Consider the following 200,649-nt stretch of genomic DNA (forward strand, 5'->3'; position numbering starts at 1 on the left):
GACAGTCTTGAAGGCTGTCATGCAGAAATCGTGCTTTCAGCAGGCAGGGTGGTTTCGGAAGAACTGTTTGCCAGCCGCAAATCCATCGCGCCTGTCGGACGTAACAGCGTGAAGGCCCCGCGCGTCAGTGCATCGAACTTCCGTTCCCAATCCAATAGCGGCAAGACGCGCGCAATCGGGATTGTTCCAGGCAAGATCATTACTGAAAGCCTCGAATTCGACCTCAAGGTCGGCCCGCATGGCGTCGAGCCCGATTTGGAACATGATGTGGTGAAAATCTCGGTCGTGGAGCGGCATGGCAAAAATGGCAATATCGCCACGGGCTTCGTACATGGTTTCGGCTTGAAAGCCGGAGCCATTGCTTCGACCGTCAGCCATGACAGTCATAATATTTGCGTGGTTGGTGTTTCTGACGACGATATCGCCGTTGCGGTCAACCGGCTAGGCGAAATCGAGGGCGGGTTTGTTGTTGTGTCCGATGGCAAGGTGCTCGCAGAAATGCCGCTGCCTATTGCAGGACTGATGAGCATGGAGCCTTATGAAACCGTGCGCGACCAGCTACGTGATCTACGCCATGCGGCAGATCTGCTCGGAACCAAGCTGGAAGAACCATTCCTGCAACTGGCCTTTGTTGCCTTGCCGGTCATCCCGCATCTCAAGATTACGGACCGTGGACTTGTCGATGTCGACAAGTTTGAATTTGTAGGGAATTAGCACCACCGCCCTTATCGATCGATGCGCGTCGAAAGAATAATCGAGGACATGGTCCGCTCGACGCCTTCCAATGCGCCAATTCTGTCGAGAATGATATCGAGTTCCTGAATAGATGGTGCTTCCACGACCACGATCATGTCGAAATGACCACTAACTGAATGTAATGTGCGTACGGCCATGATGCTGCGCAAGGCGTTTTCAACCTTGGGTGCAAATTTTGGCAGTGCTGTCACCAGTACATGAGCACGCACCAGATCACGCTCGAATTCCGGTGCGATTCGCACCGTATAGCCCTCGATCACTCCGCGTTTTTCCAGCTTTTCCAGCCGGCTTTGCACGGTCGTTCGCGATACGCCCAACCGTCTTGCGAGGTCGGCGGTAGAGGCACGCGCATTCTCACGTAGAAGGGCTATCAGGGCAAGGTCAGCGTTTGTCGTCATAATGGATATTAATTACGTCATTTCGTTTAAACAAACAACGTTAATTCGTCAGTTTGCATGCTTCTTTTCGCCGAAATTTATGCGACTCTTTATATATCCGAATTGCATTCCAAGGGGAAAGAAATGAAAGAGATCGTAGTTGTCGGCGCAGGAAAAATCGGTGCAACCATTGCCGATCTTCTGGCCGCGACGGGCGACTATTCCGTCACTGTTGTAGACCGTTCGCAGGCACAGCTCGACGCGCTGGAAACCGCAGCAGCAGTCAAGACGCAGGCGCTCGATATCAAGGATGCGGACGCGCTTCAAGCCGTTCTTGCTGGTAAGTTCGCAGTGCTAAGTGCTGCTCCTTTCCAGCTTACGACCCTGATCGCAGAAGCTGCCGCCAAGACCGGCGTGCACTATCTCGATCTTACCGAAGACGTAGCCAGCACCAAGCGCGTCATGGAACTGGCCAAGGATTCCAAGTCGGCTTTCATTCCGCAATGCGGCCTTGCTCCGGGCTTCATTTCCATCGCGGCTTATGACCTGGCAAAGCGTTTTGAAACGCTCGACAGCGTGCGTATGCGCGTTGGTGCCCTGCCGCAATATCCGTCCAACGCGCTCAATTACAACCTTACATGGAGCACGGACGGCCTCATCAACGAATATATCGAGCCATGCGAAGCCATTGTGAATGGCAAGCTTACCAAAGTCCCGGCACTTGAGGAGCGCGAAGAATTTTCGCTCGATGGCGTAACCTATGAAGCGTTCAATACGTCTGGCGGACTGGGTACTTTGTGCGAAACACTGGAAGGCAAGGTTCGCACGCTCAATTATCGCACCATTCGTTATCCGGGCCATGTCGCTCTGATGAAGGCTTTGCTCAACGATCTTGGCCTGCGTCATCGCCGCGAAGTGCTCAAGGACATTTTTGAAAATGCCCTGCCATCGACCTTGCAGGACGTGATTGTGATCTTCGTTACCGTTTCAGGCATGAAGAATGGCCGTCTCGTGCAGGAAACCTATGCGAACAAGGTTTATGCCAACCAGATTGGCAAGATCATGCGTTCGGGTATCCAGATCACGACGGCTTCGGCAATCTGTGCCGTTCTCGATATGCTTGCCAAGGGCGAGCTTCCGCAGCAGGGCTTCGTCCGTCAGGAAGATATTGCGCTCGATGCGTTCCTCGCCAATCGTTTTGGTAAGGCTTACGCTCAGGACGATAACTGCTCGCGTCTGGTCGCCTGATTTTACCCTTGTAGGAATGCTGATCCGTTGTGCTATTTAAGTGCAACGGATTTCGCGTTTTCATGTTTTGTTTGAAAACTGACCAAAATTGCGATTGAAACAAGTTAGCATCCGCTGTGTTGAAAGCGGAGCGTGAGTGCGTAAAGAAATAGGTAAACCATGCTGAAATCAATTTTGCTGGCCGCTTTGGCCTCTTCCGTTCTTGCTTTACCAGTACAGGCAAAAGAGTGGAAAGAAATCCGCATTGCCAGCGAAGGCGCATACCCGCCTTTCAATTATATGTCTCCGGATGGAAAACTGATCGGCTTCGATCTCGATATCGCCCATGCGCTGTGCGAGGCGATGGAGGCCGAATGTGAGATTGTGGCCAATGACTGGGATGGCATGATCCCCGGCTTGCAAGCCAACAAATTCGATGCGGTCATCGCCTCAATGGCGATCACTGAAGAGCGCGCAAAACAAGTGGCCTTCACCGATCGTTATTACACCACGCCGCTGGCCGTTGTGGTGCCCAAGGATAGCGATATCATCTCGCTCGACCCGGCAGCGTTCGATGGCAAGGCTGTTGGTGCGCAGGCTGGCAGCACGCAAGGCATGTACGCCGACGATGTTTATGGCAAGGCTGGCGCGGATGTGCGGCTTTACCCGACCGCCGATGAAGCCAATGCCGATCTCGAAAGCGGTCGTCTTGATGCAATCGCAGCCGACAAATTTCTCGCAGCAGACTGGCTGAAGAATGCGGCGGGGGCCGACTGCTGTAAGTTCCTCGGTGATATTCCGGGTTCCGAAACGCAGATTTCGGTGGCGCTGCGTAAAGGCGATGACGATCTGCGTGAGCAGTTCAATGCGGCGATCAAGAAAATCCGCGAAGACGGCACTTACGATACGATTCGCAAGAAATACTTCGATTTCGACATCTATTGATGCGTAAAAAACATCGGGTGCCTTCTATTCTTCACTTGAAGCGGAAAGCGCCCGGTGCTTCATTTGTTCTGCATATGCAGAGCAATGCTTCAAAACAAAATAATATCAGGCAACAAGGGGAACATCATGTTAAAATCTATCCTGTTCGCAGGGGTGGCATCCATTCTCGCTGCATTTCCGGCGCAAGCGAAGGAATGGAAAGAAATCCGCATTGCCACCGAAGGCGCTTACCCGCCCTTCAACTTCGTTGCGGCCGATGGCTCGCTACAGGGGCTTGATGTCGATATTGCGCAAGCGCTTTGTAAAGCCATGGAAGCCAAGTGCGAGATTGTCGCCAATGATTGGGACGGCATGATTCCGGGCCTTCAGGCAAACAAGTTCGATGCCGTCATTGCATCCATGAGCATTACGGAAGACCGTAAGAAGCAAGTCGCATTCACCGACAAATACTATTCCACGCCGCTTTCCGTTGTGGTGCCAAAAGACAGCCCGATCACATCGCTTGATCCATCAGCCTTCGATGGCAAGACCATCGGCACACAAGGCTCGACAACGCAGAGCGCCTATGCCGAAGATGTCTACGGCAAGGCCGGCGCAGAGGTGAGGCTTTATCCAACCGCCGATGAAGCCAATGCCGATCTCAAAAACGGGCGGCTGGATGCGGTCGCATCGGATAAATTTCCGATCTCGGAATGGATCAAGGGGGATGGTGCGGATTGCTGCAAGCTGCTCGGCGACATACCGGGAACGCAGACAGATACGGCCATAGCTCTTCGCCAGGGAGACGATGACTTGCGTGAGCAGTTCAATGCGGCGATCAAGAAAATCCGCGAAGACGGCACTTACGCGACCATTGTGGAGAAATATTTCGATTTCGACATTTATTGATCGCTTGAAAAGAAGTTTTTTCTTTGCTGTATGAAAGAGCGCACTGGCATTAACCGGTGCGCTCTTTCATAATGGGAACTGGCGGGGCAATCATGCGACAAGAAGATGTCATCGTTTTGGGCGCAGGCATTGTCGGCGTTTCCACCGCTCTTCATTTGCAGGCCAGAGGGCGTTCGGTCTGTCTTATTGATCGTGGTGAACCGGGGCAGGGTACGAGTTTCGGCAATGCTGGTCTCATCGAACGCTCAAGCGTCATCCCATATTCTTTCCCACGCGGCTTCTGGACCCTGCTGCGCTATGGATTAAACCGCCGTTCCGATGTGCGATATGATCCATTCTATGTGCCGCGCATGGCGCGCTGGCTTTTCCAATATTGGCGCGAATCCTCGCCCGAAAGGCTGAAGATCGCAACCGACGCCATGCTACCGCTCATCGAAGCCAGTGTGAGTGAGCATGACGCTCTTGTCGCACAGGCAGAATGTCAGAGGCTGGTGCGCGCACAAGGCTGGATTGAGGTTTTTCGCCATCAGCCAGCCTTCGATAAAGCCATCCGGCGTCTGCCGCAATTGCAACGCTTCAATCTTGCCTACGATGTCCTGGATAGCATGGCGCTTCGGGAGCGCGAGAAAACGCTTGATGTGGTAGCGGGCGGCATTCATTGGCTCGACCCCAAAACAATCGTCAATCCGGGAGGTCTGGTCCAGGCTTATGCGGATCTCTTCCGCAAAAATGGCGGATGTTTCGTTCAAGGCGATGCTGCTATGCTTACGGAAAATAACAACCGCTGGCAGATAGCCACTGCGGAAGGGATCGTGGCCGCGCGCGATGTCGTCGTCGCGCTTGGGCCGCAATCTGGCATTACTTTCAAGAAATTCGGCTATTCGCTACCGCTTGGTATCAAAAGGGGACACCATCAGCATTTCGAGATGCGCGATGGTGCGCGGCTTGGCCATACGGTGGTCGATGAGGAGGCGGGCTACGTACTCGCACCTATGGTGCAAGGTGTAAGACTGTCCACTGGCATCGAGTTTGCATCCCCTGATGCTAGCGCCAACCGCATTCAGCTTGCGCGCGCCGAAAAAATTGCCCGCCGTCTCGTGCCGCAATTGGGCGAGCCGGTCGAAACGAGCCCGTGGTTGGGTCTTCGCCCCTGCATGCCCGATATGCGACCGGTGATTGGGCAAGCGTCGCGCCATCGGGGGCTGTGGTTCAATTTTGGCCACGCCCATCATGGATTGACACTTGGGCCCGCCAGTGGCCGTTTACTTGCTGAAATGATGACCGGAGAGCGGCCATTTACCGATCCGGCACCTTATTCGGCAGACCGATTCCTGCGGCGCTAAGTATCGCAATCTGGCTTAGGTGAAGCAACAGCCGGACGGGGTAGGAACTCGTCTGCCATTTCGTTGGCCGCAGTAAGAAACCGAAAAAATCCCTGCGTTTTCCGGTGCCGTCGCGTTCGGTTAACACGGCTGTCGCTCCTGTAAGGAAATGACATCCTTGCGCATCTGGTTCCATTAAAGTTGCGGTTGCGATAACAACTAAAACGCCTGCCATCATTATTCCGTGAAGAGATTGAAAAAGAACGTCATCTCTATCTCTTTTCCTAAAGCGAAGCGTATTTACTCATACTCATATGGCACGCTTTAACTTTTTGTTTTGCGCATGTCCTTATCGGAAAAACAGTTCCCACTTTTCCGCGACATGCTTTAGTGCGCCGCTGCCTTTCGCTTTTGCCAATAGCGGTTGCGCATACGCGGCGCAATAAACCAAGACACTATGGGCGTAATCAAAAAGCTGAAAATGATGACGGCGGGTAGCCAGAATTTTGCGTGTTCCGATAGGGCAGGGATGGAAAGCACAGTGATCGCACCCATGCCAAAGAGGACGGCATTGACCACAACACTAAGAATGACTGCAATTTGAAAACGAACAGACATTTTGGTCTCCCTTTATAAGGAGACAAACGTTTTACGATAGAGATTGTTCCGAATGCGTCGCGTGGATGTCGTCAGGTTCCGGTCGCGAATCTTGCCACCCACCGATGCCATTGGTCTTCATTGCCATGGAAGACATTAAGGTCGATTTTGCCCTTTACCCCTTGCGACAGACCCGAGCCGGAATATTGCCAAAAGACCCAGCGGCGACCGGGATAGACCTTGGAAGGATGCTTGGCGACGGAGCGTAGCCAGAAGGGATAGTCGATAAATGCCCCCTTTAGATTATCGGCATAGAAATCAGGCGCGGTATAGATAACGGGCCGCTTTCCATAGTGGCGTTCCAGTCTGTCCATGAAGACCTGCATTTTCTCCAGAACATGTTTGCGCGATGGACGCCGCTTGCACGATGAATCGCCATTCCATTCCACATCGATAACGGGCGGTAGGGCATCGGGGTCATTGGGCACGTTACGGATGAACCAGTCGGCCTGCTGGCTGGCAACCCGGCACCAGTAGAAGAAGTGATAAGCACCGCGTTTCAGGCCGGCAGCCTTTGCGTCGCGCCAATTCTTGCGAAACATCGGATCAAGATGGTCTCCGCCATCGGTCGCCTTTATATAGGCAAAGTTAGCCCCTTGCTTGCGCAGGGTTGCCCAATCGATATTTCCCTGCCAGCGCGAGACATCGACACCATGTACCGCATGTTTGCGCGGCGAGGTGCGGCCAAAATTGATCGGCATGGCGTCACGAAAGCGCTGGCGGTAAACTTTCGAGTGCTGCTGCGGTGCCAGACGTACAGCCGGATAGGCCGCCACTTCCGGTCGGGGAAGGGAAACCGGGACAGTGGTTGCCTGTTCCGGCCTGTATTCGGGGAGAGGGGCCGGCGGCTGGCTTTTGAAGGGTGCCGCGTCGGGTATCGGCCCGGCCCATGCAAGAACTTCTTCCTGCGGGACAGCCGCAATTGCCGGTTCGCGACTGGCCATGTCGGTCAAAGGCACGGGCGGCATAGGCCGGACAACCGAGCTGGTCGTCTCATCGGACGGTTGCAACATGATGCTGTCAATACCGGAACTCGACGTGCAACCCGCCAGAGCAGTGCAGGCAAGCGCTATCGCTGACACAACCATAAAACGCATGATACTCGCACACAACCCAGGCACCCGGCCGCCTCTAAATGGGCGCCACATGCCATCGACCAACACTTGCAACGCTCGTCCCGAGCTAATTGCTAATCAAAAATTACCGGATAAAGCTGAATCCAAAGTTTACGAAATGCTTATAAGGGCCACGTGGACAATTTCTATTCCGCGGAGCGGAAGCATTCACGCGCGTTTGGCAGGAAGGATAAAGGGCTGTTCAAAAACCTGTTTGATCAAGGGCTTAGATTTGACGCTTTCAACCTGGAGCATAAGCTGGGCAATCTTGTCGGGATTGAAAATACCGCATTCATAAATCTGAATGATCTCACGCGCCATCTCGTCCTTTTGTGGTGATGTCACGGAGCAGCGCCCAAGCACTTGGCACGACTTGAGATAAGCGGCCTGTAGCATTTCAAGCTCGGCAGTATTGAAACGCTTGAAATAGTAATCTCTCGAAAAAGGCATGACATTTCACAATACGGTCGGAAGCGACGCTCGTAACTATGATAATGCCTTCAATGACATCTCCATAGCGGCGACGGATAGATCGCTATTCAAGCATGGAAAAGTTTATAATCTGTAGCTGTTCTTAATTACGGAGAAACTCGGAAGACGCCACGATTTGCGCTATTTTTTCCGGCACATGCTCACCAGACTGAAATACTCTGATAATGGTACGAGCGAGCTTTTCTTTGTCTTCATCGGCGGCGGGGGAGCGGTTCAACAAAACACAGCAATGATTATATGCAGCCTGCAACACCTGCAAATCTTCAGGCGTGAAAGTTCCGTGATACTGGCTATTCCGAAATGGCATCCTGCTCTCCCTTTCGGGATTGAAGCGCGAGTTTGGCCGGAAAGCAACAGCATTTTCGCGGCCTTATATAGGTTCCTCAGGCTGTAAGCTTCACAAGGTTCGGGCCGGAGAGTATAAACTCTGCCGGAAGCGATATGAAAGGATATGCCGTGAAAATCGGAATCGTCACCGTGTCCGACCGCGCCGCTCACGGCGAATATGAGGATTTGAGCGGTCCTGCGATTGAAGTCTGGCTCAAGAGCGCTCTGATCCCGCCATATGAAGTGGTTAAACGCGTCATTCCCGATGGAATGGCATCCGTGCGCGACACACTTATAGAGCTGTGCGACGATCTGGCTTGCGATCTCGTTCTGACAACGGGCGGCACAGGCCCATCGCCGCGCGACGAGACGCCAGAGGCGATGCAGGCCATATTACATAAGGAACTGGCCGGCTTTGGAGAATTGATGCGACGCAAGAGCCTCGAACAGACGCCGACAGCCATTCTTTCGCGTCAGACCGCGGGTATCCGCGGCAAGAGTTTCATTCTCAACCTGCCGGGCAAACCTGCCTCCATCGCGATGACCCTGCAGGCGGTGTTCCCAGCAGTACCTTATTGTCTCGATCTTATCGGAGCGGGCCGTATCGAGACGGATCCATCCATTGTCAAGACGCACAGGCCGGGCTGAAAGTACTCATAATAAAAGCCGGATGCGAAATATTCGTATCCGGCTTTTTTCATGCGGCTTGACTATCAAGTCTTTTAGAGCGCGAAAAGATTAGAAGAAAGCCTTGAAACGCTCGGAATCATCCATGAATTCCTTCTCAGGGAACGGCTGCTCATGGGAACCGAATGGCATCTGCGCGCGCAGCTTCCAGGAAGCAGGTATATTCCATTCCTTAGCTACTTCTGTGTCGATCAGCGGATTGTAGTGCTGAAGACTCGCGCCGATACCGGCATGAGAGAATGCCAGCCAGACAGCAAATTGCGCCATGCCGCCAGCCTGCTCGGACCAGATTGGGAAGTTATCCGCGTAAAGCGCAAAGTTTTCTTGCAAATTCTTGACCACATCCTGATCTTCAAAGAACAGGACCGTGCCGGCACCGGAAGCAAAGCTGTCGACCTTGGCTTCAGTAGCAGCGAAGGAATCGGCAGGAACGATCTTGCGAAGCTCTTCCTTGACAAGACCCCATAGTTTTTCGCTTTGGGCGCCAAACAGGACGATAGCGCGCGAGCTTTGTGAATTGAAAGACGAAGGCGCATGCTTGATCGCGTCACGGATCAGGTTCGCGACAGCTTCTTGAGAGAGCGGAAGGGTCTTGCCAAGAGCATATTGGGTCCGGCGTTTCTTGAGAGAATCGATAAAGCTGTTGCTCATTCTTCTATCCTGTTCTTGCAATGATTATGCCCCTTCGGGAATGAGAGGCGGAAAGATGTGTCGCTATGAATATTGTGATTGTGGCGTCTAAACCAACCTGATTTTCTGAAACACACTGTCAACATATAGGGATGCTGCATGAGATCATCGCCGCTGTGAGACGAAGGCACCGAAACTGCCACCTTGAACACCACTGTTTAACTGGGAGCACCGCTTTGGGGCTTTTACCCTTGCGAAAAATCTGATCGAATTGATGGGATTATGACCGCAAGACCAAGGTGCGAGCGATTTGAAGTCTTTCATGATTATCGGGGGAGGCGCGAGTGGTGTGCTCATGGCCGCACAATTGCTGGGCCAGTCATCCGATACCACGGTGCAGATTTTCGAAAGCACGGGCAAGATCGGTGCGGGCATCGCCTATTCAACGCAGAATCCAAATCATCTGCTCAATGTCCGCGCGGGCAATATGAGTGCCTTTCCCAACAAGCCGGAAGACTTTCTCGACTGGTTGCGAACAAATTCGCGCGATGTCGGAGAACAGGGCTGGCAAGCGCAATCTTTTGCTCCGCGCGGCCTGTATCGCCATTATCTGAATGCTCTGCTCGCGCCATATCTGGATATGAACCCGCCGCGCGTTTTCATTGAGGCCATGCAGGCGGTCGATATTGCTCTGATCGAGGGCAAGCCGCAAGTGACGAGCATGTCGGGCGAGAAGTTTTCCGCCGAGGCGCTCATCATCGCCACGGGCAATGAAACGGCAATTGCCGCCTCTGGCGAGCATGTGGCCGAATATTGGTCCAGCAACGGCTATTTCGGCATTCCGGCAGACAAGCCGGTGGCAATATTCGGCACCGGCCTGTCAATGATCGACAGCGTGATTTCGTTGCTTGATAAAGGACATAGAGCCGAGATCCATGCCATTTCCAGACGCGGCCTGTTGCCTGCGCGCCATATTTCAGCACAACCGCTCTCCATAGCCGAGAAGGATCTGCCCATTGCGAACGGCTTGCCTGCCCTGGCGCGCCATATCCGTGCTCTGGTCGGGAGCAGCGGGGATTGGCGAAGCATCATAGACGGATTACACCCACATATGCAGCATATATGGGCAAATCTTCTGCCCGCCGAAAAGCAGAGTTTTTTGCAACATTTGCGGCCCTGGTGGGACGTGCATCGGCACCGCATGGCACCTGCGACTGCGGACCGGATCGAAGGCGCGCGTGCATCGGGGCAGCTTCGAATTACGGCGGCCCATCTCGTCGCCGTGCACAATAAAGATCGGCAAGTCATGGTCCGCTATCGCAAAAGGCGCGAGAGGACTGTGGAGGAAATCGACGTTGCCACCATCATCGACTGCCGGGGCGGCAATCCGCGCTTTTCAACCACGCGCAATCCCGCGCTCATAAGCCTCATGGAAAATGGGTTAGCCAGGCCCGATGTCACTGATCTGGGTCTGGATATTTCCAGCGATCTGCAAATCCTTGATGCGCGCGGAAAGACTGCCGGATCACTCTTCGCTCTTGGGCCGGTCACGAAAGGTGCTTTCTGGGAGGTAACGGCCATTCCGGATATCCGCGTACAGGCGCAACGATTGGCTCAGATTCTGCTGGAAGAATAAAACTGGGAGCATAGTGATCGCCGCTAAATTGGATAGCTCATGTCATTCATTTGCAAAATATGCGCGGCAATATGTCCGCTATTTAGCGCTTGTTCGGGAAATCTAATCGCAAGGATATGATTTCCTGATCGTTCGTAGGATAAAACGATTCAAATTATCGCGATAAGTCATTGAAAGCTATTGCCATAATATCTGTTAGCCGGTCATAATAAGGTCATCGGAATATATGATTCCTCTCGACAACCTACCGGAGCGTTCCTGTTGCTGTTTTCATGAGCGGTGCCTGCTTCGGATCAACCCTGATTACGGAATGGAGGCCAGTGGCGCATGACGACGGACGGCAGAATGCTTTTTTTGCTTGTCCTTCTTCCCTTTCTGGGTAGCGCCGTAACCGGACTTTTCAAGGGAGTGGACCGCACCGGGTCCGCATGGTTTACCGCAGCCATAGCACTCGTGGCTTTCGTGATCACCGCCAGTCTCTATCCTGTGGTTTCAGATGGCCGTGTCCTGCGCGGCACCATCGAATGGGTGCCAGCCTACGGCCTCAACGTTACCTTGCGCATGGATGGTTTTTCTTGGCTTTTCGCCATGCTGATAACCGGTATCGGCCTGTTGGTTGTGATCTATGCGCGCTATTATATGTCGCCGGACGACCCAGTTCCGCGTTTCTTTTCCTTTTTGCAAGCTTTCATGGGCGCAATGCTCGGCATTGTCCTTTCGGGCAATATCATTCTGCTCGCTGTCTTCTGGGAACTGACCAGCATTTTCTCGTTCCTGCTGATAGGTTACTGGTATCAGAACGCCAGCGCCCGCGACGGCGCGCGCATGGCGCTGACAGTCACCGGTATTGGCGGCTTTTGCTTGCTTGCCGGGGTCATATTGCTTGGCCATATCGTCGGCAGTTATGATCTCGACAAGGTGCTGGCATCGGGTAATCTCGTTCGCCAGCATCCGCTTTATACCGTCGCATTCCTTCTCATCCTGATGGCTGCTTTCACGAAAAGCGCGCAGTTCCCGTTCCATTTCTGGCTGCCGAATGCCATGGCTGCACCAACGCCGGTTTCCGCCTATCTGCATTCGGCAACCATGGTGAAAGCCGGAGTGTTCCTGCTTGCGCGTCTTTGGCCCGTCTTTGCAGGCACAGAAGAATGGTTCTGGATTTTGGGGGTCGGCGGGCTCACGACGCTGCTGATTGCAAGTTTCTTCGCTGTGTTCCAGCAGGATCTGAAAGGGCTTCTGGCCTATTCGACGATCAGCAATCTCGGCCTGATAACAGCGCTTTTAAGCTTGGGAAGCCCGCTTGCGACCGTTGCGGCAATCTTCCATATGGTCAACCATGCTATCTTCAAAGCATCGCTCTTTATGGCGGCAGGCATTATTGATCACGAAACCGGCACACGCGACATGCGCAAGCTGAGTGGCCTGTTGCGAGCGATGCCCTATACGGCCACCCTTGCAATGGTCGCCAGTGCCTCCATGGCCGGTGTTCCGCTTCTCAACGGCTTCATCTCCAAAGAAATGTTCTTCGCCGAAGCTGTTGAAACGCATATGGTTTCATGGCTTGACACGGTCACGCCCTATGTCGCGACGCTGGCGAGCATCTTCACAGTCGCCTATTCGATACGTTTCATCTATTCGACCTTTTTCGGTCCGCCGCCGGTCGACCTGCCGAAGGAGGCGCACGAGCCGCCTGCCTGGATGCGCCGGCCGATTGAGCTGCTCGTTTTGTTGTGTCTACTGATTGGAATCGTTCCCGGCCTTGCCATTGGACCGTTTCTACATTCGGCTGTGGTGTCGGTTCTAGGCGATGCAACACCAAATTATAGCCTCGCCGTCTGGCACGGCTTGAACTTGCCGCTCATGATGAGCTTCATCGCCATGATCGGCGGCATCTTCCTGCATTGGATGCTGAAAAATTACCTGGCGTCGAGCGAGGATGGCCCGCCGCTGTTCCGCCATCTTCAGGGACAGAGAATCTTTGAGCGGGTGCTTGTCACACTGTCGTGGAACTGGGCACGTAAGGCGGAAAGCTTCCTGAGTACACGCCGACTTCAGCCACAGCTGCGTATCGTGGTGGCCGTTGCCCTGGTCGCGGCTGCATGGCCTATTCTCGATAGCGGCATCAAGGCGGGTGTCCTTGCAGTACAGCCTGTCGACCCAATTTTTGCGGCTTTGTGGATATTGGGCGGCGCATGCGCAATCGGCGCGGCTTATCAGGCAAAGTATCATCGGCTGGCAGCCCTGATTCTTCTCGGCGGGGCAGGGCTTGTCACCTGCATTACCTTCATCTGGATGTCTGCACCGGATCTTGCCGTGACGCAATTGCTCGTCGAGATCGTCACCACCGTTCTACTTTTGCTGGGCCTGCGCTGGCTGCCCAAGCGCTGGCAGGACCCCGATCCGGTTCCGGCCAGAATTGGACCGAAAATTCGCCGCTATCGAGATTTCCTGTTGGCTATAACCAGTGGGGTTGGCGTTTTCATCATCGCTTACGCGACGATGACACGTCCGCTGCCCGATAGTATTGGCAATTTTTTCCTTGAGCATGCCTATTCAGGCGGCGGCGGCAGGAATGTTGTCAACGTCATTCTGGTCGATTTCCGCGCCTTCGATACGTTCGGAGAAATTGCTGTTCTGGGTATTGTCGGCCTAACGGTCTTCGCGCTTCTGCGACGATTCCGTCCAGCCCCCGACAGCACCGGATCGACTGAGCAGCAGAGAATTCAGGATGCCTATGACGAAGCCATGCCCGACCGCAGAACGGGCGAAACATTGATGGATTATCTGGCCGTACCTTCGGTCATCATGCAATGGCTGTTCCCGGTCATCATCGTGCTGGCGGTGCATTTGTTCCTGCGCGGGCACGACCTGCCAGGCGGCGGTTTTGCAGCCGGCATCACGCTGGCGATCGCCTTCCTGTTGCAATATCTGACCGCAGGAACCCGCTGGGTGGAAGACAGGTTGCGCATTCTTCCAGTGCGCTGGATCGGGATCGGGCTTTTATGCGCTGCTGCCACGGGCTCGGGGGCGTGGCTGTTTGGTTATCCGTTCCTCACCTCCTTCTTCCAGTATATCGACATACCTCATATCGGAAGAATGCCTGCCGCAAGCGCTCTTCTTTTCGATTTCGGTGTTTTCGCGCTCGTCGTCGGCGCGACAGTCCTGATCCTGATCGCTCTTGCGCACCAGTCGATCCGCAAACATCGCGTTGAAAAAATCGCGGCTGCGAAGGAGGAGAACTGATGGAACTGGTTCTCTCTGTCGCAATCGGCGTTCTGATGGCTTCGGGCGTGTGGCTCATTCTGCGCCCACGCACTTTTCAGGTCGCCATCGGCTTGTCACTCGTATCCTATGCCGTCAACCTGTTCATCTTTTCCATGGGCAGATTGCGCACCAACGCGCCGCCCGTGCTTGAATCCGGCCTCGATGTTCAAGCGGCGCAATATACGGACCCGGTTCCGCAAGCTCTGGTGCTGACTGCCATTGTTATCGGTTTTGCAATGACCGCACTTTTCCTTGTCGTGCTGCTCGCTTCACGCGGGCTGACACGCACCGATCATGTTGATGGCAAGGAGAATTGATGATGGACTGGAAATCGCATCTTATCATCGCCCCCATTCTCCTGCCGCTTGTAACTGCGGCGCTGCTGCTCATGTTCGATGAGCGCAAGCGCAAGCTGAAAATGGCAATCAACTCCATTTCGATCCTCATGCTGATCGTAATCGCCTTCACGCTACTCAATATTGCACGGGAAATGGCTCCACGCGCCGATGTCTACCTGATTGGCAACTGGCCTGCGCCGTTCGGCATTGTGCTGGTGCTCGATCAGTTGGCAGCGCTCATGCTCGTTCTCTCCAGCTTGCTGGGAATGGCAGCACTGAGCTTCGCACTGGCGCACTGGCACAAGGCAAGCCCGCATTTTCATACGATTTTCCAACTCTTGCTGATGGGGCTGAACGGCGCATTCCTTACCGGTGATCTGTTCAATCTCTTCGTCTTCTTTGAGGTTCTGCTGGCCGCATCATATGGCTTGGCGCTGCACGGTTCCGGTCCGGCACGCGTGAAGGCTGGCCTGCATTATATCGCGATCAATCTGGTGTCTTCGTCGCTGTTTCTGATTGGCGTCAGCCTGATTTACGGCGTGACCGGCACTCTCAATATGGCCGATCTTGCCCAGCGTATTTCACAGGTAGCTGCCGAAGATCGCATGCTTCTGGAAGCAGGGGCCGCGACTCTTGGCGTAGCTTTCCTCATCAAGGCAGGCATGTGGCCTCTCAATTTCTGGCTCGCTCCAACCTATACCGCCGCCGCTGCACCCGTCGCCGCGATCTTCGTTATCATGAGCAAGGTTGGCATCTATGTGCTGCTGCGCCTTTCGCCCCTGATGTTCGGCATCGGCGCAGGCTCGTCCTACGGGTTCGGCAATGACTGGCTCTATTATGGCGGCATGGTCACGCTTGCTTTCGGGCTGATCGGTGTAGTCGCATCGCAGGCAATGGGCCGTCTTGCCAGTTACAGCATTTTGGTCTCATCCGGCACGCTGCTGGCCGCAATCGGCAGCGGCAATACAACGATGACCGGCGCAGCCCTTTTCTATATGATCAGCTCCACCCTGACGATTGCCGCCTTTTTTCTGCTGATCGAGCTTGTCGAGCGTGGTCAGGACGCCGCTGCAAACGTTCTCGCCGTGACGATGGAAGCCTATGGCGATGACGAGGAAGAAGAAGAGGAAGAGGAAGTGGGGGCTGTTCTGCCCGCAACGCTCGCCATTCTTGGAACCTTCTTTGCCATTTGCGCCATATTGCTGATTGGCCTGCCGCCATTTTCAGGCTTTATTGCCAAATTTCTTCTGCTTGCAGCCGTGTTCAACGGCGAAGGCAGCACGCCGCAACTGGCCATGCCGGTCAGCCCAGCAAGCTGGGTGTTCATTACACTCATTCTTCTGTCCGGCCTCTCGGCGCTGATTGCGATGACGCGTACCGGCATACGCACGTTCTGGGCATCGCTGGAAGGCAATGTGCCACGCGTCCTGGTGCGCGAAGCGGTGCCGATTGCCGGCCTGCTGGCCGTGTGTTTGGCATTGACCATCGCAGCCGGACCGGCCATGCAGTATATGGATGCGACCGCGCGCGCCCTGCATAGTCCGGAGGATTATATTGATAGCGTCCTCAGCGCACCGCGCGCAGGAGGAGAAAGGGTGGAGGCGCAATGAAAAAAATCCTGCCTTACCCGCTGCTGTTTGGTTCGCTGGTTCTGTTCTGGCTCCTGCTCAGCGGCTTTACGCGCGCGCAGTTTCTGCTTGGCGTACTCATCGCATTGCTTGCATGCCATGCCATGACCGCGCTGGAGCCAAAGAAAAACCATATACGCTCCATTCCGGCAATCGTATCACTGTTCGCAGCGGTCAGTCTGGATATTCTGAACTCGAATATCGCTGTAGTGAAGCTGATTCTGTCGCCGCGACGAGAACGTCACCCGGGGTTCGTCATCATTCCGCTTGAGCTGGAAAACAGCGCGGGGCTGGCCGTGCTTGCCTGTATAATCACGGCCACGCCCGGAACGGCCTGGGTGGACTATAATGTGGCACGCCGAACCCTTACGATCCATGTGCTCGATCTGGAGGACGCGAAAGCCTGGCGCGATACGGTCAAGCAGCGTTACGAGCTGCCGCTGATCCGCATATTCGGTGCAAAAGAAGCAATCGAAGATGGACAGCCAGCCAAAGAGGAGAAATCGGCATGAGCGCAGTTATTATCTTCTGGTCTCTGCTTGCCGCCCAGCTCATGCTTGTCGCGGCCATGGGGTGTAGTGTCTATCGGCTGTTGGTCGGCCCGCGCGCGCAGGACCGCATTCTGGCTACCGATGCGCTTTATCTCAATTCGCTGCTGCTGCTGCTCACATTCGGTATCCGCACAGGAAACATCATCTATTTCGAGGCTGCTCTGATCATTGCGCTGCTTAGTTTTGTCGGAACGGTGGCGCTTGCCAAATTTCTGATGCGCGGGGAGGTGATCGAATGATCGGAGCCGCTGACTTGCCCGTCTGGGCTGCTATTCTCGTTTCGCTTTTTCTTGTCGCCGGTGCACTCCTGACCTTAATCGGATGCATCGGACTTGTGCGCTTCACAAGCTTTTATGAGCGCCTGCATGCCCCTACCATCGGTTCTACATTCGGAGCCGGGGGAATATTGATCGCATCGATCATATTTTTCTCCATCTTGCAATCCAAGCCGATTTTGCATGAAGTGCTGATTGCTGTCTTTGTGGTCGTCACAACGCCGGTAACGCTCATGCTGTTAAGCCGCGCCGTGATCCACCGCGATCAGACGCATGACAGCAAGGAGCTTCCTTCATCTTCCGACCTTCAGTGAAGGACGGAAGCTTGGAGCGTCCGCATTTGGAGGGATGCGGGATCTGCGGCTAAGTGTCCATATGCATCTTGCAATCGGACATGCAGGTTGAAGTGGTGGAGAAACTGATTTATCTGAATTTTCAGTAATTTCTGAAAATTCAGAAATTACGGGAGAGAGAGCTTGGAATTATCGCCAATCGTTCAGTCGTTCGTGCTTCATTTCGGGGAGATGGGTAGCCGGTGGGGCATCAATCGCACGGTGGGGCAGATTTATGCACTGCTTTACCTTTCGACCGAACCACTATGTGCTGATGAGATCGTGGACGCACTCCGCGTTTCACGTTCGAATGTCTCTATGGGTATCCGCGAGTTGCAGGGCTGGAACCTTGTCATCCTCAAGCACATACCCGGCGATCGCCGTGATTTTTACACAACGCCCGAGGATGTATGGCAGATTTTACGCACGCTGGCGGAAGAACGCAAGAAGCGCGAGATTGACCCGACCTTGAGCGTGCTGCGAGAAGTACTCATGGAGCAGCCACAAGACGACAAGGACCGCTACGCACAGGACCGCATGAAGGACATGTATGCTCTGATCGAGCGGCTGACCAACTGGTATGATGACGTCAAGAAGCTCGACACGGACAGATTGACCAGCCTTCTGGCACTTGGCGCCAAGGTGACTCGGTTCCTTGAAACCACAGACAAAATCGTGGCGCTGGGACGCGGGAGGACATCGGCCAAAAAGGAGCCTAAACAAGAGTGACATCCGTTGCCCCCCGAACGGAAGAAGCGGCCCGGCAGAAAAGCGGAGCAACAGGCGAAAAGCCTCGCCAACGCCGCCGTCAGGTTCCGTTGCCGCTCAAGAGGGGGGCAAGGCTACAGGCTTTGGCCGCGCTTTTATGGCTGCCGCAGGCCGCACTTCTGGCCTATGGCGTCGGCCAGCTTGCCGATACCGGCTTTGATGCCACCATATATTATCTCGCCAGCGGCTTGTTCTTAATCGGTTGCCTCCGCAGCATGCTGGACGGGCGCGGTGCGATAATGGCTTATGATGCAGCGCGAGTGGAACTGACCCGGTTGCGGGGAAGGGCTATTGCTACCCTCTCGCAGCGCTCACCGCTCGACATATCGCGGCCTGCCTCCGGCGTAGCTGCCAGCGTGCTTGCCGAGCAAGCGGAAATGGTCGTTCCTTATCTGTCGCGTTTCGTGCCGGTACGCATTCGCATCATGCTTGTTCCGCTGGCTATTTTTGCCACTGTCTTGTGGTTCTCATGGGTGGCAGCACTGATTTTGCTCATAGCCGCGCCTTTGATCCCACTTTTCATGGCCTTGATTGGCTGGCGCGCGCAGGCAGCAAGCGAAAAGCAGCTTGTGGCGCTCGGCGATATGAACGGGTTTTTGCTCGACCGCCTGCGTGGGCTTGCGACAATCCGCAGTTTTCATGCGGTTGATATGACGGCTTTGCGCCTGCGCGCCAATGCGGAAACGCTGCGCGCAAAAACAATGATCGTGTTGCGTATTGCCTTTTTGTCATCGGCTGTTCTGGAACTTTTTTCGGCGCTCGGTGTCGCCATGGTCGCGGTCTATATCGGCTTTCATCTTCTAGGCCCCCTGAGTTTCGGCGCGTGGGGGGATAAGCTCAGCTTGGCCGAAGGCCTGTTCATCCTACTGCTTTCGCCTGCATTTTTCGAGCCTCTGCGCGATCTGTCCGCCGTCTGGCACGACCGGGCATCGGGCGAAGCCGCAATCGATGCGCTTGAAGATTTGGCTCGACATGAAATGCCCATCGTCGGCAGCACCAAGATGGAAGTTAAAGCCGATATGGCCTCCTCCATTATGCTGCGTGATATTGGTTTTCGATATGCCGATGGTGCGAAGGTTTTCACCAATTTCAGCTTGGATATAAAGCCGGGCGAGCATGTCGCACTACTCGCGCCAAGCGGTTGCGGGAAATCGACATTGCTGGCGCTGATTGCCGGTCTGGCCGCACCCCAGCGAGGCGAAATCAAAATCGGCAACGTAACCCTACAGGATGAAACCGCCGCAACCTTGCGGGGCCAGATGCAGTGGATCGGCCAGAAGCCGCATATTTTTGCTGGCAGCGCCCGGCACAATATTACGCTTGGCCGCGATGCTGACGTGACGGAAACCGTAGCTATCATTGATCAGATGGCGTTGAGCCATGTTGCAGGTGTGACTGGCAATGGGCTGATCGGCGAAAACGGTGCAGGACTTTCGGGCGGTGAAGCATTGCGGCTCGCGCTAGCACGCATCGCGGTTGATGCGAAATCGAGTATTATTCTCGCGGATGAGCCGACCGCACATCTCGACCATGAAACAGCAAAGCGCGTGGCAGACAGCCTGATAAGTCTTGCCAAGGGCAAAACCCTGATTATCTCAACTCATGATGAAACGCTTGCACGCAGGCTGGATCGTGTTGTTCGGCTCGGTGATATGAGTGGGGATGAGCCACTCTGGCAGAAAAGGGCCGCAGAATGAAAGGACTGCGATCACTTCGTCCTATCCTGCGCATGTTCTTCTGCACCGGAGGGCCCGCTTTGTATGCGGGCATCGCAACTGCAACCGCCACGGTACTTGCAGGTATCGCGCTGCTAGGACTTTCGGGCTGGTTCATCACCGCAACGGCCATTGCGGGCCTGAGCATTGCCACAGCTATCGTCTTCGATGTGTTCGCGCCCGCCGCAGGTATCCGGCTTCTGGCGGTCACGCGCACCGGCGCGCGCTATCTGGAACGGCTAGTGACCCATGATGCGACACTCGCCATTCTTGCGTCTCTACGCGAAAAACTGTTCCGCAGCTGGGCGCGGCCATCAGTTGCCGGTGCGTTACTGAAACGCCCGGCGCGGCTCTTGTTCCGGCTTACTGCCGATATTGACGCGCTCGATTCGCTTTATCTTCGCGTCATCGTGCCCATGGGCGCGGCCTTTGCGACCGCACTCGTTGCAAGCATAGCACTTGGTCTCATGTCACCGATTTTGGGGATTCTCTTTGCTTCGGTTCTTCTGACCGCGGGTATCGGCTTGCCGCTTATCGCCGCTAAACGCTCCGAGAAACCCATGCGCCAGCGCGCAAAGGGAACTGAAGCGCTACGCGCGCGGACCATTGATCTGGTTGCGGGGCAGACGGAACTGCTCATGGCTGACAGGATGGCGGCTCAGCATACAGCTATTGCGCGCGCCGATGCCTATACCGCTTCCGCTGACCATGTTTTGAACCGCATTGAAATTGCAGCTGGAACGGGCTTGGGCATTCTGCATGCAGGCCTTCTAGCTGGCGGACTTGTCGGTGTCGGGCTGCTCATGCAAGCTGGAATCATCGGCGCGCCAGTAGCGGCTTTGGGCATCCTCATCATTCTCGGCGCGATGGAGCCTTTCATGGCGCTGCGGCGTGGTGCTATGGAGCTTGGCCGCACAATTCTTGCTGCACAGCGCGTTGGCCCTCAACTGGATAAAGCCGATACGGCAAAAGCCTTTCCCGTGCCTGCTCGGGGTGTTGCGGTGAGCCTCAACCAAGTTACTGTTCACCATGAAGGTTCGGCGACGGCAGCGCTTGAAGGGATCGATCTTGAAATCGCGCAAGGCGAACGGGTGGCTATCATTGGAGCCAGCGGCGCCGGAAAATCAACGCTTTTCAATGTTCTGGCCGGAGAAGTTACTGCTGGAAGCGGCAGTGTTCAGACATTGCCCGTACGCCTTCTGACGCAGAGGACCGAGCTTTTTCAGGGTAGCCTTCGCAATAATCTGCAACTTGCAAAACCTGGCGCGAGCGACGCGGAACTTCTTTGTGCCTTGCAGGCAGCGGGCCTTGGCGAATTCATGCAGACCCAGTCGGCAGAACTGGACACGGTTCTGGGCGAGGGGGGGCTTGGCCTGTCCGGCGGGCAGGCGAGGCGGCTGGCGCTGGCAAGGCTTTTTCTGACCGATGCACCTTTATGGCTTCTGGATGAACCAACCGAAGGGCTGGATCAGGCCACAGCCGATGATGTACTTTACAGACTCGGCCAGCAAGCCGAAGACCGCACATTGTTAATAGCAACACATATTCAGCGCGAAGCACGACTTTGCGATCATCTTATTGTTTTGGATCAGGGCGTTCTCATTGACTCCGCAGTTAAAAGTGAGTCACGTTTTGGCAACATAGTCGGTGCCCTGAGGTGAATTATGCGCAGAGGGCTGCGTTGAGACGCAGCCCCATAACATCAGGAGGGCCGTATATTACGGCTTAAAAAGATGGAATTCGATATCGTCACCCTCTCGCGATTGCAGTTTGCAATCACGGCACTTTATCACTTCCTCTTCGTACCTCTGACATTGGGGCTGTCCGTGCTGCTGGCCATCATGGAGACTGTATATGTCATGACCGGAAGGCTCATCTGGCGGCAGATGACCAAATTCTGGGGTACGTTGTTCGGCATCAACTTCGTTATGGGTGTCGCGACAGGCATCGTAATGGAATTCCAGTTTGGCATGAACTGGAGCTATTACAGCCAGTACGTGGGTGATATTTTCGGTGCACCGCTGGCAATTGAAGGCTTGATGGCCTTCTTTCTGGAAGCGACCTTTGTTGGGCTGTTCTTCTTCGGCTGGGACCGACTTTCCAAGGTCGGCCATCTGATGGCCACCTATGCGGTCGCAGCCGGATCGAATTTTTCCGCGCTCTGGATTCTGATCGCTAATGGCTGGATGCAGAATCCCGTCGGCTCAGCTTTCAATCCTGAAACCATGCGCATGGAAATTACCGATTTCTTCGCCGTCCTGATGAACCCAGTCGCGCAGGCCAAATTCGTTCATACCGTTTCGGCAGGCTATGCAACCGCTTCGATCTTCGTCCTCGGTATCTCGGCTTGGTATCTGTTGAAGGGACGCTCCGTTGAACTGGCCAAGCGCTCACTGACAGTTGCTGCTTCCTTCGGCCTGGCCGCTTCGCTGTCGGTTGTCGTTCTGGGCGACGAGAGCGGTTATCTCACCAATGAACATCAGAAGATGAAAATTGCGGCTATTGAAGCCATGTGGGAAACCGAACCCGCTCCCGCATCATTCACCGCCTTCGGCTTCCCCGATCAGGAAGCGCGCGAAACCCATTATGCAGTCCATATTCCATGGGTCATGGGTCTGATCGGCACGCGCTCGCTCACCACTCCGATTCAGGGTATCGATGAATTGGTTCAAAGCGCAGAAGGTCATATACGCGCCGGGATCGTCGCCTATGACGCTCTGCAAAAAATTCGGGCCACAGGCGACACGAATGCTGTTCCGCAGGACGTCAAGGACGCCTTTGCCAACAACAGCCAGTGGATGGGTTACGCGCTGCTTCTCAAGCGCTATGTAGACGACCCACGCACGGCGACCGACGAGCAGATCGCCCAGGCTGCGAATGACACGGTTCCCGGTGTGCTGCCATTGTTCTGGGCTTTCCGCATTATGGTCGGCATCGGCTTCTTTCTCATCCTGCTCACCAGCACATTTTTCGTGCTGTCGGCGCGGCGATCGCTAGATCGTTATCCGTTCCTGCTCAAGATTGCGGTGCTCGCCATCCCACTACCATGGATCGCCGCCGAGATGGGCTGGATTGTTGCGGAATTCGGTCGCCAGCCATGGGTTATCGAGGGCATTCTGCCGACGGCCGTCGCGGTTTCTAACCTTGGCGCTTCGACCGTTTTGCTCACTATCGTCGGTTTCGTAGCCATCTATACGGCCCTGTTTATCATCGAAATGGGCCTGATGCTGCGCGCCATCAAAGCCGGGCCTGACCCCGACAGCAACCCCGAAGCCGTGCTCGCTCCCACCAGCATTGCACCAGCGGAGTAAAGATCATGATACTCAGCGAATTGTTGGACTATGAAACCCTGCGCATCATCTGGTGGGTGCTGATCGGCGTCTTGCTGATCGGCTTCGCAGCAATGGATGGCTTCGACCTTGGGATCGGTACGCTTTTGCCGTTTATCGGCAAAACCGACGTCGAACGCCGCGTTATCATCAATACGATCGGCCCGATCTGGGAAGGCAATCAAGTCTGGCTGGTTGTCGCGGGGGCGTCGCTCTTCGCCGCATGGCCGCCGCTCTATGCCGTGTCTTTTTCCGGCTTCTATCTGGCGATGTTCCTCATCATCTTTGCTCTGATTCTGCGTCCGGTCGGTTTCAAGTATCGTTCCAAGCGCGAGAGCCAAAGCTGGCGCTCGGGCTGGGACTGGGCACTGTTCATCGGCGGTTTCGTACCCGCGCTGATTTTCGGTGTTGCGGTCGGCAATGTGCTTCAAGGTGTGCCGTTCCGCTTCAACGATGATTTGCAGATATTCTATGACGGGTCATTCTTCGGTCTGCTCAACCCGTTTGCACTTTTATGCGGCGTTCTTTCGGTCACAATGCTGGCCATGCACGGTGCCGCATGGCTTACCCTGAAAACGACCGGCGAATTACAGACGCGCGCACGCGCCTATGGCAGCACCGCAGCACTTGCCACGCTGATTCTTTATATACTGGCGGGCATCATAAGCTGGCTATGGATATCGGGCTATCGTATCACGAGTGCGATTGTCACCGATGGCCCTTCAAATCCGCTGCGCAAGACCGTGGAACTCGACCCTGGCGCATGGTTCGTCAATTATGCAAGTCACCCGGTTCTGCTGATTGCACCGGCACTTGGCATTCTTGGAGCGCTCGCAGTGCTCATCACGCTGCGCAGTGGACGCGAGGTTGCGCCGCTTTTGTTCGGCAAACTGTCGATCTTCGGGATAATCTCGTCGGTCGGCGTCTCGATGTTCCCGTTCATCCTGCCATCTTCGACTGACCCCAGGTCGAGCCTGACCGTCTGGGACTCGTCATCAAGCCATCTGACCCTGTTTATCATGCTGGTGGTGACGCTGATCTTCCTGCCGCTTATCGTCATCTATACGTCGTGGGTCTACAAGGTTCTGTGGGGCAAAGTCGACAAGGACATGATCGAGGACGAAAGCAATCACGCCTATTGAACAATACCTGATCCGGGAAAGGAGAATAAAATGTGGTATTTTTCCTGGCTGCTCGGCCTGCCGCTGGCTGCCGCTTTCGCCGTTCTCAACGCCATGTGGTATGAGTTGATGGACGACCGGGCGCGCAAACGTCTTTCAGAAGATCCGACAGCCGAGCTGGCGCGTATCAGCAACAACCATCATTGAGCGGTCCGTTCCGTCATAGGATCAAAAACCGTCCCATGTTGGGATTTTGGGCAAGGGCTTGATAGAAAGCGTTTCAGCACCAGTTGCACCGCTCCCGTCAAACCGTCCGCGGCAGGCTCGACCAGCAGTTTCTGCTGATGGTCTGGTAAATATTCTCTATAGAAGCGGGCCATGCCGCCGAGCAGGCTTATGCGCTCTACCCCTTGCAAAATCAGCATATCCAGTGTCTCTCCAACATAGGCGACAGACCGCTTGAGTAGCATAAGTGCGGTCAGGTCGCCCCGTTGCGCATAGTCGAAAATGCGGGGAGCATATCGACCATAGTCGGCAGGAACAGCTTTACGGCCAAACTCCACCAGATTGTCGGGTTTATTGTCGAATTCATTGAGGAGGGCACTGATCAAAGGGCTGCCGGGATGAATGCCGTCATGCACGAGCAGACATTCCTGCAACAGGCTCTGACCGAGGCGGGCACCGCTGCCCAGATCGCTCAAGGGGAAGCCCCAACCGCCGATGAAACGGATTTTCCCCTCATTACGGATAATATAGGCTGTGCCGGTTCCAAGAATGACGACGACGCCGTCCTGATCGCCCAGCGCGCCTTGGAGCGCTATCAAACCGTCTGATTCAACCTCCGTATGCGCAAAAGGCATGGCTTGCGCAATCGCAGTTCCAGCTCCCGCTATATTAGCGCCAGCCAGTCCAAGGAATGCATGGCTCCGGGCGTAATGCACTTGCTCCAGCCCGGCTTGCGCAAAAGCCGCATCGATTGCGGTTCGTATATTGACAAGCGCACCTTCAAGATTGGTGACGATGTTAGCCGGCCCGCCGCATCCTTGACCAAGAAAGACGCCGTTGACGTCTGCGATAGCGGCACGGCAGCCCGTGCCGCCGCCATCAACCCCGATAAAGAATTCCGCCATCAAGTCCTCCGGATTCGATGTTCCTTAATAGCATTAGAGCGCATTCCAAAAAAACCAAAACCGATTTTCGGAATGTGCAAAAACAAATTACCCTTCCGTTCGTAGAGCAGGCGCTAATGACTGAGAAGCATACCTTGATCAATAGCCTCTTTCATGCAGGCATCCGAGGATAGTATCTGCGATGCCAGCAGAAACTACTCATTCCCCAACCCGACAGGCGGACCTCCATTTTTCACGATGGCAATGGCGGTGGCATCCCTCTTCTTTCAGCTTATAGAATATTTCTGTGTGATAGAATACACCTTGACACGGTTCATCTCACACCTGAATTAAAGGCGTTATATATAATATATAAATAATATTTACTACTACAAGAATACATATAACACTTAATAAGAAGCAAATAATATTTAATAATACACATAAATAAAAGTATTAACATGTAAAAACTTCTTGTCATATCTTTTGAGCGTTGTTAATTTGACCGCACTATAAGATTTTTGGGGTTTATCGACTACAGAACTGAGTTGCCTGGCGTCAATGCTTGGGGGATCTCCAGAAACAAAATCTCACACCCATCGAGATGAGGAGCGTTCTTACGCGCCTGATTATGGTGCGGAGGATGCTGGGTAATGGCACGGGACGAGGCAGCCATGACAAATGGGAGAAGCATGCGAAAGCGGATTTCTGCCGCCAGTTCACTGGTACGGGCATCTGTTCTCATGTGCATATATATTGCGATGGGGAGCCCGACCGTACTTGCTGATGATCCGCCTCCGCCGTCGAGCACATCTACGGTCGGTCAGATGGTCACCAACCCCGTAAACAATGAGACGACAACCGTCAGCGCGCTACTTGTCGATCCGGCAGGAACGGCCACTGCTGGAGATACCGCGTTCGTTCAGACTGCGGATGGGTACACTTTCCTGGTCAAGTCCGCGGGAAATCAGTTCTATAACAGCGATACCCCTCCGGTAGCCTTTACCATTACCTCGATCAGTGACAGTCTGGCCGTCGTCACCAGCTCAGAGGCTACCGGCACCGCTGATTTTCCGGTTGGTCAGACTACGTTGGATTTCAATGCCAGCTTCAATAGTTCCGAGTCGCCGGGAATACTCATTCCGCCTGTCGATGTGACTGGCCCCAACGGCGTGAAGCAGGTCATCTATGGTCGAGATGGCAGTAATGGCAGAGACGGGGCGTTATTCGTCCCACCGTCCACGGGAAAGGGCGGCGACACTGGTCCGGCCAATGACAAGACACTCAACGAAAATGTGAACGCGACCTCCAATATCGGCTGGGAAGTCGGCAGCATCGGTGGTGACGGCGGCAAGGGAGGTGATTCCTATGCAAGCTTCTGGAGTGGCAGGGACGGCGGTGACGGGGGCACAGGCGGTCGCGTTATCGCAGCCCAAGACGCATCGAGTACGATCCAGGCCAGTGGCGATGGCAATTATGGCATTTTTGCCTATAGCCGTAGCGGTGAAGCCGGCGATGGCGGCAGCGGCTTTGCTGCACCTGGCGGCGGCACCGGCGGACATTCCTCGGACGGCGGCCACGTCACGATAGAACAGTCAGGGAAGATATTCACCAGTGGAAACAACGCCCATGGCATTTATGCACTCAGTGTCAGCAATAATGGTGGCAATGGCGGCGACCAATGGGGCCTTGTCGGGCAGGCAGGCGATGGCGGCTATGGCGGTGATGGTGGTCAAGTAGACGTTAAGACTTCTGCCGACGCCACGATCCTGACCGCCGGAAATTTTGCGAACGGAATATTAGCGCAGTCGATCGGCGGTTCCGGCGGCTCAGCGGGATCAAGCGGCAATCTGCTGGTTTCGCTGATCGGTAGCGCGGACAATGGCGGCAATGGCAGAGTGGTGACGGTTGCGAACGGCGGCATCATCGAGACGAATGGCACGGCCTCGCGCGGGATTATGGCGCAATCCATCGGTGGTGGTGGTGGCGCGGGCGGCACGGCGGACGGTCTGGTTGCGCTGGCGTTGGGTGGCGTCGGGTCGAATGGCGGCTCTGGTGGAGCTGTGAACGTGACCAATTCCAGAACTGGCTCCATTCTTACGACTGGCGGCCTCGCAGATGGGATCATGGCGCAATCCATCGGCGGTTCCGGTGGCCAGGGTGCGAATACCTACGGACTGGTAAGCATTGGAGGCAATGGTTCGCAAGGCGGTGGGGGTTCAGCTGTAGACGTCAGCAATCACGGTCGCATAGAGACGCGTGGCGACGGTGCTCGCGGGATCATCGCGCAGTCCATTGGCGGCGGTGGTGGTGATGGGGGGTCGAGCGGCGGCATGGTATCCGTGGGCGGCAATGGCTCCGGCGGCGGTGCCGGGTCCACGGTGAGCGTCATGAATGTCGGCGTGATTAAGACCCAGGGCCATGACGCGATGGGCATTATCGCGCAATCGATCGGCGGCGGCGGCGGCAATGGCGGGTCATCTGGATCGGTTGGCGCCTTCATTGGCGTTGGGGTCGGCGGCAAGGGCGGTGCTGGCGGCCAAGGAGGTGAAGCCAATATGACACTCTCCAGTGTAGACGCCAGCCAACCATCGCAGATCATGACATCGGGCAACCGCTCAGCTGGCGTGTTCGTGCAATCTGTCGGCGGCGGTGGCGGCAATGGCGGCGGCGCAGTCAGTGTTGCCGTGGGCGCGTTCGGTGCTGCTACAGTCTCTGTCGGCGGAACCGGTGGAACCGGTGGCAATGGTGGCGCCGCGACCCTGACTGGCAACGGCGCTACTTCGGTTCAGACAGGCGGCGACGATGCGGCCGGCATTCTGCTGCAATCGGTGGGAGGCGGCGGCGGCAATGGCGGCTACGCGATTTCTGCGGCGGCCTCCGCAGGTCCGGTTTCCGGCTCGCTGGCAGTTGGGGTTGGCGGTTCCGGTGGCAGCGGCGGCGCGGGCGGCGAAGTCCGTGTGGGTACAATCGACGGCAGTGGCAATCTGACCGGACCGGGTTTTTCCGGCAACGTAGTGACTAAGGGAGAGCGTTCTGCCGGAATGCTATTCCAGTCGATCGGCGGCGGCGGCGGCAATGGCGGCCTAGCGGTGGCAGCGAGCGGCGGCGGCTCACTGATCTTTTCCGGGAATATTTCCATTGGAGTCGGCGGTGGGGGCGGAGTTGGCGGTACTGGCGGTCGTGTCCGTATCTATACGGATGCCGATATCACGACACTTGGTAATAGTTCGGCTGCCTTGCTCACCCAATCGATCGGCGGCGGCGGCGGCAATGGCGGCGGCAGCATTACGGCTGGTGTGGCTGGCAGCGGCGACAGCGCGGCCAGCATCAATATCGGCGTAGGAGGCAGCAGCGCGGGCGCAGGAGCAGGCGATGCGGTTGATCTCGTCGCCGGTGGAGACCTGATCCGCACGGCTGGCCAGTTCTCTACGGCTGTGGTCGCGCAATCAGTCGGTGGGGGCGGCGGCAATGGCGGCTATACGGTCGCAGCCGGAGCCGCCGGAGCTGGTGCAGGCGCAGGTTCTATCAATGTTGGTGTCGGCGGCTCGGCTGGTGGCGGCGGCAATGGCGGCACGGTGAACGCCCAGGTGGATGCCGTTGTTACCACGCAAGGAGACGACTCCGGTGCAATTCTCATCCAGTCTGTGGGCGGCGGCGGCGGCAATGGTGGTTTCTCTGTTGCAGCGGGTGAGGCCGGAAGTGGCGTGGGTGCAGGTGCGGTTTCAGTAGCGCTTGGCGGCTCGGGCGGTGAAGGAGGTGAAGGCGGCGCAGTGGCAGCGAAGATCAATAGCGACGTCGCAACCCAGGGTGAGCGCGCAGCCGGTGTCGTTGCGCAATCGGTCGGCGGCGGCGGCGGAAATGGCGGCTTCAATATTTCCGGTTCGATTACTGGCGCAGGCACCGGGGCTGGCACGGTCAGCGTAGGTCTAGGCGGCACTGGCGCTGGCGGCGGCGACGGTGGCATGGTCAATGTGACCTCGAACGGAACAATCCTGACGGAAGGGTTTGCTTCAACCGCTTTCGTCGCCCAGTCGATCGGCGGCGGCGGCGGCAATGGCGGCTTCAACGTCAGCCCCGGATTGGCTTTGGCCGGTACTGGTGCTGGGTCAGTCACTGTAGGTCTTGGCGGCAGTAGTGCTGGAGGCGGTGACGGCTCGACAGTCACGGCGCGCACAACAGCGAATATCGAAACACGAGGCGGGGCCTCAACAGGCATTCTGGCGCAATCCATCGGCGGCGGGGGCGGCAATGGCAGCTTCAACATCACCCCCATCGTGTCGGGTGCGGACACGGGATCGGGTTCAATCTCCGTCAGCCTTGGCGGCAACGGCGGCAGCGGCGGAAATGGCGGCACGGTCGGCCTGACAGTTGAAAATGATGTGCTGACCCATGGCGCACAATCCTCAGCAGTCGTGGCTCAGTCGATTGGCGGCGGCGGCGGAAATGGCGGCTTCAACGTTACGGTTGCAGGCACCGGTGCCGGGACGGGCTCTGGCACTATCGGGTTCGGTCTTGGTGGGCGTGGAGGAACCGGCGGAACCGGCGGTGCCGTCGATAGTACTGTCGCGGGGAATCTAACCACACTGGGGGATAATTCGACCGGCATGTTGGTCCAGTCGGTTGGCGGCGGCGGTGGCAATGGCGGAATCAATGTCAGCGGTACAGTCAGCATCGCTGGCATCGGCTCCGGAACTACAGCTATCGGCATCGGCGGTTTCGGTGGTAATGGCGGTAGTGCTGGTGATGTGACCAGTAGCTACAGCGGCACAGTACTCACTTTCAGCGAGCGCTCTGCTGGCGTCGTTACCCAAAGTCTCGGCGGCGGCGGCGGTAACGGCGGCATTAATGTTTCCGGCACAGTAAATCTCACCCAGCAAAATGGGGGCGCGGCATCGCTCGGCGTGGGCGGCTTCGGCAGTGGTGGCGGTAATGGCGGTAACGTAACGAGTAAGGTCCGCGTAACAGACGCCCGCGATAATATCACCACAATCGGCAACGAAAGCATCGCGGTCATGGCGCAATCGGTCGGCGGCAGCGGCGGTACAGGCGGCTTGAATGTCGGCGGTTCGGTGAGTCTCACTGGTCAGTCCGGAGCCGCCGTGTCGCTTGGCGTAGGTGGTTTCGGCGGTGCTGGCGGTGATGCGGGATCGGTGGATCTCGATGTCATTGGCACCGTCAATACGTTTGGTGATCGTTCCACTGGCTTAATGGCACAAAGTCTCGGCGGCGGGGGCGGAGTTGGCGGCATCGATATTTCTGGCACGCTGGCATTGACGAAGCCCTCGGACACAAACACCGTATTCTCGATCGCGGCCGGAGTTGGCGGCTTTGGCGGCGGCGGCGGCGATGCTGGTGCGGTCAGCCTTTCTTACAGCGGTACGTTAAGCGCATTGCCCCGAACCATACATGGCGATGGCAGCGTCACCGTCAACGAAACGCAGGGAGCGGATGGCCTTGTCGCACAGTCAATCGGTGGCGGTGGCGGCGATGGCGGCATCAATGTCAGCGGCGGCGTCACGATCAGCAGCAGGCCGGGGGCTGGCCAGCCCGATAGCAGCAAATCCTATGGTGCCTTGATCGGTGTTGGCGGTTTCGGCGGCACCGGCGGCGATGCTGGAACAGTTGACGTGAACGTCGCGGATGGGAGCACCATCCGTGCACACGGCACAGGGCGGTCGGGCATTCTCGCTCAATCGGTCGGTGGTGGCGGCGGCAATGGCGGGATGAATGTTAGCGGCCAGTTGAACTGGGGCAGCTCCGACAGTTCCGGTGGTGCTACCGATCTTGGTATCGTTGCAGGCCTTGGCGGTCATGGCGGGGTGGGGGCTGATGCCGGCGATGTCGACGTAACCTCAATCGGCGATATTACCACAAACGGCTACTCTGCCCGTGGCATACTGGCTCAGTCGATCGGCGGCGGCGGCGGCACCGGCGGTATCAATGTCACTGCGGTTGCTACCAAGGACAGCACGCCCGTCGGGATCGGCATTGGCGGCTCTAGTACCAGCGGTGGCAATGCTGGCAATGTCAGCATCACGCGCGGAACCGCGACTCTTCTAGCCGGGCTGATCAAGACTGATGGCGTCGGCGCACATGGTATTGAGGCCAGCAGTATTGGCGGCGGTGGCGGCGATGCCGGGATCAATGCCGTCCTTGGCGTAAGCAAGACCACGGGTTCTGGCAGCAATAGCGGCTCTGCCGGGAATCGTAAGGAAACGGTGAATGACGGCGTTGATCCATCTGTCGTCACTGACATCACCAATACGATTGACAAGGCGGATGCTGCCACTGGAAAGGGCGGTAGCGGCAGCAACAAGACAGTTAATTCTGCAATTATTGCCGTAGGCGGCTCGGCTGGCAATGCCGGTAACGGCGGCCAAGTGGATGTCACTCATTTTGGTGACATTGTTACTCTCCAGAACGGGAGCTACGGTGTCTTTGCCCAATCGCTCGGCGGCGGCGGCGGCAATGCCGCTTTCAACGCGGGGCTGGTCTTTGAACCGGGAGATGTTTCGCAGAACCGTGGCTTCGGCATGGCGATCGGCGGCGGCACAGGTGCGGGTGGTACTGGTGGTAATGTCACGATTGACAGTATGGGCAATATCGACACGCAAGGCGACGACGCACATGGCATCTTCGCGCAAACGGTCGGTGGTGGCGGCGGCAATGCTGGCTTCAACCAACTGACAGTGGGCGGCGAAGATGGCAATATCGGTATCTCCATCGGTCGCACGGGCGGCATAGGCGGTACGGCAGGCGACGTTTTTGTGAAAAGCGATAGTCAGGTTCGCACTCAAGGCGCCCGCTCGCACGGACTGTTCGCACAGTCAATCGGCAATGGCGGGGGCAATTCAACCGCCACATCAATAGTACTCTCCACACCCAAGGGCGAAGACAAAACCGGCAATAGCGTTGCGATCAAAGTAGGCCTGGAAGGCGGGAAAGGCGGCGCGGCAGGCCGCGTGACGATCAAATCAAAGGGCCTGTTATATATGCTTGGTGAGGATTCACATGGCATCTTCGCCCAGTCGGTCGGCGGCGGCGGCGGTAATGGTGGCGGTGTCATGGGCTCGGCGGGCAAGGCAACGTCCTATTCGCTGAATATCGGCGGAACCGGCGGCACTGGTGGGATATCAGGCGCTGTCGATGTCACGAGCGCGGCCCGCATTGCAACCGAAGGCGCACGTTCCATCGGCATTCTGGCGCAGTCTGTGGGTGGTGCGGGTGGCACTGGTGGATATGCGAATGCCGGAACCTCATCTCTTATTACCCTGATAAACTTTGTCAAAGGCACCGAAATCGGGACAACGACGTCGGTAAATATTGGCGGCACAGGTGGCGACGGCATGTCTTCCGGCGACGTGACAGTGGCGAATAGCGGTGTTGTTACAACAATTGGGGACAGTGCGCATGGCATCATGGCGCAGTCAGTCGGTGGAGGCGGCGGTAAGGGTGGTTTAATAGAGAACAGGATTGTCAACCTTCATTCAACGATCGCCAGCACATCGACCCTGTCAATCGGGGGAACCGGAGGCACGGGTGCGATATCAGGCAATGTCAGCGTTACCAATACCAGCGACATCGGCACTGAAGGAAGACAAGCGGCAGGCATCTTCGCTCAGGCCGTCGGCGGCGGTGGCGGCGACGCGCAACATGTCCGCAATATCATCGCAGGTATCAATGCCGACAACAGCACGCGCAACGCGCTGCTCATCGGTGGTTCAGGCGGCACCGGCGGCGGTGGCGGCGCTGTCGACGCAGTCAATGCGACCGGTGCCAGAATCATCACCAACGGCGCCGAAAGCCATGGTATTTTCGCGCAGTCTATCGGCGGTGGGGGCGGCAATGGCAGCGAGGTTCTCTCGGTCTTTGTCACCAAACCAGACAGCACGGCCAAGACCGAGCAGGGTCTCCAACTAGTCATCGGCGGCAATGGCGGTGCAGGCGGCACCAGCGGTCCAGTCAATGTCGTCAATGACGGACTCATCGTCACGCGGGGCGACAAGGCGCATGGCATCCTTGCCCAGTCAATTGGCGGTGGGGGCGGCAACGGCGGTTATTCCATGAACGGAAGTCTGGCATTGCAGAAAGGGACTGAGGCTATCCCGACAATGGCACTGAGTATCGGTGGCTCGGGCGGCAGTGGTAATGCAGCCGGTGATGTCACCATCGCCAATACTGGCGAAATCGATGTGTCGGGAGCACAATCCTATGGTGTGCTCGCCCAGTCGGTCGGCGGTGGCGGCGGCAATGGCGGGTTGACCGTGGCGCTGTCACCCAACGATCAGGCCAGAGGCCAATCCTATTCCAAAATCGATGTTGGAGGGGTTGGCGGCGACGGGGCCGATGGCGGTGATGTGACGGCCAATCACAGTGGCGCCATACGCCTCAGCGGTGAGAACAGCTATGGCATTTTTGCGCAATCGGTCGGCGGCGGCGGCGGCAATGCAACATTGGGGCTCTCGACTCCGGCGGCCATGGCCACAGACCATATCATCTCGACCACGCTTGGCGCTCGCCTTGGGTCCAAGGGTACGGCAGGCGCGGTTTCCGTAAACAGCACCGGCGACATCATTGTCACCGGCGCTGGCAGCCAGGCCATTTTCAGCCAGTCCGTCAATGGCGGCGGCGGCAGCGTCGATACTTACCTCGATTTTGCCAAAGCAGCATCTTCGACTGATCCGCTCATCTCATTGACCAGTACGATAGCACTCGGCGGCAACGATGTTGACGGAAGTGCAGGAGCTACAGTCAGCCAGGTCCACCGGGGCGATATCGTCACCACATCCTACCGCTCGGCTGGCATGCTTTTACAAAGCATCGGCGGCGGCGGCGGCATCTCTACGACTACGATAGATTCGGGAGCCAGCGGCGATGCCACCCTGAGCGCGATGCTCGGCGCGATAGACACGGACGACGCGTCTGGCGGCAACGTGGTGGCGAGCCGTGGTGGGAATGTGACAACAATGGGCGATTTGTCCAGTGGGGGATTGGCCCAGTCGATAGGCGGTGGCGGCGGCCGGGTGGTCATCACTGGCAACAACGGAGCTGGCGGCTCCGGCCGGCGCAACGCAGTCGTTACGCTGGGTGCCGATCCGTCGTTCCGCAACAATGGCGGCGACATCATGCTGACCCTGAATGGCACGGTAAGCACCGAGGGTAACAATGCCAGTGGGCAAATTGTCCAGTCGATAGGCGGCGGCGGCGGCGAAACCTATCTGACAGGTATTGATCACGCTACGATCACGCTTGGCGCCAGCGACGGGTCGACTGGGGACGGCGGGGCCATTATGCTGGATAACATTGGCGATATGAGCACTGCAGGGGCCAGATCGCATGGTTTGGTGTTGCAGAGTATCGGCGGCGGCGGCGGGTTTATCGGTACAGATTTGGCGGCTTCAAGGGTCGATCTCTTGCTATCGAACAGCAATGGCGGTGAGGGCGGTAATATCAATTTCACCAATAATGGTAATGTGCTCCTAACGGGTAAGGATTCTATTGGCGTATTGGCACAAAGTCTGGGCGGCGGCGGCGGCACTGTGGATGGACTGTTCCATGGCAGCGCTGGCGGCAGAGGGAGCGGTGGCCGCATCGCACTCGACCTGACCGGCAATGTCCTCTCGCTTGGCGAACGCGGCATCGCAATCATGGCTCAATCCGAAGGCAGAGACGGTGCGGACAATATAGATGTCGCGCTAAACGGGGTGATCGTTGGCGGTAGAAACGGACAGATTGACGCAAGCCTCACGTCTAACGCAGCTGCTATCGTTATTGACGGCGGGGCAACCAATACGCTGTCGTTTTCGACTGACAGTTTCCTGATGGCGCTCAACAACCGCATCGTCAGCGGCAGCAGCGGATCCGAACGGGTGATACTAAATGGACGCGCAGTGGGCGATATCGATCTGGGAGGCGGCATCAATAGGATGACAGTCTCACAGGGCGCTTCCTTCTATGCCCAGAATCAGGTCGATCTGGGTTCCGCTGGAGAATTGCATATTGATGGCAACCTTTATCTGGGCGGCGTGGCTTACTTGCCGAGCACAACACTGAACGCACGTATTGCGGCTTCGGATTTCCAGGTGACGGAGAACGTCAGCCAGACAACCGCGTTGAATGGCTCTCTCAGCTTCAGCAAGACTGCTACCTACACGGCAGATGTCTACTTCCGTCAGGATCTAGCCGCCGACGGCTATACCGATCTTATCAATGTCAGCGGCGACGCTACAATCGCCGGTACGGTATATCCAGTGCTGCATCAACTGGACCGCTTGCAGCCTCTGGTGCTGATCAATGCCGATGGCGTTACTGCAAACAACGGCACGACAGTAGTTGGCACGCCCGTGATGAGCTATGAAATCGGGCTGAACGGCCCCACTGGCGATGGCAGCACGATCGACCTTATCCCGCATGCGGATTTCCGAATGCCCGGCATGAACCGTAACCAGACACGGACTGCGGAATTTATTGCTCACATGCTTTCGGGGCAGGGGTCGGTCGACATGGGACCTATGTTCGCGTTGATTGCCAATATGCAAACGAACGCAGAGATTATCGATGCAATCGATAATCTCGGTTCGGAAGACTATGCAGCGACGCAGGTCGATGCGTTATATTCCGGCTATCATTTTGCACGATCAATGGCCGATTGCGGTTATGATAACTTTGCCGCCCGAATGGGCGATAGCCGCAGCTGCTATTGGCTGACCGGCAGCGCCAGCACGCTGAAGCGCGACCCTTCCTTGCAATATCGTAGCTTCGAAACACAAACCTCTGGGTTGTTTACCGGTATCCGCATGCCGCTGACAGAGGACATCTATCTGGGCGTCGGCACTGGTCTGGAGAATTTCAGTCTGGCCAGCGGTGATCGCTTTGCTGCTGATGGTCGCCGGGCCATGCTGGGCGTATCGTTGTCGAAATACAAAGGGCCATGGGAAATCTATGGAATTTTGAATGGTAGTACGGCTCAATATGACAGCATGCGCCAGATTGACATCTATGGGCTGCTCGCCAATGGCTTTCCTGTCACAGGTGGTACGGCTACCGTCAAACAGCGCATCAGCCAGGCTAATTTCCGGCTGGGTTCCGCTTATCGCTTCAAGCCGGATGGCAGCGCTCTCTATTTGCGACCAGCGCTGGATTTCGACGCTAGTTACCTGCATTCGGGTGGCGCTTCTGAAAGTAACACCGCCTACGGTTTGAATCTGGATAGCACGGGCCAATGGGTTTTGGCCGCCACGCCGTCGTTCGAACTGGGCGTAGATACGCAAGTTACCAGCACGTTTTGGATGCAGGCCTATCTGCGCGGCGAACTCAGTTTCTCCAACAAGGATGACGTCTTCATCGACGCGACTTTAGCTGGTGCCAGTGGCTCGGACGGCGTCTTCCACAACTATAGCCAGATCGGCGAACTCACCGGACGACTGGATACCGGACTAACATTCTATGATAACGACACCACCACGAGTTTGACCTTCGGCTATCAGGCTCAATGGAGCGGGGATATGGTTGGCCATACTGCCACTGTAAACTTTGGCTTACGCTTTTAACGTGTCAATGAGAGAAGAGGCAACATGGTCCGACAGGTCGCGATGACGCTTGTTTTGACTGTAATGATAACCGGCGACTCGCCCACACTGGCACAGAATCAGGGGCACAGAATCAGGCCGATGCCACAAATGACGCTCAGAAGACCGGGCAAAGTGCCGCCCCGGCAGCGCCACTTTGGCTAATCTCCTGTTCGAATCAGCTACCGCCCGAAGAGCTTTTGTGCGAAATTTCGCAGAGTATCGTACTAAGTCAGGGCAATCAGAGCCAGCGCGTGGCGACCGATCATATCTGGTTGCAATACGTTGCCGGTTTTTGAGTTTTGTTTTGACCCCGAAAAGCAAAAATCCCGGACAAAGCCGGGATTTTGTTGCCTATCTGATCGTAAAACTGGAGCGGGCGAAGGGATTCGAACCCTCGACCCCAACCTTGGCAAGGTTGTGCTCTACCCCTGAGCTACACCCGCTCGCGCCAGTCATTAACGTCAGGCAGGCGCTATATGAACCAATGATTTTAGGAATGCAACAGAGAATTTAAAGTTTTAGTCAAGATATTTACAGGGNATTAACGTCAGGCAGGCGCTATATGAACCAATGATTTTAGGAATGCAACAGAGAATTTAAAGTTTTAGTCAAGATATTTACAGGGTCTTATAAGCTACATTCATCGCTCTTTATCGGCTGCGGCGGGTAATGCTGATGATTGATGCTGCTCCAGCAAAACCGGCAGCGATGAGCAATATATTGGGGATGTTGCCGACGCCTGAACTCGCTAGCAGGAAAGCGACAAAAGCAGCACCAAGGGATTGTCCCAGCAGCCTTGCCGTTCCGAGCATGCCGCTGGCTGCACCGCTTCGCGAACGCGGTGCAGACGTTATGATCAGGCGGTTATTTGGCGCCTGAAAAAGACCAAAACCAATGCCGCAAACAGCCATCCGCCAGCAAATATCCTCAACAGCGGGCTGGGCGGGTAGCAAGCCGACCAGAGCCAGACCAATACCGAAAATGATAAGGCCGAGGAGGCCGAGACTCGCAGGTGAATATCTGTCCGAAAGCTTGCCCGATAAAGGCGCGACAATCGCAAGCGCTATCGGCCACGGCATCATCAACAAACCAACTGCAATCGGTTGAAAGCCATATACAGTCTGAAACAGGAACGGCAGCGAAATAAACGCCATCATTTGCGCCAAAAACGATATGATCGATGTGCAAAGGGACAAGCTAAAAACGGGGATTCGCAATAAGTCGAGCGGCAAGAGCGGATTGATCGTGCGCAATGAGCGGCGAATAAGAAAAAATGCCGCCAGAACGCAGCCACCCGCCTGTAGAGCCAAAAATCCGGGAGCAAGCCCATGGCCTGCTCCGTCTATTGCAGTGATCAGGAACCCGATAGTCAATGCACTTAGAATTGCGCTTATGGAGTCAAACCGCCGTGAGGCGCGTTCATTGTCCGGCAGGCTTCTGAGGCCCATTGCGACAGCCAGCACACCGAGCGGAATATTAATGACGAAAAGCCAGGGCCAGCTTGCGATATGGAGAATGAATCCGGCAAGAGTCGGGCCGATAGTGGCGGAAACGGCGACAAAAAGAGTGTTAAGACCTATTGCAGTTCCCAGTCTGGCTTGCGGTACGATATAGCGCAGAAGCGCGGTATTGACGCTCATCAGACCGGCCGCGCCAAAACCCTGCACGATGCGAGCAGCCGTCAGCATTTCTAACGAATAAGAAAAGGCACAAGCCACTGATGCTAGCGTAAACAGCGATACGCCCAGCAGATAAACGCGCCTGTAGCTATAGATTTCACCCAGTGCTGCGAAGGGAAGCAGAGTAATGACAATTGCAAGCTGGTAGCCATTGACGATCCAGACCGACGCTGCGGGTCCAGCAGAAAAATCGGCTGCGATAGTGGGCAGAGCGACATTGGCAATGGTGCCATCGATCACCGCAAGCGTTAGCCCGACCATAAGGGTCGCCCATGCCCAGTAGACACGAGGTCTAGGCAATCCATCCGGCGCTACATATACCGAAGTCTTGATAGCTGTTTCATGCGTCATAATTAAAGGCCGACAACCGGGAGAGAGCTAACGACGAGCGTAAGCGAATAAACAATCTATATCTATTGGTTAGTCAATGTGGTCAGCAAATGCCAACAAATGATTGAAGAATTCTCCCTTACTGTGGCAGAATCGAAATTCGTATCGCTTCTGTGGCGGTAAAGCTTCGGCTTTCCATTGCTCACCCGCTGCCTCTATGATTACAGGAACTGCGCTCGACATGAATCGCGGGCGCTCGATTGAATGATAAGAAATCAAGGGAACCATGGGCAAATTACTTAACGCCGCTCTGGTGACAACCGTCATGCTGGTATCGATCAACGGCGTTTTCGCCAAGGATACGCTGGTCGTGGGTGAGGTGCTGGAACCGCCAGGGCTGGACCCGACGGCGAACGCCGCCGCGGGCATCCGGCAAGTTACCTATGCAAATCTCTATGAAGGACTGGTGCGCATTACCGAAGACGGAACAGTGAAGCCGCTTCTAGCGGAAAGCTGGACGATTTCCGACGACAAGCTCACCTACAGTTTCAAGCTGCATGAGGGCGTAAAGTTCCATAATGGAACGCCCTTCGATTGCTCGGTGGTGAAATTCTCTTACGAGCGCGCGGTTGCTTCCGATTCCACCAACGCGCAGAAAGGTTTGTTCGAACCTATCGCCAAAACCGAATGTCCCGATCCGCTGACAGCGGTGGTGACATTGAAGCGCCCGGCATCGAATTTCCTTTTTAACATGGGGTGGGGCGATGCAGTCATGATCGCACCGGATTCGGCAGCTGAAAACCGCACGAAGCCTGTTGGTACAGGCCCTTTCAAATTCAAGCGCTGGGTGCAAGGCGACCGTGTCGAACTGGAGCGCAATCCTGATTACTGGGGTGAACCTGCAAAGCTTTCCGCCATCACCTTCCGTTTCGTAAGTGACCCCTCGGCTGCGGCAGCAGCAATCCTTGCCGGTGATATTGACGTATTTCCAATGTTTCAGGCCCCCGAGCTCATTAATCGCTTTAAGAGCGACGACAAGCTTCAGGTCGAAGTGGGCAATACGGCAGGTAAGGTTCTGTTGGCCCTCAATAATGCCAGAAAGCCATTTGACAATATGAAAGTGCGCCGGGCATTGGCTCATGCCATCGACCGAAAGGCACTGATTGAAGGCGTTTATTCGGGCTATGGCGTGCCGATTGGCTCGCACTATGCTCCGGTCGATCCGGGCTATGTTGAACTGTCTGAAACCTATCCCTATGATCCTACCAAAGCAAAGCAGCTTCTCGAAGAAGCCGGTGTTGCGGCTGGTACGCAGATCACCATCATCCTGCCGCCACCGGCATATGCGCGGCGCGGGGGCGAGATCATTGCAGCCATGCTGGCAGAAGTTGGAATTCAGGCCAAACTGGAGCCAATTGAGTTCGCGCAATGGCTCGATCAGGTATTCAAGCGTTCGGATTTTGATGCAACGATAATCGCGCATACGGAAGCGCGCGATCTCGATATCTATGCACGGGATAAATACTACTTCAACTATGATAGCCCCGAATATAAGGCGCTTTTCAAGGCCTATGCCGAAGCGGGTAGCGATGATGAACAGTTGGAGCTTGTCGTGAAGCTGCAACAAAAACTCGCGGAAGACGAACCCAATGTTTTTCTCTATGCACTGCCGAAAATCGGCGTTTGGAATAAGGGTGTCAAAGGTTTGTGGAAGAATATGCCGATTCCGGCGGACGACCTCACGCAGGTCTATTGGGAGCACTGATTGATCCCATTCATTCAAGGAAGTCGCTGTGCTGGCTTATATATTCGGCCGACTGGGGTCGCTCCTGCTGACGACGCTCGCGGCCTCCATCATCGTCTTTCTGCTGATGCAGATATTGCCGGGCGATCCGGCAGCGGTCATTCTCGGTATCAATGCGCAGCCTGAAACGCTGGCCGCATTGCACAAGCAGCTCGGCCTCGATCAGCCGCTCTGGTGGCGTTATCTCGAATGGATCGGCGGCTTTTTTGTCGGCGATTTCGGTACCAGCTACACCTATTCCGTGCCGATCAGCGAGTTGCTGGGTCCACGCATCATGATCACGTTGCCGCTTGCGCTACTGTCCATGCTGCTGTCTGTTGCTGTTGCCATTCCGGTCGGGGTCTATGCGGCAGCCAGACGCGGCAGTACTGGCGAGGTGCTTTCCATGGGCGTGGCGCAGATCGGTGTCGCAATTCCGAATTTCTGGCTGGCTCTTTTGCTGATCCTGCTTTTCGCACTGCATCTTGGCTGGTTTCCAGTATCCAGTTTTGCGGGATGGGAGGGTGGATTCTGGAATGGTATTCGTTCGTTGTTCTTACCCGCACTCGCGCTGGCGTTGCCTCTGGCTGCAATTCTCGCCCGCGTCACCCGTTCGGCAGTGATCGAAACTTTGGGCGAGGATTTCGTGCGTACCGCACGGGCAAAAGGACTCACACGCAAAGCTGCACTGTGGCGTCATGCAGTACCAAACGCGCTGATCCCGGTGGTTACGATCATTGGCCTGCAATTTTCTTTTCTGCTTGCCGGAACCATCATCATCGAGAACGTCTTCAATCTTCCCGGTCTAGGGCGACTGGTCTTTCAGGCCATTGCGCAGCGTGATCTTGTTACTGTGCAATCTTTGGTGACATTGCTTGCCGCATCCGTGATCGCGGTTAATTTCATTGTCGATCTCGTCTATGGCTTCATCGATCCGCGTCTTTCGACTGGGGCCAGTCGATGAGCGAGGCACAAACCCTGCCGAAGCCCGGTATTTTCCGGACGCTTTCCATGAGCCGCAGCCTGTTTCTGGGCCTGCTGATTACCTTAATCCTTATGGCCATGGCGCTTGGCTCTTTCGTCTGGACGCCATTCTCTCCGACCACGATGAATTTCCATGATAAGTTGGAAGGACCCGGTTTCACTCATTTTTTCGGCACCGATAATTTCGGGCGCGATGTCTTTTCCATGATCATGGTCGGTGCGCGCAATTCCATCGCCGTGTCAATCATTGCCGTGCTGGTTGGAGCGGGGATCGGCATTCCGCTTGGGGCTTTCGCAGCGGCGCGGGGAGGGGTGATCGACGGGGCTGTCATGCGCATGACAGATATGACCTTCGCTTTCCCTGCGCTTCTGACCGCCGTTATCATCACCGCCATTTTTGGCCCCGGCGCGATCAACGCAATGATCGCCATCGGAATTTTCAATATTCCGGTCTTTACGCGTATTACACGCGGAGCGTCGCTTGGGCTGTGGAAACGCGAATATGTATTGGCGGCGCGCTGCGCCGGGCGAGGGGACATTTCGATCACGTTGTTGCATGTGCTCCCCAATATCAATCACATATTAATCGTTCAGGCGACGATCCAGTTCGCGCTCGCCATCGTCGCGGAGGCCGGGCTTTCCTATGTCGGACTCGGCACGCAGCCACCAATGCCAAGCTGGGGCAAGATGCTCAACGATGCTCAGACCTTCATTTACGATGCACCATGGCTTGCCATATTCCCCGGCCTTGCTATCACGCTGGCCGTTCTGGGCCTCAATATGCTTGGTGACGGCCTGCGCGATGTGCTCGACCCGCGCGTGAGGAGAGAGCGATGATGGTGCCCCTGCTTGAAATGGCAGATATGTCCATCCAATCCTCAACTGGATTCCAGATTGCCGACATTGTCTCCGGTATCACGTTGACACTTGGTCGCGGCGAGCGCCTCGGCATTGTGGGAGAATCCGGCAGCGGCAAGTCCATCACAGCACTTGCCGCCATGGGGCTGCTGCCGGATCGTATGCGGGTGCGCGGCACATTGCGCTTCGATGGGGAAAATCTTATGTCCATGCCGGAAGCGCAGCTCTGCAAAATGCGCGGGCGGCGCATGGCTATGATCTTCCAAGAGCCTATGACGGCGCTCAACCCGATCAAATCCATCGGTACGCAGATCGCTGAAGGCCGCCGATTGCATCTGGGAGAAAGTCGGGCGGATTCCGAACGAAAAGCCCGTTCATTACTCGATCGCGTGGGCTTGCCCGCGCCGCGTTTCAATCTCGGGCTTTATCCGCACCAGCTTTCGGGCGGGCAGCGCCAGCGCGTTATGATCGCGATTGCCATTGCCTGCGAGCCGGACCTTCTGATCGCCGACGAGCCGACGACGGCGCTCGATGTCACTGTGCAAGCGCAGATTCTCGACCTCATGGATGAGCTGGTTGATGAAACGGGAACTGCGCTCATGCTGATCACCCACGATCTTGGTGTAGTATCGGAAATGACCGACCGGATCGCCGTCATGTATGCAGGCCGGATTGTCGAAACAGGCCCTACAGAAGCCGTCTTCCGCCGCATGGCGCATCCTTATACACGCGGACTATTTACTGCATCCCCTCTTATTACGGCGCAGTCTCACAATCATTCAGACAGGCGCCAGCGTCTGGCGGCCATTCCGGGCGTGGTGCCTGATCCGCTGGCACGACCGCCTTATTGCAGTTTTGCCGGCCGCTGCGCCTTTGTGCAAAACGACTGCCGTCAGGCCATTCCGCCGCTCGATATGCTTGATAAAAACAACGGAGTTGTGCATCGGGCAGCGTGCTTTCATCCGCGCAGTGGCGAGATGGCTCTATGAGCAAAGCCATCCTGCAAATCCGCGATGTGGTGCGCGAGTATAATCTTCCACGCGTCTCATTTTTCTCAAAGCCGGGTAGGCTGCGTATCCTGCACGGCGTCAGCGCCGAAATCCAAGCAGGGCAAAGCCTTGGCATCGTCGGCGAAAGTGGCTCCGGAAAATCCACGCTTGCGCACACCGTAATGGGGCTTGAAAAGCCGCAATCAGGGCAGGTGCTCATTAACGGGCAGGATATTTACACACTCAATCGCACCGCTCTGCGCGAGGCGCGCAAGAGTTTTCAGGCCGTCTTTCAGGACCCTTACGGTTCACTTGACCCGCGCCATACGGTCAAACGCATCATATCCGAGCCGATTATTTCGCTGGAACGCGGCACGAGCGTCAAAGAGCGCGAGGAACGTGTTATAGAAGTGCTGGAAGCGGTCGGTCTGCCGAAGGCATCGGCAGAGAAGTATCCGCACGAGTTTTCCGGCGGGCAGCGCCAGCGCATTGCTATCGCCCGCGCAGTGATTACAAGGCCGGCGCTGATCGTAGCCGATGAGCCGGTCTCGGCACTCGATGTTTCCATTCAGGCGCAGGTTTTAAACCTGATGATGGATTTGCAGGAGAAATTCGGCCTGTCCTATCTCTTCATCAGTCACGATCTTGGCGTGGTGCGCGCCATCACCGATCGCGTGGCAGTTATTTATCAAGGCCGTTTTGTCGAAGAAGGGCCGACCGGCGAAGTTTTCGACAATCCGCAGCACCCCTATACCAAAGCGCTGATCGACGCCATACCCAGGCCGCTTTCAGGCCGTCGCAAGCGGGCGCGCATCAGCTGAAGCCCACTATTTCAGCGCGGCTGCGGACCTTGTTGGCCCGCGCTCCTTATAGCGATCCAGTGCAGTGAGCTTCTGGATCAGCGGGTCGGCATCGCGCCAACCGTAAATCTCGGTGCGCAGATACTCCAGCTCCGCTTCAAGCTCCTCTTCACCAACTTCCGTCCACCATGATTTTGGCCGGCCTCCGTTGCCGTCCGACCAACGATAGCCGCGCGCTTTGAGTTGGTCTTTCATCTCGAAAGGACTGTTTTCAGCATAGATGCGCAAGCGCGCGCGTTGGCTGGCTTCCAGCAACTCCGCAAAAGGCGTCCCCATGCGGGAGGTGTTATTGAGCACAGCAAGCAAAGCCTGACAATCGTCCTCCGCACGGTGGCCATTGTGGAAATAGCCGCTTTGGCCAACAAGGTAGCCCAGTTTGGCGCCTTCAAAACCGCGTGCTGTCCAGTCGATTTCTTTCACCGAGCAAGCCCAGGGCTTCGTCGCAAAAACCGGAGAGAAGCGTTCCAGGAATGGGCGATCAAAGCCAGCATTATGCGCGATGACAAGATCGGCCTCTCCAATCAGAGCTTCCAACTCTTCGCGCGGAATTGTCTGGCCCTTCACCATCTCGTCGGAAATACCGGTAATACGCGTGATTGCAGCGGGTATCGGCTTCGTCGGCTCCTGCAATGCGCCGAAGGTTGCGCAAACGTCACCGATCGAACCGTCATCTGCATAGCGAAAAGCAACCGCACCGATTTCGATGATTTCATCCTGCATGGCACTGAGACCGGTGGTTTCAGTGTCGACGACAACGCCAAGCCGCGGAAAAGCAAAGCTGTCCGCATCGGGAACAACCGGCGGCGCATCGAGCCTCCGCAAGATGCGATAACGCCCGCTATTCTTGAGATGTCGGACCATCTCAGCCTCGTCCATTGCGTCCAATTTGCGGGCCTTGCTGCGGACAGGGCGCTGTTCTATCCGTTTCTTCCCATCCTCGACGGGAGGGGTAAAAAGATCGAACTGATAACGCATGCATATTCTCCGCGGCTGGGGGACCGGATTTCGCCATATGATGACATTTCAGGCATTGGGGACCAAGCCTTCACTGGGGTTAGTAACAGATAATGGCCGCGCAATGTCGGTTTACAAAACGAATGTACCCCGGCTACACCAGTCGATTGCATAAGATAGATTATGGAACATATTTCTACTGCTATAACGGGAATGCGCGCATTAGCAGAATAGCCTGTCGGCTTTGGTCCAAATAAAAAGGCTCTGTAAATTATATTACTAAGAGCTTCATTGCCTCCCATCTCATGACGGCAACTTGGTTTCTCCCTTCATCCATGATGTAATCGCATTTAGCAATCATAGCGCACAGAGGTTCATATGGCAGACACAACAGTTATCGCCGCTAAACGCAGCGTAGTAGTTGACGGCTTCACAAACAGCGTACTGGACCCCAATCTGCCAATGCTCGGCCCGCTTCAGAATGGCGGCACTATCATTGCAAATACGGCGCCCGGCTGCTGGGGGCCAATGATCACACCAAAATTGCGCGGTGGGCACGAGGTTACCAAGCCGGTATATGTAGAAGGTGCAGAGATTGGTGATGGCGTCATCATCCGCATCCGCGATATTTCAGTGACGTCGCTAGCCACAGCATCTGGAAACGACATGGTTTCCAATCAATATTGTTTGGGTGACCCATTCGTTGCTGCTCGCTGCCCAACTTGTGATGAGGTCTGGCCTGAGACCCACATTGAAGGTGTCGGCCAGGATTCTGTTCGATGCAATAAGTGCGGAAACCCTATCAAACCTTTTAGCATTGAGCATGGTTATACGGTTGTCTTCGATATCACGCAGGGTGTGGGGCTAACTGTGGATTCCGCTGCAGCCAAGCGTATTGCGCAGAATGCAAACCAATACGCATCTCTTCCCGACGAGTCGGCCCAACACTCGATTCTGAATTACGCACCCGCCGATCTCGTCGGTGCAATTGTTAGAATGCGACCTTTTTTGGGGCAGCTTGGCACAACTCCGTCTAAAGCCATGCCGGACTCGCACAATGCTGGTGATTTCGGATCATTTCTGGTTGGTGCGCCGCATGAATATGCTTTGACCGCGGATGAATTGCAGCAGCACAAAACCGATGGTCATATGGACATCGACGCGGTTCGTCCGGGTGCGGTTATGGTTTGTCCGGTCAAAGTGCGCGGAGCAGGCGTTTATATGGGCGATATGCATGCCTCTCAAGGCGATGGTGAGATTGCCGGCCATACGATGGACGTTGCCGGTAGTGTGACACTGCAGGTTGAGGTTCTGAAAAACTACAATAACGATGGACCGGTATTATTTCCTCTTCTTGAAGATCTCCCGCCGCTTGCCCGACCGTTCAGTGATGAGGAGAAGAAGCGAGCCGCTATGCTGGCGCAGCAATGGAGCGTCAAAAAGATCGAAGACGTTGCACCAATCTCTGTAATCGGCACGGCTGCAAATATGAATGCTGCTATTTTAAACGGTCTGGAAAGAGCTGCCCGACTGTTGGAAATGAGCGTTGCAGAAGTCCGCAACCGTGCGACAATCAATGGTGCGATTGAAATTGGTCGTGATCCTGGCGTGATCCAGGTGACATTCTTAGCTCCACTAAGCAGTCTGGATAAAGCCGGGCTTGGCGATATTGCTCGTCAACAGTACAATCTTTGAACCTTTTTATTGATGCCCAGGCCGCTTTTATGAGCTGTTTGGGCATTAATGCTGGGCGGCTTTGCACCTGCGTATCGGATCCGCAATTATAATGATCCGCTAAGCTTTCTCCACATCTGCCAGAGCAAGCGCAGCTTCAATAATTAATCTTATCTGGGCAGTGGCCCCCTACCCTTTTATTTACTTCGGCCTGTTTTTTCCGGTACGCAGGGTAGGCTGGCTGTATGTTTTGCCGTGCGCCGAAAATCTCACCCGCCAAGCGGATATCGGAATGCACGCTATCAGATTGTAGAACCCTGCCTTTAACCTGAACATACATCAAACTGTCATTAAGCTGCAGCACAGCTGTTACAGAAGAACCTTACAAGCCGCACAGAAATTCGGAATTGCCAGGCAATTTCGATCCTGCGGCCAATCGTAATCTATCCGTCACGGCCGCAGTCTTTTTGAATAGACAAAGGAACAGACCCGTGCGGATTATTCAGATCTCCGATACACATTTGAGCCCCGGCAAACCTCATTTCAATAATAATTGGGAGCCGCTTGTCGAATGGATAAAAGAGCAAAAGCCGGATCTGATTATTCACACGGGCGATCTCGCGGTTGATGGCGCAGATGTTGAGAAAGATCTGTTGTTTTGCCGCGCACTCTTCGATGAGTTACCGGTACGTATCATTTACGTTCCCGGCAATCACGATATCGGCCATTTGCCGGGGTCCCACCAGCCGGTCAACGCGCAGCGTCTCGCCCGGTGGCATCAGCATATCGGGCCTGATCGGTGGGCCGAAGACTTTGGCAACTGGCGTCTTATTGGGCTAAACAGCCTCATCATTGGTAGCGATGGCGAAGAGGAAGAAGCGCAATTTCTGTGGCTGGAGAATGAGCTTCAAAACACCGATGGCAGGCCGGTGGCAATCTTCGCCCATAAGCCGCTTTTCGTCGATAAGCCAGACGAAGGGGATACTGGCTATTGGGGCATTCGCCCCGCAGCACGACAGCGCCATTATGATTTGTTTGCGGCGCATAATGTCCGCCTTCATGCAAGCGGTCACCTTCATCGCGCCCACGCAACTGTGGCACACGGCATTGAATGTATCTGGTGCCCGGCCAGCAGTTTTATCGTCGGCAACATGGAAAGGGACTTGCCGGGACAGCGTATTCTCGGCGCGGTTATCCATGATCTTGACGACAACTTCAGAACAGAAATCGTCGAAATCGCATCGCTGACGCCGCATCTGCTCGATGATGTTGCGCACGAAGTCTATCCAAAACATACGGAAGATAGTGTCAAAGTGAGTGCTGAGGAGAGCAATTGATGAGTGCTCTCTCAATTCAGAATATCAGCAAGCATTATGGCGACAACCATATCCTTGATGGCATTTCGATCGATGTTGAAGATGACGAATTTATCGCTCTGGTCGGCCCATCCGGTTGTGGCAAGAGCACGCTTTTGCGTATTCTTGCCGGGCTTGATCACGCGGATACCGGCCATATCCAGCTGGGTGGGCGCGATATCACGGGTGCGCATCCGGCTGACCGGAATATCGCCATGGTATTCCAGTCCTACGCGCTTTACCCACATCTCACCACATCGCAGAATATTGCTGTGCCGCTCGCCATGCGAGATCTCAGCACGGCAGAACGCCTGCCTTTGATCGGAAACCTGATCCCAGCCCGCAAAGCCAAACTTGCGCGCATTAAAGCGCAGGTTGAAACAACCGCCCGAAGCCTCAAAATTGATTATTTACTGGACCGAAAGCCAGGCCAGATGTCTGGAGGCCAGCGCCAGCGAGTGGCACTTGCTCGTGCACTCGTGCGCCAGCCCGGTGTTTTTTTGATGGATGAGCCGCTTTCCAACCTCGACGCCAATTTGCGTGTTCATACCCGCGCAGAGATTGTGGAGCTGCACCGGCGTGCAGGTGTTCCAACGATCTACGTAACACATGATCAGGCGGAAGCTCTCAGCATGGCGGACCGCGTGGCTGTGATGATGGGCGGAAAACTGCTGCAGATCGATGCGCCTGAAGCGCTTTACAATGATCCACGCCATATTGATGTCGCGAAATTTATAGGAACACCACATATCAATATTCTCGATTGCCTGGCGAGCGATGGCGGCATCGTCCACTTTGGCGGTCGCCCGATATTATTTGATGTACCGGCTTATGCTGATACAGTTTTACGGGTCGGCATACGCCCGGAACATTTCAAAATCACACGCGACGTCAAAACCGGTATTACAGGCACTATTTCCCGCATTGAATTTCTTGGCTCGGAAGTGCTCGTTTATGTCCGGACCAAAGGTGCGGCATGCGAATTTTCTGTAAAGCTTACGCCGGAGGAAACTACTGATATCGTCACCGGCCAGCCGGTCGGGCTCCAGTTTTCGGCTGATAAAGCGCATCTGTTTGGCGAAGACGGGCTACGCCTGCGTCTGCCAATGGGCACACATATTCATACCGCAGAAAATCAGAAGGCACCTGCCTATGTCTGATACGGTTTTACAATCTCCCGCCCTCATGACCGCCCGCACCGGGGAGCAAAATGCTCGCCTTAGAGAAGAGCGTCAGGCATGGAAGCTTGCTGCCCCCGCAATAACGCTGACATTTCTTCTCATTTTGCTGCCGACATTTGCCGTGCTCATCTTGAGCCTGACGGATTTCGAGCTTGGTTATGATGGTTTCGAATTTATCGGATTTGACAATTATCGCGAGCTGTTCAGCGATCGCACGTTCCTCACTTCACTGAAAAACACCACCTTTTACACCGCAGTTGTTGCCCCGGCCTCCATATTTCTCAGCCTGGGGGTGGCGATGCTGATTGAAAGCGAAACGCGGGGCAAATCCTTTTTCCGTACGGTCTATTTTCTGCCTGCAGTCTCGCTTCTCGTGGCGATGGCGACAGTTTGGCAATATCTGCTCCATCCCACGCTTGGCCCGGTTAATGCCCTGCTTTCCATGATCGGCATCGAGGGACCAAACTGGCTTGGCTCCAGCGACACCGCGCTTATCAGCATTGCGATGATCGGCGTCTGGCAAAGCGTGGGCTTTAACATGGTGCTGTTTCTGGCCGGCCTCACAGCCATCCCGCGTGAACTCTATTCTGCAGCGGAAGTCGACGGCGTGAAAAGCAGTTGGGAGCGTTTTCGTCTAGTGACATGGCCGCTGCTTGGCCCAACCACGCTCTTTGTCACCACCATCAGCGTCATCAATTCCGTCAAGGTGTTCGAGACCGTCAAAACCCTCACCGAAGGGGGCCCGAACAAGTCAACCGAAGTGCTGCTCTATACGATCTATCAGGAAGGCTTTGTCTATTTGCGAGTTGGCTATGCCTCCGCCCTGACGGTCATTTTCCTCGCTGTTCTGGTCGTTCTGATGCTGCTGCAATTCCGCGTGCTGGATCGCCGCGTACATTATTGAGGTCAACAATGACTGTCGCTCGCACTATTAGGCTGTCTCTGCTTTCGCTGGGTGCCGTTGTCTTTCTCGCGCCTTACGTCTTCATGCTTTCGACGGCCGCAAAATCTCAGCAAGACATCTTCTCGTCTTCTCTCATGCTGATACCGCAGAACTGGGCGCTGCTGGAAAATCTCGGCAAAGCATTTAGTCGCATTCCCATGCTGCAACTATTGCTCAATGGGATTATGGTTTGCGCGATAATCCTGACGGTGCAGATCATTGTCGCCGTGCCTTGCGCCTATGCAATGGCAAAGCTGAAGTTCCGTGGCCAGCGCGCCATGATGATCCTGGTCTTACTGGGCCTGCTTGTGCCTATTCATGCAACAGCCCTGCCCTTCTATGTCAGCTTCAGCAAGCTTGGTCTGCTTAATACGTTTTTTGCCCTTTGCGCGCCGTTCTTCATCACGGTCTTCGGCATATTTCTTTTCCTGCAATTCTTCCGCTCGATGCCGGATGATCTGATGAGTGCTGCGCGCCTTGATGGCATGTCCGAAGCCGGAATTATCGCCCGCGTGATCGTCCCCAATGCCTGGCCAGCAATCACCGCCTTTTCAATCTTTTCGGTGGTCGCACACTGGAATGATCTTTTCTGGCCGCTCATCGTCGTCAACAGCATCGAGCGCTCTACGCCACCCCTTGGCCTGCTTTATTTCCGCGCCGCTGAATCGGGCGACAATTACGGTGCGCTTATGGCAGCCACACTGATCATCACGCTTCCCCTACTCCTTGCTTTCTTGGCGGCACAGCGCCGCTTTATCGAAGGCATCACCCTTACAGGACTGAAAGGGTGATTTTCAGTCCCCCTCCTCCCCTCCCCAAGTTGTTGAAAGGTAATATTATGAAACGGCTTTCCAGCGCGTTTGCTGCAGCAGTGATTGCAACGGGGTTTGCTACGCCTGCCTTGGCTGAGACAAACCTTAACGTTCATTATCCGATGCCCGGTTTCTTTAAAGATGTAATGGCCAACATCTCCGAGAAGTTCATGGAAGAAAACCCGGATATCAAGATCAATTTTGTTAGTCCTTCGGCCACCTATGAAGAAGGCATCCAGACAATCATGCGTCAGGCCGGCTCACCGGATATGCCTGATATTACCTTTACCGGCCTCAATCGCCTTCGGCTGCTGACTGAGCGCAATATCGGCCTTGATCTCAAGCCGCGTGTCGATCAGGAAGAGGATATGGACGCGCAGGGCTTTTCCGAAAACATCCTGAAGCTTGCACGCGTTGGCGACCGCCAGGTTGGTCTTGCTTTCGCAACCTCCAATCCAATCATGTATTATAATGCCGATCTGGTGCGTGCTGCTGGTGGCAACCCTGATACACCGCCCACCACCTGGGACGAAGTGATCGAACTTGGCGGTAAAATCAAAGCTCTCGGCGATGGCAATGAGGGTATTGATTTCCGCTGGCAGGGCGATGACTGGATGTTCTCTGCCCTCTTGTTTGGTGCTGGCGGCACAATGCTGTCCGAAGATGAAAAGAAAGTTGCTTTCGGCGGACCGGAAGGGCTTGAAAGCCTTAAGCTGATTGACCGCATGGTCAAGGAAGGCGGCATGCCGGTACTGACCAAGCAGGCTGGCGAACAGTCCTTTGCTGCCGGTAAAGTTGGCTTTGCATTCCAGAGCACCGGTGGGCTGCGCAATACCATCAACAGCGTTGGCGACAAATTCGATCTGCGTACAGCAAAAATTCCGCTGATCGACTCTGAAAACGGGCGTCTGCCAACCGGCGGTAATGCGGTTATCATTCTGACCGAAGACGAAGCCAAGCAGGATGCAGCCTGGAAATTCGCCAAATTCGCTGCCGGTCCTTATGGCGCTTCCGTGGTTGTACCAGGCACAGGATATGTGCCCAACAATGAACTGGCCGCGAAATCAGACGAATATCTGGGTACGTTCTACGATGAAAACCCGCTCTTCAAAGCCGGTCTCAACCAGATGTCAATTATGATACCTTGGTATGCTTTCCCCGGTTCGAACGGCGTGAAGGTCACGCAGACCATCGTCGACAATCTCTCGCGCCTTGTCGAACAGTCGGCAACACCGGAAGAAGTGCTCATCGATATGGAAAAAGAAGTGCAGCGTCTGCTGCCACGCAAATAAGCGCGATCCAGACAAGCGCAGACTAATAAAGAGAGGTCGCGCGGTACTGCCGCGCGGCCTCTGCGATTTTCTAGTGTCTTTTAGCGGTTTGACTAAGTGCCATCTTTATTTGGGTGGCGATAAGTCGCCGATCTTGCTACTGAGTTTCCATTCGGGAGGGATCGGAATGCAGGGCAACATCGCAGCATCACAGGTCAAAGATTGGGATCTGGCTTATTCCAATCTGGAACATGTCGCAGCGTCCGCTTCATATCCGCCTTTATGGCTTGAGCGATCATCAGAGATGCGTAAGGAGATGGAAGCGCAGGGACGCTTTATCAGTGATGTGCGTTACGGCACGCGTGAGCGCAATGTGCTGGATATTGTGACGCCTGAAGGCGCGCCACGCGGCCTGGTTGTCTTCATCCATGGCGGCTATTGGCGGCGTTTTGACAAAAGCTTCTTCGCCCATATGGCGCGCGGCCCTGTCGCGCACGGTTATGCCGTTGCCCTCCCCTCTCATACGCCCTGCCCCAAAGCGCGGGTTGGCGAGATCACGCAAGAAATCGGCCTGGCAATCACGAAAGCCGCATCGATGGTCGAAGGTCCGCTATATATTACAGGCCATTCGGCAGGCGGACACCTATCCGCCCGCATGGTTACAACAGACACGCCGCTTTCCCCTGAGCTGCAAAAGCGTTTGCGTAAAATCCTACCCATCTCGCCTGTCTGTGATTTACGGCCTTTGCTGCGTCTGGAAATGAACGAAGACTTTAGGCTTGATCTCGAACAGGCCCGGAGCGAAAGCCCGGCTTTACTGGAGCCTCTGGCGGGCATTGATCTGACAGCCTGGGTTGGTGCCGATGAATTGCCGGAATTTGTCAGACAAAATCATATTCTGGTCAGCATGTGGAGCGGGTTTAACTGCCAGGTTGAAGAAATCACCGAGCCTGGAAAGCATCATATGAACATTCTTGACGGGCTCAGCGACCCAGATCATTTGCTTACACGCAAGCTCCTATGTCTATAAAATAGCGAAAAGGTCAATAATCACCGATGGTTACGACAAATAGCAAAATAAAGCTTGTAACCCATCAGAAGTTTATTATCCAACGATACCAAAATTGTGAGGGAACATAGATGAAGCGCATTACTCTTGCTCTATCAACCGCCAGCATTGGGCTGGGCCTGGTATTTTCCAATCCGGCACTCGCTGATCCCCTGAAAATCGGGATGATCACTACCTTGTCCGGTGGCGGGGCAGGCCTTGGCATTGATATTCGCGATGGATTTTTACTTGCGATAAAGCAATCCGGCAATAAGGACGTTGAAGTCATCGTCGAAGATGATGCGCAAAAGCCGGAACTGGCGGTCCAGATCGCTGATAAAATGGTGCAGAGCGATAAGGTCGACATTCTGACTGGTATAGTCTGGTCCAACCTTGCCATGGCCGTGGTGCCAAGTGTTGTGGCGCAAGACAAAATCTATATTTCCACCAATGCAGGCCCTTCCGCTTTGGCAGGTGCCAGGTGCCACGCCAATTATTTCAATGCAGCCTATCAAAACGATAATCTGCACGAGGCGGTCGGTAATTATGCCAATGATGCTGGCTATAAAAACACCTTCATTCTTGCGCCTAACTATCCGGCAGGCACGGATGCCCTGACGGGCTTCAAGCGCTTTTATAAGGGCGGACTGGCTGGCGAAATCTACACGAAAGTCGGTCAGACCGATTATGCTGCTGAAATTGCCCAGATCCGTAATTCCGGCGCAGATTCGGTCTATTTTTTCCTGCCTGGCGGCATGGGTATTGCTTTCATGAAGCAATATTCGCAATCGGGTATGACCATTCCTGTTATGGGGCCTGGCTTTTCTTTTGATCAGGACGTTCTTGCGGCGATTGGCGATGCGGCGATTGGTGTGAAGAACTCATCGCATTGGTCGAAGGATCTCGATAATCCAGCCAACAAGGCTTATGTCGAAGCTTTCCAAAAGGAATATGGCCGTTTGCCCTCGCTTTATGCAACACAGGGCTTTGATGCTGCCAATCTCATTCTTTCTGCGGTGGCCAAAGCCGATGTGAACGATAAGGACGCTTTCCGCGCTGCGATGAAAGCTGCTGATTTTGATTCAGTTCGGGGCAAATTCTCCTTCGGCAATAACAACCATCCGATTCAGGATATTTATATCCGTGAAGTCATCAAGGAAGATGGCGTTCTGACCAACAAGATTGTGGCAACGAGCTTGAAAGACCGTCACGACGCTTATGCTCAGGATTGCAAACTCTGAGTAACGCCTGAGTAGCAGCGGCGATAATTTCGCCGTTGCTATCGTCATTTCCAGTTGCCGGACTTTCTCATTTCAGCCGAAAAATATTGAAACGGAAGCGGTTTTGTCGTCTGCACTATTCATTGAGCAATTACTCAACGGGCTGCAATTCGGCGTCATGCTATTTTTGATGGCGGCCGGCCTGACCCTGATCTTCGGCGTAATGGGGATCATCAATCTCGCCCATGGTTCGCTATTTATGATCGGGGCTTTCGCTTGCGCGTTGGTCGCTGCGGCAACCGGTTCGTTCTGGCTCGGACTGATGGCAAGTTTGGTTGCGGCGGCGGCGGCAGGTGCAGTCATCGAAATGGCGGTTATCCGAAAACTTTATAGCCGCAATCATTTGGATCAGGTTTTGGCAACTTTTGCCTTGATATTGATTTTTTCCGACGCAACACGATGGGTTTTCGGATCTTTCCCGTATTATCTGGATATCCCCCCCATATTACAGGGGGCGGTGACATTGCCGGGTGGATTGCAATATCAGCTCTATCGTCTGGCAATTATCGGCGTAGGTATCTTAGTCTCGATAGGGCTTTACCTGTTAATTTCCAAGACACGACTGGGTATGCGTATTCGTGCCGGTGAATCTGACCGTGAAATGATCGGCGCGTTAGGTGTTGATATTGCCCGGCTTAACACGATCGTTTTTGCGCTTGGCGCAACATTAGCTGGTCTTGCCGGGGCATTGGTCGGTGCGTTGCAATCGGTGCAGGTCGGCATGGGCGAGCCGGTTCTGATCTTGGCTTTCGTGGTAATTGTTATTGGCGGGATTGGCTCCGTCAAAGGAGCGTTTGCGGCAGCGGTTCTGGTTGGCGTAGTCGATACGATGGGGCGCTTTTTGCTGCCGAAATTATTCGCCATATTTATGGAGACGTCACAAGCTGCCACAGTCGGCACCGCTTTGGCATCGATGCTCATCTATATCGTTATGGCTGTTATTCTCACAATACGGCCTCGGGGATTGTTTGCAGCAAATGGATAATCCCGGAATATTTTATAGGCACCCCAAGCCATATGAAAAACATGCAGCTGAGCTATGTCAGGGGCAAAAGCAATGACTCGCGAATTATCAATCAGCCTGCTCTTTGCTTTGGCATTGCCCGTGGTGGCTTTGGTCGCCAACCAGCTTGGCGAAATATTCTATATTTCTCTGGTCACGCGCATTGCCATTCTGGCACTGGCAGCCACAGGGCTTAACCTCATGCTGGGCCTAGGCGGTATGGTCTCTTTCGGACATGCAGCATTTTTCGGCATTGGCGGTTATGTTGCCGGCGTTATGGCCACACATGCGATGGACCAAAGCGCCATATTGAACTGGCCCATTATGGTTCATGGCAGTGATCAGATGCTGATCATCTGGCCTGTGGCGATGCTTATTGCTGGTATGGTCGCACTGTTTATCGGTATTATCAGCCTGCGAACCTCTGGCGTATATTTCATTATGATCACGCTCGCCTTCGCTCAGATGATCTACTATTTCGCAATCTCTTGGCCAGCCTATGGAGGTGAAGACGGCTTGTCACTGGCAATGCGTAATAACTTTCCCGGTCTCAATACCCTCAATCCTCTGAGCTTTTTCATTATCGCATATGGATTACTGATGGTTGTGCTGTTCTTGTTCGCGCGCATTCGCAATTCACGCTTTGGCGCAGCGCTGGAAGGTGCCCGGCAAAATGAAGTGCGAATGGCTTCGCTCGGCATTGCTCCGCTAAAAATCCGGCTCGTTGCCTTTGTCATATCCGGAATGATTACTGCGCTTGCAGGAGCGCTTTTCGTAGAACTTAATCGCTTTGTCAGCCCGTCTTTGTTTTCATGGCACATGTCGGGCGAGCTGATCGTGCTGATTATTCTTGGTGGAACGGGGCGTTTGTTTGGTCCGCTGATCGGTGCCACCCTTTATGTCATGTTCGAATTTGCGCTCGGCGGAATGGTTGAACATTGGCAATTCTTCTTTGGACTGATTTTACTTGGCGTGGTCATGTTTGCGCGTGGGGGCATCATCGGCCTGGTTGCAGGAAAAGTCCGCTATGGCTGAGACTATTCTGGAAATCAAAAACCTGCAAAAGAGCTTTGGCAAGCTCAAGGCCACAGATGATGTAAGTCTTAACCTCCGCAAAGGGGAAATCCACGCGCTGATCGGGCCGAATGGCGCGGGCAAATCGACGCTGATCGGTCAGATCGCGGGAAATATTAAGTCCGACAGCGGCAGTGTTCACTTTGGCGGGCAGGATATTGGCCCGCTCGATCTGGTGCAAAGGGCTCATCTGGGTCTGGGCCGCACATTTCAAGTGTCGTCTCTTATGCTGGAATTTTCCGCACTACGGAACGTGATGCTGGCCTTGCAGGCTCGACAGGGTTCAGCTTTTCGCTTCTGGAAGCCTGTAATGCAGGATTCGTCTTTGAAAGATGAGGCGAGCGCGGTTCTTGAACGGGTTAAGCTTGAGAAGCGGAAACACGTTCCCAGTGCGGAACTCTCTCACGGCGAACGCCGACAACTCGAAATAGCCATTGCCCTGGCGTTGCGTTCAAAAGCGCTGCTACTTGATGAGCCAATGGCAGGAATGGGCCCTGAAGGGTCTAGCCAGCTGACCAGCTTTTTGGATGAATTGCGCCATGAAGTGCCTATTCTGCTGGTTGAGCACGATATGGACGCAGTGTTCGCGCTTGCAGATCGTATTTCTGTGCTGGTCTATGGCCGGATCATCGCTCATGGCACCAGCGCTGAAATTCGTAATGATCCACTGGTGCGCGAAGCCTATCTCGGGGAGTCCAGATAATGTTGCTCGAACTCAATCAGGTCGAAACATTTTATGGTGCATCTCAAGCCCTGTTCGGCATTGATCTACAAGTGGAAAAGGGTGAGGTTGTTGCCCTGATGGGACGTAATGGGATGGGGAAAACCACCACGATTCGGTCCATTTTTGGTTTGACGCCCCTGCTCAAAGGCAAAGTCAGTTTTATGGGCCGTAATATTTCAGCCATGGCACCCTACCGCATTGCGCGCCTTGGATTAGGCTTGGTGCCGGAGGGACGTCGTTGCTTTCCAAACCTTACGGTTGCCGAGAACCTACTCGTATCTGCTCGGCGCGGAGAGTGGACGCTGGAGGCTGTCAATGAGTTGTTCCCGCGCCTGAAAGAACGCCATCTCCAACTTGCAAACACCCTGTCGGGCGGCGAACAGCAGATGCTGGCTGTGGGCCGTGCCTTGATGACCAACCCGGATCTGATCGTGCTCGATGAGGCAACCGAAGGGCTAGCCCCGGTAATCCGCCAGGAAATCTGGAAAGCTGTCAGAGAATTAAAGCGACGCGGCCAGTCTATTCTGGTCGTCGATAAAACCCTCTCCGAACTTCTGCCGGTTGCCGACCGCTGTGTGGTACTGGAGCGCGGCAAAACAGTCTGGCAAGGTAACTCTCAGTCACTGAATACAGAGATACAGAATCGCTATTTGGGCGTTTAACTGTCTACAGGGCCTAATCAGCGGAAGCAGGATTCAAGACAGCCTTTTAGGAAGCGGTGATGGGGCGTGGCGATCTTGCCGAACAAGAATGGGTTATCATAGAAGGTTTATTGCCCGCTGAGCGCAGTCGAAAATCTCGACCTGTTTTGGAGAACCATCGTTACCTCAATGGTATGCTTCATGTTCTGCGGGTTGGCTGACCCAACCCCGGGCCTCACTTTATTGCCTCCATCGTTTTCGGCTGAAATCATTGTCGAAGCCGTTTGGCTGTATTTCCGCTAGATGCCGTAATTGGCCAGCACCTAGTCTCGCAATGAAGTTCGCAGAACGCGAAACAGTATAGCAAATGAATACAGTAAATGATTTTTGAGATTGGCTGCGGAAAATTGGTCTACATCAGAGAGCATCCGTTTGCTTTAGGAGTTGACATCAATACAAGCATTGATTGCAATATCGCTCCACCTTACCCATCGCACGATTTAATTTTTTTTGCTAATATACCCTATACACTATCTAATCTGAAACGTAGTGTGCATGAATTCACGAGGGGACATAATGCAAACGTATCATGCGATCGAATTTCGTTTGGCCTTACTACTGTCAAGCACGGCTATTCTTAGTTCGATTGGTATCATGATTGGAACACCTGCGGCTCTAGCAGCCTGTTCATTTACCCCTACACCTGGAAACGACACATATATCTGCGATAGCGGTACATCAGTTGGCGGCTTGACCGATACGAATGGCAATAACACCTTGTTGTTGCCTTCAGGAGGAAACGGTACAGTCAATGGCAATGTAACGTTTGGCGCAGGCACCGACCGGATTGAGGTTCACTCCGGCACGATCACCAGTAACGTTATTCAGGGCGACGGTGCGGATGCATTTGTCATTTCCGGTGGAACTGTCACCGATAATATCCAGCAGGGCAATGGCATTGACGATTTCCGCATGACCGGGGGCGAGATTGGCTCGCTCAATCAGGGCGATGCGCTTGATACGTTCTTCATGTCTGGTGGCAGAATTGTCGATGCTTTTGATGACGGCGATTACGCTGTAATGACAGGTGGCCGTATCGGTCGCGTCAACATGAAACTCGACAACAATTATTTCAACATGTCCGGCGGCACCATCGATCGCAATCTGGTTGCGGGTTTTGGCAATGACACGATCATTATTTCCGATGGCATGATCGGAGGCAATATCAGCGTCAGCGGCGGGACCGACAATGTCACGATCACTGGCGGGACGGTGGCCGGCGACGTTCTTATGAGCTTCGGCAATGACCAGTTCACCTGGAATGGCGGCGGCATTGTCTATGGCAATATCGATATGGGCGCTGACAGTGATACGACTGTGCTTGCCAATCTGACCGATGCCAATATTGGCGCAACCAAGCGCCTGACCGGCGGCGACGGCGTCGATGCGCTGACGTTTGATAACGTCAAGACCGGCAAGGTTGGTCGGTTTGACAGTTGGGAGACGATCAATCTCACCAATGACACCCGTCTGGCTTTCGACACGACCCTTACCTTGGGCGATGCTGGTACAGGCACTGGAACGCTCAATGTCGATGCTGCCAGTACGATCTATGGTGGTTCTGCGCAAAGCGGCATCAATGCGTTTTCGGCCAGCCAGCTTGCTTCGGTTTTCAACGCCGGTCGTATCGATCTGACCAATGGTGGCTCCAGCACAAGCGATACGTTCACCATCAAGGGCAACTACACAGGCCAGAACGGCCTTCTGTTCGTTGATACTGTGCTGGGTGCCGATGCATCGCCATCAGACAAACTGGTCATTGATACGGGTAACGCATCCGGCTCGACCGGTATCGTGGTCAACAATGTTGGCGGCGCTGGCGCATCTACCGTCTCTGACGGCATCATGGTTGTCGAGGCGCTCAACGGCGCAACGACAGCTGGCGGTGCGTTTTCGCTTAACGGACGCGTAGCAGCCGGTGCTTACGAATATTTCCTGTTTAAAGGTGGGGTTTCCGCCAATACCAATGAAAACTGGTATCTGCGCTCGACGCTGGTCAGCGGCAGCCAACCTGCCCCTGTTGTCCCGGAAGAAGACCTGACGCCTGACGCGCCGGAAACTTCCGCGCCTCCACCCTCACCGGACGCCACGCGCGTGGAAAGCGACGTCGTTCCGCTTTATCGCGCCGAGGTTCCCGTTTATTCCGCTTTGCCACCTGTGGCCCATCATCTGGCACTCACGACGCTCGGAACATTCCATGAGCGCCGTGGCGAACAGGATCTTCTCAGAAGCAGCGGTTATCTGCCGTCTACCTGGGCGCGTTTGTTCGGTCAGGATATCGATACTAAATGGAAAAGCACAGTTGCACCGGGTCTTGATGGCAAGCTTTTCGGCATTCAGGCCGGTCAGGACCTTTGGGGGCGCGAAACAGATAGCGGCCATTCCGACCGCTTCGGCCTGTTCTTCGGCTATGCTCGTGTGACAGGTGACATTACAGGTCAGGCGCTTGGCTGGAATGATCTTGCCGTGGGTGATTTGGAAGTAATCGGCACCAGCTTTGGCGGTTATTGGACGCATATTGGTCCGCAGGGCTGGTATCTCGATGCTGTGCTGATGGGCACATGGTATGGCGGCGATGCAAGCTCGAATGAAGGGCAGAGCATTGATGTCGATGGTCATGGGGTGACAGCTTCGCTGGAAGGCGGCTATCCGATTGCGCTTGGCGAAAGCTGGACGCTGGAGCCGCAGGCACAGCTCATTTGGCAGAGCCTCTCGCTTGATGATCAGGCAGACCGTTATTCATCTGTATCGTTTGATTCAGACAACGCGTGGACAGGACGCATCGGAATGCGCTTACAGGGTGCCGAAGATACGTCCATGGGCAAGCTGCGCCCATATCTGAAAGCCAATCTCTGGCAGAACTTTTCTTCCGATCAGACTGTGCGCTTTGCCACCGATCCGATTGTAACGGACCTGAAAGGCACTTCGCTGGAAGTTGGTGGCGGCCTGACCCTCGACATCACCGAGAAGGCAAGCCTTTACGCGACCGCCGATTACACCACCAATCTTGGTGGCGAACGCAGCCGTATATGGGAAGGCAATATCGGTTTGAACGTAAAGTGGTGAAGGGTGTTGAGGCGCGTAGGAACTCTTAGGAGTCGTCCATTTTTGTTTCTCGCTATACCATTTGCACGATCCTCAGCTCGGGCACGGATTTCCAGGGCAATTGGAATGTTAGTTAAAAAAATTGAAGTGGCCGGCACTATTAATTGTCGTCGGAGGCGTAGAGTTCTGGACTGGATCTAAAGTCCAGCAAGCCCGATATGAGGATCTTTGTCTTGATATTGGTGGAGGCATGAACCTCGCACGCTTTTTGGCAGATGCTACATCGACGATCCTCTCAATATACCCAGCCCAGTTGCACCTCTTAAAATCGCCTTCGCCATGATAGTTGTACGCTGTAGGCAGGCCGGCATAAGAACGACCATTCTCGAGCGAGACCATGTCAGAGGTTTCGTCATTCTGATCATTGAGTACGAAAAGCGCCATATTCTCGGCCTCGCAGATTAAGCGGCATTGTGCCAAAGCGACTTCATTGCCTCCTTTGTGTTGGAACTGCGAGTGAGGGGTTGGAAAATAATATCCGTCTGAAAGGCGAACGCAGTAGGTAAGCGCGTTTTTGGGTCCGCGGACTGCCTTGGACTGAGCAACTGCTCCGTTTTGCGAGACCCCTTCCCGGCCAGATAGGGATGCGGGAATGGCGCGCTCAGTTTTGCGGGCGGGTCGACTGGAAATCGATGTTCTACCGGATTGGCAACCTTCCGAAGTGCCCAGCTGTCGCTGAATGTCATCAATCCGGTTCGATAGGTCGCGACAGGCGTTAAAGAATCCGTCCTTTGCATCTTCTAAACGGCATTCCCGGCTGCACTCTATCGCGTGCAAAGCCGACAATTGCCGGCTCAGCACCATGCTTACAGCATTCTAATTGGCGGATGCGTACGATACGTCATGATAGATGTCGGCTTTGGGCGAAGAGCAGGCGCGTTGCTAACAGGCCACCAACATCGTCAGAGACATTGTCACCGATGTTGGTTGCAGAATGCTCGCCTTAATCCAGAGTTTTGTAAATCCTCTTAGACGCAAGGTGCTAATTATTTCAAGCCTAGACGACGGACGACACTCATTCATGCGTGGCGTGCCGCTGTGTGTCCCTGTGCAAATCGAAGAACGCATGGAACTCGCGCAGGCCAGACGGACTGAACGCTACGACGCGCGTCGTTCCGTCCACCCGTGCCCAACCAAGTTCGATAAAGCGGGCGAGAAACGCGCGCCCGAGACTACCCGCCAAATGCGAACGACGCTCGCTCCAGTCAAGGCATTCTCGGCATAGCACCGAGCGGGAGCTGGTTAAGCTGTCGACGTCAATGCCGCACGCGGCCGCAAAGCTCCTCCCTCCTGCGGTCAACCGCAATTCGCCGTCGCTGAAGACAAGATGGTCTTGCGCGATCAGACTATCGAACATCTGGACGCCCAAGTCTCCGGCCAGATGATTGTAGCAGATGCGAGCCTGGCGCAGCGCCTTATCCTTTGGACCCGTTCGGCTGCGCAAATGCCCAGCGCCGGATGCCAGTCCCATCAGAGCTTCCAGAACATCAGCAACCTCGCTCGATGCGAGCGAAAAATATTTATGCCGACCTTGCTTGCGCGACCGCAGGAGACCGCCCTCATGTAGGCGCGCAAGATGTGAACTGGCCGTTTGGGGCGTGACTCCCGCCTCGGCGGCCAGCTCCGTCGCCGTGAGCGCCTTGCCGCTCATCAAAGCGATCAGCATGTTCGCGCGCGCAGGATCGCCAATCAGCGCGGCAATGCGAGTGATATCAGGGCCTTCTTTCATAGTTCGATCGTAGCCGAAATATACACTGGAGAACATCCTTTATGATCAGGTTGATCCTCAACGGAGAACTTTCCAATGCTAACCTGCGTTATCCGCTATCATATCGACCCCACAAAAAAAGATCAGTTCGTTCAATATGCCCGCAACTGGGGGCAGGCAATCCCGCGCTGCGGCGCTGACCTGATCGGCTATTTCGCGCCACATGAGGGGTCAAGCACACTGGCCTATGGCATCTACAACGTTACCAACCTCGCCGAGTACGAAGCCTATCGTACTCGCCTCGCCGCTGATCCACTCGGGCGCGAGAACTACGACTTTGCTATGCGTGAGCGGTTCCTGCTACGCGAGGACCGGACGTTCCTCAAGCTGGTATCGGCTCCTCATGGGAGGATGGCATGATCGCGGTTATCTTCGAGGTTGAACCAGCGGATGGACAGGAGAGCACTTATCTCGACATCGCCGCCCAGCTGCGGCCGCTCCTGGATGAGATCGAAGGATTCATCTCGGTCGAGCGGTTCAAGAGTCTCACCAATCCAGGCAAGGTCCTCTCGCTGTCCTTCTTCGAAAGCGAAGACGCTGTGGCCCGCTGGCGCAATACGCACGAACATCGACGCGCGCAGTCCATGGGACGTGCCGGTGTTTTCGCGGGATACCGCTTGCGTATCGCGCACGTCATTCGCGACTACGGCATGCAAGACCGAGCGGAGGTGCCGGGCGATAGCAAGTCCTTGGTTGCAGGCTTGTCGAAAAACTCCACGTTCCGCCGGTGACTTTTGCGGCGCCCCGCCCCGCGCCATCGTCAGCTTACAAACAATGCCAGCAAGAATCTGCCATTCCATTTTCGCTCCCCAAGCCGCCCTGGTCGGGACCGAGGAGTGGAAGGACAGCTTCCGACAGACGGGCAGGAAAGCTGCCAACACTTCTCGCAATGGATCCAAACAGCAGTGGCGTAGCTGGCTTTAGAAGCTTCGCAACATTCTGCAGATTCTTGAACTATCTCGCCATTTTCGCCACTTGCGGGGACATCACCCAGAATCCGAGACAGACATCCGCTATTGCCCTGGTGCGCCAAGCTGTCGGAGAAAGCTCCGGTAATCTGTCCGAACCCATTCCTCCATTAGTCGTCCCTCCCCGTCGAAACGGAATATGTTGATCAGGTCCATTAGAATGCGTTGTCCGTTGGGTGGCAGTGGTCCCGCCGGAGACATCGTGAAGTCTCGGACGAATACCCCTTCGATCCAGGTCTGACAGGCGATGTTGTTATCCTCGGCGATCATGATCCCGCGCCGAATCGAGAGATCGTTAAAAGCCGCGCGAAGCGCCTGAAAATATGCTGTAAGTCCTGCATAGTCCGTTTCGAATCCGTCGGGACCGTGGAAGCGGAATTCGTCTATGTTGAAATAGGTATCTGTCTCTACCTGGTCCGCACCGGAGACCTCGAGTTCACCGGCTCTGATCAGGCGAGCAATCAAATCATCTCGACGCAATATCATATCTTATCCTTTACAATGACAATCTTCGCCCCTCGCCCGGATAAAAATAGAAAAGAAAGATTGGTAGGATAAGACAGCCAGCGTCGCATGGCATGGTGAAAGATTCTCAACAAACTGGACAACGCATTCTGCAAGGGCACCGGAACAACCCTGGCTTTTTCACCTTGACGTTGCCGACAATCGCGCCCTGATATCCGGAGTTCTCAAGACGTCAATGAATGCCCGTAGGGCCGACGGCACATGACGGCGACCGGGATAATAGAGCATCAGGGGAGAAAACGGAGGACACCAGTCTTCGAGTACAGTCACGAGATCGCCCGCGACCAGTAAATCATGTGCGAGGTTCTCCGGCACATAGGCAATACCCAGTCCCTCGACAGCCGCCTCGATCATCAGGTCATTGTCGTCCAATGTCAGCGTGCCCGGAACGTCGATCGTCACTTCCTGGCCATGCTTCTCAAATTCCCAGCGATACCGTTTGCCACTCGGCAAACGCTGGCGGATACAGCGATGATTGCGCAAATCATCTGGAACCAGAGGGCGACTGGAATCGCGCACATAGTCCGGAGCGACAACCGCGAGGAAACGCAGCTCGTCGCTGACGCGGACGCCAATCATGTCTTGCGGCACCGCTTCTCCCAGCCTCACACCAGCGTCGAAACCCTGCTCCACGATATCGACCAGTTTCCCGTCACTGACCAAATCAAGTTCCACTTCGGGATAACGGGTCAAAAAGATCGGCACGACATGGCGAAGTAAGATGCGGGCGGCTCCCCTGCTGGCATTGATGCGCAAAAGGCCGCTCGGACCACCGCGCTCATCGGCGAGGGTATCGAGCGCCATGTCGAGTTCCCGAAGGGTTGGGGACACCCTTTGTAGCAGTTTTGCGCCAGCTTCCGTGGGAGAAACACTGCGGGTGGTGCGGTGCAGCAGCCTGATATCGAGCTGCGCTTCGAGTTTCTTCATCCGATGGCTTAGTGCAGAGCGCGATACACCCAGGAGATCGGCGGCTCGACGAAAGCTGCGCTCGGTGGTAACCGTTGCAAAGGCTTCCAGGTCCGCAAGTGTCGGCTTCATGACGATGAAATCCTTTCGCCAATACACGTTTATTGAAGTGCAGACAGTACCGCCTTGGTCCGATCACCGCCAGCATTCCCGGCGCTGGCAAACCACATCAGCATTGGTCGCTGAACACGTCGCAATTACCTGATTATATTCGATCTTCCTGCCGTTGCCACTAACAAAGCGGGCACGAAGACAAGTCTCGTATCATAACGACAAAAGACAATTGCCGGCCCCTGACGGAGTCCGGCTATTGCCTCATTTTCTCGTTGCCAGCCGATCATCATGCTGTCTGAGGCGGCTGCTCGTAGCGATCGTGGCGGCGGACCCAGTCCATTCCCCCGGCCTCGTTGCGGCCTTTCGGAGCAAGATCGAGCATGTTGTAGGTACCCATCATTACCTCAACGCCGCGCCCATAGGTCGAATAGGTGCGGAAGACCTCGCCCGTGTCGTCCTTGTAGAAGGCGCTGACGCCAGGCCATTCCGTACCGATTCCCTGCCATTCGCCGAAATTGTAATCGATTTTTCCGCTGGCGACCTCATCGGGCGTGAAGCTTACTCGGAAGTCGTAGTTGAAGTCGGTGTCAAAGGACGAAACCCAATTGAACTGCCAGCCCATGCGTTTGCGGTAACGTTCGATGTCGGCAAGCGGCGCGCGGGAGATGGCGATCATGGTGACGTCGTGATGCGCAAGGTGCTTGTTCATACCATCGGTGTGATCGGCCATGAAGGAGCAGCTGGGGCAGCCTTCCTTCCATCCCGGCGCGAACATGAAATGCTGCACCAGGAGTTGCGATCGACCATCGAAGAGATCGGCCAGCGTGCGTGTGCCCACCGGCGTGTCGAATAGGTATTTCTTGTCGATACGAACCCAAGGCAGGGCGAGCCGCTGACGGCCAACCTTGTCGCGAAGATGTGTCAGCTCCTTCTCCGCTTTCAGGAAGTCTCGGCGGGCGGCTAGCCAGTCAGCGTGTGAAACAACAGTATGCTGCATTGTCAGTCTCCTATGGTTTGAGTATTGTAGCGTCGCAAACGGCGGCAAAAAGCTTCATCCACGGCGGCAGGTGAAAGAGGCTCATCAGCACGTACATCAGCGCCATGTCGTTGACAGGAATGAAGGTCAATGCGCCAGAGCACATCGTCATGCCCTGCGAGCCGACTACAGAAATCCATGCCATCAGCGCGAAGGTCGGGGTGGCAGCAAGTCCAATCCAGCTGGCCGCATCGCTCGTCAGCCTGGGCAACAAACCGACCTTTTTAGTTGCAGTGCACATTGGCATTTCCGCTTCTCCCATCGAATTGCCGTTTCCAGCGGTTGCGATACAATGAAGCTAATTCAGATGGAGGGGTATGTGAGAGTTACAAGTGTGACGGGATTTCAATGGACTCGCTGATCGCCGCCGCCGCAAGTGCTCTCTCGGCTGGTGACCCCCTCACTGCACTGAATTGGGTCGCATTGCGCGATGACCCACCGGCGCTGGCGCTGCGGGGCATCGCAATGGCGCAACTCGGCGACTTCGCGCGCGCCAGAGCGCTTCTGCGAAGCGCCGCGCGTATCTTCGGCCCGAAAGAACTTGTGGCCCGCGCACGTTGTGCCGTTGCCGAAGCCGAAATCGCACTTGTTTCGCGCGATCTGGGCCGGTCGTTGCAAGCGCTCAATGCAGCCCGGGGAGTCCTTGAAGCCTCCGGTGACCGAAAGAACGCGGCCCATGCCAGCTATCTGGAAGCCCGGTACCTTCTCCTGATCGGCCGCCTTGATGAAGCCGAAGTGGTACTCGATGAGTTCGATACCAGCGCTCTGCCGTGTGCTTCACTGGCCGGGCGCGAACTGGTGGCGGCAGGCATCGCCATCCGTCGCATCAAGACGGCGCCGGCGAAAGCTGCCCTGGAACGGGCAAGACAGGCAGCGGCAGACGCCCGCATTCCCGCGCTCTCCGCCGAGGTAGACAAGGCAGTGCGAGCGTTCGGGACACCGGCAGTACGCTTGGTCATCTGCGGCGTCGAACGATTGCTCCATCTCGAAGAGGTCGAAAGGCTTTTGGCCACCGATACGCTGATCATAGACGCCTGCCGCAATGTGGTGCGTGGAGGGACAACGATCATTCCGCTCACCACTCGTCCGGTGCTGCTTGCACTCATGCGCGCTTTGGCGGAGGCTTGGCCGAAGGATGTAACACGCGAAACGCTTCTCAAATGCGCTTTCGGCGCACGGCATGCCGATGCGTCACACCGTGCGCGACTGCGTGTCGAAATCGCCCGGCTGCGCGAGGCGGTCAAACCGCTGGCAGCACTGAGTGCAACCAGGGAAGGCTTTGTTCTGCGGCCTCACGCCACCCGCGATGTTGCCGTTCTGGCGCCACGCGCAGAAGGCGACCGTGCCGAAATCCTCGCTCTGCTCAGCGATGGCGAAGCCTGGTCGAGTTCGGCACTGGCGCTGGCGTTGAGCGTGAGCCCGCGCACGGTGCAGCGAGCACTCAAAGAGCTTGCCCGTGACAGCAGAGTCGAGGCGTTCGGGCGCGGACGGGCGTGCCGCTGGATCGCGTCGGGCATACCCGGATTCCCGACAAGCTTGTTGCTCCCCACCACGCGGATTTACAGCTAGGATAACGACATGAAACACTCTACCGCCGAAATCATCCGCGAATATGGCCCCTTTCCCGATGCGGACAACGTGGCCGGAGTCAGCTTCGACGGCAATCAAGTCTGGTTCGCAACGGGCAAAAAACTGAATGCTCTTGATCCCGAAAGCGGAGAGATCCTGCGCTCGCTCGACGTCGCCGCCGATGCGGGAACCGCATTCGACGGCGAGCACTTGTTCCAGATCGGCGACACCGTGATCCGCAAGATCAATCCCAAGACCAGCGAGATTATCTCCGTAATACCGGCGCCCGGGAATGGCGGAAATTCCGGTCTGGCCTGGGCGGAGGGTTCGCTCTGGGTCGGGCAGCATCACGGCCGCAAGATCCATCAGGTGGATCCCGAGACCGGAGAAGTGCTGCGTACGATCGAATCCGATCGGTTCGTCACCGGTGTCACCTGGGTCGATGGCGAACTTTGGCACGGCACATGGGAAGACGACAGAAGCGATCTTCGCCGCATTAATCAGAAAACAGGTGCCGTGCTCGAGCGATTGGACATGCCGTCCGGAACTGGAGTTTCGGGGCTTGAATCCGATGGCAGCGACCGTTTTTTCTGCGGCGGCGGGAGCAGCGGAAAGGTACGGGCTATTCGTCGACCCGGATGTGGCGTCAAGTGAGCGCGGATTAACAGCCACCTTGCCCACGGCAAGCGATGCGGCTCGCGATCAAGCGACTGGTCTTTTCTCCTGAATTCCATCAGAAAATTGCTTAGAAAGCTGATCGACTTAATGATGATCACCGACGATAAGCCTCTCAGTGTCCCGACGGGTTCTCATGAATTTTGGGTAAGAACCACGCCAGAAGTCCAAACAATGGAAGATAGGAGCACAACCGATAAACGGTTTCCACGCCATATTGATCTGCGAGCACGCCCAGAATTGCAGCAGCAATGCCTCCAAGCCCGAAATTCAAGCCATAGAAGAGGCCACCGATAAGCCCGATACGATTTGGCAAGAGTTCCATCGCATAGATGAGGATCGATGCGAACGCGCTCGCCATAATCAGATTAATGAAAACCGTGAGAACGCCTGTCCAGAAAAGATCGACATAAGGAAGCATCAATGTCAGCGGCAAGGGTCCGAGCACGGAAATCCAGATAATCTTGTAGCGGCCTATCCGATCTCCCACGATGCCCCCGATCAAAGCCCCTGCCGCAGAGGACATAAGAAAGATGAAGAGCATCATCTGTGCAGATGGAATGGACAACCCAAATTTGTCCATCAAATAGAACGTGTAGAATGAGCGAAAGCTTTCGCCATATGCGTTCTTTGTAAACATCAAAAAGGTCAATACGACCAGACCCATAGCGATGGTGGCGGGCGCATGACGGATGGGTTCCCCTCCGACGCTACCGCCTGTCCGCATGGCAGTGAATGCCGTCCGAATTTCTTTTTGTTTACTGCCGATCCAGACAAGGAGAGACATCGCGAGCAACGCCAATACCGCGAACCAGGCAAGACTTTGCTGACCCCACGGCACAAGTATCAGGGCCGCAAGGACGGGTCCGAGCGAACCACCAGCCTGCCCGCCAACCTGGAAAATACCCTGTGCTAGGCCCTGACGTCCTCCCGCCGCATATCGAGCCATCCGCGTGGCTTCCGGATGGAAAATCGAAGATCCAATGCCGATGAGTGCTACGGAGACAAGTATCACCGCATAACTATGCGCAAAAGCCAAGCTCACCAACCCGGAAAGCGTGAACATCATGCCGACTACAGGCGAGAAAGGTGCGGGCCGTTTGTCGGTAATCATCCCGATGACTGGCTGAAGCAAAGACCCGGCAATCTGGAAAGTAAGGGTGATCATCCCGATCTGCACGAAATCGAGGGCATAGGCGTCTTTGAGGATTGGATAAGATGCAGAAATCAAGGATTGCATCAAGTCGTTCAGAAGATGCGTGAACCCCAAGACGAACAGCACAACTATGTAAGGCTTGGAACGCGTTCTGGCGGGGCTTGATGCTATTACGTTCACTGGTTTTCCCCAGGGCAATTGAAACTAAAAATTACTCCTGCTTTACGTCATACTCCGATCTGCGTCTATCTTATGAGGCAACAATACTCTGAATAAAGGTCTCACAAGATCGCGGATCGATGGAAGCACGGCGGTTATGTCGCAAATTTTCGAACGAATATGGGCCCCACGCCGGGAATGGTCATCAGGCGTCGGCAAGTCATATCTATGCGAACAATGGATAGAACACGTTGATGCAAAATTGTGACCGTTTCCCGAAGCTACTACCTGGTCGCGAGTAATGGTTCAATTATTCCTTCCAAATCAGTCATACCCTCAAGAAGTTCTCTTATCCACGGCGCAAATCCAACACTGCCAATGATACCAATCTTGAGACCAAAGTTACGCAGCAGGCCCCGGATGTCATTCTCGGTATCTCTGGTCTTGGTCGAAATGAGCTTGCGCACTGTCAGTAAGGTCCGTCGCTGCTGACTTGGTAGCGTTTTCACATGAACCGGCCGAAACAGATTGACTGCATCATGCGTGCGATGCCGCGTGCATCATTGCGATCCGTTTTGTTCACGGTCGATGGAAGGCCGGGTATGACGGGTTTCGATGCAAACAACCGGTAATCCTGTACTGACAGGGCCCTCGAAGAGCCATTGCAACAGTTGCTATACAGACCACATTTATCATCACTCGAGGCGCAGTACTCTCTCCACAGTCTCAAATCTTCTGAAGATCGGATGCCAAGCCAAATCCCCATCTAACTAGTATGCATGAGCAAACAGGAAGAAGATGCGGCACTACGCGCTGTGAAAATCTCGGTGGATCTTCCTCCGCGACTTTGATCAGATTTTACAGCGTTATATTATGCTAAAGTCATTTTATGAAAGACCTGTTTGCCAATCTTGAATCACACGAAACGCTTGCGGATGGCGCCGTCCTTCTGCATGGCTTTGCGCTGGCTGATGAAACTGCCATTCTGGAAGCCATAGAGCATATTGTTGAGGCAGCGCCGTATCGGCATATGGCCACACCCGGCGGTTATCGCATGTCGGTAGCCATGACCAATTGCGGCAACTTTGGCTGGATCACTGATCGGCGCGGCTATCGCTATAGTCCGGTTGATCCACTGACAGATAAGGCCTGGCCCAACATGCCGCCTATATTACAAGAACTGGCTGAAAATGCCGCGCGAGAAGCCGGCTATCCGGGATTTTCTCCCGATGCCTGTTTGATCAATCGCTATGAGCCCGGAACAAAAATGTCGCTACATCAGGACAAGGACGAACGAGATTTCAATAATCCGATAGTTTCGGTTTCCCTTGGCCTGCCTGCTACATTCCAGTTTGGCGGATTGAAGCGTGCTGACCCTGTTCGCAAATATGTTCTACATCATGGCGATGTGGTTGTATGGGGTGGCCCGTCCCGCCTTTTTTATCATGGCATCTTGCCGTTAAAGCAAGCTCAACATGCAGAGTTAGGAAGCGTTCGCCTCAATCTTACATTCAGAAAAGCATCCTAGAAAGCAATATATGAGATATTATTTATAATATACTGATTTTATTGTAATAAAGGCCCTAATCTCTTATAGAATTAGGGCCTTTATTAATCAGTTCAAGGCCTGATCCCGCGTTTCGACATTGATGAAAAACGCGATGATTCCAGCAAGTGCCAGCAGTCCGGCAAAAAGCGCAACCGCCAGATTGAAACTCTGGCTGACGACGATAGCGAGTGCGGATGGCGCAAGCAATCCACCCAATCGCGCCATGGCACCCGCCGCCCCCATGCCACTTGCACGCAAGGCGGTCGGGTAAAGTTCAGGCGTAAATGCATAGAGCGCACCCCATGTACCAAGCAGCGCAAAGCTCATGATCAGGATAGATGTGCCCACAACAGCCGAACTGGTGGCGACCGTAAAGAGAGCGCAGGCGGCGGCGCTGATGAAGAGAAAGCCGATCAGTGTGTTGCGTCGCCCCCATGCTTCCACGCCATAGGCAGCGAGCGCGTAGCCCGGCAATTGCGCAAGGGCAACCACGACCAGAAAACCGTAGCCGCGCACAAAGCCAAAACCTTCGCTGGCGAGCTTGGCGGGTATCCATGTAAAGATGCCGTAATAGGAAACAGAAACAAGAAACCAGATGGCCAGTGTCGTTAGCGTACGTTGACGCAGATTTGGAGACAGAAGCTTTTCGTCAGTTACCATAAGCGGCGCTTCCAGTACGACTTTGGGCGGCAGTTCAGGCTTGCCATTGCGACGCAAAACGCGATTCATCACTGTCTTTGCTTCATCCGGCCGCCCCGATTTCAGCAAGTGCATCGGTGATTCCGGCACCCATATGCGCAGCCAGATGCCGATGAGCGCCGGCGCGGCAGTGACGATAAATATATAACGCCATGCGTCTTCCACGCCGGCAAGGCTGGTTGCCCAAGCGGCAAGGGCGATAATAACCGTGCCAACAGCCCAGAAGCCTTCCAGCATCACGAGCCAGCGGCCTCGGTTCTTAGCAGGCAAAAATTCGGCCATCATTGCATAATCGACGGGCAGCGTACCGCCAACCGCCATGCCTGTGAGAAAGCGCAAGCCCAGCAGAATGCCGAAACTTGGTGAAAAGGCCGATAGAAGCCCGAATATGGCATCGCAAGCAACCGTGATCAGCAGCACGTTCCGACGACCGTAACGATCGGCCAAGCGGCCAAAAAGGGCTGCGCCAATCAGCATACCGAGGAAGAATAGAGTGCCGGTTTGCAGGGCTTCGCCGATTGTCAGCCCGAAGGTTTTGGCAATTGCGGCACCCGTAAAGCCAACCGCCAGCACCTGCATGGCGTCCGCCGCCCAGACCAGACCAAACACACCGAGAAGATTGCGCTGGAATGTGCCCGTCCCGGCCTGGTCCAGCGTCTGTTCAATAGTAATCTTCATACCGCTTCGGTCCCCCTCTTCCGTGTAAAAATTTTACGGGCCTTTGCTGCGCCTCCTGTCAACGTCTGTCAATGATAGATTTCATGGATTCAGGGCTTTTGCATGAATTGAGCATAAGCCTCTCAATTGTGCCTTATCCAAAAGCGTAGTTTCGTCCATGCAAGAAAACCGTTATGACCGTTTGGTGATTTGAGGGGGAAACAAGCATGACGCATAATGCACGCGATTTCGGCCTTATCTGCGGCACTCTGCCGACAGGCGCACGAAATAGCATTGCGGATATTCCCGGCGTGCGGGTCGGTCATCATACGTTGTGCGACGGCGAGATAAATACCGGCGTGACGGCTATCTTCCCGCATGACGGCAATCTTTATCGGCGCAAAGTGCTGGCAGCTTGCGACATCATCAATGGTTTTGGCAAAAGCACAGGTCTCGTACAAGTTGACGAGTTGGGCAATCTCGAAACGCCAATTCTGCTCACCAATACATTCAGCGTCGGAACATGTGCGAATGCACTGATCCGCGATGCTATAGTCCATAATCCCGACATTGGCCGCACAACGGCCACCGTCAATCCCGTGGTTCTGGAATGCAATGACGGGCCGCTCAACGATATTCAAGCTATGGCTGTGCAAGAGGACCATGCGCGGTCAGCCATGCGAAATGCTCAAGTAGATTTCGAACAGGGCAGCGTGGGTGCCGGTACGGGCATGACCTGTTTTGGCTTCAAGGGCGGGATCGGCAGCGCGTCGCGCCGCATCAAGCTGGATAATAGGGATTATCATCTGGGTGTTCTGGCCCTCACCAATTTTGGCCGTGCAGGCGACCTTGTCCTGCCGGATGGACGCAGGCCTTCCCCCCAAACACAAGCTGAAGCGGAAAAAGGCTCCGTCATTCTCGTACTCGCAACCGATATACCAATGGAGCACCGCCAGCTGAAGCGAGTCATTCGCCGTTGCAGCGCGGGGCTGGCACGGCTGGGGGCTTTCTGGGGGCATGGCAGCGGCGATATAGCCATCGGCTTTTCAACGGCGGAGATTTTTGACCATGAGGAATCGCGCGATCTTATCCCGCTCAGGATTTTGAACGAGAATTACATCGATACGCTTTTCCGTGCCGCCGCTGAAGCGACACAGGAAACAGTTCTGAATTCCATGTGCGCGGCTCCGGCTTTCAAAGGACGCGCCGGAAGTTGCCGCCGTTCGCTGGCGGACTGGCTGAATGAGCACGAGGAATAACGACCAGACGGAATCTCGTATGCTTGCTTTCTAATATAAAGATTTAATATTGCATTCTAATATATTGTTATATAATATTATATTAGCAATTTAGCATATTGATATACTACCGCTTTGAGTGCCGTCTGGCCCTTCATAGGCGGAAAAAAGATCGACTTTGAAGCGTTTCAGAAGGGGGTTGTTAACCTTCATTTTTTATTACTTGAGTTCATTCGGGCGACATATCGGTGGTTCAGGTATCATGCGTAATTTGAGAGAGAATTTTTCCTTGGCAAATGGCAATCGTGTGGAAGGCGCTTCCGACCAGAAGCCGCAACACGACGAGACGTCATCACCCGGCAGCGCAGCATGGAAAATCCATTTTTCTCTTGGCGAGAATGTGCGTTTTACCCGCACACCGGAAGTGGAACTAGCCCGGCGTCGGGGCGAAGACCTTCCAGATATCAATGAGCGCTCGTGCACCCATGAAACGGAACTAAGTCCTCTGGACCCGGCCAAGGTCGCCGAAACGCAGCCGATGGCAGTCGCAGCACTTCAAGACTCCGTGTCGCAGAATATGGTTCGCACGCCTGTCGCGCCTGTGCCTCCTGCCCTGCCTGCTACGCCGGTCGAAGCTCCTGAGCCTGCGCCCGTCCAATCTGTGGCTACTAGCGAAAACGCCGTGCCTACCGGCAATCCAACCATTTCCGCTTTCGCATATCTATCGGACTTTGCGTTTTGGGAAGGGCTTGATTTTCCGTCAGTACCCTCCGCACCAGTCGTTGCCGCAGCAGCACCGAAGCGCCCAACGCCATCGGTGGAATCGATCCTCGCGCGATTTCGTACGGTCGAATGGAAGAAGTCGCATGAAAATGCGCCGATTGTTTCAGAAGCGCAGCCTCTGGCAGATACCCCGGCCCCGAAGCCGATTACAGCCGTAGTCGACCACAGAACGATTGTTACGGACACCGCCGATGCTCCGGAGGGCGAAGCGACTGACGACGATGTCGTGCTCGGTCTGATCGAGGCAGAAGATCATGATGCCGGGGAAGTAATCGAACCAGAGGCAGCACCTGCCCCTGCCCCCGTTACGGCCCCGACCAAGGTGGCACCCTCCATCGCTCTCTACCAACCGCAGCCCCTCCCCCGCGTAGCGAATGTTGTCGCCCACGGCGATTATGAATATCCGCCGCGCGAGCTTCTTCAGGAAGCGCCATCGCTTGAAGGCAATGTCATCACGCAGGAAATGCTGGAGCGCAGCGCCGGGTTGCTGGAAAGCGTTCTTGAAGATTTCGGCGTGCGTGGCGAAATTATCCATGTTCGCCCCGGTCCAGTGGTCACGCTCTATGAGTTTGAACCTGCTCCGGGTGTGAAATCCTCGCGCGTCATCGGCCTTGCCGACGATATCGCCCGCTCCATGTCAGCGCTCTCTGCCCGTGTGGCGGTGGTTCCGGGCCGCAATGTCATCGGCATCGAATTGCCGAACGCCAATCGCGAAACTGTCTATCTGCGGGAAATGATCGACTCCCGCACTTTCGAGGCATCGAATTATCGCCTGCCGCTTTGCCTCGGCAAGGGTATCGGCGGTGAGCCAATCATCGCGGAACTGGCAAAGATGCCCCATCTTCTGGTGGCTGGCACCACGGGTTCGGGCAAGTCTGTTGCCATCAATACCATGATCTTGTCGCTGCTCTACCGCTTCAAGCCGGAGGAATGTCGCCTGATCATGGTGGACCCCAAGATGCTGGAGCTGTCGATTTATGATGGCATTCCGCATCTGTTGACCCCAGTCGTCACTGACCCGAAAAAGGCGGTCGTGGCGCTTAAATGGGCCGTGCGTGAAATGGAAGACCGCTATCGCAAGATGGCGCGTCTGGGGGTGCGCAACATTGAGGGCTTCAATCAACGGGCTTCTTCCGCCAAGGGCAAGGGCGAGACCGTGATGTGCACGGTACAGTCCGGCTTCGACAAGGAAACAGGTGAGCCGACCTATGTCCAGGAAGAACTCGATCTGACGCCGATGCCCTATATCGTGGTCATCATCGACGAGATGGCCGACCTGATGATGGTCGCCGGCAAAGACATTGAAGGCGCGGTGCAGCGTCTGGCACAGATGGCGCGCGCTGCTGGTATCCACCTTATCATGGCCACCCAGCGCCCATCGGTCGATGTCATCACGGGCACGATCAAGGCGAATTTCCCAACCCGCATTTCGTTTCAGGTCACATCGAAAATCGACAGCCGCACCATACTTGGCGAAATGGGCGCCGAGCAGCTATTGGGTCAGGGCGACATGCTCCATATGGCTGGCGGCGGGCGTATCGTCCGCGTTCATGGCCCATTCGTCTCCGACGAAGAAGTGGAAAAAGTCGTCGATCATCTCAAGGATCAGGGCCGCCCTGATTATCTGGCGACCGTCACCGAGGATGAAGAAGAAGATGCAACAGCGGATGCGGCCGTGTTCGACAATACATCGGTCGGCTCTGAAGATGGCGACGATCTCTACGAACAGGCAGTGAAAGTGGTGATGCGCGACAAGAAATGCTCCACTTCCTATATCCAGCGCCGGCTTGGCATTGGTTATAATCGTGCCGCTTCGCTCGTCGAACGCATGGAACAGGATGGCCTTGTCGGCCCCGCCAACCATGTAGGTAAACGTGAAATCCTCACCGGAAACCGCGATTGACAATCAAAGGATAGAGTATCCTAAACCGTGCGACTGGCCGGGGCTTTCTCAAAGCCCCGGCCTTTTCATGAACCAGTCCAGCCACTTACGCGAGGCCGCTGCTGTACGCTTGTCAAGCTGCCGCTTTTGGTTAATAATTCGTTTATTCGCACATTCTTGGCGCATTGGCGGGGGGCAGCCCAAGGCTGTACCCTGCCCGGAATAGGGAGAATGATCGATGAAAAGCATTATAATCGGGCCGACTGGCAAGGATCGGCCAGTGACACCACAAATATTGCAGAACATACAATCGCAAATGCCGAAACCGTCCGAGGACCGGACGCAAGTATGCAATGTCCTCAGGCTTTCCAAGGGCGGCTATTCGCACCGTCGGCGCAAGACACATAAACTTGCATAACCTGGCCAGACAACCGCTGCCAATCCGATTGGGGTATGACGGGCTGTCACCAAGCCAAGCGTAAGAAGACATTCTTTTACGCTGTGCATACTTTCTAAAAAACGGCATCTGGAGTATGGGAGAACGGCCTTCTCGCCCAACCATCGGAATATGCCATGACCGCGCCTGTTGAGACGAATGACCGATCCGCAAGGAAGAAGCCCGGCATTTTTCTTGGCTTCATGGCAGTTCTAGGACTTGCGTTTTTCGTCCTCTTCATGGGGCTGGGCATCTGGCAGATCGAGCGCCTGCAATGGAAGCTAGATCTCATCGCCCGGGTTGATGCGCGCGTGCACGCAGAGCCGATTGCCGCTCCCGGCAAGGACGACTGGGCGAACGTCAATCAGGCAGATGACGAGTACCGGCATGTCACCTTGACCGGCACCTATCTCAACGACAAGGAAGTGCTGGTTCACGCATTGACGGAACGGGGTTCGGGCAATTGGGTTCTGACACCGATGCGTTCCGTGGACGGCGCGATAATCTTCATCAATCGCGGCTTTGTTCCGAACGACAAACGCGATCCCGCGTCGCGGCCGGAAACGCAGATTGGCGGCGAAACTACCGTGACCGGCCTGCTTCGCATGCCCGAACCAGACGGCTTCTTTCTGCGTCCCAACGACCCTGAACGCAATGACTGGAACTCGCGCGATATCGCGGCCTTCGCGAAGAAGAAAAATCTTGGAACCGCCGCGCCCTATTTCATCGACGCAGATGCGAGTGCCAATCCGGGCAATCTGCCTGTGGGCGGGCTGACGGTCGTCAAATTCCGCAACAGCCACCTCTCCTATGCGATTACCTGGTTTGCGCTTGCGGCCATGATTGCCGGGGCCGCCATTTTTGTATGGCGGCACGAGCGCAGATCGAAGGATTAAGCATGCAGTGCATGGCCGAGCGCCTTCATGCTGGCCTCGGCAAAGCCCTCGCCCAACGTCGGGTGAGCGTGGATTGTGCCTGCAATGTCCTCAATGCGCGCGCCCATTTCCACTGCCTGCGCAAAGGCCGATGACAGTTCTGAAATGCCCGCGCCGACAGCCTGTATGCCCAGAATAATGTGATTATCGGCACGCGCCACCACGCGGATCATGCCATCGTCACGCTCGGTCGTCATGGCGCGGCCATTGGCCTGAAACGGGAAAATGCCAATCTGGATATTATGCCCGGCCTTGCGTGCTTCATCCGGCAACAGGCCGACCGTCACGATTTCCGGGTCGGTGAAACAGACTGCGGGAATGCAGCGCTTGTCCCAGACCTGGGTGCCGCCCGCAATGATCTCCGCTACCATTTCGCCCTGCGCCATGGCGCGATGCGCCAGCATCGGCTCGCCTGTCACATCGCCGATCGCATAAATGCCGCGCATGGAGGTGCGGCAGCGATCATCGATACGGATGAAACGCCCGTCCATATCGAGACGGATTTCGCTCAACCCCCAGCCATCGGTCTGCGGTTTGCGTCCAACGGTAACGAGCACCTTGTCTGCCTGAACAGGCTTGTTTGCGCCGTCCGCCGTTACAACTTCCAGCGCCTTGCCGTCCGGTGACAGGCCCTTGGCGGAAGTGGCGGTCAGCACATCGATGTCAAGCTCCTTCAGCCGCGCCATGACGGGGCGTGTCAGCTCCGCATCATATTGCGGCAGGATACGGTCGGTCGCTTCGACGACAGTCACTTTCGAGCCGAGCTTGGCAAAAGCCGTGCCGATTTCCAGGCCGATATAGCCGCCGCCCACGATAGCGAGCTTTGCGGGAATGTTTTCGAGCGACAAAGCTTCCGTGGAGGAGATGACATCGCCGCCGAATGGCAACATCTGGATTTCCACCGGAACAGAACCGGTGGCAATCACGATATTCTCGGCATGGATGGTCTGGCGCCCTGTATCCGTATCAACCAGCACCGTTTTGCCGTCCATAAACCGCGCCTGTCCCTGAAACATACGCACCCGTGATCTTTTCAAAAGACCGGCGACGCCGCTATTCAGCCGGTTGACGATGCCGTCCTTCCATTCCAGCGTTTTGGTGAAATCGATAGCCGGGTTTTGCGCGGTAATGCCGAGTGCGCCCTTGGCCGCGAAAGTCGTGAGACGATGGAATTCATCCGCCGCGTGGATCAGCGCCTTGGAGGGGATGCAGCCGACATTGAGGCAGGTGCCGCCCAACCGGATTTTCTCCACCAGAACCGTATCGATGCCGAGCTGGCCTGCGCGAATGCCGCAGACATAGCCACCGGGGCCGCCGCCGATGATCAGAAGTTTGCAGGAAATTTCGCTCATTCGATCAGCCCTCTACAAAAATCATCGCAGGCGTTTCCAGCAAGCCTTTCAGCTTTTGCACGAATACAGCCGCATCCCAGCCGTCAATCACCCGATGGTCGAAACTGCAAGACAGGTTCATCATCTTGCGCGGCACGAATTGCGCGCCGTCCCACATCGGACGTACGGCCATCTTGTTGATGCCGACAATCGCCACTTCCGGGCGGTTGATGATCGGCGTGGTGGCGATTGCACCAAGCGGCCCCAACGAAGTGATGGTGATGGTGGAACCGGACAATTCCTCGCGCTTGGCCGTGCCGTTGCGTGCGGCTTCGGTAACACGGGAAAGTTCCGTCGCGGCGGCAAAGACCGTCATGCTTTCGGCATGGCGCACCACCGGCACGATCAACCCGTTCGGTGTTTGCGTGGCAATACCCACATGCACACCGCCAAACTGTCGGATAATGTCCGCCTCGTCATCGAAATGCGCATTGAGACCTGGCTGTTCCTTGACCGCCTTGACGATGGTGCGGACGACAAAGGGCAGAAGTGTGAGCCGCGGACGGCTTTCTTTATGCTCGTGATTGAGTTTCGAGCGCAGCTCCTCAAGCTGCGTAACGTCCACCTCTTCGACAATGGTGATATGCGGGATATGCCGCTTGGCCTCGGCCATGCGTTCGGCAATCTTGCGCCGAAGCCCGATCACCTTGATCTCGTTGACGGATGTGTCGGCCATATAACCCGACACTGCGGGAGCCGCGCCGCTTTCCATCTGGAAAAAGGCGTCGAGGTCTTCATGGGTGATACGCCCCGCCGGACCCGTGCCGCGCACGCGCCGCAGATCGACACCCGCATCGCGCGCCCGCAGCCTGACGGATGGGGTTGCCAACGGCTTTTCGCCTTCAGCACGCAGAGGCCCCGCACCGGTAAATGGCCGGCTTGCTGTTTCGCGCTTCGGCTGGACAGGCTTCTCCGGAACCGGCGTTTGTAGCAGAACCGGAGGTTCCGGCGCCGGGGCGCTTTGTTTCGGCGTCTTTGCCGGTGCTGGTGGTGCGGCGTTGTCCTCGGCTGCCCCACCTTCGATTTCGAGACGGACAAGCTCCGATCCAACAGCGATCTTTTCGCCGACTTCGCCATTCACCGCGACAACCTTGCCGGCGCGTGACGACGGAATTTCCACTGTCGCCTTGTCGGTCATGACGGCGGCAAGGAGATCATCCTCGCGAACGACATCGCCGACTTTCACATGCCATTCGACAAGCTCAGCCTCGGCAACACCTTCGCCGACATCGGGGAGCTTGATTGTAAAATGAGCCATCTTTTCCTCCCCTCAAGCTTCCATGATCGACGTAAGCGCGCGGCCAATCCGGTCGGGACCGGGAAAATAGGCCCATTCCTGCGCATGCGGATAGGGCGTATCCCAACCGGTGACGCGGATGATGGGCGCTTCGAGATGATAGAAGCAATCGCGCTGGACGAGCGCGGCAAGTTCTGCACCATAACCGCAGGTCAGCGTCGCCTCGTGCACGATCACGCAGCGCCCGGTCTTCCTGACGGAAGCCATGATGGTTTCCGTATCCAGAGGCAGAAGCGTGCGCAAGTCGATCACCTCCGCATCCACGCCGGTTTCCTCAGTCGCTGCCAGCGCCACATGTACCATCGTGCCATAGGCGAGCACCGTCACATCGCTGCCTTCGCGCCGGATCGCCGCCTTACCAAGCGGCACGGTGTAATAGCCTTCCGGCACCTCGCCCAGATCATGCTTCTTCCATGAGGTGACAGGCTTGTCGTGATGACCATCGAACGGTCCATTATAAAGCCGTTTCGGCTCGAACATGATGACGGGATCGGGATCTTCGATCGCGGCCAGCAACAGGCCCTTGGCGTCGGCAGGTGTGGAGGGCATGACAGTCTTGAGGCCCGATACGTGTGTGAACAGCGCCTCCGGGCTCTGGCTGTGCGTCTGTCCGCCATAAATGCCGCCACCGGACGGCATGCGGATGACAATGGGACATGTGAACTCGCCCGCCGAGCGATACCGAAGCCGCGCGGCCTCAGAAACGATCTGGTCATAGGCCGGATAAACATAATCGGCGAACTGCACCTCGATGCATGGACGCAGGCCATAGGTGGCCATGCCGATCGCCGTGCCGACGATGCCAAGCTCGCTGATCGGCGCATCGAAGCAGCGCTCCTTGCCGTATTTCTTTTGTAGTCCGGCGGTGCAGCGGAAGACGCCGCCGAAATAGCCGACATCCTCGCCGAACACGACGACCTTATCGTCTCGCTCCATAGCGATGTCGTGGGCGTTCTGAATTGCTTCGATCATTGTGAGTTTGGCCATGATCAGAACCCCGCTTCCTGACGCTGCCGGATAAGATGCGGCGGCGTTTCGGCATAGACATCCTCGAACATGTCGCGCATCGAAGGCCTGCGCCCGTCATGCAGCGTGCCGATGGCCTCTGCCTCGCGTTGCGCCGCGACGACCAGATCCATCACCTCGGCTTCGGCCTGCTTGTGGCGTTCTTCCGACCAGACATCGCGCTTTATGAGGTGGTTCTTCAACCGCAGGACCGGATCGCCAAGCGGCCATGCATCGCTTTCGGCCTTGGGGCGATAGGCGGACGGATCGTCGGAAGTGGAGTGTCCGCCAGCGCGATAAGTCACATATTCAATGATCGTCGGGCCGAGATTGCGTCGCGCACGCTCGGTTGCCCACCTGGCCACCGCATGGACGGCCAGGTAATCATTGCCGTCGACGCGCAGCGAGGGAATGCCGAAGCCGTGGCCGCGGGCGGCAAAGGTGCCCGAACCACCGCGTGCGATGCCCTGAAAGGTGGAGATCGCCCACTGATTGTTGACGATGTTCATCACCACGGGAGCCTTGTAGGTGGAGGCGAAGACCAGCGCGGCATGGAAATCGCTTTCCGCCGTCGAGCCGTCGCCGATCCATGCGGCAGCAATCTTCGTATCGTGGCTGATGGCCGAGGCCATGGCCCAACCAACGGCCTGCGTATATTGCGTGGCAAGATTGCCGGAGATCGTGAAGAATCCGTGCTCCTTGGAGGAGTACATCACCGGAAGCTGCCGGCCTTTCAGCGGATCGTGCTCGTTGGAGAAAATCTGGTTCATCATGGTGACGAGCGGATAATCGTCGGCGATGAGCAACCCGGCCTGTCGATAGGTCGGGAAATTCATATCGCCCTTGCGGAGCGCCTTGCGGAAAGCGCAGCTCACCGCCTCTTCGCCCAGATGCTGCATATAGAACGAGGTCTTGCCTTGCCGCTGCGCCATCATCATGCGCGCATCGTAAGCACGCAGGATCATCATGTGACGAAGCCCGTCCTTCAACTCCTCATCTGTGAGCGTGCCAGCCCATGGACCGACCGCCTCGCCGTCGCGATTGAGCACGCGGATGATGCTGAAGGCCAGATCGCGCATGGCTTCCGGCTTTTCATCGATTTCGGGTCTTCTGACACTTCCTGCACGCGGGATTTTAACGTGGGAGAAATCCGGCGCATCGCCCGGACGCCATTCCGGCTCGGGAACATGCAGTGAAAGTACGACATCATCGCTCATGCGGGCACACCTCGCAAAACTGGCACAGATAGTCGAATGGAAGGTCTTCTGCTCCTTGCCAGGTGGGCCTATCTGCCTTCCCGGACTGTTAGCGCCAAGTTGTAGCCGCCAGCTTTCCTTCCATACGACGTGAGGCCGGTCTCCTCCTCCGATTTCACTGATTTTAGGGTGGATCGGCTTTCAAAATAAAGCAAGATTATTCTCATAAAGTATGGATAAACAATATCGGACTGGTTCCTTATCCGGGGTTAAGGGTCTACAGGACAACAGCCGAAAGAATCTTATAGATTTGTTTTAAAATAGAATTCACACGAAAAGAACAGAAAGAAATTGCGCAATATTATTTCTCAAAGCAATCCGCAAGGTGCGTACCATATGGTACGCTATCCATATCCAACGACAGCTTCACCAACAAATAATAGTGATGAGACATTTTGTCCTCAATGACGCCGCCTGTCCACCCGCTTAATATTTCCACTGCTTGACCGCATTGCCGATTCCGGCACGCTAGTGTGACTTTGAATCCGCAATTCGTTCGCAACCCTGCTCCAAAGTGATGCGAATTCCGGATTCGCCACACTAGGTCACCGACTCATTTTCTCTTATTCAGATGCGGATGGCGGCCAGATGGATATAAGGCAGTGGCCTAAACTTCTACTCTGTCGCGCCCGGCACGCTTTGCACGATAAAGCGCCTCGTCTGAAATCAGAAGCAGCCTATCGAGCGTGTAATGTGGCTTGGCAGTTGTGACGCCAATGCTCGCGGTTACTTCATATGAAACAGGAACGCCTGCAAATCTGGCCTCCCTGATCGCCATCCTGATCTTGTCCGCCAATTGTGTTGCGGCAGCTAGATTGGTTCGCGGAACAAGCACCACAAATTCCTCTCCGCCCAGCCTGGCGCAAACGGCGCTTGAACCAGCAGCCTTGAGGATAATCATCCCTAAGCCTTTAATTACGCTATCCCCGACAGGATGACCATATGTATCATTAACGCTTTTGAAATGATCGATGTCGATCAGGAGAAGGCTTAAAGGTGCCTCCTCTTCATTCTGCATCAACTTGTCCGCACGTTCAACGAACCCGCGCCGATTCAAAAGATTGGTCATAGAATCCATAGAACGCTCTTCTTCAAGCGTAAACAATCTGTCGCTCACCACAACTGCCAATAGCGCCAGCGCAAACGCTACGCCCAATACCGCCAGAGAAAACTGTAGCGCTAGCCAGAATACCGACGCGCTGAAATCCGGCACGACCGCAGGCATTCCTTTGGTAGTCAGCATCGTTCGAATGAAGAATTGGCTCGCAAAAGCCAAAAGTACCCAGAAAAATACTTTTTCCGGCATCATTCCCCAGCGCAAAAAACGCAGACGCCATGATGTGAAAAGAAACATCAACCCGAAACCAAAATTCAGAATATAGATACGGGTAAGGAGATTTCGGTCTATGTAAAAATAATAGGCAACACCACCTACAATCAAAAGCAGTGCAGAGAAATACAACATTCTATTTATCATCTGCCCACTACGCCGAAGCAACCCATTGCAGACGAGTAATACGCTGGTCGTATAAAAAAAGGCAGAAATAACAGCGTTCAATCCCAGGTCGAAAGGAATTCTCAGCATTTGCGAGAGCGCGCCCAGACAGAACAGAAAATTTGCCACGGCAAAGAAAAGAAGATGCTTGTGTCTTTTGTCAGAAGCCCAGAACGCAAAAAAGCATATTGCAAAAACCAGCAATATGCTCGGTCCTAGAAGGACTAACGGATTAGACGGAACAAGCATTTCAGTCTGATTTACAACAATTGGAAACTTCTATGTGGTGGAAAAATTCTATTTGCCATTAGCAGCGCCAGTTATGCAAGGCAAGTACGGCCAAGCCAAACTCGACCGCATGCTTGTCAAGGAAGCCCATTTGTAGAGCGTGACCGATGTCACATCGCAACCAAGAGTGCCACTAATCTTCTACGCTATGGTTTCGCGGACATCACGGAAAGCGTGGGAAATGAGCCATACAATCTTGCTGCCGAGCCAACCGTAACCGATCACGCCAACGCTGTATTCGACAGCCACTTTCGACGTCTCCCAGCTAGACAGGTCTTTGGTGAGGCGATGGTTCCCATTCAAGCTGGCAGAATGCGCGATGCGGAAAACTCCGACAAAGGTCCTATAATCGTCGTTTGCAGAACCAAAAAATGGACCCGAAAATCGCAATCGATTTTCGGGTCACATTATAACTATGCGATGAGAAGTTGCAGCTTACCACCATTTCTTCGGGGTGAAACGACCGGCGGCATTTTCGATAACGCTTGCGGCCTGAAACAGCGTTTCTTCCTCAAACGGCCGGCCGATAAGCTGGAGGCCCAGCGGCAGGCCCAGATCATTCAGACCGGCAGGAACTGCGATGCCGGGAAGCCCGGCCATGTTCACAGTCACGGTGAATATGTCATTGAGGTACATCTTGACCGGATCACTTGCCAGCTCCTCATCGGCCAGACCGAAAGCCGCCGAAGGCGTAGCCGGTGTCAGAATCGCCTGAACGCCCTGCGCGAACACATCCTCGAAGTCTTTCTTGATCAGCGTGCGCACTTTCTGCGCCCGCAGATAATAGGCATCATAATAGCCAGCCGAAAGCACATAGGTGCCGATCATGATGCGGCGCTTCACTTCCGCGCCAAAACCGGCTGCGCGGGTCTGCTCATACATATCCGCAATGTCCTTGCCCGGAACACGCAGGCCGTAACGCACACCATCATAACGGGCCAGGTTGGACGAAGCCTCGGCAGGCGCCACGATATAATAAGCGGCAAGCGCATATTTGGTATGCGGCAGCGAAATATCGATAATTTCTGCGCCGGCATCCTTCAGATACTGAATGCCCTTCTGCCAGAGTTCCTCGATTTCGCCGGGCATGCCGTCGATACGATATTCCTTGGGAATACCGATCTTCATGCCCTTCACGGATTTACCGATAGCAGCTTCATAATCGGGTACGGGCAGATCAACGGATGTCGTGTCTTTCAAATCGACCGAAGCCATCGATTTGAGCAGGATGGCGGCATCGCGCACGTCGCGCGCAATGGGGCCAGCCTGATCGAGCGAAGACGCAAAAGCCACCGTGCCCCAGCGCGATACGCGACCATAGGTCGGCTTGATGCCAACGGTGCCCGTAAACGCGGCTGGCTGGCGGATCGAGCCGCCGGTGTCGGTCGCCGTCGCGCCAGCACAAAGCTGCGCAGCAACAGCAGCAGCCGAGCCGCCGGACGAGCCACCCGGCACGAGATCGGCATTGGAGCCATCCGCACGCCACGGATTCTTCACCGGGCCGTAATAGGAGCTTTCATTGGACGAACCCATGGCGAATTCGTCCATGTTAAGCTTGCCCAGCATGACCGCACCATCATCCCAGAGATTGGCAGTGACGGTCGATTCATATTCCGGCTTGAAACCATCGAGAATATGCGAGCAGGCCTGTGTGTGCACGCCCTTGGTGGCAAACAGGTCCTTGACGCCAAGCGGGATGCCTTCGAGCGCGCCAGCCTCGCCGCTGGCGATACGGGCATCGGATGCCTTGGCCATTTCGCGCGCCCGATCGGAGGTCACGGTGATATAGGCGTTGATGGCTCCGTTGGCAGAATCAATTGCCCCAAGATAGGCTTCGGTCAGTTCGGTCGCGGTAATGGCCTTGGTCTTCAGCCTGTCGCGCGCTTCGGCAATGGTCAGTGCGGTCAATTCGCTCATGGTAAATTCCTGTCAATACGCCGTGGCTGGAGCATTTCCGGTAAAGGTGCTTAGCGGTTAAGCGGGTTCAAACGGCCTTATTCGACGACCTTCGGCACCACGAAGAAATTCTCTTCCGTAACCGGCGCATTGGCGACGATGGTATCGGCGATGTTGCCATCCGTAACCGCATCTTCACGCAGACGCATCTTCATCGGCGTAACCGAGGTCATCGGCTCCACACCCTCGACATCGACTTCGTTCAATTGCTCGACAAAACCCAGAATTGCATTGAGTTCTCCGGTCATACGCTCGGCGGCATCCTCGCTGACAGCGATGCGCGCGAGATGCGCGACGCGCTTGACGGTGGAAATATCGACGGACATCCTGTTCTCCGCAAATGCTTGTTCAGAGCGCTATGCATCCAAATGGACGCATAGCGCTCTGATGAAAGGTTCTTTGTTACCGGCTATAACGGCGCGTTTGTTGAAGCGCAACATTTCTTGCGCTTCAATGCCTATTAGAAGCTGTGCACAGTACCGGCAGGATCGGCCAGAATTTTTGTTTTCGTCTGTCCGGCCATGCCAGCGATAAAATGTTCTGCTGTCTGTTCGATGATCGGAAAAGACGCATAATGGCACGGCAGCACGGTCTTGAAATTGAAATAACGCTGGCAGGCGAGCGCCGCCACGGCTCCGCCCATGGTGAAGCGATCACCGATCGGCACAATGCCAATTTCGGGCTGGTGCAATTCGTTGATCAACGCCATATCGGAGAAAATATCGGTGTCCCCCATATGATAGAGTGTCGGCGCATCATCAAAATGGAACACCAGACCATTGGGATTGCCGAGCGCCTGCGAAACGCCGTTTTCGGTCAGCATGGCAGAGGAATGCAATGCATTGACGAAGGTGATCGTAAATCCGTCATGCGCAATCGTGCCGCCGGTATTGCCGGGGTCGACCTTTTCCACGCCCTGACTGCCAAGCCAGCTTGCCAGATCCGCATTGGCGATGACGGTCGCACCGCTTTCTTTTGCAATGGCGACCGTATCGCCGACATGATCGCCATGGCCATGCGTCAGCGCGATATGGGTAACGCCCTTTGTCGCTTGAGCATAATCAATGTCCTTTGCACCGGGATTGCCATTGAGGAAAGGATCGATGAGGATAACCGCATTCGCAGTTTCGACGCGAAAGGCGGCATGGCCCAGCCAGGTGATTTTCATAAGATCTCTCCTTTGAACTCGATTTCCCGTTTGTGAACAGATATGACGCCGATAAGCTTCAAGGCAATAAGCTGTGTTCAGAATCTCCGTTCAGAACCTGTGAGGACCGATGGCCACTATTGAAATAGAAGATATTGCGGACATTCTGCAACCTGGACAGACCATTGCGGGATTGGATCTGGGAACAAAAACCATCGGTCTTGCCGTATCCGATCTGGGGCTTTCCTTCGCCCATCCCCGTCCGGTTATCAAACGGGTCAAGTTCACCATCGACGCGCAGGTGCTTTTGAAAGCGCTGCAAGCCGACAGGGTAGGCGTCATCATTATCGGCCTGCCGATGAATATGGATGGCAGCGCAGGACCGCGCGTTCAGGCAACGCGCGCTTTCGTGCGCACCATGCAGCCTTTGACCGACCTGCCTTTCGTCTTCTGGGACGAGCGGCTTTCGACCGTTGCCGCCGAACGCGCACTGATCGGCATGGATGTCTCGCGTGGCAAGCGCGCAGAACGCATCGATTCGGCTGCCGCCGCCTTTATTCTTCAAGGCGCGCTCGACCGGCTGCACACGCTTCGCTCCAGTCAGGACAATGATCACGACGCTGGGTAAAGCTGGTCGAGCAAACGACTGGCATTATGGCGCGCATCCAGCATGCCGTAAGTCGTGCGCCATTGACCGCCAAGCCGCGTATCGATGAACGCATCGGCAATATCGTCCGCACCAAGCTGACGCAGTTCGGCGGCAGCGGCGGCAAACGCCAGTTGCTCGGTCAGAAGCCGCGCCACACCCTGATCTGTTTCGGTCAAGTGCAATGCTGCCTGCAAGACATCGATCGTGCCCTGCCCGCGCACGCCAAGCTGCGCGCTGATCCAGTCCAGCACCTCGTCAAAAAGCGCAGGCGCACGCGATAGAACCCGCGCCACATCCAGCGCCATAACATTGCCGGAGCCTTCCCATATCGCATTGACCGGGGCCTCGCGATAGGCGCGCGCCAGATTGCCATCTTCGATATAGCCATTCCCGCCAAGGCACTCCATGGCCTCATAAAGCAGCGCAGGCGCGATCTTGCAGACCCAATATTTGACCACCGGCGTCATAGCGCGCGCGAAAGCAGCTTCCGCGCGGTCGGTTGCCGCCATATCGAACGCGCGCGCCAGCCGCATGGAAAGCGCCGTAGCAGCAGCGACATCCAGCGCCATATCCGCCAGAACGCGGTTCATCAAAGGCTGTTCGATCAATGTCTCGCCGGAAACTTGCCGATGGCGGGCATGGTGCACTGCTTCGGCAAGGCCCGAGCGCATCAGCCCGGCAGAGGCGACCGCGCAGTCAAGCCGCGTCAGCGTCACCATATCCATAACCGTCTTCACGCCCTCGCCGGGATTACCGACCATATGACCGACGGCCCCGTCGAATTCGACTTCAGCGGACGCGTTGGAACGGTTGCCGAGCTTGTCCTTAAGCCGCTGGAACATAAAGCCATTACCCGTCCCCCCATCAGTCAGGCGCGGCAGCAAAAAGCAGGAAAGCCCTTCATCTGCCTGTGCCAGTACAAGAAATGCATCGGACATAGGCGCAGACATGAACCATTTATGGCCCGTTATGGTATAACTACCGTCATCATTACGGACCGCGCGTGAGGTATTGGCCCGCACATCGGTGCCGCCCTGCTTTTCGGTCATGCCCATGCCGAGGGTCAGGCCGAGCTTGCTCAAGGCGGGCTTTTGCGAAGAATCATATTTTCGCGACAGAATGTGCGGCGACCATTCCTTGTAGAGATCGGGTGCGCCCATAACGGCGGCGAGCGATGCATTGGTCATGGTAAGCGGGCAAAGATGGCCCGCCTCAAGCTGCGCCGTCAGATAGAAGCGCGCCGCGCGTGCCTGATGGCGGCGACCTGTTTCAACCGGGTTGTCTTCCCATATCGAGCAATGCAGCCCCTGCGCAATCGAACGGCGCATCAAGGCGTGATAGGCAGGGTGATACTCCACCAGATCGGCACGTCTGCCCTGTCGGTCATGGGTACGCAGTTTCGGCAGTTCCGTATTGGCCAGCCGCGCGAGATCCTGCGCCTCAGGCGACAAGACGAAACGGCCGGTCTGCTCCAGATCCGCGTGCAATTCCTTGGGAAAGCGCGCTGAAATCTGCATCAGAAGCGGATCGCCCAGATAAGCATTTGTGCCCGTCATCGGCGGGGTCTGGTTGGTGACTTCGTGCGTTTTCACAGGCTCATCCGTTGGTTTGACTCGGTTTACCTTAAGCTTTTTGCCCTTTATTTCCTAAAATTCTCCCTCATTGATGGTATTTATATCCACAAGATCACAGGTTTTTCTTTTGGAATCGGTCAAAGCCATTATAAGGGCGGTTGCGGTCCCGCTTTCCCGGCCTTATACGGATGACTTGCCATGACAAAACAACCGGCCTCTCCGCTTTTTCCTCATCGCCACCTGCTTGGCATCAAGGGGCTATCGCCTCTGGACATTCTTTGCCTGCTCGATCTTGCCGATCAGGAAGTCGCTGTCTCCCGACAGTCTGAAAAGAAAAAGTCCGTGCTGCGCGGCCGCACACAGATCAATCTCTTCTTTGAAGCATCGACGCGAACGCAGTCTTCGTTCGAGCTGGCCGGAAAACGGCTCGGCGCAGATGTGATGAATATGTCGGTCGGCAATTCGTCGGTCAAGAAAGGAGAGACGCTGATCGATACGGCCATGACGCTCAATGCCATGCAGCCCGATATTCTGGTCATTCGCCATGCGTCTGCCGGTGCCGCTGCACTGCTTGCACAAAAGGTCGGCTGCTCGGTGGTCAATGCAGGTGATGGCGCACATGAGCATCCCACGCAGGCACTGCTCGATGCGCTGACCATCCGTCGCGCCAAGGGCGAGATCGAAAACCTGATCATTGCCATTTGCGGCGATGTGCTTCACTCCCGCGTAGCCCGTTCCAACATATTGCTGCTCAACGCGCTGGGCGCGCGCGTGCGGGTCGTGGCTCCTTCCACGCTGCTGCCCGCTGGCATGGCCGATATGAGTGTCGAGGTCTTCAACACTATGGAGGAAGGGCTGAAAGACGCCGATGTCATCATGATGCTGCGTCTTCAGCGCGAGCGCATGGCAGGCGCCTTCGTACCCTCGGTCCGTGAATATTTCCATTTCTACGGCCTCGATAATGAAAAGCTCAAATATGCCAGGCCCGATGCGCTCGTCATGCATCCCGGACCGATGAATCGCGGTGTCGAGATTGCCTCCGATGTGGCTGACGGCCCGCAAAGCGTGATCCAGCAACAGGTGGAAATGGGCGTGGCTGTGCGTATGGCCGTCATGGAAGCCCTGCTTGATCCCCGGAGAAATCCGAGCGGCGAAGGAGAACGGGCATGAACACCATCCTGTTTGAAAATGCCCGTATCGTCGACCCTTCGCGCGGCCTCGATGAGGATGGAAGCCTCCTGATTGCTGACGGCATAATAATCGCCAGTGGCGCGGATGCCCGCAATCAGGGCGCCCCGGAAGGCGCGGAAATCGTCGATCTGAACGGTATGGCCATTCTGCCCGGACTGGTCGATTCGCGTGTTTTCATCGGCGAACCGGGTGCCGAGCACCGCGAAACCATCGCATCGGCCAGCCGTGCGGCGGCAGCAGGCGGCGTCACCTCGATCATCATGATGCCGGATACCGATCCGGTAATCGACGATGTAGCGCTGGTCGAATTCGTCAAGCGCACCGCACGCGACACGGCGATCGTCAATGTTCACCCCGCAGCTTCCATCACCAAGGGCTTGCGTGGCGAGGAAATGACCGAAATCGGCCTGCTGCGCGAAGCCGGTGCGGTCGCCTTCACCGAAGGCCGCAACACCATAGTGAATACGCAGCTGATGCGCCGCGCATTGACCTATGCCCGCGATTTTGGAGCCGTTATCGCCTGCGAAACCCGCGATCCCTATCTTGGCGCCAATGGCGTGATGAATGAGGGCCTGTTTGCAAGCTGGCTTGGACTTTCGGGAAGCCCACGCGAAGCGGAAGTCATCCCGCTTGAGCGCGATCTGCGCCTGGCAGCCCTCACCGATAGCCATTACCATGCAGCCCAGCTTTCCTGCGCCATGTCGGCGGAGGCGGTGCGCCGCGCGAAAGATCTCGGCACGAAGATCACTGCCGCGGTTTCAATCAACCACCTGTCGCTCAATGAAAACGACATCGGTGAATTCCGCACTTTCTTCCGTCTCTCGCCGCCTTTGCGCAGCGAAGAAGACCGCCTTGCCATGGTCGAGGCCATCAAGAACGGCACTATCGATATTGTCGTTTCCGCGCATGACCCGCAGGACGTGGACACCAAGCGTCTGCCTTTCGCCGATGCGGAAGCCGGTGCAATTGGCCTTGAAACGCTGCTGGCGGCGGCTCTGCGGCTCTATCACAATGAAACCATTCCGCTCCTGCGTCTTGCGGAAGTGCTGTCCACCGCTCCGGCACGGATTTTCGACCTTGAGGCTGGCACGCTGAAACCGGGCGCGAAGGCGGATATGACCATTGTCGATCTGGACGAGCCATGGATCGTTCGCGAACAGGATCTGCATTCGCGCTCAAAAAACAGCTGTTTTGAAGGCGCTCGCTTTCAGGGGCGGGTCGTCCGTACTATAGTCGCTGGCAAAACCGTGTATTCGGCTGGATAATTAAAGGGGAATTATATGGCCGGAACGGATCTGTTCAGTCTGCTCGCTGCCGCTTCGCTGCTTTTCGGCTATATTCTCGGCTCCATCCCTTTCGGGCTGATCCTGACCCGCCTTGCCGGCCTCGGGGACGTGCGCGCTATAGGTTCCGGCAATATTGGCGCAACCAATGTGCTGCGCACGGGTAACAGGAAACTTGCCGCCGTAACGCTTCTGCTCGACATGCTCAAAGGCACTGCCGCAGTGCTGATCGCCTCACGCTATGGCGATTATGCCGCTATTGCCGCCGGTTTTGGCGCATTTATCGGCCATCTCTTTCCCGTCTGGATCGGTTTTAAAGGCGGCAAGGGCGTCGCAACTTATCTGGGCATTCTGATCGGGCTTGCCTGGCAGGGCGCGCTGGTCTTCGCAGCAGCGTGGATTATCACCGCTCTTCTGACGCGCTATTCCTCACTTTCAGCGTTGATCGCCAGCGTTGTTGTACCGATTGCGCTTTATGTGCATGGCGATCAGGGAATCGCAGTGCTTTTCACCGTGCTGACAGTCATTGTTTTCATCAAGCATCGCGCCAATATAACGAGGCTTCTCGATGGCAGTGAAAGCAAAATCGGGAGCAACGAAGGTAAAGTCGGGGCCAAGGGATGAAAGAAAGGGCGAATTCACACACCGGGATTCGTCTTTCCGACCGCCAGCGGCTCAATTGGCTGCGTCTTTTCCGCACGGACAATATTGGCGCTGTCACCTTTCGCGACCTGATTCTTTTTTGTGGTTCCGCGGCCAATGCGATAGAAAGACTGCCCGATCTCAACATTCGCGGCGGCAGCGCGCGGCCCATGCACGTGACCTCCATAGAAGATGCAGAACGTGAACTGGCAGCCATCGAGCGTATGGGGGCTCGTCTCGTCGGCATGGGCGAGCCGGATTATCCGCAACAGCTCAAAAACTGCGAAGCGCCGCCACCCCTGGTCATCGTCAAGGGCGACACAAATATATTTCGCAAGCCCCCGGTCGCGATTGTGGGTTCCCGCAACGCGTCGGTAATCGGTGCGCGCTTCACCGAAAGACTGGCACGCGATCTGGGAGAGGCCGGTTTCGCAATCATTTCGGGACTTGCGCGCGGAATCGACGCTGCGGCGCATAAGGCCAGCATGGCAAGCGGAACCGTGGCAGTGCTTGCAGGTGGCCTCGACAGGCCCTATCCAGCAGAAAATCTGCCACTCTATCGCGCCATACCCGAGCATGGCGGCGCACTTATCACCGAAATGCCCATGGGCGCAGAGCCGCGCTCGCGTGATTTCCCCCGCCGCAACCGCATCATTGCGGGGCTGTCGTTGGGCCTGATCGTGGTGGAAGCGGCGGAGCGTTCGGGCTCGCTTATCAGCGCCCGCATGGCTGGAGAAATGGGCCGCATCGTCTTCGCTGTGCCCGGCTCGCCGCTCGACCCGCGAGCGCGCGGCACCAATGCCTTGCTCAAACAGGGCGCCACACTCGTCACCCATGCCGATGACGTTATCGAAGCCCTCGCGCCTTTGATGCCGACAGGCGAAATCGATATGGAACCGGCACAATCCAGTCTTCTGACGCAGATCGATGAGGCGCCGGCTTCCCTGCAGCCCTATACGACCGACAGGGAGCGCGATCTTATCATCGAGGTACTCGGCCCCACGCCCATCGACATCGATTCTCTCGTTCGCTATACGGGTATCAATGCAGATACCGCACAGCTTGTCCTGCTGGAACTCGACCTTGCGGGCCGACTTTTACGTTATCCCGGCAACCAGGTTGCACTCGCTCCAACCGAAGAAAAACTACAAAGTCAGCTGCTCATATGAATGGTTTGTCAGGCTGCGAAGTGCTGTTGTCCCGCGCTTCCTGCAATGCCATATCAATCATATAAACAAGTAAATGGCAGTCGGTCGTTCTCGCCAGCTTGACCAATTCTTCCAGCATTTCTTCGAGATAGGCGAGAGTTTCCTTATGAGTTGCCTGCCTTTGATCCATTATCGCCCCCAAGACTGTTCGGTTTCCCCTTAGAGCATATTTCAATCCGGGTGAACCGGGTCGACCCTTCGGGGGCATTATGCGCGCATTAAGTTCCGAAAAACGACCCATCACTTTTCGGAAGGCACTCCAATCCAAGCCTCCTATCCGGATCACCCTTTCTGATACAGGCAATGAGGATACCACCACTGGTTACATGTACTTCAATATCAATCTTTAGTTGTATTTATGGGAATTTTGGTGTCCCACCCTTGACCAAACGCCAGCCACTGTTCATGTGGAAGGCAACTAATTGTGCGCGACAAAGGATATTTTGTCCTGACAGGTCGCGAATTTGGATTGCTTGAATGAACGTCGTCGTCGTCGAATCGCCTGCCAAGGCTAAAACTATCAATAAATATCTCGGTCCGGACTATAAGGTTCTGGCCTCATTCGGTCATGTGCGAGATCTGCCAGCCAAGGACGGCTCCGTCCGCCCGGATGAAGATTTCGCAATGTCTTGGGAAGTCGATAGCAGTTCTTCCAAAAGACTGGCGGATATTGTCAAAGCGCTGAAAGATAGCGACGCCCTTTTTCTCGCGACCGACCCTGATCGCGAAGGCGAAGCCATTTCCTGGCATGTCCTGGAAGTGCTCAACCAGAAAAAAGCGCTCAAGGGCAAGACGGTCAAGCGTGTGGCATTCAACGCCATCACCAAAAAGGCGGTTCTCGACGCCATAGCCAATCCGCGCGATATCGATGAACCCTTGGTCGATGCCTATCTCGCGCGTCGCGCGCTCGATTATCTTGTCGGCTTCACCCTCTCGCCGGTTCTATGGCGCAAGCTGCCCGGCGCGCGTTCCGCCGGTCGTGTGCAATCCGTGGCCTTGCGCCTCGTCTGCGATCGCGAAGCGGAGATCGAACGCTTCATCCGCGAAGAATACTGGAACGTCGCAGCACTTCTCAAAACACCGCGCAATGACAGTTTCACTGCGCGCCTGACAGTGCTTGACGGCAAAAAACTCGGCAAGCTCGATATCAAGAACGCCGAACAGGCAACCGCCATCCGCACCATGCTGGAAGGCGCAAGCTTCAAGGCCGTTTCGGTTGAGGCAAAGCCCACCAAGCGCAATCCCGGTCCGCCCTTCACCACCTCGACGCTGCAACAGGCGGCATCGGGCCAGCTCGGCTTTTCTGCATCCCGCACCATGCAGGTCGCACAGCGCCTTTATGAAGGCGTGGACATCGGCGGCGAGACCGCTGGCCTGATTACTTATATGCGTACCGACGGCGTGCAGATAGCGCCGGAAGCGATCAGCGCCGCGCGCGATGCCATCGGCAAGAGTTTTGGCGCGCAATATGTGCCGGAAAAGCCGCGTTATTATTCAAGCAAGGCCAAGAATGCGCAGGAAGCGCATGAAGCCATCCGCCCCACGGATTTTTCGCGTCACCCCAGGGATGTGCGCGCCTTTCTCGATCCCGATCAGGCAAAGCTTTATGAACTGATCTGGAAACGCGCAATCGCCAGCCAGATGCAGGCAGCCGACATCGAGCGCACGACCGCCGATATCGAAGCGATCAACGGCGCGAAATCGGCCATGTTGCGCGCCAATGGATCGGTCACAAAATTCGACGGCTTCCTCGCCGCCTATATAGATCATCGCGAGGAAGAAGACGATGATGAGGACAGCGCAAAGCTGCCGGAAATCCGTTCCGGCGAAGCGATTGCGCGCGAAAAGATCGATGCGACACAGCATTCGACCGAACCGCCGCCACGTTACTCCGAAGCCTCGCTTATCAAGAAGATGGAAGAGCTGGGCATTGGCCGTCCCTCGACCTATGCCGCGACGCTGGCGACGCTGCGCGACCGCGAATATATCACCATCGACAAGCGCAAGCTGACGCCCGAGCCAAAAGGGCGGTTAGTGATATCGTTCCTTGAAAGCTTCTTCAAACGCTATGTGGAATATGATTTCACCGCCGATCTTGAAGAAAAGCTCGACCTGATTTCCGATGGCAAGCTGTCATGGAAAGACGTGCTGCGTGATTTCTGGCGCGATTTTTCCGGCTCGGTGGACGATATCAAGGAACTGCGCGTTACCAATGTTCTCGACGCGCTCAATGAAGAACTGGCCCCAATGGCTTTTCCGGATCGGGGAGACGGTAGCGACCCTCGTTCCTGCCCGGTCTGCGGCAATGGCCAGCTATCGCTGAAGCTGGGCCGGTACGGCGCATTTGTCGGCTGCTCCAACTATCCCGAATGCAAGTTCACGCGGCAATTGGGCGGCGAGGCCAATGGCGAGGCGGCGGCTTCGGACGAGCCAAAATCACTGGGCAAGGATCCATTCACCGGCGAGGAAATAACCTTGCGCACCGGACGTTTTGGTCCCTATGTCCAGCGCGGCGAAGGCAAGGAAGCCAAGCGCGCAAGTCTGCCCAAGGGCTGGACGCCCGATACGCTGGACCATGAAAAGGCGGTGGCGCTTCTGTCGCTGCCGCGCGATGTCGGCCAGCATCCTGAAACCGGCAAGATGATTTCGGCTTCCATTGGGCGATATGGCCCCTATGTCAGCCATGACGGCACATTCGCAAATCTCGAAAATGCCGAGGAGGTATTCTCCGTCGGTATTAATCGTGCGGTTTCCGTGCTCGCCGACAAGCAATCCAAGGGTCCAGGACGCGGACGCTCGACGCCAGCGGCACTGGCGACGCTCGGCGATCACCCCGATGGCGGGCCGATTACCGTGCGTGACGGGCGTTATGGTCCCTATGTCAATTGGGGCAAGATCAACGCGACCCTGCCAAAAGGCAAGGACCCGGCCAGCGTGACGCTTGAAGAGGCACTGGCGCTGATTACGGAAAAAGCGGGCAGCACCAAAGCCAAAAAGGCCCCGGCGCGCAAGACCGCAGCAAAGTCCGCCAGTACCGAGAAAAAGACGGCAACAAAGAAAACCGCCGCAAAAAAGCCCGCTGCCAAGACAAAGGCCAAGGCGAAAGCGGCAGAGGAGTAAGAATTGGCACGCCGTTTTCCCAAACCCGATACCGGACGGTCCGCTCGGACCGAGCGGCGTGCAGCCTCGGCAAAATCCAGGGAGGCATCTGGAGACGGTGCAACCGCCTTTTTGCCCACCCGCGAGGAAATCCTCAAATTCATCGAGGAAAATCCCGACCGCGCTGGCAAGCGTGAGCTTGCCAAAGCCTTCAACATCAAAGGGGATGCGCGGGTCTATCTCAAGGACCTGCTGCGTGAACTTGCCGATGAGGGCCTGGTTGAAAAGCGCGCACGCAGGCTGTCGCGCCCCGGCGCCCTCCCGCCTATCGCGGTTCTGAGCGTCACAGGCCGCGATGATGATGGCGGCTTGCTGGCACGTCCCCCAGAATGGGACGAGGCCGAATATGGCAAACCGCCTGTAGTCGCGATCCGCCGCACGCGCCTTAACAAATCATCTGATGGCGGCCCGGCTGTCGGTGTCGGCGATCGCGTGCTGGCCAAGATTTTCCGCAACAATGACAGCGAGGGGCCGGATTATTCCGCCCGCGTGATCAAGGTGCTCGACCATGCCAGCAATCTGGTGCTGGGCGTGCTGCGCAGGCTTGGTAATGGCGAATGGCGGCTGGAGCCGGTGAACCGCAAGCAGCCAGAGGTGCAGCTTGATCCAACGGCCCTTCTGGAAGCCGAAAGCGGCGATCTGGTCGAAGTAGAACTCACCACCTCGCGCCGTCATGACCTGCCTGCTGGCAAGGTGCGGCAGATCGTGGGTTCCATTGACAGTGAAAAAGCACTCTCAATGATCGCCATTCATGAGCATGAAATCCCGCATGTCTTTCCCGATGAGGCGATTCGCGAAGCAGAATCCGCCCCACCCGCCACATTGGATGGTCGGGAAGACTGGCGCAACATTCCGCTTATCACCATCGATCCGGTGGACGCCAAGGATTTCGACGATGCGGTCTATGCCGCGCCCGATTCCGATCCGCAAAATATTGGTGGCTATATCGTCATCGTCGCCATTGCCGATGTCGCGGCCTATGTGCGTCCGAACTCAGCACTCGACCGTGAGGCATTGAAGCGCGGAAATTCGGTCTACTTTCCCGATCGCGTCGTGCCGATGCTACCCGAGCGCATCTCCAACGATCTGTGCTCCCTGCGAGAACTCGAAGACCGCCCGGCGCTGGCCGTACGCATGATTTTTGATGCGGACGGGCACAAGAAATCGCATAAATTCCACCGTATCATGATGCGGTCAGCGGCGCGCCTCGCCTATGGTCAGGCCCAGACCGCAATTGATGGCGCGACCGACGAGAAAACCGCCCCGGTCCTTGAAACCATCCTCAAGCCCCTGTGGAACGCCTATGCCGTGCTCAAACGCGGACGTGACGCGCGCGAGCCGCTGGAGCTGGATCTGCCGGAAAAGAAAATTCTGCTGACACCTGACGGCAAGGTGGACAAGGTTATCGTGCCTGAACGGCTGGATGCCCATAAGCTCATTGAAGAATTCATGATTCAGGCCAATGTGTCCGCCGCCGAAACGCTTGAGGCGCGACGCCAACCATTGATTTTCCGCATTCACGATGCGCCAGCACTCGCCAAGCAGGAAACCCTGCGCGAATTTTTGCGAACGCTCGATCTCAGCCTTGCCAAGGGAGCGGAGCTGCAACCGCGTCAGTTCAACCGCATTCTGGAAGCCGTCGAAGGCACCGACCATCAGGAACTCGTCAATCAGGTCGTTCTGCGGACGCAGAGCCAGGCCGAGTACAATCCTGGCAATATCGGTCATTTCGGGCTGCATCTGCGGCGCTATGCGCATTTCACGTCGCCCATCCGCCGCTATGCCGACCTGATCGTGCATCGCGCGCTCATCAAAGCGCTCAACCTTGGAAAAGACGGGCTGGCAACCGATGAGGAGGCACAGCTTGAAGAAATTTCCGCGCAGATTTCATCAACCGAGCGCCGCGCCATGCTTGCCGAGCGCGAAACCGTCGATCGCCTGATCGCTCACTTCCTCGCCGCCCATGTCGGCAATGAATATGAAGGCCGTGTCACAGGCGTCACCAGAGCGGGGCTTTTCGTATCGCTTGCGACATATGGCGCAGATGGGCTTGTGCCTATTTCCACTTTAGGCAATGAATACTATCTATACGATGAAGCAAACCATGCAATCGTCGGAGAACGAAGCGGTGAAGGCTTCCGCCTTGGCGATACGGTCACGGTAAGGCTTGTGGAAGCGTTGCCGGTCGCCGGATCGCTTCGTTTCGAGATGGTTTCAGAACCGCATTCGTTGCCCGCATCGACACAATCCTTTCACAAGGCAAGGCGGGGAATGCGGGGTCACAAGGGTAAACCCGCGGGAGCGCCCCGCCATAAGAGAAGAGATCGCCGATGAGCACGCTGGAAGCCAATCCCGCAGAAAGCCATGTTCAGGTTTTCGGGGGCGAAAGCCCGAAGACCGCCCGCCCGACCCGTCCTCTTGGCCAGGCCATGCGGCGCGGTTTCAAGAGCCACTGTCCGCATTGCGGCGAAGGCAAGCTGTTCCGCGCCTTCGTCAAGCCGGTGGCGAACTGCTCGGTATGCAACGAAGATTATACGCCGCAGCGCGCCGACGATCTTCCGGCCTATCTGACCATTGTTATCGTCGGCCATATCGTAATTGCTGCGTTCATGGTCATGGAAGCAAGCAGCAATTTGCCCTTGTGGGGGCATATGATGATCTGGGGTCCTCTGACCGTTCTTTTGTCCCTCCTATTGTTGCAGCCGATCAAGGGCGCAACCATCGGCCTGCAATGGGCGCTTTTCATGCATGGCTTTGGCGGCCATGATGAAGGTGATTACGGCGACGTCACATAAAACGGTGCCAGACCGTGGCGATCCATTCCCGTTCAGATATAGCGGCCCGGAAAACAACGCTGCGCCCGCGTGACGCGGCGTCACTACTGCTCGTTGACCGGTGCGGACCGAAAGCCCGTATCCTGATGGGCAAACGTCACCCACGCCTGATCTTCATGCCGGGAAAATTCGTCTTTCCAGGCGGGCGCACCGACCCCGTTGATGGCGATGTCGTCGCCGCAAGCGAACTCAACACCAATGACTCCAAAAAACTTCTCTGCGGCATGGGCGCACGACCGTCAAAGCGCCGTGCGCGGGCGCTCGGCCTTTCCGCCATACGCGAAACTTTCGAAGAAACGGGGCTGCGCATCGCACGCCCATCATCAAACAACATAGTATTACCTGATAATGAGGATTGGTGTGCATTCCTTGCAGATGGCATGTTGCCTGCGCTTGGCGATCTGCGTTACTTCGCGCGGGCGGTCACACCACCCGGACATGTCCGTCGCTATGATACGCGCTTTTTTATCGTTTTTCGCGATAGCCTGCCGGGACTCGAAAGCCAGAAGCTTGTTCCAAGCGGAGAACTCGACGATTTGGACTGGGTGGCGATAGATGAAGTAGATCAACTGGATGTCCCCCGCATCACGCAAGCCATCCTTCAGGAAGCACAAATGCTGCTGACCGATACAGGACGGGACCTGCCTGCCACCCTGCCCGTGGCGCAATACAGCAAGCGGCATGGCCGTTATGTCCGCGAAGTGATTTGACCTCATGAACAAAGAAATCAACCCTACCGAAATTGCTCCCTTTGATCCGAATGGCGGGCCAAAAGAGGGGCAATTGCACTGGCGCTCGCTCGCAGCCGCGATTGCCACAATCAGCGCCGTGGGCGTTGCCATCGGCCTGGGTATTCCGCTTTTAAGCGTGCTGCTTGAAAACCGTGGCCACTCCGCAAGCCTGATTGGCGCCAATACGGCAGCCGCCGGGTTGGCTTCGATCATAGCCGCACCGCTAGCAGCGCCCATAGCCGCGCGGCTGGGCGTTGCCCGCGCCATCGTATTGATGCTGCTTATCGGAAGCGTCGCCTTTCTCGGCTTTCACTTCCTGCAATCGCTCTGGGCGTGGTTCGCTCTGCGAATCGTCCTGCATTTCGCGCTGACTGCCCTCTTTGTCCTCTCTGAATACTGGATCAACGCATCCGCCCCGCCCGAAAGGCGCGGTCTGGTGCTCGGCATTTATTCCACCTCGCTTTCGCTGGGTTTCGCGTTGGGGCCGTGGTTGTTTTCGAGAATCGGCAGCGCTGGCGGACTGCCTTTCTTCGTTGGTTTCGGAATCATACTGGTCGCGATCATTCCAGTGCTGCTTGCATGGCGCGACAGTCCGGATTTCGAGGAAGGCGAGCATGTCCCCTTCCTACCCTTTATTTTCGCCGTTCCCACCGCGACAATGGCTGTATTCGTGTTCGGCGCGGTCGAAACAGGTGGCTTCGCCCTGTTTCCCGTCTTCGGCGCACGGATAGGCTATCCAGAGGCCGACGCAGCACTGCTGCTCACCATGATCGGGCTGGGCAACGTGCTTATGCAGATCCCGCTAGGCATCATCAGCGACCGCATTTCAGACCGACGCAAGCTGCTGCTGTTTTGTGCCGTAACCGGCCTCATCGGCATGCTTGTCCTGCCCTATCTGATGCAGAACTGGTATCTGATCGCCGGGGTTCTGTTTTTATGGGGCGGCGTCGTGGCCGGGCTTTATACGGTTGGCCTTGCGCATCTGGGCTCTGAACTCACGGGGCGCGAGCTGGCTTCGGCCAATGCGGCTTTCGTCTTCTGTTATGCCATCGGCATGCTGGCGGGCCCGCAATTGGTCGGCGTGGGCATGGATGTCATGGGGCCGAAAGGCTTCCCACTCAGCCTAGGCGTATTTTTTGCCGTATATGCCGTTTTTGCAGCGATAAGATTGCTGCAAAAGAAGAAGCAGGGTTGACTTTTCGCCCTCAATCCGTAGTGTCGCGCCGAATTTCCGCTTCTGGCCGACATCCTGGACTCGCAGCGGTTTAATCATGAAAGAGCAGGTATTTCGATATGGCCAAGGCTACGACGATCAAGATCAAGCTTTTGTCGACCGCTGACACCGGCTTCTTCTACGTTACGAAGAAGAACAGCCGCACGATGACGGAAAAATTGACAAAAACCAAATATGACCCGGTTGCGCGCAAGCACGTCGAGTTCAAGGAAACGAAGATCAAGTAATTCGTTTCCCTTGCCGGTCATGCTGGCGAGAATCAAAAAACGCCGTCTCTTTTTTGAGGCGGCGTTCTTGTTAAAAATCATGCTGCTGACAGGACTATCCGGTTACGGCCGCTTTTCTTGGCTTCGTAAAGGGCCGCATCGGTTCGGGCAAAAAGCGCCTCCGTGCTATCGCCCATTAGCCGCAAAGCGGCAATGCCGACACTGATCGTCATATTGACCGCCTGCTTGCCAGCGGAGATCGAAAAAGGTTTCTCCGCCACCGCCTCACGAATGCGTTCGGCAACCGCGGCAGCAGCCTTGATATCGGTGTCAGGCAGAACGAGCGCGAATTCCTCCCCGCCATAGCGGCACATGACATCCATATTTCGGATATTCTTGCGCAGCCGCGTCGAGAATTCTCGCAAGACGTCGTCGCCCGCATCGTGGCCATACTGGTCATTGATGCACTTGAAATGATCGAAATCGATCATGACGACCGATAACGGTCTTTCGCGCCCTGTGGCGCGCGAAAACAACACCGGCATATGCGTATCGAGATAACGGCGGTTATGCAGCCCTGTCAGGCTGTCCGTCACTGCCATGGTGATGGTTCGGTGCAGGCTCTGCCGCAGGAGATCGTTATAACATTTGCGTTTGATCTGGGTGCGCAGCCGCGCGAACAATTCGAGCTTTTCGAGCGGGCGCATCACATAATCATTCACGCCCAGTTCGAGGGCGCGCACTACCAGCGCGCCTTCGTCCTCATCGACGATCAAGAGGATCGGAATAAGCCGCGTGCGCTCGATCGTACGCATTTGCGAGCATAACCGCAGCGGATCGTAGTCGGTGAAAGCAGCGGATATGACAATGCTGTCATAATCGGTTTCGAGGGCTCTTATAAGCGCCGTACTCGCGTCATAGGCCACATCGACGAAGTAATCCTCGCCAAGCAGCATGCGCAGCCGTGCAGCCGCCAGTTCGTCCTCATCCACCACGAGGATACGGGCCGCATCGTCGCCGCCGCCAAAACGGCCCGAGAGCTTCGCAGTGAGAAGCGCCTCCACCTGCGTATCTGCCACGGTGCCGGTGCGCTGGAAAAGTTCGTCGGAAACCATCTTGAGCCGCGCGATGCTCTTTACGCGTGACAGGAGTTGGAGATCGTTGACGGGTTTGGACATGAAATCGTCAGCACCCGCTTCAAGCCCCCTGATCCGGTCCTCCGGACTGTGAAGCGATGTGAGCATGACGACCGGAATATTGCTTGTGCGCGGATCATCCTTCAAGCGGCGGCAGACCTCGAAACCATCAATCCCCGGCATCAATATATCGAGAATCACGATATCAATCTGGCCGCCAAGGCAGATTTCTATCGCTTCAGTTCCATTATATGCAGCCACAACCTCATAATATTCTTGCAGAAGTAACGCTTCGAGCAGCTTTATATTGGAATCCACATCATCGACGACGAGAATTCTTGCTGTCATGATCTTCTGCCCCCCATTCTGCCTGAAGCCTCTATATCAGGCGTCCCCCAGATAGGATTTTATCGTTTCGATAAATCGTGGCACGGAAATCGGCTTGGATATATAGGCCTCGCAGCCGCCCTGCCTGATGCGCTCTTCATCACCCTTCATGGCAAAGGCCGTGACGGCGATAACCGGAATATGTCGCAATTCCTCATCGTCTTTAAGCCATTTCGTCACTTCCAGTCCCGAAACCTCGGGAAGCTGGATATCCATCAGAATAAGATCGGGACGATGCTCGCGGGCAAGATCCAGCGCTTCAAGTCCGCTGCGCGTCCTGATCGTTTCGTATCCGCTGGCTTCGATAAGATCGCGAAACAACTTCATATTGAGTTCGTTATCCTCGACGATCATCACTCTTTTGGTCATCGAATATTCCCTGGCCTGTTCTTCCCGCTGCCCTGCAATTTACAATATCTCATGCAGTTTAAGCGCATTTGATTGACGAAAGGCAAATATTCCGTTGTCGTAAGCGACACACGCCACTACACACGAATTATATCCAGGCATAAACGGAGAAAAACACATGAAGCTGCCCATGAACCAGGCCGATGCGGAAAACCTCGCCGTCGCTGGATTGGCATGGCTTGCACAGGACAAGGATTTACTACCACGTTTTCTTGCCCTGACGGGCATTGAGGTATCCTCGATCCGCTCGGCAGCGAGCGAACCCGGTTTTCTGGCAGGTGTACTACAATTCTATCTCGGTCATGAGCCGACTCTTCTGCGCTTTTGCGAGGAGACCGGCAACGATCCGGCAACGATCGAACAAGCGGCCGCCCTTTTGCCGGGCGGCGCAAATTATCATCTTTAGCTGAGAGTATTTCCAGCAAAAGTGTGAAACGATTTTGCGCCTGGATAATGCGTTAAAGCAAAGACTTAGAGTGGACCCGATGATTCCGTTTAAACAGGGTCCGCTCTAAACAGGCGCTTGAAAAAAGCCCGGCGAGTAAGCCGGGCTATGCGATCAGGCGGCGCTTGGGCCGGGATCGTTGTCTTCGTCGCTGGCGGTATCAGGCCGCTTTGCTGCAAGTTCGACCACATTGGCGGCCGCTGCTTCTTCCGTCGAGGCTTCGGCCTTGGAAACGGTCAGCACATTCAGCTCATGCAACTTGCCGTCACGCGCCGTCCATGAAATGGACTGCCCCGGCGTGAGACCAATCAGTGCCGTTCCAATAGGTGTGAGAATAGAGATCTTGCCCTGAGCGATATCCGCCTCGCCCGGATAGACCAGTGTAACACGGCGCTCGTGTCCGTCATTCGAGCGGTATTCCACCATCGATCCCATATGCACGACGTTTTCGGGTAGCCGCTTCGGCGGCACCACCTTGGCGCGGTCGAGTTCAAGCATCAATTCTTCGGCGATCTCCTCGAGTTTTTCGGAGACGTTCCCGGCCAACCCCATCAGGCGTTCATAATCAGTTTCACTGACTACAATGTTGGGCTTCTTACGATTCTTTCCGCTCATGGCGATAGCTCACTGCTGTTTTAAAATTAAGAGCCTCCGCACCGATTCCGGTCCGAAGCGCTTGATTGATTTTTGGGTGAAAGCGCTTTGTTAAACTTCCGCTTGAAAGCAAGCGACAACCTCTCCCCCGGAGTCCTCTGCGCTGGGCAGGACTCGAGGGATGCTATCCCGTGATCGGTTGGACCCGATGGAGTATGGAAGCGAAGCGGTCGTTCATGGTATTAGAGTTGGTGATATCCTGGCCAATGTCAAGTGCGCAGCCAGCAGTTCGTAACCGGACTGGTAACATTATCCGGGATTGGTGCTATAAACGATGTTCCTTTTATGTTCATAAGACAGCGCGCTCGATATGGCCTATGATTTTGCCGCAAACAATTTTCAGCGAGGCTTTTGCCGCGATTGTTTCGCGTTGCAGAAGACGGAGACGCAACGCCGTTGCCAGGCCTGCGGCAGTCCGCGCCTGGTTCGCCATGCGGAACTTTACGCCCTTTCACTTGCCCATGTGGATTGCGACGCCTTTTACGCTTCGGTCGAGAAGCGCGACAATCCCGAACTGCGCGACAAGCCGCTGATCATTGGCGGCGGCAAGCGCGGCGTGGTTTCCACCGCCTGCTATCTTGCGCGCATTCATGGCGTGCGTTCCGCCATGCCCATGTTCAAAGCGCTGAATGCCTGCCCGCAGGCCGTCGTCATCAAGCCGAATATGGAAAAATATGCTCGCGTGGGACGCGAAATACGTCAGTTGATGCATGAGCTTACACCTCTCGTCGAGCCTATCTCCATCGATGAGGCATTTATGGATCTGGGCGGGACCGAAAAGCTGCATCGCGCACCACCTGCAATCGTGATGGCCCGTTTTGCGCGTCGTGTCGAAGAAGAGATCGGCATCACCATCTCCATCGGCCTGTCCTATTGCAAGTATCTGGCCAAAATGGCCTCCGATCTCGAAAAGCCGCGCGGCTTTTCCATTATCGGCGAGACGGAAGCGCTGGGTTTTCTGCGCGACAAGCCAGTTGACATGATCTGGGGGGTCGGAAAATCCTTCAATGCACGGCTGGAAAGCGACGGCATACGTACCATCGGCCAGCTTCAGACCATGGACGAAACCTCGCTGATGAAAGCCTATGGCACGATGGGCCAGCGGCTTTATCGTCTCGCACGCGGGCAGGACAGCCGCAAGGTCGAACCCGACCACGATATGAAAAGCGTTTCGGCCGAAACCACCTTCAATACCGATCTTTCGCGAGCCAGCGATCTGGTGCCGGTCCTTCGCGCCTTATCGGAAAAAGTCTCGCACAGACTCAAGGCTGGCAATATCGCCGGTCGAACCGTGGTGCTCAAACTCAAGACGAAAGATTTCAAGCTACGCACGCGCAACCGCCAGCTGCCTGATCCGACCCAGCTTGCCGACCGCATTTTCCGCACCGGCCTCCAGTTGCTGGAGAAGGAACTGGACGGAACCCAATTCCGCCTGCTGGGTATCGGCGTCGCCGAATTATCGTCCAATGATCGCGCCGACCCGCCCGATCTGGTGGACACACATGCCACCAAGCGCGCAGTGGCCGAAAATGCAATCGACCAGCTGCGCAGCAAATTCGGCAGCAATGCGGTCGAAACAGGCTATACTTTCTCGAAGGGCAATCTCACACAAACCCAGACGCCTTCGGACCGCGATCCGGATGCCTGAGCCGGAACACAGATCATCGAATAGATAGAGGCGGTTTTTTGCGATGCATGGCAGCCATAGTAAACGATGGAGAAAAGCCTTTTGATTGCTCGTAACGGCTTGACGAAGCGTAACGGGATCAATATGGAACTGCCCAAGAGAGTTTGCCGATTGATTTGGCGCATCTCCTACGGATGGCCTCGTGGCGGAGTGGTTACGCAGAGGACTGCAAATCCTTGCACCCCGGTTCGATTCCGGGCGAGGCCTCCAATCTTTTCCCACTCCACCGATAACGCATTGAATTAACAAATCTTATTTTTAAGGTGTGGCAACGTGTTCACCCGGTGTCCCGCCACACTTTTGTTGGTGTGGCAATTCGTTCTGCCTTTCACCCCATTATCTACTTCAATCCACAAATTCCGATTCCTTATTGACTCTTCTTTCGAACGAGAACATTTTAGGAACATCTGACGGCAACAGATGAAATCACTGGCACGCTTGGCGGCGGTATAGGCTGGATGGAAGCGTTTATACGAACGGATGCTATTTCACCATTTTTCAACTACCCACACCAGAAGCGCAAAAAGAGTTTATCGAACTATATGGCGGCATTCCTCACAACGCGCTCGACAAGAACAGCAGACCATGGGAAACCTATTTCGAAAATGCGTCACACGATATTCCGAAATCCAGCTGAGCAAAGACGTGAATGTCGAGCTTACAGAGCATCAAACGGCTGTTAGACCATGATCAAATGTCGATGAATTTAACTCCCCCGGTCAAGCTTGGTTCTGAATACGCGGACGCCGCAGCGCGCCTCATGCGGGCATCATTTAATGATCGGCTTCCGTCTCTTGCCAATCTCCACACCCCAGACGAAGACACCTGGTTTTTTCGCAACCGCGTGTTTAAAGAATGCGATGTGTGGGGTGTCTTCGACACCGACACACTGACCGGAATCATAGCAATCAACCAACGCTGGATTGAGCAATTATATGTATTGCCGGCCTATCAGAAGTTCGGCGTGGGCACTTCGCTCCTGAATATTGCCAAACAGGCTTTCACCGAACTCTCGCTGTGGACATTTCAGATCAACCAGCAAGCACGAACATTCTATGAAAGGCATGGCTTTGTAGAAGCCGAGCTAACCGATGGCAGCAATAATGAGGAGCAAGAGCCCGATGTTCGCTATTTCTGGCAAGCCCGAAACGAACATCGCGTGCCCTGAAATATGAAAATGCGCTCAAGCAGCCATCATGCAGCCGTCTGATTGACATATCAACAACCCGCCGCACCTAAACGCCTTATAAACCTGACAAACTCTTTCATATGTGACCAATGCGCCGTCATCATCTCGCCCGAACAGACCTGCCGCTCAGCAATATGCTTTACAGCTATCCGCAGCACCTGCAAGAAAGTGCGGCGTCCGCCCCCAATGCGCCCGGCATCTATATCTTTCGCGGCAAAGCAAACGACTATCCGGTCTATATAGGCAAGAGCATCAACCTGCGCGCTCGCCTGTTATCTCACCTGCGGACGAAAGCCGAAAAACGGCTGCTCGCGCAAGCGGGATCAATCGAGATAATCCGTACGGCAGGGGAGTTCAGCGCGCTTTTACTCGAAGCCCAGTTGATAAAGCGAATGCAGCCAATGTTTAATAAAATGCTGCGCGCCACAAGCATCTTGCACTCAATCCGGGTGACGGACGATACAGTCGAGATTGAAGCAATCAGTTCGCCAGAATTTAGCGAAAGCGAAAATCTGCATGGCCTGTTCAGAAGCCGGAGATCAGCCGAAGAACTTCTGCGCGCCCTGGCTGATCAGCACGGGCTTTGTCTCGCGGTCATGGGGATGGAGAGCACTATATTCTCGCGCGGTTGTTTCCGACACTCCCTCAAGAGATGCCATGGAGCCTGCTGTGGGCATGAAAACATCAAGGCACACAATGACCGCCTGGGTGAAGCACTGGCTGGATACCGAATAAGAACATGGCCTTTCGCCGGGTTTGTCGGACTGAAAGAAAAATATGAAGAATTGACTTCCATCCACCTGATTAAGAACTGGCACTATTACGGCACGGTTCAATCCTTGGATGATCTGGATATAAACAAGGTCAGTCCCGCCCCTATATTTGATGCTGATATTTACAAGATACTGGTCGCCGCAATGTTCAACAGCAAAGCGAACCTTATTGAGGTTTGAGAATAGTCGATAAGACACTACCCCGTCACAATAGCGACGATCTTCTTCCAGTATGTCGCAAAGGCCGCAGCAAAAGCGCCGATCAGCATTATCGCGCCAACCCCGCGTTCACGCCAGCGGCTAAATTCAGCAACAGGCTCCTCGACCTTCTCAAGCCGCATGTCGATACTTTCTATGTTGCGTTGAAGAGCTTCCAGCAAGCGTTCGGATTTTTCCTGACGTTCGTATTGCTGCTTGCGATCTTGCCGCGCTTTTTCCTGATCGGAGATGATGAGGTCAAGCTTCCCCTCTATGCGGCCTATTGCTCGCTCCTGCCCTGCTTCTGTCATCCCCAGCAACCCCGCCGCTTCCCGTTTTCGTCATTGCCTTCGACACGTTCTGCCCCTGCCCTGTCCGCCTTGGTCAGCGCGACAAGTCCGGCTGGTGTGAGATTATTCTGACGGAACACTTCAACATATTGGTACAATGGAATTGAACCAAATCGCCAGGAGTGCGTTTCTTAATCAGTCATTAACCATATGGGAGGCCGACATGCTCTGGTATTCAAAGATCGAAAGCAGTGTGGCTGTTGCTTTTCTGATTGTAGTGCCGCTCATATTATTGCTGACGTAAATAACTGCCATATCTGTCTGCAGGAGAGGATGCGGCGAAACCTTAAATAGCGACCATAAACAGGAAACAATCATGAAATCACCCATTACCTTTGCCATATCGTTGACTGTGGCAGTATTCGCATGCTCATCGGCGCTTGCAGATCGTCACCCTAATGCAGACGAGCGCAAGCAAATCGAAGAAGTTCTCACCGCTGCCGGTTATTCGTCATGGGGCGAAGTGGAACTGGACAACGACAAGGTTTGGGAAGTTGATGACGCACGTCACTCCGACGGCTATCGTTATGATCTGGAACTTGACGTGAAGACACTGAAAATCATCGATAAAGTCCGCGATTAATCGGCCCGTTACGGCCACGCGAAACGGACAGCCATCAAGCATGATTATACTTTGCTGCCCGTACTCTCCCTTCTCTGCTTTTATGGGGCCAGATTTCGCAGTTTTCGGCCCCGTCTTCATTTATTATACTAAAGTATTATATTAAGCTTCACTGCATGGCGCAGGCTTGTGAAGGGGAGGATACTATGGAAGATATTATTTCCACTTTGGCTATTACTGGCATTGGTCTTGTGATCGTTCATAATACGATATCGCTGTTATCAGTGCCGCTGTTCTGATTGTTTTCCAGCCTTGCAAGAATGGCGCTCCACCCTTGCCGAACTGAATTTGCGCTACATATCAATAGGGCATTGATCAGTCTGTCAGAGATCGATGCCCTAACTGCCTGATTCGACACGCATCTTCATTGAGGATAGTTTCATATTCTCGGGGTGCGTTCCGATGTTTAATAAATGAGGAGCATTCAAAATGGGTGACGCAGGTATCGGCTGGATTGCAGCAATCATCATAGGCGGTCTTGCCGGATGGATAGCCTCGAATTTCATGAATAGCAGTACCGGCATATTCATGAATATCATTTTGGGTATAGTTGGCGCTGCGATAGCCAGCTTTATTTTCAGTTTTCTCGGCGTATCATTTGGGGGTTGGCTTGGCTATCTGATTGCGGGCTTTATTGGTGCCTGTATCCTGATATGGATTGGGCGCGCCGTCAGCGGATAATTATCCCTACCAGCCAGTGAAGAAGCCTCGCCCACGCGGGGCTTTTTCTTTGGAATGAGGTTCGTTTTTCCATCCCATGGTAGCATTCAGCGCCCGGTTGGGCCAGTATCCGGATTGCCCAAATTATCCTGCCGGCTTTTCATCCGGCACAGCCACGAAAGACGCATGATGACCGAAACAACCATCCTGACCATTGCCACCCTTCAAGAGCGCGTAGAGGCGATTTTTCGTAAAGCCGGCCTGAACGCCATACAGGCCGGGGCCGTTGCTCGTGTGATCGTTGCGGGCGAGCGCGATCACTGTAAATCGCACGGTATCTATCGTATCGAAGGCGCGCTGCGCACGGTCAAGGCCGGTAAGGTAAAACCAGATGCAATCCCTGAAATCATTGAGCAGGAAGCGTCGGCTATCGTGCGCGTAAACGCCAATTTCGGCTTCTCCAATCCAGCCTTTGAAATGGGGGTGCCGGTCGTGGCCGAACGCGCGCGCAAACACGGAGTTGCGGCCCTCGTCGTCAATGATTGCACGCATTTCGCCGCCCTTTGGCCGGAAGTGGAAGCGCTGACCGCACAAGGTCTGGCAACGCTCGTCATGTGCCCAAGCTATGCAACCGTCGCGCCCACCGGCGGCAACAAGCCGTTGCTGGGTACGAACCCGTTCGCATTTGGCTGGCCGCGCAAAAACAATACGCCCTATGTTTTCGACTTCGCCACATCGGTCGCCGCTCGCGGCGAGATCGAACTGCATCGCCGCGCGGGCAAGCAACTGCCCGAAGGCTGGGCGCTCGATGCCGAGGGCAATCCGACCACTGATCCCGAAACGGCCCTTGCCGGCGCCATGCTGCCTTTTGGCGGACATAAGGGTTCTGCCATCAGCACAATGGTCGAGCTTCTCGCCGCCATCATGATCGGCGATCTGACCAGCCCTGAAGTGCTTGATTTCCTTGGCTCCACAACGCTTTCCCCTATGCATGGCGAACTGATTGTCGCCTTTTCGCCGGAAGCGTTTTCCGCAGGCCGTTCCGGCGATCCTTTTGCGCGCGCCGAAACTCTGTTTGACGCAATTGTGGGTCAGGGCGCACGCCTGCCCTCACAGCGCCGTTTTGCTGCGCGCGCCGAATCCGAGAGTGAAGGCGTCAAGCTGACCAAGGCAGAAATCGACCAGCTCGACTTCCTGCTCGACAAGGGCCTTGATGCCATTTCGTAATGCATCTGACCCTGACCAGAACGAGCAAATAAAAAGGCCCTCCGGGATGGGAGGGCCTTTCTCATTTTGCAAACCGAATCAGGCTTTATATTGCTGCACCGTACCGGGCAGCTTGCTCCATTCGGCATACCAGCTATTGAACAGCTTGAACTGGGCTTCGGCATAACCGCGCTGGCTGTCTGAAAGCTCGTCAGTTTCGTTGAAATGCAGCATATATTCCTTGTCACCCTTCAAAACCATCAGATGTTTGAAATAGAGAACAAGTTCGGGGCCTTCATCGAAGGAAGACAGAATGGCAAGCGCCTGTTCGAGTTCCTGCGCGCGCTGCCGCGCATCGACATCACCCTTCGCTGCCGCCTGCGCCAGATTGCATAGGTGGATGATTTCCTTCGGCAGAACATTGCCGATGCCAGTGATCGCGCCCGTCGCGCCGCAATTCACGAAGCCATGAACGACCGTCGTATCGACGCCGATCATCAATGTCACCTCGTCATCGCGGCTGGTGATGTCCTCAGCCGCATAACGCATATCGGCAGCGCCGCCGAATTCCTTGAAACCCACGAGATTGGAGTGCTCGGCGCGTAGCGCGAAGAACAGATCCGCGCGGGTGGCAAAGCCATAATAAGGGCTGTTGTAGATCACCGCAGGAAGATCGGGAGCCGCTGAAAGGATCGCCTTGAAATGCGCCTTCTGCGCCGCAATCACCGCGCCGCGCGACAGAATGCGCGGGATGACCATCAGACCCTTCGCACCGACCTTCTGCGCATGGGCGGCATGGGCCACGGCGGAGGCCGTATTGACCGCGCCCGTGCCGACAACCACCGGAACACCAGCCTTCACAAGGCGCTCGACGCCTTCCATGCGCTGTTCGTCTGTCAATAGCGGCCAGTCGCCCATGGAGCCGCAATAAACGACAGCCGACATGCCGTCGGTAATCAGTTCCTTGGCCTTACGCACCAGCGCATCGAAATCAGGAGTACGATCATCCTTGCAGGGGGTCATCAGAGCCGGGATCACGCCGGAAAAAACATTAGCCGCCATCAAAAACTCCTCTCGGTCAGCTTCTCATCTTGACGCAATTCCAGACGCGAAACCACATCTGGGATGGGATATTACTACTTGTATTTTATTTGTCGACATAAAATCGACAGCTTACAGACTTATTTCCAGCCGGTCATCGCGCATGACCAGTTTCTGCACCTGACTTACGATCTGTTCGGCATGTGCACCCGCCAGCCGTTCCGCCAGTTTCGTGTCGCGTGCAGCGATAGCGGCGATCATTTCGTCATGTTCTTCGACAAAACGTTTCGGTAGCCGATCATTATAGGACTGATAATAAAGCCGCAGGATGCGACGCCCTTCATCTTGAAGCCGCTTGAACAGGCTCGTGAAATAAGGATTGCGCCCCGCTTCCGCTATCGCCAGATGCAGAGCGGCATTGGTAGCAATCATTGCCAGCGCATCCTGCGCTTTCACCGCCGCTGCGAACTCGGCCTGATGCCCGGCAATAATCTCAAGATCAGACGGTCGGTGGTTCTTGGCGGCAAGCTGCGTCGTCACGCGATACATCAGCGTCAAGGCGTCGAAATAGGTGTGCATGTTGAGGAAGTCGATATTCGACACCAGCGTCGAGCGGTTGGGCAGCGTATCGATCAACCCTTCGCCTGCCAGCCGCACCAATGCCTCGCGAATGGGCGTGCGCGACATTTTAAAACGCTCGGCAAGCTGTACTTCATCGATAGGACTGCCCGGGGCCAGAACCAGATCGAGAATTTCATCACGAAGCAGGTCATAGACCATTTTTACGCCCGAACCGCGCTTGCGCTCGCTCGCGGGAGTTTTGTCATCATCTGTCATCAACTGATCCTTCTGCCAGCGCCGGGAAAGGCCAATGTGTCGTGCATGGCATCGGAGAAGAATAAGCATTTGTACGCAACTTGTCGACACATTGGCTACCCTGACGGATCAACAAGCACGGCATGCATTGCCCCTCGGCGAAATATCGGCTATAACCTACTGAAATAATTAATTCTTTTAGATCAGACAGAAAGGGCACGCAAGATGATTACTGGTTCTCAATGTCGGGCAGCACGCGCACTGGTCGAAATCACCCGACCTAAATTGGCAATGCGGGCGAAAGCGGATGAAAAACTCATCGAACATTTCGAGCGCGGCATCCACACCCCCGACACTGCTATAATCGAAAAGCTTCAGGCCGAATTGGAAGTTCTGGGCGCGGTGTTTATCGAAGAGAACGGCGGGGGCATCGGCGTGCGGCTGAAATTCACCGAGTCCGAAGCCAGGCGGATTGCGCGCCTTGAGGGCGAAGGCGGGGTGACGGCCAGCGACCGGGTTCCCTGACCGACCCGCTCGCAGCCCTTCATCATCTCTATAACTAACGAAACCGGAGGATATATTTGAAGAACAATACAAATATACAATTACTCTTATGGCCAACAATTACCGTCATTCTTTGCGTGGCGATCTATATTTTTCATGACCTTTTATTTCTGCGATTTGCACCGGATGTGGACGCAAACGCTATCAGGCAATTGAGCATTGCTGGCATTTATTTTTCCGGCGCATGGCTCGTCGCTCGCATCATAGGCTCGACATTAAAACGGACCTCCCCTGATCGCAGAAAATCTCCCAAGCTTTTGCGCGAACTGATTTCGGCAGCGCTGTTTCTTGCCGCGACGATTGCGACAGTCGCCATGCTGCTTGGGCAATCCGCAGGCGGTGCGCTCGCGAGTTCCGGCCTGATCATCGCCATTCTGGGCTTCGCCATCCGCAATGTGCTGGCTGACGTTCTATCAGGAATTGCCCTGGGGCTGGAAGCTCCCTTCCGCATCGGCGACTGGGTCGAGATCGATGGCACCATACGCGGCCGCGTCATAGAGATCGGCTGGCGTACGACCCGGCTCCTCACCCGGAACGACACCTATATGATCTTGCCAAACAGCCAGATTTCCCGCCAGCGCATGACCAATTACAGCGCTCCCAAGAAACATTATCGCGCCAGTGCCGAGATCGTCCTGAGCCATGGTATTTCCATTGAAACCGGCAAGATCCTGCTGGCCGAAGCAGCCAAGTCAACGCCAATCATCATGCAATCGCGCGAGCCGGACGTCCGCACTCTCTCATATGATACCGAAGGTGTGCGCTATACCATTCGTTATTGGGTACCCAGCTTTGTCGATGACATCGACTGTCGCGACGCGGTGCTAACTGCGGTCGATGCAGCCATCCGGCGGCATGGGCTTACGCCGCCACTCACTCGTATCGAACTTTCGAGATCCGCGAACAGCGGCAAGGAAACACAGGAAAGTCCCGCGCAAGAACGGATTACTTCCGCGAACGCATCTTAAACCGGTCGAGGGTCGTTTCAATAATATGATCAGGCGCATCCTTGCGCTCGAATTGCAGATCGACATCAAGGACCGCCAGTTGGCGAAGGAAATCTTTGGGTGCGCCGATCATCGTCGCAAGCCGCACATGATCCTTGGCCGTGGTAATCAATCCTATGTCATGCTGGTCCGCTGTTAGCACAAGTTGGCGAATCTCTTCGGGTTGATAATTGTGGTGGTCGGGGAATGCGTGCGTTTCCGCTATCTCGCCCCCGGCCTGTCTCACGCTGGCGAAGAATTTGTCCGGATTGCCTATCCCGGCAAAAGCCAGCCATTTACGTCCAGCCACTTTTGCCGCCGAAGTCGGTGCGAGCTGCGCTTCATAGATCACGCGCCCGGCACGCGATGCCTGGCGCACTACAAAATCGGCCTCCGCACCCTTTCCAATGCGTAGCATCGCATCGGTCTTGCGCATCTGGTCGGTCAGTGGTGCGCGCAGCGGCCCTGCTGGAATAATGCGGCCATTGCCGATGCCGCGCGTGGAATCGACCACCAGCAACGCGAAATCCATATGCAGCCGTGCGCTTTGAAAACCATCGTCCATGATGATGAAATTGCAGCCATTTTGCAGCAAATGCATTGCTGCTTTGCGCCTGTTGGGACAGAGCGTGACCGGCGCATGGCGCGCAAGCAATAGCGGCTCATCTCCAACATGGCGCGCGCTGTCGTGATCAGGATCGACTGCATGCAGCCCCGTATAATTGCCACCATAGCCGCGCGAGACAATACCGGGGCGCAACCCGCGATTTTTAACAGCCTTGGCAAAGGCAATTGCGGTCGGCGTTTTACCCGCGCCGCCCACGGTGAAATTGCCTATACATAGAACCGGCGCAGAAACTTTAGGCGGCTCCGCTTTTAACAGCCGCCGCCCGGCCACCGTGCCATAAATCCATGCTAGCGGGGCCAGCGTCATTGCACGCCAATCGGGCTTTTCCCACCAGAAGGGCGGTGCCTCACTCGCCATATCAGCTCTGACCCGATATGAGAGCCGTCTCGTTGCGGTTGCCTGGCAATTGCGCTTGCAGGATCAACGGCTGAATGAAAGGCTCCAATGCGCTCAGAGTACGATCCAGGGCACCGCGCATATCTCGGACCGTGTTGGCACCGGCGCTGATCATCGTGCGCAAGTGCTGGGGATTATTGAACAGAAAGTTGATGGCGCCGGCCAGCATATTGCGATCCTTCACAACCCGCGCGCCGCCATTCTTGATGAGGCGCTGAAAGGATTCGCGGAAATTCTGCACATTTCGACCCGTCAATACCGCCGTACCCATCATGGCTGGTTCGAGCGGGTTATGACCGCCCGCCTTCGTCAGCGAATTGCCGATAAAGGCAATCTCGGTGAGTTGCAGATAAAGCCCCATTTCACCAATGGTGTCGCCAAGCAGAACATCCGTGTCCGCTTCGATTACATCGCCACGGCTTCTCAGCGCGACCTTCAATCCTTTTTCAGTAAGCATCGCCTCAATTGCCGGCGCGCGATGGGGATGGCGCGGCACAATGATGGTGACGAGACGCGGATAACGCACCTTGAGCATCTGATGCACTTCAGCGGCAATTTCGTCCTCACCCTCATGCGTGGAAATTGCCGCCCATGTGCGCCGTCCGGCGATCTGCCGCTGCAAGATGGAAAGAGCCTGTGGGTTGGCAGGTGCAGGAGCCGTATCCACTTTCAGATTGCCCGAAACGCTCACCGGCCTCGCGCCCAGTTTGCGAAAACGGTCGCCATCCAGCTCCGATTGCGCAATCACATGGGCAAAATTTTCAAACAGCGCTTCTGCCAGTTCCGGGCGTTTCTGCCATGCTGTGAAGGAACGGTCCGACATTCTGCCGTTCACCAGCACATGCGGGATGTGACGCGCACCAAGCGACAATACCGTAGCAGGCCATATTTCCGACTCGCAGCCAATCACCAGATCGGGTTTCCAGTGGTCGAGAAAACGATTTACCGCTGGTTGCAGATCAAGAGGCGCATATTGATGGATGACCTTGGAGCCAAGCTGGTCCGCCACCAGTTTGGCGGAGGTAACGGTTCCGGTGGTCATGACAATGTGAATGCCCGTAGCCGCGATGCTCTCGACAAGCGAGGCTATAGCTACCGTTTCACCGACGCTTGCCGCATGCGCCCAGACGACAGGCCCCCGAGGCCGCGCAATCGCCGTTTTACCATAGCGCTCACTGCGCCGATCACGCTCTTCCTTGCCGCGGGATGTACGATAAGCGATATAGGTTCCGATGAACGGATAGGCGGCGGAACCAAGCAAACGATAGGCAGACAGCATATTTCGTGCCCAGCGTTCACTCATTTCGCTCTCTCCAATGCGCTATAAGCCTTTGTCGTCGCGTCATTGAGCTGGCGCGTCAATTCCATGCGTTTTTCTTCCAGTTGTGCCTCGTCAGCATCGGAATCTACCCAGACCAGATCTCCACACACAACCATGGAATGGCCGAATGGCAGCGGGATGGTGGTTTTGTCCCATGTTTTTTGCAAAACATGGTTGCGCGAAAAAGCATATGCAAACGGCACTATCGGTCGCCCGGACAGTTTCGCCAGCAGAATAATTCCCTGACCTGCCTCCCGCGCTTTGCCGTGGGCGATGTCAGCGATCATCGAAGCTGATTGTCCCTTTTTCAGCGCATTTTTCAAGGTAAGAAGCGCCCGCGCTCCACCCTTTTCAGGAGCGGGCCCAGTGCGGCGTCCGCCAGAGCCCCGTACGGTTATAAATCCGAATTTCTCGGCAACGCGGGCATTGAGTTCGGCATCGTTGCTGCGCGAGAACATCGCCACCACTTCCAGATCTTCCGGGCGCGCCAGAGGAGCCATTATGTGCTGGCCATGCCAGAAAGTGACAATCGACGGGCTGTATTTGCGCAAGATAGCTTCAGGATCAGCAGAATCCTTCAAGCGCGGATTCGTCACATGAACGAATTTCAAATAGCCAGTGATAAGCTGAACCAGTACGGATTTGATAAAGTCCGACCGCGCGAGCGGACCACGGATACGCCGCCAAAAATTTTTGGCAAAACCATCCGTCCGCTTGCGTTTTACGGTCATCGCCGAGCTGTTCCTGTCATCGTGCATATATTGATCGCTACTCAAGCATGTCCGGCAAAAGCCTTAATCAGCTCCTGTCTCAGTACTCCCCGGATCAAGAAGACGGTGCATGTGAACGATGAAATAACGCATATGCGCATTGTCGACCGTCTGCTGAGCCTTTGCTTTCCATGCAGTTTTCGCTGTCTCGTAATTTGGATAGACGCCGACGATATCGAGCTTATCGAGATCCCGGAACTCGACGCTTCCAAGTTTTTTCAACTCGCCGCCAAACACCAGATGAAGAAGCTGTTTCTTGTCGCCTTCGACACTCATGACAATAACTCCTGAATAAGATCGGTTCGCGGCATGATTAGCCCAACGGCCACTCCGCGACAACACTCAACATCTCCTGAAGGAGGTTTCCGCTAGCGGCGACGAGGAAGCCGTGCGACAGCGTCGGCCCCCCATATATAAGCGGAGAGGCGTCGCTGCCAAGAATGGCTCCGCCCGACTCGCTAAGAATGAGATCGGCCGCCGCCAGATCCCAATCATGGGAATTGGGCCGAATGAAGGTACCCGCGATATCGCCCCGCGCCACCATGGCGATACGATAGGCCAGCGACGGCACATAAGGATGCAGAGCTACGCGATCACGCCACACCTCCGGCATGGTATCGACCAGCGATCTTGCCGATGCAATAACGATTTTTTCATCCGCAGGCGGCAGATGAGTTCGGATCGGCATTCCGTTCTGCGATGCTCCAAGTCTCTTGCCCGCTTCGATGACCTCGCCCCGCGCCGGACATTGCAGCACACCGGCCACCGGTTTTCCATTCTCTACAATAGCAATGCTGACGCACCATTGATCCTGCCCGGCAATATAGGCGCGGGTTCCATCAATCGGATCGACGATGAAAGTACGACGACGTTGCGCGACACTTCTCTCATCGATGGTTTCCTCGGAAATCCAGCCATAATCCGGCCGCGCTTCCAGCAATACTTCGCGAAGGTAACGATCGACCGCCAGATCAGCTTCGCTGACCGGCGAATGTCCATCCTTCAGCCACACTTCCGGCGACTGGCCGAAATAGCGCATGGCGATGCGCCCGGCTTCGCGAGCCGCATGGCGCAACAATTCGAGTTCCGCGTGAATATCCTGTCGTCGCTCAGTTTCCGGCAAGAGTCATGCCTTCGATTACCAATGTGGGCGCGGTGATGCCGAAATTGCGGTCGATGTCGGAAGCGGGCGTCATGTTGAGAAACATATCCTTGAGGTTGGAGGCTATCGTCACCTCACTCACCGGATAGGCTAACTCGCCATTCTCGATCCAAAAGCCCGACGCGCCCCGGCTATACTGGCCGGTAATCATATCGACGCCCTGCCCGAACACTTCCGTCACATAAAAACCCGTTTCGACCGAACGGATCAATTCTTCGGGCGATTGCGTGCCCGGCTCGATGGCGAAATTGGTCGATGCAGGAGATACGCTCGAACCAGACCGCACGCCGCGCCCATTGCTCGTCAATCCCAGTTCACGCGCGCTGGAACCCGACAGCAGCCAATGCTGCAACACGCCATCCTCAACCATGGTCAGGGGCTGGCCTTCCATGCCCTCTCCGTCAAAAGGTCGAGAGGAAGCCCCGCGCGAGCGCAGCGGATTATCCGTGACATACAGGCCCTTTTTGAGTGCCTGCCGACCGAGGCTGTCGCGCAGGAAACTTGTCTTGCGCGCGACCGATGCGCCGTTGATGGCGCTGGCAAGATGGGCTGCGATGCCGCGCGCCAGACGCGGATCGTAAACGACCGTCACTGGACCGGTCTTTGCCTGCCTCGCGCCAAGCCTGCGTACGGCGCGCTCTCCCGCCCGCCTGCCGATTTCCTCGGAGGTATCGAGATCGGCGAAGTGAAGCCGCGAACTGAAATCATAGTCACGCTCCATCTTCGTCCCCTCGCCTGCTATTGCAGAGACTGAACGGCCAAAGCGTGTCGCGGCATAATGACCGGAAAAGCCAGTTGAGGTGACAAGAACAAGCCCGCCCATACCAACGGACGCGCCCGCCCCGCCCGAATTGGTCACACCTTGAACGGCGCGCGCGGCGTCTTCCGTGGCAAGCGCATCCTGCGTCAGGCGCGCCGTGTCGATCTCAGTCGTATCAAAAAGATCAAGATCGCGCGGCGTCTGCACCAGCAATGCCGGGTCCGCCAGTTGCTCATAAGGATCTTCGGGCGCAACCTTCGCCATGGCGACGGCGCGCTCCGCCAGCCGGTCGGGATCGCTGCCCGCATTGGCCGAAACGCTCGCCACGCGCCGTCCGACAAACACGCGCAGGGCAAAATCATCGCTTTCAGACGATTCGGTGCCTTCGACCTTTCCAAGTCTCACCGAGACGCTCAACGCGCGCGCCCGGATTACAACCGCATCCGCCTGATCCGCGCCTGCTCGTCGGGCCGCAGCGACGAGCGTCGCAGCATAGTCAACCAGCTTACTCGCCGAACTCTCTGAAATCATTATGTAATCCAAACCTGCTCAATTATTCCCGCAATGGCGTAATCCGTCAGGATGACAGATTTTTACCCGCCATGATCCCATCAAGCGCACGCTTGAGTTCGTCGCGCACGCCCGCGCTTTGGGAAAGTATCTGCTCGAACCTGGTGAAATCAAGCAGCCCGATCCTGTCCACATTGGGGCGGAGGAAAATATGCGGCGCGCAGCAACGAAATTTGTTCTCGATGATCGCACACATAGTAAGCTGGTTGCCCCCCATCACCGCCTCGAATGTCGAGGGCATATGATCATCAGGGCCGACGGGCGCACCTACCACATCGATGCCAATCACAATATCCGCCTTGTCGAACAGCAGATCGAACGGCACCGGATTGAACAGTCCACCATCCACCAGAATACGGCCTTCGCGCCGCACAGGCGCAAAGACCGGTGGAATGGCGCAGGAAGCCGCAATCGCCGAACGCAAATCGCCCTTTTCGATATTTAATTCTTTCGCAGCGTGAAAATCCGAGGCCGTAATGCTCATCGGGACTTTCAGATCTTCAACATTGGCAGGCAGTTCAGGCGGCAGAAAAACGTCCAGCACTTTTTCGATATTGAACTGGCTGACGCGAAAACCGCCCTTGAGCAATTCGCCCCAGCGTTCCGGGCGGGTTCGCCATATGCGGCGCGCGATTTCCGAACGATGGGTGAAAATCATCCCCATATAGTCACGCAGTTCCCTGCCGCTCATCCCATTCGCCATGCCGGTGCCTATGATCGAGCCGATGGACGACCCGGCTATAGCGACCGGCTTTATACCCAGCTCATCCAGCACATCGACAATATGGATATGGGCAATACCGCGAGCTCCGCCGCCGCCAAAAGCAACGGCTATGCGCGGGCCTGCTGGCACGGTCGTATCCATATCTCTTCCTTACGATTTACTTTTCAGGATTGGGCCGGTCCGTAAATAAGGATGGCTGGCTCTGCCTGCAAAAGTTTTTTGGCGATAGTTTTTACCTGATCAAGTGTCACCGCGTCGATAAGCTCGCCACGCTTGTCGATATAATCGCGCGGCAGTTCAGCTTCCTGCAATCCGACCAGAGTATCAGCGATTGACACGGAGGAAGTGAGGTTATTAACCGCATAAGAGCCTTTCAGGTAGCTTTTTGCGGCGGCAAGCTCGGCCTCGGTAGGCCCGTCATTGGCCATTGCCGCAACCTGCTCGCGAATGATCTTTAGTGACTCCTGCGCTTTTTCGGGCCGCGTTGCGGTCGAAATCATCAATGCCGAAACATGGTCGCGCAGCACCATGGCTGAAGAAACCGAATAGGCCAGCCCGCGCTTTTCGCGCACTTCCGCATAAAGACGCGAAGTGAAACCGCCTCCAAGAATATGGTTCATCAGATAGGCTGCGAAAAATTCGGGGTCCTTGCGGGGAACAGCCGGATAGACGAAGCTTATCGATGTCTGCGGCATGTCGAAGCTGAGGCTGGTCGTCGTACCAAGCGCCAGTTTTGCATCGGGTACCGGCACCAGCTCGGCCATGGCGGGCAAATCGCCGAAGACCCGGTCCAGCATTTCGCCAAGTTCTTTCGCGTCGATGGAACCAACAACGCCGATGGTCAGGCGATCGCGGGCAAAATTCGTGCGGTGGAAATTCAGCAGATCGTCGCGGCTAATCGTTTGCAGCGACTTCACCGTGCCTTCATCCGGACGGCCATAAGGATGGTTGCCGTAAAGCACTTCGCCAAATTTGCGCGAGGCAATTGTGGACGGATTACGCTGCGAAGCCTCAATACTCGCCACGACCTGCTGGCGGATACGGTCGATGGCGTCTTGATCGAAACGCGGATTGTTGACCGCCAGCGCCAATAGCCCGGTCACGGCATCACGATTCTCAGCCAGCATGCGGATATTGCCCGAAACAGAATCCCCGGAAGCGGAGAAGCTCATCTCCGCGCCCAGATTGTCAATCTGCTCCTGAAAACTGTCGGAATCGAGATCGCCTGCGCCCTCATCGAACAGCCCTGTCATCAAATTGGCAAGGCCTTCCTTGCCCGCCGGGTCTTGCGAAGTCCCCCCCTTGAACGAAAACCGCATGGAAACGAGCGGTACGGAACTGTCCTCGACCAGCCAAGCATGAATGCCTTTCGGCGAAACGACTTCCTGTATTTCAATGGCGTTTGCAGGCAAGCTGCAAACCATCAGCAGCAGAAAAAACGCAATGAAAGCGGCACAAGCAGTGCGCGCATGGGCAAAGCCGCGCATAATTGAAGTATTCACTGGATTGCTCCCCCCGCATCGTTTGCATCCGGCCCCTGTGACGAGATGCCGGGATTTTCGCGCGCATTTTCGGGCTCGGTGTCGGGCGGCAGCAAATAGCTCGTCACAGACTGATCCTCTACAAGATAGCGGCTTGCGGCGTCCTTGATCTGGTCGATGGTGACAGACTTGATCAGTTCCGGCCATTTCTGGATATCCTCGATGGTCTGCCCGATGGCAAGGGTCGAGCCATAAATGCGCGCCATGCCCGACTGATTGTCACGGGCGAAAATGATCGCTTTCAGGAAACGGTTGCGGGCCTGATCCAGTTCGGCCTGCGTGACGCCTTCCCTGACGATGCGTGCAACTTCCGCCCGCACCGCCTTTTCCACCTCGGCCAGTGTCTTGCCGTTTTGCGGCGAGCCATAGACCGAGAAAGTGCCGTCATCAAGCGCATCGCCTCCATAATTCGCGCCCGTATTGGCGGCGATACCCTGCTTGACGATCAGTTCCTGGTACAGCCGGGAACGAAGTGAGCCGCCCAATATTTCACCCAGAAGATCGAGCGTGGGCGCGTCGCCTGCCTTCGCTTCCGGGAACCGCTTTTCATTGGCGTAAGAAGGCACCAGCCACGAGACGCGGAAGGAGGGTGTACTCACCCGCTCATCATGCAATGTGACCACGCGGGCAGCGTGCTTGACCGGTTCCTGCGGGCGTTCGCGCGGCAGGACCTCGGCGCGTTTTGGCACCTTTGCCCACGTTTTCATAACAAGCTCACGCACTCGCTCAGGCGTGACATCCCCTGTAATCACCAGCGTCGCATTGTTCGGTGTATAATATTGCTGGTAGAAATCCACGGCATCCTTGAGGCTGAGTTTTGCCATTTCCTGCTGCCAGCCGATCACCGGCACGCGATAGGGATGATTGTAGAAAAGCACCGCATCGGTATTTTCCATCAGCATCGCCGCCGGATTGGAATCCACCCGCATGCGGCGTTCTTCGAGAATGACCTGGCGCTCGGTCGTCACCGCATCTTCGTCCAGCACCAGATTGGCCATCCGATCGGATTCGTAATCCATAACCATTTCGAGCGCTTCCGGGGCAATGCGCTGGAAATAGGCCGTATAGTCGTAGGACGTGAAAGCATTTTCCTGACCGCCAATCGCCGCCACCTGCGCAGAGAACTCGCCCACCGGGTGGTTCTTGGTGCCCTTGAACATCAGATGCTCAAGAAAATGGGCAATGCCTGATTTGCCCGGCGCTTCATCGGCGGAGCCGACATGATACCAGATCATCTGCGTGACCACGGGCGCGCGATGATCGGGAATGACCACCACCTTCAGCCCGTTTTCAAGGGTGAAGCTCGCGACATCTTCGGACAGCATGATGTCCGGCAAGGTGGACAGCGCTTCGGGAGCTGCCGCCTGCCTCGCGGGTGCCGCATCCTGCGCCCAGACAGGGGCCTGAACAGGGACCATCGCAAATGGCAAGGCCAATATGAAGCCAAGCGCCGTGGACAATAATACGCGCCGGAGGGAAAGGTTATGCACCAAACGACATCTCCAATCAGTTTTTCCCGCCCGGTCCTGCGGGCGGCATGATCTGCACTCAAAAGGCGAGCGATTCATATATCATGCTTCAACTGGATGAAACGGATAATGGTCCCGCCGTAATTTCGTTCTTCATGCACAGCGAATCGCTCGTCGAGCGCAAGTGATGCCTGCGCATCTTCTTCAAGTACCAGAAGTGCGTCAGGATTAAGCCAGCCGCCATCAAGCGCCGATAAAAATGCCTTCTCGCCCATCCGGCGACCATAGGGAGGATCGGCGAATACCAGATCGAAAGGCTCTATTGTGCCCGCCTCACCCAAACGGCACGCGTCGCGACGCAAAATCTTGCTGTGGCCCTGCAAGCCGAAAGCCTCGATATTCTGCCGTAAAATACCGCGACCTTCCGCAGATTCCTCTACGAAAATGGCATAGCGCGCGCCACGCGACAAGGCTTCCAGCCCTAGCGCGCCCGTGCCGGCGAAAAGATCGAGAACACGCGCGCCGTCCACCTTGCCAGGAAAACTATGGGCCAAAATATTGAAAAGGCTTTCTCTCGTGCGATCCGTGGTCGGGCGAATGGCGCTGGTGGCAGGCGTCACCAGCCCCCTTCCGCGAAATTTACCGCCGACGATCCGCACCACTGCCTCCCGGTCTGCCGCCCCGTGGCTTGCCGCCGCCCGGCCGTCCGCCGGAACCGCCCCGGTCAGGGCCTTTGCCAAAGTCCTTCGGTCCCCTGGACGGACCACTCTTGGATGGACCACCTTTTGTCGGGCTTCCCTTTGCTGAGCCTCCCTTGGCCGAGCTTCCCTTGGCTGGACCAGCCTTGGCAGATCCCTTGCCGAAACTGCGACCTTCAAAACCGCCCTGCGAGCGTTCGCCGGAATCATCGCGCGCTTGCGCGCGCTCACGCTTGCCCAAGCGCTTCGGGCGCTGCTCGCCCCCTTCCTCGGAACGTGGAGCGCCACGGCGGCGCTCGTCGTCGCGCGGTTCGTTGCGGTGCTGCGCATCATCCTCAAAACGGCGCGGACGCGACTGCAAATCGCCACTGGCCTTGGCAGGACGATGCGGCAATTGAGGCTCGAAGCGCGTCGCATGTTTCGCTGCGGCTTTTTCGCCCTTGGGGCGCGCACCGGGAGCCATCCAAACATTCGCATTGCCGCGCCGGCGCGGCTCGGTCCGTTCAGCGGCCTTATCGTCACGCCCCTTGCGGCGCTCAGGCGTGCTTGAAATCCATTCGCGTTCGCGCGGCGCACGGCGACGCTCGCCTTCCGGTTCCCGCTCTTCTACATCGCGACGCGTGCGCCCCTGAACGGCAGTATTGGAAAATTCATTATGGATCGGCGCATCAAAATCAGCGCCCGACTCCTCGACGAGTTTTTCGCCAAGCTGGTCGCGCAAAATGCGCCCACGAATTTCGCGAACCGCACCTTCCTCCAGATCGCCAAGCTGGAAGGGGCCGAAGGAAATGCGGATCAGTCGGGAAACGGTAAGACCGAGTGCACCGAGAATATTCTTCACTTCACGGTTCTTGCCTTCGCGCAGACCGATCGAGATCCAGACATTGCTCCCCTGCTCGCGTTCGAGCGTGGCTTCAACGCTACCATAAAAGACGCCGTCGACCGCAATGCCATTCTTGAGTTCGTCGAGCTGGAGTTGCGTCACCTTGCCATGCGCGCGCACCCGATAGCGGCGCAGCCAGCCGGTGGATGGCAATTCCAATACGCGTGACAAGCCGCCATCATTGGTCAGCAGCAGCAGACCTTCCGTGTTGATATCGAGACGGCCGACCGACAGCACGCGGGGCATTTCCGGCGGCAGCGCCTCGAAAACCGTCGGGCGCCCCTCTGGATCGCGATTGGTCGTCACCAGTCCGGCGGGCTTGTGATAAAGCCAGAGCCGCGTCCGCTCGGCTTGTTTGATCGGCTTGCCGTCAACGGTGATGATATCGGTGCGCTTTACATTGATAGCGGGACTTACCAGCACCTTGCCGTTCACCGTAATACGGCCCGCCGCAATCATCATTTCCGCGTCACGGCGCGAGGCGATACCGGCCCGCGCCAGACGCTTCGCTATGCGCTCGCTTGTTTCTGCTTCGCCTTCAACCGTGCGAGGCGCAGATCTGCGCGGCTTATCGGGTCCACGCCCGTCCCCGCCTGCACCACGTCCTCCGCCTCCGCCTCGGCCTTCACCTCGTCCATGAGGGGGGCGTTTACCGCCCTTGTTATCATCATCTTTACTCATCTGGTGTTGGCCTCTCAGCAGCGCCGCCGTGTTATCTTCGCCTGTCAAAGCGGGCAAGAGCGGTTCCAGTTTTAATGGGTTCCTCGGAACCGCTCTATCTGTTTGTTTTCACGCATTTCCGAACGCAAAACCGTTTCACACTTTTGCTGGAAATGCTCTAGAACCATGCGGATCATAAACGCCGTATAAATTCGTTCGCAAATCGGTTTCGATTTCGAGACTTATGCAGTAACAAATCACTCAATAGCATGCGAGCAAAATTTCCCTACACAGGCATGAAATGAGGTTGCGGTGAAAAAGGCGACAGAAATTTCATCGATCGGACCGGCGTCCCCAATGGAAGCGGCGCTTGACGAGGCGCAAGCCGCAGGCACGCGCGGTGAAGTGCCCATCGGCGCGGTGATCGTGCATGAAGGCAGCATCATCGCCCGCGCAGGCAACCGTACCCGCGAGATGAACGACATCACTGCCCATGCCGAAGTGCTTGCTATCCGGCAGGCGGGAGAGTTGCTGCAATCCGAGCGGTTGCCGCATTGCGATCTCTATGTCACGCTCGAACCATGCGCCATGTGCGCCGCAGCGATTTCCTTCGCCCGCATCCGCCGACTTTACTATGGCGCGCCCGACCCGAAAGGCGGCGGCGTCGAGCATGGACCACGTTTTTACACCCAGCCCACCTGTCATCACATTCCGGAAATCTATGCGGGCTTTTCCGAAGCCCGGTCGCAGAAGCTTCTCAAGGATTTCTTCCGCGATAAAAGATAATTGAGACGGCCTCAGCCCGGCGCGCTATCGAAACAAACCCCAGCCAATTGAAAACAGCCGAAAGAAGATACCTCCGGCTGTTTTCAATGAACAAAACTCATATTGTGAAATATTAGTTCCAAGGCAGGTAATCCCGCCAACCCTTGCTAACGCCTGCGGCTTTCTTGCGCTCCCGTTCCTTCTGTGCTTCGTCCTGACCAAGCTCGCCAGCCGCAGCCGTGGCTGCCGGCGCGCGATAGGTAAGCGGTGGTTCGCTCAGATAACGGCGCGTTGTCGAAGAGCCGCGTGTCTGCTGCTCACGCGCCCTCTTGGAAGCTGCGACTTTCGCCGAATCGAATGTCGGCGTGCGGGAAGCATAGTCCTCGCGGCGGCTGCTTCCACTTGGAAGCATCGCCTGCGCATTAGAAGCAACCGGTCCATCCTGCATGACAGGCGAAATGAAATTCGGGTTGTCTCGGTTTGCAGTAATCTCATCACGTAGGCGCTTGCGGCGTTGCTCCGGCGATTCCGGCCAAGATGGGTCGCCTGCACTGACCACACTCTGTTGCGGTGGGGGTAACGTCGCATTGTTATCCCCTTCACCAGGGCGAACAAGCTCGGGGCGCGGTTTATAGTCTATGCGTTCTTTTTTGTTACCCTGGCCGAAACTTGCCATGTTCGACACATCATCGAAGAGCTGGGCGCTCGCCGTCTTGTCGGTTCCATAGGTCGGCGAGGAGACGCAGCCAGAGAGGGCGAGGCCCGCAACTGCCGTCATCAATACCAGAACTCGTCCTTCAATCTTCATTAGCGCCACTTCTTTTACGCCTGCCGAATTGTATAGCAAAAGCTTATCAGTCACCCTTGCCGCAAGAAACCGGCAACTCCAAGGCAGATTGCAAGTTAATCCAAGGAGAGCCTTTTACATCAGAGCATCCCCTGCGGCAATCGCGTTATTAATTGCCATTTCATCATGTCCACGCCCATGAGGGCAAGTGCCTGCGCAAAAGAAGTTCGGGCGCACACTGCGCCCGGTTCAACTCACGCGGCGGCAAGCCTGCCGAGTGCCTTCAATTCGTGCAGCGCACCCGCATCACGCGCCGAGACTTCAGGGAATTCGGGGTCCGAACCCACATCGGTCGTGTAACGCCAGGAACGGGCACATTTTTGCCCTTCGGCCCGCGCAGGCACCACAGCGATACCCTTGACCTCATCAAGCGTGAAAGCATCGTCGGGTGCAGCCGCATCGGTCACTTCGATGCCGCTGGTAATGCAGATTTCCGCAAAGTCCAGCCCTTCGAGCGAATCACGCAGGCTTTTATCAGCGATATGGACGAGAGGAGCTGCTTCCAGCGACGAGCCGATCCGCTTGTCCGCCCGTTCCAGTTCCAATGCGCCAGTGACGACGCGGCGGACATTGCGCACCTTGCGCCATTTTTCCACCAGCACATCGTCGCGCCATTCGGCGGGGGTTTTGCGGAACTGCTCCATATGGACCGAAGCGGCCTGCGGGTAACGGTCGAGCCAGGCTTCCTCCATGGTAAAGGGCAGCATCGGCGCCAGCCATGTCGTAACGCGATCGAAAATCTCGCGCACGGTCTGCAAGGCGGCCTTGCGGCGCACGCTCGATGGCGCATCGCAGTAAAGCGCATCCTTGCGGATATCGAAATAGAAGGCCGAAAGCTCCACATTCATAAAATCGATCAGCGCGCGCGAAATGCGCTTGAAATCGAAGGCGTCATAACCTGAGCGTACGACCTCATCCAGTTCCGCAAGCCGGTGCAGCATCAGCCGCTCCAGTTCAGGCAGATCAGCATAGGCCACGTTTTCCCCTTCGTCATGGGCGAGCGTTCCCAGCATCCAGCGGATGGTGTTGCGCAGCTTGCGATAGGAATCGATATTGGTCTGGATGATACTCTTGCCCAGACGCTGATCTTCCCAATAATCGGTCGTCATCACCCAAAGACGCAATATATCCGCGCCCGAATCCTTGATGACGTCCTGCGGTGTCACCGTATTGCCAAGTGATTTCGACATCTTCTTGCCGTTCTCGTCCATGGTGAAACCATGAGTCACAACGGCATTATAAGGCGCGCGCCCGCGCGTGCCGCAGCTTTCAAGCAGCGAGGAATGGAACCAGCCGCGATGCTGGTCCGAGCCTTCCAGATAGACATCCGCCGGCCATTTCATGTCCGGGCGATCTTCCAGCGTGAAAGTGTGGGTTGAGCCCGAATCGAACCAGACATCGAGAATGTCGCGAACCTGCGTCCAGCCTTCTCCGGCGCGATCACCAAGAAAACGCTCCCGCGCGCCTTCGGCAAACCATGCGTCCGCCCCTTCGGCTTCGAAAGCATCAAGGATGCGCTTGTTGATCACATCGTCCTGCAAGATGTTGCCGTCTTCATCAACGAACACGCAGATTGGCACGCCCCATGCGCGCTGGCGCGAGAGCACCCAATCGGGGCGGCTTTCGATCATTGCGCGCAACCGCGTCTGACCGGCGGCAGGCACAAAACGGGTATCGTCAATCGCTTTCAGCGAACGCGAACGCAGCGTGGTGCCATCGCCGAGATTCTTGTCCATATAGACGAACCATTGCGGCGTGTTGCGGAAAATGACCTGCTTTTTCGAACGCCATGAGTGCGGATAGGAATGTTTGAGGCGACCGCGCGCAAACAGCCTGTCGCTGGCGATAAGCTGCTCGATCACGGCCTTGTTGGCGTCACCCTTCTTGCCATTATCATCGATGACGCGCGCAGCACCGCCCTCGCGGTCGGGACCAAAACCCGGCGCATCCTTGGTATAAAAACCCGCATCATCGACCGGGAAAGGGATCGTCGGATCGATGCCGCGCGCTTCCAACTCGCGAGCATGATCCGTCCATGCTTCAAAGTCTTCACGGCCATGGCTGGGGGCGGTATGCACAAAACCCGTACCGGCATCGTCGGTGACGTGATCGCCTGCGATGAGCGGCACGATGAATTCGTATCCGCCGCCAAAGCCTTTGAGCGGGTGGTCAAGAGCTATACTGGCAAGCAATTCTGCAGGTACATCATGCAGGCGCTTGAACTCAAGTTTCGCCTTGTTGAAGCATTCTTCTGCCAGCTTGTCTGCGAAAACCAGTTTTTCACCCGGCTGCGGTCCAAAATCATTTTCAGCGTCAGTGACTTCGTAAAGACCGTATTCAATGCGCGATGAATAGGCAACGGCACGGTTGCCGGGAATCGTCCATGGCGTGGTCGTCCAGATGACGACGAAGCTGCCCGCCAATTCGCCTGATCCGGCGACCGGAAACTTCACCCAGATCATATCCGATTCAATATCGTGATACTCGACTTCTGCCTCGGCCAGCGCCGTACGCTCGACCACCGACCACATGACCGGCTTGGAGCCGCGATAAAGCTGGCCGGTTGCTGCAAATTTCAGCAACTCGCCGGCGATGCGCGCTTCGGCGTGGAAATTCATGGTCGTATAGGGGGTTTCGAAATCACCGCAGATAGCGAGGCGCTTGAACTCTTCCGACTGAACCTTGATCCAGTGGCTTGCGAATTCGCGGCACTCCTTGCGGAATTCGTTGATCTCAACTTCGTCCTTGTTCTTGCCCTGCGCGCGATATTTCTCCTCGATCTTCCACTCGATCGGCAAACCGTGGCAATCCCATCCCGGAACGTAATTCGAGTTGAAGCCGCGCATCTGGAACGAGCGGGTGATCACATCCTTGAGTATCTTGTTGAGCGCGTGGCCAATATGAATATTTCCATTGGCATAGGGCGGGCCGTCATGGAGCACATAGAGTGGACGGTCCCTGGCGTCTTCGCGCAGCTTCTTATAGAGGTTCATTTCCTCCCAGCGCTGCACGAATAGCGGTTCGCGCGCAGGCAGGCCCGCGCGCATCGGAAAATCAGTCTGCGGCAGATTGAGGGTCTTGGAATAGTCAATCTTGGCGGTCATTTCGGTCATTTTATTATTTGCCTGTCAGGCCCGCACGGCAAATGGCGGGCGGATACTCTAAAAACTCAGGAGACTGTAAGGCACAGCCGTTCGATCCCGGACCTTCCCGCCATGCGCCACTAACAGCAGCACCCTTCAGGCTTAGAGGAAGGCCGGGCCAATAATTCGTATGGCCGTCATGACTTGCCGAAAATCCGTCATCATGGCCACGCTTTTAGCAACCCGCTTGGCAGGAATAAAGAGGCAAGGCGCAATAAACTTGCATCCCACGGGCAGAAAACCCGCAGGCTGGAAATTATGTCTCAAAAACTAAACCACATGCAGGCTTGAGGCGAGGTCAAAACGCCAGGCCCCGCCCAGCTCCGCATGGCCTGCGATCAGCTTTGCTGCGGCGTCCACCCCGCAGACGGGATGGTATTGACCATCCAGGGCACGCCGAATTTGTCAATCAGGCCGCCAAAACCCGGCGACCAGAAAGTCTCATCGAACGGCATGACCGCCTTGCCGCCTTCCGATAGCTGGTCAAACCAGCGTTTGGCCTCGGTCTTGTCTCCAGTGTGCAACGTTACGTCGAAACCATTCTTGGGCTTGTCGATATTGCGCGCCCATTCGACATCCATATCCGCGCCCATCAGCGCCTGATCGCCGACTTCAAGCCAGCAATGCATCATCCAGTTCTTGTACTTTTCATCGCCGATCGGCATGCTCGGAGGCGCATCGCTATAAGGTATGGCGGCAGTGATCTTTCCACCCAGCACTTTTGCGTAAAACTCGAACGCCTCACGGCACTGGCCCTGAAAGCTCAGGCTGGTGACAATTTTCATGACGGTCTCCTCCTGTCGTCATTATCGGTTCTCCCCAGCCACATCAGCTTCCCGCTTATATTGATATCAACGTAGTTGCACTCCAGATGTCAACCCTTCAGATGCGCGAATTTCGTAAACCCGCTATGCCTGTGATGTTTTTACCGGCAGGCGCTGGCGCACCAGTGTCGTCCAGTAAGAGCACCCCCATGCGATGGCGTCATCATTGAAATCATATTTCGGATGATGCAGATTAGCGCTTGGGCCGTTACCGATATTGATCATCGCGCCCGGCACTTCATTGAGCATGAAGGCAAAATCCTCGCCGCCCAGGGTCGCCGGCATGTCACGCGTCACGCGGTCTTCGCCCGATACCGCCTCGGCGGCAAGGGCCGCCAGTTCCGTCTCCCGTTCGTGATTGACGGTGACAGGATAATTACGCTGATAATCAAGGGTTGCCTTGGCTCCAAAAGCCTCAGCAATACCTTGAACTGCGCGCGTCAGGCGTTCTTCGATATGGTTGCGCACCTCTTCGCGCAGCGTGCGAACCGTTCCGGTGAGCCGGATCGTCTGCGGAATGACATTGAACGCATCGCCGCCGTGAATGGTGGTAATCGAAATCACCGCTGAATCCAGCGGGTCGATAGTGCGCGCCGTCAATGTCTGGATTGCCTGAATAAGCGCCGCCGTAACCGGGATCGGATCAACGGTATGATGCGGCGACGCCGCATGGCCGCCAATGCCTTCAATCGTGATATCAAGCACATCAACCGAGCCCATGATCGGGCCTGAATTGATGGTGAAATGGCCCACAGCCAGATTGGGGCGGTTATGCATTCCGTAGACTTCATTGATCGGCCAGCGGGTGAGCAGACCGTCATCGATCATCGCCTTGGCGCCCGCACCGCCCTCTTCGGCGGGCTGGAAAATGACGACGACCGTGCCGTCGAAAGCGCGGCTTTGGGCAAGTTCGCGGGCTGCACCCAGAAGCATGGTTGTGTGGCCATCATGGCCGCATGCATGCATTTTGCCAGGGATTCTAGACGCCCATTCCGCGCCGGTATCCTCAAGGATCGGCAGGGCATCCATATCGGCGCGCAGGCCGATAGCCCTGCCCGAATGATCGAACTGTCCGCGAATAACGCCGACGACTCCGGTACGCCCGATGCCCGTTACGACCTCATCGACACCGGCAGCGCGCAGCGCTTCGGCGACCTTTTCCGCAGTGCGGTTCACATCATAAAGAAGTTCAGGGTTCTGATGCAGGTCACGCCGGAATGCAATGAGATCATCAAGCTGGTTCGAGGTCCAGTTTTCAACCGGCATATCAGGCACCCTTTTCGTTTTCTGATGTTTCGAGGCGATAGCGGAAGTCGCAATGGCTTGCGCCCTTCATGATCGTCTGGCTGCGCTCCAGCTTCATATCGGGATTGTAACCGATGCAGAAATCACCATCACGATTGCAGGACAGCAGATGGCCGATATGGCCCAGTCCCATCTCGCGATACATTTCCGAATAGCGGCAACGCGTAACATTGAAATCGAAATGATCCTCCCCCTGCGAAATCACATCGATTTCCAGTGCGTTTTCCTTCGTCCAAAGCGGCTGAATATCGGCGAAGTCCTGTATCGTTGGCGTGCGGCCCAGTTCTTCGGCAAAGCTCTTGCCCTGTTCGATGGCCGAACGACTGACAGCCTCGCCGATAGCGGCCTGCGCTTCCTCTTCGCCCGACCGCTCGCGGATGACCTCATAGACATTCTTGAGAACCAGCGCCTCGATGCGGCGACGTTCGAGAATTGGCATTTGATTCATGGACCTGACCTTTCACATGAAGGTTGAATTAGAGTTTGGGTTCCGAAAGATCCTTGCGCCGGAGCCATGCGAGATAGAATGGAGCGACCTTCCGCGCAATTTTATGAAACGGCAGCGGTGCGGGTTGCGAAACCGGCAAGGCCAGTTCCTCGACTGACTCGCCGTCGAGTGCGCGCGCAAATTCGCGCCCGAGCGCCGTGCCGAGCGCCACACCGCGCCCATTGCATCCGATCCACGCCCAGCCATTGGGGCCAAGCTGATGAACACGCGGGAAACGATCCCACGTCATACCGATATAGCCACTCCAGACATGGGTGATTTCCGGCTCGCCCAGCGCTGGAAAAGCCTCCGCCATATTGCGTGCGGCCTTATGCTTCACCCGTTCGGCAACGTTGAAATCCCCCATCACCACACCGCCGGTAATCAGCCGGTTGCGCGCATCATAGCGGAAGAAACGCAGATCGCCACGCGTATCGGACACCGCCTGCCTTCCGGGCAGAATCGTGGCGCGCAGATTGTCGCTGACGGGCGCGGTCGCCATCTGCCAGGAAAGGACGGGAACTATGGTGCGTGCAAGGCGCGGCGCAAGTCCCTCGCGCAACTCGCCCGTATAGGCATTGGTGGCAAGCAGAAAGCCTTTGGCCCGAACCGTCGCTCTCTCCGTACGCACGACCCAGATATTACCTTCCTGCTGGAAAGAGGTGACGGGGCTTTGCTCGTGAATAATCGCGCCATGGTTTTCGGCGACGCTAGCAAGACCGCGCGCCAGGGCCAGCGGATTGATGTGTCCGCCGGTCGGATTGAACATGCCACCATACCAGGAATCGCTGCCGATCAGTTGCGAGGTCGCGGCGCGATCGAGAAACTCTGCCGGGAAGCCGAAACGCTTCCATGCTTCGACGCGCATTTGCGACAGTTTTACCCGGCCCGGCGAATGGGCCGGCTGGAACCAGCCGTTCTGCTCGGCCTCAGCCTGAATATTCTCCTCGCGTACGATGGAAAACAGAATATCGGCGCTGTTGCCGATCAGTCTGGCGAAGCGCTCGCCCGCCGCGCCATAGCGTTTGGCGATTGCATCCGGCTCCGCAGAAGTCATGGTCGGGATAACCTGCCCGTTATTGCGTCCCGATGCGCCCCACCCGACCGCATTCCCTTCGAGCAGGACCACCCGCTTGCCGCGTTTAGCCAGATGAAGCGCTGCCGAAAGGCCGGTGAAGCCGCCGCCAACAATTGCAACATCGGCTTCCGTATCGCGGGTCAGCGGCTTTGCAGGCGTGCGCGCCGGTGCCGTGGCTGCCCAGATAGAGGGAGGAAAAGTGATATTCTGCATGACTGAAGCCGCTCTCATTCTGCGCTGTTGAAATGTGGCGGCGTCCAGTCCTTGCCGGGAATCGATGCCAGCAGGCGCTGCGTATATTCATGGCGCGGGTTGGCGAAAACTTCCGCCGTCGGCCCCGCTTCCGCGATCTCACCTTTCGACATGACGATGATGCGGTCACAAAGCTGCGCGGCCACCCGCAGATCGTGCGTAACAAAGAGCAGCGACAGGTTGAGCCGCTCGCGCAAATCGGCCAGCAGGCGCAGCACCTGCGCCTGAACCGAGACGTCGAGGGCCGAAACCGGCTCGTCGGCGACGATAATGCGCGGCTCCAGCGCGAGCGCGCGCGCAATGCCGATACGCTGACGCTGGCCACCGGAGAATTCGTGCGGGAAACGGTCGGCGGCAGCGGGCGAAAGCTCGACCAGTTCCAGAAGCTCACGCGCCTTCTCATGCGCCTGCTTCTTCGGCATACCATGGACGATAGGCCCCTGCGCGATCAGATCGACCACACGGCGGCGCGGATTGAGCGAGGCCATCGGGTCCTGAAAAACCATCTGGATATTCTTGCGCATGGCGCGCAACTCACGCGGGCTGGCGCCCAGAAAATCCTTGCCGTTCACGTCGACCCTGCCGCCATCGGCTTCGAGAAGCCGTGTTACAATGCGCGACACGGTCGTCTTGCCGGAGCCACTCTCCCCAACCACGCCAAGCGTTTCACCCCGGTGCAGCTCGAAGGAAAGATTTTTTACCGCAGAGACGGCGCTGCGTCTGCCGCTCAAAAGCCCGCCGCGCGCTTTGAAGACTTTTTCCAAGCCATCGGCCTTGAGGATGACCGGCTGGTTTTCGCTGGAGGGCTTGGGCTCCGGCGGCGAGAGTGCCGGAACGGCTGCGATCAGCGCCTGCGTATAGGGATGCTGCGGGCGATTAAGAACCTCTTCGGCAGGTCCTTCCTCGACCAGTTCGCCAAGCCGCAGCACCGCCACGCGATCGGCGATTTCAGCCACCACGCCAAAATCGTGAGTGATGAACAGAATACCAGTATCATGTTCTTTTTGCAGGTCGCGGATCAGCTTGAGAATTCGCGCCTGCGTCGTGACATCCAACGCCGTGGTCGGCTCGTCGGCAATGATGAGGCGCGGCTTGAGGATCAGCGCCATGGCGATCATCACCCGCTGGCGCTGCCCGCCGGAAATCTGATGCGGATAGGCATTATAGGCGGATTCCGGGTCCGGTATCTGCACTTCGCGCAGCATGGCGAGCACGGTGGAGCGGCGTTCCTTGCGGCCAAGCTTTGTATGCAAGCGCAGCACTTCATCGATCTGCCAGCCGACTGTCTTCTGCGGGTTGAGCGCGGTCATCGGCTCTTGAAAGATCATGCCGATGCGGTCGCCGCGAAGTTTCTTCATCTGCGTTTCGCTAAGCGAATGAAGGTCGGTGCCTTCAAGCATGATCGTGCCGTTGGTAACGCGCACATGTGGCTCCGGCAGAAGTCGCATGACCGCGCCTGCCGAAAGCGATTTGCCCGAGCCACTTTCTCCAACGAGGCAGACGATCTCGCCCGGATTGACGGTAAGCGTCAGGTCCTGCAAGGCAAACGGGCGGTCCGCGCCCTTGGGCAGCGCGATTTGCAGGTTTTTGATTTCGAGAACGGGAGCCGCTGTCATTTTTTCTGCCTCGGATTAAGCGCATCGTTCAGCCCTTCGCCAAGCAGGCTGAAAGACAGAACGGTCAGCAGAATGGCGATGCCGGGAATAACCGAGCAGAACCAGTCGGTGCGCAGAACGGCGCGCCCCTGCCCAATCATATTGCCCCAGCTTGCATAGTTTGGGTCCCCGAGGCCCAAAAAGGCTAGCGCGCTTTCCATCAGGATGGACGTCGCCATCACAACGGAAGCAAACACGATCACCGGTGGCAAGGCATTGGGCAGGATTTCGCGAAAGATGATCGAGACATTGCCGACGCCGAGATTACGTGCGGCATCAACAAATTCACGATTGCGCAAGGCGAGGAATTCGGCGCGTACCATGCGGGCTGGTGCAGTCCATGAAACAATGCCGATACAGACAATAATGTTCTCAATGGATGAGCCGAAGATCGCGACCAGCGCCAGAAGCAGCACGAAGCTCGGTACGGTCTGGAATGCTTCAGTCACGCGCATCAATATGTCGTCCACCCAGCCGCCATAATAGCCTGCGAGCGCACCGATGATAATGCCAATGAAGATCGAGATCAGTGTTGCGACGACGCCGATGAGAAGCGAAATGCGCGCGCCATGAAATATACCGGCCAGAATGTCACGGCCAAGCTGGTCGGTGCCAAGCGGCGTAACTGCATCAATGAACGGCCAGACCAGTGGGTTGCCCGCGCGCCGAAGCGGATCGCCGGGGGTAATGAAATCGGCGAGAAGCGCGATCAGCACCACGGCAATGAAGAGAACCAGCCCCAACACCGCGGCGCGATTGCGGCTGAAGCGCTGCCAAAGAGTTTTAACGCGCGAGACTTGTGGGCGGGTAAGGGACAAATCCTGAGAGGTCATGACAGTTCGATCCTCGAATCAAGTCGCGCATAGATGAGGTCGGTGATGAAATTGACGACCACTACGAGTACCGAGCACAGGAAAATGATGCCCATCAGCGTGTTGAGATCGCGCTTGATTACCGATGTATAAGCAAGCTGGCCAAGCCCCGGTAGTGAAAAGATCGTTTCCACCACTACCGAGCCGCCAAGGACCGTCGAGAACTGAAGTCCGAGCAACGTCACCACGGGGAGGAAGGCGTTGCGCATGATGTGATGGAACATCAGCCGCGCGCCGCTAGCACCCTTGGCGCGGGCGGTGCGTACATAATCCAGGCCCTCCACTTCCAGCACGCTGGTGCGCATCAGCCGCATATAAAAGGCGAGATAGATGAGCGAGAGCGCGGTCGTCGGCATGACCAGATGCACCGCAATATCCCAAACGTTCTTCCAACCAGTGTAGAACCCGCCAAGCGTTTTGTAGCCGCCCACTGGCAGCCAGCCAAGCTTGACGGAAAAGACGAACATCAAAATGAGGCTCAGGAAAAAGCTCGGCATGGCATAGAAGACGAGACCGAGCGTGGAAATGGCATTGTCGGTCAGCGAATAGGCGCGCCGCGCCGCAACTGCCCCAAGCGCGATGCCAAAGATAAACGCCATCGAAAGCGAGGCAACCATCAAAAGCAGCGTCGGCACAAGGCGGCTCATCAGCACGTCCAGAACCGGCAGTTCATAAACATAGGACCAGCCGAAATCGAACTGCGCGAGCTTGCTCATGTAAATCCACAGCTGCATCAGAACCGGTTGATCGAGACCGTATTCGGCACGCAGATTGGCGACGAATTGCGGATCGGCACCGCCCATGTCGCCGACAAGCGCATCGACGGTATCGCCAGGTGCGAGTTTTATCAGCAGGAACGAACCGATCATGATGAGAAGGATGACGGGTATCGCCTGCAAGATGCGCCGCAGCGCAAAACTCAGGATCGGGGGCAAGGACATTGCGGGTATCCGACGAACTATTCACATTTACGGGCAATACCGCCGTCAGGATGTCTGGCGGCGGTATTGCGGTGTATCAGCTTATTGATCAATCCACAGATCGTACCAGCTCGAAGAATCCCAGCGTGGCGTATTGTGATGGTTTTTCAGGATCTTGTTGGTCACGCCGACAAACGGATGTTCGATGGCGAAGATAACAGGCAGATCCTTCATCTCAAGCTGCTGGATATTGTGATAGAGTTCAGCGCGCTTGGTGGGGTCGAGTTCGGATGCCGCCTGATCAATCAGGCTGTCCATCTCGTCCGATTTGTAGCCAAATTGATTGGACCATGCCGTGCCGACTGGAGCGCCTGACCGCAGCCAGACCGTGGTAGAGACAGCCGGATCGGCACGGAACTGATGCCAGCCATTGGCCGTGTCAAAGTCATGGTCGCGATAAACGCCATTGAGGAAGCCTGGCGCGTCATTGGTCAGGATCTCGACCTCGATGCCCACTTCCTTCATGGCCTGCGCATAATACTCGCCCCAAAGCTGAGTATATTCACCCCATGGGGCCGGGCGATGGCGCAGCTTGAAACGGATGCCATCGGGACCAGCCGGGTATCCGGCTTCATCGAGCAGCGCTTTGGCTTTCTCGACGTCATATGGGTAGGTCTGGACGTCATCGGTATAGTTTGCGCCCCCCGAACTTGGGATCGGACCACGCCCCGGCTTGGCATGACCGCGCATGATTGTCTTGATCGCAAAGTCGATGTCGAGCGCGTGATAGACCGCCTGCCGCACTTTCAGATTGGCAAGGATGGGGTTGCGCAGGTTGAACTCGATGGTCGAGTGGGCCACGTTATTTTCAAAGCCCTTCGTGCCGGTATCAAAACGGCCGTCTTTTTGCAGGCGTTCAGTGTCGGACATGGAAATACCATTGAAGGCGGTTTCCATGACTTCACCCGCTTCAAGGGCTGCGGCAGCAGCAGCCTTGTCGGGCATGAAGCGCCAGATGATACGGTCAAGATAAGGATATTCCTCACCGCGCCAATAATCCTCATTGCGTTCAGCAATGATGTGCTGGCCGCGCTCATACTGCACGAACTTGAACGGCCCCGTGCCGACCGGCGCGGAGTTGTATTTGTTCTTGAGAATGTCGGTGCCCTCATAAAGATGCTTGGGTACCGGATGGCCAAGATCGGGCATGGCGGCGACAAGCAGATCAAGCGGCATCGGCTTGGAATAGCGGAACACCGCCGTATGCGGATCCGTGCAGTCAACTGCTTCGAGATTGGCCTGAAGTGTTGTGGAATAATTGAGCAGTTTCTTCCAGAGGTTCATCGCGCTGAATGCAACGTCATCGCAGGTAAAAGGCTCGCCATCGTGCCAGCGCACATTCTCGCGCAGCTTGAAGGTGATGGCCTTGCCATCCTCGGAGGAGGTCCAGCTTGTCGCCAGAACCGGGACGTAACCTTCATAGGTACGATCGATCAGCGGCTCCATGATGCGGCCGGTGATCTGGTAAACACCTGTGGAGGCGCGCAGCGCAGGGTTCAATACGCCCTGCTCGGTGTTCATATGAACGATGACCGTGCCGCCGCGTTTCACTTCTTCGGCGTGAGACGGCACCGCAGCAAACGAAAAGACAGCGAGAAACAGGCCAAGGCCAATTTTTCTGATATGCATTTTTATTCCCCCGGAAGAATATTGAGGATGGCTTTCGAGCCTCTTTTCCCGCATGTTCCAATATTGTTCAAGCCCCTGAAATCACTCAAAAGAAACCTCAGAATGCAAGTCTTTTCATGCAAGCATTGTGATGCCAGAATGGACGCGGATTGCGTTAATGTAAACTAATATACTACCCAAAATTAGAAAAATGTTCCGGACCCCTGTGATAATAAATGTCACTTTTCTTTAATGCCACCCAAGAAATAACGATCCCCTCCTGCTTAGAAAGGAAGTTCTCCATGTCCCATCCCGTAAAAGGCGTCGATCACGTTTTCCTTCTGGTCAATAACCTTGAAGAAAGCGCCGCACAATATCGCCGCCTTGGCTTCACGCTAAGCCCACGCGGCCTGCACAGCAAGGAGAAGGGAACCGGCAATTACACGATTATGTTCCCGGAAGATTACTTCGAGCTTCTGGGCATCGTGACCGAAACCGAAGGCAATCTGCACCAGCGTGAGAAACTGACGGCACAAGGAGAAGGACTGCACGCCATTGCCTGCCGCATCGACAATGCGCAGGAAGCCAAGGCCGAACTTGCATTGCTCGGCGTTGAAACAGGTAAGGTGGGTGCCTTCTCGCGCCCGGTGCAATTGCCCAATGGCGGCGAAGGCGTGGCGGCGTTCGAGACTGTTTCCTTTGCCGACAGCGAAGCGCCGCAAGGTATGGTGTTTATGTGCCAGCACAAAACCCGAGATACCGTCTGGTTGCCGGAACTTATCGAACATGCCAACAGCGCTAGCGCCCTTTCAGCTATCGTCACGCTATCGTCCAATCCGGAAGTCACCGCCAGAGGCTTCGCGCGGCTTTATGCGGATGGAAAAGCGTTCGCACAGGATGGCGGATGGAAGGTGACGACCGGCACGCGTTCCGCCGATCTGCTGGTACTGGCACCGCAGCGAGCTGCGGAAATCTATCCCGGCGTCGACTTCTCCAAAACACCCGCCAGCGCTTTTGCAGCGCTTCGTATCCGCGTCAGCTCGCTTGAGGCGGCTCGCGCAGCGCTTGATGCAAACGGTGTACTCCATGTGAAGACGGAAGCTGGCATCGCCGTTCTGCCGGAAAATGCGAGCGGCACGCTGCTGGAGTTTTCCAAGCAGTAACGCTATTATATTTCACCCGAAAGCGCCCTCACGCTTTCGGGTGAAGTGTTTGCCGGATTTTACTTTACAGGAAAAATACTATGCGTCCTTGGGCAAGGTCGAACGCACCCTTGCAATGAACGTATGAAATTCCACCATGAAATTGCGCAGGAAATCGGCGGTACCGTCATTGGTGACTTCACCATCATCGGCAATCAGCCCCGGCGTAAACTGGATATAGGCTTCGGGCGCATTCATCTGTGGTGAGTTGCAGAAGCCAAGCACGCTGCGCAGGTTCTGTTGGGCAACAGCGGTGCCGATAGAGCCCGGCGAGGTGCCGATGACCGCCGACGGCTTGTGCGCAAACGAATTTGTGCCATAGGGACGACTTGCCCAGTCAATCGCATTCTTCAATCCACCCGGTATGGAGCGATTATACTCCGGCGTGACAAACAGTACGGCATCAACCGCCGCAATCGCGTCCTTGAATGCTTTGCCTGCCGGCGGGAAATCCGCATCATAATCATAGCTGTAAAGCGGCAGGTCCTTGAAGGAAATCTCCGACATTACCAGTTCCGGCGGCGCAAGTTGTACCAGCGCCTTGGCAAGCTTGCGATTGATCGATTCCTTGGCAAGACTGCCGATCAGATAGCCGACTTTGTGTGTAGTCATGGAACGCTCCTATCGAAATGAAGAATACTAGGTAAACGCTATGATCTATGCCTTTATTATTGTGTGCTTGTTCATGGCGATTGTCACCTGAATTATACGGAAAGCGCTATCAATAAAGCGAGCATGATCAAGTGTGCTGTCATGGGGATCCGGATCAGATGATTACAGTGAGTTTAGCTACACGAAGAAATGATGATCCTCGCTGTGCGGATATCTGTTCGATGCTTCTTCTATAATCTCATAACAGGAAGCAGGCCTGAAACCCCGCACAGAGAAATCCTAAGTAAATAACATATTAGCCATACATAATATACAATTATTACTAGCAAAGCAGGATAATTCAACCAAAGCATCGTTGATATTGGAATATTACATCAGAAGTTTGCAGCAACACTTGCATAATAAGTATATTTTAATGAAAAACTCTTATTAATGTATTCATAATCTACTGCTTCATTATGCAGTGATTCCCGTTCGAGCATCGCTCAAGCGGTTCCCCCGTATCACAGCACAAGGAATCGTATCGAATATGTCTATTCCGGGATATAAGAAGCGCGAGACTACAGCCGCGTCCGCTGCCCTGAACCTACGCTCGGGCGTGTCTACGCTGGCTCTGTTAGGTGCATTTATCGTTTCTGGTGGCGCAATCAACGATGCACATGCAGCCAGTTATTTGGTAGCAACCGAATCTGACTTAATTGCGGCAATCAACAGCGCCAATGCTGATGGCGATGCGGCATCGACCATCACGCTGACCGGAAATGTAACACTTGCCAATCCATCGGCCATTCCATCAATCACCAAGTCCTTGACGATTAATACCGGCAGCTTCGCCTTCTCCGCGACCGGAGATACGCTTTTCGATACGGCAGATGGTGAAACCCTCACCCTGAACGGCAATTTTGCAGGTACTTCGAATTACCCACAATCTGGCATACTCACAAAAGAAGGTGGCGGAACCACAGTATATACCGGTTCTTCTACCTATACTGGTAATTATTTCATCAATGACGGCTTTGTCGAATTTCGTGATGGCGCACAATTTAATACAGCGTCTCTCTCTCAAGGTACGACTGTATCAGCTGAGGCTGGTTCTACCGCGCGCCTTTTAGTAACCGGCCCCGGAACAGCAGTCTATACTGGACTTCAAATTGGGGGCGGAGCAAATTCGCATTCGGTCCTTGAAATTACCGATGGTGGGGTAGTCCAAAGCTCCGATTCCAATAGCATAAGCGTTTCCAGTTCAGGCAAGGATGCTGGTATTATATCCTCGGTGATTGTCGACGGCGCGGGCTCCCTGCTTCATCTAAATGGTGATATCTTTGCCGGGTATTGGGGAGATGCCTTCTTCAACGTTACAGATGGAGGTGTTATTCGGTCAAAGCGGATCGACTTTGGTGGGCATACATTCTTGAAGGGGAAATTCGCAGCAGGCGTAGTTACCGGTAAAGGCTCGACCTGGGAGAGCAGCGGAACATTCGGTCTCTTTAGCGGATCTCTTAACGTTCTGGATCGGGGACAGGTTACATCCGCGACATTTAGCATCGCTGGTTCAGGAGGCGTTGCTGAAGCTCTGGTGTCTGATGCAGGTTCAAGCCTCGCCACGACAACGGGTGATATTACGCTCTCCACCTCAGGTCAGGGCGTGTTGACAGTCGTGCAGGACGGTAAGGTGACGGTAAAAGGCGGCACCGGTTCAATCAAAATTGCAACTGCCGCAGCCGGTCGTGGTGTCCTCAATATTGGTGGCAAAGAAGGAGAAGCCGCACAGAGTGCCGGCGTGATTGAAGCTGCAACTATTGCATTCGGTTCCGGCAATGGCATCGTCAATTTCAACCACACCAACAGCGGTTATGATTTTACGCCGGTTTTCACCGGAGCAGGCACGATCAATCACGCAGGTAGCGGCAAAACCATTCTGGATACGGATAACAGTGCCTTTACCGGTGTGACAAATGTCAACGCGGGTACACTCGCTGTTAATAATGTTCTTGGCGGCACGATGAATGTGTCCGGCGGTCGCTTGCAGGGCATCGGCACAGTCGGCACAACAACCCACGAGGCAGAAGGCGTTATCGCGCCCGGCAACTCCATCGGCACACTGACCATCGATGGCGATTATATCGGCAATGGCGGTCTGGTTGAGATCGAAACAGTACTGGGCGACGACAGCTCATCCACCGATCTTCTTCACATCATGGGTAATACCTCCGGCACCGGCGATGTCAGGGTTATAAATTTGGGTGGTACTGGCGCCCCGACCACGGAAGGGATCAAGATCATCGAGGTTGGAGGCACGTCCGATGGTGTCTTCTCGCTAAAAGGCGATTATGCCCTCGATGGAGATCAGGTTGTCGTCGCTGGCGCTTATGCCTACCGCCTGCTTCAGAACGGTGTCAGCACACCAACCGATGGCGACTGGTATTTACGCTCAACATTGAAGCCCGTCGATCCTGATCCGGCTCCCACACCGGAACCAGATCCCGCTCCGGCCCCAACCCCAGAGCCGCAGCCCGCAACACAACCGCTCTATCAGGCTGGCGCTCCTATCTATGAAGCCTATCCGCAAACACTGATGGCATTGAATAGTCTTCCGACGCTTAAGCAGCGTGTCGGCAACCGTTATTGGTCATATGCCGGAAACCGGATGATCGTGCAGGGTGCGGATGCCATTATTCCTTATGCCCCGGCAGAAGAAGCAGGCATATTCACACAGGAAAATGGTGTATGGGGCCGCATCGAAGGCGCTCATAACCGTTTCAAGCCAGATGTCAGCACAACGGATGCGGCCTACGATGTTGATGTTTTCAAGTTGCAGGCAGGTCTTGATGGCATGCTGCACGAAACCGCGAACGGCAAGCTGATCGGCGGCATTACGGTCCATTACGGCCATGGCTCAACCGACATATTCTCTCCCCACGGCAACGGCGAAATCTCCACCGACGGCTACGGCTTCGGAGGAACTCTGACCTGGTACGGTGAAAACGGTTTCTATCTCGACGGTCAGGCGCAGGTAACGTGGTATAGGTCCGATCTGTCTTCCGATCCTTTGGGCATCGGGCTGGCCGATGGAAATCATGGCTTTGGCTACGCCCTTTCGCTTGAAAGCGGCAAGAGAATACAGATCAACGAACAGTGGTCATGGACGCCGCAGGGTCAGTTGATCTATTCCAGCGTGGATTTCGACAGCTTCTACGAACCGTTTGGAGAAAAGGTTTCCTTGCATAATGGAGACAGCTTGCAGGGTCGCCTGGGTCTATCCTTCGACCGCCAGAATGCCTGGCAGAACAGTAAGGGTCTGACGAACCGCATCCATAGCTATGGCATCGGTAATCTCTATTACGAATTTTTGGACGGAGTGTCGGTGGAACTGGCCGAAACGCGTCTCACCTCACGTAATGAGCGCCTGTGGGGCGGCATCGGGCTCGGTGGCTCCTACAACTGGGATGACGACAAATACTCGCTTTACGGCGAGGCGTCGATCAATACCAGCCTGAACAATTTTGGCGATAGCTATAATTACAAGGGAAATATCGGCTTCCGTGTAAAGTGGTAAGCCGGTAGCAAAAACGAGTGTTGGGGGCGTGCGAGCCACGCCTCCAACACTCGAAATGAACAATAACATATTTGAATGTCTCGATAGCGCCGTTCGGCAAGCTTCCGCTTGCCGCTAGAACACGCTTCGGCCTGTTCTCAACAGGACTTCCTCAAGCCGCCGAAGATGACGAGGAAGACGGGGGCGTAGATGTTCTTGGTCGCGCTGCCAGAGGCTTCCGCTTCGGGCGCGGCAGCAAGCCTTCTCTCTGGGCTCTCTTTTTCGCATCCTTACGCGCGCGACGGATAGCTTCGTCTTTTTCGCGCGCCCGTCGCTCGGACGGTTTTTCATAGGCGCGGCGTGCTTTCAACTCGCGAAAGATTCCTTCGCGCTGCATCTTCTTCTTGAGCACCCTGAGTGCCTGATCCACGTTATTATCGCGTACAATGACTTGCAAGTGGCCTCCTTTCGCAGCAATGCGCTGCCGATAAACTTATGGGCGATGAAAATTTACTGCCGGGACCGAATGGCCCATAGAAAATTCGGAAACAACAGGGGCTGTCGCTGTATCGTCAGCCCTTCTTGCCGGGGACGGGAGACAGATCATCAATACGCTGCTGTTCCAATCGCGCAGCCTTCAGACGCTTGGTCTTGGCATCTGCCGCGGCTTTTTCATTAAGCAAAATGGCCTTGGCGACGCGATCCGTCTCGGCGTTTTTGGTTTCAGTTCGCGAAAGAGGCTTTTTAAAGAGACTATCTTTATTCAAGCCTCTGCCGGATTGTTCTTGCATATTCCGTTCTCCTCTTCACCGCCCTGCGTCCGAACGGCTGCATAAAGGCGATCCAGTGACGATGCGAACATGCCCGCAGCGAGCCACCACAAGAACGTGCAGAACATTCGCAAACCGCGTGCGGCCTGTCGAAGACAGCGGCACTCTTATGTCAAAAAAGGCCGGGTTGCCCCGACCTTCCAATCGTCTCAACAATCAGTGCCAGTACATCCGTGGTCAAAGATCGGAAACAATATTTGATGCTCTAAACTTAAACTTCTTGCAGATTTTCTGCTGCGGTCTTGCCCGAGCGACGATCTGCAACAGCTTCAAAGCTTACTTTCTGGCCTTCACGAAGGCTGGAAAGGCCAGCACGTTCCACTGCCGAGATGTGTACAAACACATCCGGAGCGCCATCTTCAGGCTGAATAAATCCAAAACCCTTGGTGGTGTTGAAGAATTTTACTGTACCGATTGCCATATTGAATTCCTTTCAATTCGCATGGTTGGTGTGAAGCGAATTGCCATTCGCTGCCGAATTTTACGAATTTGAAAGAAAGAAATTGAGCAATAAAAGCTCAGATACATTCGAAAACAAAATCGATGTGCTGAATATAGGCAGAAATTCGCTTTTTTACAAGCCACCCCAGCAATTTAATTTTACCGGGGATGAATGAACTTTCGCAAGTATTGGAAACGTCGCCAGAAAACGTCCGCCTCATCTAAGGGCTTCCAACTCGGCAATGCGCTCGGCGCTGTCTTTCTCCAGGGTGCGCGTCATTTCGCGAATGATGGTTTCGGCCAGCACGAAGAGCGCTGCCGACGAATCCCACGCCGAAGGAGCCGCAATCCGTCCGGCCAAAACATGGCGTGCGACGCGCGCGATAGGCGACAACCATTGGTCGGTAATGAGAATGATCTCCACGCTTCGGCTTTTCGCCTTTTCCGCAAGTTTCAAAAGGCTGTCCTGATAGCGGCGAATATCGAAGACGATCAGAACATCACGCCTGCCCATATCGAGAAGGCGATCGCCCCACATGCTTTCCTGCCCGGCCAGATGGAACACGCGCGGACGGATGATCGACATATGCGCCGCCATATATTGCGCTATCGGATCGGTAAAACGCCCACCAATGAGATAGACGCTTCCCCTGGAATTACAAAGGGCTGCAACCACCTGCCGCAACTGCTTTTGGCCCAAGTGCCGGAAGCTTTCGCGAATATTGTCCAGCGTGTGCTCCACAGCCGGATAGGCGGCACCCGATCCCTTTTCCGGCTGTTCGTTGCGATGGTGCGGAGACTGAAGCTGCGCCGCCAGCTCATTCTGCAAGCAGACCTGAAAATCGGAATAATTATGGAAACCCAGCCGGTTCACGAAACGCAGAATTGTGGGAGAACTGACGCCCGCCTGCGCAGAAAATTCCGCGACAATTTTCAGGCCAAGCATCGGATAATTGGCGATCAGCGTTTGCGCGGCGCGGCGCTCGCCGGGCGGCATCGCGTCAATCCGCTCATTGATCAGTTCCGCGACACTCGCGCGCGCCAATGCGGTATTTTCCATTCCGACTGCTCTTTCCCGAATATAGGCAAAATTGTGTTTGACAAAGCATCATAGGACGTATCAAATAATCCACAATAGCGCACAAATGGAAAAAACGTAACATAAGTTACAGCGCAGGGAACAAACAAATGGTAGACGAGCGAGTTGATCGTGCGGATAGTCGGGATCTGCCTTCCGCACCGGTCATTGTCGTCAATGAAGATGGGAAAAGCCCTTATCTCTTCGTTTGCGAACATGCCTCCAATTTCATACCGAAAAATTTTGGGGGGCTAGGGCTAGATACCGAAGCGCTCACGGCCCACATCGCATGGGACCCCGGAGCGGTCGAAGTCGCACGGCATTTAAGTACGGCACTGGATGCAACCCTGATTGAGGCTGGCCTTTCGAGGCTGCTGATTGATTGCAACCGCCCGCTCGACGCGCATGACCTTATCCCGGAAATCAGTGAAGCCACGGTCATTCCCGGAAACCACGCCCTCGATTCCATCGACCGCATGGCGCGGATCGACCTGTCGCACCGGCCATTTCATGCCTGCATCGAAAGCACGATCAAAGCTCGCGCGGCACACGGCCAGCCCTCATGGATCGTCACCATCCATTCCTTCACGCCCGTCTATCATGGCACATCGCGCCCCTGGCAGATCGGCATCATTCATGACAGGGACGACCGGATCGCAAGGCCCCTGATCGCGGGATTGAAACGGGACCCGGCCCTCAATGTCGGCGTCAACGAGCCTTACTCGCCCGCAGACCGGGTCTATTACACGCTGGAGCGCCATGCACGTCCGCACAATTCGCCTTGCGTGATGATCGAAATCCGCAATGACGAGATCACAAATGCGCAAACGCAAGAAGGTTGGGCAGCGCGCCTTGCCGCCATCTTCACGGATATAGCCGGGACGCTTGCGCCTCAAGATCACTTCACCGGACAGAAAGCCTGAAGGAGCGGAATATGCCGAAGCCGATCAGACTGTTTGTCAAGTATGTAGATACTCTGAATTATTATGTCGGGCGCTTTGCGATGTATCTGTTTTTCGCACTTGCCGCCTGCCTGCTTTATTCAACGTTTTCGCGTGTTGTTTTTGGCGTGCCTATAAACTGGGTGCTGGAAATGTCGCAATTCATTCTCTCCGCCTATTATCTTCTGGGCGGGGCCTATGCCATGCAACAGGGCGCGCATGTGCGCATGGACCTGTTCTTCGACAGGCTCACGCCTCGAAGCAAGGCAATCACCGACATGATCACCATCCTGTTTATCATCTTCTATCTGGGAGTGATGATCGCGGGCGGCATTTCATCAACCAATTACGCTATCGTCTATAACCAGAAGAATTATACCGCCTGGGCGCCCGTCCTCTGGCCGATCAAGCTCATCATGACGGTCGGCGTCTTCCTTCTGCTTCTTCAATGCCTTTCCAATTTCTTCAAGGACTGGGCCACCCTGCGAGGCAAGCCGATCCATACGATCGCAGGCCCGGCCATTGAGGAGGGGCACCACCTATGAGCTCCGAACTCATCACGCTTTTCATGTTCGCCACCATGATGGTGCTGCTGATGACCGGGCAGCGTGTCTTCGGCGTCATCGGCTTCGTAGGTGCAGCGGCCGCGCTTCTGTTATGGGGCAAGGGCTCGTTCGAGATGCCCTACAATGCCACATTCGCGGTATTGAACTGGTATCCCCTCATCACCGTGCCGTTCTTTGTCTTCATGGGCTATATGCTGTCGGAATCGGGCATTGCGAGCAATCTTTACCGAATGTTCCATGTCTGGTTCGGGGGCATTCGCGGCGGGCTGGCACTGGGTACGGTTGGCCTGATGGTCATCATTTCATGCATGAACGGCCTAAGCGTGGCAGGTATGGCCATCGGCGCGACGGTCGCCCTGCCCGAGCTTCTCAAGCGCGGTTACAACAAAATCATGGTCACGGGCGTCATTCAGGCGGGCAGTTCGCTCGGCATCCTCATCCCACCCAGCGTCGTGCTGGTGCTTTATGCGATGATTGCACGCCAGCCTGTATTGCAGCTCTGGCTGGCAGGCATCGGACCCGGTATCCTGATGGCATTGCTGTTTTCCATCTACATCTATATCCGCTGCCGCCTCCAGCCTGAACTGGGGCCGACCCTGCCAAAGGAGGAACTAGACAGGATCACCTGGGGTGAACGTTTCTCGTTATTACGTGCAGGTATCCTGCCGCTGGTGATTTTCGGCGCAATGATGGGCCTGTTTCTAACTGGTGTGACAAGCCTCGTTGAAAGCGCTGCGGTCGGCGCACTCCTGGCAACGCTTGCCGCGCTTGTAACAAAACGACTTACAAAAGTAGTCTGGGAAACGACCACCCGCAACACTCTCACTGTCACCTGCATGTTCCTCTGGATCATTCTGGCGGCACTGTGTTTCTCGTCGGTCTATGACGGGTTGGGGGCCGTGAAGGCAATTGAGAACGTATTGCTCGGCACATTCGATCTTTCGCCATGGACCATTCTCATACTCATGCTGCTGTCTTTCATCGTGCTGGGAATGTTCCTCGACGATACCGCCATGCTGGTGATTGTCGCCCCGCTTTACATCCCATTGGTGAAGAGCCTTGGCTTCAATGCCATCTGGTTCGGCATTCTCTACACGATCACCTGCCAGATTGCGTACATCACACCGCCTTTCGGCTATAATCTCTTCATCATGAGAGCACTGGCGCCCAAGGATGTCACGCTGGTGGATATCTATCGCTCCATCGTGCCATTCTTCTTTCTGATGGTGCTGACCATCATCATCCTGATGATCTTTCCCCAGATCGCGATGTGGCTACCCGATTGGTACACGGGACGATGACGAGAACTTACGGAGGACAACCCATAAGACTGGCCACAAGAGCCGCAAAAGGCCGGGCCGCCATGGTTGAAGAGTACAAATAAGGGAACTTCAAACAAACGGGAGAATGAGCAATGAGTGAGAATAACAGGCTTAACAAACGCGACTTTCTCAAAAAGGCCGGACTGACCGGCGTTGGCGCGCTTGGCGCGACCACACTCGCCGCGCCCTATGTTCGGGCACAAAGCCCGATCAAGTGGCGGCTTCAGACCTATGCCGGCCCAGCTTTGGCCGAGCACGTCATCAAGCCCTCCATCGACGCTTTCAACAAGGCGGCCAATGGTGAAATGGTGATCGAGCTTTACACGTCGGATCAGCTTGTGCCGCAGGGCGAGCTGTTCCGCGCCGTGCAAGCGGGAACCATCGACGCCGCCCAGAGCGACGATGATTCCATGGCGTCACCTGTCGATGTCGCAGTATTCGGGGCCTATTTCCCCTTCGCCTCACGCTACAGCCTCGATGTGCCTGTCCTGTTCAACTGGTATGGCCTCAAGGAAATCTGGGAAGAGGCCTACAACGAAATCCCTGGCGTTACATGGCTGAGCGCCGGTGCCTGGGACCCCTGCAACTTCGCTACGACCAAGCCGATCCGCAGTCTGCAGGACTTGCAGGGGCTGCGTGTCTTTACCTTCCCGACCGGCGGACGCTTCCTCACCAAGTTCGGTGTCGTGCCTGTCACCTTGCCTTGGGAAGATATTGAAGTGGCGATCCAGACCGGCGAACTGGACGGCGTGTGCTGGTCCGGCGCAACGGAGGTCTATACGGTCGGCTGGGCCGACATCAATAAATACTACCTCACCAACAACATCAGCGGTGCATGGGCCGGTTCCTATTTTGCCAATACGGAGAAATGGAACGCAGTTCCTGATCATCTCAAACAACTGTTCAAGCTGGCGATGGATAGTTCGCATTATTACCGCCAGCACTGGTACTGGTGGGGTGAAGCGCATTACCGCACAACGGGCGGCAAGCTGGAACTCACCAGCATTCCGGAAGCCGAATGGCAGCAGGTGGAAGATGCGGCCATGCAGTTCTGGGATGAAATTGCCGCCAAGAGCGCACGCACGGCCAAGGTGGTCGATATCCTGAAGAAATATCAGGAGACCATGCGCAAGGCTGGCGCACCATACCGTTATTCCTGACGAATTCGGCGTCGCGCTCTGGCGCGGCGCCTCTCTTTTTTCCCGTTTGGAGCGAAGCATTAAATGGCCGAACAGTTGACTTTCGATGCATTGAAAAAAGCGGTCGCGAATGACGAGATCGATACCGTGCTTGCCTGTTTCGTGGATATGCAGGGACGCCTGATTGGCAAACGCTTCTATGGGCAGTTCTTTGTAGAATCGGGCCACGAGGAAACACACGGTTGCAGTTATCTGCTTACCGACGATATCGATATGGAACCTGTCGCCGGCTATGAGGCGGCAAGCTGGGACAAGGGCTACGGCGATTTTGTCATCAAGCCGGATCTCTCCACGCTGCGCCTTGCGCCATGGCTTGAAAAAACGGCCATAGTTCTGTGCGATGTGCTGGATCATCATGATCACGAAGATCTTTCGCATTCGCCCCGCGCTATCCTCAAAAAGCAGTTGGCACGTCTGCATGAACGCGGCTATCGCGCCTATTTCGCATCGGAACTGGAATTCTATCTTTTCGATGAGACTTATAAGAGCGCGCGCGCCAAGCACTGGCAAGCGATGGAAACCTCTTCGCCCTATGTGCAGGATTATGTGATCCACCTCACCACCAAGGAAGAACAGGTGCTGCGCGCCATGCGCAATCATCTCGCCGCCGCAGGAATTCCAGTGGAAAATTCCAAGGGTGAATGGGGCCCCGGCCAGCAGGAACTCAATGTGCGCTACGCCGAAGCGCTGGAAATGGCAGATCGTCATGTCGTCATGAAAAACGCCATGAAGGAAATCGCCGAAGCCCATGGCAAGTGCATCACTTTCATGGCCAAATATGATTACAGCAGAGCTGGCAGCTCCAGCCATGTGCACAATTCGCTCTGGAGCGCCGACGGCAAGGAGCCGCTGTTCTTCGATCCGAAAGCGCCATACACGATGACGCCGCTGATGCGGTCATGGGTGGCGGGCCAGCTTAAATATGCTGCGGATTACACCTATTTTCTTGCGCCTTACATCAACTCCTACAAGCGTTTTCAGGCGGGTACTTTCGCGCCGACCAAGATCATGTGGAGCCAAGACAACCGAACGGCAGGCTTTCGCCTGTGCGGCGAAGGCACCAAGGCCATTCGCATGGAATGCCGCATCGGCGGCGCGGACCTGAACCCCTATCTCGCTTTCGCAGCGCTTATCGCCGCCGGTCTGAAAGGCGTAGACGAAAAGCTGGAACTGGACGAGCCATTCGTGGGCGATGCCTATAGCGCGGTGAAGCTGAAGGAAATTCCTTACACGCTGCGCGAAGCGGCTCAAGCGCTGAAGAACTCGGCGTTCCTCAGGGAGGCGCTGGGTGACGATGTGGTCAACCACTATGTCCATACCGCCCATTGGGAGCAGATCGAATATGATCGCCGTGTCACCGACTGGGAGCTGTATCGCGGGTTTGAGCGCTATTAGAGGATTTCCAGCGAAAGCGCGCAGCGGTTTCGCGTCGAACAATGCGGCACAACAAAGACTGGGCCAATAACGAAATGACCTTCTTCAAAGGAAATATCTATGAGCGGCACGGCAAAACTTATCTCCCCAATTGATGGTTCGCTCTATGCGGAGCGTCCGTTTGCAAGCGAAGCCGCAATCCAGTCCGTGGTGTCGGCGGCGCGACAAGCACAGGCTAGCTGGGCGCGATTGAGTATCGCCGAACGGGCACGTTATTGCCGTGCCGCGCTCGATGCACTGGCGGCGATGCAGGACGAGATTATTCCGGAAATTGCCTGGCAGATGGGGCGCCCCACCAGATATGGCGGCGAGAACGGCGGCATGCAGGAACGCGGCCAGTATATGATCGATATAGCCGAAGATGCACTCAAACCCTATTTGCCCGCGCAAAAAAACGGTTTCAGTCGCTACGTGAAACATGTGCCGCTCGGCGTGGTGATGGTGATCGCGCCGTGGAATTACCCTTATCTCACCGCCGTCAACACGATTATCCCCGCATTGATGGCCGGAAACAGCGTGATCCTCAAACACGCGACACAGACGCTTCTGGCTGGTGAGCGCTTTGCCCAGGCTTTCGAGAAGGCAGGGCTGCCAAAAGGCGTATTTCAGAATGTCGTTCTGGATCACGCCTCGACGGAGAAATTGCTGGCATCAGGCATGATCGACCATGTCAATTTCACGGGCTCGGTCGGCGGCGGGCGCGCGATCGAAAAGGCTGCTGCGGGCACTTTCATGTCGCTAGGGCTGGAGCTGGGCGGCAAGGATCCCGCCTATGTGCTGCCGGATGTCAATCTCGACCATGCGGTGGCCAACCTGGTCGATGGAGCCTTCTTCAATTCCGGTCAGTGCTGCTGCGGCATCGAACGCATCTATGTGCACGAAGCCGTGTACGACAAATTCGTCGACGGCTTTATTGATCTCACCAGGCAATATGTGGTCGGCAACCCGCTGGATGCGTCGACCACACTCGGTCCCATGGCGCAGGCGCGTTTTGCCGATCTCATCCGCGAACAGAAGGCGGAAGCCTTGCGCAAGGGAGCAAAAGCGCATGTGAATATGACTGCCGACCACGACAAGGCCGGATCGCCTTATATCGCGCCGGAAGTGCTGACCAGTGTCGATCACCAGATGAGCGTGATGCGTGAGGAAAGCTTTGGCCCCATTGTCGGCATCATGAAGGTGCGCAATGACGAGGAAGCGCTGGCTCTGATGAATGACAGCATTTACGGCCTCACCGCCTCACTCTGGACCACGGACACCGACCATGCTGCAACACTTGGCGACCGCATCGAGACCGGCACCGTTTTCATGAACCGCTGCGACTATCTCGACCCAGCACTGGTCTGGACCGGCGTGAAGGACACCGGCAAAGGTGCTGCCCTTTCGCCCATCGGCTACGGCAATCTCACACGGCCCAAATCCTTCCACCTGCGTGAAAAAATCTGACCTGCATTACCTTCGGAAAGCAAATGACATGACCACTTTGACCGCTAAATGGAATTTCCCCACCACTGTGCTTTTCGGACCGGGCCGTATCAAGGAACTGCCTGCCGTCCTAAAGGCCGCCGGTATCGAGAACCCGCTTTTTGTCACCGATCCAGGGCTGGCCAAGCTGCCTGTGGTCGCGTCCACTCTGGCGGTTCTCGATGCGGCAAACGTGCGCTATGCCGTCTTTTCCGATGTGAAACCCAATCCGGTCGAGAGCAATCTTCATGCAGGCGTCAAGGCGTTCAACGACGGCAAGCATGATGGCGTGATCGCTTTTGGCGGCGGCTCGGCACTCGATCTTGGCAAGTTGATCGCCTTTCAGTCTGGCCAGACGCGCCCTGTGTGGGATTTCGAGGATATTGGCGACTGGTGGACCCGCGCTGACGGCGACGCTATCGCGCCGATTATCGCCGTGCCGACGACGGCCGGCACCGGCTCGGAAGTGGGCCGCGCAGGCGTGCTGACCAACGAAGCCACGCATACGAAGAAAGTCATCTTCCACCCGAAGATGCTTCCTGTAACGGTGATTGCCGATCCGGAGCTTTCCACCGGCATGCCGCCCTTCATCACCGCAGGCACCGGCATGGATGCGCTGGCGCATTGTCTTGAAGCCTATTGCGCACCGGGCTTTCACCCGATGGCAGACGGCATCGCACTTGAAGGCATCCGCCTCGTTTTCGAGAACCTGCCCAAAGCCTATGCCGATGGTTCCGACATCGAGGCGCGCGCGAATATGATGGCGGCGGCGGCCATGGGCGCGACCGCCTTTCAGAAAGGACTTGGCGCGATCCATTCGCTCTCCCACCCGATAGGCGCGCTTTACGACACTCATCATGGCATGACCAATGCCGTCTTCATGCCCTATGTGCTACACCACAACCGGGTGGCGATTGAAAAGCGTATTGAGCGGCTTGCCGATTATCTTGGCATTGACGGTGGCTTCGACGGCTTCGTGGAAGCGATCATGAAGCTGCGCAAAGAGTTGGGCGTACCCAACAGCTTGCCGGAATTCATCAAGGGGCTGGACATGGATGAAGTGCGAATGGATCTGATTGCGGAAATGGCGATCGTGGATCCGACCGCTGGCGGCAACCCCATTGAACTGACCAAGGAAGGCGCTCTGGATCTACTCAATGCGGCACTTGGGTAATATCGGGAAAAGATAAACCCGAGCATCCGCCGAGCCGATTGATTACCGGCTTTGGGAGCGCCGCGCCATCCATATTCCAGCAAGGACGATCAAGCCGCCGATGCATTGCCACAGGGTAAGCGCCTCTCCCAGAATCAGCCAGGCCAGCAGCGCGGCAATGACGGGCTGGAGCAACAGCGTGAGCGAAGAAAACGTCACCGGAAGCCACGCCAAGGCATAGGCGATGAGGCTCTGGCCTCCTGCCTGGCTAAGCCATGACAGGGCAAACAGCACGGCCCAACCCGCCAGCGTAAAAGGGATCAGCGTCGGCTCGGAAAGCAAAGCGAAAGGCAATATGCTCAATGCAGCCGTGCTCGTGCTCCAGATCATGACGACCGGAGTCGAGAACCGCTCGCGCGCCTTGCCAAGCACGAGGATATAGCCTGCGTAAAGCATGGCGGCGAGGATCGCCACCGCATCACCCTTTAGATCGCCACCGCCCAGCGCCTGCGGCCCGCCTTTCAGAATGACGACACCTGCAATCGTGACGACCAGCGCCACCGCGAACAGTTTACCCGGTGCCTGACGCAGAATAAGCCAACAATAAAGCGCAACGAATATCGGCGCCATATTGACAAGCAGTGTCGAATTGGCGACCGACGTCATATGAAGCGAAATATGCCAGGCGGCGAGTTCCACCGCGAGCAGGAGGCCGGGCAGAACAACCAGCCATATATCGCGCAAGCTGCGTGGTTTGTCCGCATCCAGTGCGGTGCCGCGCGCCGTGAAAAGCATCAGCGGTATCAATGCGAGCGCAAGTCTCCAGAAAGCGGTCGAGATCGCTCCAAGTTCCGAGAGCCGCACGAAGATCGGCGAGCAGCCGATGACCATTCCGCCTGCGAGAAGCGCAAGCAGCGCAAGCCTCATCTGGCGGCGCTTGGGATCTTGCATTGTTTCAGTCGAAATGACCATCGGGAGAACTCTTGATTTCTGTTTTCAAGCCGGTGTGCGATGCCGAGCCTCTGTGCTGCATGAGGCGGTCCTATCACGTTGGGATGAAGACAAGAAGCTGATCTTGTGCGGCGTGCGGCAAGGCCGCATTCAATCGTCTGCCTGAGACTTTTTCATCGCGTTCTCGATGACGGTAAACACCCGCTCATCCAACAATTGCGCGATATTGAAGCGAACGAAGGATGCCGCCGATTGCGATATGCTGAATACATTTCCCGGCGCGAGAACGACATTTTCTTCGACGCACCGCCGCGCGATGACGGATGAATCGTGGCCTTCGGGCAAGCGGCACCAAAGGTAAAATCCGCCGCGCGGCACGATCCACGGCACGATGTCCATTTGTGCCAGGCGGGCGGCGGCGGTTTTACGGGCGCGCGTCAACCGCTGCCGGACCTCCTCCATGTGTTTGCGATAGCTGCCGCCAGCCAGAACATTGGCGATAAGCTCGGCCGCAACCGGGCTGGGACCGCCAAAGCTTGTCGCGACCTGAAGATCGACCAGTCTCTCGATCCAGTCTGGCCGCGCGGCAATATAGCCGCAGCGCACGGAGGCCGAAAGCGTCTTGGAAAAACTGCCGATCCTGATGACGCGGTTCAACCCGTCGAGAATGGCAAGGCGCGGCGATAATGCTGGCTCGAAATCGGTAAAAATATCGTCTTCTACGATGGTCAGTCCGTGAGCCGCAGCAGCACTGAGCACCCGATGCGCAGTCTGAGGCGAAAGGCTGGCACCGGTTGGATTGTGAAGGGCGGAGTTGGTGATATAGAGGCGTGGGTTTTCGGCGATAAGAGCCTGTTCAAAAGCCGAGATATCCGGGCCTGTCGGCGTAAACGGAACGCCGGTGATTCTGACCTGATGCGCACGCAGCAGGGCCTGAAAATTGAAATAGCAAGGGTCATCGACCAGAACGGTATCACCGGGCCGCAAGAGCAAACGGCAGATCAGATCGATCGCCTGCGTTCCCGAAGCGGTCAGGACGATCTGTTCTGCGGTGGCGCTGATGCCTTCGTCGGCAAACCGGCTGAGCAACAGGCGGCGCAGGGCAAGCGAACCGCGCGTGCTGCCATAATCGGAGAGTAGCGTATCGTCGCCCCGGCTGAGCGCCCTTAATCCTTTGCGAAGCGCGGCAGTGGGCATCCAGTCGGCAGGCAGCCAGCCGCAGCCGGGCTTGAGGACGGATGCATCGGCATCGAGCGATTGTCTGGATACCCAGAAAGGATCGACATCGCGCTCGCGCGAAGGCCCCATTCCGGCCAGCGCCATCGGCGGCAGATCCGCGCCGGTGACATAAAAGCCAGAGCCCCGTCGCGCCCGGATAATGCCTTCGGCTTCAAGACGACCGTACGCCTCGACAACCGTGGACGGCGACACGTTCATGGTTTCGGCGAAACGGCGAACCGATGGCAAACGATCTCCCGGTTCCAGCGCCCTGTTTGCGATTCTTGTGCGCACGGCATCCATAAGCGCTTGCGTCCGCGTCGTTTCTTCGCCGTTCATTGTCCGCTCCATTAAATTGTATGGGTAATAATATCCATACAGATTATTGAAATTGTATCTCACTGTTGCTGTTCGCGCCACAGCCGGATTGCTACTGCAAACGGGAAAGCGAGGATAGATGGATCGATCAATGGCAGGTTGGGGCAGCGGCCTTTTGGGGGTTGTCATATTCAGCGGGTCCCTGCCCGCCACACGGGTGGCTGTCGGGGATTTCTCACCGATGTTTCTCACATCCGCGCGCGCAGTGATCGCCGCGCTGCTCAGTATGGTTTTTCTGTTCGCGCTGCGCCAGACGCGGCCCGAACGACGCGACATCCTTCCCTTGACGCTGGTGGCAATCGGCTGCGTGGTCGGCTTCCCGCTGCTGACGGCGCTCGCCCTCCAGCATATCACGGCGGCACATTCCATCGTCTTCGTCGGGCTGCTTCCGCTGGCGACCGCTATTTTCGGCGTGCTGCGCGGCGGCGAGCAGCCAAAACCTGCTTTCTGGCTGTTCTCGATTATCGGTGCCGCCACGGTCGCCGGTTTCGCACTTAACGGAAGCGGGGACGGAACTCTGGCGGGTGACCTGCTGATGATCGCCGCCATACTGGTATGCGGCCTGGGTTATGCGGAAGGAGCAACGCTTTCACGGCGGCTGGGCGGTTGGCAGGTCATCTCCTGGGCTTTGGCGCTATCCTTGCCGATCATGGCGATAATCACCTTGTTCACCCTCCCCCAGACATGGACTGACATTAGCACTCCCGCATGGATCGGCCTCGGCTATGTCTCGATCTTCAGCATGATGGTTGGCTTTATCTTCTGGTATCGCGGCCTTGCCCTTGGCGGCATCGCAGGCGTCGGCCAGTTGCAACTCCTGCAACCGTTCTTCGGCTTCCTGCTGGCGGCGATTTTTCTGGGCGAACCCATTGCCTGGACCATGATCGCGTCTACTGTAGTCGTCGTAATATGTGTGGCCGGAGCAAAGCGATTCGCCTGAGCCTGCCAGCAAAAGGAGTTGACATGTCGATCTTTCAGGGCCTTTCGGCATTCCCGATCACGCCTGCCGATGAGCACGGGACCGTCGATATGGATGGCGTCATGCGGCTGACTGCACGGCTCGCAAGTGCCGGAGTGGATTCAATCGGGCTTCTGGGCAGCACCGGCACCTATACCTATCTGGACCGAACTGAACGGCGGCGCGCGATCAGGGCAGCGGTCAAATCCGTTGGCGGCAAGACGCCGCTTATCGTCGGTATCGGCGCGCTGCGCACGGACGACGTTCAGGATCTTGCACGCGATGCCGAAGCCGAAGGCGCGAGTGCGCTTTTGCTCGCCCCGGTCTCCTATACGCCGCTGACCGACGAAGAGGTGTTTGCACATTATGCGGCGGTCGCAGGCGCGACAGAGCTGCCGCTCTGCATCTACAACAATCCCGGCACAACACATTTTACCTTCAGCCATGGGCTTCTTGCGCGGCTCGCCGATGTCCCCAATATTGCCGCCGTGAAGATGCCCCTACCGTCAGAAACCTCCATGGCAGAGGAACTGGAGATCCTGCGTGCGGGGCCTGCGGCGCGTCTTGCAATCGGCTATAGCGGCGACTGGGGCGCTGCCGAAGCGCTGTTGGCCGGTGCCGATGCCTGGTATAGCGTCATAGCTGGCTTTCTGCCTGAAATTGCAATGCAAATGGTTCGCGCCGCGAGCGCTGGCAGCAGAGAAGAACTGCTCGAAAGCAACAATCGACTGACGCCTTTCTGGGATCTGTTTCGTGAATTCGGCAGCCTTCGTGTCGCCTATGCGGCGCTCGATATAATGGAACTGAATGCCACCCTGCCTCCACGGCCCTTGCTGCCGCTTGCCGAACCGATCCGCCATCGCGTGGCGCAAGCCCTGTCGGCGGCAGTGGCAGCAGAATGAGCCAGTGTGCATGCTATCGTCACTTTTGAAAACGTCGATGATGCTGTAGGTTGCCCGGTATATTTCCAGGCAACCGGGTTTCCGGACAAATCGGGGCAATTGTGAATAAAACGGTTCGACTGGCAATCCTTGGAACTTTTTTGGCCTGCCCTGCCCATGCGGATGATCACTGGGAAGCGGTCGAAATCATCAAGCCTTATGCGATTGCCGGGCGCACTGCACCGCAACTCTATGAATCCATCGGCGCGCGGGGCCCCAAGATCGGCAAGGCGCGTGTCATCGCGCATACAAGCTATGTGCTGACCTGGGAGCGGCAATTCGACCGCAGCAACAATACCTGCACGGTAGTTTCAGCAACGCCTAAACTGAAAATCACCTATACGCTGCCCAAGCCGTCGCAGAAATTGCCTTCGCCGGTGCGGGAAAACTGGGACGTCTTCTATGAGGGCATCCGCAAGCACGAGCTGGTTCACGGTGACATTGCCAAGGATATGACGCGCGAAATCGTCCGCAAAACCGTCGGCCTTTCGGTTGCCAGCGATCCAAAATGCCAGAAAATCCGCAAAGTTCTGGCAAAAGAGATTACCAATATGGTCGACGTGCAACGCACGCGCGGACGTGATTTCGACCGAGTCGAAATGAGCAGTGACGGCAACGTTCAGCAGCTTATCTTGTCCTTTTTGAATGGCCGATAAAATGTGGCCACTTCAGGATGTAAGAGTGAACTAAACTCCTGATTGGAATTTTATTCCAATTAGAGGGAGTTTTTGATTTCATTATTGCTTGTTGAGACCAAAGGTTTGATGTGATTTAAGAAAGCCGTGGAAGGCTCCTCTTCCCGCTCCCGAATATCAATTACAAAGCCAAAGAATGCCTCACCAGAAAACATCGCTCATTTCGCTGCAGCCCTCACGGCGGCAATTTCTCGGTATGTCCGCAGGCGCGGCTGTCGCCGCCGGTTTCGGTCTGGCTGGACCAGGACTTCTCTTGCCTACGCAGGCCCGTGCGCAGGACGCAAAGCCCAGCAAGGGCGGACATCTGGTCATTGCAATGCATTCAGCCTCAAGCTCGGACCATCTGGACCCGGCTTCCTACACGATGGCCTACATGTATACGGTCGGCTTCCAGCTCTTCAACACGCTGCTGGAACTCGGACCCGATGGAAAGCTCACCAGCGCTCTTGTCGAAAACTGGGAACCGGCCAATACCGACGCCAGCAAGTGGGTGTTCCGCCTGCGCAAGGGTGTCACTTTCCACAATGGCAAGGAACTGACCGCCGCGGACGTTGTTTATTCGCTCAATCATCATCGCGGCGACGACACCACGTCAGGCGGCAAGGGCGTATTGCTCGCGGTGACCGATGTTCAGGCATCCGATACCTATGAAGTCACTGTCACGCTGGATGCGGGGAATGTCGATTTCCCGGCCGCTTTTGTCGACTATCATCTCGGTATCGGGCCGGAAGGCGAAGACTTCGACAAGGGTATCGGCACCGGTGCTTTCGTTCTGGAAGACTTCCAGCCCGGCATACGCGCGCTGACGCGCCGCAACCCTAATTACTGGCATCCTGACCGCGCGAACGTGGATTCCGTCGAAACCATCGCAATGGACGATACCACTGCACGCATGGCGGCGCTGATGAGCGGCCAGGCTCATGTCATCAACGCGGTGGAACCGCGCATGGTCAGCCATCTGAGCGCCCGCCCGGATATCCAGATCCTGCGTACGCCGGAAAACTCGATGTACTGCTTCCCTATGCGGACGGATTCCGAGTTGCTAAAAAATAACGACCTGCGTCTGGCCCTTAAATATGCCATTGATCGCGAAGAATTGCAGAAGAGCCTGTTGGTCGGAACCGGCGCGGTCGGGAACGATCACCCGATCCCATCCTGGAATCCGCTGCATGCCAAGGATGTTCCGCAACGTGCATATGATCCGGAAAAAGCGGCTTTCCATCTGAAGAAGTCGGGCTTCTCCGGCTCAATTCCCCTCAGCGTTTCGGATAATGGTTTTACCGGATCGGCAGATGCAGCACAGCTTTATCAAGCCTCGGCTGCAAAAGCCGGCATCACCATCGATGTCGAGCGCGTCCCATCTGACGGTTACTGGGAGGAAGTCTGGCTCAAGAAGCCGTTCGTGGCTTCCAACTGGTCGGTTCGTCCGACCGCCGATGCGATGCTTTCCATGCTGCTTCAGACTGGCGCGCCATGGAATGAAACCGGCTGGAGTAACGAGGCTTTCGACAAGCTTCTGACCGCCTCCCGTGTTGAACTCGATGAAGCCAAACGTAAGCAAATCTATCACGACATGCAGGTGCTGATCGTGGAAGATGGCGGCGAACTGATCCCGGTTTTCACCGATAATCTTGCGGCAGCTAACGGCAAGGTGAAAGGTTATGTTTCGGTACCAGGTGGCGGCGACATGAGCGGCTATCGTCTCGCGGAAAAGATTTGGCTTGAAGAATAGATCTCAACCGCTTTGCGCAACCGTTCAGAATACCCTTGAGTAAAGCCTGAACAAGAGACTTGGCAGGGAAGCGCCGAACCGCTAACACGGGCGGCGCTTTCATTTTGCAATGGTTTTTGGACTGGACCGCCAATGACAGACATGCCAACGGCCCTATCTCAAAGCGACGCGACAGCCGTTTCGCATGAGGGCCGTCGGCGTCCCTTTGGCCTTCTGCGCGGCAACTCGCTTGTAGGGCTGATTACACGCCGCATATTGCTGGGCATTGTCTTGCTCTGGGCAATCTCAATCGTCATCTTTGCCGGAACCCAGATTCTTCCTGGCGATGTTGCTACAGCGATGCTCGGCCAGCAGGCGACACCACAGGCCGTCGAGAATATCCGCAAGGAACTGGGTCTCGAAAGACCCGCCATCCAGCGCTACGGCGAATGGCTGGGTGATGCCGTTCAGGGTGATCTGGGGCGCAGCTATTCGAACCGACAGGACATCGCCAGAAGCATTGCGCCGCGCCTTGCCAATACGCTCTATCTGGCTGCAATGTCGGCGCTGTTCGCGATCCCGCTGGCACTGCTGCTCGGGGTGATTTCCGTTCTTTATGCAGGCACTGTGATTGATCGTGGCATTGCAGTTGCGACGCTCGGAACCATTTCGCTGCCCGAGTTCTTCGTCGCTTATATATTGATTGCCTATTTCGCAATTTCGCTGGGGCTTTTGCCATCAAGCGCCCTTGTCAACTCCTCGATGAGCGGTTGGCAGCGGCTGACGGCAATCGCCCTCCCCTGCATGACGCTTGTTATCGCCGTGACCGGTCACATGGTGCGCATGACTCGCGCTTCGCTGCTCGCCGTCATGTCCTCGCCCTATATCGAGACCGCGCAGCTCAAGGGCCTGCCGCGCTGGCGCATTCTGCTTAAACATGCGCTTCCCAATGCGCTGTCACCGGTCGTCAATGTGATTGCGCTCAACCTCGCCTATCTCATCGTCGGCGTAGTGGTGGTCGAGGTCATCTTCGTTTATCCGGGCATGGGCCAATATATGGTCGATCATGTCGCAAAGCGCGACGTGCCCGTGGTGCAGGCCTGTGGCCTGATCTTCGCAGCCGTCTATATCGGCCTCAACATCATTGCCGACGTGATCGTGATTCTGACCAATCCCCGGCTGAGGCATCCGCGATGAAAAAGCGTAAAAAAACCTCACGCCTGCTCGCGGCAATCGGTTTTGGCGGCATAGCTTTCTTTGTGTTCGTTGCGATTTTCGCAAACTTTCTCGCCCCGCATCCGATATCGGAAGTCGTCGGCAGCGTGTGGCAGGGACCATCGCGCGAGGCTCTTCTGGGTACTGACAATATCGGCCGTGATCTTTTGTCCCGCGTCATCTGGGGAACACGGCTCACACTTTCGATTGCCGCCGCTGCCACAATTCTCGCCTTTCTGATCGGCGTGCCGCTCGGCTTTCTTGCAGCGCTTACAGGCGGTTGGCCGGATCAGTTCCTGTCGCGCGCCAACGATTTACTTATGGCCATACCGACGCTGATCTTCGCGCTCGTCGTGCTTGCCGTTCTGCCCAAAAGCGTTTTCGTGCTGATCGCAGTCATGGCTGTGCTGGAAGCGACCCGCGTTTTTCGTGTCAGCCGTGCCATTGCTTCAGACATCGTTGTTCTCGACTATATCGAAATTGCCCGCCTGCGCGGAGAGAGCAAAGGCTGGATCATTTTCAATGAAATATTGCCGAATACGCTTTCACCGCTTCTGGCGGAGTTCGGCTTGCGCTTTGTCTTCGCGATCCTGTTTCTTTCGACGTTATCCTTTCTTGGCCTTGGCGTTCAGCCGCCGGTCGCCGATTGGGGCAGTCTGGTCAAGGAAAACAAGGATGGCCTGATGTTCGGGGTTTTCGCAGCCCTTATCCCCGGCACAACTATTGCACTTCTCGCCATCAGCGTGAATTTCGTCGTCGACTGGATATTGCAGCGCACATCAAGTCTGAAGCGGGGTGCCCGGCAAGATGGCTGAACCACTTCTGAAAATCACCGGCCTTGAAATAAGCTCCGATGACGGCGTGGTTGTCGACGGCGTGGATATCACTTTGGAAAAGGGCCGCATTCTGGGCCTGATCGGTGAGTCTGGCGCCGGTAAATCCACCATCGGCCTTGCGGCGCTTGGCTATACGCGCGGGGGCTTGCAGATCACGGGCGGCGCCGTCACCCTTGACGGGCAGAAAGTTCTCTCGCTGTCGCGCAGGGACATGCAGAAAATGCGCGGCTCCAAAGTGGCCTTTGTCGCACAGTCGGCAGCCGCTGCTTTCAATCCCGCACACCGGCTGATTGATCAGGTTATCGAAGCAAGCCTCTGGCACGGCCTGATGAAGCGAACGGAGGCGAAAAAACGCGCCATCGAACTTTTCACCATGCTTGGCCTGCCCGATCCTGAACACTTCGGCGAGCGCTATCCCCATCAGGTTTCCGGCGGGCAGCTCCAGCGCGCGATGACTGCAATGGCGCTTTGCCCCAAACCCGACCTCATTGTCTTTGACGAACCCACGACCGCGCTCGATGTTACGACCCAGATCGAGGTGCTGGTCGCCATCAAGAAGGCTATCGACGCTACAAGTACGGCGGCGCTTTATATCTCGCACGACCTGGCGGTCGTCGCCCAGATTGCAGACGACATCATGGTGCTGCGTCATGGGCGCATGGTCGAAATCGGCTCTGTGCGGCAGATTTTCGACGCGCCGCGTGAGGACTATACGCGCCAGCTCGTCGCTGTACGCCAGAAGGAAACCGAAGGCCGAACACAGTCATCTGCACAGCTTCTGTCAATTACAAACATCTGTGCTTCTTATGATCCAGCAACACCGGTTCTCAATAACATCACGCTCGATCTCGAAAAGGGTCAGACACTGGCTATTGTGGGCGAGTCAGGCTCCGGAAAGTCGACGCTGGCGCGGGTCGTGAGCGGCCTGCTTCAGCCAACGCAGGGAGAAATCCGCTTCGATGGCGCGGTACTACCGTCAAGCGTGGAAAGACGCTCCAGGGAAACGCTGCGCAATATTCAGATGATCAGTCAATTGCCTGATCTTGCGCTCAATCCTCGCCGTACTATCGCGGATATCATCGGCAGGCCGCTGCAATTCTATTTTGGCATGGCACGCGAAGCTCGGCGCAAGACGGTCAACGAACTGGTCGAGCGCATCGAGCTGCCAAAAAGCATTCTGGAGCGTTATCCAGCGGAATTGTCGGGTGGACAGAAACAGCGTGTTTGCATTGCTCGTGCGTTGGCCGCGCGTCCCAAACTTCTTCTGTGTGATGAGCCGACTTCCGCGCTCGATCCGCTGGTCGCTGAAGGTATTCTCGACCTGTTGCGGCGGGTTCAGAACGAGACAGGCACATCCTATCTCTTTGTCACGCACGATCTGGCAATCGTCCGCGCCATCGCCGACAAGATTGCAGTCATGCATCGCGGTTCAGTCGTGCGTTACGGGCAGAAATCAACTGTGCTGACGCCGCCCTATGATGACTATACGGGAAAGCTTCTTTCATCCGTGCCGCAGATGGCGCCCGGCTGGCTGGACAACATCATCGCGGAACGCGCAGGCAATAAAAATACCAACAAGGACATGACATCATGAGCAGGAAAGCAATCATTCTCGATGGCGGCATGGGGCGTGAACTCGAACGTGTCGGCGCACCGTTCCGTCAGCCGGAATGGTCGGCGCTCGCACTCATCGAAGGCCCGCAATTCGTCCGCGAGGTTCATGACAGCTATATCGCCGCTGGCGCAGACGTCATCACCACCAACAGCTATGCCGTCGTGCCTTTCCACATCGGCGAAGAACGCTTTGCAGCCGAAGGCCGAAAGCTTGCCGCCCTTTCCGGCACCATTGCGCGCGAAGCTGCCGATGCCGCCGACCGCAAGGTCAAGGTCGCCGGCTCGTTGCCGCCGGTTTTCGGCTCCTACCAGCCGGAGCTTTTCGATCCGGCTCGCGCAGGAGAACTGCTCAGTGTACTGGTGGATGGGCTGGCGCCTTCCATTGATCTGTGGCTCGCCGAAACCCAAAGCAGCCTCGTCGAAGTGAAGGCCGCACACGAAGCCATTCGCGCAACCGGAAAGCCGCTCTGGATTTCCTATACGCTGCGCGACGACATGCCCCCGCAAGAAATGAGTGAAGCCCAGTTGCGTTCCGGTGAAACCGTTGCCGATGGCGCGCGTCTTGCCGCCGAACTCGGAGCGGAAGCGCTGCTCTTCAACTGTGCCATGCCGGAAGTTATGGATGCGGCCATTCTCGCGGCAAAGCAGGTGTTTGAGGAACTGCACATGGACACTCCGATTGGCGTCTACGCCAATGCGTTCCCGTCCCAGCAAGGCGACGAGGAAGCCAACGCCACGGTTACGGAAATCCGTGCTGACCTCGACCCCGACGCTTATGGCGTCTGGGCGCAGCGCTGGGTGAACCATGGTGCAGGCATTATCGGCGGCTGCTGCGGCATCGGCACCAATCACATTCACGCGCTATCGAACCGATATCTCTGCGCTTGATTAAAAACAAAGGGCGGCTTTACAGCCGCCCTTATCTATCATGACAGGATGCGTGCCGCTGCCAGTGAAAGCGCCACAACCCCGTTGGCAATCGAACGTTCATCGGGCTGATAATCGGAATTATGCAGCTTGTCGTCGCGCCCTTCCTGCGAAGCGCCGATACCAAGCTGGAATGACGGCACTCTTTCGCCCACCAGCGCAAAATCTTCCGAACCGAGGCTTCCGCCGCGCTTGAAGAAAACCTCGCCATAATGCTCGCGAATGACTGCGCCCGTGGTTTCGACCAGATAGGGATCAGAAACCATTGAAGGCACGCCGCGCACATAGTTGATTTCGCAACGTACGCGCAAAGACGCTTCAAGCCCTGCGCAGATGCGGCGCACCGCAGCCTCGATAATGTCACGGGCGTTTGGGTCCTGACAGCGCACCGTGCCCATGATCGCGACCAAGTCGGGGATAATGTTATGCGTGTGCCCGCCGTGGATCGAGCCGATTGTCAGAACAGCCGCTTGCATGGGATCGACCTCACGCGAAACAATCGTCTGAAGCTGCGTGACGAGCTGCGCGGTGGCGACGATCGGGTCGACGGCCTGATGCGGGCGCGCGGCATGGCCTGACGCTGCATGAACCGTAATGTCGAACTCATCGGACGATCCGTTGGCAATGCCTTCGACAAAAGTAAAAGTGCCTGTCGGCTCGTCCGGCTGATTGTGGAAGCCAAGCGCATAATCCACGCCATCCAGAACGCCGTCCGCGATCATGGCCCGTGCACCGCTCTCCTGCGTTTCCTCGGCGGGCTGGAACATCAGTTTGACATTGCCGCCAAGCTGCGGCGCGATTTGCTTGAGCACGCCGCCAATGCCGATCAAGGTCGCCGTATGCAGATCATGTCCGCAGGCATGCATCTTGCCGGGGTAAACGCTGGCAAATGGAAGCCCGGTTTGTTCCTCGATGGGCAATGCATCCATATCGGCGCGGATCACCAATGTCGGCCCTGGTCGCCCGCCCTCGATGAACCCCACGACGCCGGTATGTCCGACACCCGTCTGGTGCTCGATACCCAGGCGTTCCATTTCGCGTGCCACCACGCTCGCAGTGCGTTCGACATCGAAGCCCGTTTCCGGATGAGCATGTATGTCACGGCGGATTTCAATGAGATGGTGTTCCAGCCCGTCGGACAATTGCTCAATGAGCGAGGAAAGGTCATTGCGGAGAGATGTATCGGAGAACTTGGTCATATTCTTTTCCGGTTAAAAGCCGTCAGCCCTGCTTATCTCCGAACGGTTCGGTCAAACAAGGTCATTTTGCAAAGCCGGTCATTTTATTGACGGCCATGGCGTGCTTATCCGCATACTGCTTGCGGCAATCGCGCCAAAGAAGGGCGGTTGAAATTCTCTGTTCATGCCATATTCTTTCAAGAATGCATCAGGATGATCCAAAGACGGCTGGGCCGATCACATTATCCACCACAACCGATATGAGCTCTTTCTCCGACATCCAGTTTTTGAGATCAGCGGAAAATATTGCACCCATCGACTTCTCCGATCTTGCGCAGTGGTCTTTTTTCTTCGATCTGGATGGAACGTTGCTCGACATCGCGCCCTCACCCGACGGGGTCACACCCGCAGAGGGTTTGCAGTCGGCGCTTGAGAAACTCGATCAATGCACCTCCGGCGCGCTCGCCATTGTATCGGGCAGATCGGTCGACTTTGTGGACCGGCTTTTCCCCGGATACAGGTTTTCGGTGGCTGGGCTTCACGGCGCGCAGGTCAGGCAGGCATCGGCAACAGGCGGGTGCAGCAATCCGAGCGCCATGACACTTCCCGAAGGCTTCCATCGCGGACGTGAATTCGCAAAGCAGGCAGCAGTCGATCTTCCCGGCGTTTTTTTCGAAAACAAAGGTGGGGCATTCGCCCTCCACTACCGGATGGCACCGGAACGCGAAGCCGATGTCAGACGCATCATGCGGGTGGCTGACAGCCTCGCAACTCCCGGCTACGCCTTGCAGGAGGGAAAATTCGTCATCGAGCTCAAGCCTTCCGGCAGCGATAAAGGCATGGCTGTCCGCAAGTTTATGGATGCAGAGCCATTTCGCGGCAGACGACCCTTCGCCGCCGGCGACGACTTCACTGATGAAACAATGTTCGCAGCGGTCAATGAAATGGGAGGGTTGAGCCTGCGTGTCGGCTCGCCGCTCGAGATCGTGCGGAATGGGACCAGGACTGAAGCATTGGCACAAATGGCATCGCCGGAGATTTTGAGACGCTGGATAAGGAGGCTGACGGAATGAATGCAGATTTGGCATTGCAAAAACCCGCTCCATCACTGGATCTGGGGGTCGTGGGAAATGCCGCACTTGCAGCCCTTATCGACCGGGAGGCCGGGATTTGCTGGATGTGCACCCCACGGATGGATGGAGATCCGGTCTTTTGCGGCCTGCTCGATCCCAATGGCGATACGAATGATGGTGTCTGGCGCTTCTCCTTGACGGAACAGGCGAAGACCGAGCAGCATTATATGCGCAATACTGCGATCCTTGAAACCATCTTGACCGATGCCGAGGGTAATCAGGCCAGAATCACTGATTTCGCACCGCGATTTAAAATGAGCGGCCGGATATTCAGGGGATTCACCGTTGTACGGATCGTCGAGCCGCTTTCTGGCACGCCGAGACTGTCCGTATCGCTGCGCCCGCGTTCCAGCTACGGCGAAAACCCGCCGGAAACAACCCGCGGAACCAGCCATATCCGTTATATTCTCGGCGATCATGTCCTTCGATTGACGACCGATGCGCCGGTCGAATACGTGCTGGGCGAAACACCGTTCATACTCGACCGCCCGCTGGCCTTCGTCCTCGGGCCCGACGAGCGCCTCACCAGCAGCCCGATGGATATTGCGCGTCATTTTCTAGGCGAAACGCGCCATTACTGGCTCGATTGGGTGCGCAGTCTCGCCCTCCCCGCCGATTTTCAGGATGTTGTCATTCGTGCAGCGATCACGCTGAAGCTCTGCTCGAACGAAGAAACCGGGGCTATCGTTGCGGCGCTTACGACCTCAATTCCCGAATATGGGGCGAGTGGACGCACCTGGGATTATCGGTTTTGCTGGCTCAGGGATTCCTATTTCACGGTCAAGGCGCTCAATAGCCTCAATGCCACGCGGACCATGGAGAATTACCTCGCTTATGTCTCCAATCTCGCCGCCGCTTCGCCTGACGGTTATATGCAGCCGCTGTTCGGGCTGGGACTGGAACGGCAACTGGATGAATATGTCGTGACCGGCCTTTCAGGCTACCGCAATTTCGGTCCAGTACGGCGTGGTAATGCAGCCTGGACCCAGGTGCAAAACGATGGCTACGGATCGGTAATCCTTGCTGCGATCCAGTGCTTCTTCGATGAACGTCTGCCCGATATGGGCGGCGAGACACTCTTCCGGCTTCTGGAACGGCTCGGGGAAGAAGCCGAGGCTCGATGGGACAAGCCGGACGCCGGATTATGGGAATACCGATCACGAAACGGGGTCCATACTCATTCGGCGGTGATGTGTTGGGCGGCATGCGACCGGCTGTCGCGTATCGCCAAGCGACTGGAGCTGCCGGGCTCCGGCGAACGCTGGGCGACAAGTGCCCAGCGGATACGCAGCGCCATTCTGGAACGCGCATGGAACCCGGCAAAGGGCAGTTTTGTCTCCGTTTTCGACGGGTCGGATTTGGATGCAAGCCTGCTGTTAATGGCAGAGTCCGGTTTCATCGCTCCGGACGATCCCCGGTTTATTGCAACAGTCAGCGCATGCGAGAATGCGTTGCGTTTTGGCAACCAGCTCTATCGCTATCGCACCCCCGATGATTTCGGTGCGCCGGAAACGGCATTTACGGCATGCACTTTCTGGCTGATCGACGCCCTGGTGCGCACGGGTCGTCAGACGGAAGCGTGCGAGATATTCAATGATATTCTTTCGCACCGCAATCATCTTGGCCTCCTTTCGGAAGGCGTTCATGTCGAAAGCGGCGAACTTTGGGGAAATTTTCCGCAAACTTATTCGATGGTGGGGCTGATTAATGCTGCGATGGCACTATCTCGTTCTTGGGAGGAAGTTTTGTGAGCCGCCTGATCGTCGTTTCCAACCGGGTTCCCGATCCCGGTCGCCCGCCTGCAGGTGGTCTGGCCGTAGCGATGCATGCGGCCTTGCAGGAGCGCGGCGGCGTCTGGATGGGCTGGTCCGGAAAATCGAGCGGCGAGAATGACCCCGGCCCATTGGTAACGCGGCAGGAAGGACAGATTTCCTACGCCTTGACCGATCTGTCGGATCGCGACCTGTCGGAATATTACGATGGTCTGGCCAATAGCGTACTCTGGCCGCTTTGCCATTACCGTATCGATCTCACCGATTATGCCCGGCGCGATATGGCTGGGTACCTTCGCGTCAATCGCCTGTTTGCCGAACGGCTGCGACCGCTGGTCGGGGAAGGCGACCTGATCTGGATTCACGATTATCATCTTATTCCGCTCGCAGCCGAACTACGGCAGATGGGGATCACCAACCGCATCGGCTTTTTCATGCATATTCCTTGGCCCTCGCCGGATGTGTTCCTTACATTGCCGGTGCAGGACATGCTTTTGCGGGCCATGACTGCACTTGATCTTATCGGTTTGCAGACCGAGGACGATGCCGAGAATTTTGCGCTTTGCCTAAAGCGCGGCGGAGTCGCCAAGCCATTGGCCAATGAGCCGGGCATGTTCCACAATTCGGAGCGGCAATTCCGGGTCGGTGCCTTTCCAATCGGCATCGATGTGAAAACGTTTTCCCATACGGCGCAAACTGCCATCGGCAACCCCACGATCCAGCGGTTTGGCCGGTCGCTTGGCGATCGCGAACTGATTATCGGCGTCGACCGGCTCGACTATACGAAGGGACTGCCACAACGGCTGACCGGCTTCCACCGTTTTCTCGAAGTAAACCCGGCATGGCACGGACGCGTGACATTTCTCCAGATCACGCCGAAAAGCCGCTCCGGCGTGGCGGAATATGATGCGTTGCAGCGCGAAGTGGACGAGATTGCAGGGCATATCAACGGCACTTTGGGCCGTCTCGACTGGACGCCGGTGCGCTATGTGAACCGGGCTTTCAGCCAGCATGTGCTGGCCGCCATCTACCGAATGGCCGGAGTGGGGCTGGTGACACCGCTACGCGACGGAATGAACCTTGTCGCAAAGGAATATGTGGCGGCACAAGACCCCGAAGATCCCGGCGTACTTGTTCTCTCGCGCTTCGCGGGTGCCGCGCACGAGTTGAGAGCAGGCGCGCTTCTGGTCAACCCCTATGACGTGGAAACAATTGCCGATGCGATCGGGCGTTCCGTATCCATGCCTCTGGAACAAAGACGTGAACGTTACGCGGCCATGATCGATGCCATCAATAAGAACGATATTTTTGACTGGTGCAACGCCTATCTCGATCAACTCGCAAGCATTCCCCCATCGCCGTGGCCCATCGATCCTTGTCAATCGGGTGTATGAACCCGCTTGACAAGCGGCGGCAGCAAACTGCTTGAGCTGAATCCGTGCAAGGCTGTAAAAACCTGTTTTCAGCGCCTTCGTATACGGTTATCAGACAACCTTACAATATGATTTTTGGTAGCCTTGCTGTAAGTCGCGTGGCAGGCTGATAAAACTGGTGAGGAGCATTCAGAATGCATATTTCGATTATCGGTGCCGCAGGTATGGTCGGTCGCAAACTGGCGGCACGGCTAGTGGCCGATGGCGGCCTTGATGGCAAGGCAATCACGAAACTGTCGCTGGTCGACGTGGTGGCGGCCGATGCGCCGGCTGGCTTTACCGGCAAAGTCGCCTCAAGCGCCGCTAATATTGCCGATCCCGCGACGGCTCAAGCCATTGTCGCCAGCCGTCCCGATGTGATTTTCCATCTCGCGGCTATCGTATCCGGTGAAGCCGAACTGGATTTCGACAAGGGCTACAGCATCAATCTCGATGGTACGCGCTTCCTGTTCGATGCGATCCGGTTGGCCAATACCGCCGATGGCTACAAGCCGCGCGTTGTCTTCACCTCCTCGATTGCTGTATTCGGTGCACCGCTGCCCTTCCCGATTCCCGATGAATTCCACACGACGCCTCTCACCAGCTACGGGACCCAGAAGGCAATCAGCGAATTGCTGCTGGCCGATTACAGCCGTCGCGGGTTCTTCGACGGCATCGGCATTCGCCTGCCTACCATCTGCATTCGTCCGGGCAAGCCCAATGCGGCTGCGTCGGGCTTCTTCTCCAACATTCTGCGCGAACCGCTGGTTGGGCAGGAAGCCATTCTGCCGGTGCCGGACAATGTACGCCATTGGCATGCTTCGCCGCGTTCCGCTGTCGGCTTCCTGCTTCACGGCGCGACCATCGATCTGGCAAAGGTCGGCCCCCGTCGCAACCTGTCAATGCCTGGCCTGAGCGCCACCGTTGCCGAGCAGATCGAAGCACTGCGCAACGTTGCCGGTGACAAGGCCGTCGGGCTTATTCGTCGCGAACCCAATGAAATGATCATGAAAATGGTCGATGGGTGGGCTCCTGGCTTTGAAGCGAAACGCGCAACCGAGCTGGGCTTTACCGCCGATGCGTCATTTGAAGACATCATTCGCGCGCATATCGATGATGAATTGGGAGGCTCTCTTTGAACACGACCGCAACGTCACATAACGGCGTCAAAATAGCTTTTCTAGGGACTGGACTGATGGGGGCGCCAATGGCGCGCCGCCTTCTGGGCGCAGGTTTTACCGTCACGGTCTGGAACCGTGACGGTAACAAGGCCCGGCCTCTGGCCGAAGATGGCGCCATGCTTGCTGCAACGGCTGCGGAAGCGGCAAAGGATGCATCCGTGCTCATCACCATGCTAACGGATGGAAATGCCGTCGGCGATGTGCTGTTCGCACAGGGCGTTGCTGCCGCCCTCGAAGAGGGGGCGACCATTATTGATATGAGTTCGATCGCCCCGGCTTTTGCCCGTGAGCATGCGCAAAAACTGGCCCAGTCCGGCATTCGTCATATCGATGCGCCGGTTTCCGGCGGCGTGGCTGGCGCAGCAGCCGGAACGCTCGCCATCATGGCCGGCGGCGAAGCGGATGTCGTTGCCGAACTGGCCGATGTGTTCGCCCCGATGGGGCGTGTCACCCATGTCGGCCCAAGCGGCGCGGGCCAGTTGGCCAAGCTTGCCAACCAGCAGATTGTGGCCGTCACCATTGGCGCGATTGCTGAAGCCATGGTTTTGGTGGAAGCGGGCGGCGGCAATCGTGAAGCCTTCCGCGACGCCATACGCGGCGGCTTTTGTGAAAGCCGTATTCTTGAATTGCATGGCAAGCGGATGATCGATCGGGATTTCGAGCCGGGCGGCGCATCGCGCAACCAGCTTAAAGACTTGAAAGCGGTCCTCGCCACCGCCCGCGACCTGTCGCTGACGCTTCCTCTCACCGAGGCGGTTTCGGCGGAATTTACTGATTTTGTCGATAATGGCGGTGGCGAAACAGATCACAGCGCCTTGCTGGTGCATCTGGAAAACAAGAATGGCGGTCGGGGAGCCAAATCCTAAAATGAGTAAGCCAGATAACGAGAAACGTCGTTTGCGTTCGCAGGACTGGTTCGCCAATCCCGATCATATTGACCTCACTGCGCTCTATCTGGAGCGCTTCATGAATTCAGGCGTCACGCCCGAAGAACTGCGCTCCGGCAAGCCCATCATCGGCATCGCCCAGAGTGGCAGTGATCTGACGCCATGCAATCGCCATCATGTGGACCTGGCCAAGCGCGTTCGCGACGGCATTCGCGATGCAGGCGGCATCCCAATTGAATTCCCGACCCATCCGATGTTCGAAAACTGCAAGCGTCCGACAGCCGCGCTCGATCGCAACCTCGCTTATCTCGGCCTGGTCGAGGTTCTTTATGGCTATCCGCTCGATGGCGTCGTGCTGACGACGGGCTGTGACAAAACCACACCGTCAGCGCTAATGGCGGCATCAACCGTCGATATTCCCGCAATCGTGCTTTCGGGTGGCCCGATGCTCGATGGCTGGCATGAAGGCACCCTTGCGGGTTCCGGCACAGTGATCTGGCGCTCGCGGCGCAAGCTTGCAGCCGGAGAGATCGATGAGGAAGAATTTCTGGATGCGGCTCTGGATTCAGCACCTTCCATCGGTCATTGCAACACGATGGGCACCGCCTCGACCATGAATGCCATGGCTGAGGCGCTCGGCATGTCGCTCACGGGTTGCGCGGCCATTCCTGCCGCCTATCGCGCCCGGGGCCAAATGGCATACCGCACTGGCCGCCGTGCCGTCGAACTGGTGCTAGAAGACATCAAGCCATCCGATATTCTCAGCCGCGAAGCATTTCTCAATGCGATCCGGGTCAATTCTGCAATCGGTGGCTCGACCAATGCGCAGCCGCATCTGGCCGCAATGGCGAAGCATGCAGGCGTCGATCTGCGCCCCGAAGACTGGCAAGTCCACGGCTATGACATCCCGCTTCTGGCCAATGTGCAGCCTGCGGGTGAATATCTGGGCGAAAAGTTTCACCGCGCAGGCGGTGTACCCGCCATCATGTGGGAATTGATGCAGGTAGGCAAGCTTTCGGGGAACGTGCCGACAGTAACCGGCAAGACCATGGCCGAGAATCTGCAAAATCGGAAGGCCACCGACCGCGATGTGATTTATCCCTATGCTGCGCCGCTTAAGGAAAGCGCCGGCTTTCTGGTACTCAAAGGCAATCTGTTCGATTTTGCCATCATGAAAACCAGTGTCATTTCGGAAGACTTCCGCAAACGCTATCTGATGGAACCAGGTCGCGAGGGAATCTTTGAAGGCAAGGCCGTGATCTTCGACGGCTCCGAGGATTATCACGCACGTATCAACGATCCCGAACTGGGGATCGATGAAAACACCATTCTGGTCATTCGCGGCGCAGGCCCGCTGGGTTGGCCCGGCTCGGCCGAAGTCGTCAATATGCAGCCGCCAGATGCCTTGCTAAAGCGCGGTATAAGCAGCCTGCCCACCATAGGCGATGGTCGCCAGTCGGGTACGGCGGACAGCCCCTCCATCCTCAACGCCTCGCCGGAAAGCGCGGCAGGCGGTGGTTTGGCCTGGGTGCGCACTGGCGACGTCATCCGCATCGATTTCAACGAAGGGCTTTGCGATATGCTCATCGATAGTGCGGAGATCGAGCGGCGCAAGCTTGGCGGCATTCCGGCAGTGCCTGCGGATGCGACCCCATGGCAGAAAATCTATCGCCAGACGGTAACGCAGCTATCCGATGGCGCCGTCATAGAAGGTGCTTCGGAATTCCAGCAGATCGCCAGAACGCCGCCGCGCCACAACCACTGATTCATGCCAGTCAATGAACCGCCCATTGTTTCAATGGGCGGTTTTTTAGTGCGTACTGATTGACTCCCCTACAATCCTGTCATAACAAATAATCATAACCTATCATACAGGTTTGAGGAGTTGACGATATGGAAGGCGCAGACTCTCTGGTCAGCACAGTCATAGGCACCTTGACCGAGCGCATTCGGCTTGAGGAACTAAGCCCCGGTGACCGCCTGCCAAGTGAAGGCGATATCGCCAAAGAGATGGGTGTTTCCCGTACAGTGGTGCGGGAAGCGTTTCAGTCACTGGCCGCGCTCCGCCTGATCGAACTCAATACCGGGAAAAGAGCAACTGTCGCGGCACTGGATTTTTCATCCATGGCGCCCTTGATCGACCATGGAATATCCACCGACCAGATTACGATCCAGCAGATTTACGATGTACGCCGAACCATCGAAATCCGCACAGCGGCCCTTGCTGCTCTGCGCCGTTCCGATGAGCAAGCAGATCTGATCTGCCGTCATGCAGCCATGATGACTGAGCAAGCGCGCGATCCGGACAAATTGATGGAGCATGATCTGTGCTTCCATCAGGAAATCGCGCGCGCCAGTAAAAATCCGGTATTTTCGATCATTATCGGGGCGTTTGAAGGCGCCACCAGACAAACATGGCCCATTGGCTGGCGCAGCCGTGCGACCAGCCGCGAGCAGGGTTTCATGCTTGATGTCCACCGTCTTATCGCCGAGGCAATCAGGGCGGGCGATCCACAGTCCGCGCAAACCCATATGGCAACTCATTTCGACGAAAGCGTTCGTGCGCTGCTGAATGCAGGCATTTTGTAAGGTGAACTCCCATGAAAATTACCGCAATTGAAACCATCCGCATCGATGAGCGCCCGAACCTTCTCTGGGTTCAGGTGCATACCGATGAAGGCCTGGTCGGCCTCGGCGAAACCTTCTTCATGTCGAAGACAGTTGAAGCGTATATTCACGAATATATCGCGCCGCGCGTTATCGGGCGCGATCCATTGCAGATTGATCTTCTGGCCAATGAATTGACGGGTTATCTCGGCTTCCGCTCGACTGGTGCTGAAGTACGCGGCAATTCCGCCTTTGACATCGCATTGTGGGATTTGTTTGGCAAAGCCACCAATCTGCCGATCGCACAACTACTGGGCGGGTTCAGCCGCCGGAAAATCCGTACCTACAATACCTGTGCGGGCGTTGAATACATCAAAAAGGCGACCGGCCAGCAGTCGGAAAATTACGGTCTTGCCGATGGCCATGAAAACTATGACGACCTCAACGGGTTTTTGCATCGCGCCGACGAATTGGCCCTGTCGCTGCTCGAAGACGGTATTACGGCAATGAAAATCTGGCCGTTCGATATGGCTGCAGAAAAAACACGCGGCCAATATATTTCGTCGCCGGATCTACGCGCCGCCCTTGAGCCTTTCGAAAAGATTCGGTCGGCTGTCGGCGACAAGATGGACATCATGGTCGAGTTTCATTCGATGTGGCAATTGCTGCCCGCTATACAGATTGCCCGCGAACTCAACCCGTTCAAGACATTCTGGCACGAAGACCCGATCAAGATGGATAGTCTTGGCAGTCTCAAGCGCTATGCGGAAGTCAGCCATGCGCCAATTTCAGCTTCGGAAACGCTTGGGTCACGCTGGGCGTTCCGCGACTTGCTGGAAACCGGCGCCGCCGGCGTGATGATGCTCGATATTTCCTGGTGCGGCGGGCTGTCGGAAGCGCGTAAAATCGCGTCCATGGCTGAAGCCTGGCATCTGCCGGTTGCCCCGCACGATTGCACCGGTCCGGTTGTTCTTTGCGCTTCGACCCATCTGTCATTGAATGCACCAAACGCGCTGATTCAGGAAAGCGTGCGAGCCTTCTATAACACCTGGTATCGCGACCTCGTCACGGCCTTGCCAGAAGTGAAAAACGGCATGATTACCGTGCCGCCCGGCGCGGGATTGGGCATGGAACTGAACCCTGAAATGGACAAGGCATTCACCGTGTCACGCCGCACAAGCGATAGAAACGACATCTGAATCACCTGTTAAATCCGGCGCACGGGTTGGTTCGTCATCTGATCCGTGCGCAGCCCTCTCAAAAAATAACAATATCTCACAGATTTTTTTGCAGGCAGGTTTAAACCGCTTGCGCCTCGGCTACCCACCGTCAAGGCACCCGACGTAAAGGCAAAAACCGATCCAGTCGAAAGGTTCACTATGACCGGTAGCAAAAAATGAAGGCGATATTTCAATATCTTGCGAACTATCATACAAAGGCACCGATTGAATCGATTGAAGTGGTCCATATTCTGGAAATCGGTGTTTCTTGCGGTGATGGATCGACATTAAATGCAGCGTCCAAAACGGGCAGTTCATCCAGTATAGCTGGCAATGCCGGACTGGTCTGGACTCATGGGCAAACTCATACTATTAGGCAAAATGGAGGCGTTGTCAGACATCCTGACAACAAGATGCCTGATGAAGAATACAGGCCCGACGGCATCGAATGGAGGATGATTATGCCCAATCCAATGCACGGAACAGCGCCAGTTCGGCAAGTGTCGTGAGCAGGCATTCGGCATAGGTGTGCTCATCCAACAATCTCCGGTTCTATACCCTTTTAGACCCGCATGACGGAGGCTTTATGAAAAAAGCTGTCGATCTTTTTTATGGTTTTATAGGAGCACTTCTGGTGTTCTGCCTGGCCGCGATGGCAGCTATGGTCTTCCTTAATGTTGTATTGCGGTATGCGGCCAATTCCGGGCTCAATGTCTCGGACGAGCTCTCACGCTATTTTTTCATTTGGGTCAGCTTCCTTGGCGCCGTTCTGACATTTCGCGAAAACGGCCATCTGGGCATCGAGACTCTGGTCGCCAGGTTTTCCCGTAGCGGACGCATATTCTGCATGATCCTTACCAATCTGGTGATCTTGCTATGCTCAGGCATTTTTTTCTGGGGCACATGGAAGCAATCAGGCATTAATGCCAGCATGCATGCGCCCGTCACCGGCCTGCCGATGATCTATGTTTATGGCATCGGCCTGTTTACCGGCGGCGGCATTTTCATCATCGCGCTAGAGCGGCTGATCCGGTTGTTGACCGGACGCGTCACAGACGACGAGATAGCCCATTTCGCGGGTGAAAATCTCTCAATTGAAGAGCTGACGGAGCGCTGAGATGACTCTACTTGTATTCGTCGGCTCGCTACTGGGCTCTATGGCGATTGGCGTTCCCGTCGCTTTTGCACTGATGTTCTGCGGCGTCATTCTGATGACCTACATGGGCATGTTCAATACGCAGATCATTGCACAGAACATGATCGCAGGGGTCGATTCCTTTACGCTGCTCGCCATTCCATTCTTCATTCTGGCGGGTGAATTGATGAATTCTGGCGGCCTGTCGCGCCGCATCATCGATTTCGCCATTGCCTGTGTCGGACATATTCGCGGCGGTCTTGGCATTGTCGCGATTCTGGCGGCTATTATCATGGCCAGTGTGTCGGGTTCGGCCGCCGCCGACACCGCAGCGCTTGCCGCAATCCTGGTCCCGATGATGGCGCGCGCCGGTTATAACGTCCCACGCTCGGCCGGCCTGATGGCCGCTGGCGGCATCATCGCCCCGGTCATCCCTCCGTCCATGGCATTCATCGTCTTTGGCGTCGCCGCCAATGTGTCGATCACCAAGCTGTTCATGGCCGGTATTTTTCCCGGCTTGCTTATGGCCGCCGGCCTGACCATCACCTGGCTGATTGTGGTTCGTAAAGACAATATCCAGACTCTGGAAAAGCAGACCAGCGCACAACGCTGGGCTGCGACGGGCCGCGCCTTGTGGGCGCTTGGTATGCCGGTGATTATTCTTGGCGGCATCCGTATGGGCGTCATGACGCCGACAGAAGCGGCTGTTGTCGCCGCCATGTACGCGCTGTTTGTCGGCATGTTCATCTATCGCGAACTCAAGCTGGTCGATCTTTACGGCGTGTTCCTGCGCGCGGCGAAAACAACGTCCGTCATTATGTTCCTCGTTGCTGCGGCACTGGTTTCCTCGTGGCTGATTACGGCTGCCAATATCCCTGCTGAAATCACCGGCTATATCGAGCCTTTGATCGAGAACCCGAAACTGCTGATGTTTGCGATCATGATCCTTGTTCTGATCGTGGGCACAGCACTGGACCTGACGCCTTCGATCCTGATTCTGACTCCGGTATTGATGCCCATCATCACGAAGGCTGGCATCGATCCGGTTTACTTCGGCGTAATGTTCGTCATGAACACCTGTATCGGGCTGATTACACCACCGGTCGGGGTTGTGCTGAACGTGGTCAGCGGGGTTTCACGAGTTCCGCTGGGCAAAGTCGTTATCGGCATATGGCCGTTCCTGGCCTCACAGGTCGCAATCCTGCTCCTGCTGGTGTTGTTTCCCCAGCTCGTCATCGTCCCAATGAACTGGCTTTACTAGTTCTTACCATTACAACCTTAACCACCATTATCCTTAGGGAGGATACTATGAAAAAACTGGCATTACTCGCTACATCCGCACTGATATCGGTCGCCGTCACCGCACCCGCTCTGGCTGACTTCCAGACGCGCAATATCCGCGTTTCCAACGGTATCAATGAAGACCATCCGGTGGGCAACGGCATCAAGGTCATGAATGCCTGCCTGGATGAAAAGTCCGGCGGCAAGATGAAAATCACCGCATTCTGGGGCGGTGCTCTGGGCGGCGACCTTCAGGCAACGCAGGCTCTGCGTTCAGGCGTACAGGAAGGCGTCGTAACATCGTCTTCACCGCTTGTCGGCATTCTGCCGGCTCTGGGCGTTTTCGACCTGCCATTCCTGTTTGCCAATGACAAGGAAGCCGATACCGTCATGGATGGTGAGTTCGGCGACATGATAAACGAAAAGCTTGAAGCAGTTGGTCTCGTCAATCTGGGCTATTGGGAAAATGGTTTCCGCAACCTGTCCAATTCCAAGCGCCCCGTTACCAAGTGGGAAGACTTCGAGGGAATGAAAATTCGCGTCATGCAGAATAACATTTTCCTCGATACATTCCAGAATTTCGGCGCCAATGCGACGCCAATGGCTTTCGGTGAAATCTTCTCCGCTCTGGAAACCAAGGCAATCGATGCGCAGGAAAATCCTTACGTGACCATCGACACCTCAAAGTTCTATGAGGTTCAGAAATACATCACTGAGACCAACCACGCTTATACGCCGTTCCTGTTCCTCTTCTCCAAGCCGATCTTCGACAGTTATTCGACCGAAGAACAGGCCGCATTGCGCGAATGCGCCAATCTCGGTCGTGATGAAGAACGCAAGGTTATCCGCGAACTCAACCTCAAGTCGCTTGAGAAGATCAAGGAAGCCGGGCTTGAAGTGAACAAGCTCTCGCCTGAAGAGCAGGCGCGCATGCTGGAGAAGTCCAAGGTCGTATATGACAAGCACAAGGATGAAATTGGTGCGGATGTCGTTGACCGCATCCAGGAAATCCTTGCCGACCTGCGTAAGAGCTAATCTATCCCAATAAAAGGGCCGCGGATCTGCCGCGGCCTTTTTTCATATTCTTCAATCCATAATTCGAGCTTGCGCTCCTTTAGTGTGGCTTTGAACCCGAAATTCGCTCGCAACCTCACTGTATGGTCATACGAATTTCAGATTGGCCCCATAGCCTAATCCTATCCAAATACTGTTGCGACGGCTTTCTTCGTTGCTGCAACGACCTGGTCCGCTTCATCGCGAGTCAGACAAAGCGGCGGCGCAAATCCCAGAATATCGCCCTCCGGCATAGCGCGGCCAATAACGCAATTGGCAAGCAGTGCCGTCGATACCTGTGCACCGATCTTCTGCGATGCATCGAAAAATTTGCGATCATCCCGATCTTCGACAAACTCGATTGCCGCCATCAGACCTTCGCCGCGAATTTCTCCAATATGCTTGTGGTCGCCAAGGGCATCCTGCAAGGCTTTACGGAAATAGGCACCGGTGGAACCGGCATTTTCAACCAGCTTCAATTCATCGATGAGTTGCAGATTGGCGACACCCGCCGCAGCACAAATCGGATGTGCGGAATAAGTCCAGCCGTGGCCAATCGGACCCATCTGGTCCGATCCCTGCACCAGCACCTCCCACATGCGCTCAGACACGATCGAACCCGACAATGGTGCATAGGCGGAAGTAAGACCCTTGGCGATCGTAATCAGATCGGGCTTCATCCCGTAATGGTCAGAGCCGAACATGCTGCCCAGACGGCCAAAGCCGGTCACGACCTCATCAGCGACAAGCAGAATATCGTAGCGGTCGAGAACGGCCTGGATTTTCTGCCAGTAACCATCAGGCGGCGGCACGATGCCGCCCGTCCCCAGCACCGGCTCGCCAATAAAGGCGGCAATCGTATCCGGCCCTTCGGCAAGGATCATTTCTTCCAGCTTGTCCGCACAATATTGCGCGAATTGCTCTTCGTTCATGGAGCGGTCCGGACGGCGGAAATAATAGGGGGCCTCGGTGTGAAGAATCGGCGCGCGCGGCAGATCGAATGCATTATGGAAAGCGCCAAGCCCCGTCAGGCTGCCAGTCATGACGCCGGAGCCATGATAGCCGCGCCAGCGTGAAATGATTTTCTTCTTTTCCGGGCGCCCGAGAATATTGTTGTAATACCAGATCAGCTTGATATTGGTTTCATTGGCATCGGAACCGGACAGGCCAAAATAAACTCGGCTCATATGGTCTGGCGCCCGGTCGATAATCATCTTGGAAAGCGTAATCGACGCTTCGGTCCCATGGCCGACATAAGCGTGGTAATAGGCAAGTTCGTGCGCCTGTTTGGCGATCGCATCGGCGATTTCCTTACGGCCGTAGCCGACATTGACGCAATAAAGCCCGGCAAAGGCATCGAGGCTTTTACGCCCGTTCACATCGGTAATGAAAACGCCTTCACCGCCGCCCAATACGCGCGTCGGCGTTTCGCCGCGCGCATGCATACCCATATGCGTGGATGGATGGAAGAAATGGTCGCGATCCCAAGCGATAAGTTCATTGCTTTTATTCAACATTGTCATGTCCTTTCCTGTCACGACGCATTCAAGCGACGGTATCGATGCACAGATATTTGAGTTCGGTGAAAGCTTCGATGCCTTGACGTGCGCCTTCACGTCCCAGTCCCGACTGTTTCCAGCCGCCAAAAGGGATCGGCGCGCCAGTGATTTTGGCGCGGTTGATGGCGACCATGCCATATTCGAGCGCACGGCCCATGCGAAGCTGCCTTGCGCCATTGGCCGTCACCACATAGGCGACGAGACCGTATTGCGTGGCATTAGCGCGCGCGATCACCTCATCTTCACTATCAAAAACGGTGACTGCCGCCACCGGGCCGAATGTTTCTTCATGCATAAGGGCCGCGTCATGAGGCACATCAACGAGCAATGTCGGCTCGAAGAAAAGCGTATCGTTTCCGATGCGGTTGCCGCCAACCTGAATTTTCGCACCGTGTTTGCAGGCGTCACGCACATGCTCTTCCACCTTGTCGACGGCGCGGACATGCATCAACGGGCCGATTTCACTCGCGGGATCAAGACCGTTTCCGGTTTTCAACGCCGCAATGCGGGATGCAAAGGCTTCCGCAAAGGGTGCATAAATACCGCGCTGTACGAATATCCGGTTCGCGGCGAGGCAGTCCTGTCCGGAGGTGGCGAATTTTGCGGCCATGGCAATATCCACCGCGCGGTCAATGTCGGCATCGTCGAAGATAATCAGCGGCGCATGTCCGCCCAGTTCCATGACAAGCCTTTTCACGGTTGCTGCACATTTGCCGGAGATCATTTTTCCGATCTCGGTGGAGCCGGTAAAACTGAGCGCGCGCACGCGCTCGTCCCGGCAGAACGCATCGACAATCGGAGCCGCCGCACCGGTCACGACATTGAAGACGCCTGCGGGCATGTCGGCGCGCTCTGCGAGCTCGGCCAGAGCCAATGCAGAAAGAGGTGTTTCCGACGATGGATGGATCACGACCGGGCAGCCAGCCGCGATAGCCGCCGCCGCCTTGCGCGTAATCATGGCATTGGGGAAATTCCATGGCGTCACCAGCGCGACAACGCCCAGCGCTTCACGGCGCACGAGCATTTCCGCATCGGGCAGATGGCTGGCAATGGTCTCACCGTTAAGTCGCTTCGCCTCTTCCGCAAACCACTCGATAAAGGAGGCGCCATAATCAATTTCCCCACGGGATTCGCCAAGCGGCTTGCCTTGCTCCAGCGTCATGAGCACCGCGAGATCCTCACGGTTGGCAAGGACAAGCTCATACCAGCGGCGCAATATCGCGGCCCGCTCCTGCGGTAGTCGGCCGCTCCACGCGGGAAAGGCTTTCTCTGCCGCATCAATGGCAAGCGCCGCCTGCCCTTCCTCAAGGCTCGCCACATGGGCGAGCCGACGCCCTGTCGCCGGATCGGTGACGGCAAAAGTTTCTGCTTTCTCACCCGCCACCCAGCGCCCGTCAATATAGGCCAGTTCGCGGAAAAGATGCTTGTCCTGAAGTCTGCCTAATCCGTCATGCTGTATCGGATGGTCCAGAATGGCATTCATTATGCTTCTCCCGTTTCTGCGGAAAAGCATGACACGATCTGGATTGAAAATCGGACTAAAGAGAGAGGCCAAACGAGTGAATTGGACTATTCTCGGATGGTCCAACAGGCAGATCGGTCTATTCGGGTTTCCCTGCCAGCAGCGATAACGGCACGCCAGTCTTCTCGTCCTTGACCAGCTTGGTCACGATATAGGTGAAATAGCGCTCGATCCCGATGTTCTGGTCAAGCATACGGTCGATCAGACGTTGATAGCTGTCGATATCGTGGGCCACGATCATCAGGAAATAATCGACACCACCACCAACCGACCAACAGGAAACGATTTCTGGAATCGCGCAAACCGCCCGCTCGAAGCGGTCGAAGTCACTTTGGCGATGATTGCCGAGCGTGATCTGCACCGCGACATGAGCAATGGGGGCAACCTTTCGCAGTGCAATATGCGCATGATAGCCGGTGATGATACCTGCTTCTTCAAGCTTGCGCAGCCGCAGCCAGCATGGCGTGGGCGAAAGCCCAACTTTTTCAGCAAGCGCCGATCTGGTGATCCGCGCATTTTCCTGCACCGCTTCCAGAATACGAAAATCGACAGTATCGAGCTTGAGAGCGGTTTTCATCACACAGTTCCGGTGCGGTAAGAAGATTATGCCTTTCTCATTGGCATGGCTCCTTCTCACTGGCAAGTGCGTGCAGTCCAAAAATAGCTAACATCAAAATTGTAATGATCCAATATAGCCATTGACATGATCAACTTGCTCTTCCACACATAGTATTAACGATAAGAATAAACACATGGGGAACGAGAATGCGGCCTTACGGTTTCGCATGGGTGCTTTGTTGCGCCCGGAATATACTTGCTTGTCATCGCACGCAATATTGCGCAGCGTCCCCTTCCCTTTTGACGCTTTGTCTGGAGGGGCGGACGCCATGAGGGGGATGGTCGGTGTTTCAGAAATCGAAGCGGCGCGTGAAAGGCTGAAAGCCCATATCGCAGCAACGCCGCTTGTCCGCTCCGAAAGCCTGAGCGGGCAAGTCGGAGTGCCGGTATTTCTCAAACTCGAAAACCATCAGCCAACCGGCAGTTTCAAGCTGCGTGGCGCAACCAATGCACTTCTGTGTTTGTCGGAAGAAGAGCGGCGCAATGGACTTGTGACCGCCTCCACCGGCAATCACGGGCGTGCTCTGGCGCATGCTGCATCCACTCAAGGGCTGACCGCTACGATCTGCCTTTCCGCCCTCGTGCCGCACAACAAGGTCGAAGCTATTCGCAAACTTGGTGCGCAGGTATGCATCACTGGCAAATCGCAGGACGACGCGATGGAGGAAGTGGAGCGGTTCGTGCGCGAAAAGGGCATGAATGCGATTCCGCCCTTCGACGATCCACGCATCATCGCCGGCCAGGGAACCATCGGGCTGGAAATTATCGACGCACTTCCTGATGTGGGAACAGTGCTTGTGCCTTTGTCGGGAGGCGGACTTGCGGCCGGAATTGCAGCGGCGGTCAAGGCAAAACGTCCGGAGGCGAAAGTAATCGGCATTTCCATGCGGCGGGGGGCCGCCATGCAGGCCAGTCTTGCAGCGGGAAAGCCGGTGGAAGTCGAAGAGCTCGACACGCTGGCCGATTCTTTGGGCGGGGGCATCGGCCTGCACAATCGCTGGACTTTCAATATGTGCCGGGCGTTACTTGATGATGTGATCCTGCTCGATGAGGACGAAATTGCTGCCGGTATCCGGCACGCGGCCGAGATTGAGGGCGAAATCATCGAAGGGGCAGCGGCCGTCGGCATCGCGGCAGTACTTGCGGGAAAAATCCGGCCCGATGGGCCGACCGCGATCATCGTATCGGGCGGCAATATTGATCCTGAACAACACCGCGCAATCATGGAAAACAGCTATCGGAGGGCAGGCTGATGACCGGAATGACTATTCTGACTGAAAGCGATCTCCGCCAGCTTGTGACGCTGGATCGCGAAAGCATTGCCTGCGTTGAGGATGCATTTCGGGCGCTCGCAGGTGGCGGCGTCCGCATGCCCCCGATCCTGCGCCTTGATATTCCCGCCGAACGCGGCGAAGTCGATGTGAAGACCGCCTATATTCCGGGGCTGGACAGCTTCGCTATCAAGATCAGTCCCGGCTTTTTCAACAATCCATCTATCGGCCTTCCTTCAACCAATGGGTTGATGATTCAGTTTTCCGCTAAAACCGGCCTCATTGAAGCGTTGCTGCTCGATAATGGCTATCTGACTGATGTGCGCACCGCCGCAGCCGGAGCTGTTGCCGCAAAGTATCTCTCGCGCGAGAACACAAGCATCGCGACTGTTTTCGGCGCAGGCATGCAAGCGGGGCTGCAACTCGAAGCCTTGCTGCTCGTGCGCCCCATCACGCAAGCGCGGATCTGGGCGCGTGACATGGAAAAAGCGAAAAGTACGGCAAACGATCTGTCAGCAAAGCTCGGCATTTCCGTTAAAGCCGTTGCCGATGCGCGCGAAGCCTGCCGGGGCAGCGATATTCTCATAACGACAACACCATCGGAACAACCGCTGGTGCAAGCGGAGTGGCTGGAACCCGGCCAGCATGTGACCGCCATGGGCTCGGATGCCGAGCATAAAAACGAGATCGACCCAGCGCTTTTCCGTCGCAGCATCGTCTATGTCGCCGACAATCTCAGCCAGACGCGCAGGCTGGGCGAATTGCACCACGCTATCGCCGCCGGAATTGTCGAGACCAATGCCAGCTTCCCGGAACTCGGCCAGATCATTCTCGATGCCGAAACGTTCCGCCGCTCACCGGAAGACATTACTTTCTGCGATCTTACCGGCACCGGCGTTCAGGACACGGCGATTGCACGCCTCGCCACGCAACGCGCCATAGCCCGCGATGCAGGCATGAAAATCGATTCACGCAAAATTGCAGGAGCCATTCAATGAGTGCGGAACTCAACTTCACCCGCGCAGAATATGATCAGCGGATTGCTAAAACTCGCCGCGCCATGGAGAAGGCAGGCGTCGATCTCATCATCGTCACTGATCCATCGAATATGCACTGGCTGACCGGCTATGACGGGTGGTCTTTCTATGTCCATCAATGCGTCGTGCTGGCCACGGACGGCGAGCCTATCTGGTACGGGCGCGGGCAGGACGGCAATGGTGCAAAACGCACAGCATGGATCGCTCACGATAATATTGTCGGCTATCCCGACCATTATGTGCAATCCACCGAGCGGCACCCCATGGATTTGCTGGCCGCGACCATTGAGGGACGCGGCTGGGGCAACAGCACGATTGCGGTCGAATTCGACAATTACTGGTATACCGCAGCCGCCCATCACTCCTTGCAAAAGCACCTGCCGAATGCGCGTTTCAAGGATGCACAGGGCCTCGTCAACTGGCAGCGTGCTGTTAAAAGCCCGACCGAGATCGACTATATGCGCAAGGCGGGCCGCATTGTGGAAGCCATGCACCAGCGCATCGTCGAAAAGATCGAGCCGGGCATGAGAAAATGCGATCTGGTGGCTGAAATCTACGATGCGGGCATTCGCGGCGTTGATGGTTTTGGCGGCGACTATCCCGCCATTGTACCCCTATTGCCATCCGGCATCGACGCTTCGGCCCCGCACCTCACATGGAACGACCTGCCGATGAAAACCGGCGAAGGCACGTTTTTCGAGATTGCCGGCTGCTACAAACGCTATCATTGCCCGTTGTCGCGGACGGTCTTTCTCGGCAAGCCGACACAGGCTTTCCTCGATGCGGAAAAGGCAACGCTTGAAGGCATGGAAGCCGGGCTTGCAGCCGCCCGTCCCGGCAATACATGCGAAGACATCGCCAATGGCTTCTTCGACATTCTCAAGAAGTACGGCATCGTCAAGGACAACCGCACCGGCTATTCGATTGGCCTTTCCTATCCGCCCGATTGGGGCGAGCGCACCATGAGTCTTCGTCCCGGCGACCGCACCGAATTGCAACCGGGCATGACCTTCCATTTCATGTCCGGCCTGTGGCTGGAAACCATGGGGCTGGAGATCACTGAAAGCATCGTCATTACGGATAAGGGCGTCGAATGCCTGTCCAGTGTGCCGCGCAAGCTGGTGGTGAAGGATTAGGCGATGATGCACACGACGCCACCGCCCCACCCCTCTTCGATCACGCCCACCGTCGATCTCGACCGTGACGGCGTGCAGCATGGCCATCTGAGACTGCCCTGGTCGCGTGACGATTCCGCCTGGGGTTCGCTGATGCTGCCGATCTGTGTCATCCGCAATGGCGACGGACCAACCGCACTTCTGACCGGCGGCAATCATGGTGACGAATATGAAGGCCCGGTCGCCCTTTACGATCTCGCCGTCAATCTTGCGCCCGAACGCATAAGCGGGCGCGTCATCATCGTGCCTGCCATGAATTATCCCGCCTTCATGGCCGGAACACGCACATCGCCCATCGACAAAGGCAATCTCAATCGCAGCTTCCCCGGTCGCCCGGATGGAACGGTCACGGAAAAGATCGCAGACTATTTCACACGCTATCTTCTGCCCGCTGCCGATATCGTCATGGACTTCCATTCCGGCGGGCGCACGCTCGATTTCCTGCCCTATGCGGCGGCTCACGCTTTACCTGACAAGGCGCAGGAGGCCCGTTGCTTTGCTGCGGTCAAAGCGTTTTCGGCACCTTTTTCCATGCGGATGATCGAAATTGATGCCGTTGGCATGTATGATACGACCGCAGAAGAAGCAGGCAAATTATTCGTCACTACAGAACTTGCAGGTGGTGGCACGATTTCAGCGCGTACGGCGGCAATTGCAAAGCGCGGAATTGGCAATCTTTTGCGCCATGCAGGCATTCTGGAAGGCGAGGTTGAGCTTTCACCGACCACATGGCTCGATATGCCTTCGCAGGATTGTTTCGGCTTTGCCGAGAACGATGGGCTTCTGGAACCGCTTGTCGATTTGGGGGCAACAGTTCGCACAGGCGACATCATAGCCCGCATTCATACGGTAAACCGCACCGGCAGGGCGCCGCAGGAATATCGCGCCGCGTTGGATGGCATTCTCGCCGCCCGCCATTTTCCGGGGCTTATCAAGATGGGCGATTGTCTCTCGGTGATAGCCACAATCAGCGAGGCCCCGTAAATATCTGAAGCAAAAGCCGGAGCAACAAACAACCGGCATCCATATAGAGGAGTGAACACAATGCGCATGAAACTTCATACAATTTCCGCCCTGTTTTCCGCAGCAGCCGTCATTGCCCTGGCCGTCCCGTCGCAAGCTGTCACGGTGGACGATCTCAAAAGCGCCGGTTTTGTTCGCGGTGCCACCGCCAACGAAGTGCCTTACGGCTATATGGATGCAAGCGGTGCAGCCAAGGGCATTGGCCCGGACGTAGCAGCCGTAATCTTCAAGAAGCTCGGCCTGGAGGAAATAGAGTGGACCGTCACGCCTTTCGGCTCACTTATCCCCGGACTGAAGGCCAAGCGATTTGAGTTCGTAGCGGCCGAACAGGCCATCCTGCCTGAACGCTGCAAGCAGGTGCAGTTTAGCGTGCCGAATTCGAGTTACGGTGAAGGCCTTCTGGTCCCCAAGGGCAATCCGAAGAAAATTCATTCCTATGATGACATTAAGAAAGACCCCTCGCTGAAGGTCGCCATCGTATCGGGCGCGGACCAGATCGACTTCCTGCACGCCATGGGCATCGATGACACGCAGATCGTAATGCTCCAAGGGAATGCCGATGCGCCCTCCACCGTCCAGACCGGACGCGCGGACGCTTATGCCGCTACCGAACTGACAGTGGCGAAGCTGGTCGAAAATTCGCCGGAACTTGAGCAGGCTCATCCTTTCACCGACCCTGTCGTTGATGGCAAGCCCGCAAGAAGTTTTGGCGCTTTCAGCTTCCGGCCCGAGGACAAGGATTTCTTCGCAGCCTTCAACAAGGAACTGATCGAGTTCAAGAAGACTGACGACTACTCGAAAATCCTCATGACCTACGGCCTGAGCGAAGAGAGTGTGGAGGCCGCACGCTCAGCAGATACGGAAAGCCTTTGCGCCGGAAAATAATCGCCGTTATGCCTGCCGTTCCGTTCATTCGGGACGGCAGGTTTTCTCTCATTCCTGCCGGGAGACGCCCAAATGCATTGGACGGAATATCTTCCTGCCCTTTTTGAAGGCGCACAAATCACTGCTGTTCTCGCCTTGAGTTCAATGACGCTGGGCGCGATCATGGCATTTGCCGCCGGTATTGCCCGTTTTGCCGGTGGGCCGATCCTTTCTACGATTGCGGTCGTCTATATCGAGATCTTTCGCGGTACGTCCCTGCTGGTGCAGTTGTTCTGGCTTTACTACGCCCTGCCCCTGATGGGCGTTTCCTTCGACCCGATCACCACGGGGATCGTGGGGCTTGGCCTCAATATCGGCGCCTATGGCGCGGAGGTCGTGCGAGGTGCCTTGCAGGCTGTGCCCGAAGCCCAGCACGAGGCCGCGCGGGCGCTCAATTTCAGTAAAGTACATACACTGTTTCATGTCATCCTGCCGCAAGCCGTAGTGGAAATGATGCCTGCTTTCGGCAATCTTGCCATCCACAATCTCAAGGACACCGCACTCGCCTCGCTGATTGCGATCAGTGACCTGACCTTTCAGGCGCAGCGGCTGCGCAACCTCACGCTCGACAATGTGACGATCTATTCTCTCACGCTGCTGGGTTACTTCGCCATGGCGCTCGTCCTGTCCGCAGCTATCCGCTGGCTGGAACGGCGCCTGAAACGGCAAACGATGGTGGGGGGCTTCGCATGATCTACGGTTACGCTTGGGACACCACCACTTCGCTCTCTTTCGCCATCTCGATTCTACCAATTCTGGCGATCGGGCTCACCGTAACGCTGAAAGCCGCTGCGGCAGGTTTCGCAATCGCGCTGGTTCTCGGCCTTGTCTTTGCACTTTTACGACGCAGCCGTTTCGTGTTCATATCCTGGCCGACCGTAGTGGTCGTCGAATTTCTGCGCGACACACCCTTGCTGGTGCAGCTTTTCTTCCTTTATTATGTCCTGCCGGTCTATGGCATCATATTGCCTGCCTTCCTCACCGGGGCTCTGGCGCTGGGATTGCAATATTCGGCCTATACGTCCGAAGTTTATCGCGGCGGTATCGAGGCCATTGCGCGCGGGCAATGGGAAGCGGCGCGGGCACTCAATCTCACGCCATGGCGCACCTATCGCAATATCGTCATTCCACAGGCCATACCCCGCATCATACCGACTATGGGCAATTATCTGGTTTCGATGCTCAAGGAAACGCCGGTGCTTTCGGTCGTCAGCATTGTCGATATGCTCAATCTCGCCAACCTTATCGGAGACCGCACCTTTGAATATCTGGTGCCGCTATCAATGGTCGGCCTGATTTTCCTCATTCTGACACTTATCTGCTCGGCGGCTATTCGCCTGCTCGAACGCAATCTTCCAAAAAATGGGATCGCACTCAAATGACCGAGGAAATTATCCACTTTCAGGATGTAACCAAACGCTTCGGAGCGCTGACAGTTCTGGACGGCTTCAATTTCTCGGTCACGACGGGCGAGAAAGTAACACTGATCGGCCCCTCGGGATCAGGTAAATCGACGGTGCTGCGTATCCTCATGACGCTGGAACCATTTCAGGAAGGAACGCTTGAACTCGCTGGAATACCCTATCACGAGCCGAACGGAAAAGGCCGGTTTCAGGCCAGCGAAGCCCATTTGCGCAAAATCCGCGCGCATGTCGGCATGGTGTTCCAGAGCTTCAATCTGTTCCCGCATATGTCTGTTCTACGCAATATTATCGAAGCCCCGATCCATGTGCTGGGCATGAAGCGTGACGAGGCGGAAGCCCGTGCACTCGATCTGCTTTCGCTTGTCGGGCTTTCCGATAAAAAGGATCATTTCCCCGCGCAGCTTTCGGGCGGTCAACAGCAACGCGTAGCCATTGCGCGCGCACTCGCCATGCGCCCGCGCGTTCTTCTGTTCGATGAACCGACATCGGCGCTCGATCCACAATTGGTGGGCGAAGTTCTGGCTGTCATACGCAGTCTGGCGCAGGAGCACGACCTCACCATGCTGCTTGTCACCCATGAGATGCGCTTCGCGCGCGAGGTTTCAGATCGGGTCTGCTTCTTCGACAAGGGGCGTATCTGTGAGCAAGGAACACCCGACCAGATATTCCACACGCCCACGCAGGAGCGCACGAAAGAGTTCCTGCAATCGGTTCTTTAAGTATTCAACCGTTCAGGCGATCGAGCTTACATCATAGATAGGTGGCAATTGTGCGAAGGTTTCTCGGATTGTTTCAAGCGCGGCCCGCAAAGCCGAGCGTGACAATCTTCCGCCCAGGCATATGCGAATTCCACCTTTGCTGCGGTCGCCGCCCACCACGAACGGATCGGAGGGCGTGACCGCCACGCCCTTGCTGGCCAGCGCACGAACCAGGCCGTCTTCGGACCAGTTGCGCGGGATTCCCAGCCATGCGCAAAGCGACAACGGATTGCTGCCAAGGATATGCGCTCCGAGAATATCGCTCACCAGCGCTTGCCGCGAGCGTAATTCGCTTCGCTGAAGCTCCAGAAGCTCGGTGGTGGTTCCGTCTTCGATCCATCGGCTTGCCATTTCAGCAACCAGATTGATGCCGCTCCAGCTCGTCACCCGCAGGATAGATGTTACCCGAATGGAATAATGCGTGGGAACAACAAGATAGCCAGTCCGCAAGCCGGTCATGACGGTCTTGGTGAAGCTGGTGACAAAGAAGCCCAGTTCCGGCAGAAGTTCGGCCATGGAGGGCAATGGCTCTTCCAGAATAGGCTTGTAGACTTCATCCTCTATGACGCATACGCCAAAGCGTCGCGCGATCCCGGCAATGGCGATGCGTCTTTGAGCCCCCATCAAATGGCCGGTCGGATTACCAAGGGTCGGAATGAGGACCAGCGCCCTTACGTCCCCTGCCGAGCAAGCTGCTTCGAATGCATCGGGCAGAATGCCCTGCTCATCGGTCGGCAGGCCGCGTAAGGTGAAACCGAGCACATTCGCCAGCCCTATGATGCCGTGATCGGTCAGGCTTTCGGTCAGCACGACCTCATCCGGCTGCACCACCGCAGCCACGGCGAGGAACAGCCCATGGGCCGCCCCGTTGGTAATGATGATGCGTCCAGGGTCGACGTCGACGGAAAGCCCGCGCAACCAGTCGCGTGCGATGGCTCGATGGCGGTCAAGTCCGGCAATAGGACGGCAGGGCCGCATGAAGATAGCATTCTCGCTCTGGCTAAGTTCGGCAAACAGCCGACGCGACGTGCTTTCATGCGCTTCCGTATAGACCGCGCGAATGATCGACAGATCCGCGGCTCCGCTCGGGTCGCGGTCCAGCATGAAACTATCGGCGCGTTCCGTCACGCGATTGCAGACATAAGTCCCCCGCCCCACTTCGCCACGCAGATAGCCACGGCGTTCCGCTTCCTTGTAGCTGATGCTGACGGTCTGTACGGAAAGGCCAAGCTGGTGAGCCAGATCGCGATGCGTCGGCATCCGCATTGAAGGCTGGAGAATTCCTCTGTCCACGTCCTCGACGATTTTCTCGGTCAAAAGCCGGTGCTTGGTTATTCCCTTGCGCATTTCCAGCCGGGGCTGCCAGAAGTCCCCATCCGCACCGTCATGACAAGTCATTCATTGACCCTACCAATTATCAAAACAATCATGACAATCTATCTGCTGGACAGTGCAGGTTGCAAGCCTAACTTCTATTAAGGCATTGGAGCTTCTCGCCACTGAGCGGCAGGTGAACCATATGCCGTGCCTGGATCACCTACTTGACAGTTAATCAATCGATTGATTAACTAATACCATGATTACACCAAGGCAAGACGAGCGGACCCAAGCGTCCCTATCCAGCGACCAGACGCGAATGGCCCTCATTCACGCGGCACTGCATCTTTTTGGATCAAAGGGCTTCGATGCAACCTCCACGCGTGAGATCGCCAGCATCGCCAAGGCGAATATAGGCTCCATCGCCTATCACTTCGGCAATAAGGAAGGGCTGCGGCTTGCCGCTGCCGATTATATTGTTGAAACGATGCAGAGTTTTGCCGGGCAGGCTCTGGGGCATTATGGGGGCATCGGCGCACCCGCTGAAACGAAAGAGGCCGCGCGTGAGCAATTACTTTCAGCGCTGGAACGCATGGTACATTTCATTGTGGCGCAGCCGGAAGCGGGCGAAATCGTCCAGTTTCTGCTGCGTGAACTGGCTCACCCAACCACTGCCCTCAATCGCATCTATTCCGGCGTATTCGAACCGACCCATCGCAGGCTTTGCGCCATATGGGAAGCAGCAACGGGCGAAGCGGCCGAAAGCGAGGGCGCGCGGCTTACCGTTTTCACCTTGATCGGACAGGTCATTTATTTCCGCATCGGGCAGGAAGCCGTGAAACGCCGTATGGGCTGGAAAGAGATCGGCCCTGCCGAAGCTGCCGCCGTTGCAACCATCACACGGCAGAATCTTTCGGCCATGTTTGCTGCCAGAGATGAAGCAGAAAAGGGAGATGCGGCATAATGAGCCTCCTGTGCATTCTTCCCTTTGCCTCGTCCCTGTTTGCTGCTTGCACTATGCAGCCGCTCGCGGTCGGCTATGTGGAAGGCGAATTCGTACAGCTTGCTCCGCTTGAGGTCGCGCAGGTGCGCTCAGTGGTGGTGAGACGTGGCGACCGGGTGGAAGCAGGAAAGCCGGTCGCGGGCACCGAGGACGTGGACGCGAAGATTGCGGTCGCGCAGGCTGAAGCCACGCTGGCGCAGGCCAGAGCGCAACTGGCCAATCTGCAAGTCGGTAAACGCCCTGACGAGATCGCGGTTCTGGAAGCGGAAGTCCGCACGGCCCAGGCTCAAGCGCGTGATGCGCGCCGCACGCTTGCGCGCACGCGCGACCTTGCCAAGCGCGGCGTGATGACCGAGGCACAGCTCGACGATGCCGCAACAAAAGTGGAACTGGCCGAAGCCGCTATCGGCCAGAGCACGGCTAATCTGGCAGTGGGGCGCCTACCTGCTCGCCCCGAGGAAATCAACGCTGCCGAAAATGCGGTAAAGAGTGCGCAAGCCCAGCTTGATGCGGCGCGCTGGCATCTTGCCAAACGGGTGATCGAAGCGCCTGCTACAGGCCGGATAACCGACATCATTCGCAACCCCGGCGATATTGCCGGACCATCCGCGCCTATCCTCACCATGCTGCCGGACGGTGCGGTAAAACTGAAAATCTATATACCGCAAGACAGGTTCTCATCCGTCAAGGTGGGTGGGTTGCTGTCGGTGCGTTGCGATGGGTGCCCGCCGGGCCTTCAGGCGCGCGTGAGCTATGTTTCGCCCGATCCTGAATTCACACCGCCTGTCATTTATTCACTCGAAACCCGCCAGAAGCTGGTCTATCTCGTTGAGGCGCGTCCCCTCGATCCATCATCCCCTCTACAGCCCGGCCAGATCGTCGATGTCGATCTGGAGGCGAAATAAGCGGGAGGTTGCCGTGCCCAACGTAATCGATGTGAGCGGACTCGTAAAACGTTTCGGCAAGGCCACGGTTGTCGATCATGTGAGTATGTCGGTGGCAGAAGGTGAGATTGTCGGCTTTCTGGGGCCGAACGGGTCAGGCAAGACCACAACCATCCGCATGATGTGCGGGCTGCTGACGCCGGACGAGGGCGAAGGGCAGGTTCTCGGCTACGACCTCAGGACGCAAGGCGGCAAGATCAAGCGCGAGGTCGGCTATATGACCCAGCGTTTTTCATTCTACGAAGATCTGACCATTGCCGAGAATCTGGAATTTGTCGCCCGGCTTTATCAGTTGAAGCCAGCTAAAGAGCATGTGGCCCGTACCCTGGATGATCTTGGATTGACCTCGCGCAGTAACCAGCTTGCCGGTACCCTTTCAGGTGGCTGGAAGCAGCGTTTGGCATTGGCTGCATGCATCATGCACAAGCCGAAACTTTTATTGCTTGACGAGCCGACTGCCGGTGTCGATCCCAAGGCACGGCGTGATTTCTGGGATGAAATCCACCACCTTGCCGATGGCGGCCTGACGGTTCTGGTCTCGACCCATTACATGGATGAGGCTGAGCGCTGCCATCGCATCAGCTACATTTCCTATGGCAAGCTTTTGGCCACAGGAACGGTCAGCGAAGTTATCGAGCGCGCCGGGCTTACGACCTTTGTCGTCAGCGGGCAACGGCTTGGCGATATTGCGCGCGAACTGGAAGACGAACCCGGCGTTGATCAGGTCGCCCCTTTCGGCGCGACACTGCATGTCGTTGGCTCCGACAAGGCCAAGCTCGAAGCTGCCTTGACCAAGATAAGGCATCGCGACGGAGTGTCCGCTGAAGCAGGCGAAACCAGTCTGGAGGATGTCTTTATCCAGTTTATGGCCAATTCACAGGATAATATGTCGAAAGGCGGCAAACCATGAGGGGCGGCTGGTTCTCTTTCGCGCGTCTGGGCGCCATATTGACGAAGGAATTCATCCAGATGCGGCGTGATCGCGTCACCTTTGCCATGATGCTCGTGGTACCGCTGATGCAATTGCTCCTGTTCGGCTTTGCGATCAACAACGATCCGAAAAACCTGCCGACCGCTTTGGTCGCCACCGGCAACGATCACTATACGCGCGCTGTGATTTCGGCGCTAGAAACAACGGGTTACTATCGTTTTGATCATGTGGTGCGCAGCGCGGCTGAGGCCGAAGCTCTCATCGCCAGCGGGGCTGTTTCATTTGTCGTAACTATTCCTTCCGATTTTGCCCGGCGCGTTGATGCAGGCGATGCGCCACAAATCCTCATCGAAGCCGACGCCACCGATCCGTCGGTAGCGAGCGGCGCGATTTCGACGCTCGGAACGCTCGCCAGTCAGGCGCTTTTGCGGGAACAGGGCAAGCAGGCAGAGGCGCGGGATGCAGCCCGAAGCCAGTTGCAGGTCGTCGTGCACCGTCGTTACAATCCGGAAGGCGTGTCGCAATACAATATCGTTCCGGGCCTGCTGGGTGTGATATTGCAGATGACCATGGTAATGATGACCGCAATGGCGCTGACCCGCGAGATCGAGCGCGGCACCATGGAAAATCTGCTCGCCATGCCCGCTTCACCAGCCGAAATCATGCTGGGCAAGGTCCTGCCATTTCTGGTGGTCGGCGCAGTGCAGGTGGCGGTGGTTCTCGTTGCTGCAAAGCTTCTGTTCGGCATACCCTTCGTCGGCTCGTTGACAGTATTACTAACCTGCGTGCTGATCTTCGTCCTGTCGCTGGTACTGCTGGGTTATACGATCTCGACGGTTTCTAGGACGCAGATGCAGGCCATGCAGCTCACCTTCTTTTTCTTTCTGCCTTCGCTGATGCTATCGGGCTTCATGTTCCCATTTCTGGGAATGCCGAGCTGGGCGCAGGCTCTGGGCGAGATTTTTCCCCTCACCTATTTCTTACGTATCGTTCGATCGGTGATGCTGAAAGGGGCGGGACTATCCGACATAGCGGGCGAGGTCTACGCGCTCATATTCTTTGTGTTGCTTTTTGCGTCGCTGGCGCTTCTGCGATTCCGCCGCACGCTTGATTGAGCGCACCGAACACTTCAATGCACTGCCACCAATGATGGTGGCAGCGTTGACCGAAGCGCTCAACAAAAAAGCCCCAGACTTCGGTCTGGGGCTTTTTATTTGATATAGCATTTATTTTTTGGTTGCGGGGGCAGGATTTGAACCTGCGGCCTTCAGG

The 200,649-nt window shown here is 56.0% G+C and carries 175 protein-coding genes, 2 tRNA genes and 1 pseudogene (1 of these 178 only partly in view); 110 read left to right on the plus strand and 68 right to left on the minus strand.

Going from position 1 to position 200,649, the window contains the following annotated elements:
* Positions 1–714 carry the end of an adenine deaminase gene (ade, locus tag KUG47_RS06945; RefSeq protein ID WP_217677220.1) on the plus strand. Its footprint begins 978 nt before the window's first position, so the window shows 714 of its 1,692 coding nt (coding positions 979–1,692); its start codon lies off the left edge, out of view; the stop codon is at positions 712–714.
* Between the two features lie 11 nt (positions 715–725).
* Here the strand turns inward: ade and KUG47_RS06950 are convergent, their stop codons facing one another.
* Positions 726–1,154 (minus strand): Lrp/AsnC family transcriptional regulator, encoded by a 429-nt coding sequence (locus tag KUG47_RS06950; RefSeq protein ID WP_217677221.1) that lies wholly within the window; start codon positions 1,152–1,154, stop codon positions 726–728.
* Positions 1,155–1,277: 123 nt separating this feature from the next.
* On the opposite strand from KUG47_RS06950, the gene KUG47_RS06955 reads away from it, so the two are divergent.
* From KUG47_RS06955 to KUG47_RS06970, 4 genes are all read left to right on the plus strand, one after another.
* Complete coding sequence (locus KUG47_RS06955; protein ID WP_217677222.1) at positions 1,278–2,381, plus strand: saccharopine dehydrogenase family protein; 1,104 nt, start codon at positions 1,278–1,280, stop codon at positions 2,379–2,381.
* Positions 2,382–2,540: 159 nt separating this feature from the next.
* On the plus strand, positions 2,541–3,305 hold the full coding sequence (locus KUG47_RS06960) for an ABC transporter substrate-binding protein (protein WP_217677223.1): 765 nt from the start codon (positions 2,541–2,543) through the stop codon (positions 3,303–3,305).
* 126 nt (positions 3,306–3,431) lie between these two features.
* A complete protein-coding gene (locus KUG47_RS06965) occupies positions 3,432–4,193 on the plus strand; it encodes an ABC transporter substrate-binding protein (RefSeq protein WP_217677224.1) in 762 nt (253 codons plus the stop codon).
* A gap of 92 nt (positions 4,194–4,285) precedes the next feature.
* On the plus strand, positions 4,286–5,536 hold the full coding sequence (locus KUG47_RS06970) for an NAD(P)/FAD-dependent oxidoreductase (protein WP_217677225.1): 1,251 nt from the start codon (positions 4,286–4,288) through the stop codon (positions 5,534–5,536).
* Between the two features lie 366 nt (positions 5,537–5,902).
* Here the strand turns inward: KUG47_RS06970 and KUG47_RS06975 are convergent, their stop codons facing one another.
* The 4 genes from KUG47_RS06975 to KUG47_RS06990 all read right to left on the minus strand — a co-directional run bounded on the left by KUG47_RS06975 (position 5,903) and on the right by KUG47_RS06990 (position 8,086).
* Positions 5,903–6,133 carry a hypothetical protein gene (locus KUG47_RS06975; RefSeq protein WP_217677226.1) on the minus strand — a complete coding sequence of 77 codons (231 nt, stop codon included), beginning with the start codon at positions 6,131–6,133 and terminating at the stop codon, positions 5,903–5,905.
* A gap of 71 nt (positions 6,134–6,204) precedes the next feature.
* Positions 6,205–7,269 carry a glycoside hydrolase family 25 protein gene (locus KUG47_RS06980; RefSeq protein ID WP_217677227.1) on the minus strand — a complete coding sequence of 355 codons (1,065 nt, stop codon included), beginning with the start codon at positions 7,267–7,269 and terminating at the stop codon, positions 6,205–6,207.
* Positions 7,270–7,455: 186 nt separating this feature from the next.
* Entirely contained in the window at positions 7,456–7,737 is a 282-nt protein-coding gene (locus tag KUG47_RS06985) for a hypothetical protein (protein WP_217677228.1), read from the minus strand.
* Between the two features lie 124 nt (positions 7,738–7,861).
* Positions 7,862–8,086 carry a hypothetical protein gene (locus KUG47_RS06990; protein ID WP_217677229.1) on the minus strand — a complete coding sequence of 75 codons (225 nt, stop codon included), beginning with the start codon at positions 8,084–8,086 and terminating at the stop codon, positions 7,862–7,864.
* A 149-nt stretch (positions 8,087–8,235) separates the two neighbouring features.
* On the opposite strand from KUG47_RS06990, the gene mog reads away from it, so the two are divergent.
* A complete protein-coding gene (mog, locus tag KUG47_RS06995; RefSeq protein ID WP_217677230.1) occupies positions 8,236–8,754 on the plus strand; it encodes a molybdopterin adenylyltransferase in 519 nt (172 codons plus the stop codon).
* Between the two features lie 90 nt (positions 8,755–8,844).
* Here mog and KUG47_RS07000 read toward each other — a convergent pair whose 3' ends face one another.
* Positions 8,845–9,444: a nitroreductase family protein gene (locus KUG47_RS07000; RefSeq protein WP_217677231.1), complete on the minus strand. Its 600-nt coding sequence runs from the start codon at positions 9,442–9,444 to the stop codon at positions 8,845–8,847.
* A 289-nt stretch (positions 9,445–9,733) separates the two neighbouring features.
* Here KUG47_RS07000 and KUG47_RS07005 point away from each other — a divergent pair, with 289 nt between their 5' ends.
* The 13 genes from KUG47_RS07005 to cydX all read left to right on the plus strand — a co-directional run bounded on the left by KUG47_RS07005 (position 9,734) and on the right by cydX (position 24,587).
* Entirely contained in the window at positions 9,734–11,059 is a 1,326-nt protein-coding gene (locus KUG47_RS07005; RefSeq protein WP_217677232.1) for an FAD/NAD(P)-binding protein, read from the plus strand.
* Between the two features lie 327 nt (positions 11,060–11,386).
* Entirely contained in the window at positions 11,387–14,302 is a 2,916-nt protein-coding gene (locus tag KUG47_RS07010) for a monovalent cation/H+ antiporter subunit A (protein WP_217677233.1), read from the plus strand.
* Complete coding sequence (locus KUG47_RS07015; protein ID WP_217677234.1) at positions 14,302–14,640, plus strand: Na+/H+ antiporter subunit C; 339 nt, start codon at positions 14,302–14,304, stop codon at positions 14,638–14,640. Before KUG47_RS07010 ends, KUG47_RS07015 begins: the two co-directional genes overlap by 1 nt.
* Before the next feature lie 2 nt (positions 14,641–14,642).
* Entirely contained in the window at positions 14,643–16,271 is a 1,629-nt protein-coding gene (locus KUG47_RS07020; RefSeq protein ID WP_217677400.1) for a monovalent cation/H+ antiporter subunit D, read from the plus strand.
* Positions 16,268–16,801: a Na+/H+ antiporter subunit E gene (locus tag KUG47_RS07025; protein ID WP_217677235.1), complete on the plus strand. Its 534-nt coding sequence runs from the start codon at positions 16,268–16,270 to the stop codon at positions 16,799–16,801. The genes KUG47_RS07020 and KUG47_RS07025 overlap by 4 nt, the downstream gene beginning before the upstream one ends.
* Complete coding sequence (locus KUG47_RS07030; protein ID WP_217677236.1) at positions 16,798–17,079, plus strand: K+/H+ antiporter subunit F; 282 nt, start codon at positions 16,798–16,800, stop codon at positions 17,077–17,079. The genes KUG47_RS07025 and KUG47_RS07030 overlap by 4 nt, the downstream gene beginning before the upstream one ends.
* Positions 17,076–17,429 (plus strand): monovalent cation/H(+) antiporter subunit G, encoded by a 354-nt coding sequence (mnhG, locus tag KUG47_RS07035; RefSeq protein WP_217677237.1) that lies wholly within the window; start codon positions 17,076–17,078, stop codon positions 17,427–17,429. Before KUG47_RS07030 ends, mnhG begins: the two co-directional genes overlap by 4 nt.
* Before the next feature lie 162 nt (positions 17,430–17,591).
* Complete coding sequence (locus tag KUG47_RS07040) at positions 17,592–18,176, plus strand: GbsR/MarR family transcriptional regulator (protein ID WP_217677238.1); 585 nt, start codon at positions 17,592–17,594, stop codon at positions 18,174–18,176.
* The gene (gene cydD, locus KUG47_RS07045; protein ID WP_217677239.1) at positions 18,173–19,912 is read left to right on the plus strand and encodes a thiol reductant ABC exporter subunit CydD; all 1,740 of its coding nucleotides are present in this window, start codon (positions 18,173–18,175) and stop codon (positions 19,910–19,912) included. Before KUG47_RS07040 ends, cydD begins: the two co-directional genes overlap by 4 nt.
* Positions 19,909–21,591 (plus strand): amino acid ABC transporter ATP-binding/permease protein, encoded by a 1,683-nt coding sequence (locus tag KUG47_RS07050; RefSeq protein WP_217677240.1) that lies wholly within the window; start codon positions 19,909–19,911, stop codon positions 21,589–21,591. The genes cydD and KUG47_RS07050 overlap by 4 nt, the downstream gene beginning before the upstream one ends.
* Positions 21,592–21,663: 72 nt before the next feature.
* The gene (locus KUG47_RS07055) at positions 21,664–23,241 is read left to right on the plus strand and encodes a cytochrome ubiquinol oxidase subunit I (RefSeq protein WP_217677241.1); all 1,578 of its coding nucleotides are present in this window, start codon (positions 21,664–21,666) and stop codon (positions 23,239–23,241) included.
* A 5-nt stretch (positions 23,242–23,246) separates the two neighbouring features.
* The gene (gene cydB, locus KUG47_RS07060; protein ID WP_217677242.1) at positions 23,247–24,401 is read left to right on the plus strand and encodes a cytochrome d ubiquinol oxidase subunit II; all 1,155 of its coding nucleotides are present in this window, start codon (positions 23,247–23,249) and stop codon (positions 24,399–24,401) included.
* A 30-nt stretch (positions 24,402–24,431) separates the two neighbouring features.
* Complete coding sequence (gene cydX / locus KUG47_RS07065; RefSeq protein WP_217677243.1) at positions 24,432–24,587, plus strand: cytochrome bd-I oxidase subunit CydX; 156 nt, start codon at positions 24,432–24,434, stop codon at positions 24,585–24,587.
* Here cydX and KUG47_RS07070 read toward each other — a convergent pair.
* Positions 24,581–25,510 (minus strand): glucosamine kinase nucleotide-binding domain-containing protein, encoded by a 930-nt coding sequence (locus KUG47_RS07070; RefSeq protein ID WP_217677244.1) that lies wholly within the window; start codon positions 25,508–25,510, stop codon positions 24,581–24,583. The genes cydX and KUG47_RS07070 overlap by 7 nt on opposite strands.
* A 722-nt stretch (positions 25,511–26,232) precedes the next feature.
* On the opposite strand from KUG47_RS07070, the gene KUG47_RS07075 reads away from it, so the two are divergent.
* Positions 26,233–37,041, plus strand: a complete 10,809-nt coding sequence (locus tag KUG47_RS07075) for an autotransporter outer membrane beta-barrel domain-containing protein (RefSeq protein WP_217677245.1) — start codon at positions 26,233–26,235, stop codon at positions 37,039–37,041.
* 389 nt (positions 37,042–37,430) lie between these two features.
* On the opposite strand, the gene KUG47_RS07080 is transcribed toward KUG47_RS07075, so the two are convergent.
* Together KUG47_RS07080 and KUG47_RS07085 are read right to left on the minus strand one after the other, a co-directional pair.
* A tRNA-Gly gene (locus KUG47_RS07080) sits at positions 37,431–37,505 on the minus strand.
* Positions 37,506–37,712: 207 nt separating this feature from the next.
* Positions 37,713–39,092 (minus strand): MFS transporter, encoded by a 1,380-nt coding sequence (locus tag KUG47_RS07085; RefSeq protein WP_217677246.1) that lies wholly within the window; start codon positions 39,090–39,092, stop codon positions 37,713–37,715.
* 265 nt (positions 39,093–39,357) lie between these two features.
* Between KUG47_RS07085 and KUG47_RS07090 the strand changes: the two genes are divergently transcribed.
* Genes KUG47_RS07090 through KUG47_RS07110 form a run of 5 tightly spaced genes read left to right on the plus strand, consistent with a single transcriptional unit; the run spans position 39,358 to position 44,506 of the window.
* A complete protein-coding gene (locus KUG47_RS07090; RefSeq protein WP_217677247.1) occupies positions 39,358–40,836 on the plus strand; it encodes an ABC transporter substrate-binding protein in 1,479 nt (492 codons plus the stop codon).
* Positions 40,837–40,864: 28 nt separating this feature from the next.
* Positions 40,865–41,818, plus strand: a complete 954-nt coding sequence (locus tag KUG47_RS07095) for an ABC transporter permease (protein WP_217677248.1) — start codon at positions 40,865–40,867, stop codon at positions 41,816–41,818.
* Positions 41,815–42,675: an ABC transporter permease gene (locus tag KUG47_RS07100; RefSeq protein WP_217677249.1), complete on the plus strand. Its 861-nt coding sequence runs from the start codon at positions 41,815–41,817 to the stop codon at positions 42,673–42,675. Before KUG47_RS07095 ends, KUG47_RS07100 begins: the two co-directional genes overlap by 4 nt.
* Positions 42,672–43,685, plus strand: a complete 1,014-nt coding sequence (locus KUG47_RS07105) for an ABC transporter ATP-binding protein (protein ID WP_217677250.1) — start codon at positions 42,672–42,674, stop codon at positions 43,683–43,685. The genes KUG47_RS07100 and KUG47_RS07105 overlap by 4 nt, the downstream gene beginning before the upstream one ends.
* Complete coding sequence (locus KUG47_RS07110) at positions 43,682–44,506, plus strand: ATP-binding cassette domain-containing protein (protein ID WP_217677251.1); 825 nt, start codon at positions 43,682–43,684, stop codon at positions 44,504–44,506. The genes KUG47_RS07105 and KUG47_RS07110 overlap by 4 nt, the downstream gene beginning before the upstream one ends.
* A gap of 6 nt (positions 44,507–44,512) precedes the next feature.
* Here KUG47_RS07110 and KUG47_RS07115 read toward each other — a convergent pair whose 3' ends face one another.
* The gene (locus KUG47_RS07115) at positions 44,513–45,520 is read right to left on the minus strand and encodes a 3'-5' exonuclease (RefSeq protein ID WP_217677252.1); all 1,008 of its coding nucleotides are present in this window, start codon (positions 45,518–45,520) and stop codon (positions 44,513–44,515) included.
* 357 nt (positions 45,521–45,877) lie between these two features.
* Here KUG47_RS07115 and KUG47_RS07120 point away from each other — a divergent pair, with 357 nt between their 5' ends.
* The 13 genes from KUG47_RS07120 to KUG47_RS07180 all read left to right on the plus strand — a co-directional run bounded on the left by KUG47_RS07120 (position 45,878) and on the right by KUG47_RS07180 (position 61,631).
* Complete coding sequence (locus KUG47_RS07120) at positions 45,878–47,194, plus strand: acetamidase/formamidase family protein (protein WP_217677253.1); 1,317 nt, start codon at positions 45,878–45,880, stop codon at positions 47,192–47,194.
* Positions 47,195–47,664: 470 nt separating this feature from the next.
* Positions 47,665–48,510: a metallophosphoesterase family protein gene (locus tag KUG47_RS07125; RefSeq protein ID WP_217677401.1), complete on the plus strand. Its 846-nt coding sequence runs from the start codon at positions 47,665–47,667 to the stop codon at positions 48,508–48,510.
* On the plus strand, positions 48,510–49,688 hold the full coding sequence (locus tag KUG47_RS07130) for an ABC transporter ATP-binding protein (protein ID WP_217677254.1): 1,179 nt from the start codon (positions 48,510–48,512) through the stop codon (positions 49,686–49,688). Before KUG47_RS07125 ends, KUG47_RS07130 begins: the two co-directional genes overlap by 1 nt.
* Positions 49,689–49,713: 25 nt before the next feature.
* Positions 49,714–50,613, plus strand: coding sequence for a carbohydrate ABC transporter permease (locus KUG47_RS07135; protein ID WP_254799398.1), 900 nt, complete (start codon positions 49,714–49,716; stop codon positions 50,611–50,613).
* 8 nt (positions 50,614–50,621) lie between these two features.
* Positions 50,622–51,443, plus strand: coding sequence for a carbohydrate ABC transporter permease (locus KUG47_RS07140; protein ID WP_217677256.1), 822 nt, complete (start codon positions 50,622–50,624; stop codon positions 51,441–51,443).
* 47 nt (positions 51,444–51,490) lie between these two features.
* Positions 51,491–52,756 (plus strand): ABC transporter substrate-binding protein, encoded by a 1,266-nt coding sequence (locus KUG47_RS07145; protein WP_217677257.1) that lies wholly within the window; start codon positions 51,491–51,493, stop codon positions 52,754–52,756.
* Positions 52,757–52,922: 166 nt separating this feature from the next.
* Positions 52,923–53,765, plus strand: a complete 843-nt coding sequence (locus KUG47_RS07150) for an alpha/beta hydrolase (RefSeq protein WP_254799349.1) — start codon at positions 52,923–52,925, stop codon at positions 53,763–53,765.
* Positions 53,766–53,875: 110 nt separating this feature from the next.
* Positions 53,876–55,024: an ABC transporter substrate-binding protein gene (locus KUG47_RS07155; RefSeq protein WP_217677258.1), complete on the plus strand. Its 1,149-nt coding sequence runs from the start codon at positions 53,876–53,878 to the stop codon at positions 55,022–55,024.
* 103 nt (positions 55,025–55,127) lie between these two features.
* Positions 55,128–56,048: a branched-chain amino acid ABC transporter permease gene (locus tag KUG47_RS07160; RefSeq protein ID WP_217677259.1), complete on the plus strand. Its 921-nt coding sequence runs from the start codon at positions 55,128–55,130 to the stop codon at positions 56,046–56,048.
* 72 nt (positions 56,049–56,120) lie between these two features.
* Complete coding sequence (locus KUG47_RS07165; RefSeq protein ID WP_217677260.1) at positions 56,121–57,101, plus strand: branched-chain amino acid ABC transporter permease; 981 nt, start codon at positions 56,121–56,123, stop codon at positions 57,099–57,101.
* Positions 57,094–57,843: an ABC transporter ATP-binding protein gene (locus KUG47_RS07170; protein ID WP_217677261.1), complete on the plus strand. Its 750-nt coding sequence runs from the start codon at positions 57,094–57,096 to the stop codon at positions 57,841–57,843. Before KUG47_RS07165 ends, KUG47_RS07170 begins: the two co-directional genes overlap by 8 nt.
* Positions 57,843–58,526 (plus strand): ABC transporter ATP-binding protein, encoded by a 684-nt coding sequence (locus KUG47_RS07175; RefSeq protein ID WP_254799351.1) that lies wholly within the window; start codon positions 57,843–57,845, stop codon positions 58,524–58,526. Before KUG47_RS07170 ends, KUG47_RS07175 begins: the two co-directional genes overlap by 1 nt.
* A gap of 633 nt (positions 58,527–59,159) precedes the next feature.
* Positions 59,160–61,631: an autotransporter family protein gene (locus tag KUG47_RS07180; RefSeq protein WP_422718063.1), complete on the plus strand. Its 2,472-nt coding sequence runs from the start codon at positions 59,160–59,162 to the stop codon at positions 61,629–61,631.
* A 108-nt stretch (positions 61,632–61,739) separates the two neighbouring features.
* Here the strand turns inward: KUG47_RS07180 and KUG47_RS16850 are convergent, their stop codons facing one another.
* On the minus strand, positions 61,740–62,474 hold the full coding sequence (locus KUG47_RS16850) for a DUF2865 domain-containing protein (protein ID WP_217677263.1): 735 nt from the start codon (positions 62,472–62,474) through the stop codon (positions 61,740–61,742).
* 211 nt (positions 62,475–62,685) lie between these two features.
* Positions 62,686–63,399 carry an ArsR/SmtB family transcription factor gene (locus KUG47_RS07190; RefSeq protein WP_217677264.1) on the minus strand — a complete coding sequence of 238 codons (714 nt, stop codon included), beginning with the start codon at positions 63,397–63,399 and terminating at the stop codon, positions 62,686–62,688.
* Positions 63,400–63,474: 75 nt separating this feature from the next.
* Here KUG47_RS07190 and KUG47_RS07195 point away from each other — a divergent pair, with 75 nt between their 5' ends.
* Together KUG47_RS07195 and KUG47_RS07200 are read left to right on the plus strand one after the other, a co-directional pair.
* On the plus strand, positions 63,475–63,798 hold the full coding sequence (locus tag KUG47_RS07195) for an NIPSNAP family protein (protein ID WP_217677265.1): 324 nt from the start codon (positions 63,475–63,477) through the stop codon (positions 63,796–63,798).
* Positions 63,795–64,169 (plus strand): antibiotic biosynthesis monooxygenase family protein, encoded by a 375-nt coding sequence (locus KUG47_RS07200; protein ID WP_217677266.1) that lies wholly within the window; start codon positions 63,795–63,797, stop codon positions 64,167–64,169. Before KUG47_RS07195 ends, KUG47_RS07200 begins: the two co-directional genes overlap by 4 nt.
* A gap of 282 nt (positions 64,170–64,451) precedes the next feature.
* Here the strand turns inward: KUG47_RS07200 and KUG47_RS07205 are convergent, their stop codons facing one another.
* The 4 genes from KUG47_RS07205 to KUG47_RS07220 form a co-directional block, all read right to left on the minus strand.
* Complete coding sequence (locus KUG47_RS07205) at positions 64,452–64,892, minus strand: ester cyclase (RefSeq protein WP_217677267.1); 441 nt, start codon at positions 64,890–64,892, stop codon at positions 64,452–64,454.
* A gap of 159 nt (positions 64,893–65,051) precedes the next feature.
* Positions 65,052–65,969: a LysR family transcriptional regulator gene (locus tag KUG47_RS07210; RefSeq protein ID WP_254799352.1), complete on the minus strand. Its 918-nt coding sequence runs from the start codon at positions 65,967–65,969 to the stop codon at positions 65,052–65,054.
* A 268-nt stretch (positions 65,970–66,237) separates the two neighbouring features.
* Positions 66,238–66,948, minus strand: coding sequence for a DUF899 domain-containing protein (locus tag KUG47_RS07215; RefSeq protein WP_217677268.1), 711 nt, complete (start codon positions 66,946–66,948; stop codon positions 66,238–66,240).
* Between the two features lie 10 nt (positions 66,949–66,958).
* A complete protein-coding gene (locus KUG47_RS07220; RefSeq protein WP_217677269.1) occupies positions 66,959–67,249 on the minus strand; it encodes a hypothetical protein in 291 nt (96 codons plus the stop codon).
* A gap of 86 nt (positions 67,250–67,335) precedes the next feature.
* Between KUG47_RS07220 and KUG47_RS07225 the strand changes: the two genes are divergently transcribed.
* Together KUG47_RS07225 and KUG47_RS07230 are read left to right on the plus strand one after the other, a co-directional pair.
* Complete coding sequence (locus tag KUG47_RS07225; RefSeq protein ID WP_217677270.1) at positions 67,336–68,556, plus strand: HTH domain-containing protein; 1,221 nt, start codon at positions 67,336–67,338, stop codon at positions 68,554–68,556.
* A 9-nt stretch (positions 68,557–68,565) separates the two neighbouring features.
* Positions 68,566–69,210: a Vgb family protein gene (locus tag KUG47_RS07230; RefSeq protein WP_217677271.1), complete on the plus strand. Its 645-nt coding sequence runs from the start codon at positions 68,566–68,568 to the stop codon at positions 69,208–69,210.
* Positions 69,211–69,346: 136 nt separating this feature from the next.
* Here the strand turns inward: KUG47_RS07230 and KUG47_RS07235 are convergent, their stop codons facing one another.
* The gene (locus tag KUG47_RS07235) at positions 69,347–70,567 is read right to left on the minus strand and encodes an MFS transporter (RefSeq protein ID WP_479691059.1); all 1,221 of its coding nucleotides are present in this window, start codon (positions 70,565–70,567) and stop codon (positions 69,347–69,349) included.
* Between the two features lie 158 nt (positions 70,568–70,725).
* Positions 70,726–71,217, minus strand: a pseudogene (locus KUG47_RS16730) (transposase); the annotation flags it as partial.
* 218 nt (positions 71,218–71,435) lie between these two features.
* On the opposite strand from KUG47_RS16730, the gene alkB reads away from it, so the two are divergent.
* Entirely contained in the window at positions 71,436–72,074 is a 639-nt protein-coding gene (alkB, locus tag KUG47_RS07240) for a DNA oxidative demethylase AlkB (RefSeq protein WP_217677272.1), read from the plus strand.
* An 87-nt stretch (positions 72,075–72,161) separates the two neighbouring features.
* On the opposite strand, the gene KUG47_RS07245 is transcribed toward alkB, so the two are convergent.
* Positions 72,162–73,472, minus strand: a complete 1,311-nt coding sequence (locus KUG47_RS07245) for an MFS transporter (RefSeq protein WP_217677273.1) — start codon at positions 73,470–73,472, stop codon at positions 72,162–72,164.
* 206 nt (positions 73,473–73,678) lie between these two features.
* Here KUG47_RS07245 and KUG47_RS07250 point away from each other — a divergent pair, with 206 nt between their 5' ends.
* The 4 genes from KUG47_RS07250 to KUG47_RS07265 all read left to right on the plus strand — a co-directional run bounded on the left by KUG47_RS07250 (position 73,679) and on the right by KUG47_RS07265 (position 78,686).
* On the plus strand, positions 73,679–74,710 hold the full coding sequence (locus KUG47_RS07250; RefSeq protein WP_217677274.1) for a DmpA family aminopeptidase: 1,032 nt from the start codon (positions 73,679–73,681) through the stop codon (positions 74,708–74,710).
* A 355-nt stretch (positions 74,711–75,065) separates the two neighbouring features.
* Positions 75,066–77,375 (plus strand): DNA translocase FtsK, encoded by a 2,310-nt coding sequence (locus KUG47_RS07255; RefSeq protein ID WP_422718068.1) that lies wholly within the window; start codon positions 75,066–75,068, stop codon positions 77,373–77,375.
* 217 nt (positions 77,376–77,592) lie between these two features.
* A complete protein-coding gene (locus tag KUG47_RS07260; protein WP_217677276.1) occupies positions 77,593–77,772 on the plus strand; it encodes a hypothetical protein in 180 nt (59 codons plus the stop codon).
* 155 nt (positions 77,773–77,927) lie between these two features.
* Positions 77,928–78,686 (plus strand): SURF1 family protein, encoded by a 759-nt coding sequence (locus tag KUG47_RS07265; protein ID WP_217677277.1) that lies wholly within the window; start codon positions 77,928–77,930, stop codon positions 78,684–78,686.
* Here KUG47_RS07265 and lpdA read toward each other — a convergent pair.
* The 8 genes from lpdA to KUG47_RS07305 all read right to left on the minus strand — a co-directional run bounded on the left by lpdA (position 78,683) and on the right by KUG47_RS07305 (position 88,581).
* Positions 78,683–80,077, minus strand: coding sequence for a dihydrolipoyl dehydrogenase (gene lpdA / locus KUG47_RS07270; protein WP_217677278.1), 1,395 nt, complete (start codon positions 80,075–80,077; stop codon positions 78,683–78,685). The genes KUG47_RS07265 and lpdA overlap by 4 nt on opposite strands.
* Positions 80,078–80,081: 4 nt before the next feature.
* Entirely contained in the window at positions 80,082–81,374 is a 1,293-nt protein-coding gene (locus KUG47_RS07275) for a dihydrolipoamide acetyltransferase family protein (protein WP_217677279.1), read from the minus strand.
* A 12-nt stretch (positions 81,375–81,386) separates the two neighbouring features.
* On the minus strand, positions 81,387–82,400 hold the full coding sequence (locus tag KUG47_RS07280; RefSeq protein WP_185918382.1) for an alpha-ketoacid dehydrogenase subunit beta: 1,014 nt from the start codon (positions 82,398–82,400) through the stop codon (positions 81,387–81,389).
* Between the two features lie 2 nt (positions 82,401–82,402).
* Positions 82,403–83,635 (minus strand): 3-methyl-2-oxobutanoate dehydrogenase (2-methylpropanoyl-transferring) subunit alpha, encoded by a 1,233-nt coding sequence (locus KUG47_RS07285; protein ID WP_217677280.1) that lies wholly within the window; start codon positions 83,633–83,635, stop codon positions 82,403–82,405.
* 646 nt (positions 83,636–84,281) lie between these two features.
* Positions 84,282–85,373, minus strand: coding sequence for a GGDEF domain-containing protein (locus KUG47_RS07290; RefSeq protein ID WP_254799353.1), 1,092 nt, complete (start codon positions 85,371–85,373; stop codon positions 84,282–84,284).
* 519 nt (positions 85,374–85,892) lie between these two features.
* The gene (gene gatA, locus KUG47_RS07295) at positions 85,893–87,374 is read right to left on the minus strand and encodes an Asp-tRNA(Asn)/Glu-tRNA(Gln) amidotransferase subunit GatA (protein WP_217677282.1); all 1,482 of its coding nucleotides are present in this window, start codon (positions 87,372–87,374) and stop codon (positions 85,893–85,895) included.
* Positions 87,375–87,451: 77 nt separating this feature from the next.
* On the minus strand, positions 87,452–87,739 hold the full coding sequence (gene gatC / locus KUG47_RS07300) for an Asp-tRNA(Asn)/Glu-tRNA(Gln) amidotransferase subunit GatC (protein ID WP_217677283.1): 288 nt from the start codon (positions 87,737–87,739) through the stop codon (positions 87,452–87,454).
* A gap of 134 nt (positions 87,740–87,873) precedes the next feature.
* Entirely contained in the window at positions 87,874–88,581 is a 708-nt protein-coding gene (locus tag KUG47_RS07305) for a metal-dependent hydrolase (RefSeq protein WP_217677284.1), read from the minus strand.
* A gap of 109 nt (positions 88,582–88,690) precedes the next feature.
* On the opposite strand from KUG47_RS07305, the gene ruvX reads away from it, so the two are divergent.
* Entirely contained in the window at positions 88,691–89,188 is a 498-nt protein-coding gene (gene ruvX / locus KUG47_RS07310; protein ID WP_217677285.1) for a Holliday junction resolvase RuvX, read from the plus strand.
* Here the strand turns inward: ruvX and KUG47_RS07315 are convergent.
* Positions 89,173–90,801: an acyl-CoA dehydrogenase family protein gene (locus KUG47_RS07315; protein WP_217677286.1), complete on the minus strand. Its 1,629-nt coding sequence runs from the start codon at positions 90,799–90,801 to the stop codon at positions 89,173–89,175. The genes ruvX and KUG47_RS07315 overlap by 16 nt on opposite strands.
* Positions 90,802–90,981: 180 nt before the next feature.
* On the opposite strand from KUG47_RS07315, the gene KUG47_RS07320 reads away from it, so the two are divergent.
* From KUG47_RS07320 to dprA, 4 genes are read left to right on the plus strand one after another with little or no spacing between them, the layout of a single operon-like run.
* Positions 90,982–91,953, plus strand: coding sequence for an aspartate carbamoyltransferase catalytic subunit (locus KUG47_RS07320; RefSeq protein ID WP_217677287.1), 972 nt, complete (start codon positions 90,982–90,984; stop codon positions 91,951–91,953).
* A complete protein-coding gene (locus tag KUG47_RS07325) occupies positions 91,950–93,239 on the plus strand; it encodes a dihydroorotase (RefSeq protein ID WP_217677288.1) in 1,290 nt (429 codons plus the stop codon). Before KUG47_RS07320 ends, KUG47_RS07325 begins: the two co-directional genes overlap by 4 nt.
* Positions 93,240–93,254: 15 nt before the next feature.
* Positions 93,255–93,881: a glycerol-3-phosphate 1-O-acyltransferase PlsY gene (gene plsY, locus KUG47_RS07330; RefSeq protein WP_217677289.1), complete on the plus strand. Its 627-nt coding sequence runs from the start codon at positions 93,255–93,257 to the stop codon at positions 93,879–93,881.
* A complete protein-coding gene (gene dprA / locus KUG47_RS07335; protein ID WP_217677290.1) occupies positions 93,878–95,068 on the plus strand; it encodes a DNA-processing protein DprA in 1,191 nt (396 codons plus the stop codon). The genes plsY and dprA overlap by 4 nt, the downstream gene beginning before the upstream one ends.
* Here the strand turns inward: dprA and KUG47_RS07340 are convergent.
* On the minus strand, positions 95,061–95,237 hold the full coding sequence (locus tag KUG47_RS07340) for a hypothetical protein (protein WP_217677291.1): 177 nt from the start codon (positions 95,235–95,237) through the stop codon (positions 95,061–95,063). The two genes, dprA and KUG47_RS07340, sit on opposite strands and share 8 nt — an antisense overlap.
* 347 nt (positions 95,238–95,584) lie before the next feature.
* Between KUG47_RS07340 and topA the strand changes: the two genes are divergently transcribed.
* The 6 genes from topA to rpmG all read left to right on the plus strand — a co-directional run bounded on the left by topA (position 95,585) and on the right by rpmG (position 103,292).
* Positions 95,585–98,227: a type I DNA topoisomerase gene (gene topA / locus KUG47_RS07345; protein WP_217677292.1), complete on the plus strand. Its 2,643-nt coding sequence runs from the start codon at positions 95,585–95,587 to the stop codon at positions 98,225–98,227.
* Positions 98,228–98,230: 3 nt separating this feature from the next.
* Positions 98,231–100,600 carry a ribonuclease R gene (gene rnr, locus KUG47_RS07350; RefSeq protein WP_217677293.1) on the plus strand — a complete coding sequence of 790 codons (2,370 nt, stop codon included), beginning with the start codon at positions 98,231–98,233 and terminating at the stop codon, positions 100,598–100,600.
* On the plus strand, positions 100,597–101,061 hold the full coding sequence (locus KUG47_RS07355; protein ID WP_217677294.1) for a DUF983 domain-containing protein: 465 nt from the start codon (positions 100,597–100,599) through the stop codon (positions 101,059–101,061). Before rnr ends, KUG47_RS07355 begins: the two co-directional genes overlap by 4 nt.
* Positions 101,062–101,216: 155 nt before the next feature.
* Entirely contained in the window at positions 101,217–101,810 is a 594-nt protein-coding gene (locus tag KUG47_RS07360; RefSeq protein WP_254799402.1) for an NUDIX hydrolase, read from the plus strand.
* A gap of 73 nt (positions 101,811–101,883) precedes the next feature.
* Positions 101,884–103,026 (plus strand): MFS transporter, encoded by a 1,143-nt coding sequence (locus KUG47_RS07365; RefSeq protein WP_217677406.1) that lies wholly within the window; start codon positions 101,884–101,886, stop codon positions 103,024–103,026.
* Positions 103,027–103,124: 98 nt separating this feature from the next.
* A complete protein-coding gene (gene rpmG, locus KUG47_RS07370) occupies positions 103,125–103,292 on the plus strand; it encodes a 50S ribosomal protein L33 (RefSeq protein WP_217677295.1) in 168 nt (55 codons plus the stop codon).
* Between the two features lie 77 nt (positions 103,293–103,369).
* On the opposite strand, the gene KUG47_RS07375 is transcribed toward rpmG, so the two are convergent.
* Together KUG47_RS07375 and KUG47_RS07380 are read right to left on the minus strand one after the other, a co-directional pair.
* The gene (locus KUG47_RS07375; RefSeq protein WP_217677296.1) at positions 103,370–104,755 is read right to left on the minus strand and encodes a PleD family two-component system response regulator; all 1,386 of its coding nucleotides are present in this window, start codon (positions 104,753–104,755) and stop codon (positions 103,370–103,372) included.
* 36 nt (positions 104,756–104,791) lie between these two features.
* Positions 104,792–105,163, minus strand: coding sequence for a response regulator (locus KUG47_RS07380; RefSeq protein ID WP_109705849.1), 372 nt, complete (start codon positions 105,161–105,163; stop codon positions 104,792–104,794).
* A 157-nt stretch (positions 105,164–105,320) separates the two neighbouring features.
* Between KUG47_RS07380 and KUG47_RS07385 the strand changes: the two genes are divergently transcribed.
* Positions 105,321–105,608: a DUF3572 domain-containing protein gene (locus KUG47_RS07385; protein WP_217677297.1), complete on the plus strand. Its 288-nt coding sequence runs from the start codon at positions 105,321–105,323 to the stop codon at positions 105,606–105,608.
* 153 nt (positions 105,609–105,761) lie between these two features.
* On the opposite strand, the gene rnk is transcribed toward KUG47_RS07385, so the two are convergent.
* The gene (gene rnk / locus KUG47_RS07390) at positions 105,762–106,262 is read right to left on the minus strand and encodes a nucleoside diphosphate kinase regulator (RefSeq protein WP_217677298.1); all 501 of its coding nucleotides are present in this window, start codon (positions 106,260–106,262) and stop codon (positions 105,762–105,764) included.
* Between the two features lie 349 nt (positions 106,263–106,611).
* On the opposite strand from rnk, the gene KUG47_RS07395 reads away from it, so the two are divergent.
* The 4 genes from KUG47_RS07395 (at position 106,612) to KUG47_RS07410 (ending at position 110,130) form a co-directional block, all read left to right on the plus strand.
* Positions 106,612–107,949 carry a DNA polymerase IV gene (locus tag KUG47_RS07395; RefSeq protein WP_217677299.1) on the plus strand — a complete coding sequence of 446 codons (1,338 nt, stop codon included), beginning with the start codon at positions 106,612–106,614 and terminating at the stop codon, positions 107,947–107,949.
* Between the two features lie 175 nt (positions 107,950–108,124).
* Positions 108,125–108,198 (plus strand) — tRNA-Cys (locus KUG47_RS07400).
* A gap of 484 nt (positions 108,199–108,682) precedes the next feature.
* Positions 108,683–109,156, plus strand: coding sequence for a GNAT family N-acetyltransferase (locus tag KUG47_RS07405; RefSeq protein WP_217677409.1), 474 nt, complete (start codon positions 108,683–108,685; stop codon positions 109,154–109,156).
* Between the two features lie 110 nt (positions 109,157–109,266).
* Entirely contained in the window at positions 109,267–110,130 is an 864-nt protein-coding gene (locus KUG47_RS07410; RefSeq protein ID WP_217677300.1) for a GIY-YIG nuclease family protein, read from the plus strand.
* A 17-nt stretch (positions 110,131–110,147) separates the two neighbouring features.
* On the opposite strand, the gene KUG47_RS07415 is transcribed toward KUG47_RS07410, so the two are convergent.
* Positions 110,148–110,459: a DUF1515 family protein gene (locus KUG47_RS07415; RefSeq protein ID WP_217677301.1), complete on the minus strand. Its 312-nt coding sequence runs from the start codon at positions 110,457–110,459 to the stop codon at positions 110,148–110,150.
* Positions 110,460–110,814: 355 nt separating this feature from the next.
* Between KUG47_RS07415 and KUG47_RS07420 the strand changes: the two genes are divergently transcribed.
* The 3 genes from KUG47_RS07420 to KUG47_RS07430 all read left to right on the plus strand — a co-directional run bounded on the left by KUG47_RS07420 (position 110,815) and on the right by KUG47_RS07430 (position 113,007).
* Positions 110,815–111,081 (plus strand): PepSY domain-containing protein, encoded by a 267-nt coding sequence (locus tag KUG47_RS07420; RefSeq protein ID WP_217677302.1) that lies wholly within the window; start codon positions 110,815–110,817, stop codon positions 111,079–111,081.
* Between the two features lie 468 nt (positions 111,082–111,549).
* Entirely contained in the window at positions 111,550–111,801 is a 252-nt protein-coding gene (locus tag KUG47_RS07425; protein ID WP_217677303.1) for a GlsB/YeaQ/YmgE family stress response membrane protein, read from the plus strand.
* A gap of 168 nt (positions 111,802–111,969) precedes the next feature.
* A complete protein-coding gene (locus tag KUG47_RS07430) occupies positions 111,970–113,007 on the plus strand; it encodes an Ldh family oxidoreductase (protein WP_217677410.1) in 1,038 nt (345 codons plus the stop codon).
* Positions 113,008–113,085: 78 nt separating this feature from the next.
* On the opposite strand, the gene KUG47_RS07435 is transcribed toward KUG47_RS07430, so the two are convergent.
* Both KUG47_RS07435 and KUG47_RS07440 read right to left on the minus strand, forming a co-directional pair.
* On the minus strand, positions 113,086–114,048 hold the full coding sequence (locus KUG47_RS07435) for a dihydrodipicolinate synthase family protein (protein ID WP_217677304.1): 963 nt from the start codon (positions 114,046–114,048) through the stop codon (positions 113,086–113,088).
* Between the two features lie 111 nt (positions 114,049–114,159).
* Positions 114,160–114,864, minus strand: a complete 705-nt coding sequence (locus KUG47_RS07440; RefSeq protein WP_217677305.1) for a GntR family transcriptional regulator — start codon at positions 114,862–114,864, stop codon at positions 114,160–114,162.
* Positions 114,865–115,068: 204 nt separating this feature from the next.
* On the opposite strand from KUG47_RS07440, the gene KUG47_RS07445 reads away from it, so the two are divergent.
* On the plus strand, positions 115,069–115,368 hold the full coding sequence (locus KUG47_RS07445; RefSeq protein ID WP_217677306.1) for a helix-turn-helix domain-containing protein: 300 nt from the start codon (positions 115,069–115,071) through the stop codon (positions 115,366–115,368).
* Between the two features lie 56 nt (positions 115,369–115,424).
* Positions 115,425–116,375: a mechanosensitive ion channel family protein gene (locus KUG47_RS07450; protein ID WP_254799354.1), complete on the plus strand. Its 951-nt coding sequence runs from the start codon at positions 115,425–115,427 to the stop codon at positions 116,373–116,375.
* Here KUG47_RS07450 and lpxK read toward each other — a convergent pair.
* From lpxK to KUG47_RS07505, 11 genes are all read right to left on the minus strand, one after another.
* Positions 116,353–117,378, minus strand: a complete 1,026-nt coding sequence (gene lpxK, locus KUG47_RS07455; RefSeq protein WP_217677307.1) for a tetraacyldisaccharide 4'-kinase — start codon at positions 117,376–117,378, stop codon at positions 116,353–116,355. The two genes, KUG47_RS07450 and lpxK, sit on opposite strands and share 23 nt — an antisense overlap.
* A gap of 1 nt (position 117,379) precedes the next feature.
* A complete protein-coding gene (gene waaA / locus KUG47_RS07460; protein WP_217677308.1) occupies positions 117,380–118,720 on the minus strand; it encodes a lipid IV(A) 3-deoxy-D-manno-octulosonic acid transferase in 1,341 nt (446 codons plus the stop codon).
* On the minus strand, positions 118,717–119,469 hold the full coding sequence (locus KUG47_RS07465) for a lysophospholipid acyltransferase family protein (protein ID WP_254799355.1): 753 nt from the start codon (positions 119,467–119,469) through the stop codon (positions 118,717–118,719). Before KUG47_RS07465 ends, waaA begins: the two co-directional genes overlap by 4 nt.
* Before the next feature lie 63 nt (positions 119,470–119,532).
* Positions 119,533–119,784 (minus strand): DUF4170 domain-containing protein, encoded by a 252-nt coding sequence (locus KUG47_RS07470; RefSeq protein WP_217677310.1) that lies wholly within the window; start codon positions 119,782–119,784, stop codon positions 119,533–119,535.
* A gap of 37 nt (positions 119,785–119,821) precedes the next feature.
* Entirely contained in the window at positions 119,822–120,631 is an 810-nt protein-coding gene (locus KUG47_RS07475; protein WP_217677311.1) for a 3'(2'),5'-bisphosphate nucleotidase CysQ, read from the minus strand.
* On the minus strand, positions 120,618–121,961 hold the full coding sequence (locus tag KUG47_RS07480; protein WP_217677312.1) for a TldD/PmbA family protein: 1,344 nt from the start codon (positions 121,959–121,961) through the stop codon (positions 120,618–120,620). The genes KUG47_RS07475 and KUG47_RS07480 overlap by 14 nt, the downstream gene beginning before the upstream one ends.
* A gap of 46 nt (positions 121,962–122,007) precedes the next feature.
* Positions 122,008–122,865, minus strand: coding sequence for a patatin-like phospholipase family protein (locus KUG47_RS07485; RefSeq protein ID WP_217677313.1), 858 nt, complete (start codon positions 122,863–122,865; stop codon positions 122,008–122,010).
* A gap of 23 nt (positions 122,866–122,888) precedes the next feature.
* Positions 122,889–124,211, minus strand: a complete 1,323-nt coding sequence (locus KUG47_RS07490) for a M16 family metallopeptidase (RefSeq protein ID WP_340162793.1) — start codon at positions 124,209–124,211, stop codon at positions 122,889–122,891.
* Between the two features lie 11 nt (positions 124,212–124,222).
* On the minus strand, positions 124,223–125,755 hold the full coding sequence (locus KUG47_RS07495; protein ID WP_217677314.1) for a M16 family metallopeptidase: 1,533 nt from the start codon (positions 125,753–125,755) through the stop codon (positions 124,223–124,225).
* Positions 125,756–125,829: 74 nt separating this feature from the next.
* Positions 125,830–126,393: a 16S rRNA (guanine(966)-N(2))-methyltransferase RsmD gene (rsmD, locus tag KUG47_RS07500; RefSeq protein ID WP_217677315.1), complete on the minus strand. Its 564-nt coding sequence runs from the start codon at positions 126,391–126,393 to the stop codon at positions 125,830–125,832.
* A complete protein-coding gene (locus KUG47_RS07505) occupies positions 126,374–127,996 on the minus strand; it encodes a pseudouridine synthase (protein ID WP_217677316.1) in 1,623 nt (540 codons plus the stop codon). Before KUG47_RS07505 ends, rsmD begins: the two co-directional genes overlap by 20 nt.
* Before the next feature lie 336 nt (positions 127,997–128,332).
* Here KUG47_RS07505 and KUG47_RS07510 point away from each other — a divergent pair, with 336 nt between their 5' ends.
* Positions 128,333–128,761: a nucleoside deaminase gene (locus tag KUG47_RS07510; protein WP_254799405.1), complete on the plus strand. Its 429-nt coding sequence runs from the start codon at positions 128,333–128,335 to the stop codon at positions 128,759–128,761.
* Positions 128,762–128,873: 112 nt separating this feature from the next.
* On the opposite strand, the gene KUG47_RS07515 is transcribed toward KUG47_RS07510, so the two are convergent.
* The 10 genes from KUG47_RS07515 to KUG47_RS07560 all read right to left on the minus strand — a co-directional run bounded on the left by KUG47_RS07515 (position 128,874) and on the right by KUG47_RS07560 (position 141,812).
* A complete protein-coding gene (locus tag KUG47_RS07515; RefSeq protein WP_217677318.1) occupies positions 128,874–129,548 on the minus strand; it encodes a hypothetical protein in 675 nt (224 codons plus the stop codon).
* Between the two features lie 233 nt (positions 129,549–129,781).
* Positions 129,782–132,700, minus strand: a complete 2,919-nt coding sequence (gene ileS / locus KUG47_RS07520; protein ID WP_217677319.1) for an isoleucine--tRNA ligase — start codon at positions 132,698–132,700, stop codon at positions 129,782–129,784.
* A 368-nt stretch (positions 132,701–133,068) separates the two neighbouring features.
* On the minus strand, positions 133,069–133,515 hold the full coding sequence (locus KUG47_RS07525; RefSeq protein ID WP_217677320.1) for a VOC family protein: 447 nt from the start codon (positions 133,513–133,515) through the stop codon (positions 133,069–133,071).
* 123 nt (positions 133,516–133,638) lie between these two features.
* Positions 133,639–134,820 carry a M20 aminoacylase family protein gene (locus KUG47_RS07530; RefSeq protein ID WP_217677321.1) on the minus strand — a complete coding sequence of 394 codons (1,182 nt, stop codon included), beginning with the start codon at positions 134,818–134,820 and terminating at the stop codon, positions 133,639–133,641.
* Between the two features lies 1 nt (position 134,821).
* Complete coding sequence (locus KUG47_RS07535) at positions 134,822–135,307, minus strand: L-2-amino-thiazoline-4-carboxylic acid hydrolase (RefSeq protein WP_185919587.1); 486 nt, start codon at positions 135,305–135,307, stop codon at positions 134,822–134,824.
* Positions 135,308–135,335: 28 nt separating this feature from the next.
* Complete coding sequence (locus tag KUG47_RS07540) at positions 135,336–136,637, minus strand: NAD(P)/FAD-dependent oxidoreductase (RefSeq protein WP_217677322.1); 1,302 nt, start codon at positions 136,635–136,637, stop codon at positions 135,336–135,338.
* Positions 136,638–136,651: 14 nt separating this feature from the next.
* Positions 136,652–138,292 (minus strand): ABC transporter ATP-binding protein, encoded by a 1,641-nt coding sequence (locus KUG47_RS07545; RefSeq protein WP_217677323.1) that lies wholly within the window; start codon positions 138,290–138,292, stop codon positions 136,652–136,654.
* On the minus strand, positions 138,289–139,164 hold the full coding sequence (locus tag KUG47_RS07550) for an ABC transporter permease (protein ID WP_217677324.1): 876 nt from the start codon (positions 139,162–139,164) through the stop codon (positions 138,289–138,291). Before KUG47_RS07550 ends, KUG47_RS07545 begins: the two co-directional genes overlap by 4 nt.
* Positions 139,161–140,144 (minus strand): ABC transporter permease, encoded by a 984-nt coding sequence (locus KUG47_RS07555; RefSeq protein WP_217677325.1) that lies wholly within the window; start codon positions 140,142–140,144, stop codon positions 139,161–139,163. The genes KUG47_RS07550 and KUG47_RS07555 overlap by 4 nt, the downstream gene beginning before the upstream one ends.
* 81 nt (positions 140,145–140,225) lie before the next feature.
* The gene (locus KUG47_RS07560; protein WP_217677326.1) at positions 140,226–141,812 is read right to left on the minus strand and encodes an ABC transporter substrate-binding protein; all 1,587 of its coding nucleotides are present in this window, start codon (positions 141,810–141,812) and stop codon (positions 140,226–140,228) included.
* A gap of 281 nt (positions 141,813–142,093) precedes the next feature.
* Here KUG47_RS07560 and KUG47_RS07565 point away from each other — a divergent pair, with 281 nt between their 5' ends.
* On the plus strand, positions 142,094–142,954 hold the full coding sequence (locus KUG47_RS07565; protein ID WP_217677327.1) for a VOC family protein: 861 nt from the start codon (positions 142,094–142,096) through the stop codon (positions 142,952–142,954).
* Between the two features lie 78 nt (positions 142,955–143,032).
* Here the strand turns inward: KUG47_RS07565 and KUG47_RS07570 are convergent, their stop codons facing one another.
* Positions 143,033–143,605: an NADPH-dependent FMN reductase gene (locus tag KUG47_RS07570; protein WP_217677328.1), complete on the minus strand. Its 573-nt coding sequence runs from the start codon at positions 143,603–143,605 to the stop codon at positions 143,033–143,035.
* A 529-nt stretch (positions 143,606–144,134) separates the two neighbouring features.
* Between KUG47_RS07570 and KUG47_RS07575 the strand changes: the two genes are divergently transcribed.
* Positions 144,135–147,161: an autotransporter family protein gene (locus tag KUG47_RS07575; protein WP_217677329.1), complete on the plus strand. Its 3,027-nt coding sequence runs from the start codon at positions 144,135–144,137 to the stop codon at positions 147,159–147,161.
* A 151-nt stretch (positions 147,162–147,312) separates the two neighbouring features.
* Here KUG47_RS07575 and rpsU read toward each other — a convergent pair whose 3' ends face one another.
* The 4 genes from rpsU to KUG47_RS07595 all read right to left on the minus strand — a co-directional run bounded on the left by rpsU (position 147,313) and on the right by KUG47_RS07595 (position 149,471).
* Positions 147,313–147,597: a 30S ribosomal protein S21 gene (gene rpsU, locus KUG47_RS07580; protein WP_217677330.1), complete on the minus strand. Its 285-nt coding sequence runs from the start codon at positions 147,595–147,597 to the stop codon at positions 147,313–147,315.
* A 115-nt stretch (positions 147,598–147,712) separates the two neighbouring features.
* A complete protein-coding gene (locus KUG47_RS07585; RefSeq protein WP_217677331.1) occupies positions 147,713–147,931 on the minus strand; it encodes a hypothetical protein in 219 nt (72 codons plus the stop codon).
* Positions 147,932–148,181: 250 nt separating this feature from the next.
* The gene (locus KUG47_RS07590; RefSeq protein WP_217677332.1) at positions 148,182–148,391 is read right to left on the minus strand and encodes a cold-shock protein; all 210 of its coding nucleotides are present in this window, start codon (positions 148,389–148,391) and stop codon (positions 148,182–148,184) included.
* Between the two features lie 237 nt (positions 148,392–148,628).
* Positions 148,629–149,471, minus strand: coding sequence for a MurR/RpiR family transcriptional regulator (locus KUG47_RS07595; protein WP_217677333.1), 843 nt, complete (start codon positions 149,469–149,471; stop codon positions 148,629–148,631).
* A gap of 128 nt (positions 149,472–149,599) precedes the next feature.
* Between KUG47_RS07595 and KUG47_RS07600 the strand changes: the two genes are divergently transcribed.
* The 7 genes from KUG47_RS07600 to KUG47_RS07630 all read left to right on the plus strand — a co-directional run bounded on the left by KUG47_RS07600 (position 149,600) and on the right by KUG47_RS07630 (position 157,589).
* Positions 149,600–150,412 (plus strand): N-formylglutamate amidohydrolase, encoded by an 813-nt coding sequence (locus tag KUG47_RS07600; protein WP_217677334.1) that lies wholly within the window; start codon positions 149,600–149,602, stop codon positions 150,410–150,412.
* Positions 150,413–150,423: 11 nt separating this feature from the next.
* Positions 150,424–150,975 (plus strand): TRAP transporter small permease subunit, encoded by a 552-nt coding sequence (locus KUG47_RS07605; protein WP_217677335.1) that lies wholly within the window; start codon positions 150,424–150,426, stop codon positions 150,973–150,975.
* A complete protein-coding gene (locus KUG47_RS07610; protein WP_217677336.1) occupies positions 150,972–152,297 on the plus strand; it encodes a TRAP transporter large permease in 1,326 nt (441 codons plus the stop codon). The genes KUG47_RS07605 and KUG47_RS07610 overlap by 4 nt, the downstream gene beginning before the upstream one ends.
* 113 nt (positions 152,298–152,410) lie before the next feature.
* Positions 152,411–153,478 carry a TRAP transporter substrate-binding protein gene (locus tag KUG47_RS07615; RefSeq protein WP_217677337.1) on the plus strand — a complete coding sequence of 356 codons (1,068 nt, stop codon included), beginning with the start codon at positions 152,411–152,413 and terminating at the stop codon, positions 153,476–153,478.
* Positions 153,479–153,541: 63 nt separating this feature from the next.
* Entirely contained in the window at positions 153,542–154,912 is a 1,371-nt protein-coding gene (locus tag KUG47_RS07620) for a glutamine synthetase family protein (RefSeq protein ID WP_217677338.1), read from the plus strand.
* Positions 154,913–155,011: 99 nt separating this feature from the next.
* Positions 155,012–156,397 carry an aldehyde dehydrogenase family protein gene (locus tag KUG47_RS07625; protein WP_217677339.1) on the plus strand — a complete coding sequence of 462 codons (1,386 nt, stop codon included), beginning with the start codon at positions 155,012–155,014 and terminating at the stop codon, positions 156,395–156,397.
* A gap of 28 nt (positions 156,398–156,425) precedes the next feature.
* Positions 156,426–157,589, plus strand: a complete 1,164-nt coding sequence (locus KUG47_RS07630; RefSeq protein WP_217677340.1) for an iron-containing alcohol dehydrogenase — start codon at positions 156,426–156,428, stop codon at positions 157,587–157,589.
* 42 nt (positions 157,590–157,631) lie between these two features.
* Here the strand turns inward: KUG47_RS07630 and KUG47_RS07635 are convergent, their stop codons facing one another.
* The gene (locus KUG47_RS07635; protein WP_422718069.1) at positions 157,632–158,534 is read right to left on the minus strand and encodes a DMT family transporter; all 903 of its coding nucleotides are present in this window, start codon (positions 158,532–158,534) and stop codon (positions 157,632–157,634) included.
* Positions 158,535–158,669: 135 nt separating this feature from the next.
* Entirely contained in the window at positions 158,670–160,076 is a 1,407-nt protein-coding gene (locus KUG47_RS07640) for an aminotransferase-like domain-containing protein (RefSeq protein ID WP_254799358.1), read from the minus strand.
* Between the two features lie 118 nt (positions 160,077–160,194).
* Here KUG47_RS07640 and KUG47_RS07645 point away from each other — a divergent pair, with 118 nt between their 5' ends.
* The 8 genes from KUG47_RS07645 (at position 160,195) to KUG47_RS07680 (ending at position 168,973) form a co-directional block, all read left to right on the plus strand.
* Complete coding sequence (locus KUG47_RS07645; protein WP_217677342.1) at positions 160,195–161,055, plus strand: DMT family transporter; 861 nt, start codon at positions 160,195–160,197, stop codon at positions 161,053–161,055.
* A 23-nt stretch (positions 161,056–161,078) separates the two neighbouring features.
* On the plus strand, positions 161,079–161,975 hold the full coding sequence (locus tag KUG47_RS07650; protein ID WP_217677343.1) for a dihydrodipicolinate synthase family protein: 897 nt from the start codon (positions 161,079–161,081) through the stop codon (positions 161,973–161,975).
* Between the two features lie 119 nt (positions 161,976–162,094).
* Entirely contained in the window at positions 162,095–162,670 is a 576-nt protein-coding gene (locus KUG47_RS07655; protein WP_254799406.1) for a DUF922 domain-containing Zn-dependent protease, read from the plus strand.
* A gap of 175 nt (positions 162,671–162,845) precedes the next feature.
* Positions 162,846–164,441 carry an ABC transporter substrate-binding protein gene (locus KUG47_RS07660; protein WP_217677344.1) on the plus strand — a complete coding sequence of 532 codons (1,596 nt, stop codon included), beginning with the start codon at positions 162,846–162,848 and terminating at the stop codon, positions 164,439–164,441.
* A gap of 132 nt (positions 164,442–164,573) precedes the next feature.
* On the plus strand, positions 164,574–165,617 hold the full coding sequence (locus KUG47_RS07665) for an ABC transporter permease (protein ID WP_254799360.1): 1,044 nt from the start codon (positions 164,574–164,576) through the stop codon (positions 165,615–165,617).
* Complete coding sequence (locus KUG47_RS07670; protein ID WP_217677345.1) at positions 165,614–166,450, plus strand: ABC transporter permease; 837 nt, start codon at positions 165,614–165,616, stop codon at positions 166,448–166,450. Before KUG47_RS07665 ends, KUG47_RS07670 begins: the two co-directional genes overlap by 4 nt.
* Positions 166,443–168,065 (plus strand): ABC transporter ATP-binding protein, encoded by a 1,623-nt coding sequence (locus KUG47_RS07675; RefSeq protein WP_217677346.1) that lies wholly within the window; start codon positions 166,443–166,445, stop codon positions 168,063–168,065. The genes KUG47_RS07670 and KUG47_RS07675 overlap by 8 nt, the downstream gene beginning before the upstream one ends.
* Complete coding sequence (locus KUG47_RS07680) at positions 168,062–168,973, plus strand: homocysteine S-methyltransferase family protein (protein WP_217677347.1); 912 nt, start codon at positions 168,062–168,064, stop codon at positions 168,971–168,973. Before KUG47_RS07675 ends, KUG47_RS07680 begins: the two co-directional genes overlap by 4 nt.
* A 38-nt stretch (positions 168,974–169,011) precedes the next feature.
* Here the strand turns inward: KUG47_RS07680 and KUG47_RS07685 are convergent, their stop codons facing one another.
* Positions 169,012–170,211 (minus strand): M20 metallopeptidase family protein, encoded by a 1,200-nt coding sequence (locus tag KUG47_RS07685; RefSeq protein WP_217677348.1) that lies wholly within the window; start codon positions 170,209–170,211, stop codon positions 169,012–169,014.
* Between the two features lie 266 nt (positions 170,212–170,477).
* Here KUG47_RS07685 and otsB point away from each other — a divergent pair, with 266 nt between their 5' ends.
* From otsB to KUG47_RS07745, 12 genes are all read left to right on the plus strand, one after another.
* Positions 170,478–171,263, plus strand: a complete 786-nt coding sequence (gene otsB, locus KUG47_RS07690; RefSeq protein ID WP_217677349.1) for a trehalose-phosphatase — start codon at positions 170,478–170,480, stop codon at positions 171,261–171,263.
* Positions 171,260–173,074, plus strand: coding sequence for a glycoside hydrolase family 15 protein (locus KUG47_RS07695; protein WP_217677350.1), 1,815 nt, complete (start codon positions 171,260–171,262; stop codon positions 173,072–173,074). The genes otsB and KUG47_RS07695 overlap by 4 nt, the downstream gene beginning before the upstream one ends.
* Positions 173,071–174,489 carry an alpha,alpha-trehalose-phosphate synthase (UDP-forming) gene (otsA, locus tag KUG47_RS07700; RefSeq protein WP_217677351.1) on the plus strand — a complete coding sequence of 473 codons (1,419 nt, stop codon included), beginning with the start codon at positions 173,071–173,073 and terminating at the stop codon, positions 174,487–174,489. The genes KUG47_RS07695 and otsA overlap by 4 nt, the downstream gene beginning before the upstream one ends.
* A gap of 173 nt (positions 174,490–174,662) precedes the next feature.
* Positions 174,663–175,646 carry a D-erythronate dehydrogenase gene (gene denD, locus KUG47_RS07705; RefSeq protein ID WP_217677352.1) on the plus strand — a complete coding sequence of 328 codons (984 nt, stop codon included), beginning with the start codon at positions 174,663–174,665 and terminating at the stop codon, positions 175,644–175,646.
* Complete coding sequence (locus KUG47_RS07710; protein ID WP_217677353.1) at positions 175,643–176,554, plus strand: NAD(P)-dependent oxidoreductase; 912 nt, start codon at positions 175,643–175,645, stop codon at positions 176,552–176,554. The genes denD and KUG47_RS07710 overlap by 4 nt, the downstream gene beginning before the upstream one ends.
* Position 176,555: 1 nt before the next feature.
* Positions 176,556–178,340, plus strand: a complete 1,785-nt coding sequence (locus KUG47_RS07715; RefSeq protein WP_217677354.1) for an IlvD/Edd family dehydratase — start codon at positions 176,556–176,558, stop codon at positions 178,338–178,340.
* Between the two features lie 128 nt (positions 178,341–178,468).
* On the plus strand, positions 178,469–179,164 hold the full coding sequence (locus KUG47_RS07720; RefSeq protein WP_217677355.1) for a FadR/GntR family transcriptional regulator: 696 nt from the start codon (positions 178,469–178,471) through the stop codon (positions 179,162–179,164).
* 11 nt (positions 179,165–179,175) lie between these two features.
* Positions 179,176–180,381, plus strand: a complete 1,206-nt coding sequence (locus KUG47_RS07725; RefSeq protein WP_217677356.1) for a mandelate racemase/muconate lactonizing enzyme family protein — start codon at positions 179,176–179,178, stop codon at positions 180,379–180,381.
* Positions 180,382–180,578: 197 nt separating this feature from the next.
* Entirely contained in the window at positions 180,579–180,911 is a 333-nt protein-coding gene (locus KUG47_RS07730) for a hypothetical protein (protein ID WP_217677357.1), read from the plus strand.
* 77 nt (positions 180,912–180,988) lie between these two features.
* The gene (locus tag KUG47_RS07735; RefSeq protein WP_217677358.1) at positions 180,989–181,519 is read left to right on the plus strand and encodes a TRAP transporter small permease; all 531 of its coding nucleotides are present in this window, start codon (positions 180,989–180,991) and stop codon (positions 181,517–181,519) included.
* Position 181,520: 1 nt separating this feature from the next.
* Positions 181,521–182,798: a TRAP transporter large permease gene (locus KUG47_RS07740; RefSeq protein WP_217677359.1), complete on the plus strand. Its 1,278-nt coding sequence runs from the start codon at positions 181,521–181,523 to the stop codon at positions 182,796–182,798.
* Positions 182,799–182,845: 47 nt separating this feature from the next.
* Positions 182,846–183,853: a TRAP transporter substrate-binding protein gene (locus KUG47_RS07745; RefSeq protein ID WP_217677360.1), complete on the plus strand. Its 1,008-nt coding sequence runs from the start codon at positions 182,846–182,848 to the stop codon at positions 183,851–183,853.
* Between the two features lie 161 nt (positions 183,854–184,014).
* Here the strand turns inward: KUG47_RS07745 and KUG47_RS07750 are convergent, their stop codons facing one another.
* The 3 genes from KUG47_RS07750 to KUG47_RS07760 all read right to left on the minus strand — a co-directional run bounded on the left by KUG47_RS07750 (position 184,015) and on the right by KUG47_RS07760 (position 187,529).
* On the minus strand, positions 184,015–185,388 hold the full coding sequence (locus KUG47_RS07750) for an aspartate aminotransferase family protein (protein ID WP_217677416.1): 1,374 nt from the start codon (positions 185,386–185,388) through the stop codon (positions 184,015–184,017).
* A gap of 28 nt (positions 185,389–185,416) precedes the next feature.
* Positions 185,417–186,913, minus strand: coding sequence for an NAD-dependent succinate-semialdehyde dehydrogenase (locus KUG47_RS07755; RefSeq protein WP_217677361.1), 1,497 nt, complete (start codon positions 186,911–186,913; stop codon positions 185,417–185,419).
* Positions 186,914–187,031: 118 nt separating this feature from the next.
* Entirely contained in the window at positions 187,032–187,529 is a 498-nt protein-coding gene (locus tag KUG47_RS07760) for an Lrp/AsnC family transcriptional regulator (protein WP_217677362.1), read from the minus strand.
* A gap of 319 nt (positions 187,530–187,848) precedes the next feature.
* Between KUG47_RS07760 and eutB the strand changes: the two genes are divergently transcribed.
* The 8 genes from eutB to ehuA all read left to right on the plus strand — a co-directional run bounded on the left by eutB (position 187,849) and on the right by ehuA (position 195,143).
* Entirely contained in the window at positions 187,849–188,823 is a 975-nt protein-coding gene (gene eutB, locus KUG47_RS07765) for a hydroxyectoine utilization dehydratase EutB (protein WP_217677417.1), read from the plus strand.
* Positions 188,823–189,839, plus strand: a complete 1,017-nt coding sequence (locus KUG47_RS07770; protein ID WP_217677363.1) for a cyclodeaminase — start codon at positions 188,823–188,825, stop codon at positions 189,837–189,839. The genes eutB and KUG47_RS07770 overlap by 1 nt, the downstream gene beginning before the upstream one ends.
* Positions 189,836–191,014 carry an ectoine hydrolase DoeA gene (doeA, locus tag KUG47_RS07775; protein WP_217677364.1) on the plus strand — a complete coding sequence of 393 codons (1,179 nt, stop codon included), beginning with the start codon at positions 189,836–189,838 and terminating at the stop codon, positions 191,012–191,014. Before KUG47_RS07770 ends, doeA begins: the two co-directional genes overlap by 4 nt.
* A 3-nt stretch (positions 191,015–191,017) precedes the next feature.
* Positions 191,018–192,037 carry a N(2)-acetyl-L-2,4-diaminobutanoate deacetylase DoeB gene (gene doeB / locus KUG47_RS07780; protein WP_217677365.1) on the plus strand — a complete coding sequence of 340 codons (1,020 nt, stop codon included), beginning with the start codon at positions 191,018–191,020 and terminating at the stop codon, positions 192,035–192,037.
* Between the two features lie 60 nt (positions 192,038–192,097).
* A complete protein-coding gene (gene ehuB, locus KUG47_RS07785; protein ID WP_217677366.1) occupies positions 192,098–192,961 on the plus strand; it encodes an ectoine/hydroxyectoine ABC transporter substrate-binding protein EhuB in 864 nt (287 codons plus the stop codon).
* A 72-nt stretch (positions 192,962–193,033) separates the two neighbouring features.
* Positions 193,034–193,693, plus strand: coding sequence for an ectoine/hydroxyectoine ABC transporter permease subunit EhuC (ehuC, locus tag KUG47_RS07790; protein ID WP_217677367.1), 660 nt, complete (start codon positions 193,034–193,036; stop codon positions 193,691–193,693).
* On the plus strand, positions 193,690–194,382 hold the full coding sequence (gene ehuD / locus KUG47_RS07795; protein WP_217677368.1) for an ectoine/hydroxyectoine ABC transporter permease subunit EhuD: 693 nt from the start codon (positions 193,690–193,692) through the stop codon (positions 194,380–194,382). Before ehuC ends, ehuD begins: the two co-directional genes overlap by 4 nt.
* Positions 194,379–195,143: an ectoine/hydroxyectoine ABC transporter ATP-binding protein EhuA gene (gene ehuA / locus KUG47_RS07800; RefSeq protein ID WP_217677369.1), complete on the plus strand. Its 765-nt coding sequence runs from the start codon at positions 194,379–194,381 to the stop codon at positions 195,141–195,143. The genes ehuD and ehuA overlap by 4 nt, the downstream gene beginning before the upstream one ends.
* A 12-nt stretch (positions 195,144–195,155) precedes the next feature.
* Here the strand turns inward: ehuA and ehuR are convergent, their stop codons facing one another.
* Positions 195,156–196,580, minus strand: a complete 1,425-nt coding sequence (gene ehuR, locus KUG47_RS07805; RefSeq protein ID WP_217677370.1) for a MocR-like ectoine utilization transcription factor EhuR — start codon at positions 196,578–196,580, stop codon at positions 195,156–195,158.
* 178 nt (positions 196,581–196,758) lie between these two features.
* On the opposite strand from ehuR, the gene KUG47_RS07810 reads away from it, so the two are divergent.
* From KUG47_RS07810 to KUG47_RS07825, 4 genes are read left to right on the plus strand one after another with little or no spacing between them, the layout of a single operon-like run.
* The gene (locus KUG47_RS07810) at positions 196,759–197,463 is read left to right on the plus strand and encodes a CerR family C-terminal domain-containing protein (RefSeq protein WP_217677371.1); all 705 of its coding nucleotides are present in this window, start codon (positions 196,759–196,761) and stop codon (positions 197,461–197,463) included.
* Positions 197,463–198,407 carry an HlyD family secretion protein gene (locus tag KUG47_RS07815; protein ID WP_217677372.1) on the plus strand — a complete coding sequence of 315 codons (945 nt, stop codon included), beginning with the start codon at positions 197,463–197,465 and terminating at the stop codon, positions 198,405–198,407. Before KUG47_RS07810 ends, KUG47_RS07815 begins: the two co-directional genes overlap by 1 nt.
* Before the next feature lie 13 nt (positions 198,408–198,420).
* Complete coding sequence (locus tag KUG47_RS07820; RefSeq protein WP_217677373.1) at positions 198,421–199,356, plus strand: ABC transporter ATP-binding protein; 936 nt, start codon at positions 198,421–198,423, stop codon at positions 199,354–199,356.
* Entirely contained in the window at positions 199,353–200,492 is a 1,140-nt protein-coding gene (locus KUG47_RS07825; protein ID WP_217677374.1) for an ABC transporter permease, read from the plus strand. The genes KUG47_RS07820 and KUG47_RS07825 overlap by 4 nt, the downstream gene beginning before the upstream one ends.
* The last annotated feature ends 157 nt before the right edge of the window (positions 200,493–200,649 follow it).

The organism is Falsochrobactrum tianjinense, assembly GCF_019100495.1.
Taxonomy (GTDB): Bacteria; Pseudomonadota; Alphaproteobacteria; order Rhizobiales; family Rhizobiaceae; genus Brucella; species Brucella tianjinense.

Excerpts from the sequence above, each read along its gene's own strand:
- KUG47_RS06950 (WP_217677221.1), bottom strand. The coding sequence starts at position 1,154 with ATGACGACAAACGCTGACCTTGCCCTGATAGCCCTTCTACGTGAGAAT.
- KUG47_RS06955 (WP_217677222.1), top strand. The coding sequence starts at position 1,278 with ATGAAAGAGATCGTAGTTGTCGGCGCAGGAAAAATCGGTGCAACCATT.
- KUG47_RS06960 (WP_217677223.1), top strand. The coding sequence starts at position 2,541 with ATGCTGAAATCAATTTTGCTGGCCGCTTTGGCCTCTTCCGTTCTTGCT.
- KUG47_RS06965 (WP_217677224.1), top strand. The coding sequence starts at position 3,432 with ATGTTAAAATCTATCCTGTTCGCAGGGGTGGCATCCATTCTCGCTGCA.
- KUG47_RS06970 (WP_217677225.1), top strand. The coding sequence starts at position 4,286 with ATGCGACAAGAAGATGTCATCGTTTTGGGCGCAGGCATTGTCGGCGTT.
- KUG47_RS06975 (WP_217677226.1), bottom strand. The coding sequence starts at position 6,133 with ATGTCTGTTCGTTTTCAAATTGCAGTCATTCTTAGTGTTGTGGTCAAT.
- KUG47_RS06980 (WP_217677227.1), bottom strand. The coding sequence starts at position 7,269 with ATGCGTTTTATGGTTGTGTCAGCGATAGCGCTTGCCTGCACTGCTCTG.
- KUG47_RS06985 (WP_217677228.1), bottom strand. The coding sequence starts at position 7,737 with ATGCCTTTTTCGAGAGATTACTATTTCAAGCGTTTCAATACTGCCGAG.
- KUG47_RS06990 (WP_217677229.1), bottom strand. The coding sequence starts at position 8,086 with ATGCCATTTCGGAATAGCCAGTATCACGGAACTTTCACGCCTGAAGAT.
- KUG47_RS07000 (WP_217677231.1), bottom strand. The coding sequence starts at position 9,444 with ATGAGCAACAGCTTTATCGATTCTCTCAAGAAACGCCGGACCCAATAT.
- KUG47_RS07010 (WP_217677233.1), top strand. The coding sequence starts at position 11,387 with ATGACGACGGACGGCAGAATGCTTTTTTTGCTTGTCCTTCTTCCCTTT.
- KUG47_RS07015 (WP_217677234.1), top strand. The coding sequence starts at position 14,302 with ATGGAACTGGTTCTCTCTGTCGCAATCGGCGTTCTGATGGCTTCGGGC.
- KUG47_RS07020 (WP_217677400.1), top strand. The coding sequence starts at position 14,643 with ATGGACTGGAAATCGCATCTTATCATCGCCCCCATTCTCCTGCCGCTT.
- KUG47_RS07025 (WP_217677235.1), top strand. The coding sequence starts at position 16,268 with ATGAAAAAAATCCTGCCTTACCCGCTGCTGTTTGGTTCGCTGGTTCTG.
- KUG47_RS07030 (WP_217677236.1), top strand. The coding sequence starts at position 16,798 with ATGAGCGCAGTTATTATCTTCTGGTCTCTGCTTGCCGCCCAGCTCATG.
- mnhG (WP_217677237.1), top strand. The coding sequence starts at position 17,076 with ATGATCGGAGCCGCTGACTTGCCCGTCTGGGCTGCTATTCTCGTTTCG.
- KUG47_RS07050 (WP_217677240.1), top strand. The coding sequence starts at position 19,909 with ATGAAAGGACTGCGATCACTTCGTCCTATCCTGCGCATGTTCTTCTGC.
- KUG47_RS07055 (WP_217677241.1), top strand. The coding sequence starts at position 21,664 with ATGGAATTCGATATCGTCACCCTCTCGCGATTGCAGTTTGCAATCACG.
- cydB (WP_217677242.1), top strand. The coding sequence starts at position 23,247 with ATGATACTCAGCGAATTGTTGGACTATGAAACCCTGCGCATCATCTGG.
- cydX (WP_217677243.1), top strand. The coding sequence starts at position 24,432 with ATGTGGTATTTTTCCTGGCTGCTCGGCCTGCCGCTGGCTGCCGCTTTC.
- KUG47_RS07070 (WP_217677244.1), bottom strand. The coding sequence starts at position 25,510 with ATGGCGGAATTCTTTATCGGGGTTGATGGCGGCGGCACGGGCTGCCGT.
- KUG47_RS07075 (WP_217677245.1), top strand. The coding sequence starts at position 26,233 with ATGTGCATATATATTGCGATGGGGAGCCCGACCGTACTTGCTGATGAT.
- KUG47_RS07085 (WP_217677246.1), bottom strand. The coding sequence starts at position 39,092 with ATGACGCATGAAACAGCTATCAAGACTTCGGTATATGTAGCGCCGGAT.
- KUG47_RS07090 (WP_217677247.1), top strand. The coding sequence starts at position 39,358 with ATGGGCAAATTACTTAACGCCGCTCTGGTGACAACCGTCATGCTGGTA.
- KUG47_RS07100 (WP_217677249.1), top strand. The coding sequence starts at position 41,815 with ATGAGCGAGGCACAAACCCTGCCGAAGCCCGGTATTTTCCGGACGCTT.
- KUG47_RS07105 (WP_217677250.1), top strand. The coding sequence starts at position 42,672 with ATGATGGTGCCCCTGCTTGAAATGGCAGATATGTCCATCCAATCCTCA.
- KUG47_RS07110 (WP_217677251.1), top strand. The coding sequence starts at position 43,682 with ATGAGCAAAGCCATCCTGCAAATCCGCGATGTGGTGCGCGAGTATAAT.
- KUG47_RS07115 (WP_217677252.1), bottom strand. The coding sequence starts at position 45,520 with ATGCGTTATCAGTTCGATCTTTTTACCCCTCCCGTCGAGGATGGGAAG.
- KUG47_RS07120 (WP_217677253.1), top strand. The coding sequence starts at position 45,878 with ATGGCAGACACAACAGTTATCGCCGCTAAACGCAGCGTAGTAGTTGAC.
- KUG47_RS07130 (WP_217677254.1), top strand. The coding sequence starts at position 48,510 with ATGAGTGCTCTCTCAATTCAGAATATCAGCAAGCATTATGGCGACAAC.
- KUG47_RS07135 (WP_254799398.1), top strand. The coding sequence starts at position 49,714 with ATGACCGCCCGCACCGGGGAGCAAAATGCTCGCCTTAGAGAAGAGCGT.
- KUG47_RS07140 (WP_217677256.1), top strand. The coding sequence starts at position 50,622 with ATGACTGTCGCTCGCACTATTAGGCTGTCTCTGCTTTCGCTGGGTGCC.
- KUG47_RS07145 (WP_217677257.1), top strand. The coding sequence starts at position 51,491 with ATGAAACGGCTTTCCAGCGCGTTTGCTGCAGCAGTGATTGCAACGGGG.
- KUG47_RS07150 (WP_254799349.1), top strand. The coding sequence starts at position 52,923 with ATGCAGGGCAACATCGCAGCATCACAGGTCAAAGATTGGGATCTGGCT.
- KUG47_RS07155 (WP_217677258.1), top strand. The coding sequence starts at position 53,876 with ATGAAGCGCATTACTCTTGCTCTATCAACCGCCAGCATTGGGCTGGGC.
- KUG47_RS07165 (WP_217677260.1), top strand. The coding sequence starts at position 56,121 with ATGACTCGCGAATTATCAATCAGCCTGCTCTTTGCTTTGGCATTGCCC.
- KUG47_RS07170 (WP_217677261.1), top strand. The coding sequence starts at position 57,094 with ATGGCTGAGACTATTCTGGAAATCAAAAACCTGCAAAAGAGCTTTGGC.
- KUG47_RS07175 (WP_254799351.1), top strand. The coding sequence starts at position 57,843 with ATGTTGCTCGAACTCAATCAGGTCGAAACATTTTATGGTGCATCTCAA.
- KUG47_RS07180 (WP_422718063.1), top strand. The coding sequence starts at position 59,160 with ATGATTGGAACACCTGCGGCTCTAGCAGCCTGTTCATTTACCCCTACA.
- KUG47_RS16850 (WP_217677263.1), bottom strand. The coding sequence starts at position 62,474 with ATGGTGCTGAGCCGGCAATTGTCGGCTTTGCACGCGATAGAGTGCAGC.
- KUG47_RS07190 (WP_217677264.1), bottom strand. The coding sequence starts at position 63,399 with ATGAAAGAAGGCCCTGATATCACTCGCATTGCCGCGCTGATTGGCGAT.
- KUG47_RS07195 (WP_217677265.1), top strand. The coding sequence starts at position 63,475 with ATGCTAACCTGCGTTATCCGCTATCATATCGACCCCACAAAAAAAGAT.
- KUG47_RS07200 (WP_217677266.1), top strand. The coding sequence starts at position 63,795 with ATGATCGCGGTTATCTTCGAGGTTGAACCAGCGGATGGACAGGAGAGC.
- KUG47_RS07205 (WP_217677267.1), bottom strand. The coding sequence starts at position 64,892 with ATGATATTGCGTCGAGATGATTTGATTGCTCGCCTGATCAGAGCCGGT.
- KUG47_RS07210 (WP_254799352.1), bottom strand. The coding sequence starts at position 65,969 with ATGAAGCCGACACTTGCGGACCTGGAAGCCTTTGCAACGGTTACCACC.
- KUG47_RS07215 (WP_217677268.1), bottom strand. The coding sequence starts at position 66,948 with ATGCAGCATACTGTTGTTTCACACGCTGACTGGCTAGCCGCCCGCCGA.
- KUG47_RS07220 (WP_217677269.1), bottom strand. The coding sequence starts at position 67,249 with ATGGGAGAAGCGGAAATGCCAATGTGCACTGCAACTAAAAAGGTCGGT.
- KUG47_RS07225 (WP_217677270.1), top strand. The coding sequence starts at position 67,336 with ATGGACTCGCTGATCGCCGCCGCCGCAAGTGCTCTCTCGGCTGGTGAC.
- KUG47_RS07230 (WP_217677271.1), top strand. The coding sequence starts at position 68,566 with ATGAAACACTCTACCGCCGAAATCATCCGCGAATATGGCCCCTTTCCC.
- alkB (WP_217677272.1), top strand. The coding sequence starts at position 71,436 with ATGAAAGACCTGTTTGCCAATCTTGAATCACACGAAACGCTTGCGGAT.
- KUG47_RS07245 (WP_217677273.1), bottom strand. The coding sequence starts at position 73,472 with ATGAAGATTACTATTGAACAGACGCTGGACCAGGCCGGGACGGGCACA.
- KUG47_RS07250 (WP_217677274.1), top strand. The coding sequence starts at position 73,679 with ATGACGCATAATGCACGCGATTTCGGCCTTATCTGCGGCACTCTGCCG.
- KUG47_RS07260 (WP_217677276.1), top strand. The coding sequence starts at position 77,593 with ATGAAAAGCATTATAATCGGGCCGACTGGCAAGGATCGGCCAGTGACA.
- KUG47_RS07265 (WP_217677277.1), top strand. The coding sequence starts at position 77,928 with ATGACCGCGCCTGTTGAGACGAATGACCGATCCGCAAGGAAGAAGCCC.
- lpdA (WP_217677278.1), bottom strand. The coding sequence starts at position 80,077 with ATGAGCGAAATTTCCTGCAAACTTCTGATCATCGGCGGCGGCCCCGGT.
- KUG47_RS07275 (WP_217677279.1), bottom strand. The coding sequence starts at position 81,374 with ATGGCTCATTTTACAATCAAGCTCCCCGATGTCGGCGAAGGTGTTGCC.
- KUG47_RS07280 (WP_185918382.1), bottom strand. The coding sequence starts at position 82,400 with ATGGCCAAACTCACAATGATCGAAGCAATTCAGAACGCCCACGACATC.
- KUG47_RS07285 (WP_217677280.1), bottom strand. The coding sequence starts at position 83,635 with ATGAGCGATGATGTCGTACTTTCACTGCATGTTCCCGAGCCGGAATGG.
- gatA (WP_217677282.1), bottom strand. The coding sequence starts at position 87,374 with ATGAGCGAATTGACCGCACTGACCATTGCCGAAGCGCGCGACAGGCTG.
- gatC (WP_217677283.1), bottom strand. The coding sequence starts at position 87,739 with ATGTCCGTCGATATTTCCACCGTCAAGCGCGTCGCGCATCTCGCGCGC.
- KUG47_RS07305 (WP_217677284.1), bottom strand. The coding sequence starts at position 88,581 with ATGAAAATCACCTGGCTGGGCCATGCCGCCTTTCGCGTCGAAACTGCG.
- ruvX (WP_217677285.1), top strand. The coding sequence starts at position 88,691 with ATGGCCACTATTGAAATAGAAGATATTGCGGACATTCTGCAACCTGGA.
- KUG47_RS07320 (WP_217677287.1), top strand. The coding sequence starts at position 90,982 with ATGACAAAACAACCGGCCTCTCCGCTTTTTCCTCATCGCCACCTGCTT.
- KUG47_RS07325 (WP_217677288.1), top strand. The coding sequence starts at position 91,950 with ATGAACACCATCCTGTTTGAAAATGCCCGTATCGTCGACCCTTCGCGC.
- plsY (WP_217677289.1), top strand. The coding sequence starts at position 93,255 with ATGGCCGGAACGGATCTGTTCAGTCTGCTCGCTGCCGCTTCGCTGCTT.
- dprA (WP_217677290.1), top strand. The coding sequence starts at position 93,878 with ATGAAAGAAAGGGCGAATTCACACACCGGGATTCGTCTTTCCGACCGC.
- KUG47_RS07340 (WP_217677291.1), bottom strand. The coding sequence starts at position 95,237 with ATGGATCAAAGGCAGGCAACTCATAAGGAAACTCTCGCCTATCTCGAA.
- topA (WP_217677292.1), top strand. The coding sequence starts at position 95,585 with ATGAACGTCGTCGTCGTCGAATCGCCTGCCAAGGCTAAAACTATCAAT.
- KUG47_RS07355 (WP_217677294.1), top strand. The coding sequence starts at position 100,597 with ATGAGCACGCTGGAAGCCAATCCCGCAGAAAGCCATGTTCAGGTTTTC.
- KUG47_RS07360 (WP_254799402.1), top strand. The coding sequence starts at position 101,217 with ATGCCGGGAAAATTCGTCTTTCCAGGCGGGCGCACCGACCCCGTTGAT.
- rpmG (WP_217677295.1), top strand. The coding sequence starts at position 103,125 with ATGGCCAAGGCTACGACGATCAAGATCAAGCTTTTGTCGACCGCTGAC.
- KUG47_RS07375 (WP_217677296.1), bottom strand. The coding sequence starts at position 104,755 with ATGACAGCAAGAATTCTCGTCGTCGATGATGTGGATTCCAATATAAAG.
- KUG47_RS07380 (WP_109705849.1), bottom strand. The coding sequence starts at position 105,163 with ATGACCAAAAGAGTGATGATCGTCGAGGATAACGAACTCAATATGAAG.
- KUG47_RS07385 (WP_217677297.1), top strand. The coding sequence starts at position 105,321 with ATGAAGCTGCCCATGAACCAGGCCGATGCGGAAAACCTCGCCGTCGCT.
- rnk (WP_217677298.1), bottom strand. The coding sequence starts at position 106,262 with ATGAGCGGAAAGAATCGTAAGAAGCCCAACATTGTAGTCAGTGAAACT.
- KUG47_RS07395 (WP_217677299.1), top strand. The coding sequence starts at position 106,612 with ATGGCCTATGATTTTGCCGCAAACAATTTTCAGCGAGGCTTTTGCCGC.
- KUG47_RS07405 (WP_217677409.1), top strand. The coding sequence starts at position 108,683 with ATGTCGATGAATTTAACTCCCCCGGTCAAGCTTGGTTCTGAATACGCG.
- KUG47_RS07410 (WP_217677300.1), top strand. The coding sequence starts at position 109,267 with ATGCGCCGTCATCATCTCGCCCGAACAGACCTGCCGCTCAGCAATATG.
- KUG47_RS07415 (WP_217677301.1), bottom strand. The coding sequence starts at position 110,459 with ATGACAGAAGCAGGGCAGGAGCGAGCAATAGGCCGCATAGAGGGGAAG.
- KUG47_RS07420 (WP_217677302.1), top strand. The coding sequence starts at position 110,815 with ATGAAATCACCCATTACCTTTGCCATATCGTTGACTGTGGCAGTATTC.
- KUG47_RS07425 (WP_217677303.1), top strand. The coding sequence starts at position 111,550 with ATGGGTGACGCAGGTATCGGCTGGATTGCAGCAATCATCATAGGCGGT.
- KUG47_RS07430 (WP_217677410.1), top strand. The coding sequence starts at position 111,970 with ATGACCGAAACAACCATCCTGACCATTGCCACCCTTCAAGAGCGCGTA.
- KUG47_RS07435 (WP_217677304.1), bottom strand. The coding sequence starts at position 114,048 with ATGGCGGCTAATGTTTTTTCCGGCGTGATCCCGGCTCTGATGACCCCC.
- KUG47_RS07440 (WP_217677305.1), bottom strand. The coding sequence starts at position 114,864 with ATGACAGATGATGACAAAACTCCCGCGAGCGAGCGCAAGCGCGGTTCG.
- KUG47_RS07445 (WP_217677306.1), top strand. The coding sequence starts at position 115,069 with ATGATTACTGGTTCTCAATGTCGGGCAGCACGCGCACTGGTCGAAATC.
- lpxK (WP_217677307.1), bottom strand. The coding sequence starts at position 117,378 with ATGGCGAGTGAGGCACCGCCCTTCTGGTGGGAAAAGCCCGATTGGCGT.
- waaA (WP_217677308.1), bottom strand. The coding sequence starts at position 118,720 with ATGAGTGAACGCTGGGCACGAAATATGCTGTCTGCCTATCGTTTGCTT.
- KUG47_RS07465 (WP_254799355.1), bottom strand. The coding sequence starts at position 119,469 with ATGACCGTAAAACGCAAGCGGACGGATGGTTTTGCCAAAAATTTTTGG.
- KUG47_RS07470 (WP_217677310.1), bottom strand. The coding sequence starts at position 119,784 with ATGAGTGTCGAAGGCGACAAGAAACAGCTTCTTCATCTGGTGTTTGGC.
- KUG47_RS07480 (WP_217677312.1), bottom strand. The coding sequence starts at position 121,961 with ATGATTTCAGAGAGTTCGGCGAGTAAGCTGGTTGACTATGCTGCGACG.
- KUG47_RS07485 (WP_217677313.1), bottom strand. The coding sequence starts at position 122,865 with ATGGATACGACCGTGCCAGCAGGCCCGCGCATAGCCGTTGCTTTTGGC.
- KUG47_RS07490 (WP_340162793.1), bottom strand. The coding sequence starts at position 124,211 with ATGCGCGGCTTTGCCCATGCGCGCACTGCTTGTGCCGCTTTCATTGCG.
- KUG47_RS07505 (WP_217677316.1), bottom strand. The coding sequence starts at position 127,996 with ATGAGTAAAGATGATGATAACAAGGGCGGTAAACGCCCCCCTCATGGA.
- KUG47_RS07510 (WP_254799405.1), top strand. The coding sequence starts at position 128,333 with ATGGAAGCGGCGCTTGACGAGGCGCAAGCCGCAGGCACGCGCGGTGAA.
- KUG47_RS07515 (WP_217677318.1), bottom strand. The coding sequence starts at position 129,548 with ATGAAGATTGAAGGACGAGTTCTGGTATTGATGACGGCAGTTGCGGGC.
- ileS (WP_217677319.1), bottom strand. The coding sequence starts at position 132,700 with ATGACCGAAATGACCGCCAAGATTGACTATTCCAAGACCCTCAATCTG.
- KUG47_RS07525 (WP_217677320.1), bottom strand. The coding sequence starts at position 133,515 with ATGAAAATTGTCACCAGCCTGAGCTTTCAGGGCCAGTGCCGTGAGGCG.
- KUG47_RS07530 (WP_217677321.1), bottom strand. The coding sequence starts at position 134,820 with ATGCCGGTTGAAAACTGGACCTCGAACCAGCTTGATGATCTCATTGCA.
- KUG47_RS07535 (WP_185919587.1), bottom strand. The coding sequence starts at position 135,307 with ATGAATCAAATGCCAATTCTCGAACGTCGCCGCATCGAGGCGCTGGTT.
- KUG47_RS07540 (WP_217677322.1), bottom strand. The coding sequence starts at position 136,637 with ATGCAGAATATCACTTTTCCTCCCTCTATCTGGGCAGCCACGGCACCG.
- KUG47_RS07545 (WP_217677323.1), bottom strand. The coding sequence starts at position 138,292 with ATGACAGCGGCTCCCGTTCTCGAAATCAAAAACCTGCAAATCGCGCTG.
- KUG47_RS07550 (WP_217677324.1), bottom strand. The coding sequence starts at position 139,164 with ATGACCTCTCAGGATTTGTCCCTTACCCGCCCACAAGTCTCGCGCGTT.
- KUG47_RS07555 (WP_217677325.1), bottom strand. The coding sequence starts at position 140,144 with ATGTCCTTGCCCCCGATCCTGAGTTTTGCGCTGCGGCGCATCTTGCAG.
- KUG47_RS07560 (WP_217677326.1), bottom strand. The coding sequence starts at position 141,812 with ATGCATATCAGAAAAATTGGCCTTGGCCTGTTTCTCGCTGTCTTTTCG.
- KUG47_RS07565 (WP_217677327.1), top strand. The coding sequence starts at position 142,094 with ATGTCCCATCCCGTAAAAGGCGTCGATCACGTTTTCCTTCTGGTCAAT.
- KUG47_RS07570 (WP_217677328.1), bottom strand. The coding sequence starts at position 143,605 with ATGACTACACACAAAGTCGGCTATCTGATCGGCAGTCTTGCCAAGGAA.
- KUG47_RS07575 (WP_217677329.1), top strand. The coding sequence starts at position 144,135 with ATGTCTATTCCGGGATATAAGAAGCGCGAGACTACAGCCGCGTCCGCT.
- KUG47_RS07585 (WP_217677331.1), bottom strand. The coding sequence starts at position 147,931 with ATGCAAGAACAATCCGGCAGAGGCTTGAATAAAGATAGTCTCTTTAAA.
- KUG47_RS07590 (WP_217677332.1), bottom strand. The coding sequence starts at position 148,391 with ATGGCAATCGGTACAGTAAAATTCTTCAACACCACCAAGGGTTTTGGA.
- KUG47_RS07595 (WP_217677333.1), bottom strand. The coding sequence starts at position 149,471 with ATGGAAAATACCGCATTGGCGCGCGCGAGTGTCGCGGAACTGATCAAT.
- KUG47_RS07600 (WP_217677334.1), top strand. The coding sequence starts at position 149,600 with ATGGTAGACGAGCGAGTTGATCGTGCGGATAGTCGGGATCTGCCTTCC.
- KUG47_RS07605 (WP_217677335.1), top strand. The coding sequence starts at position 150,424 with ATGCCGAAGCCGATCAGACTGTTTGTCAAGTATGTAGATACTCTGAAT.
- KUG47_RS07610 (WP_217677336.1), top strand. The coding sequence starts at position 150,972 with ATGAGCTCCGAACTCATCACGCTTTTCATGTTCGCCACCATGATGGTG.
- KUG47_RS07615 (WP_217677337.1), top strand. The coding sequence starts at position 152,411 with ATGAGTGAGAATAACAGGCTTAACAAACGCGACTTTCTCAAAAAGGCC.
- KUG47_RS07620 (WP_217677338.1), top strand. The coding sequence starts at position 153,542 with ATGGCCGAACAGTTGACTTTCGATGCATTGAAAAAAGCGGTCGCGAAT.
- KUG47_RS07625 (WP_217677339.1), top strand. The coding sequence starts at position 155,012 with ATGAGCGGCACGGCAAAACTTATCTCCCCAATTGATGGTTCGCTCTAT.
- KUG47_RS07630 (WP_217677340.1), top strand. The coding sequence starts at position 156,426 with ATGACCACTTTGACCGCTAAATGGAATTTCCCCACCACTGTGCTTTTC.
- KUG47_RS07640 (WP_254799358.1), bottom strand. The coding sequence starts at position 160,076 with ATGAACGGCGAAGAAACGACGCGGACGCAAGCGCTTATGGATGCCGTG.
- KUG47_RS07645 (WP_217677342.1), top strand. The coding sequence starts at position 160,195 with ATGGATCGATCAATGGCAGGTTGGGGCAGCGGCCTTTTGGGGGTTGTC.
- KUG47_RS07650 (WP_217677343.1), top strand. The coding sequence starts at position 161,079 with ATGTCGATCTTTCAGGGCCTTTCGGCATTCCCGATCACGCCTGCCGAT.
- KUG47_RS07660 (WP_217677344.1), top strand. The coding sequence starts at position 162,846 with ATGCCTCACCAGAAAACATCGCTCATTTCGCTGCAGCCCTCACGGCGG.
- KUG47_RS07665 (WP_254799360.1), top strand. The coding sequence starts at position 164,574 with ATGACAGACATGCCAACGGCCCTATCTCAAAGCGACGCGACAGCCGTT.
- KUG47_RS07670 (WP_217677345.1), top strand. The coding sequence starts at position 165,614 with ATGAAAAAGCGTAAAAAAACCTCACGCCTGCTCGCGGCAATCGGTTTT.
- KUG47_RS07675 (WP_217677346.1), top strand. The coding sequence starts at position 166,443 with ATGGCTGAACCACTTCTGAAAATCACCGGCCTTGAAATAAGCTCCGAT.
- KUG47_RS07680 (WP_217677347.1), top strand. The coding sequence starts at position 168,062 with ATGAGCAGGAAAGCAATCATTCTCGATGGCGGCATGGGGCGTGAACTC.
- KUG47_RS07685 (WP_217677348.1), bottom strand. The coding sequence starts at position 170,211 with ATGACCAAGTTCTCCGATACATCTCTCCGCAATGACCTTTCCTCGCTC.
- KUG47_RS07695 (WP_217677350.1), top strand. The coding sequence starts at position 171,260 with ATGAATGCAGATTTGGCATTGCAAAAACCCGCTCCATCACTGGATCTG.
- denD (WP_217677352.1), top strand. The coding sequence starts at position 174,663 with ATGCATATTTCGATTATCGGTGCCGCAGGTATGGTCGGTCGCAAACTG.
- KUG47_RS07715 (WP_217677354.1), top strand. The coding sequence starts at position 176,556 with ATGAGTAAGCCAGATAACGAGAAACGTCGTTTGCGTTCGCAGGACTGG.
- KUG47_RS07720 (WP_217677355.1), top strand. The coding sequence starts at position 178,469 with ATGGAAGGCGCAGACTCTCTGGTCAGCACAGTCATAGGCACCTTGACC.
- KUG47_RS07725 (WP_217677356.1), top strand. The coding sequence starts at position 179,176 with ATGAAAATTACCGCAATTGAAACCATCCGCATCGATGAGCGCCCGAAC.
- KUG47_RS07730 (WP_217677357.1), top strand. The coding sequence starts at position 180,579 with ATGAAGGCGATATTTCAATATCTTGCGAACTATCATACAAAGGCACCG.
- KUG47_RS07735 (WP_217677358.1), top strand. The coding sequence starts at position 180,989 with ATGAAAAAAGCTGTCGATCTTTTTTATGGTTTTATAGGAGCACTTCTG.
- KUG47_RS07740 (WP_217677359.1), top strand. The coding sequence starts at position 181,521 with ATGACTCTACTTGTATTCGTCGGCTCGCTACTGGGCTCTATGGCGATT.
- KUG47_RS07745 (WP_217677360.1), top strand. The coding sequence starts at position 182,846 with ATGAAAAAACTGGCATTACTCGCTACATCCGCACTGATATCGGTCGCC.
- KUG47_RS07750 (WP_217677416.1), bottom strand. The coding sequence starts at position 185,388 with ATGTTGAATAAAAGCAATGAACTTATCGCTTGGGATCGCGACCATTTC.
- KUG47_RS07755 (WP_217677361.1), bottom strand. The coding sequence starts at position 186,913 with ATGAATGCCATTCTGGACCATCCGATACAGCATGACGGATTAGGCAGA.
- KUG47_RS07760 (WP_217677362.1), bottom strand. The coding sequence starts at position 187,529 with ATGAAAACCGCTCTCAAGCTCGATACTGTCGATTTTCGTATTCTGGAA.
- eutB (WP_217677417.1), top strand. The coding sequence starts at position 187,849 with ATGGTCGGTGTTTCAGAAATCGAAGCGGCGCGTGAAAGGCTGAAAGCC.
- KUG47_RS07770 (WP_217677363.1), top strand. The coding sequence starts at position 188,823 with ATGACCGGAATGACTATTCTGACTGAAAGCGATCTCCGCCAGCTTGTG.
- doeA (WP_217677364.1), top strand. The coding sequence starts at position 189,836 with ATGAGTGCGGAACTCAACTTCACCCGCGCAGAATATGATCAGCGGATT.
- doeB (WP_217677365.1), top strand. The coding sequence starts at position 191,018 with ATGATGCACACGACGCCACCGCCCCACCCCTCTTCGATCACGCCCACC.
- ehuB (WP_217677366.1), top strand. The coding sequence starts at position 192,098 with ATGCGCATGAAACTTCATACAATTTCCGCCCTGTTTTCCGCAGCAGCC.
- ehuC (WP_217677367.1), top strand. The coding sequence starts at position 193,034 with ATGCATTGGACGGAATATCTTCCTGCCCTTTTTGAAGGCGCACAAATC.
- ehuD (WP_217677368.1), top strand. The coding sequence starts at position 193,690 with ATGATCTACGGTTACGCTTGGGACACCACCACTTCGCTCTCTTTCGCC.
- ehuA (WP_217677369.1), top strand. The coding sequence starts at position 194,379 with ATGACCGAGGAAATTATCCACTTTCAGGATGTAACCAAACGCTTCGGA.
- ehuR (WP_217677370.1), bottom strand. The coding sequence starts at position 196,580 with ATGACTTGTCATGACGGTGCGGATGGGGACTTCTGGCAGCCCCGGCTG.
- KUG47_RS07810 (WP_217677371.1), top strand. The coding sequence starts at position 196,759 with ATGATTACACCAAGGCAAGACGAGCGGACCCAAGCGTCCCTATCCAGC.
- KUG47_RS07815 (WP_217677372.1), top strand. The coding sequence starts at position 197,463 with ATGAGCCTCCTGTGCATTCTTCCCTTTGCCTCGTCCCTGTTTGCTGCT.
- KUG47_RS07825 (WP_217677374.1), top strand. The coding sequence starts at position 199,353 with ATGAGGGGCGGCTGGTTCTCTTTCGCGCGTCTGGGCGCCATATTGACG.